Source organism: Pseudomonas hamedanensis (assembly GCF_014268595.2).
Taxonomy (GTDB): Bacteria; Pseudomonadota; Gammaproteobacteria; order Pseudomonadales; family Pseudomonadaceae; genus Aquipseudomonas; species Aquipseudomonas hamedanensis.
In genome coordinates this window covers 769,919-1,000,604 of record NZ_CP077091.1, presented here as the reverse complement: position 1 = coordinate 1,000,604, position 230,686 = coordinate 769,919, and the positions used below count along the sequence as shown (strand labels likewise).

Here is a 230,686-nt window from a genome sequence, read left to right as displayed (position 1 = left end):
AACGCCGAGTGCGCAGCGCCCGGCGTTGTTTTTTTGCCCCTCCACTAGTCGACCGGTCTAATCAGAGCCGAAACAAGGTACTCCATGAATAACAGCGCTTTCTTCAAGCCCGCCAAACTGGGCAGTCTTACCTTGAAAAACCGCATCGTCCTGCCACCCCTCACCCGCCAGCGCAGCACGCAGCCAGGCAACGTCGCCAACGAACTCATGGCCGCGTATTACCAACAGCGCGCCGGTGCCGGTTTGCTGGTTACCGAAGGCACGCAGATCGAACCGCGCGGCCAGGGTTATGCGTGGACGCCGGGCATTCATACCCCTGAGCAAATCGCCGGATGGCGCAAAGTCACCGAGGCCGTGCACGCGGTGGATGGCGTGATCTTCGCTCAGCTCTGGCACGTCGGGCGTGTCTCCCACACGGCCCTGCAACCCAACGGCGCGGCGCCGGTGTCGGCGTCTGCGGTGGCGACCGATCGGGTCAGCGTGTTTATCGAAACTGCGCCTGGCGCCGGTGAACTGGTGCCGCCGTCCGCGCCGCGCGCGCTAAGCACCGATGAAGTGCAGGCATTGGTTCAGTTGTATATCCAGGCCGCACGCAACGCGATGGAGGCCGGTTTCGATGGCATCGAGCTGCACTGCGCCAATGGTTATCTGGTCAACCAGTTCATCTCGGCGCACAGCAACCGGCGCACCGATCAATACGGCGGCTCGCTGGACAATCGCCTGCGCTTCCTGCGTGAGGTGGTGGCCGGCGTCGCTGAGTGCATCGGCAAGGACAAGGTCGGCGTGCGTTTCGCGCCGCTGTTCACCACAACCGATGAAGCGCGGACTTACCTGGGCATGGTCGAAGATGATCCGCACACCACCTACATCGAAGCGATCAAGGTGTTGGAAGATGCCGGCATTGCCTACCTGTCCATCGCCGAGGCTGACTGGGACAACGCACCACAGATGCCGACGACGTTTCGCCAGGCCGTGCGCGAGACGTTCACTGGCGCGATCATTTACGCCGGCCGCTACACCGCTGAAACAGGCGCGCAACTGCTCGAATCGGGCCTGGCGGATCTCGTCGCGTTCGGCCGGCCGTTCATGGCCAATCCGGACCTGCCAGCACGGATCGCCAATAGCTGGCCGCTAAATCCACTGAACCCGGCGACGGTGTATGGCGGTGGTGCCGAAGGCTATATCGATTACCCGACGTACCTCGCCCAAGAATCCAACACAACCTCCGTGTAGGAGTGAGCCTGCTCGCGAACGCGTCCTGTCAGCCGACGAAGGTCCAGGCTGATCCACCGCCTTCGGGAGCAAGCCCCCTCCCACAGTGGGAAGTGGCAGATCAGGGATCATGCGGCGTGTCTGAAATCTCTGTAGGGAGTGCATGGCCATGATTACAGAAACCTCGACCGCATGGCGCTGGCCAGACGAGATGCGCTGTGGCAGCGCGGGCAACGGCTGCTGGATAAACTCGATAACGTTGAGGCGTTCTGAGATGCCTCAGGCGTCTGCAGCCAAGCGATTTCGCCCTCCCGCTTTGGCGCGGTACAGCGCCTGATCGGCTGCCTCGATCATCGCAGGCACTGCGTTCAGTTGCATACCTGAAGCTGCCGCAACACCAATGCTCACACTCACCTGGCCAAAGGGACTGCCCGGATGGGCAATGTTCGCCTGCCGCAAACGTTCGAGCATCAGTTGCGCCACCACCGTCGCGCCGGCGCTGTCGGTGGCCGGCATGATCACGGCCATTTCCTCACCGCCATAACGCGCGACCAGATCCGACGGGCGCCGCACGCAGCTTTCAAGGATCTTGCTGACCGCTTGCAGACAGGCATCGCCGGCGACGTGGCCCAAGGCGTCGTTGAATAATTTGAAGTGGTCGATATCGATCATCAGCAAGGCCAGCGAGGTTGCGTCACGCTGTGCCCGCCGCGCTTCAACCGCCAGCGTTTCATCGAAACAGCGTCGGTTGGCCAAGCCCGTCAGCGCGTCCTTCATTGCCAGCAATTCCAGCTGTCGATTGGAGGCCAGCAACTGCTGCTGAGCATCGCGCAACGCCTCCTCCGCCTCGGTACGCCGACGTATATCGAGGATCAAAAACCAGCCGATCAACCCGGTCAGTCCCAATAGCCCGACCACCACCACCGCCGACAACGCTGCCTCGATGCGCCACGCTGCCAGGGCTTCGTCCTTGCCCAGCGCAACGGTGGTAATCAGCGGCAGGCTTTCGCTTTTGCGGAAGGCGTAGAGCCGCTCGACACCGTCGAGGCTGGAGGTGTACGAGGCGGTGCCGACCGAGCGGTCGACAAGGTATTTAGCGTAAATCGGCGATTTGGAAAAGTTGCGGCCCATGTCCTGCTCGCGGAACGGATAGCGTACCAGCAGCGTGCCGTCGGTGTACGACAGACCGATCGCGCCGTCCTGGCCGACGTCGAGTTTGCCGAACACACGGAGAAAGTTTTCCACCCCCAGCGTCACCGAGACGACGCCGGCAAACTGTCCCTCGGCGTCGCTGAAACGGCGGCTGATGGTCACAACCCATTCGAGATTGGAACGGCTCTGGATCGGCGGTCCAATGAACGGCTCGCGGCTCGGGTCGTCACGATGGTGGATGAAATAGGCGCGGTCGCTGCTGTTGGCGCCTGCGGGAATCGGCCGGTTGGAAGACATCAGCCAGTGCCCATGCCGGTCATAAATGGTGATGCCGCTGAGCTGCGGCATCAGCGACTGCTGGCTGTCGATCAGGGTCTTGATGCGCTGGATCTGCGCCGGGCCGTTGCCCTCCGCTTCCAGGCGTTCGACCAGCCCGAGCAACAGCAGTGAGCTTTGCCGGACGATGCCTTCGGTGTAGGTGTTGAGCGCCTGGGTCAGGTTCAGGCCATGCACGTTGACCTCGGCCAACGCGCGCTCACGCGAGGACCAGACCTTCCAGATCGTCAGCGAAGTCAGGGAGCAGCCAATGACCAACAGCAGGAGCATTACAAGACGGGTATCACGCTTCACGACAGTACCTTAAGGAAGTCCGGTTTCCATTCCAGCCATCAATCGAACATCGGCACTGACCGCGGCCACGTGTTCCGTGGCGCAAGCATACAAGCAGTCTGAAGCGGCTGCAGCAACAGAGTGTGCAGTGGGTTGGCCGGCGCTACGGGGCGGGTGTGGCCGGGGCCGGAGGATTGAGGATTTCCACCAGAAAATCGATGAATACGTTGATTCGGCTGGAGCCACGGTGGTTGGGCAAATACAGTGCGTTGATGCAACTGCTGGCGCTGCCGGGATTGACCTCGTAGTGCTCAAGCAAGCGAATGAGGCGCCCGGCGGCAACATCGTCGCGCACCAGCCAGTCAGCCAGCAGCGTCACCCCGCCGCCACCGATGGCGGCTTCGCGCAGGATGTCGGCGTTGTTGCTTTGCAGACGCCCATGGACGTTGAGTTGAATGGGCGCTTCGTCACTCTGGAAGGTCCAGTGGTGATGACTGCCGCCGTAATCGAAACGCAGGCATTGGTGTTCGAGCAGATCCCGGGGATGAGCCAATACGGCGCTGCGCGCCAGGTAATCCGGACTGGCGACAACCCAACGTTGGAACTGCCCGACGCGTTTGCTGACGATGTCCTCGCTGACCACCGACGAACCCAGGCGCACTGACACATCGATCTGCTCGCTCAGCAAATCGCTGACCTGATCGCTCAACGACAGGCTGATCTCCAGCCCCGGATGGCGCTCGAGCAAGCGGCTCAGGTGCGGCGCGATAAGTCGACGACCGAACTCCACCGGCACGCTGATGCGCAATCGACCCTGTGCGTCGCTGCCGCGGTCGGCCACTACCGCATCGGCTTCATCGATGGCATCGAGAATCGCCACGGCCTTCTCGAAATAGGTCTGACCAGCGACGGTCACGCTGGTGTTGCGTGTGGTGCGATTGAGCAGGCTGGCGCCCAACTCGTGTTCTAGCCCCGCCACTTGCCGTGTCACTGAAGACGTCGAGATCCCGAGTTTGCGCGCCGCCGAGGAATAACCCCCGCAGCGCACGGTTTCAACAAACATCTTCAAGGCCAGCAACTTGTCCATAAGCGGAGTCCGGTGGTGAGGGAGCACCGGTGATTGTGCATCAGCGTTGGCCACACGTCTTGTACCGTCGTGCTTGGCGGCGTCTGGCGCCATCCTGGTATACCTCAAACCTGTGGGAGCGGGCTTGCTCGCGAAGGCGGTGTGTCAGTCAACAAATGTGCCAGCTGACCCACCGCTTTCGGGAGCAAGCCCCCTCCCACAATAGCTGTGTGGTGGGACGCGAGCAGGCGGCGTACTCGCCCCCCCCTGTAGGAGTGAGCCTGCTCGCGATAGCAATCTGTCAGTTGATACAGAGTTGACTGACACTCCGCCATCGCGAGCAGGCTCACTCCTACATGGGTCTTGTACTGTTCTTGAAATTCAAGTCCGGTCAGCCTTGCGGCCCAGGAACAACGCCAGCGCCAGCGCCGGCAGCACCGCCACCAGCACGGCCGACAGGTTCCAGCCAAAATGCTCGTACAGCGGACTGGCGATCAGGGAGCCGAGGGCGCCGCCGACGAAGATGCTGGTCATGTACACCGCGTTAAGACGTGCACGGCTGTGCGGATCGAGGGCATACACCTCACGCTGGCCAAGCACCATGTTCAGTTGCACGGCAAAATCCAGCAGCACCGCACACACCACCAGCCAGACATAGCCGCTGCCCGGCAGCGCCGCGATCAACAGCGACACGGGCGCCAGCAGCAGCGCCACCAGCGTCCCGCGACGAGCATGCCCGGCATCGGCCAGACGCCCGGCAATCGGCGCCGCAATCGCCCCGACCGCACCGACCAGAGCAAAGATCGCCACCTGCGCCTGGGTGAAACCGTGGTGACGCATCAGCTCAATCGGCGCGAGGGTCCAGAACAGACTGAAGCTGGCAAACAGCAAACCCTGATACAGCGAACGCTGACGCAACACCGCAAAGCGTCGAGCCAAGGCAAACACCGAACCAATCAGCGAAACGTAGGTGGCTTTGTGCGTCGGCACCCGACGCGGCAGCGCCACAGCGGTAATCAATGCGATAACAGCCATCAGTGCCGCCGCGCTGTAAAACACTCCGCGCCAGCCGAACACTTCAACCGGCAGGCTCGACAGTGGCCGCGACAACAGAATCCCCAGCAACAGGCCGCTCATGATATTGCCGACGACTCGGCCACGGCTGGCTTCCGGCGCCAGGTGCGCGGCCAGTGGCACGAGAATCTGCACGGCGACCGAGGTCAGGCCGATCAGCAAAGAAAGCAGCAGAAACAGCGACGGCGAATGGGTCAGGCCGGCGCACAACAGCGTGACGCTCGCGGCCAGGGTGAAGCCCACCACCAGACGGCGGTTTTCCATCAGATCGGCCAGCGGCACCAGCAGCAACAAACCCAGCGCATAGCCGAACTGCGTCAGCGAAACGATCAGGCTGGCGTTGGCGCTGGACAGGCCGATCTGTGGCGCGATCAGTTCGACGATGGGCTGCGCGTAATACAGATTGGCCACAACCGCGCCGCAGCAAAAGGCCAGAAACGCGACCATCAGGCCGGACAGTGAAGCAGGCTGTTCGGCCGGGGCCGCAACGGCAGGATTGCCCGTAAGCATGGTGACACCTCGTTGAGTTCGGGAAAGTTGCGCCAAGGCTACGGTCAGCCGACGGCAACGAGAATCCGTGCGCCGGGCAACGCACTGATGCGCCAGGCGCAACGTTGCTTTCGACGCAACGCGCTGTTGCGTGGACCGGTGATTCTCCGCCGCAAGTGCCTTCTCTACGCTTTGGCCCCAGGCGCAGATGTCCACGTCGGCGCCCTTCCCCGGCTGCTACAAGGAGCGTTTCCATGACCCGTACTTCACTCGTCCTGCCACTGCCTGCCGCGTTTTTCTGCCGACCATGAACAGTCATTTGCTCAAATCCAGAACCCTGTGGATCAGCGTCGCCGTGCTCGCGGTGATCGGCCTGATCGGCGCCGTCGCGCTGATGTGGCGCCCGGCGATCGCACCGATCAAACGCCCTACCTCATTCGAGGCTGCACAATTGCAACGCGGCGCGCGGGTGGTCGAGGCCGGTGATTGCGCGGTGTGCCATACCCGTCCCGGCGGCGAATACCTGGCCGGCGGGCTGCCGTTGGTGACGCCGTTCGGCACGCTGTACAGCACCAACATCACCCCGGATGCGCAGACGGGTATTGGCGAGTGGTCACTGCCGGCCTTCGAACGGGCGATGCGCGAAGGCATTGCCCGCGACGGCCATTTTCTCTATCCGGCCTTTCCCTATGTGCACTACCGGCGCATGAGCGCAGCGGACATCGCCGACGCCTACGCCTACTTGATGAGCGGCCCCGCCGTACACGCACCGGCGCGGCAGAACCAGATGAATTTCCCGATGAACATTCGTCCGCTGGTGTCGTTCTGGAATCTGCTGTTTCTGCATGGCGAACCGTTGACGCCGATGGCCGAACACAGCGCGGCGTGGAATCGCGGACGCTATCTGGTCGACGGCCCGGGTCACTGCGCCGGCTGCCATTCGCCGCTGAACCTGATCGGCGCGGAGAAATCCTCGGAATATCTTCAGGGCGGCAGCGTCGATGGCTGGAACGCGCCGCCGCTGGTCGGCCTGGGCCAACGCGCCAACCCGTGGAACGCTGAGCAATTGGTCGGCTACCTGCGCGCCGACGTGGTCGATGGCCACGGCACGCCGGCCGGTCCGATGCGTCCGGTCAGCCTGAGCCTGGCGCGTCTGCCGGCCAGTGAAGCCGAGGCGATTGCAGAGTATCTGCTGAGCCTGCAAAGCCCCCACGCAGTAACGGAAACCACCGCAAAAAAGCAGCCGAGTAGCCCAGCGGATCACACAACCGGCGCCCTACTCTTCAGCAGCGCCTGCGCCGAATGCCACGCCCCCGCCGCGCCGATGCGTGAGATCGACGGGCGCCCAGGCCTGCAAAACACCTCGGCGTTGCAAGCCGCCAGTTCGCGCAATTTCCTCAAGACCGTGCTCGAAGGCGTGCCCGCCATTCCCGGCTCGCCCGGCCCGGTGATGCCGCCGTTCGCCGCCAGCCTCGACAACGCCCAACTCGCCGCCCTCGCCGCTTACCTGCGCCAGCAAGCCAGAGCCGATCAGCCGTGGGCCGACCTCTCTTCCACTATTGAAGCGTTACGTCAGGAGACGAAATGAGCCAGATCACCCTCAACGTCAATGGAGCCACCCAAGCGCTGGAGCTGGAGCCGGACATGCCGCTGCTGTACGCGCTGCGCAATCACTTGAACCTCAACGGCGCCAAGTACGGCTGCGGCCTGGGCCAGTGCGGCGCCTGCACGGTGATTGTTGACGATCAACCGGTGTTCGCCTGCCTGACGCCGTGTGCAGGTCTTGAAGGCAAAAAAATTCGGACCGTGGAAAGCCTCGGCAGCGCAGAAAAACCCGGCGCACTGCAAGCCGCGTTTATCGACAAGCAGGCAGCGCAATGCGGCTACTGCATCGCCGGCATGTTAATGCGCGCGCAGTCGTTGCTTGAACGCGATCCGCATCCGGATGAGCAAACCATCCGCGAGCACATGGCCGGCAATCTGTGCCGCTGCGGTACGCACCTGCGCATCATCGAGGCGATCAAACAGGTAGCCGGGCACAACGGGAGCCTGTCATGAGCGAATCAAACGGCTTGAACCCCAGCCGCCGAGCCTTCCTGCGCGGTGGCGCGTTGCTCATGGCGTTCACTCTGATGCCAGTGACGCGGCGTGCTTTGGCCGACAGCGAAGTCGACACCCTCGGCACCGTGGTGCTGGCCCCCGATCTACCCGGCAGCCTGCGCACCAACCCTTACCTCGACGCCTGGATTCGCATCGGCGCCGACGGTATCACCGTGTACACCGGCAAGGTTGAATTGGGCACCGGTGTGAAAACCGCGCTGCTGCAAATCGCCGCCGAACGTTTGCAAGTGCCCGCGAGCGCGATCAACTTGCTCACCGCCGACACCGCGCTGACGCCCAACGAAGGCTACACCGCCGGCAGCCACAGCATTTTCGACAGCGGCACCGCGCTATACAACGCTGCCGCGCAGGTGCGCGAAATGCTCGTCGATGCCGCCGCACGCAATTGGCAAATCGATGCAGCATTGCTGAACACCCGCGACGGCGTGATCGAAGGCCCGGCCGGGCAACGGATGACTTACGCCGACGCGGTCGGCCATGTCGATGTGCACCAATACGCCAAGGCGCAGTCACCGACGATGGCGGCGGCCGACTTCAAACTGATCGGGCATAACTTGCCGCGTCTGGACATCCCGGGCAAAGTCAGCGGCGGCGCGGCATTCGTGCAGGACATGCGCCTGCCGGGCATGCTGCATGCGCGGGTGATCCGCCCGCCGCGCCCGGGCTGCACGCTGCAAGCATTCGATGCCGCGCCCATCGAAGCGCTGAACGGCGTGGTCAAGGTGATCCGCGATGGCAACTACCTGGCCGTGGTCGCCCGGGATGAATGGCAAGCGATCAAGGCCATGCGCAGCGGCATTGAAAGTGCCAAGTGGAGCGGCGGCGAAGTCATTCCCGAGGCCGCCGGGATTCATAATTTGCTCAAGCGCTTGCCCTCCAAGCGCTATCCGATCAGCCATAGCGGTTCGCCCAATGGCGTGGCCGATGTGCGATTCAAGGCCCGGGTGACCAAGCAATACCTGATGCACGGTTCGATCGGCCCGTCCTGTGCGGTGGCCTGGTTCAAGGACGGCGTGCTCACGGTCTGGACCCACACCCAGGGCGTCTATCCGCTGCGCGCAGGCATCGCCGAAATGCTGCGCCTGCCGCCAGAACGCGTGCGCTGCATTCATACCGAAGGCTCAGGCTGTTACGGCCACAACGGCGCCGATGATGCCGCCGCTGATGCCGCATTAATCGCCATGCGCCTGCCCGGCACGCCAGTGCGCGTGCAATGGATGCGCGAGCAGGAAAATCTCTGGGAGCCGTACAGTTCGGCGATGGTCACGGAGGTCGACGCCGGCCTCAGCCAGGGCCGTTTGCAGGACTGGAACTACGAGCTATGGACCACCCCGCACAACGAACGCATCGTCAATGCCGGGCGCCTGTTGCCAGCGCGTTTGTTGGCCAAACCATTCGCCTCGGCGCCCTCGGTGCCGATCGCCCAGCCCGAAGGTGACGGCGATCGCAACGCGGTGCCGCTGTACGATCTGGGTTCAACGCAGATCAACATGAACTTCGTCACCGAAATGCCCTTTCGCACCTCGGCCATGCGCTCGCTGGGCGCGCACATCAACATCTTCGCTATCGAGGCAAGTATCGATGAATTGGCGATCAAGGCCGGCATCGATCCGCTGGCGTTGCGTCTCGCGCACCTGAGCGACCCGCGTGCCCGCGCAGTGATCGAGCGTGTGCGTGACGAAATCGGCTGGCCGCACGAAAGCAACGAGCCTGGCGCGGGCATCGGTTTCGCCTTCGCCCGCTACAAAAACATCATGGGTTACTGCGCCATCGCGGTGAAGCTGTGGGTGCATCCGCAGACTGGCGACATCCGGGTCGATCATGTGGTGACGGCGGTGGACGTCGGCCAGATCGTCAGCCCCGATGGCCTGCGCAATCAGGTCGAGGGTGGCATCGTGCAGTCGGCGAGCTGGACGCTCTATGAAAAAGTCGCCTACGACGCCGGCGGCATTCGCAGCTACGACTGGAGCGGCTACCCGATTTTGCGCTTCACGCAGTTGCCGAAAAAAGTCGACGTGCACTTGCTCGATCAACCGGGACAACCCTTTCTCGGCGCCGCAGAAATCGTTCAAGGACCGATGGCCGCCGCCCTCGGCAATGCGGTTGCCAACGCCACGGGCCGGCGCTGGCTGAACCTGCCGTTGACCCGCTCCAGCCAACCCGCCTGAAGCGCGCCCGCGTTCATCGCCGATGAGCGCGGGCGCCGTTGCGCGGCGCGCAAAACAGCGTAGCGCCGGCCACGGATTATCAGCCCCGCACCCCCCGGTTAAGTTACCTGCACTGCGAGCGGCACCTGGCTGCCGCGCTTGAACCCAACTCATCGAAAACCGGAGCTACTCATGACCCGTCGCCTGTTTCAACCCATCGCACTTGGCCCTTACACCCTTGCCCACCGCGTCGCGATGGCGCCGCTGACCCGCTCGCGCGCCGGCCAACCGGGCGACGTCCCGACCGCGATAAACGCCGAGTATTACCGTCAACGCGCCAGTGCCGCACTGATCATCACTGAGGCCACGCAGATTTCCCAACAAGGCCAAGGCTACGCGTGGACGCCGGGCATCTACACCGATGCGCAAGTTCAGGCATGGCGTGACGTCAGCACAGCGGTGCATGAGGCGCACGGTCTGATCTTCATGCAGCTGTGGCACGTCGGCCGCGTATCGCATCCGAGTTTCCAGCCGGACGCCGGTCTGCCCGTTGCACCGAGCGCACTGCCAGTGCCGGGCAAGACCTTTATCGTCGACGACGAAGGCCATGGCGTCTGGGGCGATGTGCCGGTGCCACGTGCGCTCGAGACAGCGGAAATCGCTGACATTGTCGAAGACTATCGCCGCGCCGCACGCAATGCGTTGAACGCCGGGATGGACGGCGTGGAAATCCATGCCGGTAATGGTTATCTGCTCGATCAATTTCTCAACAGCAACAGCAACCAGCGCAACGATAGTTATGGCGGCAGCGTGGAGAACCGCGCGCGCTTTCTGCTCGAAGTGGTTGCAGCCGTCGCTGACGAAGTCGGTGCCGAGCGCGTTGGCGTGCGCCTGACGCCGATGGGCCGCTTTATGGGCATGGGCGATGACACGCCCGAAGCGACATTCGGTTATCTGGTCGAAGCGCTCAATCAGTGGAATCTGGCGTACCTGCATTTGGTTGAGCCGGCCATGGTCGGCACGGTCAAGGACGAAAACTTCGATCCGCGCTGGGACGCGATCATCGCCCAGTTGCGCAATACCTGGAACGGCGTGCTGATCCTCGCTGGCGGGTATGACGCAGCGTCCGCCGAGCAGGCGCTGATCGCCAATCGCGCCGACCTGATTGCCTTCGGCCGACCGTTTCTGGCCAATCCGGACCTGCCGCGTCGTCTTCGCGATGGCCTTGAGCTGAACACGCCGGATCCGAGCAGTTTCTTCGGCGGCGATGAGCGCGGTTACGTCGATTACCCGTACCACGCCTGAGGTCCGGCCTTCATAACTTTTAAGGTTTGTTTAAGGACTTTAAATGTCCCCCGCGGCCAGACTTTCCCCATCGATCAGGAGAGCCGCCATGAACCCGCAATCGGAGAAGTCAGACCCGCCCTGCCACCTGGCGCGCCCATTGGGCGCGCTGTCCGGCTGGCAGGAGCGTCGTGCCAAGGCCTACATGCTGCGCGACGTGAGCCGCAGCTTGCGCGTCAGCGAAATCGCTGAACATTGCAATCTGTCGCGCAGTCATTTTTCCCGTGCGTTCAAGATTGTCACCGGCTGCTCGCCGCAGGAATGGATGCTGAGGATGAAAATCGACAAGGCGAAGGCTTTGTTGCTGACCTCGATGGCGATTACCGACATTGTGTATGAGTGCGGTTTTTCCGATCACTCGCACTTCACGCGCACGTTCGGGCGGTTGGTGGGAATGCCGCCGAAGGTTTGGCGTCAGGCCGTGTGCGGTGCGCGGCTGGCGGTGGTTGATGCCGATACGTGGCGGCTCGACGAGGGTTTGCTCAATTCGACGGTCTTGAAGCATTCGACGGAACTGCGGCCTTGATTTGATCTTCAAAGCGTTTTGTTCACTCCTCCCTTTTGGGCCGCGTTACCGCGGCGTTTTTTTTCGCTAGTCAGCCAGCACGTGCGTCGGGAGAGACTAGCGGCGTTCGAGCCTGGCACCCGATGCGAGCGGCAGCCTGAAACAAATCCGCGCCCCCGCCTCGCTGTCCTCCACGCGCAACGTCCCGCCATGGGCGCCAATCACCGTCCGGCAAATCGCCAGGCCCATGCCCATTCCGCTGCCCTTGGTGGTGAAGAACGAATCAAAAATCTCCTCACGCTGATGCTCGGCGATCCCCGGTCCACTGTCCTGAAAGCACACGCAGACCTGCCCATCGCTGATCGTCGATTCGATACTCAAGCGCCCGTCAGCAACGCCATGCCCGGCCATCGCCTCCAGTGCGTTAACGATCAGGTTATAAATCACCTGCTGAATCTGCACCCGATCCCCCAACACCGGCTCAGCAGCATTGAGTTGCGAGTGCAAGGTGACGCTACGGTTGTGCACGTCGCTGGCCGTCAGTTGCACGACCTCACCAATCAACGCATCAATCGACACTGGCAGCCGCTGCAACGGCGCCTGTTTGGCCAATGCGCGCAGTGCCTGGACTATCTCGGTGGCCCGCGCGCTGTCGGAACGGATGTCCTCCAGGCCCTGAATCGCTTCGGCCAGATCCGGCGTGTCGCGCTTGAGCCAGCGCAAGCTCGCCGAGGCATTGGAAGAAATCCCCAGCAGCGGCTGGCTGATTTCGTGGGCAATCGAGGCCGACAATTCGCCCATCATTTTCAGGTGCGAGTTACGCGCCAGTTCCGCCCGCGAACTGCGCAAGTCGGCTTCCATTTGCGCGCGCAAGCGGTTGTCTTCGACCAGTTGTGCGTAGAGTCGCGCGGTTTGCAGCGACACCGCCGCCTGCGAGGCGAGGATTTCCAGCATGGTCAGGCGTTCGGCACCGAACAGCTTGGGCACCAGACTGTTTTCCAGGTAGACCAGGCCAATCAGCGCACCTTGCTTGAGCAGCGGCAGGCACATCATCGAGCGCGTCTGCCGCTGGTGCAGGTCGGCGCTGTAGGCTTCGGGGCAATCGGTGCGGGCATCGTCGAGCACCAGCGGCGTGCGGGTGCGCATGGTGGCGTTGAGCACTGAAACCGGTGCAATGTGCTCCAGTAAGCGGTCGTTGTCCTGACTGACCCGCACATTGCCTGCTTCCACGTGCGCAGCGGCGGCCAGTTGCAGCTCGCCCTCGGCGACCAGCAGCAACGCGCCCTGATCGGCGCCGGCCTGGATCATCAAGTGATTCATCAGGGTTTCGACCAGCCGATCCAGCAACACTTCTTGCGAAACCGCGCGGGCCGCTTCAATCCCGACTTCCAGATCAAGGCGCCCGCGCGTCACCGGCGTTACGGTTTCCAGCGAGTGCTCGCGGGCGAGAAACGGGTGCACTGCTTCGAGCTGCCGCGCCTTGGCTTCAGCCCCCCACAGTCCATAGCAGTCGCGGGCGACACGCAGGTGATGATGCATGCCGGAGACCAGGCCATTGAATCGGCAGACCTCGGCCAGTTGTTCATGGGCCAGTGCTTGCTCATGGATAAACCCGGCGGCGGCCGCGGCAATCTGCGACTGGTCGAAGCAGCGAATGGCAACCAGCCCCTCACCGCGAGCGCGGGCCATTGCACCTTCGATCAGCAGCAGTTTGTTGCTGAACGTCGATGGATTGAGCTCAACCCACGGCAAAAAGCGCTGACGTTGCTGCGCCAGTTTCTCCAGCTTTTCGGCAACAGAACCCGGTGCCTCGGGACTGGCCAGCGCCAGACTGTAAAACAGGTAGTATTGGGCCAGATCGATGTGCGCCGGTAACGACCAGGTCAGCGCCTCGGCCGCTTCAAAGCGTCGCAACGCATAGCGCACATCGCCGAAATAGAACGCCGACATGCCTGAGTACAACCACCGCCAGAACAGCGTGGGCTGCGAAACACGCTCACGATCGAGCGGGCCGAAGCGGTCATGTTCCAAGGCATCCAGTTCGCTGATCGAGCGAGGCTCAGGTCCGTTGCGCAAGTCACTGGCGAACGTCTGTTGCGCCAGCAGAATGCGCTCGATGTCAATGTAGTGAAACTGCCGCACCCAGCGCAGACCGAGGTCCAGCTCGTTCAGCACACTGTGCAGCGGTTCGCCCATGAACAGCAGATCCGAGCCGATGTGATTACAGGCATAACACGACATGCCCAGGTCGCCACCGGCCTGACCGCACTCAAACGCGGCGAAGGCTTTTTGTCGGGCATAGGTCATTGGCCGGGTCCACGGGCTGACCTGATCAAGCGCCACCAGCGTGCCGGCGCGCCCGGCTTCATAGCCGTGCAGGTCGGTGAGTGCCAAGGCCAGTTCGGCGAAAGCGACGCCGTCGACGTACTCGCCATAGCGGTCGGCGATCATTACGCCGTACCAGGCAAAACCATAGCCGCTGCTTGGCGTGGTGCCGTGCAGCAAGGTCAGTTCGACCATCTTCGCCAAGTGCAAAAAGGCAATATCGTCCTGCACGAAGAAGGAAGCGATCAGCGTGCTCAGCAGCTGCATTGCCACTTCGATTTGCGGGTCGCAAGCCTTGGGCAGCGCGCTCAATTCAGCAATGCGCCGTGCGCCGACCAATTGCCGAACCCGCTCGAACGCTTCACCCACTTGCGCCTTCGATGGCCGGCGCTGCAAGGCAATGCCCAGCAGTGCGAGCCCGTCCAGCGCTTCGCTGATCGCGCCATGATAATCGGAGTCCAAGGTGCGCAGGGTCGCCCGCAGACGATAGGTTTTGGCTTGGTCCAGCGCGGTACCGGCGTGGCACAGACAGTCATCAAGGCGCTGTTGCGCACCCGGCAGATCCGCCAGCAACATCGCGCATTCGGCCGCCAGCCAGCGCGCGGCGAAGGCTTGCGGGTAGAGCTGCGACCATCCCGCGGCGCCCAACAAGCGCTCGGCAGTGCGCAAATAATCCACGGCCTGCTCGACAGCCGCGGTGTCGCGGGCGCGCTCGGCGGCCTCGACCAACAACTGAATGAAATCGGCGCGCCGGGGTTCTTGCAGCCCATCAGCCTGACTGCGCTGAATCTGACTGGCAATGTCGAACACCCGCGCCTGACGCTGCTCGCCCCAGTGATCGAGCATGGCGCCGGCAATGCGCGCATGCTCGGCGGCGCGACCCGCCGGAGCTGTCAGGGCGGCGGCCGCCTCCAGCACGCGGTCGTGGGGAAAGACCAGTTGGCCCGGTTCGCGTAGAAGAAACCCGCTGCCGACCAGATAGTCCACATCACGCGGCCATTGCGCGGGATCGCCCGGCAGCAAACGGCGCAACAGTGCGTCGTCACAGCGGCCACCGACATAACCCGCCGTGCGCAGCACTTCCCGGGCGCTGGCCGGCAGACGCTGCAAGCGCTGCACCATCAACTCGGCGACATTATCGGCGTAGCGGTAGCCGTCCACGTCACCCTGATTCCAGACCCAGTGCCGCGTCCCGGCATCGAAACGCAGCAGGCGCTCATCGACCAAGGCGCGCGCCACCTGACTGACGAACAACGGATTGCCCGCGGTTTTGAAATGCACGACAGAGGCCAGCGCCGGGAGGTTGTCGACGTCGGCATCGAGTTCGACAGCCATCAGTTGCGCGACGGCCTGCACCGACAGCGGGCCTAACTCAAGCTCGGTGACTGGCAACGCCGGGGCTGCGCGCAGCTGATCAAGCCATCCGCCCTCGCCGTTCGGCAACTCGCCTGCGCGATACGCGAGAATCAACAGTAAATGCCGCGTTGGGCGGGCAATGAAGGCTTGGAGAAACGCTTGGGTCGAATCGTCGGCCCACTGCACATCATCGATGAACAGCAACAGCGGATGCCCCGGCTGGGCGAAGACCTCCAGCACATCGAGCAGCGCCCGATTGGCCCGGTTGAGGGCATGACGCGCCGGTATGTTCGGCAGTTCGGTGGTGGCGCCGATCAGCAATTCGGCTTCTGGCGCCAGGTCCACCAGCAAACGGCCACGGCCCTTGAGGGTTTCACTCAGTTGCTCGCTGAGGGCCTGCAAGGCCAGGGCGGGCCTGGCCAAAACCTGGCTGATCAGCGAGCGAAAAATCTGTGCCAGTGGCGCAAAAGGCCGGTTGTTCTGCGCCAGATCCATTTTGCCGCTGGCCCAGTAACCGGGCGCGTGCGTGCGCAGGCCTTGCTGGATCAGCGCCGACTTGCCCGCCCCCGGCGCGCCGGCAACCAGCAGCACGCGAGCCGTGCCGTCGCTGCGCACGCGCTGGATCTGTTCCAGCAGTTGCGCGCGTTCGCCATCGCGGCCAAACAGCACGTCACCGCGCGTGGCCGCCGCCCGCGCATCGAAGGCACCTAGGCGGAACGGCTCGATCTGGCCCTTTCGCTGCCACTGGCGTAGACACCAGTTAAGGTCGGCGGCCAGCGATTCGAGACTCTGATAACGCGCGTCCGGCTCCTTGGCCAAGCCTTTGAGCAACACATGGCAAATGCCTTGCGGCAGTTCGGGAATATAGTCGGCCGGCGACAACGGCTCGACGGCGGCGTGCACATGCAGCCATTGCGACGCATCGCGAGCGGTCAGCGGCGGGCGACCGGTCAGGGCCTCATAGAGGATGGCCGAGAGCGCATACACATCGCTGCGCTCATCGACGTTGGCGCCATCGCCCTGCAGCTGTTCCGGCGCCAGATAAGGCCAGTGCTCGGGACTTGGCAGTTCAGCGACCGGCGTTTCCTGCGCCTGAATGTGAAAGCCCATCAGCCGGACGCTGTCGTCCGCGCCGACCATCAGATGCCACGGCAATAGAAATCCCTGTGGGAGCGAGCCTGCTCGCGAAGGGGTCATTTGAGCCGACATCTCTGTTGCCGGATCCACCGCTTTCGCGAGCAGGCTCGCTCCCACAGGGTTTGGCGGGGGGCCGGGATGGCGAGTGTGGGCCAGAGCAGTGGCGGCAGCGACGGCGATATTCAGCGCTCGACCGAGCGGCAGGCCGGCGGCGTCGATCAGTCCAGCCAGCGGCGTGCCCCAGTGCGGATAGACCAACACGGGGCCGCCGGCCGAACGAACAAGCGCCAATGGGTTGATCGCCCACTGCGAGGGCAACTGCACATGGAGACCGCGCTCCAGCCGCTTGCACAGCGCCGGTCGTTGAATCGGCGCGCGCACGGCGAACCACGCCTCGCCCGAGTGGCTGTCCTGAAGGGTGAACCAGGTCAGCTCATGGTCGCGGCGCAACAGGCTGAACCGGCAATCTTCAAGCCACGCGTCATCGAGCGCCGGGGCATCGTTAGCGCAGGAAACCGCAGGCAAAGAGGGCTGGCCGGGCATACACATTCACCACTGGAAATGGAATTCAGGCTGGTGACGAAGTATACGCAGCGGTTTTTGCAAAAGGGCCAGCCGCTGCGCCGATGTCCGTCGACGGCCTCAAGATGGCCGTCCAGAGCCTTGCACCGGCTCACGTGGTGCTCTGAAAGCGCGCGTCTTATCCCTCGGGATAATTGCTTTATCGCAAGCCGTCCCCTAGCGTACGAGCCAGATAACCCGGCGCCCCGCCTTCTCCTTTTCACCGCGACGCAGAGGCCTGCATGATCCGACTCGGCCAAGCCACGATTTCCCTGGAACGGCGCGAAGCCTTTCTCGATGGCCGGCCCCTGCGCGTGGGCGGGCGGGCGTTTGAAATACTTTCGGTGCTGATGCAGGCCGACGGGAGGATCGTCAGTAAAAACGAACTGATCAATCAGGTCTGGCCGGACATCGTCGTCGAAGAGAACAATCTGCAGGTGCAGATTTCCTCGCTGCGCAAACTGCTCGGGGAAAAAGAAATCATCCAGACGGTTCCCCGTCGAGGTTACCGATTATTGAAAGACCACGAACCCAAACTGCCCGTGTTCACTGCCCTGGCCTCGGCGCCGATCGTGGCGCAGCCGCCGCCGGTCGAGGCGCACTCGGTGCCGGTATTTATCGTCGACGATGAGGCCTGCGTGCGCACTGCGCTGAGCCGGTTGTTGCGCGCCGAAGGCATCGAGCACCGGATTTTCCAGTCGGCCGAAGAACTGCTCGAGGCCAACCTCGACAATGGCCCGGCGTGCCTGCTGCTCGACGTCAGTCTGCCCGACACCACAGGTTTGCAGTTGCAGGCGGCACTGAACGAGTGCGGCCATCCGTGGCCGGTGATCTTCATGACCGGCCACGGCACCATTCCTATGTCGGTGCAGGCCATGAAGGCCGGCGCTGTGGAGTTTCTGACCAAGCCGTTCAACGACGATGAACTGCTAGGTGTTTTGCGCAGCACCCGTCAGCATGCAGCGACGGCGTTCGATCAGTGGCAACGGGTTCAACACGTCCGGCAACTGGCGGCGCAACTGACGCCGCGTGAACGTGAGGTGCTGCCGCTGATCGTCGGCGGTCTGTCGAACAAACAGATCGCCAACCAGTTGGGCACCAGTGAAGTGACCGCCAAGGTTCATCGCAAGCACATCATGGCGAAGATGCAGACCCGCTCGCTGGTCAATCTCGTCGAACTCTACGGACTGATCAGCGCCGCGCCTTCGCCTGGCCCATCGAGCCTGTCGTGAGCGGCGTGGCAGGTCGCCCGACGGCGGCCGATAGCGCCCGCCCGACCATCGTCTGTATCGTTGACGACGACGCTTCCGTGCGCAAAAGCCTGTTGAACCTGCTGCGTTCGGTTGGCTACCGCGCGCAGGTCTATGCCAGTGGCGAAGCGTTTCTGGCTGAAGCCGATCTGGCTGACATCGCTTGCCTGCTGCTGGATCTGCGCATGCCCGGTCTTTCCGGCATAGAGGTGATGCGCGCATTGCTCGGCAGGCCCCGACAGTTTCCGGTGATCTGCATGTCGGCCCATTGGGATGAGGCAGCACTCGCCGAGACCGGGCATTACCGGGCGTTCGAGTGTCTGTGCAAACCCTTTGATGAGGAACTGCTGCTGGCGGCCCTCGACAGGGCACTGCATCGCCAGCACTGAAACCATCAGCTGTCTTGTGTGGCGTCTTGCGGCGATTCGGTGACCGGCAACGAAGCCGTCATTTCGGCGTGACACACCGCGAGGATTTCATCGGCCAGCGCTGAGTCGTCCGGGCACGCCCGCGAGAGCATGATCGCGCCGACTGCGCGGGCCAGCAGGTCGATCATTCTGGTTCTGCCCTCGCCTGCCGGCGCATCCGCTGCATGCGGATATTTGTCGCCGAGTGTCTGCAACGTGCGCTCGATGCCGTCGGCGAAGGCTGACTTCAAATCGCCCGACTGACGCGCCGCGTCGCCACACAGTGCCGCCATGGTGCAACCGGTGGCGCGGCCGTCACGATGCTCGCGCGACACGTACATATCGATGAAATCCTGCACGCTCAACGCCTCGGCGCTGGTCAGTGACCGCGCCAGGCTATTGGCCGACGCTTCGGCCATCAGATCGGCCTTGGAGCCGAAATGTTTGTAGAAACCGCCATGGGTGAAACCAGCGGCCGCCATCAGGTCAGCCACGCCGACCCCGTCATAACCGCGTTCGCGGAACATCACTGAAGCCGTTTCGACAATGTGCTCCCGATTGGCCTGGGCCTGAGCCTTGGATACGCGCATGTTGGATACCTCGCCAGCGCTGAAAAATCATGCGCCGATGATACATAGATGTTGGCCATAATCAAAATCATTGACAGTTTAGATTTCGGTCATCATCCTAAAAGCCAGCCACATCACTTCACTCCCATGGCCGGAACAAAAACACATGAGCGACCTGAATCTGTTTTCTTCCTACACCCTCGGCAGCCTGACACTGGCCAACCGCGCAGTCCTCGCGCCGCTGACGCGCAACCGTGCCGGCGCAGGTTTTGTGCCGAGCGAATTTGCCGCGACCTACTACAGCCAGCGTGCCAGCGCCGGTCTGCTGATCAGCGAGGCCACGCAGATTTCCCAGCAGGGCCAGGGCTATCAGGACACACCAGGCATCTACACCCAGGCGCAAATCGATGGCTGGCGTACCGTCACCGATGCTGTGCACGCAAAGGGCGGGAAGATTTTTCTGCAACTGTGGCATGTCGGCCGGGTGTCCCACGTCGACCTGCAACCCGACGGCCAAGCGCCCGTCGCTCCGTTCGCGCTGCGGGCGGCCACCAAAGTGTTCGTCAACAATCGCTTCGAGGATGTGTCCGAACCGCGCGCACTGGAAACCGCGGAGTTGCCGGGCATCGTCAATGATTTTCGTCAGGCGGCGGTAAACGCGATGGCGGCAGGCTTTGACGGCGTGGAAATTCATGGCGCCAATGGCTATCTGCTCGATCAGTTCATCAAGGACGGGTCCAACCAGCGCACCGATGCCTACGGCGGCTCGATCGAAAACCGCGCACGTCTGCTGCTGGAAGTAACCGCCGCCGTGGTCGCCGAGATCGGCGCCGATCGCACCGGCATTCGCTTGTCTCCAGTGTCGCCGGCCAATGGCGTGTCGAGCAGCGGCCCGCAAGCGCAGTTCGACTACATCGTTGACCAACTCAACGCACTGGACATCGTTTACCTGCACGTTGTCGAAGGCGCCACCGGCGGGCCACGCGACATCGCCGCGTTTGATTTTGAATCCCTGCGCCAGCGTTTCCAGAACACCTACATCGCCAACAACGGCTATGACCTGGATCTGGCCAACTCGCGCATCGCTCAGGACAAGGCTGACCTGATCGCCTTCGGCCGTCCGTTCATTGGCAACCCGGATCTAGTCGAACGCCTGCAAATCGGCGCGCCGCTGGCCGCTTTCGACCCCGCCACACTCTACGGCGGCGGCGCGACGGGCTATATCGACTACCCGACGCTCGCTGAATCCAACGCTCGCTGAACCTGCTGTTTCCCTATCCCCTGAAAAAGAGCTGACATCATGACTATCCGCCCTACTGTTCTGATCACTGGCGCTTCCACCGGCATCGGCGCGGTCTACGCCGCACGTTTCGCCCAACGCGGTCACGATCTGGTGCTGGTCGCCCGCGACCAGTCGCGGCTGGACGCACTCGCCGCCGGCCTGCGTGCCGAACACAAGGTCAACGTTGAAGTGCTGCCGGCCGATTTGACCCAACTCAGCGACTTGCACACCGTCGAAGCGCGTCTGCGCGATGACGCGCGCATCGGCATCCTCGTCAACAATGCCGGCGCGGCGCAGTCCGGGACGTTCATCGAACAAAGCACCGACAGCGTGGCGCAACTGGTCGCGCTGAACACCACCGCACTGGTGCGTCTGGCCAGTGCCATTGCCCCGCGTCTGGTCAAGGCCGGCGACGGCGCAATCATCAACATCGGCTCGGTGGTGGGCCTGGCACCGGAGTTCGGCATGTCGGTGTATGGCGCGACCAAGGCGTTCGTGCTGTTCCTTTCCCAAGGCCTGAGCCTGGAGCTGTCGCCACAGGGCGTATATGTGCAAGCCGTACTGCCCGCCGCGACCCGCACGGAAATCTGGGACCGCGCTGGCATCGACATCAACACCCTGAGCGACATCATGGAGGTCGACGATCTGGTCGATGCCGCGCTGGTCGGTTTCGACCGTCGCGAAGTCGTGACCATTCCGCCGCTGCACGAAGGCGAGCGCTGGGACGCTTTGCAAACTGCGCGTCAGGGCCTGTTGGGGCAGATTCGTCAGTCGGCCGTCGCGCAACGTTATCTGACTCAAGCCTGACCTTATCCGGACCCGCCGATATCGCGGCGGGTTCCAACCGACAAGAGCCTGTGCAATGAAAGCATTTTTTATCGAGCGCTACGGCAAGCAGAACGGCCGGATTGGCGACCTGCCCGACCCGACGGTCGGAGCGCATGACGTATTGATTCAGGTGCACGCCAGCAGTGTGAACCCGCTCGATCTGAAGATTCGCACTGGTGAATTCAAGATGATCCTGCCATACCAAATGCCCTTGGTATTGGGCAACGATGTAGCCGGAGTGGTGGTCAGCACTGGTGCAGCGGTGAAGCGTTTCAAACCGGGTGACGAGGTTTATGCGCGCCCGCCTGAATCGCGGATCGGTACGTTTGCCGAACGCATTGCCGTCGACGAAAACGCCCTCGCGCTGAAGCCTTCCAACCTGGACATGAAAGAAGCGGCGTGTATGCCTTTGGTTTCGTTGACCGCATGGCAGGCGCTGGTGGAAATCGCTCAGGTAAAGAAGGGCCAGAAGGTTTTGATTCACGCCGGCTCCGGTGGCGTCGGCACCGTCGCAATCCAGCTTGCCAAACACCTGGGCGCCTTCGTCGCGACCACCACCAGCACGGCGAATGTCGAGTGGGTCAAAGCGTTGGGCGCTGATGTCGTGGTCGATTATAAGCAGCAGGATTTCGCCAACGAACTGCGCGACTACGACGTGGTGCTCAACAGCCTCGGTGGCGATGTGCTGAAGAAATCGCTGAAGGTGCTGAAACCGGGTGGGCTGTTGATTTCCCTGTCCGGGCCGCCGACCGCGCAGTTTGCTCAGGAGCAGGGTTTATCGTGGGTGCTCGGGCTGATCATGCGCCTGCTGAGCAGCGGCATTCGTCGCCAAGCGCGCAAAAACGGGGTGCGTTACAGGTTTTTGTTCATGCGCGCCGATGGCATTCAATTGCAGAAAATCACCGCGTTGATCGAGGCGGAGGTGATCAAACCGGTGATCGACCGCAGCTTTTCCTTTGACCAGATCGCCGAGGCATTGCGCTACGTCGAACAGGGTCGAGCCAAAGGCAAGATCGCCGTCACGCTCGGCCAGGCATCGTAAACAATGCCAGCCAATGAAGCTCAGGCGGACGAACAACTGCCTCGCGAGACCGAAGCCGATCCGCCACCTGCGAATGATCCGCAGCCGCTGCAACCTCCGCCGATCGAATGGCGCCCCCTGTTGCTGGAGCCCTGACAAGTCCCGTTCCGACTTGCGTTTTGCTCATCCTGCACCACGCTTGATTCTCAGAAGTGCACGGTTTCATGGCAAAACTGCGGTTAACTGAATGGTTAGTTACCGCTATAATCCCGCGCTTCATTCAAACGGGACTTTCAATGTGAACCACAGTCAACGCGTCTCAGGCGTTTCAACGTTCATTCTGGTCGGTCTTGGCGTGGTCATCGCCCTGCTCGGCCTCGCGCTCGCGGCCGGCGGTGTGAAGCTGGTCAGCCTGGGCGGTTCCTGGTACTTCCTGATCGGCGGTCTGGCGATGACCGTTGCCGGTCTGCTGATCGCGCTGAAGAAAACCGCCGGCGCCTGGCTGTTCGCCGCGTTTCTCGTGGCCACCGCGATCTGGGCGTTGATTGACGCCGGTCTGGTGTTCTGGCCAGTGTTCTCACGGTTGTTCATGTTCAGCGCAATCGGTCTGGCCGTCGCACTGGTTTATCCACTGCTGGCCCGCGCCAATGGCCGCGCTGCCGGTCGTGGCGCCTACGCCGTTGCCGCGGTGCTGGCGGTCGGCCTCGCCGTTGCTGCGGGCAACATGTTCGTCGCGCATCCAACGGTTGCCGCCACTGGCACTGGCCCGGGTCTGACTCCGGTCGAGCCGGCCAAGGCGCAGAAAGACTGGGCGCATTATGGCAACACCGAAGGTGGCAGCCGCTTCGCCGCCCTCGACCAGATCAACCGCAACAACGTCGACAAGTTGAAAGTCGCGTGGACTTACCACACCGGTGACGTCGCCGAAAGCGATGGCAACGGCGCCGAAGACCAGCTCACCCCGCTGCAGGTTGGCAACAAGGTGTTCATCTGCACCCCGCACAACAACCTGATCGCCCTCGATGCCGACACCGGCAAAGAGCTGTGGAAGAACGCGATCAACGCACAATCGAAAGTCTGGCAGCGCTGCCGTGGCATGGCTTATTTCGACGCCACCGCCACCATCGCTCAGCCGAGCAACTCTTCGATCATCGAAGCCAAACCGGCCCCGGCCGCCAACTGCCAGCGTCGCCTGCTGACCAACACCATTGATGCACGCCTGATCGCAGTCGATGCCGACACCGGCGAGTTCTGCCAGGGTTTTGGCAACAACGGCCAGGTCGATCTGAAGGCTGGTCTGGGTGATGTTCCGGACAGCTACTATCAATTGTCGTCCGCGCCGTTGATGGCCGGCACCACCGTTGTGGTGGGCGGTCGCGTCGCTGACAACGTGCAGAGCGACATGCCTGGCGGCGTGATTCGTGGTTTTGACGTGATCACCGGTGCCATGCGCTGGGCATTCGATCCGGGCAATCCGCAGGATCGCAACGCGCCGGCTGACGGCAGCACCTACGTACGCAGCACGCCAAACAGCTGGGCGCCGATGTCCTACGACGCGGCGACCAACACGGTGTTTCTGCCGATGGGCAGTTCGTCCACCGACATCTATGGTGTCGAGCGCAGCGAACTGGACCACAAATACGGCGCCTCGATTCTCGCGCTGGACGCCAGCACGGGTGAAGAACACTGGGTGTTCCAGACCGTGCACAACGATCTGTGGGACTTCGACCTGCCGATGCAGCCGAGCCTGATCGACTTCGACAAGGACGGCCAAAGCGTTCCGGCGCTGGTCATCGGCACCAAGGCCGGGCAGATCTACGTGCTCGACCGCGCTACTGGCAAACCGTTGACCGAGGTTAAGGAAGTACCGGTCAAAGCGGCCAACATCCCTAACGAGCCGTACTCGCCGACCCAACCGAAATCCGTGGGCATGCCGCAGATTGGCGCGCAACACCTGACCGAATCCGACATGTGGGGCGCCACGCCGTACGATCAATTGCTCTGCCGCATCGACTTCAAGAGCATGCGTTACGACGGTCTGTACACCGCGCCGGGTACTGACAAGTCGCTGAGCTTCCCGGGTTCGCTGGGCGGCATGAACTGGGGCAGCATCTCCACTGACCCGGTGCACGGTTTCATCTTCGTCAACGACATGCGTCTGGGCCTGTGGATCCAGATGATCCCGTCGCAGAACAAAGGCCAGGCCGCTGGCGGTGGCGAGGCGTTGAACACCGGCATGGGCGCTGTACCGCTCAAGGGCACGCCGTACGCAGTGAACAAGAACCGCTTCCTCTCGGTGGCCGGCATTCCGTGCCAGGCGCCGCCGTTCGGCACTCTGACCGCGATCGACATGAAGACTCAGAAAGTCGCGTGGCAGGTTCCGGTCGGCACCGTTGAAGACACCGGTCCCCTAGGCATCCGCATGCACCTGCCGATCAAGATTGGTCTGCCGACCCTCGGCGGCACCCTGTCGACGCAAGGTGGCCTGATCTTTATCGCCGGCACTCAGGATTTCTATCTGCGTGCGTTCAACAGCGGCAACGGTGAAGAAGTCTGGAAAGCGCGTCTGCCGGTCGGCAGCCAGGGCGGCCCGATGACTTACGTTTCGCCGAAGACCGGCAAGCAGTACATCGTCGTCACCGCGGGCGGCGCTCGTCAGTCGACCGATCGCGGCGATTACGTGATGGCGTACGCCTTGCCGTAAATCGCTTCGTTTACTCAGTCAGCAACCCCATGCGCGCGGTGCCTCAGGGCACCGCGTCGTTGTTTTATCGCGTTGAAGATTTCAGCAGGAAGGATTCACATGTTATCGGCTGTTCGCTTTTCCCGTTCCGGGCTTTTCACCGGCCTGCTGTTGGGCCTGAGCTGCATCACTACCCTTCCCGCGCTGGCCGCCAGCGACTCCGATCCGCTGACACGCAGCACCCTCACCGGCGACTGGGGCGGCTTGCGTCATCAGCTCAATGAAGACGGCATCAAGTTCACCGGCGATTACAGCGGCGAAACCGCTTACAACGCTGACGGCGGCCTGCACCGTTCGGCGCGCTACTCGCAGAACCTCAAGCTCGGCGTGCAGTTTGATCTGAGCAAACTGTATGGCGTCGACAATGCCGGCAAGGTCCAGTTGACGATCAACGACCGGCGCGGCAACAGCGCCTCGCAAGACCTGGTCGGCAACCGCTTGCCGATTCAGGAAAACTACGGCGGGCTGTACACACGCCTGACCGAGCTGAGTTATGAGCGCAGCCTGTTCACCCCGGCGCTGAATGTGAAGCTCGGTTACATGGCCATGGGCAACGACCTCGGTGGCCTCGACAGCGGCATTTTGTGCAACTTCATGAACGCCGGTTTCTGTGGGCATCCGCTGAACATGTCCGGTGGCAGCGGCTGGACCAATTACCCGAATGCGCATTTGGGTGTGCGGGTGAAATACGACCTGTCGCCGTCCTGGCAACTGCGTGTGGCGGCGTTCAACGTCGACCCCGAGAGCAACGGCGATTCCAGCCGCGCCTGGCATCTGGGGCCGAAACACACCACCGGCACCGTAGTGCCGATCGAACTGGTGTACAAGCACGCGGGCGAGCTGCCCGGCGAGTACAAGGTTGGTTATTACTACGACAATTCAGATGTGCAGCGCATCGGCAGCGACGATGACGTGTCCGGTCGCGGCGGCCATTATCTGCTGGTCGATCAGGCCGTTTGGCGCTCGCCGACTTCCGAGGGCCGTAGCCTGCATGCGTTCGGCCAGTATTCGGCCGCCAGTCAAGCGGCTTCGCCGTTCAGCAAGTGGTACGGCACCGGGTTGGTGCTGTACAAACCGTTCGAAGGCCGCCCGCACGACACCCTCGCTCTGGGCTATGGCCGCGCCGTCCCCAACCCGCGCAGCCGCGACGTGCAGCAGGACGCCGCGCTGGCCAATGGCGCAGCGTTCCCCAACCTGGACAGCGCCGAACAACTGATCGAGTTCGGCTACGGCTATCAGGCAACCCCGTGGCTGACCCTGCGCCCGAATGTGCAATACATCATCGAACCGGGCGCATTTTCCGGGCAGGACATCGACAATGCCCTGGTCATGGGCCTGCAAGTCAAAGCCTCACTCTGACCGACATCTGCTCGCGAAAGCGCCGGGTCAGTGACATCAATGCTGACTGACCCGCCGCCTTCGGGAGCAAGCCCCCTCCTACATCGATCTCCAACACTTGCGCCCCCCAAAGTTTCACACTGGCAACTCGACCCGTGCAACCAGTCCGCCCTTGCGTGCGTTGCGCAGTGTCAGTTCCCCGCCCTGCTCGCGCGCAATCGCTCGGGCGGTCGAAAGCCCCAGGCCCACGCCGCCGGTGTCGCGGTTGCGCGACGTTTCGAGGCGGAAGAACGGATCAAACACCTGCTCCAGCGCAGCCTCGGGGATGCCCGGGCCGTCGTCGCTGACTTCAATGGCGATGGCATATTCCTCACGATTCAAGGCAATGCGCGGGTGCTGCGCATACTTGCGCGCGTTCTCCAGCAGATTGACCACCACCCGCTTGATGCCCAGCGGCCGGCCTTCGTACACCAGGTGCGCCGGACCGTCGAAAACGATGTCAATGTGCTGATCGCGGTAGTCATCGACGATGGTTTGCAGCAACTCCGACAGGTCGAACGCCGTGGTTTGTTCGCGATGGGTGTCCTCGCGGAAAAACGCCAGGGCGGCATTGATCATCGACTGCATTTCCTCGACATCGCGAATCAGTTTGCGCTGGTGGTCGAGGTCTTCCATGAATTCACTGCGCAAACGCATCCGCGTCAGTGGCGCGCGGAGGTCGTGGGAAATCGACGCGAGCATGTGCGTGCGCTCGCTGATGAAATGCTGGATCTGTGCCTGCATGGTGTTGAACGCCACGATGGCCTGGCGGATTTCGTGCGGTCCTTCGATCTTGATCGGCGGTGCGCGCAGGTCAGTGCCGAAACGCCGCGCCGCGCTGGCGAAGCGCTGCAAGGGATTGGCCAGCTGGCGTGTGGCGATCCAGGCGACCAGTACTGTCGCAATCAGGCCCAGCGCTATAATGATGGCGATCCGCGTGGACAACTCCAGGCCCCAACTGCGCTCGGGCGGGATAAAGGACAACCAACTGCCGTCGACCAGTTGCACCAGTGCGGCGTAATGCGCCTGCGGATTGTCGCCGGGCCAGTCGCCGGGGTTGAAGGCTTCGATCTTGCGCTGATCACCGAGCAATTGCTGCAGCACCGGCACCCTGCTCGCTTCGACGCGTGCGCCGTCGCCCGGCAGCTCAAATTCAGCGCGTTGCGCTTTCCACGACACCTGCAGGAGGCTGCTGCTCGCCGCGGCGGCCAATTGCGGGCGCAGGCTGGCGGGCGCCGCCTCGATCACCCGTGAGGTTGCGGCAATTTGCTCAAGCAGGCCGGTGCGCTCGATCGGCGGACGCGCCCAGATGCCAGCGACCTGAACGAACAGCGCGTTCAGCGCCAGCGACGCGAGCATCGCCGCCAGAATCGTCAGGGCGATTCGCCGTCTGAGGGTGTCTCCCGGCAGCAGTCGGCGGATCACGAGCGGCTGACCTTGGCGGTGAACATATAACCGCCATTGCGCACGGTGCGAATCAAGTCCGGCCGTTTGCAGTCCGGCTCGATCTTGCGCCGCAGACGACTGACCTGCACGTCGATGCTGCGGTCGAACGCGTCGTGGCCCTGGCCGTGGGTCAGATCGATCAATTGTTCGCGGGTGAGGATGCGTTGCGGATGGTCGAGAAACACCACCAGCAGATCGAACTCGCCGCCGGACAGCGGAATCATCACGTTGTCGGGTGAGCGCAATTCGCGACAGGTGATGTCCAGGTGCCAACCGGCGAAGGCGACGACCGGCCGCGCTGGCGTGGTCGGATTGCGTTGCTCGCCGGCGCGCCGCTGCAAGGCGCGCACGCGTGCCAGCAGTTCCTGCGGGGCGAACGGTTTGGTCAGGTAGTCATCGGCGCCCAGCTCCAGGCCGACGATGCGATCACTCAACTCGGCCATGGCGGTGAGCATGATGATCGGAATGCCCATCTGCGCGCGCACTTTCTGGCACAGGCTCAAGCCGCCTTCGCCGGGCAGCATCAGGTCGAGAATGATCGTGTCCGGACGTTGCGCGGCAATCGCCGCCCACATGGCCTCGCCGTGTGCGGCGACGTCGACGTCATAGGCGTGCTGCATGAAAAACTTCTTCAGCAGCGCGAGAATTTCCACGTCATCGTCGACGATCAGCAGTCTGCTCACGGTTCCAGGCCCACCCACGAAAAAACACGCAATCTAAAGCCAATCGGCGCCCGGGTCATTTATTTCAATCGCGCAACATCTCTACACCACGGACACCAAACGGACATCGTCCGGCAAAACCGCTGGGGCACTCTGCAGCCATTCCAGTCCAGGGGGTTTGCATGAAGGATTTGTACAACAGCCATCGCGTCGGCGGGCACTGCGTCAACCGGCCTTTGATCCTCAGCCAGCGCACCGCCGCGCTCGGCCCTGACACGCCGATTGTGTTCCAGGAGTCATGCCTGGGCGTTTCCGACGACCAGAGCCGAATCGTCCTGCGCCGTTATTTCGAGCACTTCAGCCCGACCAGTGCGCACTGGGTCGAGTACGTCCACAGCATTTCGGCGGCCGATCTGGTCGCGTGGATCATGACCCACGGCCAGCTCCATATCGAGTGCTCGGACCACACCGGGTCTCAACACAAGGAAACTTCGCTTTGATCAACAGCGTTCGCTCACTGTCGCTGGCGCTCGCCGCCGCCCTGAGCCTGTCGGCGTGCACCAGCAGAAAAGCCGAAAACAGCGGCTTTCTGCATGATTACACGGTGCTGACCGAGCGTCAGTCACCGTCCGGTCAACCCGTGCTGGCCTGGGTCAGCCCGGCATTGGCCAGAGGCCGTTATACGCAGGTTTACCTGGCGCCGAGTCAGTTCTACCCCAGCGCCGAACCGACGGTGCGGATTCCTCTCAGCACGCTGTCCGGGGTCACCGACTATTACGACGCGGCGCTGAGAATCGAACTGAGCAGAGTGCTGCGCGTCGTCGACAGACCCGGCCCGGGCACGCTGACGGTCCGGCCGGCGATTACCCAGGTCGCCACTCACGTGCAAGGGTTGCGCTTTTATGAGTGGCTGCCCGTCACCCTGGTGGCCGCCGGGGTGAGTACCGCGACCGGGATTCGCGACCAGGACAGTACCGTCGCCACCGAGGTCTCATTCGAAGACGGTTCGACCGGTGAAGTGGTCGCCGAAGTGGTGCGCAAGGGCATCGGTCTGCCGCTGGACAACGACCGGCAGGTGTTGAGCCCCGATGACGTCAAAGGGGTGCTGGACGGCTGGGCCAGCGACCTTGGCCAATCCTGGCTGACGCTGCGTCGATAAGTCACTGCGCGATGGGTAGTGAAGAAAATAACCGTGAGTGGTGAATTATTTGGTTACTTCTGATCTCTGATCTCAAAGAAGGTGCCATCGAAAGGATGGCATCGCATGAGAACGGAACTCGTCTTCCCTGCCCCACCCCGGGGCCGCGGTTGTGACAAGACGGACCAGCGACAGAGTAATTCACATGAAATCACGCAAGAATACGGTCAAGCCGATCGGCCTGAAAGACATCACCATTGTCGACGACGCCAAGATGCGCAAGGCGATCACCGCCGCCGCGCTGGGCAACGCCATGGAATGGTTCGACTTTGGTGTGTATGGCTTTGTTGCCTACGTGCTCGGCAAGGTATTTTTCCCCGGCGCCGATCCTGGCGTGCAGATGATCGCCGCGCTCGCGACGTTCTCGGTGCCGTTCTTGATCCGCCCATTGGGCGGGCTGTTCTTCGGCGCCCTGGGCGACAAATACGGGCGGCAGAAAGTCCTCGCCGCGACCATCGTGATCATGTCCCTCAGCACCTTTGCCATCGGCCTGATTCCGTCCTATGCCTCGATCGGCATCTGGGCACCGATTCTGTTGTTACTGGCGAAAATGGCTCAGGGTTTCTCGGTCGGTGGCGAGTACACCGGTGCCTCGATCTTTGTCGCCGAATACGCGCCGGATCGCAAACGCGGCTTCCTTGGCAGTTGGCTGGATTTCGGCTCGATCGCCGGTTTCGTCTTCGGTGCCGGCGTCGTGGTCTTGATTTCGACCATTCTCGGCGAGCAGCGCTTCGAGGAATGGGGCTGGCGCATTCCGTTCTTCCTCGCCCTGCCCCTGGGCATGATCGGCCTCTATCTGCGCCACGCGCTGGAGGAAACCCCTGCGTTCCAGCAGCACGTGGAAAAACTCGAGCAAGGCGACCGCGAAGGTCTGGCGCGCGGCCCGAAAGTTTCGTTCAAGGAAGTCGCGACCAAACACTGGCGCAGCCTGATGACCTGCATCGGCGTGGTCGCGGCGACCAACGTCACCTATTACATGCTGCTGACCTACATGCCGAGCTACCTCACGCATAACTTGCATTACAGCGAAAACCACGGCGTGCTGATCATCATCGCGATCATGGTCGGCATGCTGTTCGTACAGCCGCTGATCGGCTTCATCAGCGACAAGATCGGCCGCAAGCCGTTCATCGTGGTGGGCAGCATCGGCTTGTTCATCCTCGCCATTCCGGCGTTCATGCTGATCAACAGCGGCAGCATCGGCCTGATCTTTTCCGGCCTGCTGATTCTGGCCGTGCTGCTCAATTTCTTTATCGGCGTGATGGCGTCGACCTTGCCGGCGATGTTTCCCACGCACATCCGCTACAGCGCGCTGGCCAGCGCCTTTAACGTCTCGGTGCTGATCGCCGGCCTGACCCCGACCGCAGTGGCTTGGCTGGTCGAGAGCACTAACGATCTGTACATGCCGGCGTACTACCTGATGGTGATTGCCGTGGTCGGCCTGGTCACCGGTGTGACGATGAAGGAGACCGCTAACAAACCCTTGCGCGGTGCGGCCCCGGCAGCGTCCGACCTGGAAGAGGCCAAGGAATTGCTGCAAGAGCACCACGACAATATCGAACAGAAAATCGAAGACATCGACGCGCAAATCGCCGAGCTGGAAGCCAAGCGCAAGGAACTGGCGCAACAGCATCCGCGGATTGATTGAGGCCAGGTCCGGTCACGGTTCAGGCGTTTCCTCGACAAGACGGCTGACATCCGCCGGCTGGTAGACCCAGCCGATGAACAACTCATAACCCACCGCGAGAATCACCGGGCCGGTGAACAAACCGATGATGCCGCTGGTGACCATGCCGCCGAGCGCGCCGATCAGCACCACCGGCATCGGCACCGCGACGCCGCGTCCCAGCAGCAGCGGCTTGAGTACGTTGTCGGAGAGCCCGGCGATGATCATCCAGACGGCGAAAATGATCGTGCCGGCGCTGACGCCGTCATGGGCGAATACGAAGATCACCACGGGGATTGTGATCAGCAGCACCGGTAACTGCATGATGCCCAGCAGCAACACCATCAGCGCCAGAATGCCCGCAGCGGGAACGCCCATGATCACCAGCGCGACACCGATCAGCAGCATCTGAATGAAGGCGATGCCGACCACACCCTGCGCCACTGCGCGGATGGTCGAGGTGCACAGTTGCGCGATTTGCGGGCCGCGCACCGGGCCGGAAATCCGCGTGGTAATTGCCACGGCGGTGCGGTGGCCGCGCTCGCCGTGGGTCATGATCAGCCCGGCGATAATCAGTGCGATGACAAACACCACGATCCCCCCGCCGACGCCGGCGGCCTGATGCAGCAGCACCTTGCCCCAGCTACTCAGGTGTGGCGCCAGTTCCTTGAACGCCCAGCTCAGATCCTGCGAGGCGTGTTGCCAGATGCCGAAGATCGGCGCACCGATCAGCGGCCAGTCGGCGACGCCGGGCGGTGGTGGCGGAATTTCAAAATGATCCGCCTCCATCGTGTGCATGCCGGCTTTGACCGAGTCGGCCACCGACGCACCGAGCAGGCTCAGCGGCACCATCAGGATCAGCAGGCCGAGCAGCACCAGCAGGATCGCCGCCCAGCCATGGCGATTGCCGAGTTTCGCCCCGAGCTTCTGGTTCAGCGGATACAGGGTGATGGCGAGAATCAATGCCCACAGCATCACGTTGAGGAATGGATGAAAGATATCGAAGCAGAACAGCACCAGCGTGGCGATCAGCCCGGCCCGGATCAGCACGTCCAGCAGGGCTCTGGAACTGTTGAAGGCAATGAGCGGCTGTTCTTCCATTTCGCGTTCTCCCGAGGCTGAAAATCATCAGTGCGCTGAGCCTAGATCACAACCGCGCGGTCGTCGTGTTTTCGAACACTGGCGCCAGTCGCGACACTGGTGCTTCGGCCGATTCCCGTCTAAACCTGATGCACGTCCCTGTTGATAAGGAAGTTGCGGATGCGGTCGACACACTCACTGATGATTCTCGCTTTGGCCGGCAGCGCCGGGCAGGCACTGGCGGGCGGTATTCAGCTGTATGAAGCCGGTCAGGAAGGCGCCGGGCTGGCCAATGCCGGTTCGGCGGCGTTGGCCAGCGATCCAGGCGTGTTGATGAGCAACCCGGCGGGAATCGCTGCGCTCCACGGCACGCAAATCACTCTGACCGGTCAGGCAGTGTTCGGCGGACTGGGTTTCGACCGCAACGCGGATAACGACTTTTCCGGCAACGAGGGTGGCAACCCGCTGCCGATCCTGCCGGGCAGCAGTTTTTTCATCAGCCATGAGGTCAACGATCGCGCCAGCGTCGGCTTTGGCCTGTATGGCAACTTCGGTCTGAGTGTGAAATACGACGATGACTGGGCCGGGCGTTACTTCACGCAGGAGTCGACGCTGATTGGCGTGTCGATGCAGCCGACGTTCGCCTACAAGATCACCGATGATCTGTCGATGGGGATCGGCCCACGGTTGGTGTACGGCTATTACTACACAAAAATGGCCGTCGACAATAACGCCTTCCTGCCGGGCACGCCGTTCCGGGAGGATGGCAACGTGCAATACAAGGACACCGACACCGGCGTCGGCCTCAACCTCGGCCTGCGTTATCAGCTGGACCCGCGAACCACGGTCGGTTTCGCCTACACCAGCAAGGTCAAACTGGAGTTCAAGGACTCGCCTTCGGCCCACGGCATTCGCAATCCCCTGCTCAATCTGGCGTTGTCGCGGCTGGACGTCGAGGCGCTGGAAATCGACATGAACATCCCGCAAAGCGCGACTTTGAGCATCGCCCATCAGATGAACCAACAATGGACCCTGTTCGGGTCGCTGAACTGGCAGGACTGGAGCGACTTTGCCGACATCGGCGTGAACGTCGACACGGCGGCCGGCAACGTTTCCCGCTCGGTGGATCGCCAGTATCAGGACACCTGGCACCTGTCGATCGGCGCGCAAAACCAGATCAGCCCGTCTCTGCGCTGGAACATGGGCATCGGATACGACAGCTCCGCCGTCAAAGACAAAAACCGCACCGTCGACAATCCGATGAACGAGACCTGGCGACTGGCGACCGGCCTGAGCTACGCATTGGCGGAAAATACCGACCTCAACCTCAATTACACTTTGGTCTGGCTTGGCGACATGGACGTGCAGCAGAGCAAACGCAACGGGCAGACGCTGTCGGGCAGTTATCCCAATAGCGCCCTGCATATCGTCGGCGGTGGCGTGACCTGGCGGTTCTAGCCATGTCCGGCGCCGTCCAAACGTGTGGGAACAGGCTTGTTCGAAGGCGCCGGCCGCGTCGAAAATCAATCCTGCCGATTACTCCGCACGCGGCTTGGTGTTAAATAGGCGCCAGTCTTAACCTTGTCGTCTCAAGCTGTGCACCGAGAACCGAAATGAACACGCCTTCCAGACAAAACACGCCCTGCCTGACAGCGGTGATTGCATGATCGAAGTCACCGAAGTTTCCATCGCCCAACTGCGCGCTGCGCTTGAATCCGGCCAGACCACCGCGGTCGAACTGGTACAGGCTTATCTGGCCCGTATCGATGCCTACGACGGCGCGGACACACCGACGGCGCTCAATGCCGTGGTGGTGCGCAATCCTGAAGCGTTGAACGAAGCAAGCGCCTCCGATGCCCGGCGTGCCCGAGGCGAAACCCTCAGCCCGCTCGACGGCATTCCCTATACCGCCAAGGACAGTTATCTGGTCAAGGGCCTGACTGCCGCGTCCGGCAGCCCGGCGTTCGCCGATCTGATTGCCTATCGCGACGCCTTCACCATCGAACGTTTGCGCGGTGCCGGCGCCATTTGCCTGGGCAAGACCAACATGCCGCCGATGGCCAATGGCGGCATGCAGCGCGGTGTCTATGGCCGTGCCGAAAGCCCGTACAACGCCGACTACCTGACAGCGCCGTTCGCTTCGGGTTCGTCCAATGGTGCCGGCACCGCCACCGCCGCCAGCTTCGCCGCATTCGGTCTGGCCGAAGAGACCTGGTCGAGCGGGCGTGGCCCGGCGTCCAACAATGGCTTGTGCGCCTATACCCCGTCTCGCGGGGTAATCTCGGTGCGCGGCAACTGGCCGTTGACCCCAACCATGGACGTGGTGGTGCCCTTCGCCCGGACCATGGCGGACCTGCTTGAAGTGCTCGACATTGTCGTCGCCGAAGACCCGGACACCCGTGGCGACCTGTGGCGCCTGCAAACGTGGGTGCCCATCCCCAGCGTCAGCGAAGTGCGTCCCGCGTCTTACGCTGATCTGGCCGCTGATGCCAAAGCCCTTGCCGGCAAGCGTTTCGCCGTGCCGCGCATGTTCATCAATGCCGACCCTGAGGCGGGCACCAGCGAAGCACCGGGTATCGGTGGGCCGACGGGCCAGCGCATTCAGACCCGCGCCTCGGTGATCGAGTTGTGGAACCAGGCGCGGCAGGCCCTCGAAGCCGCCGGTGCTGAAGTGATCGAAACCGACTTCCCGCTGGTGTCCAACTGTGAAGGCGATCGCCCGGGCGCGCCGACGGTGTTCACTCGCGGGCTGGTGTCGAAAGAGTTCTTGCATCATGAGTTGTGGGACCTGACAGCCTGGGCATTCGACGACTTCCTGCAAGCCAACGGCGACCCGAAACTCAATCGTCTGGTTGACGTCGACGGCGCGAAAATTTTCCCGCACGACCCTGGCACCCTGCCCAACCGCGAAGGTGATCTGGCCGCCGGCATGGATGAATACGTGCGCATGGCCGAGCGCGGTATCACGCCGTGGAATGAAATCCCCACCGTGCCCGATGGCTTGCGTGGGCTGGAGCAGACCCGGCGCATCGACCTTGAAGACTGGATGGACCGACTCGGCCTCGACGCGGTGCTGTTCCCCACCGTCGCCGACGTTGGCCCGGCCGACGCGGACGTCAACCCGCAATCGGCCGACATTGCCTGGAGCAACGGCGTCTGGGTGGCCAACGGCAACCTCGCGATCCGCCATCTCGGCGTCCCGACCGTTACCGTGCCCATGGGCCTGATGGGCGACATCGGCATGCCGGTCGGCCTGACCTTCGCCGGCCGCGCCTACGACGATTCGAATCTGATACGCCTGGCGTCGGCATTCGAATCGACCGGCAGCAAACGCCAGATCCCACCGCGCACGCCGCCACTGGTCTGACGCAACACAATTGTGGGAGCAGGCTCGCTCCCACAGGGGGAACGCATTTCAATTGTAGGAGTGAGCCTGCTCGCGATGAGGCCTTAAGCCGCACCCTCTCTGCTGGCTGGAAAGCCGCCTTCGCGAGCAAGCTCGCTCCCACATTGGGTCGTGTGTAAACCCATTAATCTTGATCCAGGCAAAAATCCCTGTGGAGCTGCATCGGGCCATTATTCTGGTGGATGCAGTACAATCCGCGGCTTTCTCTCACTCCCCAAGGAGTTTTCATGTCCGGGCTCGAACTGTTTGCCGCCGCCCTCGGCGTGATCGCCGTCTGGCTGACGGTCAAACAGAATCCATGGTGTTGGCCGATCGGGCTGGTCATGCTGTTGCTGTACAGCTGGATCTTCTTTGAGGTGAAGCTGTATTCGGACATGTTATTGCAGGTGATCTACGCCGCGCTGCAACTCTACGGCTGGTGGCAGTGGACCCGCGCCGGCACGATGCACGACGGGCGGGATGTCACGCGGCTGCCTTCGCGCGCAATTCTGTCCGGTCTGGGCATCGGTGCGGTCGGCAGTCTGTTGCTCGGCGCGGCGATGGCCCATTGGACGGATGCCGCGCAGCCCTGGCTCGACGCGGCTCTGACCGGGTTCAGCCTGGTGGCGCAGTGGTGGATGGCGCAGAAACGCCTGCAATGCTGGGCGCTATGGTTCGTGCTCGATGTGATTTTCGTCGGGCTGTTCCTCTATAAAGGGCTGTACCTCACCGCTGCGTTGTACGGGCTGTTCACCCTGCTCGCCGTCCAGGGTTATCGCGAATGGCGAGCCGATCCGGCGCTGCAACGATGAAAGTTGTCGTGTTGACGGGACCTGAGTCCACTGGCAAAAGCTGGCTGGCGGCGGGTCTGCAACAACGTTTCGGCGGCGTTCGGGTGGATGAATACGTGCGTCGGTTTATCGAACTCAACCCCCGCGATACCTGCCTGGCCGACATTCCCGAAATCGCCCGAGGCCAGTTGCAATGGGAGGATGAGGCACGCGCGCAACAGCCGTCGTTGCTGATTCTCGATACCCATCTGTTGAGCAATATTCTCTGGAGCCAGACGCTGTTCGGCGCCTGCCCGGCCTGGCTGGAAGCGGAACTGCTCAAGCGCCATTACGACTTGCACCTTCTGTTGTCACCGGAGCAGATCGACTGGACCGAAGATGGCCAGCGCTGCCAACCAGACCTGCCCGAGCGTCTGGCGTTCTATCACGCCACTCGCCACTGGCTCGAACAGCACCAGCAACCGTTGCAAATCATTCAGGGCGACTGGGCCGCACGGCAAGTGCAAGCCTTTGCCGCCGTCGAGCAATTACTCGCCGAATAACCCGGCGGCGGGTGCCAACGCCCGTCGAGTCTGCGCAAAGTGTCCATTTCTGAAACACCGCCGACCGCTCAAAGGCCGCTGCGGGCCATGTTCATGGCTTTGTCATCAGCGTTGTTACACCAATGAAACACCTCGACGTTAGCCCCGCGCCAGAGCATCCCTCAGGCCAGTGCCAACTGCGTGCCGCTCGGCGTGTTTCACGTTTGAAACAGATCCCAGCCCGAACCCGCACGGGGTTTACGCAAATCATTGAAAAGCCAAGGCATTCCAAAAGCGGCACAGCTTTCGCTCTCTCCTTCACAACGCTGACCAAGGGCAGCCCACCGAAGAAGGAATTGCAGCCGTGGGGAATTTCAAGAAAGGTTTGACCTGTCTTCTGCTGATCGGATCAGCCGCCAGCGCCGTGTTCAGTGTCAGCGCGCAGGCCGAAGGCAATGGCGTGATCGTCCTCAATCGCGACGTGCAGCCGATCCCTATCGGTCGCAATGGCGGCAAAGACCCCTACCCGACCACCGTCAACGCCAACCCTTCGGCGCGGATCAATCAGACCCTCAGCAACACCGAACTCAGCGACGGCGACTTCGCCAGTGTCGCCAGCGGTTCTTCGATTCGCGGCAACATGACCACCCCCAGCTCCAACCTGCCCGGCATGAATACCCTGACCAACCAGAACGGTCTGCCCGGCATGCGCGTTGGCACGGGTGGCGGCGCGGGCGGCTCGATCTCCAATACGGTCAACCGGGCGATGAGCACCGGTCTGGCACCCCTGACCCGCATGGCCGGAGGCCAGTGAGATGAATCGCACTCTTCTGCTGCTCGCCCTGCTCGGCTGCACCAGCGTCATGGCCGATTCGACTTCAGTCAACCAGGCAAATATTCAGGATTCCGGCACGCAGTACCGTGGCAATTTCAACGTCAACCAGGCCGCGGGTGACCAGATGCAGCAAGCCAACACCAAGGCGATTGCCATCGGCACCGAAGCGCACGCCACCACCAGCGTCAGGCAGAACATCGACACGCCTGCCAGCCGCGCCATCGACGCGAGCGCCAACATCGGCGGCAATTCTTTCAGCAATGGCAACGGCATCCTCGGTGTGAACCAGGGTGCCGGGGCCAATAACCAGATGGCCAACGTCACGCGCGTCAGCATCAGTGCTGCACCGCAGAGCGTTGACGACAGCGCCCTTTCGCAACAGAACGTGGCGTTTTTACCGAGCTCAGGAGCAACTGGTACCCCACCCGGCAGTCGCCAGGTCACGACAAGTGATCAGGCCTTCACCGGCAGCCGCGGGGTCATCCAGGTGAACCAGAGTGCCGGGGTGGGGAACCGCATGGCTAACACCCTGAGCATCCGGGTCGCAGACTGACCCAAACACACGCAGTGCAATTAGAAAGTACCAACACTTAACCAACTAATAAGCACGATGGAGAAACACCATGAAACCTACAATGGCTCTCAAACCACTGGTTTTCGCACTTGCAGCAGTGATGGCAATCGCAGCACAGGCAGGCGGCCGTGATGACAACAACGGTCATGGTAACGGGCATGGCAACGGGCACGGTAATCACCAGCCCAAAGGCCCTACCCTGGAACAACTTCTGCAAATCACTGCCGGCGCCGGCGCCGCCGTACTTGACGTGCAAGACAGCGACGGCAACGTGGTGAAAAACCAGGGCACGCTCAATAACGCCAATGCCAGCGACTCGCTCAATGGCTCCAACGGCAACATGGGCGCCAACGTTGCTGCTGGCGACGGCAACCAGCAGGACAACGCTGCTGCACTGGCCACGGCTGACGAAAGCTTCATCTTCGGTAACGCTGTTGCGGCCTCGAGCGCGACTCAGGTCAACAACAATAACTACGTGAAAAACTCGTCGACCTTCAACAACGCCACCCTCAACAACGCAGGCAACAATGGTTCCGGCAACATCGGCATCAACGTGACAGCCGGCAACTTCAACCAGCAGAAAAACAACCTCGCCATCGCCGTATCGGGTGGCCGTGTAGCGCAGGCTGCAGCTTCTGCCAACCAGTCCTCGACTGGCCTGGTCGTCGAAAACAAAGGCGTGCAGGCGTACAAAACCGACACCCTTACCGGCACTTATGCAGCCGCTGGCACGTTCAAAGCCAGAGGCACTGCGACCATCGAAGACGACAACCATGGCGGTTGGGGTAACCGTGGCGGCGGCCACGGCGGCAACGATGATCAGAAAGCCAAGTTCGAAGCCGTGGGTACTTTTGGCCTCGCTGGCGTAACCACCCAACAAGTGTTGACCAAAGACGGCTGGAAAACCCCTGTTGTCAACAATGCCAACATGACCAACTCGATGAACAACTTCTCCGGCAACGGTGGAGCCAACGTCTCGGCCGGTGTGGGCAACCAGCAAAGCAACTCGCTGTCCATCGCCGCAGGTTGCAAAGCCTGCATGTAACGCGATCGAAACGAAAGCCCCGGCAACGGGGCTTTTCCCCGGTTCCACAAGGCGTATTCGATCATGCGAACTCCTGCCCTCCTCGCTCTGCTTTGTCTGTGTGGCCTGACTCAGGCGGCGCAGATGCCTGTCGCTGCCCTGCCGGGTGGCGTGCTCGTTTACAAGGACGTGCAGAGCCTGCGTGAGCGCAAGTTTGCCGACATCGTCGAACAGAAGACCGATTTCAGCTGCGGCGCTGCTGCACTGGCAACGGTCCTGCGCCAGGCCTATTGGCTCGACGTCGATGAGGAGCAGATCATCAAAGGCATGCTGGTCAACGCTGACCAGGACCTGGTGCGAACCCAGGGTTTCTCCATGCTCGACATGAAGCGCTACGTGGAAAGCATCGGCATGCGCGCCCGAGGCTACCGGATCCCGCCCGAGAAACTCGAAGCGGTGACCATTCCGGTGGTGGTCCTGATGGACATTCGCGGCTACAAGCATTTCGTCGTGTTGCAGCGTTCGGACAAGCACTGGGTGTACATCGCAGACCCGGTTCTCGGGCACAAACGCTACAAACATGATGACTTTGTCAAAGGTTGGAACGGTATTGTCTTCGCCATCGTGGGTCCCGGGTATGACAAGGTCAATGCCTTGCGCAGCCCTCCGGTGCCGCTGACGGCAAAGAACAAGCTGGACGGCTTCAATCCGGTCAAAGATGCGGAATTGATGGATTTCGGGTTCATTCAGAGCGACTTCTTTTAATCGCCGAGTTAGAGAATGGGACTGGATGTCCCGGGAGCAGCAAATGAAAAGCTCATACTGGCTGGCCGCCGCCTGCCTGGCAGCGAGTGCATCAGGTTTTGCCCAAGCGGGGTTCAAACCCATTGAGATCAAGGACCAGGAGCTCGCCGAGCTGCGTGGTCGGTATGTGATGCCGGGGCGGATTATCAGCTTCGGCATTGTCATGAGCAGTACCTGGCGCAACGCCAGCGGCGACCTGATCGGGGCCGCGACCTCGATGCAGATCCAGGCTGCAACGGTCAAACCGGAATTTTATGTCTCGACCATCAAGGAGTCGGGCAACGGCAGCACTCCCACACTGGGCACTGGCACCGTCATCGGTGGCGCCGGCCTCAACAGCACGCAGGGCGTGACACAAAGCGTACGCGCGGCGGGCGATGGCAACACCGCCAGCAACAATGTGGCGATCAACGTCAGCGAAGCCAGTCAGGCGCCGGCACTGCTGCCGTCGCAAGGTCAGGCGCTCGTGGCCGGACAGACCATCACCGGCAGCAACGGCGCCGGCAGCGTCGCGGTTTCCGCGTCGGGCGGTGGCGTGCAAATGGCCATTCAGGCCAGTGGCAACCAGGGCACGGCATTGCAACAAGTCGCCCAGGGCGGACTGCTACAGAACACCCGCCTGCTGGGCAGTGCCAACGTGGTCAACAACCTCACACAGCTCAACGTCGTATTGAACAATAACGGCAGAAGCGCCGGCGCACTGGACTGCAACCTGACTCAACTCGGGGCCCTACGCATAAGCGGATATTGAACTACGCTGACTCTCGATCATTGGGCTTAAAGGGACGGCTTATTCATGTATCGATCAGTATCACTGCGTGCCGCAGTGTGTTTGAGTACCCTTCTACCCGCGGCGATGCTGCAAGCAGCTCCCGACGCCGATGTAGAAGCCCTGAAACGGGAACTTCTGGAACTGAAACAACGATACGAAGTACAGCAACAGGCCCTGGCGGTACTCGAACAACGGGTTCGCCAGGTCGAAGAACAGCCCGCCGCCCCACCGCCAAAACGACTGGCCAAATCGCCATCGGACATGAAAGGCAACCGTGTCGCCACCGGCACCGGTGCAGCCGCTGCATCGGGAGGCGCCGCCGGGGGCAGTGGTGCTTCTTACGGTCAGTCGCTGGCCGACGATTCGCAACCGGCGCAAAGCGTCTCCAACCTGTATGACGAAGCCAGCGGCTTTTTTGGCGGTGGCAAGTTCAGTGTCGAGACCGGCATCACCTATTCGCGCTATGACACTCGCCAATTGATCCTCAACGGTTTCCTCGCGCTGGATTCGATCTTTCTCGGCAACATCAACCTCGACCGGATCAAGGCCGACACCTGGACCTTCGACCTGACGGGTCGCTACAACTTCGACAACCGCTGGCAATTCGACCTGAACGTGCCGGTGGTGTACCGCGAATCGACGTATCAGTCGGGTGGCGGTAACGAAGGCGCGGCCGGCGTCACCACCGAAGAAACCGTGACCAAGGACCCAACCCTGGGCGACGTCAATTTTGGCATCGCCTACAAGTTCCTCGACGAATCGGTCAACACCCCGGATGCGGTCGTCACCTTGCGGGTCAAGGCGCCGACGGGCAAGGACCCGTTCGGCATCAAACTGCGCCAGACCGATGCCAACTCCAACCTGTTCGTCCCCGATACCCTGCCGACCGGCAACGGCGTCTGGTCGATCACACCGGGTATCTCGCTGGTCAAGACGTTTGACCCGGCGGTGCTGTTCGGCAGCCTGTCGTACACGCACAACCTGGAGGAGTCGTTTGACGACGTCAGCTCCACGGTCAACCAGAAAAACCCCGGCAAGGTGCGCATCGGCGACAGCTTCCAGATCGGCGCCGGTATCGCTTTCGCGTTGAACGAGAAGATGAGTATGTCGTTCTCGGTGTCCGACCTGGTGCAACGCAAGAGCAAGCTGAAACAGGATGGCGGGGACTGGGAATCGGTGGTGTCCAGCGACGCCAACGCCGGATACTTCAACGTCGGCATGACCATTGCCGCCAGCGATAACCTGACCATCGTGCCGAACCTGTCGATCGGCCTGACGGACGATGCGCCGGACTTTTCCTTCAGCCTGAAATTCCCGTATTACTTCTAAAAGCAAAAGATCGTCCGAACGCTCGGGCCGCGTTCGGACGATCTTTTGATCTTCAGCTATCTAACGGATCTGATGTTTGTGCAGGAGCCGATAAAACGTCGGCCGCGACACACCCAACACTTTGGCGGCGACGCTGAGGTTATCGCTGTGGCGGTTCAACACGTCGCACAAGGCCTGGCGTTCGGCGCGAGTCTTGTAGTCTTCAAGTGTGCCCATGGGCGCGGTGACTGACTGCTGGCTGATCAGTCCGAGGTCGCGGGCCTCAATCTGCCGGCCTTCGGCCAATACCAGCCCGCGACGCACCCGATTGGCCAGTTCGCGCACATTGCCCGGCCAGTCATGTTTACCCATGGCGATCAAGGCATCTTCGCTGAAGCTGCGCGGCCGCCGTCCGGTTTCGTGGCTGTAGAAGTGTGAAAAGTGATTGGCCAGCATCGACAGATCACCGTGGCGTTCGCGCAGAGGCGCGGTCAGCACTTGCAGCACGTTGAGGCGGTAATAGAGGTCTTCGCGAAAGCGCTTTTGCTCGATGGCGGCCTCAAGATCGACGTGCGTCGCCGCCAGAACGCGTACATCTACCGGAATGGGCTGACTGCCGCCCACCCGCTCGATGTGTTTTTCCTGAAGAAAGCGCAGCAGATTGGCTTGCAGTTCCAAGGGCAAGTCGCCGATTTCATCGAGAAACAACGTGCCGCCATTGGCCGCTTCGATGCGTCCGACCTTGCGTTGATGAGCACCGGTAAACGCGCCTTTTTCATGGCCGAACAATTCGGACTGAATCAGGTGTTCGGGAATGGCCCCGCAATTGATCGCCACGAACGGTTTGCTGTGGCGTTGCGATTGCCGATGCAGTGTCCGCGCCACCAGCTCTTTGCCAGTGCCGCTTTCGCCACGGATCAGCACGGGCGACTCGGTGGGTGCGAGTTTGCTGAGCAACTTGCGCAGTTCGCGAATCGGTTTGCTGTCGCCGAGCAACTCATGCTCCGGCTGATCGACATGAATCGTCCCCTGCCCGCGCAGGCGTGCCATGCCGAACGCGCGACCGAGCGTGACCTGCACCCGCGAGACATCGAAGGGCAAGGTGTGGAAATCGAAAAACCATTCACAGACGAAGTCGCCAACGTTCTGTAAGCGCAGGACCTCCTGATTCAGCACGGCAATCCACTCGGTGCCACTGCGGCTGATCAGCTCCTTGACGGCTTCGGGACGTTCCAGATGAAAAGGCTGCAAACGCAGCAAGCCGACATCACACGCGCGGTCAGCGGCATGCTCCAGCGAACAACTGTCGACATCCCAGCCTGCCGTGCGCAAGCCGGGCAATAAACGGTGGCAATCGTCGCAGGGGTCGACAACCAGTAGACGGCGTAAGGCTGGCGCTTCGTTCATGTCTGATCCTTGGCGCCAAATTTTAGGAAATGATTGTAAAAACAGTCATTTGGCAGACCTGGCTGTAACACTAGCAAGATTTTGACAGAGCCTTGTACCGTTTGCTTATAGATGTACCAGCAAATCCGTTATAAGAACGGGATTGGTTAGTTGCCTATCGACACAAAACTTTCAGCACGCTTTCAAACTGCTCTTTATGGCGGGGCCATGAAATAAAGTCGAAATTTCTTTGTCTCAGGTGTGACCTGCTCCCCGGTTGCGTGCATCAGTACAAGTAACCAGCCGAACGGTAAGCCCAACCGACGGCACATCATTTGATTGGGCACTTATAGAGAGAAGACCCCATGACCGCCCCGCTCCGTATCAACGAAGCTCTTTTGATTGCCAACCACGCGTTCAAACCTTTCCAGTGCGTGGCCTGGGCACCACAAGACGGCAATGGCGAATTGAGCCTGACCGTTATCGACCGCACCAATTCCCACATCGGTCGCACACAGATTCCTAGCAGCACCTACTCTGATCCTGCGCAACTTGAGCAACTGCTGCAGCAGGCTCGAAGCGAACTTAGCAAAGAAGGTCATGAGTTGCAGTCCTGGTCGATGCCACACTGATCGCAGGACAATGCGGATGACATTCACGTCATCCGCATGCTTGCCTTAGTTGCCCTTTCTTTTTTAAAAGACATTCTTTCGTACAACTTTTTACAGCGCTTTTTCGTTAAGTTGCTTGGCAGGCTTGCGACTGGTTCAAAAAGACACTGTTCTGGCACAGTGCGACCGTCCGCCTGCTACTTCTAACAGTTGTGCTTCCTCGCGTTCAGGTTTTGAATGTTCCGCTCATGCAGTTATCCCCGCCGGCTCCCGGCCGTGGTCAACTCGCAAGGAGATGCGTGCATGTCCACCCTGAACGCCTTTGCGCTTCCAGCGTCAGCAGACCATCCGGGACCACTTGATTCGACGTTCGCCTTCCGCGGCGTTGCGCAGGTGTACTTTGCCGGCAGCTTGTCCAGCCTGACCCAGGATGTCGCCCTTGATGCCCAAGGCCGGATACTGGTGGCCGCCAAGGTCGGTACCCTTGAAGGCTGCCGTTTCGGTCTCGCGCGCTTGCTCGCAGACGGCTCGGCCGACTTGTCCTTCGGCGTTCAGGGCAGCGTGATCGGTACGTTTGCCGCGGGTTTCGAAGCCATGGCCGGCAAGGTCCAGGCGCTGCCGGACGGGCGCATTCTGCTGGCCGGCCTGCATTATGAAAACAGCCATCGCACCCTGCCCGGCCTCGCCCTGTTCGATGCGCAGGGCCGGCCAGACCCAGCGTTCGCCGATAATGGCTTTCAGGTTGTGCGACTGCCCGGCGACTTGTCCATGGGCACCCGCGACCACTGGTTGCCGCCCGGTGTCCCGGGTGTCGAAGCCTGTGATTTTGCCGTGCAGGATGACGGCCGCATCTTGCTGATCGCCAACCATCATTTCGAACTCGCGGACCATGCCGGCCTGCTCATTCGTCTGAAGGCCGACGGCAGCCTGGATGACAGCTTTAACGGCCGCGGCTTCGTGATGGTCCGCCACTTGTTGCTCAATACCTGGCTGAGTCGCCTGCTGCTGAAAAACGACGGGAGGATTGTGGTCGCCGGCTCCATCGGTTTTCCGCAAGAAGGCCTGCTTGCTGTCTACCTGCCCGATGGGCGCCTGGATGAACGGTTCGCCGTGGACGGCTTCATGGCATTCACGGCTCACGGCAAAAGCGCCCAGGTCAGTCAGGTCATCGAGTCCGGTGAGTCGCTGCAGTGTTTTGGCAGCAGTCGCGACCCGATTCGCTGCCTGGCGTTCAACCTGCACGCCAACGGCCGCCCCGACGCACATTGCAATAACGGCCAGCCCCAGTTGCTGGATATCGGCCCCAGCGGCTGCCAGTGGAGCGCCGCCCAGCGCATGGCCAACGGCAACATCATCGCAGTGGGCGCAACCATCGGCGGGGTCGAGGCCGACTTTATCGTCGCCCGGTATCGGCCCGATGGCCATCTGGATTCAAGCTTCGGCGCTGGCCATGGCTGGCTACGGACCCGCCTGGGGAGAAGCCTGGACACCGCCAACTCACTGGCGCTGCAAGTGGACGGAGCCATTGTGGTGGGCGGGTATTCGCTGGACGGCAACTACCGGGCGATGGTGGCGCGGTATCTCAATCGCTAGGCGAACAGACGGTGACAGCGTCTCACCGTTCGCGTGGATTAGCCTCGTACCTGTTGTTCTGACAGTAGGCGCTTTAGTTGATCAGCACATTCGGACGAATACTGGAGCGCCAAGGTCAAAATTTCTTGCCATGCACGCAAAACTTGATCGTTCGCAAGGCGGACGGAACAGCGTCGCCCCATGGGTGATTGAGACAAAACCCACGCCCCACTTGAACTTGCCCGTCACATCCGGCAACTTGCGCCCTTCAATAAAACAAGGAGCAACCGATGTCCGGATCAATGGCCCAGGCGTTCGCGCACAACTTTCTCGGGCAGTCGCCGCGCTGGTACAAGGCGACAATCATCGGTTTCCTGATTATCAACGCGCTGGTGCTGTTCACCGTAGGCCCGGTCGTAGCGGGCTGGTTGTTGGTGATCGAATTCATCTTCACCCTGGCCATGGCGCTCAAGTGCTACCCGCTGATGCCCGGCGGTTTGCTGCTGGTCGAAGCGCTACTGCTGAAGATGACTACGCCGCAGGCACTCTATGACGAGTTGCTGCATAACTTCCCGGTGATTCTGCTGCTGATGTTCATGGTCGCCGGCATCTACTTCATGAAAGATCTGCTGCTCTTTCTATTCTCGCGCCTGTTGTTGGGCGTGCGTTCGAAAGCAATTCTGTCGCTGCTGTTCTGCTTTTTGTCGGCGTTTCTCTCGGCATTCCTCGATGCCCTGACCGTGACTGCCGTGATCATCAGCGCGGCGGTGGGGTTTTATTCGGTGTACCACCGCGTGGCTTCGGGCAACGATCCACGCCAGGACAGCGAGTTCAGCGACGACCAGCACCTGCCCACGCTGCATCACGATGACCTGAACCAATTTCGCGCTTTCCTGCGCAGCCTGTTGATGCACGGCGCGGTCGGTACAGCGCTCGGCGGCGTGTGCACGCTGGTGGGCGAGCCGCAGAACCTGTTGATCGGTCACGAGATGGGCTGGCATTTCGGCGAATTTTTCCAGAAAGTCGCGCCGGTCTCCCTACCGGTTCTGGCGGCGGGTCTGGTGACGTGCGTGCTGCTGGAAAAGCTGCGCTGGTTCGGTTACGGCACGCTTTTACCGGATAACGTGCGCACCGTGTTGGCGAACTACGCCGCCGAAGACAACGCCGAGCGCACGACGCGTCAGACTGCAGCATTGCTGGTGCAAGGTGCGGCGGCGCTGATTTTGATCGGTTGCCTGGCCTTTCATATCGCTGAAGTCGGCCTGATCGGGTTGATGGTGATTGTGTTGATCACCGCGTTTACCGGGATCACCGATGAGCATCGCCTGGGCACTGCGTTCAAGGATGCGATGCCGTTTACCGCGCTGTTGGTGGTGTTTTTTGCCGTGGTCGCGGTGATTCACGATCAACAACTGTTTGCCCCGCTGATTCAGTGGGTGCTTGCCCTGCCGGTGGACCAGCAGCCGGGCATGCTGTTTATTGCCAACGGGTTGCTCTCGGCGATCAGCGACAATGTGTTTGTCGCGACGATCTACATCACCGAAGTCAAACAGGCCTTCCTCGCCGGCCACATGAGCCGCGAGCATTTCGAGACGCTGGCGATTGCGATCAACACCGGCACCAATCTGCCGAGTGTGGCGACGCCTAATGGTCAGGCCGCGTTCCTGTTCCTGCTGACCTCGGCGATTGCACCGCTGGTGCGCTTGTCGTACGGGCGAATGGTGTGGATGGCGCTGCCCTATACCGTGGTCATGGGCCTGCTCGGCTGGTATGCCGTGAGTTATTGGCTCTGACAGACACCACAAATCCCATGTAGGAGTGAGCCTGCTCGCGAAGGGGCAGTGTCAGGCAACCCAACCGTTGAATGACACACCGCATTCGCGAGCAGGCTCGCTCCTACAGTTGGGTTTTGTGCTGGATCAGCGCGGGAGGATGTATTGCTCGATCGCCTGGGCCACGCCGTCTTCGGTGTTTGGCGCGGTGACGACATCAGCCTGACGTTTCACCGCCTCCTCCGCCTGGCCCATGGCGATCGACAGGCCGGCGCATTTGAACATCGCCGGGTCGTTGCCGCCGTCGCCGATTGCAGCCGTTTGCTCCAGCGGCACGCCGAGGTAATCGGCAATGGTCGTCAGTGCGGTGCCTTTATTGGCCTCCAGTGCAGTGACATCGAGATACACCGGTTGTGAACGCGACACTTGTGCCATGCCGTTGACCTTCGGCAGCAGTTGCGCTTCCAGTTCGATCAACAGTTCGGTGTTGTTACTGGTGGCGACGATCTTGTCGATGCGGTCCAGATACGGTTCGAAGCTTTCCACCACTACCGGCGGGTAGCCCAGACCGTGCTGCTCGCGGGGCACCATCGGCCCGTGCGGATCCTTGAGCAACCAGTCGCCGCCACTGAAGACCCAAATCTCGACATCCGGCTGATCGGCAAATTGCGCCAGTGCGATCAGCGCCGTTGTCGCCGGTAAATAATGCGCGGCCAGCAAAGTGCCGTCGGGATTGACGATAGTGCCACCGTTGAACGCCGCGGTCGGCAGATCAACGCCCAAGGCCTCGATCTGCTGCAACATGGCGCGCGGGGGGCGTCCGGTTGCGAGGCTGAACAACACGCCCGCCTCGCGCAGCGATCGCACCGCGTCAATGGTGCGCTGACTCAGCGTGTGATCGGGCAGCAACAGCGTGCCGTCCATGTCACTCAGTAGAAAACGGATCGGTTTGCTCATCCCAGGCCATGCCAGACGCGGCCATCGCGAGTCAAAAGATCTTCAGCCGCTTTGGGGCCATCTTCACCCGCTGCGTACGTCTCGACGCTTGCATCCTCCTGCCAGGCATCGAGAAACGGCTGCACCGCGCGCCAGCCATTCTCGATGTTGTCGGCGCGCTGGAACAGTGTCTGATCGCCGGTCAGGCAGTCATAAATCAGCGTTTCGTAGCCGGTGGACGGCTGCATCTCAAAGAAATCCTTGTAGGCGAAGCCCAGCTCGATATTGGCCATGTTCAACGTCGGCCCGGGTCGTTTCGCCAGCAAGTCGAACCACATGCCTTCGTTGGGCTGAATCTGGATGCGCAGGTAGGTCGGCTGCAATTCATCCACTTCGGTGTCGCGGAACTGCGCGTAAGGCGCCGGTTTGAAGCAGATGACGATTTCGGTGTCGCGCACGCTCATGCGTTTGCCGGTGCGCAGGTAGAACGGCACGCCGACCCAGCGCCAGTTGTCGATCATCACTTTCAGTGCGACGTAGGTTTCCGTGGTGCTGTCGGGCGAAACATTGGGTTCTTCGCGGTAGCCGTTCAATGGCTGGCCGTCGCGTTCACCGGCGCTGTACTGGCCGCGAACCGAGTTGGCGCGGGCCTCCTCGACGGTCCAGGGACGAATCGCCCCCACGACCTTGGCCTTCTCGCCGCGCACCGCATCGGCGCCGAACGCCGCTGGCGGTTCCATGGCGACCATCGCCAGCAACTGAAACAAGTGATTGGGCACCATGTCCCGCAAGGCACCGGTGTGTTCATAAAAGCTGCCACGGGTTTCGACGCCGACGGTTTCGGCGGCAGTGATCTGCACGTGGTCGATGTAATGGTTGTTCCAGAAAGCTTCGAACAGGCTGTTGGAAAACCGACTGACGAGGATGTTCTGCACGGTTTCCTTGCCCAGGTAATGGTCGATCCGGTAGATCTGCTTTTCCGTCATCACCTTGAGCAGGCAAGCGTTCAAGGCTTCAGCGGTCTGCAGGTCGGAGCCGAACGGCTTCTCGATTACCACCCTTCTGAACGCTTCGGGGGTTTCTTCGAGCAAACCGGCGCTGCCGAGTCGGCGCACTACTTCGCTGAAGAAACGTGGCGCGGTGGCCAGGTAGAACACCGCATTGCCGGTACCGCTGGCGGCGATTTTCGCCGCCAGCGCTGAATAAGTGCTGTCGTCCAGAAAGTCGCCCTGGACGTAGCTGATGCCTTTGGCGAGCTTGGCCCACAAGGCCGGATCAAGCATCTGATCGCCCTTGCCGACCTTCGCCGCCACTTCGCTGCGGATGAAATCCTCGAGCTTCTGCGCAAAGGCGTCATCGGTAATTGCGTTGTGGTCGACGCCGACGATCCGCAGATTATCGTCCAGCAGGCCGTCGCGACTGAGGTTGTACAGCGCCGGCATCAGCAAGCGCTTGACCAGGTCGCCGTGGGCACCGAACAGAAACAGCGTGGTCGGTGGTGCGGGTTCTGCCTTGGATTTTCTGCGGATCGTATGGGTCATTTCTTGGCTGTCTCCACGTGGCCGCCGAAGCCGAAACGCTGTGCGGACAGGATCTTGTCGCCGAAGGTGCCCTGGCCGCGCGAGCGGTAGCGCGAGAACAGCGAGTTGGACAGCACCGGCACCGGCACCGCTTGCTCCATGGCCGCCTCGATGGTCCATTGGCCTTCGCCGCTGTCCGCTACGGAGCCGGAGAAACCGTCGAGTTTCGGGTCGCTGGCCAGCGCATCGGCGGTCAGGTCGAGCAGCCACGAGGACACCACGCTGCCGCGACGCCAGACCTCGGCAATGTCGGCCACGTTCAGGTCGAAACGCTGATCTTCCGGCAGGCGCTCGCTGGATTTGGTCTTGAGGATGTCGAAGCCTTCGGCGAACGCGGCCATCATGCCGTACTCGATGCCGTTATGGATCATCTTGACGAAGTGCCCGGCGCCGGCGGGACCTGCGTGGATGTAGCCGTGTTCGGCGCGGTGGTCGTCGGATTTGCGATCCCTGGTACGCGGGATGTCGCCCATGCCCGGTGCCAGAGCGGCGAACAGTGGGTCAAGACGCTTAACCGTCTCGGCGTCGCCACCGATCATCATGCAGTAGCCGCGCTCCAGGCCCCAGACGCCGCCGGAAGTGCCGACGTCGATGTAGTGAAGGCCCTTCTCGCCCAAAGTCTTGGCCCGGCGGATGTCATCTTTATAATTGGTGTTGCCGCCGTCGATGATGGTGTCGCCGGCTTCAAGCAGATTGCTCAGGGTGTCGATGGTCTCTTCGGTCGGCGCACCGGCCGGCAGCATGACCCAGACGGCGCGTGGCTTGTCCAGACCGGCCACCAGGGCCGGCAGGTCGGCGACGCCCATGGCGCCCTCGGCGGCCAGGGTGTCGATGAAAGCGGTATTGCGGTCGTAAACAACGGTGGTGTGACCGTTGAGCATCAGGCGCCGCGCAATATTACCGCCCATGCGGCCCAGTCCAATAATCCCGAGTTGCATGTGCTGATGCTCCTTACTACAAATAAATGTGTGTCATTGGTTATAGCCCAACGCGGTTGATGGAGGTTAGTCCAGAGCGTTGCGATGAAGTTTCCGGGCATTGTGCCCGATCCAGACTGATAACGCCTCGAATCGTGCCGAAGACACACCGACCATGAAAAATAAAAAAGTTCCATTCACAGGCAAAAGAAATCAAAATTGGCGCCGATAGTAAGTCACGCACCTCGAAAGCGAGGGCGACTTACAGTTGATGCACGCCATTTGCGAGGTGAGCAATGGGCACAGTACACACAGCAATGCCGCCACAAACCCTCTACGTCACGATCCGTCGCGATGAATTGCGTCAGTTGAAAGACGAGCGCGATCAGTTGAAACACGAGTTGGCGCAGCTGCGCGCATTGACTCAAGACGCCCAGCCCCAACCCCGCCCGGTTGTGCTGCGCGCGCCCAACGCCTGATCCCGCCTGCTTCGGGAGCGGCCATCGTCGTTCCCGACCTGTTCCACCCTGCGCTTGCGGCGGTTGCATGGCGCCGATTAACGAAACTTTCACATTCGCTTGGGGATACTCCGCCCCCATTCTGGCCGTACCTGCGCGTACGGCTTTTGTTCGTCGGTGTCATGGATGCGTTCCGGCGGTGGTTTGATGACTGAGCTGGAGTGCTGAATGGCATTGTTCAAACGCAGCAAAACGACTGCGACAGGTTTCGACTGGGCTGGTTTTCTCTGGCTGTTCGTATTTTTCTGGTACTTCTCCGGTATCACCCAACTGTTGATTCAGTTGACCGGCACTTCCGGCTTCACCGGTTTCCGCCAGGCGTTTGTCATGAGCGCGATCTGGCTGGCGCCGATGTTGCTTTTCCCCAGACACACCCGCTTGCTCGCCGCCCTGATCGGCGTGGTGCTATGGGCCTGCTCGATGGCCAGCCTTGGCTATTTCTTCATCTATGAGCAGGAGTTCTCCCAGAGCGTCATCTTCATCATGTTCGAATCGAACATCTCTGAAGCTGGCGAGTACATGACCCAGTACTTTGCCTGGTGGATGGTTCCGGCGTTCCTCGCGCATACCGCATTCGCTTACTTCCTGTGGACTCGTCTGCGCCCGGTGTACATGCCGCGTGGCCGCGCCTTCGTTGCGGCGATGGCGATTCTGATCGCGGTGATCGGCTACCCACTGGTCAAACAGACAATGCGCATGGGCTCTTTCGCCCAGGGCTTCGAAAAATTCGAAACCCGTATCGAGCCGGCCGTGCCTTGGCAGATGGTCGTGGCGTATCACCGTTATCAGGAAACCCTCGCCGACATGCAGGGCATGCTGCACAACGTGAGCAAGATCCCTCCGCTGAAAAACCTCAAGGACGCCTCCGCCAATCAGCCGGCGACGCTGGTGCTGGTCATCGGCGAATCGACCAACCGTCAGCGCATGAGCCTCTACGGCTATCAGCGCAACACCACGCCGGAACTGGACAAGCTCAAGGACCAACTGGCGGTGTTCAACAACGTCGTCACCCCTCGCCCGTATACCATCGAGGCGTTGCAGCAGGTGCTGACCTTCGCTGACGAAGAGCATCCGGACCTGTACCTGACGACTCCGTCGCTGGTCAGCGTAATGAAACAGGCCGGGTACAAAACGTTCTGGATCACCAACCAGCAGACCATGACCAAGCGCAACACCATGCTCACGACCTTCTCCGAACAGGCCGACGAGCAGGTGTACCTGAACAACAACCGCAACCAGAACGCCGCGCAATACGATGGCGACGTCATCGAGCCGTTCAACAAGGCTCTGGCTGACGCGGCGCCGCGCAAGCTGATCGTCGTGCATTTGCTTGGCACGCACATGAGCTACCAGTACCGCTATCCGCCGACGTTCGACATGTTCCAGGATCGCCAGGGCGTACCGGCGGGCGTGCGGGACGACCAGGTGCCGACCTACAACAGCTATGACAACGCCGTGCTGTACAACGACTTTGTCGTGTCGAGCCTGATCAAGGATTACGCCAAATCTGATCCGAACGGCTTCCTGCTGTACCTCTCGGACCACGGTGAAGACGTGTTCGACTCGGTCGGCCACAAAACCCTGGGCCGCAACGAAAACAAACCGACTGCGCCGATGTACACCATTCCGTTCATGGCCTGGGCATCGCCGAAGTGGAAGGAAACCCACGACTGGAACTTCGCCGCCGACCTGGAGCGACCGTACAGCAGCTCGCACCTGATCCACACCTGGGCCGACATGGCCGGCCTGAGCTTCGACGAACTCGACCGCAGCAAGAGCCTGGTCAGCGACAGCTTCAAGGTTCGCCCGTTGCTGATTGGTGATCCGTACCAGACCCAGCAGCGCGCGTTGATTGATTTCAGTTTGATGAAGCCGAAGAAGCCTGGAGACACCGTCGCAGAGGCGGCAAAGCAGTAAACCGAAGGGGCCTTGACCGGCCCCTTTTTATTTCCAGAAGCCTGCTCGAATGCCAGTAATCCCCCACCTTTGAAACCCTGCGCCCTCTCATCTTCGTATAAACGCAATTTCCCTGGATCGAAGACAAGGCAACCGAACCTGTCGACCAAGCCCTTAACACCAACTTAATGCCGCCGAACCACACTCATCTTCGAGGTCTGCTTCATGGATGAACGACTCCCACTTGTTCAGTAGGAGGCACCATGAAAATCACTACCGCAATGTTCGCTGCACTGCTCGCCCTCGTCTCTTCGAGCGTTTTCGCCGAGGGCGGCGCCGAGCGCATGCGTTACTACTACGACAACTTCCCGGTCCAGCACGCGCAAAGCGCACAGAAGGCCGACGCTGACGCAAAAGAAATCCGCGTTCCCGCCGACCAGACCGCGCAAGTCACCGAGTCTTATCGCGACTGAATGTTGTGCATCACCGATGGACCTTCCATGGCTTCGCTCTGGCCTGGAAGTAGACAGTTGGCGCCCGTTTCGGGCGCCTTTTTTATGCCTGCAGGTTCTTGATCCAGAACAGCATCTGCCCATGATCGGGATTGAACATCCCCGGGGCGAAACCGAATTTGCGGTAAGCGCCTTGTGCCACGGCGTTGCCTGCGAGGACTTCCAGGGTGATCTTGCAGCAACCGCGCTGACGAGCGATGTCCTCGACCTTGCACAGCATTTTCTGGCTCAGGCCGAGGCCGCGGAATTTGCCGACCACCGCGACATCGTGGACATTGACCAGCGGTTTGCAGGCAAAGGTTGAAAAGCCCTCGAAACAGTTCACCAGACCGGCCGGCTCGCCCCCGACAAACGCCAGCACGCTGAAAGCATAGGGCCGCCGCGCAAGTTCTTCGGGCAGGCGTTGCAACAGCTCCGGGGCGATCGGGTGTCCGCCGCCCATGGGGTCTTCTGCATAATGATTGAGCACGATACCGATGGCCTCGGCGTGTAACGGATTGGTGTAGCTGGCCTGAAGCACAAGAATTTCTGCGGAATCCATTTCCATCCCCGAACAAACAATCGCCCCGGCACGCAAAGTGCGAACTGAAAGGCTGGCCGACCTTAGCGCGAGTGCGGACCGGGCCACAATTGGAAAATAGAAAGATCCCAGCCTTCGGCAGCAGCTGCGTGGGGCCGCTGCGCTCTTTTGCTTTATCAATGTCCCCAGATCAGTTCCTCGGTCCAGCCCAGTTCGGCAAAGTCTTCGGCGCGCAGTGCGCTTTCGCCGGCACAGAAAAATTCATCCAGTTGCGGTGGTTCGATCGACGTCCCGCTGAGCATCGCATGGACCTGACCCCGATGATGGATCTGATGCTCGAACAGATGCGACAGCAGACGCAGACGACTGTCATGTTGCGGTGCGTCGCGCGCAATGGTGACGATTCGCGTCAGCTCGGCATCGCGCAGTTGTTCGCAATAAGCGATCAACCGTCGGTCGACGCGGGCCTGCTCGTCGCGCAACGAGGCGGCTTCGGTAAATGGCTCGTCCTGATTGAAGAACACGTAGCAGTCCGGGTGCGGCTCGTCACCGCGCAGCTCTCGCTCCAGCGCATCGACGTAAAACCAGTCGCAGGTGAGAATGTGGTTGAGCGTCAGGCGGATGCCTGGAAAGAAGCTCACCCGTGGCGCCGCCAGTTCAGCGGCGTCGAGCTGGATCCAGGCCTTGGCCAGACGATGATTGGCCCAGGCATTTTGATAGGCCATGGTCAGCAAATGATGGGACAGCGGTTGGCTCATGTCGGCGCCCTCTCCATGTTCAAGCTTCGGCGAAACGCTGCAGTTGCATCTCTTGTAGACGGCTGAGGGTGCGGCGGAACGGGAACTGCAGATAACCCTCGGTGTACAGCGCATCCATCGGCACCTGTGCCTCGATGTACAACGGCACTTTACGGTCGTAGCACTCGTCCACCAGTGCGATGAATCGACGTACGCCATCGTCGTGCACCGACAACTGCGGCAGTTCGCGATCACCTGCGATCACCCGTACGGCGCCATCTTCGGTGCCGCGAGCAATGCGCCCCTCGCGCTTGCGCGCACTCAGGTTCGGCACTTCGCTCAACAGAATAGCCCGGTAGCGGTCGCACAGCGCGATGAAGTCCATCGCGGCGAACGGTTGCTCGCACAGATCAGCGTAACGGCACCACAGCACGGTTTGGCTGGCCCGCACCACATTGAGCACTCGGTGACCCACGGCAACGGACTCGGCAGCGGCCGGTTGCCCGGCATTCAGTACGTTGAACACCTCGGACAATGCGCTCGGTGATCCGGCCGCACCGACAAAATAACGCCGTTCAATGGCGCCCGGATGCAGGCGGTGATCCTCGGCGCCGTTCACTGCGACCACTTGCATGTGCGCCTTGATCGCGGCAATCGCGGGGGTAAACCGGTCGCGGTTGAAGCCATCGGCATACAGATCGTCCGGCGGCAGGTTGGAGGTACAGACCACCACTACGCCTTCGTCGAACATGACCTGAAACAGGCGCCCGAGAATAATCGCGTCGCCAATATCGTTGACGAACAGCTCATCGAAGCACAGCACGCGGACCTCTGCGGCCAATTCGCGCGCCAATGCCCGCAAGGGATCAGCGATGCCGGTCAGTTGAAACGAGCGCTGATGCACCCACCCCATGAAGTGGTGAAAGTGCTGGCGCCGGGCGGGCACGCGCAGGCTCTGATAGAACTGATCCATCAGCCAGGTCTTGCCGCGTCCGACCGGGCCCCACAAGTACACACCGCTGACGGAGCGGGCACCGCTGTGCAAGGCTTCATGGCATTTTTGCAGCGCCCAGACCGCGTGTTCCTGAGCTTCATCCTGGATGAAGCCCTTATGTTGGACCGCGTGTTGCCAAGCACTCAGGGGGGAGTCGAAATTCATGCGCGGCAGTATGCCATGACCGCGACACGAGCGGCGCTGCACGAAAGCGGTGGGTCAGCCAAGGTTTCCAAACCGATCAATTGCCTTCGCGAGCAAGCCCGCTCCCACAGGTTCAGGTACACCAGAGTTATTACTGACCACCACAAAACCAATTGTGGGAGGGAGCTTGCTCCCGAAGGTGGCGGGCCAGTCAGCATTGATGTCACTGACCCGGCGCCTTCGGGAGCAAGCCCGCTCCCACAGGTTTGGGTACACCAGAGTTATTACTGACCGCCACAAAACCAATTGTGGGAGGGGGCTTGCTCCCGAAGGTGGTGGGCCAGTCAGCATTGATGTCACTGACCCGGCGCCTTCGCGAGCAAGCCCGCTCCCACAGGTTTAGGTACACCAGAGTTATTACTGCCCACCACAAGACCAATTGTGGGAGGGGGCTTGCTCCCGAAGGTGGTGGGCCAGTCAGCATTGATGTCACTGACCCGGCGCCTTCGCGAGCAAGCCCGCTCCCACAGGTTTGGAGTACACCAGAGTTATTACTGCCCGCCACAAAACCAATTGTGGGAGGGGGCTCGCTCCCACATTTGGATGCGATCTCCGCGAACTAAATCCGCTGCAAATCCGATCGAACTCAAGGCAAAGCCATCGGGTCAACCCCGAACACTGGCCTTGAAATCAGGAGACCCGCGATGACTGACTATCCAAAACCACCCTTCCCCCAACAAGCCCAACCGGTGCCCGGCTCGCAGCGTAAAATGGAACCGTACCCCGACTGCGGCGAGCAAAGCTACGTTGGCTCCGGGCGACTGAGCGGCAAGATCGCCCTGATCACCGGCGCTGACAGCGGCATCGGCCGCGCGGTGGCGATTGCCTTTGCCCGTGAGGGCGCCGACGTCGCCGTCGCCTACCTCAACGAACACGAAGACGCCCAGGAAACCGCACGCTGGGTTGAACAGGCCGGGCGTCAATGCCTATTGCTGCCTGGCGATATCGCCGAAAAAGCCCATTGCCAGGCGCTGGTCGACAAGACCGTTGAACGCTTCGGGCGTATTGACGTGCTAGTGAACAACGCAGCGTTCCAGATGACCCACGAGAACTTCGAAGACATCCCCGATGACGAATGGGTGATGACCTTCGACGTCAACATCACCGCGATCTTCCGCTTGTGCCAGGCGGCGATCAAACACATGCGTCCCGGTTCATCGATCATCAACACCAGTTCGGTCAATTCGGACATGCCCAAACCCACCCTGCTCGCCTACGCCACCACCAAAGGCGCCATCGCCAACTTCACCGGTGGCCTGGCGCAGATGCTCGGGCCTAAGGAAATCCGCGTGAACAGCGTGGCACCCGGACCGATCTGGACGCCGTTGATCGTCTCGACCATGCCCGAGGAAGAAGTGCAGAACTTCGGTGGCAACACGCCACTCGGCCGCCCCGGCCAGCCGGTGGAAGTCGCGCCGATCTACGTGCTGCTGGCGTCGGATCAAGCCAGTTACATCACCGGCCAGCGCTACGGCGTGACCGGCGGCAAACCGATGCTGTAACCGTGTTCAAGAAAAACTGAACCCAGCGGCATGACGCCTCTCCATACCTGTAAGCGCCCAACGGGCCGTCAGGAAAAGGAGATCGTCATGTCCGCACCGATCGTCAAACTCTTCACCCAACCCAATTTCGCCTGGACCGATATCCGCCGCGAAGAAGAGGCTCATCCGCGCCACTATCTTGCGCATTTGCTGGTCCTGGCGCTGATTCCTGCTGTCTGCCTGTTCGTCGGCACCACCTATGTCGGCTGGAGCCTCGCCGCGGGTGAGACGGTCAAGCTGAGCGCCGCGAGCGCTGTTCAGTTGTGCGTTTTGCTGTACCTGACCATAGTTATCGGCGTGGCGTTGATGGGCGGTTTCATCCGCTGGATGTCGCGCTCCTTCGATACCCGCCCGACGCCAAATCAGTGCATCGGCTTTGCCGCCTACACCGTGACGCCTTTTTTCATCGCCGGAATCGCCGGCCTTTACCCAAGCCGCTGGCTGGCCATTCTGGTGCTGGGGGCGGCATCGGTGTATTCGACGTTCCTGTTGTTCGTCGGTCTGCCGACGTTCATGCATGAACGCCGGGAGCAAGGCCTGTTGTACTCGGCGAGTGTCTGGGGCGTCGGTCTGCTGGTGCTGGTGACAATCCTGGTGTCGATGATCCTGCTGTGGTTCAACGTGCTCACGCCTGAGTATTTGCGCACCCATGCGGGTTGATCCGGTGCGTTTGCGCCTGACGACACGTGGCGGTGCCCGAAGATGAACTTCAGCGTATGGGTCGCGGTGCTCGGCGGCGTGCTGCTGACCCTGGCCCTGACCTCTTCGTGGCTGCGCTGGCTGCCGGTCACAACGTCAGCGGTGTGCCTGCTGCTAGGCATCGTTATCGGCCCCAGTGGCCTGAACCTGCTGAAACTGTCGCTGGAAAACGCTTCGCTATGGATGGAGCACCTGACTGAAGTCGCGGTGCTCTTTTCGCTGTTTGTCTGCGGATTGAAATTGCGCCTGCCGCTGCGCAACAAAACCTGGTGCATCGCTTTCGGCCTCGCCGGGCCGGTCATGCTGCTGACGATCATCGGCGTGTGCCTGCTGCTGCATTGGGGCCTGCAATTGCCGTGGGGGCCGTCATTGCTCATCGGCGCGATTCTCGCACCGACCGATCCGGTCCTCGCCGCGCTGGTGCAGGTCAACGATGCGCAGGACGTCGACAGCGTGCGTTTCGGCCTTTCCGGAGAGGCTGGACTCAACGACGGCGTTGCGTTCCCTTTTGTAATTCTCGGCCTGCTGTTGTTGCACGGCGATGGCAGCCCCGGTGAATGGCAGGACTGGGTGTTGCGCAGCCTGTTGTGGGCCGTGCCGGCGGGTCTGCTGACCGGTTACTGGATGGGCCGTGGCATCGGCCGCATCGCCCTGTCACTGCGGATTCACAATGAGGACAGCACACTGGGGCCAAATGACTACCTCACGCTGGCGTTAATTGCACTGGCTTACGTGGCTGCGGATGCAATAGGCGGCTACGGATTTCTCTCAGTGTTCGCCGCAGGCCTCGGCTTACGCCAGGAGGAAGTCAAATCCACCGGCGTCACCCAACCACCGGCCGAGCAGCTGGTGCAACCCGTGGTTGGCCATCAGAACGTCGAACCGCAGGACGCGGTGCATGGCGATACCGCGCAACTGCAGGACAGCCAGGTGGCCGCCGGCATCATGATGGGCGACATGCTCGCCTTCGGCAGCCTGGTCGAGCGAGCGATGGAAGTGTTTCTGGTCACCCTGCTCGGCGTCGTACTGATTGCCCATTGGGATTGGCGAGCGTTGTGGATTGGCGCGGTACTGTTTTGTCTGATTCGTCCGCTGAGCGTGGCCGTGATGCCTTGGGGCAGCTTGCTCAGTTGGCCCCAACGCGGGCTGATCGGCTGGTTTGGCATTCGCGGCATCGGCAGTCTGTTTTATCTGTTTTTTGCCTTGAACCACGGCTTGAGCGCCGAGGTGGCGACGGTGTGCACCGACATCACCTTATCCGTGCTGGCCCTGAGCATTCTCCTGCACGGCGTGAGTACGCAGCCAATGCTTGCGCGGTACGAGCAGTTGAAGAAACGAAAAAGCTGATTTTTCAAGCGCTTCAAATCGTTGGAAATAATCGAATTTTTTTCTGCAAAAAAATGGATCAGCCAGCCCCGAGCGCGGGTCACAACATTAACCGCGCCAATCACCCGGCGCGGCCCGGCAGGTTCGGTTCCCCTGCGGCACGCTGCCTATGAAAAGGAACCTCGACAACATTAAGGTCACGGTCATGAACGAATGCTCGACTCCTGCGCAAATCAAGGCTTGCAGAGCGCTGGCTCTGGAACGCAACCGCCAACTGTTCGAAGAAGCCCACGCGCTGAACAAAGCGGCGAACGAACTGCTTGAAACGACCCCGACGGACTTCGAGCGATTCGAGCAATACCGAGCCTTGCGCAAGAAAGCCGATGCGAAGTTTGAAGACGCGATCGACCATTTGTATGTCTTGAACGAAGATTTCCCGCCCATTCCAGCGGCGGTGCAGAATGCCGTGCAAACGCGACGTGAGCTTGAGACGGCGTAATCCAAGACTCATCACCCCAGCGCTCTCTTTCGCCAGAGGGCTGGGGTGAGGAGACATCCCGCCCCACCACCAATTCAGCGCAAGCGACTCGTCGGCCCATCCACCTCATGGATTGGTCACCTGAATAAACACCGCATAAACGCCCAACAAAACCCAGAACGTGGCAAAGATCCACGGCGTGCGCACCGAAAACAGCAGCGACTTGCGATAGCCCTTGTGGCTCGATTCCATCTCGCTGAACAGCGGCGACTCGTCATAGGCCAGGCCCATCACCGGTTCACTGTGCAGCAATTGGCTTTGCTTGAAATGCCAGTGGTCAATGATGTCGTACGCCGCGCGAATCCCCGGCCAGGCGTTGAGCGAACTGAGCACGCCGAGCAACGCCAGAAACGGCGGCACCACCAGGGTGAACATCTTGCCCCATTCCGGATTGAGGTTAGCCATGCACGAGGCGAAGGCGATCACCAGAAACGACTGCGCCGCCAGATAGGCGTCGGTGCGATTGGCGAGGATGCTGGTCTCGTACTGGATTTCCCGGCGATAGAAATCCAGCCGTTCCTTGGGCGAGCCGAACATCTTGGCGTTATGTTCGGTCAGGGTTTCTTCAGCGGTCGACTGAGTCAGTATGCGAGGCAAAAGACGCGCCCTCCAGATGAATAAAGACCATTGGAAGGCTGCGTATTCCGACAAGTTCAGCCGGATCGACCAGTGTCCCTTTTCATCGACCGGGCGATGATTTCGACCAGGTTCATCTGCGTGAATGGCTTGGGCAGTCGTGGCAGTTGCGCGGCGAACCCTTCCAGGCGTTCGGCATAACCGGTGGCGAGAATGATCGGCAGGTCCGGCTTGAGCAAACGCACGGCATGCGCCAGTTGCGCACCGCTCATGTGCGGCATGGCCATGTCGGTGATCATCAGGTCGATGACTTCGCCCGCATCGAACAGCTTCAGGGCCTGATTGCCCGAGGTAGCACTGACCACCCGATGGCCGAGGTCCTCCAGCAACAGACTGGTGCTGGTGAGCACCAGAGAGTCGTCGTCCACCACCAGTACGCTGAGCCTTGGCACCGTGATTGGCTCGGCAGACCGGCTCTGTGACCGGCTTGGCGCGCCCTCGCCGGCCACCGGAATCCACAGTTCAGCGGTGGTGCCGTGGCCTTTTTCACTTTTGAGGACGAAACGCCCGCCCAACTGTTCGATAAAGCCATGCACCATCGACAGCCCCAGCCCGGTGCCTTTGCCCAAGCCCTTGGTGGTGAAAAACGGGTCCCTGGCCGAGGACAAGGTGCTAGCGTCCATGCCCTCGCCATCATCGGTCAGACTCAGGCAGACATAACGCCCCGCCGCCAGCGTCGCATGGCTTTGTTCAAGCACCACTTGCGGTTGCGCAGCGATGATCACGCAGCCACCTTCTGGCATGGCATCGCGGGCGTTGGTGGCCAGGTTGAGCAACGCCAGTTCCAATTGATTGTTGTCGGCGAGTACCGGTTCCAGCCCCTCGGGAAACCGCGTCTCGATGCGGATTCCCGGTCCCAGCGAGCTGCGCAGCAGCCCGGTGATACCTTGCACCAGTTGCGGGATATCGACCGACTCGGTCTTGAGTTCCTGGCGGCGGGCGAACGCCAGCATGCGCTGGGTCAGCGATACGCCGCGCAAGGCACCTTGAGTGGCATTCTCCAGGAGGCGACCGATCCTGGCGTCGTCACCCACGCGCTTCTGGACGATTTCCAGGTTGCCGAGAATCACCGTCAGCAGGTTGTTGAAGTCATGGGCGATGCCGCCGCTGAGCTGTCCGATAGCCTGCATCTTCTGCGCCTGGAACAACGCTTCGCGGGTTTTCTCCAGCGCCACCTGCGCTTCGTGGGCCTCGGTCACGTCACGGGTGATCTTGGCAAAACCCAGCAGCGTGCCCGTGTCACCGCGAATCGCATCGACCACCACGTGGGCCAGGAAACGCGTGCCGTCCTTGCGCATCCGCCAGCTTCGGTTTTCGAAGCGCCCCTCGCGGGTGGCGATTTCCAGCGCCCGCTGCGGCTCGCCGTTATCGCGGTCTTCCGGGGTGTAGAAGATTGAAAAATGCTGACCGATGATTTCTTCCGGCAGATAGCCCTTGATCCGCTGGGCGCCCTGGTTCCAGTTGCTGACGCGCCCCTCGGGGCTGAGCATGTAGATCGCGTAATCCGTAACGCCCTGCACCAGCAGGCGAAACTGCTGTTCGCTTTGCTTGAGGGTTTCCTCGGCCATCTTGCGGTCGGTCAGGTCGCGGGTGATCTTGGCGAAACCCAGCAACTGGCCATTGGTGTCGATGATCGGATCGATCACCACGTGCGACCAGAAATGCGTGCCGTCCTTGCGTACCCGCCAGCCTTCGCCTTCAAAGCGTCCTTCGTTGATCGCGGTGTCGAGCGCCTGTTGCGGCAGGCCTGCAGCACGGTCGTCAGGGGTGTAGAACCGCGAGAAATGCTCGCCAAGGATTTCGTTTTTCTCGTAACCCTTGAACCGCTTGGCGCCGGAGTTCCAACTGGTGATGATGCCATCCGGGTCGATCATGTAGATCGCGTAGTCGACAACCGCATCGATCAGCAGCCTGAAACGCCGCTCCTCGATCGCAGCCGTCCTGTTGTGTTCACTCATCACTTTCACCGCACAGTGTCATGTGCTGAAGTATGCGTCATTGCGTCGAATTGGACAGCCACCGGGTCGTTTTTGAGCGCCCACCAGCGCGGTAACAGCTGCTGGACCCGGGATTCGGCAAAGCGGTCGTCAATCAGTACCACCACACCCCGATCTTCACGGGTGCGAATCACCCGGCCGGCGGCCTGTACGACTTTCTGCACCCCCGGATACAGGTAGGTGTAGTCATAACCGGCACCGAAGATCGCCGCCATGCGCCGCTTCAGTTGTTCGTTGACCGGATTGAGCTGCGCCAGCCCGAGGGTGGCAATGAATGCGCCGATCAACCGGGCGCCGGGCAAATCGATGCCTTCGCCGAACGCGCCACCCAGCACAGCAAAACCGACGCCTTGGCTGTCCGCGGTGAACTGGTCGAGGAAGGCTTGTCGCGCCCCTTCGGCCATGCCCCGCGACTGTTGCCACAAGGGAATCCGGGGATGGCGCTCAGCCAGCAAGGTCGCCACTTGCTGCACGTAATCGAAGCTGCTGAAAAACGCCAGATAATTACCCGGGCGCTCAGCGAACTGGCGTGCAATCAGTTCGACGATGGGTTCCAGCGAGGCCTGACGGTGATTGAAACGGGTCGAGATCTGGCTGACGATGCGGACCTGCAACTGCTCGGCGGCAAAGGGCGATTCGACGTCGATCCACACCGTATCGCCCGGGGTGCCGAGCAGATCGGCGTAATAATCACGCGGACTGAGCGTCGCCGAGAACAGCACGCTGCTGCGCGCCGCTTTCAATCGTGGCCCGATGAACGCCGCCGGCACCACGTTACGCAAACACAGTTGCGACATCGGACGCGGGCGGTCGAGGTCGCGTTTGCTGATGTCGAACAGGTAATGCGCGTCATACAACTCCGCGACACGGGCAAACTGCAGCAAGTCGAAATAGAAATTCTGTAGTCCGCTGTCCAGACCCTGCGGATGCTCATTGAGGTAATCGCCGATCGCGCCGCAGGCCAGGGCAATCGCTTGCAGCAGTTTTTCCGGGGGCTTGTCGTACGCCTGATACGCCGCCAGTTGCGGGGCATGCAGGGCGTTCCATTCGCGGTTGATCCGTTGCAGGGCTTTTTTCAGCGCTGCGGGTGCGGTTTTACGCACGCTGGCGAGGGTGAACTGATCAAGGCTGGCGCTGTACATTTGCCGGCCGCGCTCAACCAGGTTGTGCGCCTCGTCGGCCAACACCGCGACTTTCCATTGATTGAGCTGCGCCAGGCCGAACAGCAGCGCACTGAAATCGAAGTAATAGTTGTAGTCGGCGACCACCACGTCAGCCCAGCGGGCCATTTCCTGGCTCAGGTAATACGGGCACACCGCGTGCTGCGCGGCGACTTCACGCATCGCCGCCTGATCCAGCAGGTTGACCCGGGCCGCGGCTTCACGGGCGGCGGGCAAGCGGTCGTAAAAACCCTGCGCCAGCGGGCAGGATTCGCCGTGACAGGCTTTGTCCGGATGCTCGCAAGCCTTGTCCCGCGCGACCATTTCCAGAACCCGCAACGGCAAGGCCGGCGATTGGGCGAACAACACCTGACTGGCATCGAGTGCCAGCTTGCGCCCCGGCGTCTTGGCCGTGAGAAAGAACACCTTGTCCAGCTGCTGCGGTGCCAGCGCCTTGAGCATGGGAAACAGCGTGCCGAGGGTTTTGCCGATTCCGGTCGGGGCCTGGGCCATCAGGCAGCGACCGGTGCTGACCGCCTTGAACACCGACTCGGCCAGATGCCGCTGGCCCGGACGAAAGTCGGCATGAGGAAATGCCAGTTGCTGCGCTGCCAGATTGCGCGCCTGACGATGGGCCATTTCCTGTTCGGCCCAGTGCAGGAACAGCGCGCATTGCTGTTCGAAAAACGTTTTGAGCGCCTCAGCGCTGTACGCCTCGATCAGGCACGTCTCCTTTTCGCTGACGATGTCGAAGTACACCAGCGCCAGGTTGATCTGCTCAAGACCCAGCTTGCCGCACATCAACCAGCCGTAGATCTTCGCCTGCGCCCAGTGCAACTGGCGGTGATTGGCCGGTTGCTTGCTCAAATCGCCACGGTAGGTTTTGACTTCTTCCAGGCAGTTTTGCGCCGGATCGTAGCCGTCCGCCCTGCCCTTGACTTTCAACTGGCGGAACTCGCCTTCCAGCGCCACTTCGCTCTGGTAGTGCGCGCTGCGCCGCGCGGCCACGGTGCGATGGCCGACAATGCCTTCCAGCGCTGTCGGCGACGGGGTGAAGCGCAGGTCGAGGTCACCGGTCTTGGCGGTGAACTCACACAACGCGCGCACTGCAACGCTGTAGCTCAAGCGCTCTGCTCCAGCCATTGCACGTAACACACCGCGACCGGCATCTGATGCGCGTGACAGAATTCCAGCCAGCGCAGTTGGTTGTCCTGCAAGCGGTCGCCGGGGCCTTTGACTTCGATCATCCGGTAGGTCTTGTGCTGCGGCCAGAACTGGATCAGGTCAGGCATGCCGGCACGGTTGGCCTTGATGTCGAGCAGCAGACGCCTGAACCAGTGCTTGAGGTGTTCGGCCGGCAGGCAGGCCAGCGCCTGCTCCAGCAGGTCTTCATGCAAGGCGCCCCAGAACACGAACGGAGACTGTATGCCCCATTTGCTGACAAACCGGGCGCGAATGGTCTCGGCATAACGGCCGTCGTCAAGTTCGGCCAGGCACGCCTCGAACAGCTCGGCGCGGCGTTGCTGGAAGTCTTCGTTCAACAGGTCAACCGGGCCGCGCTGGAACGGGTGAAAGAACGCCCCCGGCAGCGGCGCGAAGATCGCCGGCCAGCACAGCAGGCCGAACAGTGCATTGATCAGGCTGTTTTCCACGTAATGCACCGGGCCGTCGTCGTCATGCAGGTGCGCCTGCACATAAAACTCAACCGACAATGCCGGGTCGCTGCGCGGCAGTTGCAGGTCCAGGCGCTCGACCGGTCTGGCCTTGACCCGTTTCAGCGGTGGTCCGCCGAGTTTGCGCCGCAATCGCGGCACTATGCGCTGCAGGCCCTGTTGCTCGGCGGCACTTTCCGGCGCCTGTTCAGCCAGCGTGGCGAGTTCCAGCGCCAACGGGTATTCGGCGCAACGCTCCAGAACGCGGATCATGCGCAACCGCGCGCCGGGACAGGCGCTTTCGCGGTAGACGCTCAGCGCGAAGGCAAGCTCGCCGATGCGCTCGGCGTACTGGCCGATCTGGAACAGCACCTTGTCCCGACGGCGTTGCAGCCACGGATTGTCGAAGTGCAGCGCGCTGACCTGCTCGGCGATGGCTTGCAGCGGTTCGCCCGCCTCGAAACGCAGTTGGCACTGGTGCAGAAACAGGCAGGCGTCAACGTCTGCCCGGCTGCGCAGCCCGCGGGATTCGCTGCAGAATTCAACTTTTTCGTAGATAAAGATGCCAAGGTCGGCCAGCACGAACTCCGACCAGTCCTGATACAGGTTGCCGAAGAACATCAGCCGCAAGCGATCGCACAGGTCCATGATCGTCAGGCTGAACAGCCGATCGTCGAGCAGCGGCGCCCAGTCGCACAGGCGTCGGGCGTCGGCAAACTGCTCGGCCAGCAGCGGCAGCCAATCGTCCTTGCGCCCCTTGGGCTGGTCGATGAAAGGGCCGAATGCTTGCAGAATCTCGGCCTTGAGCAACACATCGAACAAGTCGACCATGGACAGTGACGCCTGCGCGTCGAGCCAGCCGTGATCAAGCAGCGGCTGCGCGGCCTGCTCGATATCACCGATCTCGTCATAATTGAGTTTGCTCGCGCGAAAATGCACGCCCTTGCGCATGACCAGCCGCACCAGCAAACCCTGTGCAGCCAAGGGCAAGGCTTTGAAGTCGCGGATGAACCCGTGCTCGGTTTCGCTCAGCACATCGGCATAACGAAGTTCAAGCCAGTCAAGCACTTGCCGGAAGTTGTTGAGGTAATAGAACGGGTCTTCGAGGGGATTGGCAGTCACGGAAATTCAGGGCCATGCGGGCGAATACTGGTTATGCGTACAGATACCAGTTCTGCCCCGCCGGGTGCAAACGGAAAAGGATCAGCGGCATTTTTTAACTGAGCCATCGAACTTTTCCCGGCGTAGTGGCACCAACCGCGTTAGAGGCCGACAATGCTCGGCATTACGTGATGAGGAATCAGAGGTGGGTATGAAAATCAAGGCACTGGGCATCCCCTTGGCAGTAACGGCCCTGCTGGCCCTGGGCGGTTGCTCGACGCAAACAGTGGTCACGTTGCAGAACGGCACCCAATACCTGACCGAGGACATGCCGAAGACCAAGACTGAGGATGGTTTCTACGAGTTCGAGGACATTTCCGGCGCCAAGGTCAAGGTTCGCGCAGACGAAGTTGCGACCGTTCGCAAGGAAGACTGACACGTCGCGGTCTTCCCCGTAGAAGCTGCCGAACCTTCGGCAGCACCTACAGTGATCGTTTCGTCATTCGAAAGTCGGCATTCCGGGAATGCTGCCGTCGCAAGACAGGTAACTCCCGCCCCGCTTCACCAATTCCCCCTGCAAACGTTGGCAACGCTCCAGATCCTGCTGCACCATGCGGTCGATGCTCAGATTGCCAGTGGTTTGCGGCACCTTGCCGTCGCCCAGGCGAATCGTCATGAACGGCTGTTCCGGCTGAATCTGAAAACGGCTCTTCTCTTCGACCGGCTCCACCGGTTCGGTTGCCGCCGGCGCCGGCAGCTGATCAGTGGTGATGCCGTAGCGGCTGAGTATCGAGCTTTGAGGCAGATCGGCCCAGACACTGGCCGAACTCAGCACCCATGCAATGAAACCCACAGACCCCTTGAAACCTTTCACGTTTGAATCTCCTGTGCTCATGGGCGGCTAGCTGTAGAACGTGTGTACACGTGCTGGCTTTAGGCCGCTTTTCCTGTTTTTGCAGGGTTTGGAGTCACGGAGTGGCTATCGAGTCACTTTTGATACCTGTCGTGGCGAGGGAGCTTGCTCCCGCTGGGGCGCGCAGCGGACCGAAAATAAGGGTGAGCGCTGCGCACTCAAGCGGGAGCAAGCTCCCTCGCCACAGGGGTATGGATCAGGCGATAACAATCCCGTCAGCACTCAAACTCCCCAGCGACACCCCCACCAAGGTCACCGAATCCGCCCCGAATGTCAGCAGCGTATCCTGCCCTGCGCTGGAGGCGTGTGCGCGAAAATCATCTCCCGGCAACACACCCTGCACGCCCAGAAATACCAGTTTGTCGTTGGCCGTATAGCCAACCACCCGGTCCTGGCCGAACGCACCATTGAACAGGAAGGTATCCGCGCCGCCCCCCGATTCCAGCAGATCGTTCCCGGCGCCGCCGACAAACACGTCATTGCCTGCGCCGCCGATCAAATGATCGTTGCCAGCAAGACCGAATAACCAGTCACCGCCGGCATGGGCCTTGAGGGTATCGGCGCCAGCGCTGCCTTTGCTGCTCGACTCGTAGGCGGTGAGGCTGGTGCCGGATTTCAAACCGCTGGCTGTGACGCTGTGCACCACATCGTCCTTGAACACGCCCCAGAGGAAACCGGGTTCCTGGGTGACGATGCTGCCGATGTCACGGGTGATGCTGATCCCGCCGTTGGCATCGCGGATATACAGGGTGCCGGCGCCGTCGTTGGCAAAGTCGAAGTTCTTCACCGTCTGCTGCAAATCCAGCGTGTTGCTGCCCTGCCCGCCGAGGATGACGTTGTAACCACCGCCGTCACGGAAGCTGTCGTTGCCGGCGCGCCCCTCCAGATAGTCGCTGCCGCTACCGCCCTGAATCAGATCGTTGGCGTCGCTGCCGATGATAAAGGTGCTGCCCTTGTGGGTCTCGGCATTGCGGTTGAGGTCTTGCACCCAGGTGTTGGCCCGCGCCGGGTCGGACAGGTTGGCGACGATGATCGTCGAGTCGCGGCTGGTCAGGTCATAGAACGCCGACTCCAGCACGCGGGTCATGCCGTCGCCGTAGCCGGTCGGCAGGTGTGAAATCCACGTCGGGATATTGAGGATCGAGTACGGCAGCACGTTCCAGGCATTCGAAGCGTAGTGATCGTTGAAGCTGACGATGTTGTCGGCGGTCGAGGCGTGCGGCGCATCGTGCACGCCGACCGAAGCGCCGGTGAACGTCGAGCCGTCGAGGGCGCGGAACACCGGGTCGTTTTCGTAGCCGATGTTAAGCACCTTGTCGGTGCTGCTCTGGGTGGGTGAGGCGTAGGCGATGTAATTGGACTCGGCAAAAAATCCGCCCCACTTGTCGCTGCTCAGATCGGCCATGCTGTTGACCGCCAGGCCGCCGAGGCTGTGGCCGCTGACCAGCACGTCCTTGCCGGTCAGGCCGTTGGCCTGGGCGAACGCGACGACGTCGCTGAGCAGATTGCCAAAGGCTTCGCCGACATAATTCTTCGCATAATCCGCCGGGCCGAACGCGGCGAGCAGGTCGTTGATCACGTCACCAATCGAGTCGCCAATGAGGATTTCACGCGGGCCGCTGGTGCCACGAAACGCAATGCCCAGCTCCGTCAGATGCCCCTGCGCGTCGTACTTGCCGAGGATTTCCACTTGCGCGCTGGTGTAGCCGGGCTTCTCGCCGAAAAAGGTTCCGCGGGCGTCGGTCTTGCCGTCGTAACCCAGTTGCGCTGCGGTGATCGGTGTCCAGCCGGCCTGTTTCACCGCCTCCAGGGCAAGTTTTTCCGAGTCGGGATTCCACGGGATACCGGGAATGACACCCTGCGAATCCGTGCCGCCAATCAGCGCGGTGACTAGCGTCGCCGGCAGGCCGAGGCCGAAGCCGTTGTCCTGATAACCGGCGGCAAAGCCGTTATCGAGATTGTGGTAGGAATACAGCGTGATCGCCATGGCATCGCTGAACAATGCCTGTGACTCGGCTGTACCGTAGTTTTTGTAGTCATACACACCCATTGCCATTGCCTCTCTTGTTGTTGGAATTGTCAGAGATAGCTCACAGCCAGAGCGCCCCACGGGGACGCCCCGGAGCATTTCACAACTTCTTGCACATCACCCCTTGTAGGAGTGAGCCTGCTCGCGATAGCGGTCTGTCAGTTGAAACATCCGCAGCTGTGACACCGCTATCGCGAGCAGGCTCACTCCTACATGGGTTATCAGGCGAACATGAAACTTGAGTCCGACAGATTAGCCACTCCGACCCCGATCAGGGTCACGGCATAATCGCCAATCTTCAGCACGGTATCGCCGCCGGACTGCGCCGCGTGCTGTTTGTAGTCGTAGCCCTGCCCCGCGCCTTCGACGCCCATGAACACCAGTTTGTCGCTGCCCTGATAGCCGTTGATCGCGTCAAAACCGAACGCGCCGCTGAACAGAAAGGTGTTGTTGCCGCCCGTTGCCGTCATCACGTCGTTGCCGGCGCCGCCAACGAACGTCACCTGGCCCTTGTCGCTGATCAGTTGGTCATCGCCACCGAGGCCGAACAGCCAGTCACCGTCGGCGCTCGCGTGCAAGGCATTGCCGTAGCCATCGCCATTGAGTGAGTGGCTGTAGGGGGTGAGTTCGCTGCCGTTGCTCAAACCTTTGCCGGTGATGCCCCAGGTGATCTCTTTGCTGCCCCACCATGAACCCGATTCCTTGCTGACCAGTGCGCCGATGTCGCGGGTCAGGCTGATGCCACCGTAGGCGTCGCGCACGTACAGCGTACCGTCACCGTCGTTGGCGAAGCTGAAATTCTGCAGCGGTTTTTGCAGCTCGAAAGTGTTGTGGCCCTGGCCGCCGAGGAGGATGTTGAAGCCGCCATCATCACGGAACCGGTCATCGCCGGCACGCCCCTCCAGGAAATCATTACCCGCCCCGCCCTTGAGCCAGTCACTGCTGTCGGTGCCGATAATGAAGGTGCTGCCGGTGTGCGGCTCGCCGCTGCGACCGAGATCCTCGACCCAGGTTTTGCCTCGGGATGCCTCTTCCAGATTGGAGACGATGATCGTCGAGTCCTTGCTGGTGAGGTCGTAGAACTTCGAATCGATCACCCTGTTCAAACCGTCCGCATAGCCCAGCGAACTGTGCGCTGACCAGTTCAGCGGATTGGCGATGCTGAATGGCACCAGGTTCTGCGCGGTGGAAGCATAGTTGTCGGTGAAGTTGACGAGGTTGTCGGTGGTCGAGTCGTGCGGCTTGTCGTGCTTGCCCAGCGACGCGGTGCTGAACGTAGTGCCGTCGAGTACGCGAAACACCGGATCGTTCTCGAAACCGATGTTCAACACATTGCTGCCCGTGCTGCTCTGGGTCGGCGAGGCGAACGCGATGTAATGGGCGTCCCTGAAGAAACCGCCCCAGTTGTCCGCGCTCAACTCGGCGACGCTGTTGACCCCGAGCCCGCCGAGGCTGTGGCCACTGATCAGCACGTCCCTGGCGGCAATGCCGTTGGCAACCGCGAAGGCGGCGACAGCCTTGAGCAGGTTGTCGAACGCGTTTTTCGCGTAATTGCTCGCGTAATCCGACGGCCCCACCGCTGCCAGCAGATTGTTTTTCAGGTCGCCGAAAGTGTCGCTGTAACCCAGCCCGCCGGTGCCGCGGAAGGCAATGCCGAGGCCGATCAATTTGCCAGCGGCGTCGTATTTGCCGAGCACTTCTGCCTCGGCGCTGGTAAAGCCTTCCTGCTCACCAAAGAACGTGCCCTGCGGCCCGACCTTGCCCTGATAGCCCAGCGCCGTCGCGGTGACCGGCGCCCATGCGGTAGAGGGCAAAGGCTTGCCCGTTGGCGTGTAGGCATACAGCGTCAGCGCGATGGCATCGCTGTACACCCCTTTGCCATCGGCGTTTTTGTAATCGAACAATCCCATGTGCTGCGCTCCCTTTTCTTCAAAACCGGCAGCTCGGCAAGAGCTGCCGGTCACGCGTCAGAACTGCCAGTCGAGGGTCAGACCCACGCCGTGGTCCTTCTCATTCGAACCGATCAGCCCGTTGTAATCCAGGTTGACCCGCACATCGCGGTTCAACGCCAGGCCGGCACGCACGCCAACCACCGCGGCATCGCGGTCCATCGACACGCTTTGCACAGTGAATGCGCTGTTGCCGTTGGCGAAGGCCAAATGACTGTCGGCATCGACGTCGCTCAGGTTGTGCTGCCAGCCGAGACTGGCGCCCAGTTCCAGCTGATGTTGATCCGACAGGGCGAAGCTGCGTTTGGCCCGAACACCCAGGGTCGAGAGCACCACATCGCGATTGTCTTCACCGCCCTTCAGCGCCGCGGCATCACCCTTTTCGGTGAAGCTGTCGGTGTTGAGGTGCACGTAGGACAGGTTGGCGAACGGTTCGAGGTTCATCGGTTGCAGGCCCAGATCGTAAGCGGCTTCGGTGAACAACTGCGCCGTGGTCGCGTCACGCTTGGTTTTCTGTTTGCTGCCGACATCGCCGATCTGCAGGTCACGCTTCACGTCGATGCGGTGCCAGCTGTAGGCGCCGCCGACGGTCAGGCGCAGGGCATCGATTTCATGGCCCAGATACGCGCCCAAGTGGTAGCTGTCGACTGACGCCGAGGAATGCGTGCCGCTGCCCATGCTCAATGAGCTGTCGCTGTAACCGGTGACGAAACCCAGCCGCGTATCTTCAGCAATCAAGCCATCGACACCGGCCAGCAGGCCGCCGATGGAGCTGTTGGAGTCGGCGTTCTTATGCCCGCCGTCGCTCTCTCCCCAGGAACCCAGCACCTTGACCCAGGCATTGCTGCCCGCGTCGGTGGGCGCGTCGGCATTGAACAGATCGCGCTCACGCAGGCGCTCACCGACGGCCTCGCGCAGGTAGCGGCTGTCGTTGATCAGCAGCGTGCCGATGGCCGGGTGGATCTCGCCGGACAACTGTTGAAAGGCTTGTTGCGCCGACGCCGCGTTGGGCGACAGCAACAGGCTTTCGAACAACGCGTTGCCCGCACCCAGGCGCTCGGCAGCGGCACCGACCGCACGCTGATTCGGCGTCAGGCCGACGCTGGCGAACGAGGCGGCGTTACGCCCCACCGCCAGCTGGATGCCGTCAGCCGAATAGTCCAGCGTGCCACCGAGGAATGCATAATCCGGCAACACCTGGCCGAAGCGCCCTTCAATGCCGCCGGCCGCTTGCAGGATGTTGTAGCGCGTGCCGAGCAGGCTTTGCACTTCGCCGGTGCTGAGCAAGGTCGGACTGTTTTCCAGCGCCATGCTCACCGTGGCGCCCTCGATCACCGCTTTGCCGGTTGCATTGATCTGGTCGCTGCTGGTTGGCGACAACTCTACGGCGTAGGTCGAACCCGGCGCGAAGGTGACGTCGCCAGCCACGTTCAGAGTGCCGATCGAGTTACCCGGCGCCACCGTACCGCCGCGGTTCACTGCCAGCGCGCCGATGCGACCGTTGCCACCGAGGATGCCGCCGTCATTGACCGTGACCGCCGATTGCAGCGAACCGTTGACGGCCAGGCGGCCCTGATTGATCAGGGTCGGGCCGCTGTAGCTGTTGTTGCCGGTCAGCACCAGCGTGCCGATGCCTTGCTTGGTCAGGCCGCCGTGGCCGGCAATGTCGTTGCGCCAGGTGTCGAGGCCGCAGGTAATGTCGGTGCACACGCGTTCAGTCGGTTTGCCTTGATCGATTATCGCGCCGATACCCGGCAGATCGGCGACAAACTGCCCGGAGCCGTAGGCGCCCTGAATCCTGAACTCCTCGGGAATGTCCTGCTCGGTGACGAACATCGACGGGCCGTCGATGCCCTTGCGCAGGTTGATCATGCCCCAGCCGTACAAGGCGTCGATGCCCGGTGCGCCGAGGTCGGTGGCGGTGGTTCGCAAGACCGTGGCGACCTGATCGCCGGTCATGTACGGGAAACGCTCCATCAGCACTGCCATGGAACCGGCCACATGCGGCGCGGCCATGGAGGTGCCGTTGTAGTTGGCGTAGCTGGTGGTCAGGTTGTCGGCGTTGGTGCCTTCGATGATCGCGCTGTAGATTTTAGTGCCCGGTGCCGAGACGCAGAAACTCGCCGTATAGCCGCAACGCGAGGAGAACGTACTCATGATGTACGGATTGGCGCTGGCCAGATCCGGATTCTTTTGCAGGGCCGCCACGGTGATCCAGTTCGGCGCGATGTCCGGCACGAAGTAACCGAGGCCGGCGATGGCATCCGGGTTGTTGAGGTTGTAGTCGTTGCCGGCGGCGAAGATGGTCACGATGCCGCTGCGCGCAGCAGCTATCGCGCCGTCATAGGCGCCACCGGGTTTGGTGCCGAGCAGCGTGCGAATCTCGTTGAACTGCACCTGCGCATCGTTGACGGTAAAGTGTGGGTACGCCGGATCACGGCCGCCGAGGTCGAAGCGATCAGTGATGCCGATCCCCCAACTGTTGTTGATGATCCGCGCACCGCTGGCGATCAGCGCGTCCCAACCGGCCTTGTACACCGCGCCGTCGTTGCCACGGACGATGCCGTCCTCCGGGCCTGGGTCGCCGTTATCGGCACTGATGATCTGCGCACCGAACGCGACGCCGTGCATCACCCCACCGTCACGACTGCCCGCGGCGATACCGCCGACGTGAGTGCCGTGTGCCCCAAGCTTGCCGTTGGAGCCGACCGAGGGCGAACCGTCATAAAGGAACGCATCGCCGGCCTTCACCGGGATGTACGGGTCGGTGTATTCGCGGATGCCGCTTGTGACCAGAGTGACGACTTTATTCGCGCCGGAGAATTCCGGGTGCGCGGCGTATACCGGCTGATCGAAGATCCCCAGTTTCACACCCTTGCCGGTGTAGCCGGCGGCGTAGGCATGATCGGCGCCAATCGCTCCCAGGCCCCAGTCGGCCTGAAACTCGCTGCTGCGCCAACTCGACGGATCACCCGTGCGGCCATTTTCGACATACGGTGCGGCTTGCGCCATGGCGCTGGCACACAGCATCGCCAGCGTCAGGGTTTTCAGGGCAAAGCAGCCGCCCGTTTGCGCGGGGGTATTGTTGTTTTTCATCCAGCGACCTTCCTTAGTGTTGTTGCGAAAAATCCGATTGCTTCAATAGCTGTGGCGAGAGGCACCTTTGTCCGCTGTAGCCAATGACACACCGCACCTGTGGCGAGGGGATTCATCCCCGCTCGACTGCGCAGCAGTCGCAAAACCTGTGTGTACGGTTGGCAGGAAAGATTGCTGGGGGCCGCTTCGCAGCCCAACGGGGATAAATCCCCTCGCCACAAGCGGTCAGAACTGCCAGTTCAAGCTCAAACCAACGCCGTGCAGCTTCTCGCGGCTCGCCAACTGGCCGTTGTAGTCGAGGTTGACCCGCACGTCTTTGCTCAACGCCAGACTGGCCTGCACGCCGACCAGTGCGGCATCGCGCACCAGGGCCGAGCTTTCGACTGCATACGGCGCGCCGCCGCTGGCAAAGCGCAGGTGCTGCTGCGATTCGATATCCGTCAGGCTGTGCTGCCAGCCGACGTGGCCGCTGACATCCAGCGACTGCCGGTTCGTCAGGTTGATCGTCTTGAGCGCTCGCACGCCGAGGGTGCTGAGCACCGCGTCACGCTGATCGCCAGAACTTTTCAGCGCTGCGCCATCGCCCTTCTCCCGAAAGCCTTCGGTGTCCAGATGCACATAGGTGAGGTTGGCGAACGGCTCCAGCACGTTGAGTCGATACGCCGCTTCACCGAAGACCTGGGTGGTTGCCGCATCGACTTTGGCTTTCTGCCTGGCACTGACATCGCCGTATTGCAGTTCACGTTTCACATCGCCGCGATGCCAGCTGTACGCCGCGCCAGTGCTCAAGCGCCAGGCGCCGATGGCATGACCGGCGTAGGCTCCGAGGTGGTAGCTGTCGACCTTCGCCGAGGAATGCGTGCCCGAACCCATGCTTAGCGAACTGTCGCTGTAACCGGTGACCAGACCGACGCGGGTCTGCTCGTCGAGCGCGCCGTCGACGCCGGCCAGCAAGCCGCCAATCGAGGTGTTGTAGCCCGCCGTGTCGTTACCCGAATCGGTGCGCCCCCAAGCGCCAAGGGCTTTGATCCAGCCATTGTTCTGCGCCGCCGCAGGCTGCTGCAGACGCTCGCCAACGGCGTCGCGCACCTGACGACTGTCATTGATCAGCATCGATCCGAGGGCCGGATAGATTTCGCCGCTCAATTGCTGGAAAGCCTGTTGCGCAGTGGCCACTGTCGGCGAACGCAGCAGGCTTTCATAGACTGGATTGCCAGCGCCCAAGCCCTCGGCGGCGGCCGCAACCGAGCGCTGATTCGGCGTCAGACCGACACTGGCGAAACTGTTCGAATTGCGCTCGATATTCAGTTGAATAGCGGTGGCGGCGTAGTCGAGACGGCCGCCGATAAACAGGTAGTCCGGCAGCACCGCAACGAAGCGGCCCTGAATGCCATCGGCCGCCTGCAAAATGTGGTACTGCGTGCCGAGCAGACTTTGCACCTCGCGGGTGCTGAGCAGTGTCGGGCTGTTCTCCAGCGCCAGGCTGACCGTGGCCCCGCTGACGCTGGCACTGCCGCCGGCCACAAGGCGGTCGCTGGCGGTGGGCGACAGTTCCACGGCGTAGGTCGAGCCAGGCGCGAAGGTGACATCGCCCGCCACGTTCAGGGTGCCGATGGAATTGCCCGGCGCCACGCGAGCGCCGTTATTGGCCAGCAACGTTGCGATGCGCCCGGACCCGCCAAGCGTGCCGTTGGCGTTCACGGTAACGGCTGAGGCCAGCGAACCATTGACCGTCAGCAGGCCGCCATTGACGGTGGTCGGGCCGCGATAGGTATTGTTGCCGGCAAGCACCAGTTGGCCGCCACCGGACTTGATCAGGCTGCCCTGATACACGCGATTCGCCGCTGCGGCATCGCGGGCCGTGCCGACCGCGTAATCGGTCTGCTCCTGCTGACTGGCGCCGACTGGAACGCCGTTCTGCCAGCCCTTGTCTTGCAGGGTTTGCTGCCAGGCGCTGTGTTCAGCGGCGTCTTCGCGCTGACGCTGGAGCAGCGCGGTGTCGGAGATGTCGTTGCTCCAGACATCGCGCTGGCCGGCGGCCAGATTGGCGTCGAAGGCGCCAAGCAGTTGCCCCGGGCCGCGCATCGCCCGGTTCAAGTTGGCCACGCCCCAACCGACTCGCTCGGTCGGCGCCTCTGTCAGCGAACCGTCAAGCTGTGTGGCGGTGGTCAACAGCACCTCCAGCGCCTGCTGATTGCTCATGTACGGATAGCGTTCCATCACCAGCGCCAACGCGCCGGTCGCATGCGGCGCGGACATCGAGGTGCCGGACTTGATCGCATAACCGCCGCCGGGAATAGTGCTGTCGATCTTCGCGCCCGGTGTGCTGATGCACCAGTACTTGGCGATGCCGCACTGGTTGTACTTCTGCTGATTGCTTTGGTCCAGGCCCGACACGGCCAGCCAGTGCCCTTCCAGATCCGGCTGAAAATACGGCAGTGCCGAACGCACGCTGGCATTTGGGTAGCCGCTGTTGCCGGCGCTGAAGACGTTGATCACGCCCCGGCGCGAAACGTCGGCCGCCGCGTCGAGCCAAGTGCCCTTGTTCCAGTGCTGGGCATAGGCGGCGTGCAAGTCCGCCAACGTGCGGTAGCTGACGTCCGGCGGCTGACTGCCCCAGCTGTTGTTGATCGCTCGTACGCCAGCGTCGGCCAGGGCGTCGTACACCGCTTTGAAATAGCGCGGATCGGGATTGGGACCGAACAGAAAACTGTCGTTCTTGTTGGTGTTGCCAACGAAAATCTGCGCGTTGTAGGCAACACCGTGCATGCCGCTGCCATCACGGGAAGCGCCCATGGTGCCGACCACGTGGGTGCCGTGGGAATCGTTGTTGGGGTTTAGGGTGCCGTTAACGTTGAACAGCGTACCGTCGACGTAACGGCCGCTGGCGAGTACCGGGTGATAGCGATCCGTAGCGAACTCGGGGTGGGCCGCATCGAAGCCTGAATCGAGAGCGCCGATTTTCACGCCTTTGCCGGTGATGCCGGCGGCATACGCTTGCTCGGCCTGCATCCGGCCCAGGCCCCAGTCCCGGAGGAATTCGGCGCTGCGCCAACTGGCCGGGGCGCCGGGCTGGCCGGACTCAAGATACTGCGCCTGAGCCGAGGTAGCACAAATCACAAGCAACAGGGTGCCGACCGGGATCGGCTTGATGCGTACGTCCATGTTCATCACTCGCTTTTTTTGTTTTATCGGGTCTTTTTGCGGTGTTGCGTGTTCCTCGGGAGAGGCTTAGGGAGAGGGCTGCTGAGCGACCATAAAAGCCTCATCCACCCGCGCCAGGTCCTGCTCGTTCAAGGTCCCGGCGTAGTAATGCAATTTGGTCCAGGCCATTAAATAGTCGTAGCGCGCCTGGGCCAGATCCCGGCGAGTGGTGAACAGCTGCTGCTCAGCGTTCAACGCGTCGAGATTGGTCCGCTCACCGCCCAGAATGCTCTGCTTCGTCGAGACCACCAGCGCTTCAGCCGACTTCAACGCCTTTTGATAGGCGCGCAATTTGCTGACCCCGGACAGGCAGGCGCTGAACTGGCGGCGCAATTCGATCAGGGTTTCGCGGGTCTTGCCGTCGAGTTCGTATTCCGCCTGCTCCATGGTGCGGCTGGCCTGACGGGTTGAGGCCGACACCCCGCCACCGGCGTACAGCGGCACGCTGACTTCCAGGCCGATGGTGTTGGTTTCATAGCGCTGGTTGTATGTGTTGCCGCTCTCCGACTCGTTATCGCGCATCGAGGCGTAGGCGTTGATTTTCGGCAGGTGCCCGGCGCGGTTACGCTCGACCTCATAGCGAGCCACTTCAACCGCTTGGCGCTGCGAAGCCAGGTTCGGGTTGTTGCTGATCGCCAGCTCGTGCCAGGTTTCGAAGTTGGCTGGCTGCAAGGTGAAGGTCTGGAATTGCGGACCGAGCGGTGCCAGATCGCCGATGTCCACGGCCGGCACGCCGACCAGCGCCCCCAGCTCGCGCAGGGCCGCGTCCTGTTCGTTGCGCGCCTCGATTTCCTCGGCAGTCGCCAGTTCATAACGTGACTCGGCTTCGAGAATATCGGTACGTGTGCCCTCGCCTTGCTTGAACATGTGTTCGTTCTGCTGGAACTGCTGTTCGTAGGCCTTCTTTTTGGCCTGGGCAATGTCGATCTGGTCCTGGGCAAAAAGCGCCTTGGTGTAGTTATCGAGCACCCGCACCAGCAGCTCCTGACTCTTGCCGCGAAACGCTTCATCGGCAAACAGCGACTGCGCCACGCCCTTGCGATACGCAGCGTAAGCCTCATAGTCGAGCAGCGGTTGCTGCACCGTCAGCGCCGAGCCATAACTGTTGTAGTTGCGCTCGTCGGTACGGTTGCGCGCGCGCTCATCAAGGGACGTGGCTTTCGAAGAGTTGCGCCCCTTGTTGTAGGTGTAGCCAATTCTGGGCAACAGTCCGGCGCGGCCGATGGCGCGGTTTTCAAGACCGGCATCACGCTCCTTGATCGCGCCAAGGAACACCGGGTCATTGCGCAGCGCCTGTTCGTAGATCTCGAACGGCCCCATCGCCGCGACTGCCGAGTGGCTTGCAAGCAGCATCATCGCTGCCCCCAGCATTGAGAGCTTATTCATACAGCCGAACATCCTTATTCCTCGGTCAACGCGGAACCGGCTCGATCGAGCAGCGGTTTGAACAGGTAGTTGAGGAGTGAACGCTCGCCGGTGCGCACGAACATTTCCGCAGGCATGCCGGGCTTGATCACCAGGCCGTTGAGTTTTTCCATGGCCTGATCGCTGACGCTGCTGCGCAACACGTAGTACGGCACGCCGGTTTTCTCGTCGACCATCTGGTCGGCGGAAATCAGGCTGACTTCGCCGGGTACACGCGGCGTTTTGCTTTGGTTGAAGGCGGTAAACAGAATGTCCACGGGCAAATGCGTGCCGACCTTGTCGATCAGGTTGATCGGCAGATGCCCTTCCACTTCCAGGGTGGTGCCTTGCGGCACGATTTCCAGCAGGGTTTCGCCCTGACGCACCACGGCGCCTTCGGTGTGGACGCCGAGGTTGACCGCGATGCCATCGGCAGTGGCGAGAATCTCGCTGTGTTGCAGGTCGAAACCGGCGGATGTCAGTTGCTCGGACAGGGTGACGCTTTTCAGTTGCGCGTCGGCCAGTTGCGTGCGGACTTCCTTCTGGTATTCCTCGCTGTGCTGTTGCAACTTCAGGCGCGACTCGAGAATGCCCTGCTCCACACGCCCGCTTTCGCCGGTGTTCTCTGCCAGTTGCTGTTGCACTTGCGACAGTTGTCGCTGGTAGTCCATCAAGCGGTTGCGCGGGATGTAGCCGTTGTCGGCCAGCGGTTGCAGGTTGCTCAGTTGTTGCTGCAAGGAACTGGCCTGGGCATTGAGGTCACTGCGGGCGCGGCGCATCCCCGCCAGTTGTGCGGTGGCGCCTTCGATATTGGCGCGCAGCGCGGCTTGCTCACGAGAGAACGCTTCGCGACGGCTGCTGAACAGTTGGCGCTGGCCTTCAAGCACCAGCGCCAGGCGCGGGTCCGGGTCGTTGCTCAACTCGGCGGGAAAGGTCACTTGCTTGAGGTTGTCGCGCTCCGCCTGCCAGCGCGCGAGGCTGGCCCAGGCCATGCGGTATTGCGCTTGCAGCGATTGCACGTCGGCAGCGACCTGGGTCTGGTCGAGACGAAACAGCGGCTGGCCCTGTTTCACGATCTCGCCTTCGCGCACCAGAATCCGGCTGACCACGCCGCTGCTCATCGATTGCACGGCTTTGCGCTTGCCCGACACCACGACGGTGCCCTGCACGGGAATGCCTTGATCGAGCGGTGCCAGCGCGGCCCAGGTGAAGAAGCTGCCGGCACCGACGATGGCCAGGATCCAGCCCAGGCGCGCGAAGAATTTCGCATCGCGTTCCGGGCGTTCGGTGAGGTAGGCGTGTTCCATGTTCGCTTCGTTTTCAGTGTTCATGCTGGCGCTGCTCATACACCCGAATTCCTTGTCGTGGGCTGATACTGCCGACTCATGCTGAGCCCGCCCGGCGCTGGTGCAGCTTTTTCACGGGGTTGTTCCTGCTGACCGGAGAGTGCTTTGAGCACGTCCTGGCTCGGACCGAACGCCTGCAAACGGCCGTCATTGAGGACCAGCAGCTTGTCGGCCTGGGCCAGCACCGAGGAGCGATGCGTCACCAGTACGACGGTGGTGCCTTGCGCCTTGAGTTGCGCAATGGCACTGGCCAGTGCCGCTTCACCGACGGTGTCGAGGTTGGAGTTGGGTTCGTCCAGCACCACCAGGCTCGGGTTGCCGTACAGAGCGCGGGCCAGGGCCACCCGTTGTTTCTGGCCGCCGGACAAGCCGCTGCCGTCCTCGCCCAGTTGCGTGTCGTAGCCTTGTGGCAGGCGCAGAATCATCTCGTGAACGCCTGCCTGCTGCGCGGCGGCGACAACCTTTTGCGGGTCGGCGTCGCTGAAACGGGCGATGTTCTCGGCAATGCTGCCGCTGAACAGCTCGATGTCCTGAGGCAGATAACCGATGTAGGGGCCAAGTTGATCGCGGTTCCAACGGTGAATGTCGGCGCCGTCCAGACGCACCGTGCCGCCGAGGGTCGGCCACACACCCACCAGCACCCGCGCCAGCGTCGATTTGCCGGAGCCCGAAGCGCCCAGCACGCCCAACACTTCACCGGCGCCCAGATTGAAATTGACCATGTGCAGGGTCGCTGTCCGTTGCCCCGGCGGCCCGGCGCTGACCTGTTCGAACGTGATCTGGCCTTTCGGCGGCGGCAGCGCCATGGCCTCGTCGCTCGGCGGGAATGCCTGCAACAGCGCATCGAGACGGCGGTACGCCAGTTTCGCCCCGCTCCACTGTTTCCACACGGCGATCAATTGATCGATCGGGCTCAACACGCGCCCCATCAGAATGGAACCGGCGATCATCATCCCGGCGGTCATATCGCCCTTGATCACCAACAATGCACCGAGTCCCAGCACCAGCGATTGCAGGCACAGACGCAGGGTCTTGCTCAGCGAGCTGATCACCGCGCCGGTGTCGCTGGCCTGGTTCTGCAAACCGAGGAAGCGCGAATGCACCTGGAACCAGCGTTTGCGCAACGAGCCGAGCATGCCCATGGCTTGAATGGTTTCGGCGTTGTGCAAGTGGCTGGTGGCCAACTGGCTGGACTTCTGGGAAAAACCGGCGGCGTCGCCCAGCGGTTTTTTCGTCATGAATTCATTCAGGCACGCGAGTGCGATCAACAGCAGCGCCCCCGCCGTAGCAAGTACACCCAGCCAGACGTTGAACAGGTAAATCACAAACAGATAGACCGGAAACCACGGCGCATCGAAGAAGGCAAACAGCGCCGGCCCGGTGACGAACTGGCGAATGTGAGTCAAGTCGCCCAGCGATTGCCCGGCGTTGCCTTCGCCTTTGAACAGATTGCGTTCGAACGCAGCCTGATAGACGCGCAGGTTGAAGCGGCGCTCCAGCTGACTGCCAATGCGGATGACGATAAAACTGCGGATCACTTCCAGCAGACCGATGAAGGCGAAGAAACCGACAACCATCAGCGACAGCATCGCCAGGGTGGTTTCGTTCTGCGATGACAGCACTCGGTCGTAGACCTGAAGCATATAAATGGAGGGCACCAGCATCAGCACGTTAATCAGCGCGGTGAAACAACCGACGCTGATCAGGATGCTCTTATAGTCACCCAGTGCCTTGATTAACGGAGCGGTGGCTGGGGCCTTCGCCATCTTCATTGGTTCTTCCTGGAATTATTGCTCGCCATGCGCTGACGGGACTTCAATTAATCAAGCGAGCCATGCGTCAACACTGTTTCGCGAGGGGCCGCTTACACTTTCATAACAACTAGCGCTGCTCAATGCAGTGCAGTTGTCCTCAAAAATCTTTTTATAACCAGTGGGTGAATCCTTATATCCAACTTGATTGGCAACCTCGATCATTTGTCGGGTGCTACACGCTCCAGCGTCACGACAAGGCCGGACTGCAAAGTCGCCAGATAATACCCATCACGTTGTCGGCTGAAGAACTGGATTCTTGAGCCTTCGTTGCCGGTCATGGATAAGCCGTCGGGGTCAGCAAACCAGCCAATCGGCGCCTGCTCCAGCCATGCGCCCAGACAATTGGTTCCTTGACCCAAAGTCTGGTTGGCAAGCAGTTCAACCTCACAGGTATTCGAGGGCTTGTCTTGCAGCTTTTGCGCCTTGGGGTCATCACGTGTGGTGGACAGCGTTGCCAGCCACTTTCCGGCAAACACTGAAGGTTCTTCGAGCCTGAGGCTGCTGGCCATACCTGTTTCTCCTGAAATCACAAGGAACGCCGCACAAAGCCACGCCGCTGCCCTGTAGGTAAAAGCTTTATTGACCATAAGAAAATTCGCTCCAGCCTGTAGCGTTGCGTACAGCGCGTACCGATGCAAGCAAAGAAAGCGACGCATCAAGCGCCGCTTTCCCGTTCACATCACGCCACGATGTCGCTGTACGCTGCCTGGCCAACCGTGCTGACAGCGAAGTCAGCCACGCCATGCCCGGTGAAGTCCACCGACAAGAGGCTGTTGCCGCCCGACGAAGTCAACACCGCATCGCCGGCCGCACCGGTGAAGCTGCTGACGAAGTGCAGGCCGGCACCGTTGGTGATGCCGGTCAGGTCGATTTTGTCCAGACCGCTGACGAAATCGAGGATCTGATCGATCGCACCCGGTTTGGAATCGGAACTCGCCGCAAACACAAACGTGTCCGAACCCGCCCCGCCCCACAGCTTGTCGGCACCGCCGGCGCCAAAGAGGATGTCGTTGCCGGCACCGCCCTTGAGCTCGTTGGCAATGCTGTTACCGATCAGCAAATCGCTGCCGGAACCGCCGATGGCATTCTCGATGATCGCGCCCTTGGCGATGGACACGTTACCCACCATGCCGCCAACGTCGGAGAACGAGGCGTCATTGAGGTTGATTTTCTGGTTTTGGGTAAAACCGGAAAAATCCAGGGTGTCCTTGCCGCCGGCATCCCACACCGAGAACACCACTTTGTCGCTCGACGACGAGGCGCTAAGGAAATCGCGACCGGTGTTGGAGTTGAAACCGTAGGTGGAGTCACCGGTACGGGTGGTGGTGTTGGCACCGTAGAGTTTCTGGATCGCAGCAATGTCATCCATCAACGGACCGGACGCGTAGGCTTCGACGCCGCCCTTGCTGAAGTTCTGGTTGGTGTTGCTCTCGCTCCAGTAACTCATGATGCTGTAGCCGCGGGTGTCTTGCCCGTAGGACGCATCGTTGTAGGTCGGGTTGCCATTGCCGGCGTTGTAGTCCCCGGGATGGGCCAGGCCCAGGCTGTGGCCGATCTCGTGAGTCAGGGTCTGACGGCCGTAGTTGTTCAGGTCCGGGTTCTTGTTTTGCGTGTAGCCGCTGTTGATCAGGTACCACGAGGTGCCGTCATAACCGGCGCCCGTGCCTGGCAGATAGGCGAACGCTGCGGCACCGTCCTGGCCACCGCTGTAGTTACCGAAGGTCATGTGGCCGTCACCACCCGAGGCTTTCTCGGTGAAGGTCACGTTGGCCACATCCGCCCAGGATTGCATGGCGAGCTTGGCCTGGGCTTGTTGCTGCGCGCTGAACTGGCTGAACCCGCTGATCCCGTGTTTGTTCATCGTGCTGGACGATGCCGACGTCAGGAACGTGTAGGTCAGTTCGATCTTGCCGCTGCCGTCCTTGTCCTGGTAGGCAGCGCCGTCGCGCAGCAATTGCGTAGCTGCCTGGTCGACGGAGTACGAAGGTTTGCCGTTGACCGTGAGGTTGCCGCCACGATCGTACTGATGGCTGAAGCTATTGATCTGGTTGTACGCCGAGCTGAAGGCGGCCAGCTGGAAAGCCTGTTCGGCGGAATCAACAGCGTTGGTTTTAACTTTCGACATAAACACACTTCCTTGTTTAGCAATGGAACAGTTTTTGTCCGACAGGACGATCTTTGGCGAGATCGTCCTATCACTCGCCCAATGAAGGCGTAACGAACCTGACACAATTTGAAATCTGTCGTAAAGGATTTTTTTGCGATCCAATTTGGCTGTATCAGGAAACTGCCGTAAACAAAGCGCGCGGGGAGGGAATATTGTTTTTAGTTGCGGGAAGATTGGAAATTGTCTGACGATTTTCTATTTAAATATTAAATATCGGTGAGTTTGGTTTTGTTAGCAAAGTCTCATTTTGGCATGGCAGTGCCAGCACTCTGGCATCAACTAATATCAGGTCTTCCGCTCCCCCTGTGGGAGCGGGCTTGCTCGCGAAGGCGGCCTGTCAGTCGATAACTGTGTTCGCTGGCCCACCGCTTTCGGGAGCAAGCCCCCTCCCACATTGGTTTTCCAGTGGTCAGCGATAATGCGGCACACACCGAAGCTGTGGCAGGGGGGCTAGCTCCCGAAGGTTTTGCTTTTGCCCGAAAAAACTCAGCTACCCGTACGAATCTTGTTCCACACCCGCGTACGAATCCGGTCAATGTTCAACGGCATCGCTTCCAGTGCAAACAGCTTGCCCATCATCTCCGGACTCGGATAAACCTTGGTGTCGTTTCTGATCGCCGGGTCGATCAGGCTGTCGGCCTGTTCGTTGCCGTTGGCGTAGTGCACGTGGTTGCTGATGGCGGCCATGACGTCGGGACGCAGCAGGTAATTCATGAAAGCGTAACCGGCCTTCTCGTCCGGCGCGTCGGCGGGCATGGCGACCATGTCGAACCAGATCGCCGCGCCTTCTCTGGGAATCGCATAACCGATGTCGACACCGTTCTTCGCCTCTTTGGCGCGATTCTCCGCTTGCAGGATGTCGCCGGAGAAGCCGACCGCGACGCAGATATCGCCGTTGGCCAGGTCACTGGTGTATTTCGAGGAATGAAAATAACTGACATAGGGCCGCACTTTCATCAGCAGCGCTTCGGCTTTTTTGTAGTCCTCGGGATTCTTGCTGTGATGTGGCAGGCCAAGGTAGTTGAGCGCCGCCGGAAGCAACTCCGGGCCGTTATCGAGAATCGCCACACCGCACTTCTGGAGCTTTTCCATGTATTCGGGCTTGAAGATCAAGTCCCACGAATCCACCGGCGCATCTTCGCCCAGTACCGCTTTGACCTTGGCAATGTTGTAACCGATGCCGGTGCTGCCCCACAGGTACGGAAAGCCGTGTTCGTTGTTCGGGTCGTTGGTTTGCAACGCTTTGAGCAGCACCGGATTAAGATTTTTCCAGTTGGGCAGTTGGCTTTTGTCGAGTGTCTTCAGTGCCCCGCCCTCAATCTGTCGCGCCATGAAGTGGTTGGAGGGAAACACCACGTCGTAACCGGATTTGCCGGTCATCAGCTTGCCGTCGAGGGTTTCGTTGCTGTCGTAAACGTCATAGGTGACGCCGATCGCGGTTTCCTTGGTGAAGTTTTTTGTCGTGTCTGGCGCGATGTAGTCGGACCAGTTGTAGACCTTGACCGTCTCGGCCGCATGACTGACGGAAGCGGCCAGCAACAGCGGCACCAATGCGAGGGTTTTCTGGATCATGGGGCGATTCCTGTATGGGCTTTTTTTGTTGGCAGGCAATCAAAGATCAAGCAATCAGAAAATCAGCACGTAGCTCTTGCGCACGGTTTCCTGGATATCCCAGGTGCCGAGCGTGTTGGCTGGCAACATCAGTGCGTCGCCGCCTTGTATGTGCAGGGTTTCGCCACCGCCGTCCGGGGTAAACGTGCAGCGCCCGGCAATGAAATGGCAGAACTCCTGCGCGGTGATCTGCCGACGCCAGCGCCCTGGCGTGCACTCCCAGACGCCGGTTTCGACGCCGTCGTCGCGCTCCACGCTGATGCTCGAAGCGATAGCGACCGGCTCGCCCAGCGGCACGGCCACCGGGGCGGATTGATCGAGCGACAATGTCGCGGTGTGCTTGAATTGCGTGATGCTCATGGGCATGACCTGTTTTTTGAGGGGGACGACGTTCAGTGCATGAAACCTTCCATGAACCCGGCGACGCGGCTGGCCAGTTTGCGCCGCCAGGGTGGCGTCGCCGGATTGGCCAGGGTCCGGTCCTCGTGCACGAAGCTTTTGATGATTGCGTTGTAGCCAAGCCAGCGGCACGGCTCCGGCTCCCACGCGCGCAAGGCTTGAATACCGCCGTCCGGCAGCACCCACGGTTGTTGCGTCAGTTCGGTCTCGCGCTCAAGGATCAGATCGGCCAGGGTGCGCCCGCCCAGATTGCTGGCGCCAACGCCCTCGCCGCCGTAACCGCCGGACAGCGCAATACCTGCGGCGCGATCGCAGAGCATGTGCGGTCGGAAATGTCGGGACATGCCGAGGTTGCCGCCCCAGGCGTGAGTAATCCGCACGTTTTTCAGTTGCGGGAACAGCTCACCGAACAGGTAGCGGCGCAGGTCGACTTCATCGCGAGCCAAATCAAAGTTGTGGCGCAAGCGGCCGGCGAACTGATAGCCGCCGCGCGCCCCGAACACCAAACGATTGTCGGCGCTGCGCTGACCGTAGGTAACCTGGCGGCTGAACTCGCTGAAGGCCTGGCCGCGACTCAGGCCGATTTCGTCCCAGGTCGCGGCAGATAAGGGCTCTGTGGCGACAATCAGGCTTTGCACCGGCAACTGGTAACGACCCAATGGCGGCAGCGTCACCGAATAGCCTTCGACGGCTGGCACGATCCAGCGGCTGCGCACGCTTGCCTTGGCGGTGCGCAAATGGCCCGATTGCCAATGGGTGACCGGGCTGTTTTCGTATATTTTCACGCCCATGGCCTGCACGGTGCGTGCCAGCCCCCGCACCAGTTTTGCCGGCTGAATCGTCGCAACGTGCGGCGCAAAAATGCCGCCATAGGGTTTCGCCACGCGAATCTGTTGCACCAGTTGCTCCGGGCTGAGCCAACGATAATCGTCCTCGGTCAGGCCTTGGCCGTACAGCTTGCTCAGATAGTCGCGCAGAGCTGTCTCCTGCTCTGGATAGCGCGCCGCGCAATAAAGCACCCCGCCCTTGCGATAATCGCAATCGATCCCTTCTTTTTCGACGACGATTTCCACCTCATCGGGAATGCTGTGCAGCAGATCGAACGACGCTCGACGCTGCTCTGACGACAACCCGGCCAGCAAGCGATCTTCGCCGAGCAGATTGCCCATCAGCCAGCCGCCATTGCGCCCGGACGCGCCGAAACCGGCGGTTTGCGCTTCGATGATGGCGATATCCAGCCCGGGAGCGTGTTGCTTGAGGTAATAGGCGGTCCACAGCCCGGTGTAACCGGCACCGATGATCGCCACGTCGACGTCCAGATCCTGCTCAAGCGCCGGACGCGCGATCAGCGGCTCATCGAGTTGGTCCATCCACAAACTGATAGTGCGCCACGCCGGCATGCAAGACTCCGCCACTGAGAACTTTCGATGACGTCGATCCTAGCGGCGGGCGTTAGCCGATGTCTTGCGCGCGTGTCCGCAAAGAAATTTGTTTGGCGTAAGCCTTTGGCGACTGCCCGGTGTGTTGGCGGAAACAACTGTAAAACGCCGACAGCGAGTTGAAGCCAGCGGCGAACGCCAGCTCATCGATGCGCACCGGCAATGTGGCGCTGTCCAGCGAGCGCAATAAATGCTGCAAGCGCGCCTGATTGACGTAGCGATAGAAGCTTTGGCCCAGCACTTGATTGAGCAGATACGAGATCTGATTACGGCTATACCCGCACTCCTTCGCCACCCGTTGCAGGTCAAGCTCGGGGTCGAGGTAGGGTTGTTGTTGCTCAAAGTATTGCTGCAGGTCTTGCGCCATGAAGCTTAACTGCCGTGGCGACAGGCCCAGACGACTCACCGCCGGACGCTGGCTCGCCGGCGCCGTGCCGCTGGCCTGGGCGCGCAGCAACGATGCATATTCATTGACCCGCCAGATCAGCCCGTCCCTGACCGTAATCGCCTCGCTGGAACGGAACGACACCAACCCTTCACCACCGCGCAGGGTGACTTCGTATTGAATGAACGCAGTGTTGCCATCCACACGAATGCGGTCGCAGTGCTCCAGCAGTTCGTCGGATTCTCGCGGCATGCTGACACGCACGTACTCGCGCAACTCATCAAGGCCCAACACGCGATTCTGAAAGAAATCGTTGTACTGGATGGCCGGATGGTAGAGCGCCATGACGCTGTCCAGGTCCCGGTGCTTCCAGCTCAAATGGTAGCGCATGACCGTGGCGGCCGTGGCCTGGGTCTGTTCTGGGCCGTCGTCGTCGGCATGCATAGGAGGCTCGGCGAAAAGAACCGAGCTTGCCCAAGATCGCCGCCGGCTTCAATGAAAAAACCGTAGTGGCATTTTGGCGATTAATGAAGGTGACGTGACCTACATCAAAAAAATCAGTGCAATCGCCAAACGGACTGAAAAAACTCACAGCTTTTTCACATACGGATGCTACTTTTAATACCTGTCACCGGTTGAGCCAATGAAGGCTCTTCCCTCCTAACATGAGCAAACGGAAGCGCTCGATGAAGAAGGCGGGCAACACATGAACAAAGGGTTTAGCAAAGTCACGTTTCCCAATGCCTGCCAGCTGATGCGCTGGCATTTTCATCCCATGGGGTTTGAGGCCACGATGGATGCGCCTGGCAGCCTGGTGGCTCGTTTGTTCGATCGAAAGAGCGGCGAAACCTTGATTGCAATCGCGGGCATTCCTTGTGCCACGGTAATGAATGCGGCGGATGTCGAGCTGATCATTGAGGCCATCGAGGCTGAGCTGGAGGCTTTTACTCCTCCGGAATTATTCAAGAGCTACGCGTAAGCTATTGATTTAATTTGAAAAGCCCGCAGCGATGCGGGCTTTTTGTTTGTGAGAGTAAGTGCTCGCGATAGCGGTTTGACAGCCGCCTCATCCATGACTGAACACACCCAATCCCGATACCCGCGCTCCAACGCCGCCCAAGCTCCAATGCAAAAAGCCCCGAGCCCAAAAGCCGGGGCTTTGTCGTTCAGCCGATTTTCTTTTCAGGTCGCTGGTCGGCAAAAAACGGCTTGCCCCTCGCCACCCGATCAGACGCACGCGGCATGTTGGCCGCGGGTGCTTCCTGAGGATCGACGTACCAGTAGCAATGGCTCACCGCCCGAGTGATGCCGACATAGGCCAGGCGCAGGATTTCGTCCTTTTGCGCGCTGTCGTAGGGTTCGCTTTCGCCGTTCTTGCCCAGGCCGGCCATGCGGTAAACCTGATTTTTGTAAGGTGAGCTGGTCAGGTGCTGGCAATCGCCAAGCAGAAACACGGCATCGGCCTGTAGGCCTTTTGCGCTGTGATAAGTGAGTTGTTTGAGCCGTCGGGCTTCGTACGGCAAGCTCGAATCGACATTAATTACAGGCTGAATATGTTCTTGTATCAATAACTTATCGCTGCTTTTTCGATAAAGCATCAAGATTGAATGACCCTGCCGGTAATGCTCGGCGAGGCGCTGGCCCATGGCCTGATCATCGCGCTCCAACACATTGACCGGGTGCGGCGTCTTCGGCTCACCGCTGGCCTTGGCTTTCTTGCCCGCGATCGCCGGTGCTGCACGGACGATGTGTTCGGCAGCGTCGATGATGTACTGGTGGCTGCGGTAATTGTCGCTGAGCATCACTCGGGTGGTGCTCGGCGACGGGAACTCTTTGTTGAATTCCATGAAGTAACTCGGCGAACTGCCGCGCCAGCCATAAATGGATTGCCAGTCGTCCCCCACGCACAGCAGCGACGAGCGTTGCGCACCGCGGCCGACGTGCATGGCCGGGCCGCGGCTGCGGATTTCGCTGAGGCTGGCGCGGATCCAGGAGACGATTTGTGGTGAAACGTCTTGAAATTCGTCGATCATCAGGTGCGACAAAGGCCTGAGCAGTTCGTCGCTGAGCAGCTTGAGATTCTCCGACGAATGCTCGCTGAACAGCGCAAACATGCGGTTGTAAGTCATCACAGGAGGTTTCTGGTCCAGCAGGTGGTCTTCGAACGCCCGCCAGAACAGACTCAGTGCCTCAAAGAAAAATCGGTCCGGATCATCCTTGGCGAAGCTCATGCGCCCGACGGCATCCGGCACGTCCAGGCCCAGATTCTCGATAAAGCCTGCGGCCGCGACGAAACAGTCGAGCAATGGCGCCGAGGCCAGTTCTCCCTTGACCTTGTAATCGAAGCCGGGACCCGCACTGGCATCACCGGCCAGGGTCGCCAGAACCCGGCGAGAAGACTCGTAGCTATCTAACCAAATCAAAGGCTTACGGCAGAAAGCTTGAAACAGGGTGCGCTTGACCGCCCACTCTGCACGCAGGCTAAGCTTGGCGTTGGGTCGGCAGACCTGCGGGTTTTCCCGGGGATCGAAACCCAGCACCACCCAAGCGTCCAGACTGGGGATGTAACCATGGCAGTGGAAGGTCGAGCCATTGATGTCGAACGTCTGCCTATTCGGCTCGATGCCTTTGATCGGCCAGGCGCCCGCGCGAAACCAGAGGTCCTCGATCGCGTCGCACAGTTCCTCATCGCGCCTGGACGCCAGTTCGGTGACGGCCATGCGCTTCTGCACATCAGGATGGTCACGCTCCAGCTCCTTGAGCTGCAAACCGGCACGCGACAGCGGCTGAATCAACTGACGAAACCGCTCGTCCTCGGTGAATAAACGGTGGTAACAGGCATTGAGTTGCTGGCGCTGAGCATCGTTGATACGCAGGTCGAACGGATTGCTGTCCGCCTCTTCCTCACCTGCGAGCGAACGCTGGCTGAGATTTTCGAAAGCCTGCAAACGCTCGAATCCCGGCAAGCTGCGCACCATGGGCAAAATCCGCGAATGGAACGTGCGCACCAGCTCCCGCGCCTGCCTGAGGCTCAACGTCAATCCCCAAAGCGCAAACACTTCAATCAGTTTATCGATGAAGTCCTTGCGCGACTCGCGGGTGAAGGTGACCACGGTCATCGAATCCAGCTCAAAACCCAGGTAATGACTCAGCAGCAGAATGCGCAACACCAGCGTGGTCGACTTACCGGCACCCGCGCCGGCCACCACGGAAGTCGACGGCGTGTCGCTGAAAATCATCTTCCATTGCGCGGCGCTGGGCTGAGCGTGTCCGGGCAGCAAACGGCCGACATCCGCTTTCATGCGTTTTTTCAGTTCAGCCGTCAGCGGCAGGCGCCAGTCGTCGAACAAATGGTTATCAACACTGGGCGGCCGATGTTCGGTGCTGCGGCTGTCGCGGATCAACAGGACCTGACGCCCCTCTTCCAGCCCCTCGAGCTTACCCTCCTTGAAACCGTACTCGACGCCCGCCGTGTGACCGCTGCGAAACCCATCCGCCTGGCCGTGCAGCCAGGACGCACGGTGCTGGGCGCGCAGACGGGTCAGTCCGTGGCCGAAGAAGCGTGCGGCCAGACGCTTGAACCAAGGCATCTCGGCCAGTGGACGAAGTTCGGGGGGCAGTTCGGGGGGCAGTTCGGGGGTGTGTTGCGCCACGCTGACGGGCTCCAGTGTCTGAGGCTGTTGGCGGCTATGGTGTCTGTATTCGCCGGCAAGTTCTAGCGAAATGCTTACGGGTCATTGGTTTAGGTGACGAAGTGAAGGTGAGATAAGACCATTACCAGCGCCCAACTGATCAAAAAACCGGATCATCATGCCGCAGTTTTTACGCTTTTTATCGATGATTAACTGATAGATGATCGCCTCCATCAACCATGGGACACAGCCCATGGCGAACTTTTCGAGGCGACGAAGATGCTGGAACTCAGACCTTTCAACTCCCTGGGCGGTGCCCATCACGGCTGGCTGGATGCCCACCACCACTTTTCTTTCGCTGAGTACTACGACCCGAACCGCATGAGTTGGGGCAACCTGCGGGTGTGGAACGACGACATCATTGCCCCCGGCACTGGCTTCCCTCAGCATCCGCACCGCGACATGGAAATCATCACCTATGTCCGCGAAGGTGCGATTACCCATCAGGACAACCTGGGCAACAAAGGCCGAACCGAAGCGGGCGACGTGCAAGTGATGAGCGCTGGCACCGGCATCGCTCACAGCGAATACAACCTGGAAGACAAGCACACGAAAATCTTCCAGATCTGGATTCTTCCTACCGAAACCGGCGCACCGCCGTCATGGGGCGCGAAACCTTTCCCCAAGGGGCAGCGTGAAGGCTTCGTGACACTCGCCAGCGGCAAGGCTGGCGACGATCAAAGCCTGCGCATTCGCGCCAATGCTCGTTTGGTCGCGGCCAACGTCAAGGCTGGCGAAACCGCAGAGTATCGGCTCGATGAAGGTCGTCGCGCCTACCTGGTTCCGGCGACCGGCGTGATCGACGTCAACGGTTTACGCGCTCAGGCGCGCGATGGCGTGGCGGTGACCCATGAGCAGGTGCTGACAGTCACGGCCATCGAGGACAGCGAAATCGTGCTGGTGGATCTGGCGTAAAACGCAGGCAAAAAAGGGGCGACCTTGAGATCGCCCCTTTTTTTTGTGCTGTCACTGGCCGGAAATGGCGCCATCCACCAGTGTTTGCGCTTCTGCCACCAATTGCTTGAGGTGGTCCTCACCGACGAAGCTTTCGGCGTAGATCTTGTAGATGTCCTCGGTACCCGATGGACGCGCCGCGAACCAGCCGTTTTCAGTCATCACCTTCAGGCCTCCGATGGCCTGATCGTTGCCCGGCGCGTGACTGAGAATGCGCTGGATCGGCTCACCGGCCAGCTCGGTCGAGGTCACCTGCTCGGGCGACAGCTTGCTCAGCAGGGCTTTCTGCTGTGGGTTGGCCTTGGCGTCGACGCGAACCGAGAACGGCTCGCCCAGTTCATCGGTCAGCGCGCGGTAAGCCTGGCTTGGATCGCGACCGGTACGCGCGGTCATTTCGGCGGCGAGCAAGGCCGGAATCAGACCGTCCTTGTCGGTACTCCAGACACCGCCGTCCTTGCGCAGGAACGATGCGCCGGCGCTCTCTTCCCCACCAAAACCGAGCGAACCGTCAAACAGACCGTCAGCGAACCACTTGAAGCCGACCGGCACCTCGTACAGGCGACGCCCCAGACGCTTGGCAACGCGATCGATCAGGCCACTGCTGACCACGGTTTTACCCACCGCCGCATCGGCGCGCCATTGCTCACGGTTCTGGAACAGATAATCAATGGACACGGCCAGGTAATTGTTCGGCGCGAGCAAGCCACCGGATGGCGTAACGATGCCATGGCGATCGTGGTCAGGGTCGCAAGCGAACGCGACGTCGAAACGCTCTTTGAGGCCGATCAGACCTTGCATGGCATGGCTGGACGACGGGTCCATGCGGATCTGCCCGTCCCAGTCGACGGTCATGAAACGAAACGTCGAATCGACTTCTTTGTTCACCACATCAAGATCAAGACGATAGTGCTCGGCAATGGCGGACCAGTAGCGCACCCCTGCTCCGCCCAGCGGATCGACGCCCAGACGCAGTTTGGCGTCACGGATGGCGTCGAAATCGATGACGTTGATCAGGTCGGCAACGTAGGTGTTCAGGTAATCGTGACGATGGGTGGTGTTGGCCCTGAGTGCCTGCTCGTAACTGATGCGCTTTACACCCGCCAGTTTGTTGGCGAGCAATTCGTTGGCCTTGGCTTCGATCCACTTGGTGATGTGCGTATCAGCCGGACCGCCATTGGTCGGGTTGTATTTATAGCCACCGCTTTGTGGCGGGTTGTGCGACGGTGTAATGACGATACCGTCAGCCAGACCCGAGGTACGGCCACGGTTATAGCAAAGAATGGCGTGGGAGATAGCCGGCGTTGGCGTGTACTCATCGCCTTCGGCAATCATCACTGTGACACCGTTGGCGGCAAGCACTTCCAGCGCGCTCGCCCCGGCCGGGGTCGACAGTGCGTGCGTGTCGATACCGACGAACAGCGGACCGGTGATGCCCTGGGCTTCGCGGTACAGGCAAATCGCCTGGCTGATGGCCAGCACGTGCCATTCATTGAAACTCAAGTCGAAGGAGCTGCCCCGGTGGCCGGATGTACCGAACGCCACACGCTGGGTGGAAACCGATGCATCAGGCTGGCCGGTGTAATAGGCCGTAACCAGTCGCGGGATGTCGACCAACAAATCTGCCGGTGCCGGTTTGCCCGCAAAAGGACTGAGTGTCATGCAAAACCTCTGAAATCGAGTGGTTCAGGAAATACAGCGCAGTTTACTGGCAGTTTGACCGCGGGGCGATGGGATGTTTCCGAAGTGCGTCCGATGTTTTTTAACGTTATCCACGCTGGGACAAGCGCAAGGCATCGCCCAGCAAGCCGATGACAGTGCCCAGATCGCGCTCGCCATGCCCCAGCGAGCTCAAACGCAGGTAATCGCTGTGCAAACCCTCGAGACTGAACAGCGCTCCCGGCGCAACGATGATCTGCTGCCTGAGCAGACGATGAAACACACGTTCCATGTCCACCGGACGTAACGAACCCACCCAGACGGTCGCCCCACCCTGCGGTTCGACCATGTGCAGCGCGTCCACCAGGCGCTCGCGCAATAACTGGATCAACTGCGTGCGACGTTCCTTGAGCATTCGCCGCAGGACGGCCAGATGTTGATCCAGCCGTCCGCTTCCCAGCAGTCTGGCAATGGCTTTTTGGCGGATCGGCGACAGACGAAACGCACGCAGCAGAAAATGTCGCTGCAGCTCGCTGCGCCAGTGGCGCGATAGCACAAAACCGAACGGCGCCTCGGCACCCATGAATTTCTCGAATGTGGAAAACACCAGCAGGCGATCAGGATCAAGCCAGTCACGCAGACGCTGGCCGCTGCCCGATTCGTCGAGTTCGCTATAACAATCGTTCTCCAGCACCCAAGTGCCGTGGCAGCCCAGCAGATGGGCGATAGCCTGGCAGTTGGCCGCAGATAACAGATTGCCCTGAGGCATGCTCAGCGCGGATGACAACAGAACCAGCTTGACCGGTTCACGTTTGAGCAAGCCCTCCAGCGCCGTCAGATCCAGCGCACCCTCGGCCAGCACGGGCAGCTCGATGACCCGCACTTCGGCCGCATCCAGCAGGCGCAGGATTACCCAGTCGCAAGGCGACTCCACCACCACAGTCGCCTGACGCAATTGCAGTACCGAGATCAGGATTTCCAGTACGCCACGCAGGTCGGCGCCAACGTAAACGTCATCGGCATACCAGCAATTCGCCGTCGAGGTGGTATAGCGTGCGGCCAACACCGTGCGCAATTCCAGCTCGCCGCAGGGCTGCGCGATCGTTTGCAATTGTCTTGGATACTGACGCAAGAGTTCTCGCTCAAGCGTCAATAACGGGCTATCCAAAGGTTGCAGCGAAGCCGGCTCGTCGGCGCTCAACACACACATCCCCGGGCGGCGGGCGTTGACGTACACGGTTTCGAGCAGATCACTGCCACTGTCGGGCGTGTCTGTCGCCAACAGCGCTGGCGCGTAATAGCCCGACTTGGCGATTGAGTACACCCGGCCCTCTTTTTCCAGCAAGGAGTACGCGTACTGCACGGTCGAGATCGACACATTCAACCGGTCTGCCAATTGCCGCAATGAAGGCATGCGCACCGGCGCATGACTCCCCGCTTCTTCAATCAGCATCGTCAGATACCGGTAGACCGCCTGATAAACGAAGTCATTTTCCCGCGGCGCTTTCACAACGCCGGTTCCGTAAACACCGACGCAAGTCCTGACAATTGGCTCACACTCAGCTTTCCGTCGACCGTTCGACTGCCGGCACAGTCCCCGTCCCGCTCTGGCAACCATCGCGTGAGGCACTTTCGCGCACGGCCGAGATTTGCACCGGCCCCATTGCATAGAGACGTTCGATCAAGACGGTCGGCAATCCGCTGACGTCGGTCATCCACTTCAGAACTTGCTCCGGCGCCTGCAAGCCCTGCATTGCACGGTGCAGGTCCGGCATGGCGACCAGCATTCCCGGATGGCAATTGCGCAGGAACCGTTCAAGACCGGCACCAGCATCGATGAACGGCGCGAACAGCAGGCACGTCAGCTGCACTTCATTAAGATCGAAGCTCTTCAACAGATAACTTTCTGCCGCGTGCAAAGGGTCAGATGGCTGAACATTGCCAAGGCTTGCCAGCAACTGCTCGCAAACCGGCTCGGGCACCGACTCCTTACGCATCCTGACCAGCCGCGCCTCGAGGTAATCACTGACGCCCGCCTGATACGTCCGCCCCTCGATGAACTGTGCATGCAACCCGCGCAAATGCGCCGAAACCAACGGGTCCGCGAAGGGCTCGTCACAGGGGTAAAGCGTCAGGTCATCGGCATCGAACTCGAGAAAATCGCCAAGCAGCGGCCAGCGCTCCTCAGGCCCGCCGACGATCATGTCGTTGATGTCGATGAAGTGGGCACGCCGGCAGGTTTCAAATTGGCCTTCGGGACGCCATTGCGCACGTTCTTCCTCGATATTGAACCCACGGTAAAAGTCATTACCCAACCCGTCGAGCAGCGCGAACAGCATGTCGAATCCGGCGCCATCCGGCAGCGGACCGGCCAGCCCTACCCGCTGTACTGCACGATTCAAACCGTCGAGAAAGTGCTGCTGGCTGGCTGTCGATTCGGTACTGACCATGGCATCGACGCCGTTATTCCAACGGGCGATCTGGCCGTAATAATCGGCCGTTGCCAGGTAAGCGTCATCCCATAGTTCCAGCGTTTCAATCCAGTTGCGGCAATGGCCGACCAGCATCAGATTGATGCGGCTGGACTCGCGCCCCGCCTCGCTGATGGGCGCACGATGGTCGAACGGCAAAACCTCGCAGTGGTCCACCATCAGCAACTCGACCCGAGGATCGTCGTAAAGGAACAGCGCGCTGTAGCTGCGGTGCATGTTCTGCAAGGCCGCGGGACGTTCGCCATTCCAGCGTAGCGTTGCCACGCGCAGCTGGAAGGTCGCCGGGGCACGCCCAGCGATACTCAACTGCGCCGCCCGAAGCAAGGCCAGCGTGTAGCAGCTGTCGCGAGACCCGGACTGATTCACCAGCACCTTGAAATGCCCGATGTTATCCATGCCGCCAGCCGCTGCGACCAGGCGCTGGATCAATAACTGCAATGCAGTGCGTTCTGCGCGCGAGAAGAAACCCAGCAAGCGTTGTAACACTTGCTGATAGACATAGTTCATTGCCTGATCATGGATCGTGCTCATCAGTATTTACCCGGAATCGAAATTTCACGCCATGCGGACTGGAGTCTCTGCTGCATGGCAATTCATCAATAAGTAATAGACGCCCAAATGCTAACACTTACAAAGTTGTAGTCACTTGAAACACTTGAGCGCAGAAAAGCCCGAAAATCAGCCATCTCGCAGCTCTATCTATTTGTTTTTTAAGGTTTTTTTATATCGCGAAAATATCCTAGGAAACTTCCGACAAGGTCCGACACCAAATGAGTACAAGAAAAAGAGAAGCAGTTTCGGAATATGCCTACAGCAATTAAACAGAACCTGACAAAGCGAATAACGCTAGCCGTTTGATATTGCCGGAGACAAATTGAATGCACAGCCATGGCTCATTCCTTGAGATGAAAGTAATCACTCAATTATCAGGGCTTACATTGTGATTAGTAGATACAGATCAACAGGAAAAACCAGCTCAGTTGCTGAGCGGCGAGAAAATCCCGGATCAGAGAGGTGTGTATTTCAACGCGGCATAAACGCAAAAGAGTCCGTGGGGCCACGGACTCTGGTAGCCGGCGTTACGCCGGTTCGACTTGAAGGGCAACCCGCTCGCGGCAAGGGCATTCGTCCATGTAGCGGTGAGCTTCGACGAACTCGTTGAATGCGAACACGCGAGTCTTGAGCGGCAGCAACACACGATCAGCGGTCAACTGGTTGATGTCGCGCAGGGCACGTTGCAGGGCGACGTGATCCTGAGTGATGCCCAGTTCCGGCTTGCCAGTGAAGTTGCCGATGCAGTGCACAAAGAACTGGATGTTCTTCTGGAACGCTGCACACGCCGGGAATGGCGTCTGGTTACCACCCTGCAGGCCGTACAAGACGAGGCTGCCGCGCGGTGCGAGAACATCGCCAAGCAATGACATCTGCGGGCCGCCAAGGCCATCGAAGACTACATCGACGCCACGGTTGTCGGTGATCTTGTTGATGCGCATCAACAGATCTTCTTCCTCGGTGACAATCACCTTTTCCGCGCCGAGGGATAGCAGATACTCGCGCTCCTCCGCTGTTTTGGTCGCGGCAATGACCCGCACGCCCAGCGCCTTGCCCAACTGGACAAACGAGGGGCCGGCGCAATGACTCGCGTCGGTGACCAGGGCAAACTGCCCGGGCTTTACCCGCGCCAGATCGGCGTAGGCAAAGTAGGCGATCAACAGCGGCGTGTAATGCACGCTGGCTTCGATCGGGCTGAGTACATCCGGGTAACGGGTCAGCGCGGTACGCGGCAACACGATCGACTCGCCGTAAACCGGATAGTCGTTCGGGCTTTCGGCCGGGAAACTGGCGACTTTGTCACCGACGCTGAGGTCTTCGACATCGGCGCCGACGGCAGTGACCACCCCCGCCATTTCATGACCCAGGCCCGAAGGCAGCCGTGCCTGTGACGAGGCCAGGTTCTGACGCCATAAGGTGTCGTACCAGCTGATGCCGATCGCCTCGACACGCACCTGCACTTCGCCAGGACCTGGCTGAGCGGCCGCATGCTCTTCGCATTTGAGCACCTCGGCCGGACCAAACTTGTGAAAACGGATCGTGCGGGACATCGCAAACCTCGTCAAAGTAACCTCTAATGCCATGAACTCTATCTGGGCTTTTGACCCAAGACCATCAGTGGCTATTAATAGTCGACATGCCTGTCATTGATTCCGCAGCAGAAGCGGCACGGGCACAAACGCTGAAAAAACTGTGGTCGCCGTCTCGGTAAAGCTGAATTTTCCGGTGCAGAGTACCAGCCTTTCCCCGTAAGATTCATGCCGGCCATTGTTCTCATATGGCCGCTCTCGTCAAGCTTGATGACTCTGCCAGGACTCCAGATGAATCGTAATGACCTGCGTCGTGTCGACCTGAACCTGCTGATCGTGTTCGAAACATTGATGCACGAACGCAGTGTGACTCGGGCCGCGGAAAAGCTCTTCCTCGGTCAACCGGCCATCAGCGCGGCGCTTTCTCGCCTGCGCAGCCTGTTCGATGATCCGCTGTTCGTGCGCACCGGCCGGAGTATGGAACCGTCCGCCCGTGCGGTGGAAATCTTCGCCCTGCTCTCGCCTGCCCTCGATTCGATTTCCACCGCGGTCAGCCGCGCCGCGGATTTCGATCCGGCGACCAGCACCTCGGTGTTCCGCATCGGCCTGTCCGATGACGTCGAGTTCGCCTTGCTGCCGATGCTGCTCAAACGTCTGCGCGCCGAAGCGCCGGGCATCGTCCTCGTCGTGCGGCGGGTCAATTACATATTGATGCCGGGCCTGCTGGCCTCCGGCGAGATCTCCATCGGCGTCAGCTACACCACCGACCTGCCGGCCAACGCCAAACGCAAAGTCTTGCGCCGCAGCGCCCCGAAACTGCTGCGCGCCGACACCGTCCCCGGCCCCTTGAGCCTGGACGACTACTGCGCCCGGCCGCATGCACTGGTGTCCTTCGCCGGCGATCTCAGTGGTTTTGTCGATGAAGAACTGGAAAAGCTCGGACGCAAACGGCACGTCGTGCTGGCGGTGCCACAGTTCAACGGGTTGGGGACACTGCTGGCGGGCACAGACATCGTCGCGACTGTCCCGGATTACACAGCAGAAGCCCTGACCGCGGCTGGCGGTCTGCGCGCCGAGGATCCACCGCTGCCCACGCGCACCTTCGAACTGCACATGGCATGGCGCGGCTCGCAGGATAACGATCCGGGCGAGCGTTGGTTGCGGTCGCGGATTCAGATGTTTTTCGGCGACCCTGAGAGTCTTTAGGCGTCGCCGGATGGGCTGTTTATCTGATCATTTCTGACTTTCAACAAACCATGGAGCTCCATTCACTTCCAGTGGATTGCTACTTGGGGGCACATTTGAGGGCATGCTTTGGATGGTTTGAAAAGGATGCCCCCAGCCTTAGGCCAAGTGGGCTATTGATGAGGATGGATGCACTGAGGGAGATATGAACCCTCGGCCCTACCCCGTATCAATGGCCGAGCCGTAGTGAGCCCATCACCCACCACGCTGGACAAATGCGTGCAAAAGTAAAAAATTATGATGGCATAATGCCTCGGCAACCGGCAAAATCCACACGTTCCCAACGGATTTGAAGGACCGCTTCCGATGACATGGCCAGTCACGCTGAAACTCGACAGCGCAGCCTACCCGCTCAGCGTGGTGCAACGCGCCGCTTACTCCCTGGCCGACACTGTCGCGATCCAAGTCGGTATTGAAGCCAATCAGATAAGCCTCACGGCCCACCCCGCTGAAGCAAGGCTAACGCTTTCCCCGGAGCAGGCTCACTCGCTGATCCTCCAGCATCTGAACGACTTCGCCCTACGCGACCATATCAACCGCGAAACAGCAGGGTTGCGCGAAGTCCTGGCTCGAGCCGCGCTCGCTGGATGTGGGATTTCGCAGTGACACTGATCGCGACAGACGCCAAGCACTACCGCTTGCTGCCTTTTCGATTCATGCGCATGAACACGGGACATCACCGTGACATCCTGCTCACCTCCGATACCGGTGAGTACATGCACGTGAACGACGCGCAATTACGAGCCCTCAGTTACTTCGACGTTCAAGCAAGTACGCCTTTTTACAAGGACCTGCTGGCCCGCCACTTCATCTACGAACCAGGCCGCCACGACCCGTTCCCGGAAATGGCCGCGCAGTATCGCAGCCGCAAGGACTTCCTCTTCCAGGGCCCTGCACTGCACTTGTTCGTGGTTACATTGCGCTGCAACCACACCTGCCAGTACTGCCAGGTGTCGCGGGCCCCTCTGGGAGGAGCCGGCCACGACCTGTCGGAAGCGGATGCACAGGCGGCGGTCGATCGCCTGTTCGAATCGAACGCTCCCGCCCTGACTGTGGAGTTTCAGGGTGGCGAGCCGCTTCTAGCCTTCGAGCGCGTCCGCCAGATTGTCGAATGGGTCGTTGACCGGAACGTGGTCGAACAACGGGATATCCAGTTCGTCATCACCACCACGCTACACCACCTGACGGAGGAAATACTCGACTTCGCAGAACAAAATCGCATCCAGTTTTCAACCTCGCTCGATGGGCCGGCGCCCTTGCACAATGCCAACCGCCCTACCCCGTCACGAGACTCCTACGAACGCACTGTAAAAGGCATCCAGTGGGTCCGTGAGCGCCTTGGCCATGATGCAGTTTCCGCGCTGACCACGCTGACTTCAAGAAGCCTCGAACAACCTGAAGCGATCATCGATGAGTATGTAAACCAGGGCTTCTCCAGCATCTCGCTTCGGCCTCTGAGCCCTTATGGGTTTGCCACCAAGAGTGCCCATCGACTTGATTACCCTATTGAGCGATACCTTGCCTTCTACAAGAGGGCACTGGCCTATTTGCTGCATGTCAACCAACAGGGCGTATACCTCTCAGAGAGTTATACGAGCCTGTTGCTGAAGAATATCCTGACACCCTTCTCCTCCGGCTATGTAGACCTGCGCTCCCCTGCTGGCGCAGGCACTGCGGCGCTGGTTTACAACTATGACGGTTACGTCTATCCCTCGGACGAAGCCCGAATGTTGCTGGAGATGGGTGAAGACGGCTTGAGGCTCGGCACCGTGCAGCAACCTTTGTCTGAATTACTCGCATCGCCCGTTATGAATGCGTTGCTCGCCAGTGGTGTAGCAGAGGCGCTGCCGGGCTGCTCCGACTGCGCACTTGTCCCGTACTGTGGTGCTGACCCCGTCGAACACTATGCCCGCCAAGGTGACCCGATCGGACACCGAGTGTTCAGCAGCTTCTGCGAGAAGAACATGGGGCTGCTGAAGCATCTTTTCGGCCTGCTTTGCGATGGCGACGACAACGTGCAGAGGGTACTGCTGGCTTGGTTGAACAGGCGCTCTTACAACGATGTCCGGTTTCCGGGTTATAGGGGCTGATGGCGATGCTTCGCAAAGAGACCCACTTCGAAATCCATCACCTGAATGAGCCGAAACTGCTGAAGGTCATTACTCTAGATGAGTTCATCGAACAAGGCCTGGCTGTTTGTGGGGGAAGCGCTGAATTCGGTGACCTGCTGCTTTGGCTGCCAAACGAAGAACGGCTACGGAGCCCGCATCTGCTCTCATTACCAGTAGGTGGATTCCTGATCCCGGAGCCATTGATCGGCGACTTCGACAGCGCGCGGCCACACCTGCACACGCCTAAAGATGCGGATGTCGTGCAGCCCGGAGATGTCATTGCCATCACACCAGAGAACGCGATGGTGCGAGTGCTCTATCGACGAGGCTCAGATAGCAACCTGCTGTTCATGACTGATCGTTGCAACAGCCTCTGCCTGATGTGCTCGCAGCCGCCCAAAGATATCGATGACCGTTGGCACATCGAGGAGAACCTACGGCTGATCGACCTGATGGACCCGGGCGAGGAAAATCTGGGAATCAGCGGCGGAGAACCCACGCTTTATCGCGACGGCCTGCTCGAAATCCTGGCCAAGTGCAAAGCCGTTTTGCCGCAGAAATCCATTCATGTGCTCAGCAACGGGCGTCTGTTCCAAGACCCGAGCTGGATCGCAGCGCTCTCTGCCATCGGCCACCCTCAGTTGAGCTGGGGCATCCCGCTGTATGCCGACAATGCCGAAGACCATGACCATGTGGTGCAGGCTCCAGGCGCGTTCAGCGAAACGCTGCAAGGTCTTTACAACCTGGCGCGCGCCAACCAGATCATCGAGATACGCGTGGTACTCAATCGCCTGACCACGCCACGTTTGCCAGAGCTCGCCCACTACGTGTTCAGGAACCTGCCCTTCGTGCGGCATGTTGCGCTAATGGGTATCGAAAGTACCGGCCTGGCCAGGAAGAACTACGAAGAACTGTGGATTGACCCGCTGGACTATCAGGAGTCGTTGAGCCAGGCCGTGTATTTCCTGTTCAACCGCGGAGTGCCGGTTTCGATCTATAACTTGCCCCTGTGCCTCATCCCCGCCCACCTCTCGCGTTTCGCCCGCCAGAGCATCTCGGACTGGAAGAACCTGTTCATCGATACCTGCCAGCAATGCGCTGCCGTCGAACATTGCTCTGGCTTCTTCAAATCCCATACTGACCGCTGGCAGAGCCGCGGCGTACAACTACTATCGACCGAGGCCTTTAGCGCCTATGCAAGGAGTGCACATTGAAATTGCTCGACCGCTGGAAAGTCCTGATCAGTGGGATCAGCTTGCTGCCAATGGCTGGTACTACCCTGGCACAGGCGGGCCATCTGTCGCTCGCCGATGCGAACTGGCAACCCAACGACAAGCTACAGCCCCCAGTATTTGCCGATACGCTCAATGCGCCAGACACCGTCAATATCTATGCGGCACATCGCTCGCACAGTTCTCACCGGTCCCACAGTTCGCACAGTTCTCATTACAGCGGCTCGGGTGGCTATAGCGCACCTCGCTACTACAGCCCACCCGCTACCAGCACCCGAAGCTACAGCGCGCCGAGTGCTTCGAGCAGCACCTCAAGTGGCAACAGCCTTTATCAGTCGTCTGGCACTACCAGCGGGACAAGTTCAAGCACTTCAAAAAGCCGCGCGACCAATGAACAGAAAAGCAACTTGGTCACCCGTGTGCAGACGGCGCTCATGGTCCGCCAGTATTACCAAGGCACCATTGATGGTGTGATGGGCAAAGCGACACGTGGTGCTTTGATGGCCTTTCAGATGGACAGTGGGCTGACCGTGAATGGCCGGATGGATACGCCATCGCTGAATGCGTTGGGTATCAAGATTCCATAAGTCGATTTAGGCTAAAGCTGCGCTTACTAATGAGCAATACGTACGGATACAGAAATGGCAAGGATTGACCTGAAAGTCCCCTTCTCAGAAAAAGATGAAGCGAAATCACTCGGTGCCAGATGGGACCCAAGCCTGAAGACTTGGTACATCCCCGAGGGGGTCGACATCGCCCCCTTGGCTCAATGGCTGCCCGTAACAGAACACGCAGACTTGGAGCACGGACCTGAATTTTGTGTAAGAGCACCGTATTACTACGTCATGGAGTCCGTATCCGACTGCTGGGGCTGCTCTAATTTGACCCGCGTGTTTTCATTCAAGCTGCCCGAGCAACACGAAGAGTTCGATTACTACGAGGATGAGGACGAAGATTTCGCGCTCACAAGCAACCTCGGCGAATGGAAGTGCCATGGGTATCGCGGAACAGTCTCCAACATCGCCAGCCTCTCTCCCTTGGTCACGAAGCAGATCCATCACTTCACCAACAAGTTCAAGCAGGCCTACAGCAAAACGGTAGGCAGCCGTTACCTGATGAATCACTGCGAAAACTGCGGAGCCAAGCTCGGCGATTTCTTCATGCACAGCGAACCTGGTGGAGCTTTCTTCCCAACCTCACCACAAGAAGCTCAGCGGATGACTCTTATAAGAATCAACGAGCGGTTCGACGCCAACTGCAGCGTCGGCTTTGCATCCGAAGATTTTTTCGACTGGATGCAGGTTCGCGAAGAACCCTAATTACCCTATCCAATCCCGTGACCTTGCGACACTAACAGCAAGGGTGAACGAGATTTCTACACCAGCTTCAAAACGGAGCTACCGGACGACTACGTTGTCATCCATAGCCTTCCTTGGCTCTGCTCAGCTGTGAACAAGGTTGCCCCTCAAGCAAAGCCGTCTGGAGAGATCGATTTTTTCATCGGCCATCCGAAAAAAGGGCTGCTCGTGCTTGAAGTGAAGAGCGGCGAATACGGCGTTAGGAAATTCTGTTGCAGACGAAAAAAGAATCAACGAAGAATCGATCTCTATTACAACAGTTGATGCAAATGCTGTTGCCAAGCGGTTGAGAACGTAGATTTGCACTTTACCTTGATCAGGAGTTATGAATGGAAGGCGTTGAAGACAGCGTAATCGAGCGCTTCAGGAAGAACCTGCGCTCGGCTTGTCAATCGATGGGGCAGGTTGACATGAATGCGCCGGTCAATGCAGCCGACAGGAAACTGAATGCGGATGAGTTTTTCGCCGTCGGGGAGCACTTCTTTCTCATCGAGTTCAAATCTGCAAAACACACGTTGAAAAGCGAATCCGTGAAGCAGTCGGCCTGCACCCTCTGTGCTCGACTGAGAACAAGCACAAACTTCAAAGCCCTGCATGATCAGGCCCACTTCGTGGCCTGGGGCGTCAAACAACGTTTATCAAACCTGCGATGCGAAATGGGAGTCTACCGGTCTCTTGTTTGTTGCAGAGAGGTTCTCGCCTCCTGCGATGCCGTGAAGGATCTCTCATCAGAAGGTCAGCACCACGAAGCAGAAGGCTACCTCAGAAAAAATATCAAAAGCATAGGTCTCACCGCCGAAAATTTTTCACGTTATCTGAGGTGGCTGCTCATGCAGCCGAGTGATGCGATAAAAGACGACAAGATCGGGCTTAAACTGTTTGGCTACAGCTACACGGATGGCATCGAGGAGCAAACGTTTCTTACATACAACGATCTATTTTCTTGGGCCGCACAGGCAAGAGCATTTCAGATCCAGCCACGTAGTCCTGACAACAACTCATCGGACCCAAGCCCTTGACCTGACTAACTTTCTCTGTTTTCGCAGGGCACCGCGTGCCTGCTATCCGCAGCAGCCCCTCGCCCGCGCGGACCACCGCCCGCGGGTATTTTCCTCGTTGAACTACACCGTATGGAGACCGAAAGTTCAAGAATAGGCCGTTTATCCGAAGATGGTCGGACGTGACGCCTTGCGCCGCCGTTTTGCACTCGCCGGTTCGCGGCGCCCATTGCCCATGGCCTTCTCACTGCCAGTCTCATCACCGAAGTGGGTGGGCAAATTGGTTGGCTGGCTCCAGGAATGTGTTTCGAGTTCAGACGTCCGGTGTACCCGGGAGACCAGTGTTGCGCGGCCCACGACTTGGTCGCCTGAAATGAGTCAATGGATGCCAAACGTTCAGTTTGTAGCAACATCGTGTGCAGACTCGACATGGGGGCGCCTGGATCACGAGCCTGAAACAGGGCGTAGCTTCGTCACCAAAACTCGAAGCGTCTCCTTGTGGCTTTCAAGCCCCTCCCTTACGAGTTCGTACTCTTGTACTGCGCTGGTTCGCCCGGAATCTCTGCCATTTTGAATCTGTCTACCTAGCAGTAACTGTTTTTCGTGCATTGCCCGAATTGCAACCCATAAAGCCTCCTCAATCGTTTCGCTTTGTGCTTGTAATAATGCGGTGGAGGTATAGCCATGCCCAGTGTGGCAACGAAAGCGCGGGGGCGAAGCTCCCAGCTCCCATAATGAGCCTCCGCATTCTGGGCAAGACAATCCTGAGACCTTACCTATCGCGTCTAAAGCATATGCTCCACCTGAACTTAGATCTTCAGTAAGGTCGTGTTCAGTAGCATACGGTTCGATGCGATTAAGCGTCCGGGCTGGCGGAGCTTCGGTAGCGCGCTGCTGGATAGTTCGCCCCAGAGCATTGCCCAGTTCGCCCAGCGGCAAGCAAACATCCACCGCAACATGACGGAGAGCGCTCGCAGGCATGGAGGGAGCTTCAGCTGTCTTTGGATCTTGAGCAAACGCCATGCCTCCGTAAGCCTTGATCGCCTGAAGGCCGACGACCCCATCATCAAGCTCACCCGTGAGGATCACTCCTGTAGTTCTGTCCCCGTAGCTGATGGCAGCGGATCGGAACATGGGATCAATTGCAGGGCGAGAATGGTTTTCTTTAGCGCTCCGGACCAGCCGTATCGTTCCGCGTTTGATCAGTAGGTGTCGATCCGGTGGTGCAACATAAATACGACCGCTCTTTATTTTTTCTCCGGACAAGGCGAAGTCGACATCCAGGGAGGTCGCCGTAGCAAGAAGACGTGGCAGCAAACTCGGTTGGTCGCCTATGTGCATCGTTATAAAAACCGAAGCGTCCAGGTCGGCTGGAAGCTGTTCAAGCAATGTTCGCAACGCCTCTAATCCACCGCTGGAAGCACCGATCACAATGATTTGGTCCACAGAGCTGTCTTGCTGCATCGGAACGTCCCTGCTGGTAACTGTGCCGCCTATGAAAATGTCGAAACTGCGGGCACCTTCTGAAACATTCCGGTATGCCACCTATTTCGTGCGATCCCATTTAGCGACCCGCTTTTTTGTTCCGACAGGTGAGCGCTTACGAAGGTTCAGCGTGCGCGCAGCATTACGGCGGCACGAACGCGCTGAATACCAAACACCGTCATGCGAAGGAATTCTTCATGGCTAACCGGCAAGTGCTGGCAGTCCAGGCTGCGTTTCAGCTTGCTATGGTCAATATCTGGGTCATGCAGGTACACGAACTCATCGTCGCAGCCTGTAATGATCACCCAGTGCGGGGCTTTCAATCGGGTGAATCGATAGCTGCTGATCAGCACCACTGGCCTGAAGCCGGCTTTCAATGCAGCGCCGACGTCCAGAGAAGAGGCGAGAACCTGTTTAACACTTGTTTCAGCCAAGTCTTGGGCAAACCCTTCCTCCACCAGCTTCATGATGGACTTCTTCTGCGGGCTACGTACGCCGTGCAGAAAAAGCGAGCCCGAATGACTGACTTCCAGACGCACGTCATAACCTCGTCGCCATGCCGCCAATGCCATTCCTCGGGGGCTGCAGCCACCGTGCCCTGCCGTCATGAAAACGGTGGTCGCCTCGCGCCAGAGTTGAATCTCCTCCGAGCGACTCATGGGACGGCTCACGTCGATCGCTGCCATGGCCATTAGCAGACACGCAGCGCCGCACGTGAAATCGGTGGTCTGCTGGTAATAGGGCACCTGGCGTGCGGGTGTTGGAGCATCACACAGGATGCGTTTCTCGTAGCGCAACGCCTCAGCGTGATCTTCGTAGTAGTTCTCGACGATTGCGAATCGATGGAACCCATTTGCTTCGTAGAGCCGAATGGCGGCGGGGTTATCAGCGCGCACCTCCAGCCGCAGCCATGCGCAATTGCGCGCTAACGCGCAGGCCTGGGCTTCATCCAGCAGACGCTGGCCAAGGTTATTCCCTCGCCATGCGGGGCTGACGGCAATGGAATACAAGCGTCCAAGCGAAGTGCCTCGGTGAAAAAGCACCAAGGCATATCCGGCCAGTTTTTCGCCCGAGGTGGCGACGATCAGAGATGCATTGGCTCGACTGAGCATCCAACTGAAGTTGCGCTGATTCAATCGGTCAAGCGTGAAACATTCCTGCTCCAATTCGACCAGATCGTCGATATCGTCCATCGATGCAAAGCGAAAATCAAAAGACATGGCAACACCGTAATTTTTGAGTAACGAACCGGGACAGGCCGAGAAGCCCGTGATTTATTGAAGCGGCGTCTTCTTCAACAGGGATCCATTACTCATGTCAGCGGTGCAAGCCAACGTGAACGAAGTATTAGACAAAACCGAGCATTCGACAATCTCCCTCAGCGAGGAACCTCCCAGTCTCAAACACTCAGGGAGTCGACTGCTGATCCTCGTGGAGCGGAAGGACGACTGGGCCGATTACTTACCCAGCGAGAGCCTGATGCTCGCTCAGGACTACCTTGAACACAGTGATGATTTTCCTCACCGTACCCAAGTCATCAACCTCTGCCGCAATTACAAATACCTCGGCCAGGGTTACTACTGCTCATTGCTGGCCGAGGCCCGCGGGCAGAAGGTTTTCCCCTCGGTACGCACCGTCAGCGAGTTGGCACGCAAAGCGCTTTACGGCGTCGGGCTGAATGATCTTGAGCGTACCTTGGAGGGAGCGCTGGCAAACCATCCCTACGGCGAAACCGAAGCCTTCACGCTCTCGTTATACTTCGGCAAGGCGTCGATTGAAACGCTGCAAGAGATCGGTCGCCAACTGTTCGAGGCCTTCCCCTGCCCCATCCTGCTGGTGGAATTTCGCAGGGGTGAGACGTGGCAGATCGCAGGTATCAAAGCCGGGGCGCTGCACAAGCTTCGGGACGAACAACAGCATGTCTTCGCTGACGCGCTGGATACCTTCAACCGCAGGACTTGGCGACAGCCCGCATCCAAACGCGTTGCCCGATACGACCTGGCCATCCTGCATGATCCTGCCGAGGCGCTACCACCTTCCAATCCGATGGCATTGGAGCGCTTCATCGACGCCGGCAAACAACTGGGTATCGATGTCGAGCTGATCGAGAAAAAGGACTATGCGCGCCTCGCTGAATTCGACGCGCTGTTCATCCGCGAAACGACACGAGTGGATGATCACACCTATCGGTTTGCGAAGAAGGCTGAAAGCGAAGGACTCGTGGTCATTGACGATCCGTCGTCAATTCTGCGATGCACCAACAAGGTTTACCTGGCCGACTTGCTGAAGCGTCGAGGTCTGGGCATGCCAGCGACGGAGATACTCTACAAGGATCGTCCCCAGGAGCTTGAGAATGTCGGCCGTCGTCTGGGTTTCCCTTTGGTGCTGAAGATTCCCGATGGTTGTTTCTCACGAGGCGTCATCAAAGTCATCGACGCGCAAGCACTGGCCACTGCTGCCCAAGAGTTGTTCGAGCACTCCGTGCTGCTGCTTGCCCAGGAATATTGCTACACCGAATACGATTGGCGCGTCGGTGTGCTCAACGGCGAGGCGCTTTACGCGTGTAGATACTTCATGTCCAAAGGGCATTGGCAGATTTACAACCACAAGGCGGCTTCTGGGGAAATCAACGGGATGTGCGAGGCGGTGCCCGTGGATCAAGCCCCGCCCGAAGTCGTACTGCTTGCCGTACAAACGGCCCGCCTCATCGGGGATGGGCTCTACGGCGTCGACCTCAAGCAGGCAGGTGATCGGGTACTGGTGATCGAAGTGAACGACAACCCTAACCTGGACGCCGACATTGAGGACGCAGTGCTTGGAAACGAACTCTATCTGCGTGTACTCCAAGCCTTCACGCAAAGGCTGGAACTGAAACACCGTGGCCAGGCGTGGTGACCGATGATTGAAGGTTACTCTATCCACCGGGGCCGGGGCTGAAGTGACCGAGGATATCGCCGGATGTCGGCCCCAAGCTATTCCCTGAGCGAAATTGGCATAAAATGCCAACAACCAAAAGTACCTGTTTGCATAGACCTGGAGCTAGTTATGGCGACGCGAAACGTTGTGCTCACCCCTCACCAGGAACAGGTTACCCATGACTTGGTGCAGTCCGGCCGTTATCAGAATGCCAGCGAAGTGATGCGAGAAGGTTTACGTTTATTGGAGCAGCGCGTCGCCGAAGACACCGCCAAAATTGAGGCACTGCGTCAGGCGACCTCGATCGGCATCATGGATCTTGAGCACGGGCGCTTTACTCAGGTGACCGAGGGTGATCTGGAGAACTACCTCGAGGGCTTGAGCCGGGAGGCAACCCTCTCCACGAGAGAGAAGCACTGAGTATGCCGCAGTATCGGATTTCCAACTCGGCGCGCGTCGACATTGTCGATATCCTTAGGCTCTCTCAGACGCAGTTCGGCGATCAAGCACGCCAGCGCTACCAGGCGCTGATCCTCGCGGCGTTGCAAGCGCTTGCTGACACGCCTTATCGCATTGGCAGCCACGACCGCGATGAACTTGCACCGGGCCTTCGCAGCTATCACCTCATCTATTCACGCCAGCAGGCCAAACAAACCCATGGAACGGTCAAAAGCCCACGCCATATCGTGTTCTGTCGTGTGACAAACGGCGACGTGATCGAGGTCGTCAGACTCCTTCATGACGCCATGGAAGTGCAGTTGCACTTGCCTAACGACTGATCAGCGACCTGGCCGAACGGCTTAACTGGCCAGGAATAGCGAAGTCCGTCGAAGATCGCCATTCGCGATCACACGCACACTCGGTACGAATGGGGGCAAAAGTGGGGTCTCTAAAGGCGTGAGGCATCGAAGTTAACAAGCCTGACAACAACGCACGCCCCGTCACACCCGAATGAAATCTACCAACGCCCGCAGCGCGGCGGGCAGGTGCCGCCGTCCGGAGTAGTAGAGAAAGAACCGGCCCGGCGGCGCAGCGTAGCCCGCCAATATCGCCTTCAGCCGACCTGCGGCCAAGTCGTCGCGCACCATCGCCTCATAGACGTAGGCCACGCCCGCGCCGTCGCACGCGGCCTGGATCATCGGCACGTCGTCGTCGAACGTCAGGGGGCCGCTGACTTCAATAGTCAGCGGCTCGCCATTGGCCTGAAACTCCCAGGCATAGCGCTTGCCGCTTGGGAAACGGCGACCAATGCAGGCGTGACCGAGTAACTCGCGCGGCGTCTGTGGCGTGCCGCGCAAGGCAAGATAGGCCGGCGCGGCCACACAGGCGAAACGCTGCGGCGGCCCGACCGGCACCGCCACCATGTCCCCGGCCAGACTCTCGCCGAAACGGATGCCCGCATCGAAACCATCCCCCACGATGTCGGCCAGACCGTCGTCGGTCACGACGTCTACTCGCACGCGCGGGTACTTCGCCACGAATCCCGCCAGCATCGGTGCCAGCACCAACCGTGCTGCCGGGCGCGGCACATTCAGGCGCAGCGTGCCGCTCGGCTCGGCCTGCAAGGCGGTCAGGTCCGCTAGCGCGTCGGCCACTTCTCGCAACGCTGGGTCGAGGCGCTCCAACAGCCGCTGCCCCGCCTCGGTCGGCGTCACGCTGCGCGTTGTGCGGTGAAGCAAACGCATGCCCAGCCGTTCTTCCAGACTGCGCATGGCATGACTCAAGGCTGAAGCGGACACTCCGCGCTCAGCCGCAGCCTTGCGAAAGCTGCGATGCCGCGCCACCGCCGCGAAGGCATCCAGATCGTGTAGGTCAGGTGTCATTGATGAATATTTCTCAGCAACCAATCAAGCAAAACCCAGCTTATCAACTTCTATCGACCAAGTGACACTGGCGCCTTCTCACTGATCGAAGAACTTGACATGCAGCAGCAACGACTCGGCAGCACCGACCTCATGATTTCACCGATAGGGCTGGGTACTTGGGCCATCGCCGGGCCCGGCTGGGAATTTGGCTGGGGCGCGCAAGACGACGCTGAGAGCCTTGCCGCGCTGGAATACGCGGTGGAGCGTGGGGTGAACTGGATAGACACCGCCGCCGTCTATGGCCTGGGCCACGCCGAGGAAGTTGTCGGGCAGTTGCTGCGACGCATGCCTGCCTCGCGCCGTCCGCTGGTGTTTACAAAGGGCAGTCTGGTCTGGGATCGCGCGAGTCGGCAGATTTCGCACTCGCTGGCACCGGCATCGCTGGCGCAAGAAATTGACGACAGTCTGCGCCGCCTCCAGGTCGAGACCATCGACCTGTACCAGATCCACTGGCCGACCTTTCCGCCGGGTGGCCCGGACGAAGGCATCGAAGCTGCACTCTCGGTACTGGACAAGGCGCGCAGACTGGGGAAAATTCGCGCCATCGGCGTATCGAACTTTGACGTGGCCCAACTCAAACGCGCTCAGGCGGTGACGGCGATCGCCTCGCTCCAGCCGCCGTACTCGGCGTTAATGCGCGAGGTCGAGGCCGGCATCTTGCCGTTCTGTGAGCAGGCGAATATCGGCGTCATCGCCTATTCCACCCTGCAATCGGGCCTGCTGAGCGGCGCCATGACGCGTCAACGCATCGCCGGCTTGCCGAACGACGACTGGCGCAAAACCCGCAGCCCAGACTTTCAGGAACCACGCCTGACCGCGAATCTGGCCTTGGTCGAAGCCTTCCGCCGTATCGGAGAGCGCCACGGGCTGACACCGGCGGCGGTGGCAATCGCCTGGGTGCTGCGGCAACCCGCTGTGACCGGTGCTATCGTCGGCGCACGCCGGCCGGCGCAAGTCGACGGGCTGCTCGGCGCGGCTGAATTTCGCCTGAGCACTGATGAACTGGCCGAGATCGCGCCATTGCTGCCCGAGGGCATGGGCACCAACGTGCCCGAGGCAGCTGCGTGCTGAGCGCAGATTTGCCGCTGCGCTCACGATGACGGCGTCCCCGCCCCGTCCCCGCCCCGTCGCCGCCTGACTGAGAGCGGCGACGGGCTCCGCCCAATGATGGCAAAGAGCCGTGACAAATCCTGTAATAAAGATTAAATTACCGCCGCCCCGCCGATGGAGGGTCGGGCATTAGCACTCAGTTAAGGAAAACGATGGCAATGGTCTATTGTCGTGCTTGCGCCAAGGAGCTTCATGAAACGGCGCTCACCTGCCCCCAATGCGGGGCAAGCCAACAGGCCTTCGTGCCACCCACGCAAGCCGGGGTTCCCTGGCTCGCCATCGTTTCGCTGATCTGCGGAATTATCGGCGCTCTCACCCTTTTTGATGATTCCGAATGGGACATCGAAACGATCCTCGGCGTCGGACTGTTCAGCGTCGCAGGTCTCACTTGCGGCATCGTCTGCATCAACGAAAAACACTCGGGAAGAAACCTCGCGATCGCCGGCATCATATTGTCAGGCTTCACCGCGTTGATTCTTTGCTGTCTATCGATTCAATAATTTTTAGGGAAAAAAACATGAGCATGGTTTTCTGCCGCGGTTGTGCCAAGGAAATAAGTACGCTGGCCTTGGCCTGCCCTCAGTGCGGCGCGCCTCAGGCAGCTCAGCAAACCTACCCAAGCGGCCCTGCCATCACCACAGGCAACCCCTACCTTGAGGCGCTGAAGAATTACGCCGTGTTCAACGGTCGCGCTACGCGTCGTGAATACTGGCTGTTCTTCCTGATCAACATGGGTATCGCGTTCGTCATGGGTTTCATGGATGGCTTTTTGAACACCGGTGGAGTCCTGCAAGGCATTTATAATCTGGCGCTGCTGGTGCCGAGCATTGCCGTCGGTGTGCGCCGTATGCACGACACCGATCGCAGCGGCTGGTGGTTGCTGCTGCCGATCGTCAATATCGTATTCCTGGCCCAAGACAGCCAGCCGGGGCCGAATCGCTTCGGTGCCAACCGCAAAGGCATAAACTGACACACAGCGGCGACCCGCTGATCGAAACGGCCTTCATGGCCGTTTCTTTATTTCTGGCAGGCGCATCCACGGCTGATCGGAATCGTTGCGGTTCTCGCAACACACTTTTGTCACCGATACAATTGATAGTGCCCTAACGAAAGGCCCATGCTAGAGGGCTGATCTGGTGCTTATATCATTCCGAATGATAGTTACCTTTGCTTCATTCGATTCGTGCCATCACACCCCGCCGAGCATCATCCGCCCATCTTCAATACTTTGGCGGATGCATTCCATGGAACAGTCACTCAAACATTTGCGCTTCCCGTTGGCCATGTTGGCCGTACTGGTGATGAGCGCCTGCGGCAAGACTCCGGAGACTGCCGCCACGATGCCTGCGGCAAAAGTCAGCGTGGCCAAGGTGCTGGAACAACCGGTCAACGAGTGGGACGAATTCACCGGGCGCCTCGAAGCGCCGGAAACCGTCGAGATTCGTCCACGGGTGTCGGGCCAGATTGATCAAGTCGCGTTCACTGAAGGCGCGCTGGTCAAGAAAGGCGACCTGCTCTTCCAGATTGACCCGCGTCCGTTCCAGGCTGAGGTGCGCCGCCTCGAAGCGCTGGTCGCCCAGGCCCGTGCCACCGCCAGCCGCAATGAAAACGAAGCGAGCCGCGGTGAACGTCTGCGCGCCAGCAACGCGATTTCCGCCGAACTCGCCGACTCGCGCACCACCGCCGCCCAGGAAGCCCGCGCCGCTGTCGGTGCCCTGCAGGCGCAACTCGATCTGGCCAAGCTGAACCTGAGTTTTACCCGTGTCACTGCGCCGATCAGTGGTCGCGTCAGCCGTGCCGAAATCACCGCCGGCAACCTGGTGACCGCCGATACCACCGCGCTGACCAGCGTGGTGTCGACCGACAAGGTCTACGCCTACTTCGACGCCGACGAGCGTGTGTTCCTCAAGTACACCCAGCTCGCCCGTAACGGCCAGCGCGGCGCGACGACTCCGGTGTACATGGGCCTGTCCAACGAAGACGGCAACCCGCACCTGGGCCAGATGAACTTCGTCGACAACCAGGTCAATCCGAAAACCGGCACCATCCGTGGCCGCGCGGTGTTCGACAATAGCGATGGCACCTACACCCCTGGTCTGTATGCACGTCTGAAACTGGTCGGCAGCGGCACCTATAACGCGATGCTGATCAACGACGAAGCCGTCGGCACGGACCTGGGCAAGAAATTCGTTCTGGTCATGGATGCGGACAACAAAACCGTTTATCGCGCCGTCGAGCTGGGGCCGAAAATCGAGGGCCTGCGGATCGTGCGCAACGGTCTGAACAAGGACGACACCATTATCGTCAAGGGTCTGCAACGGGTACGTCCTGGCTCGCCAGTGACGCCTGAAGTGATCCCGATGGCCAGCGAACAAACCCTCGCGGCACTCGCTCAACAACGTCAAGCGCTGGAAGCCAGCAACCTGCCTAAAGTCGCCCCTGCCAAAGGCGCCTCGGGTCCGGCTGCGAAGCTGGCTGCTACGACCCCACGCGGTTAAGGGACGACAACTCCGATGAATTTTTCCCAGTTCTTCATATTCCGGCCGATCTTCGCAGCGGTGCTGTCGCTGCTGATCCTGATTGCCGGTGCGATCTCGCTGTTCCAGCTGCCGATCAGCGAATACCCCGAAGTCGTGCCGCCGACCGTGGTGGTCCGCGCCAACTTCCCGGGCGCCAACCCGAAAGTCATCGGTGAAACCGTGGCGGCTCCGCTGGAGCAGGCCATCACCGGTGTCGAGAACATGCTGTACATGTCCTCGCAATCGACCGCTGACGGCAAGATCACCCTGACCATCACCTTCGCGCTGGGCACCGACCTGGATAACGCGCAGGTGCAGGTGCAGAACCGCGTGACCCGTACCGAGCCGAAACTTCCCGAAGAAGTGACGCGCATCGGTATCACCGTCGACAAGGCTTCGCCCGACCTGACCATGGTTGTGCACTTGACCTCACCGGACAAGCGCTACGACATGCTCTATCTGTCCAACTACGCGATCCTCAACATCAAGGACGAGCTCGCCCGTCTGGGCGGTGTCGGTGATGTGCAGTTGTTTGGTATGGGCGACTATTCGCTGCGGGTCTGGCTCGATCCGAACAAGACCGCTTCGCGCAACCTGACCGCAACCGATGTCGTGACGGCCATTCGTGAGCAGAACCGTCAAGTCGCCGCCGGCCAGTTGGGCGCGCCCCCTGCCCCGACGGCGCAAAGTTTTCAGCTGTCGATCAACACTCAGGGCCGTCTGGTCACTGAGGAGGAGTTCGAAAACATCGTCATTCGTGCAGGCGACGATGGTGAAATCACCCGTCTCAAGGACATTGCTCGCGTAGAACTGGGCTCCAGCCAATACGCCCTGCGTTCGCTGCTGAACAACCAGCCCGCGGTCGCGATCCCGATCTTTCAGCGCCCTGGCTCCAACGCCATCGACATCTCGAACGAAGTGCGCGCGAAGATGGACGAGCTGAAGAAAGGCTTCCCGCAGGGCATGGACTACAGCATCGTCTATGACCCGACGATTTTCGTGCGCGGCTCGATCGAAGCGGTGGTTCACACCCTCTTCGAAGCGCTGATCCTCGTGGTGCTGGTGGTCATCCTGTTCCTGCAGACCTGGCGCGCCTCGATCATTCCATTGGTGGCGGTGCCGGTATCGTTGATCGGTACGTTTGCGGTCATGCACCTGTTCGGTTTTTCGCTCAACGCTCTGTCGCTGTTCGGCCTCGTGTTGGCCATCGGTATCGTGGTTGACGACGCCATCGTCGTGGTGGAAAACGTCGAACGCAACATCGAACTGGGACTGACCCCGGTCGAGGCCACCAAACGCGCCATGCGTGAGGTGACGGGGCCGATCATCGCGACGGCACTGGTGCTGTGTGCGGTGTTTATTCCCGCAGCGTTCATCTCTGGTCTCACCGGACAGTTCTATAAGCAGTTCGCTTTGACCATTGCCATCTCGACCGTGATTTCGGCGTTCAACTCGCTGACCCTGTCGCCGGCATTGGCTGCGGTACTGCTCAAGGCCCATGACGCGCCGAAAGACCGCTTCTCCCGGGTGCTCGACAAGCTCTTCGGTGGCTGGCTGTTCCGCCCGTTCAACCGCTTCTTCGATCGCGCCAGCCATGGCTATGTCGGTACCGTGCGCCGGGTAATTCGCGGCAGTGGCATCGCGCTGTTCCTCTATGCCGGCCTGATGGTGCTGACGTTCTTCGGTTTCTCCAGCACGCCGACCGGTTTCGTGCCCGGCCAGGACAAGCAATACCTGGTGGCCTTCGCTCAGTTGCCGGACGCTGCGAGCCTGGATCGCACCGAAGACGTGATCAAGCGCATGTCCGACCTGGCCTTGAAACAGCCAGGCGTGGAAAGCGCCGTAGCCTTCCCGGGCCTGTCGATCAACGGCTTCACCAACAGCCCGAACGCCGGCATCGTGTTCGTCACCCTGAAACCGTTCGACGAGCGTAAAGACCCGAGCATGTCCGCCGGGGCGATTGCCGGTGCCTTGAACGGGCAGTACGCCAACATTCAGGAAGCGTACATGGCGATCTTCCCGCCACCGCCGGTACAAGGCCTGGGCACCATTGGCGGTTTCCGTCTGCAAATCGAAGACCGGGGCAACCTCGGCTACGACGAGCTGTACAAGGAAACCATGAACATCATCAACAAGAGTCACAGCGTGCCAGAACTGGCCGGCCTGTTCACCAGCTACACCGTGAACGTGCCGCAGGTCGATGCCGCCATCGACCGTGAAAAAGCCAAGACCCACGGCGTGGCCGTCAGCGACATCTTCGACACCCTGCAGATCTACCTGGGTTCGCTGTATGCCAACGACTTCAACCGCTTCGGGCGCACCTATCAGGTCAACGTTCAGGCCGAGCAGCAGTTCCGCCTCGAATCCGATCAGATCGGTCAACTGAAAGTACGCAACAACAAAGGCGAAATGATCCCGCTGGCGACCTTCATCAAGGTCAGCGACACCTCGGGGCCGGATCGCGTGATGCATTACAACGGCTTCATTACCGCTGAAATCAACGGTGCCGCCGCCCCCGGCTACAGCTCCGGCCAGGCCGAAAAAGCCATCGAAAAACTGCTGAAGGACGAGTTGCCGAACGGCATGACCTACGAGTGGACCGACCTGACCTATCAGCAGATTCTGTCCGGTAACACCGCACTGTTCGTGTTCCCGCTCTGCGTGCTGCTGGCATTCCTGGTACTCGCCGCTCAGTACGAAAGCTGGAGCCTGCCACTGGCGGTGATCCTGATCGTACCGATGACCCTGCTGTCGGCCATCACCGGCGTGATCATCTCGGGCGGTGACAACAACATCTTCACCCAGATCGGTTTGATCGTATTGGTGGGACTGGCCTGTAAGAACGCGATTCTGATCGTCGAGTTCGCCAAGGATAAACAGGAAGAAGGCCTCGACCCGCTCGCCGCGGTCCTGGAAGCCTGCCGCTTGCGTCTGCGGCCGATTCTGATGACTTCCTTCGCGTTCATCATGGGTGTAGTGCCACTGGTGTTCTCCAGTGGTGCCGGTGCCGAAATGCGTCATGCCATGGGTGTAGCCGTGTTCTCCGGGATGCTTGGCGTGACCTTCTTCGGTCTGTTGCTGACCCCCGTGTTCTACGTGCTGATTCGTAACTTCGTTGAACGCAGCGAGGCCCGCAAGACGGCCAAGGCGCTGAAACTGGAGGCGCAACAATGAGTCTGAAAGTCTTCCTGCCGACCCTGCTGGTGCTGGCCCTCAGCGCCTGCGCCGTCGGCCCCGACTACAAGACCCCAGCCACAGAGGCGGCCAATATCACGGCCGCCACCGATGGCGCCGCCGGCCAGAAGAACTTCGACCGGTCGAAATTCGAAGGCATCTGGTGGCAGCAGTTCGACGATCCGACCCTCAACCAGTTGGTGACGCAATCGCTGCAAGGCAACCGTGAACTGCGCGTGGCGTTCGCCCGTTGGAAAGCCGCCCGGGCGATCCGCGACGACGCCAGCAACGACGCGATGCCGACCATCACCAGCCGCGCCAGCAGTGATCTGGGCAAGGGTCAGATTCCCGGCCAGACCACCGACCGGGTCAATAGTGAACGCTATGACCTGGGTCTGGACATGGCCTGGGAGCTCGACCTGTTCGGGCGCATCCAGCGCAATCTGGAAGCCAGCGATGCCGACCAGCAAGCGGCTGAAGCCGATCTGTACCAGTTGCAGGTCACCATGATTGCCGAACTGGTCGATGCCTACGGTCAACTGCGCGGCGCCCAGTTGCGCGAGAAGATCGCCGTGGCCAACCTGAACAACCAGCAGGAGTCGCGCAAGATCACCATCAGCCTGCGTGATGCCGGCGTCGGCGATCAACTGGACGTCGAGCGGGCCGATGCGCGCCTGGCCAATGTCGAAGCGACCATCCCGCAGTTACAGGCGGAGCAGGTTCGGCAGAAAAACCGTATCGCCACCCTGCTCGGTGAGCGTCCGGACAAGCTGACTGTCGATTTGAGCCCGAAAGACCTGCCGGCCATTGCCAAGGCCTTGCCGATCGGCGATCCGGGCGAGCTGCTGCAACGTCGTCCGGACATCCTCAGCGCCGAACGCCAATTGGCATCGGCCACGGCGCGCATCGGTGTGGCTAAAGCCGATCTGTTCCCACGGGTGAGCCTCAGCGGCTTCCTTGGCTGGACCGCCGGGCGTGGTTCGCAAATCGGCTCCTCAGCCGCCAATGCCTGGGCGCTCGGCCCGAGCATCACTTGGGCAGCGTTTGATCTGGGCAGCGTGCGCGCCCGTTTGCGCGGCGCCGATGCAGAAGCCGAAGGTGCGCTGGCGACCTATGAGCAACAGGTCTTGCTGGCCCTGGAAGAGTCGGAAAACGCGTTCAGCGATTACGGCAAACGCCAGCAACGCCTCATTTCGCTGATCCGTCAGAGCGAATCAAGCCGCAAGGCTGCCGATCTCGCCGAGATCCGCTATCGCGAAGGCACCACCGACTTCCTTGTGTTGCTCGACGCCCAGCGCGAGCGCCTGAACGCCGAAGACAGCCAGGCCCAGGCCGAAGTCGATCTGTATCGCGGCATCGTCGCGATCTACAAAGCCCTCGGCGGTGGCTGGCAACCGGAGACCGTCGCCAGCAAGTAAAGATTGTTAAAGAGCTCCTTTGGTTGGCCGCAACCAACCAATTCTTTTGCCCCGCGTATCATTCGGTCGCGGGGTTTTTTTATGCCTTTTTTCGGTCAATGAGGTCCCTTGTGGGAGCGAGCCTGCTCGCGAAAGCACCCTGTCAGGCAAATCACCGGTGGCTGACACTCCGCCTTCGCGAGCAGGCTCGCTCCCACAGTGGATCAGGGCTGGTCTTGAGAGTTGTGATCTTCCAGGACGGTGACGGTTGCGGTTGTACCGGCGCGCAAGCGATTCTTGCCGGCGAAATCACCGTCAATGCCAATCCGCACCGGCACCCGTTGCGCCAGTTTCACCCAGGTGTAGCTCGGGTTGATATTGGCCAGCAGCCGGCTGCCGGGGGCGTTCTCGCGGTCGGCGATGGCAAAAGCAATGCTTTCGACCGTTCCGCCAAAACGTTCTCCGCTCATCAACTGAATGCGCACCCGGTCGCCCTCCTCGATTCGCGGCAGCTTGGTTTCCTCGAAGTAACCACTGACATAGAACGAATCGCTGTCGACCAGCGCCAGCAGTGCGCCGCCTGCCTGCGCGTAATCGCCTTGACGGGTCAGCAGGTTGGTCACGTAACCGCTGACCGGCGACTCGACGCGGGTACGCTGCAAATCGAGTTCGGCCTGGGTCAGCGCGGCAATCGCCAACCGCACATTGGCCTCGGCCAGCCCGAGGTTGGCCTGATTACGCAACAGGTCAGCCTGAGCGACAGCCACGTCAGTGCTCGATTTCTCCCATTCCTCGCCGGAAATGGCGAAGCCCTGTTTCAGCGTGCGTCGCCGGCGCTCCTCGCTTTGGCGTTGTTTGAGCAACGCTTCACTGGCAACAATCGCCGCTTGCGATTGCCCCAGCGAAGCCTTGGATACCTCGACCGAACGCCGGGCATGTTCTACGGCCAATTGATAACGCGCCGGATCGATTTCCAGCAATAACTGGCCCTTGTCGACATGCTGATTGTCCTGCACCGCCAGCTTGACGATACGTCCGGAGACATCGGCCGACAGCGTCACCACATCTGCCCTCACCCGGGCATCCCGGGTCCAGGGCGCGCGGGTGTAATACTCCCAGGCGAACCAGCCAAGGACGATCGCCAGGATCACCACCGCCACGGTCGTCATTCGTGCAACTAGCGCTTTCAAGGCATCAGGCTCCCATCAACAAAATCAGCGTGGCACAGACGCAGGCATACAGCGCGCCCTCGAACAGCGCCTCATGCCAGACCAGACGCAGCACGCCCAGGCGCCGCAAACACCCGTCCAGCAACATGAAGATGGGAATTGCCAGTAACAGCGCCTGGGCAATCGGCGGCAGATAGACGCCGCCAATCTCGAAATCAATGGGCAAGTTGCGGTTCTCCATCCAGAGCTTCAGGTTGCAAATACTCGCCGTGGCGTTCAAGGAACGACACAACGATCAGTAGCGCCACGCGCATGCGGAACACCGACCATAAATGCTCATGACTGGTGGCATGCAAATCATCCAGTTCATCGCCCAGTTCGTGCAGCATGGCCAGCAACCCTGCGAGTTGTACATCCTGACGCCCGGCGACGAAACGACCGGTCTTGCGTAACGCCGACGCCAGGCGCTGAGTGAATGCCTCGGTCAACAAGGCGTTGCTCTGTGCCTGCTGACGCAACTGATGCATGGCCACTCCCAACGCTACACAAGCCAGACTGATTTCATACAATCGCTGCACGGCGCGCTCATTTGCCGCTGGCAGCAGGCCGAGCATGCTGGTCAGTCGGTCGGTCATCCGACTCTCGAAGGCGAATTGTTGTTCATCGGTCGCCGGCATTTTGCTCAGTTGATATACCTGCTCGCGCGCTTCGCCGTACAACCGACGAATTCGCAAGCCTGGGCGGAACGGAAAGATCAGCGCATAGACGATCAGCGCCAGCATGGCTGCACTGACGTAGGCACCGGCGAATTCGAACCATTGAATCGCTGTGTTCTGCCCGGTGCCGAAGTTCTGTGGCCCGATCATAAGGAAACTCGACAGGCCAAGCCCCATGCCGATCCCGGCAGTCGCCGGACTGGCAATACCGACGGCAATGGCATACAACAGCGGCACCAGCAGCAAGGCCAGCAATTCGAAATCACTGATCGCCGGCACCAGCATGAATTGATAGATCGCCGACACCACCAGCGCCAGTCCCAACCCTCTGGCATAGCTTTGCGCAGCCATTAGCGGACGTGGAAAGGTCGCCATCAGCGAGCAGAGAATCCCCACCAGAATCATCCCGCCCCGCGCGCCGTCCCATGCCGTTTCGATCCAGATCAGCCCGGCGACCAGAAGCGCAGTAAAGGCTCGAATGGCGTTCATCGAGGCCAGGGTGAAATCCAGATGCAGCGGACTTGACTGGCCACGATACAGGCAACTGGCCGGTCGCCCTTGCTGAATGGCGTCGCTCAGCTCAAGAATCTGCTCCAGTTGCTGCAGCAGTCGCGCCTGCTCCCAGCGTAAGGCCCAGGCCAGCGAGCGCAGGGTCGCGCTCATGTTCTCGGTCTGTTGCTCGGCTTTGTACGCCAGCGCTTCGAACTGTTGCTGCAAGGTGACGAAGCGCTGCCGGTCCTCACCAGGGAGTGCACGGCCCTGTTGCGCCAACTGATCCAGTAACGCCAGCTCCTCGGCCCGCAGTTGCTGAACCTGCGGCGGCAAATCGCCCTCCCAGCGCTCTATGAGCAGTTCGCGTTGATGACGCAGTGCGGTAAGTCGCGAGGTCAGCAACATCAGTTGGTTGCCCAGCAGCAATACAAGGTTATCGGCGCTGCGCAACCGTGGCGCATCGAAATACAAATGGCGCCGCAACCCTTCCAGCGCACTGATTTCACCGAGCAACTGCATTTGCCGACGCTGGAAATCGGCTTCGCTTTCTTCCGTGCGAAGAACCTCGGCGGCGTGGCTGGCGGCCAGTTTGATCACCTGATCGACCTTGGAAAAATAACCCTTGGCGACGGCTTCCGGCCGGGCCGTCAACAGGCTGACCACGCAAACGCAAGCGACCGCCAGCAGGGTTTCAGTGACGCGAGTGACGGCGAGCAGAAACGTACCGTCCTGATCCGGAATCGCCAGCAAAGCCACGACCACAGCAGTGTATCCGCTGAGCACGAACGCCTGGGAGCTGGTGTAGCGCAGCAAGGTGCCGCCCGCCGTGCACAGCGCCAGCCACAGGGCCAGCGTGGTAATGAACGGCAACGGCGCCTGAGGGAAAATCGCCATGATCAGCACTGCCACCGCCGCGCCGACAGTGGTGCCAATCACTTGGCCAAAGCTGCGCGCCAACGCCATTCCCGCCAGTGGCTGACTGACAATGACCACGGCCATGATCGACCACTTGGGTTGCTCGAGATCGAACACAAACGCCAGATAAAGGGTCAATAGCCCGGCGGCGATGGTGCGCAGGGCAAACAGCAAAACAGCCTGGCCGGGATGGATCAAAGCCTTGAAGTAAGCAAACAGCGCTGGCATGGGCACACTCTTTAAAACGACTTTTGCAAGCGTAGACACTGCTTCAAAAGCCTGACGGATTTCACAGTCGACACGACGCGTAGGACGATTCGCTGGCAAGGGTTTGACTCACGCGCCAAGCTGACCGAAGCTTGCCGCTCTGCTCAAGTTCGAAGCTTTCGGAAACCCGCATGACTCAGTCCCGCCGCAACCTGCTGATCGGCCTTGGCCTCGTACTGGTCCTCGGTGTCGTCTGGCTGTCTTTGCGCAGCGCCACACCGACCCTCCCCGACGCTATCAAACATGGCTACAGCGAAGCGTTGAACGCAGCCCGAACCGGCGAACCCGGCGCGGCGCGTCAGCTGTACCAGCAAATGGGCCGGCCGGACATCTCGGTCAAGCGTCGGGTCTGGCTACATGGTGAATTAGCTAATTATCCGAGTCCACAGGCCTTGAAACTGGCCGACGCGGACTTACACCACGAAGCGCCACAAGTGCGCGTGGCTGCGATTAAAAGTGTCGTCGGTCTGGTGCCCGGCGGGCAACGCAGTCTGCTGCTCGGACCGTTGCTGGACGATGGGGATCAGACGGTCCGCTTCGCCGCCATCAATGCCCTGCTCGGTCTGACGCCTGACGAGCTGGGGCTGTACTTCGCCCCGTTGCAGCAAGCGATCGATGGCTGGCAACAGGCGCTTGAAGGACAGCCGGAAAGCGCTGCCAATTACGCGCAACTGGCGCGTCTTTACATTCATAACGCTGAATACAAGCAGGCCCGACAGGCACTGGACAATACCCTGCGGCTGGAACCCGGCAATCTGCCGGCGCTGGTGATGCAGATCGATGTGCTCGACCGTCAGGGCCAGAGCGATGCCGCGCGTCAATTGCTCGCCCAACAACTCAAGGCGCAACCCGATTCGGCCTATCTGCAACACGCCCTCGGCCTGTGGCTGTTGCACCATGGCCAGCGTGAATACGCCCTGCTCGGCCTGTCCAAGGCAGTCGAGCTGGAACCGGACAACAAAGATTACCGCTACGACCTGGCGACCACCCTGCACAGCGCAGAAGAGCTGGAAGCGGCGCAAAAGCAATTGCAGGAAATCGTCCAGCGCCACCCCGCCGACCGCAAGGCGCGGGTCCTTTTGATCAACTACTGGAAAGAAAGCGGCCAGCTGCAAAACGTGCAGATTCTGTTGGCGCAACTTGAGCAGTTGAACCCGGACGACCCGGCCCTGCAGCAAGGCCTCTGATCAAGGCTCAGTGAGCGCAATCTGCCATCTATCGAAAGAAAAAGCGGAACCGTGAACACGCCATGAGGTCAACTAACTCAGGCGGCTCACTTAAGCCAGTCGCCTGATTCCCTAGTCATAAGAGGGCGTTTTTTGACTACATCAAACGAGTTGATCAGTGCGAAAGCCGCCATCGGCGTTGAAGGTCTCGATGACATTCTGGCCGGTGGACTGTCTCGTGGCCACGTGTTCCTGCTCGAGGGTGAACCCGGTACGGGTAAAACCACGGTGGCCCTGCATTTCCTTCGTGCCGGCGCGCTGGCAGGCGAACGCTGCCTGTACATCACGCTCTCGGAAACCGAGAAGGAACTGCGCCAGGGCGCACTCTCCCATGGCTGGGAGCTGAACGAAAAAATCGAAATATTCGAGCTGACGCCGCCGGAAAGCCTGCTCAACGCCGAGCACCAGCAAAGCCTGCTGTACTCCTCGGACCTTGAACTGGGCGAGGCAACCCGGCAGATTTTCGAGGTGGTCGAACGCTTCAAACCGACGCGCGTCGTCCTCGACAGCCTCTCGGAGATCCGTCTGCTGGCGCAGAGCTCGTTGCGTTATCGCCGACAAATCCTCGCAATCAAGCACTACTTCGTGCGCTATGACGCCACCGTCCTGTTGCTTGACGACCTGACCACCGAATCCCTCGACAAAACCGTGCACAGCGTGGCCCATGGCGTGATTCGCCTCGAAGAGCTGACGCCGAGCTACGGCGCGGAGCGCCGCCGGGTGCGCGTAGTCAAGTATCGCGGGCAGAAATACCGTGGCGGCTTTCACGACTTCACCATCATGGGCGACGGCGTGCACGTGTTTCCACGCCTGGTCGCTGCCGAGCATCGCGGCGACTATGCGCGACTGCAATTATCGAGCGGCATCAAGGAACTCGACGCGCTGCTCGGTGGCGGTATCGAAACCGGTTCAAGCACCCTGATCCTGGGTCCGGCCGGTACCGGCAAATCGCTGATCTCGATGATTTTCGCGGCCGCCGCCGTGGCCCGCGGCGAGAAGGCCGCGCTGTTCATTTTCGACGAAGAGCTGGGCCTGCTGTTCGAACGCATGCGTCATATCGGCATCGACCTCAAAGCCTTGCAGGCGACCGGCAATTTGCTGATCGAACAAGTCGACGCCGCCGAATTGTCGCCAGGCGAATTGTCATACCGCGTTCGGCGCTGTGTCGATGAGCGCGACATCAAGACCGTGGTCATCGACAGCATCAACGGCTATCAAGCGGCAATGCCGGAAGAAAACGCGCTGGTGCTGCACATGCACGAATTGCTGCTGTACCTGAACCGTAAAGGCGCGGCGACTTTCATGACCGTTGCCCAGCATGGCCTCGTCGGCGACATGCAGGCGCCGGTCGATATCACTTACCTGGCCGACACGGTGATTCTGTTGCGTTACTTCGAAGCCCTGGGCAAAGTCCGTCGGGCCATATCGATCATCAAGAAACGCACCGGCAACCATGAATCGACCATTCGTGAATACCGGATTTCCGCGCGCGGCATGACCATCGGGCAACCGCTGGAGTCCTTTCAGGGCGTACTGCGTGGCGTGCCGACCTACATGGGAGCGAGCAATCCATTGCTCGAGGATGAAAGCTTGTGACGGTCAACACGCCGCTGGCCGAACGGGTCCTGATTCTGGCGCCCTTGGGTCGCGACAGTCAGATCGCGCTGAAGATCCTCAACGAAGCAGGTTACGAGGGTCAGATCACGGCGAGTCTCGGTGCCCTGTGCGCCGAACTCGAATTCGGCGCCGGGCTGCTGTTGATCGCTGCGGAAGCCTTGCGCGGGCCAGAGCTGGAAGGGCTGATCCTCTACCTCGATCAGCAGCCCGCCTGGTCCGACCTGCCCATCGTGCTGTTGACCCATCACGGCGGCCAGGAACAAGGCCCGCCGTCCGGCCTGAGCGAATTGCTCGGCAACGTGACCTTTCTTGAGCGCCCCTTCCACCCGGCGACACTGGTCAGTCTGGTCACCGCGGCCTTGCGCGGACGGCGACGACAATATGAAGCCCGCGACCGCCTGATTGATCTGAGCGAAAGCGAACGGCGCCTGCAATCGACCCTGGAGACCCTCGAACAACAGGTCGAAGAACGCACTGCGCAACTTCGTCATAACGAAGAAGCGTTGCGCCAGTCGCAGAAGATGGAAGCGGTCGGTCAACTTACCGGCGGCATCGCACACGATTTCAACAACATGCTGACGGGTATTATCGGCAGCCTGGAACTGTTGCGCCGGCGTTTGGCCCGGGGCCGTACCGAAGACCTCGACAGCCTGATTGACCTTGGCGTGACCTCAGCCAACCGCGCCGCCGGCCTGACCCACCGCCTGCTGGCGTTCTCCCGGCGCCAGTCGCTCGACCCCAAAGCCGTGCAAATGAACACGCTGGTGCTGTCGATGGGTGAACTGCTGCAACGCAGTCTCAACGAAAGTATTCATCTGGAAATGCGCCTGGATGACGACCTCTGGGTCGCCGAAGCCGACCCCAATCAACTGGAAAGCGCCCTGCTCAACCTGGTGATCAACGCCCGCGATGCCATGCCCGAAGGCGGCAAACTGGTGGTGGCGACCAGCAATGAGGTGCTGCATCCGGAGTTCACCGAGGCCTACAGCAATCTGGAGCCTGGTGATTACGTCATGCTCAGCGTTACCGACAATGGCAGCGGCATGCCGCAAAGTGTGGTCAGCCGCGCCTTCGACCCGTTCTTTACAACCAAACCCATCGGCCAGGGCACCGGGCTGGGCCTGTCGATGATTTACGGCTTCAGCAAACAATCACGCGGCCATGTGTCGATCGACAGCGAGATTGACCAGGGCACCACCGTCAAACTGTACCTGCCGCGCTTTCGCGGTGAGGAAATCGAACTCCCTGTGTCGGATTCGCAGCAAGCGCCCTATGCCATGGATGGCGAAACCGTGCTCATCGTTGAAGACGATCCGGCCGTACGCGTGCTGGTCAGCGCTGTACTCAGTGAGTTGGGGTATGCCTTCGTCGAGGCCAGTGATGCGGACGGCGCCATGCCGATCCTGAACTCTTCGCAGCGCATCGACCTGTTGATCAGCGATGTCGGCCTGCCCGGCATGAATGGCCGGCAACTGGCGGAGGTCGGCCGCCAGTACCGACCAGGCCTGAAGGTATTGTTCATTACCGGATACGCCGAACACGCGGCGGTGCGCGGCGGATTCCTCGACTCAGGGATGCAGATGATCACCAAGCCGTTCACCTTTGATCTACTGACCGCCAAGGTGCGCGAGATGATCCGGGGATGATCTGATGATCAGCTCCCATCAACAGCAGGTCACGCCATTTATATCAACAGGGCAGTTGCTTCGCGCTGATTTGAAGTTAACCGCCTTTGCTGCGCAGCCTGGTAAACGATCTAAAGAAGCGCCAGGTAATCTCAAACGGCCCCATAGTTTTGAACCTTTGTGTCAGCAAGCGGTGGGCGATTCGTTTTCACCATTTTCTGCAGGCCGGACTTTATGTCGCGTTTATAAGCATTTCGCATTATCTGAAACCCGGAGTTTACAGCGTAATTCACGGTTTCTCGTACGCCGTCGCTGATTACGGCGCTCACGCCCTCAAGCTGCAGCCCTTGCGCCGCCAGTCGAGGGACCGCGCTAAAAGAATCTCGGCCGGCCACATTGCTGAGCTGTTTTACAACTGAAAACTGCGAGAGATCTCGACTTTCCTGGTATGGCGCCTCCTCCGGGAAATAACTGCGGGAAAAACTCATACTCATGGCCACCGCCCCTTTGGTAGCTGCGGGGTACAAAACCTCTTGGGCAAGGCTTACAGAAAGGGATTGCGCAGGACCAAACAGGTTGTAATCAATTAATTTGGAAACCCCTTTAGTCAGCACCGTAGCGCCGATCTCAGCGTTAATACCGGCTCTTGGAGGCGTCCCCGTCCAATCATTGTTCGGCCGGCTTGCTTCGAATTGAGAAAAAAATTCAAACCCGAAGTTATCCCCTAATGACGTGATCTGATCGATTGCCGCAAGATTCAATCCCGGGGTGAAAAAATGCTCAACCGCCACAGGAGCAGCCGTTAATACTGCGCCTCCCAAGGCTCCCGCGGAACGCTCTGCATATCGCCGTAAACGACCGATATCTTCATTCTGATTATGAGCGACCCATGCTGCTCCCGTGATCGCCCCATTGATCGCTGCCGAAGCCCCGCCTGCAACTGCCAACACCCAACTCGCCGGATTCGCAGCCTTTATGAGATAGCCGATAGCCGCCGCAGGCACTTTTGCTGCAAAGTCAAAGCCACCGGCCCATATCATCGCCTTGGCCGTCTCCCATCGCGACAAGCCCTGCAAATCGACATACCCGACCGGGTTGCCACCGACCATCGCGTACAGATTCAGCCCATCGTGGGTGCCCCCTGGGTCGGCACTCAGCCATCGCTGTCGCCACGGCATGTAGTAACGAAACCCGTAATAGTAAAGACCAGTGGCGTCGCGCTCTTGCCTTGAATAGCGCACCGTCCGGTAACTGGCCTCGACCTCGTCACGCCCGGCCCACCAAGCTGTGGCGCCATAGGCATAGTAACTTTCCTGACTGATCAGGTGCGCCTCGAAATCCAGCTCCAGACTGCTGGAGCCCAGATGATCGGTGAGGATGTAGCGATGTTGATTGTCGGCGACACGCGAGGGCCGACCCCTTTCCCAGTGCAGGACCTGCACAGTGCAGCGGCCAGCCTGAACAGTGATGATGTGCAGGGTTTCTTCAGGTGTAGTGCGGATTTCCAGCCCCGGCAAATAGCGGGTTTCATGGGTGCGGGTCAGTTCTGGGGTATGTGCCGTGCGGATTTTACGCAGACGTTGACCCGTGCAGTCATAAAAATAGCACTCGCTATCGTTGGGACCGTTTTTACGAATCACTTGATGGACCTGGCGCAACTGGTTGCGCCTGTCCCAAAGAAGATTTTGGCCTGTTTGCAGCAGGTTGAGATTGCCGTTGGCGTCGTAACGCCTGGCGATTTCTACCTCATCCGGTCGTTCACCTGCGACGGTGTACGGCAAACTACGATTGCTTGTCAGCGCGACAGCCGTGCGTTCACAGCGCGAACCACTGTCGGCGGTGTGCTGCAGCATACAAAGGTTACCAGCGCTGTCGTAGTCAAACGTCTGCTGATAATTTTCCAGCTGCAGCGGATCCGCCGGTGAGATGAACTCGGGCAGCTGCGGCCCGCTCAGGGCCCGGATTCGTTGCCGACCAGAGGCTTTGATCAATTGCCCAAGCGTGTCGTACCCATAGGCGGTGAGAGGCGCGACTCGTTGATTGCGGAAATAGTGGATCGGCTGAGCGCTGTCGGTGATGCTTAGCAACTTGCCCACCGGATCATAGTCATACGCGAGATCCTGCAGCACCGGCTCGTTGGCCGCTTGCGCGGCCAAGCTATTGAGCCGTCCATTCTGCGAGTCGAAAACGCTGCGAGTGACGACCCCGTTACCGGCAGTTTGCTGTTCTATTTGACCAGACGCGTTGTAGCGGATATCAGCCACTAACGTAGTGTATTCGTTGGCGCCGACCGGTTTCAGACACGCCTGGGCCAATTCCCCGGCCATGGTCTGTCGCAGCAATTGTTGATTGCCCTGCGCATCAACGTGCCGGATCAAGTCACCTGAAGCGTTGTAGTCCATACCGGTGATGGCATTCCAATCTTCCAGCAAGGCGTCGCGCTTACTTGCCTCTTCAGGCCAGTCCGGCTCATTCAGTTCTTTGAGGAATCGCCGAGATTGCTCGATAGGCGCACCGTTGAGGCCAAACTCAGTAAAGTACGCCGAACCCGCCGCGTCGTCATGACGGACCAACTGCCCGCAGCGATTATGCCGGGCAGACTCGATGCTGGCGTCGGCGTAAGACAGGCATTCGCTTCGGTGCTCGGACTCGCCGGCCGAACGGTCGAACACGAACGTCGGGCGCAGCCACGCATCGTATTGCACGCGGCGGTGATTGAGCTTTTGATCCCAGCTTTCAAGAGGCTGGCCAGACGCTCCCGTCAACGTCAAACGCCAACCGGCATCCACGTTGACCGATAACAAGGATGCTCCGGACAGAGTGGTGATGCTGGTCTGGTTGGCGGGAGAGGTATCGTCGCTTTGAAAGCGCAAAAACAGCCGCGGATCACGCGTGTGACTCGCGCGGCGCGGAAGGTCATGAACCGTTTGCCAGACATAGGCTTGAAGCTCGTCCAGGCCCGATCGCCGAAAGTACGAGACCTCGCGTACCGCGGCACCACGAGGTTCAATGACGGCAAGCTTTGGCGTGTGACGATGCATGAACAGTGACCTCGCGGTGGTTACGAGGTCTTTATTAGCTCTGAAGCCGCTTGTGTCAACTGTCAGAAATTACAGGTACCGCGCCATTTGCCGCGTTTTCAGGCCAGCAATTCCTGGATCTTTTCCTGCAACACGTCGAGATCAAATGGTTTTTCGAGGATCGGCGCCTTGCTGGTAATCGGCCTACCGGTCTCGCGGATTTCCTGCGGATAGCCGCTGATGAAAATCACCTTGAGGTCAGGTCGCAACTTCACGGCAGGTTCGGCGATCTGCACGCCGGAGATGCCGCCCGGCAAACGGTAGTCAGTGATCAACATGTCCAGGTGCGGTTTGCTGGCGAGGATTTCGAATGCCTGCTCGCCGTTTTCCGCTTGCAGTACGCGATAGCCCTGCCCTGACAAGTAATCGGTCAGAACCATCAAGATAACCGGTTCGTCTTCGACGACGAGTACAACATCTTGCGCATCTACGCTCATGGGAAGCCTTTGTTCGGTCAATAGCTGCTGATACGACCGTGTGGTCACTCAGAGGTTGCGTCGGATGTGCCGTTTTCCTGGATGGGCAGACAAACGCGAAACAGGGCGCCTTCGTTGATTTCACTCTCGACGACGATGGAGCCGCCATGGGCGGCGACGATCTGCTCGGAGATGAACAGACCCAGTCCGAGCCCGGCCACTACCGTCTTGGCGGAGACCCGTTCGAACTGTTGAAAAATACGCTTCTGGTTCTCGGCACTGATGCCGATGCCGTGATCCTGCACTTCGATGCGCGCCTCATCATCGACGCGGTAAACGCGCACCTGAATCGGACTGCGACCACCGTAACGCAAGGCGTTGGTCAGCAGATTGGACACCACCTGCTCGATCCGGAATTCATCCCAGTGCCCCTCCACCGGCTCCGCTGCGGTGAACGACACTTCGGTTTCCGCCGCCTCGATCTGCTGCGCGAAGTTTTGCAGCAGATTGCTCACCAATTGCACCAGATCGAAATGGCTCGGCCGGATCGACAGCTTGCCGGTGCGAATGCGCGACACGTCGAGCATGTCTTCGATCAGCCGGATCAGGCTTTTGATCTGCCGTTCATCGCGGTCGACCATCGCGTGCATCTTGTCGAGCGTGAACGCCGAGGCGTTGTCCCGCGCCAGGTGCATCTTGCGCAGTTGGGTTTCCAGTATCAGCCCGTTGAGTGGCGTGCGCACTTCGTGGGCGACGATTGACATGAAGTCATCACGCATACGCACGGCCTGCTCCAACTCAAGCTGGGTACTCTGCAACTGCTGGAGCAAGGCTTCCTGCTCGCGGCGCGCCTGCTCCAGTGCTTCGACCTGCTGCTTCATCGCCTTGCTCTGGCGATACAAATCGACAAAGACGTTGACCTTGCTCTTCACCGCATGGATATCCAGCGGCTTGTGCAGGAAATCCACCGCACCGCTCTCGTAGCCCTTGAACGCATAGTTCAGTTCACGGCCGGCGGCGCTGACGAAGATGATCGGGATGTTCTTGGTTTTCTCGGTGCCGCGCATCAACTCGGCGAGTTCAAAGCCGTTCATGCCGGGCATTTGTACATCGAGGATGGCCATGGCGAATTCGTGCTGCAGCAGCAGCGACAACGCTTCATCTGCCGACAGCGCCTTGTAGACGGTGCGGTCTTCACGCTTGATCAACGCTTCAAGGGCCAGCAGGTTTTCCGGCAGATCGTCGACGATCAGCAATTTGGCTTGGATATTACTCAGCATGCGATTCGTTCCAGCTCGACAAGCAGACGGCCGATGCCGTGAATGGTTAGGACATGATCCGGCTGGTGAACATTCAGCGCAGCCTGGGGCATGGTGGCAACTTGTGCTTCTGTGGGGTCCTGGACGATGGTCAGTCCGCCCCGCTGTTTGACGACGGCCAGGCCACGTGCGCCGTCGTGGTTGGCGCCGGTCAGCAATACGGCAGCCAATGTCGGGCCGTAAACGTCGGCGGCCGACTCGAACAGGTAATCGATCGAAGGCCGGGAGTGGTTCACGCGATCCTCGAGACTCAAGGACAGGCTGCGATCCTCCTCCACCGATAGGTGATAACCGGGGGTGGCGAAATACACCGTGCCGGCCTCGATATCCTGTTTGTCTTCGGCCTCTTTGACCGGCAGGGCCAGACGTCGGGCAAACACTTCGGCCAGCTGACTGCGGCGTTCTTCGGGCAGATGCAGGACGATAATGATCGGCAGCACAAACCCTTGGCGCAGCGGGCCAAGCAGCGTCAGCAGCGCTTCAACGCCGCCGGCCGACGCACCGATCACAACAGCCTCGATTCGAGGCAGGCTTGGGGTGCCGTTCATGATTTGCGGTAGATCCGTTCTTGTTTCACCAGCGGCTCGAACTGGTTGGCGTAGCTGGAAAAATCCAGGGTTTCCTTGCTGCCCAGCACCAGAAAGCCACGGTGCGAGAGCGATTCATGGAACAGCCCGAACGCCCGGTCCTGAAGCTTCTTGTTGAAATAGATCAACACGTTACGGCAAGAGATCAACTGGGTTTCGGAGAACACACTGTCGGTGGCCAGACTGTGGTCGGCGAAGGTCACGTTCTCGCACAGACTCTTGTCGAAAATCGCGTAACCGTACGCCGCCGTGTAATAGTCGGCGAACGAACACTGGCCGCCGGCCTGCTGGTAATTGGCGGTGTAGGCGCGCACGTTCTCCATCGAGAAAATCCCTTGCTTGGCTTTATCCAGCGAGCGTGGGTTGATGTCGGTGGCGTAGATGATCGTGCGGTCAAGCAGGCCTTCTTCGCGCAACAGGATCGCCATCGAGTACACCTCCTCGCCCGTGCTGCAGCCGGCAATCCAGATCTTCAGCGACGGATAGGTGCGCAGCAACGGCACCACTTCCTGGCGAATCGCGAGAAAGTGCGACGGATCGCGAAACATCTCGCTGACCGGGATCGTCAGCAATTGCAGCAGTTGCATGAATGCCGTCGGATCGTGCAGGACTTTCTCCTGCAACGCTGAAATCGTCGCGCACTCGAACTGGTTTAACGCATGCAGCACCCGGCGCTTGATCGATGCGCCGGAGTAATCGCGAAAATCGTAGCTGTACTTGAGATAGATCGCCTCGATCAGCAAGCGCAATTCGATTTCGCTGTTTCGTTCACTTCGTTCCACTAGATGCGTTCCATCTTCGGTAACCACACGCGAATCAGCGAGAACAGGCGATCGAGATCAATCGGTTTGGCCAGATAGTCATTTGCGCCGGCCTGCAGGCAGCGTTCCTGGTCGTCTTTCATGGCCTTGGCCGTCACCGCAATGATCGGCAGCTTGCGCCAGCGCGGATCCTTGCGGATCTCGACAGTGGCTTCGAACCCATCCATTTCCGGCATCATCACGTCCATCAACACCAGATCGATGTCTTCGACTTCGTTGAGTCTCTCAATGGCTTCACGGCCGTTACGGCCGATCACCACCACGGCGCCCTTGTGCTCCAGCGCACTGGTCAGGGCGAAAATATTGCGGACATCGTCATCCACCAGCAGCACCTTGCGACCTTCGAAGACCTTGTCGCGGCTGCGTGCGGTCTTGAGCATCTTCTGCCGTTCATGGGACAACTGCGATTCGACTTTGTGCAGAAAGAGTGTGACCTCGTCCAGCAGCCGCTCTGGCGATCGCGCGCCCTTGATGATGATCGAACGCGAATACTTGCGCAGTTCGGCCTCTTCATCGCGGGTCAGGTTGCGTCCGGTATAGACGATGACCGGCGGGAATGAACAGATATCTTCGGTGGACATGCGTTTGAGCAAGTCGTTGCCGAGCATGTCCGGCAGCTTCAGGTCGATCACCATGCAGTCGTAAATAGTGTTGCGCAATAGCTCCAGCGCATCCTGGGCCAGACCGACCGCGGTGATCTCGATGTCCTCGTCGCCAATCAGTCGCGCAATGCTTTCGCGCTGCAAATCATCGTCCTCGACCAGCAGCACGCGCTTGACCTTCTGCGTCAGCTTGGCTTCGAGACGGGCGAACACATCTTTCAGCTCCTCACGGGTGGTGGGTTTGACGGCGTAACCGATCGCGCCCATGTGCATCGCTGCCTCAACCCGGTCCTCGACCGAGATTACGTGCACCGGAATGTGTCGGGTTCCAGCGTGCTCCTTCAGGCGTTGCAACACAGTGAGACCAGAGTGATCCGGCAGGCGCATATCGAGCAGGATCGCGTCCGGGACAAACTCACGGGCCAGGTCGTAGCCTTCATCGGCGCCATGGGCCACCAGGCAGTGATAACCGAGCTCGTGCGCCAGATCGTAAAGAATGTGCGCAAAGTTCGGCTCATCTTCCACGACCAGAATGCAGCGAGTGGCAAACGGCGCCTTGTCACGGTCGTCGGCGAATCGCGGAATGTGTACTGGCGCCAGCGGCGAAACCACAGGCGTGGGCGCAGGTGCGACGGCCGCGCTCGGGGCTGGGGGGGTAAACGTCGAGGGCAGCGATGCGACCTGGTTGGACTCGCTGTAGTGTTGCGGCAATACCAGCGTGAAGACGCTGCCCTGCCCCGGTGTACTGGAGACGCTGATCGAACCACCGAGCAGGGTCGCCAGGTCGCGGGAAATCGACAGCCCCAACCCGGTGCCGCCGTACTTGCGATTGGTGGTGCCGTCGGCCTGGCGGAACGCTTCGAAAATGCTTTCCTGCTGATCGGCTGCAATGCCAATCCCCGAATCTTGTACAACGAAGGCAATGCCGTCGTTCGGCTGACCGCTGATGGTCAGGCTGACGGCGCCTTGTTCGGTGAACTTCACCGCATTGGACAGCAGGTTCTTGATCACCTGCTCCAGACGCTGTCGGTCGGTAAACAGCACCGACGGCGCGCCCGGGAGCAAATCGACGCTGAACGTCAGGTGCTTGTCGGCGGCCACCGGTTCGAACAGGCTGCGCAGACTGTCGGCCAGCCGGGCGACGCTGGTGTTTTCCGGAACCACTTCGAGCTTGCCGGCTTCAACCTTGGAAATATCCAGAATGTCGTTGATCAGGTTGAGCAGATCATTGCCCGCCGAGTAGATGGACTCAGCAAACTTGACCTGTTCGGTGGTGAGGTTTTCGTGCGGATTTTCCGCCAGCAACTTGGCCAGAATCAGCGAACTGTTCAGCGGCGTGCGCAGTTCGTGGGACATGTTGGCGAGAAATTCTGACTTGTACTTGCTCGAACGCTGCAACTCTTCAGCGCGCTCTTCGAGCTGCACCTGAGCCTGGTTGAGCAAGTTATTCTTCAAGTCCATGGCATCGCGCTGCTCGGCCAGGGTCTGCGCCTGCTCGGCAAGCTGCTCGTTGGTCTGCTCCAGTTCGACCTGCTGGGTTTCCAGGTGAGCCTGGGACTCCTTGAGGATGCGCGACTGTTCTTCGAGCTCTTCGTTGGCGGTTTTCAGCTCTTCCTGCTGCACTTGCAGCTCTTCGTTGAGTTGCTGGGTTTCAGCGAGCACTTCCTGCAATCGCTGGCGGTAACGTGCCGCTTCGATCGACGTACCGATGTTGCCGGCGATCAGTTCCAGCAGGTCGATGTCGCGATCGGTCAATGGCCGCAGAAAGCCCAGTTCAATCACACCGTTGACCCGATCGTCGTCGCTGGTCGGCACCACCAGCACGCTGTGAGGCAGACCTTCGCCAAGACCCGAGCTGACCTTGAAGTAATCGGCCGGCACCGAGTCGAGACGAATCAGGCGCGCCTGCTGGGCAACCTGCCCGGCGATACCTTCGCCACTGTAGATCACCTGTTCCTGGTCTTCCTGCTCACGGGAAAAGCCGTAAGTGGCGACGCGTTTGAGACCACCGTGTTCTTCACGCACATACAGCGCCGCGACGGCGCTTCCCAGGTATTGCGCACAGAACTGCAGAATATTGCGGCCCAGCAGATTCAGCGTGAGTTGCCCCAACACCTGCTCGGCCAACTGCGTTTGCCCGTTGCGCAGCCAGGCCTGGCGCTCCAGACGTTGGGCGCTGGCCTCCTGTGCCGACAGGGTGGCGGAGTAACTCTGGGACAGGTTGACCAGATCGCGGCGGCCTATATAGGCAAGCAAGCCGCTGATCCCGGCGATGAACAGCAGGTACAGGCTGATGCTCCAGACCGTCGTGCGGCGCACATCCTCGTTGCGCGTGGCGCGCAGGACCTGCTCGGTTTCGATCACGTCTTCAAACTGTTTACGAATCTCATCCGTCAGGCGCTTGCCCCGCCCCGCTTTCACCGCGCCGCGGTAATCGCCGCTGCTGCGCTGCAAATCAATCATCGACTGCGCGTAGTTGGCCCACTCGACCTGCAACGCCTGAAGACGACGCAAGCGATCGGTCTGAATCGGATTGTCCGCCGTCAATTCGAGCAGCGTGTTGAGCGCGACGGCGATACGCGGCTTCGCCGTTTCGTAGGGATCGAGAAAATGCTCATCGCCACTGAGCAGGTAACCGCGCATCCCGGTTTCGAGGTCGACGGTCAACTTGACCGCCTCGTTCGCGTTATTGATGACCCGGTCGGTGTGCTCGACCCACTGGATCACCGACAGCAGATAGGTAATCAGCGACACGAAGAACACCGCACTGATCGCGCCAACACCCAGCGGCAGGCTGATGTTGCGACTCAGGAGTTTACGAAACCGTTGTTCATCAACCGAAGACGGAGAGGACATGGGGCAGCCTTGTCGAACTGTTGAAAACCCGAGAGTTTGCCCCAAAACCACAGGCTGGATCCATTTTTCTGACAATATTGATGGCATTTTCCTACACGCCTGCCCTTTGTGATGGCAGCAGCAGTTATCCTTGTCGTCGCGCACGGCCCCGCTCTTTTTTTGTATCAGAACGGGAACTTGTGGCTATGCGCCATTTACTCATGCAAGAGTCCGGTGATTTTGATCGACCGGTATCCCCCGATTTCCTTCTTCCGAGAGTCCTGTCATGTCTGCCAACCCTGCCACCCCTGCCACCATCCTCGTCGTAGAAGACGACGACATCGTGCGCATGCTCATTGTCGATGTGCTTGAGGAGTTGGAATACACGGTTGTAGAGGCCGACGGTAGCGCTCAGGCGCAGGTAATCCTCAAGAATCTGGACACCCGCATCGATCTGATGATGACGGATGTGGGGCTACCCGACATGGACGGTCGTGAACTTGCCGCCGAAGCACGAAAGTCACGCCCGGAACTGCCTGTACTGTTCGCCAGTGGCTATGCCGAATCGATTGATCTCCCGGAAGGCATGGACATGATCGGCAAGCCGTTTTCGATTGATCAACTACGCGACAAAGTAAAACGCATCTTGGAGACTGTTCAATAATCTTTGAAGCACCCTGAAAGCGATGATGTCATTGATGGTCGCTTTCGCCGGCCTCCGTTCATGTTTCCCGACACCAAGGCAGCACTGTCTTCACCGATGCAGGAATGATACCTCCCCCAAATTCAGTTACCGATGCGGCATTATCGACAGTCAAATCGGAGTCGCCGTGCAGATGATGATGCGCGGCGGTAACCGACCTTTCAGTGCGACAACCACAACAATGAATCTTCGACACCACCTTTGAATACCTGGCAATTCGTTCCCCCCCTACGCGCGACCTATAGTGCGATCTGTAGTTCCTTACTCTCCCAAAAAAAGAACTTGTCTGCTTTAAAAAAAGCATGAGACAGCATTATTTTAGTGATCCATTGCGAATCACAAAACAGTTTTATAAAGGCACTGTCAGATGCGCTTACATACTAAACTTGAAAACAACCAACCAAGAAAAGAGAATCTTTATTCAACTTCACAGCAATGAATCCAATCATGAAAACCGCTGAAACCTTAATACCCGATCAAAGATACTCATCCAAGCCTGTTTCTAGCGTCTCGCTGCAACCTTACAACTTGCAAAGTGACAACAGCGAGCGGGACGAAGTTATTAACAAATTAACATTGCGCGGTGAAAAGCTACAGGCTGCTCAACCGATTGCACTGGAAGGCGCCTACGTTTCTCTGGAGCCGGACTCCACGCTCGAAGACACGCTTCAGCCAGGTCGCGACCTGTTGCGTAAACTACACGAAGCGCCCTCTTTCCAAAAGCTGCGGGCGATTACCGGACTTCCTGACCACTCGACATTAGACGTGACAGACGCAGGAGAGTTTATTGCAAATAATTCAGGCAAAAGACTCAGCTACGCCGCCGTACTGAAACTTGCACCTGACCTAAAGGAAGATTTTTCAGTTCTGGTTGAAATGGCCAAGCGCACGGGAGGACGCCTCTCTCTCAGTGACAGTATCGAGCTCGGCCAGTGGCTTAAGTTTCATGGATACACCATACCTAAGACGGTTGGCGAAAGCCGTAAGCTGACGAATTTCATGAAAATGAAACCACCCGTCAGTCCCTCGACAGGTAATTATTGGGAATTGATAAGGACTCAAGGCAATGCCGTCACGCTCGCCGCTGCTCAGCGCGCTCAGTTTCGCAAGCTTATCGCAACGTACCTTAAGGGTGATTCATTATTGGAACACCTGTCCGACAGCGTACTGGGCGGAAGATCGGCTCCTGTCATGCGCTCGGAAGCCGAAGAAACCCTGATCAAACTGGTGTCGAGCCCTATTGGTTCAAGTTGGGCCCAAGCGTTCGTGCGAGACCTCGACTGGTATGGGGCAAACGCCGGCCAGACTCAGACAACCGAGTCGCTGCAAATGATCATGCTAACGTCTTTACTGCTTGATCTTCACCCCGACATCGGTGAGCAGGAACCTCGTAATCATATCGCAGGCTTCAACCTGTACGCCGTGGAGTTCATCGAGAAAACGTTTGCTCAGGTACAAACCGAATTCGAAAGCCACCTGAACAAGTATCACCGGGTCAGTAAAAAAAATGTCGCACTGGCCGCTCATCTTTTACTGGCGCAGGCCGCGCCGGAGTTTCTTGTAAGGGATCTGCCGTCGACGTTGTTGTTGGGGACCCCGCAATGGGTCGAGTTCTGCAGGGTCGTTGCGGTGCTGGAAATCATGGCGCCTGGATCAACACGCTTGATGACCTATGAAGAAGTTCAGCGATGGCAACGTCTGGACTCAGTCCACGAATCGCAAAAGACACTCGATGCACTGGCCGCTGTGGACCCGCTACTTGACTGGGCACTGTTCAATAAACTCCTGCAACCCGACGAGATAAGCAAAACGCCCGAACAATCACTGGAAAAAGCCGTGGCCGCGTATGCGCGACCTGCCAAGACCCTCGCTAAAACGGCTGAAATATTGTCTCGCCCTTTGCCGTCGCGCAAATCCATCTCTCTGGAAATTCTCAAGCATGTCGCCCAAGGCTGTACTTACCTTGAAGAAGAGGTCATGACTCAAAAGAGGAATCGACCCTTGGAAGACGCGTATTCAGACGTACTGATGTCACCCGTAGAGTTACATATGTCCAATGACTTGGCGACCGGCGATTGGGACCGAAAAAAAGGCGAAAGCATTTATAAAACTTTCCCGTTTATGTCCTCTAATCTGATTTCTCCCGACGGTGAGTTCCATCGGCGATTCAACTCAGACTATGTCACTCATACAAAAGCGCTTCACCAGCATGTGAAAGCTGCGCTGTCCTCATTGCCCTTGCCTGCCCGTAGACGTTTGCTGAAAGGCCAGCTGACATTGTTCATCGTCCGGCCGACCGTTGCGAAACTGCAAGACAGAACTCCAATCAAGGCCAATCCATTAGCCACAACTATTGACGCGATCCTGCAGGCCAAGTATCGAACAGAGACAGAGAGCCATGTCGATATAGAACAGGCAACCGGCCGTTACGGTGTAATCATTGGTTCACAATTTGAAAATACCTTTACGTGTTACGAATTGTTCACCTTGCACGGCGGCTGTCGCGAAAATACCGAGCTGGCAGCGTTTATTCAGCGAGAAAATCTCGTACATGCAACTGCGCGCAGTGACAAAAGTAAACACTCGCTTCCTGCGAAAGTGCATCAAATTCCGACTAATATCGAGTGCTACACTCATGGAGTCCCGCCCGGCCTGGTCAACAACAGCAGGGGCATCATCGAAAGAATCGCTGTGCTGTCAACGCCGCCCCTTTCACCCGATGCGGAAACCCAAGGTTACTACCAAAGCTTCTACTCTAATGAATTCGACGCGTTGGCGAATCTGGTACTCAAGCACCGCCCCATCGCCACCTACGATGAACTGGTGAGGGAATGCTGGGGACAGACACGCCTGGAGGCAATACGCGCAAAGCGGAATAAAGATCTGGATACGTTTCTCAACTTCGTCGTGCCTTTCAAGTCCTGTATAGAGGACTTGACTTCGGATGATCTGAACAGACAGTTAGACGGTGTCGCGGCGTGTACTCTGGAGGCAGCGATGACAGTGTTGCTGATGATCGGTGCCGTTGCGCAAGTTGCAACGATCGCAGCAAGAAGCATGACTAACATCACCAAGGCCAGCGCCATAGCCAAAGCCGGTCTGGGGCTGTTCAGTAACCTGCTCAACCCGCTGGACGGGGCAACAGATCTGCTTGTGCAGGGGTCGAAACTCCTGCACAAGGGGTTAAACAAGAGTCTGGCAGTCTTGGAAAATACTGTTTCCGAGCTTCGCCGGTTGTCCGGCGCAAAGCCCTACCATCAATTGGCTGGCACGCTTGATTCAGACGTTATTCGACTGGGTACCTGGCGCCCTGTGCAGACATCACAGGATGTCTTTCAGGTTTGGGGCATTCGACGCGGTGACGACTGGTACGCTGTCAACCGACTAGGTCAGCCCTGGGGCGCAAAACTTGATGATCTGCAGTTCAAATTCGGTCTTCCGGCGCTGAACTGGCGCAAGATCATGCCGAAAGGCTATACCCATGGATATCTGAAGAAGGCGCTGCCCGTGGCCAAAGGAAAACTTGACGAGGCCCTTTTTTTGCTGGCAGACGCAGAATCGAATTCAGACATTCGCAGGGTTTTCAGTTGTATGTTTGGTACAGACTCTGACGAAGCCATTCAGCATGTCCAAAAAAGACTGCGAGAAATGCGCAAGGACCTTGATTCTTTTTCCCTCGCCAATATCGCGTTTAAAAAGACAAAGGTCCCAGCCGTGGCAGCGCTTAACGTACCCGAATATAAAGCCTGGAAGAAAGCGGTCATCGATAACAAAATCGATAAGAACTCAGTCAATCAATTCATCGACATCTATCCCGACCATTTGGATCACTTCTATCGCTCCAATAAATATGACGAATCCAGAGTGGCAGATGTGCTTATCCACGAAATGTCACACGGCGCCCCCGGGACACTTGATCTGTATTACGGTGCACCGCTGGACCACGCTCTTTATAACGCCGCGCCACTCGTAGACCTTGCGCGTAATCCGCGGATGGCAGATCCGTCGTTTATCAATCCTTACCCAAAGGCGCAGAAGAAAGCCCCTACCCACTTGGATAGATTTGTCTCCGTTCGTGCAAGTCTGCCACCGCTGGTACGGGAACATCCGGCCTTATACAACGCAGATTCTTATGAGGTTGCGGTCTCTTTGATTCACCAACTCAAATCGGATCCACCGGGTTTCAGCATAAACATGGCGACTATAGAAAGGGCATTGAAGACTACTGACGCTGGCGAATTTATCGGAAGACTGGAGGTCAGTCTGGGTAAAACACTCGATTAATCATTTCCTGCCGCCGTGGCGGATCCGAGTAGAACCGCACCGACTGTGGTTTAATTGCGCCTTTTTTCGCCAGTACTCAAGGATCCAAACATGACTCGCCCCTGCGCCACCAAAGTTCTGGTTATTGGCTATGTCTGGCCCGAACCCCGCTCTTCGGCGGCCAGTGGGCATGTCATGCAAATACTCGAAACGTTCCAGCGGCAAGGCTGGGACATTACCTTCAGCAGTCCGGCCGGGCCCGGTGAACACAAGGCCGATCTCGCCTCGCTGGGCATCCGCGAAGTCGCCATCGAGTTGAACAACAGCAGTTTCGACGCGTTCATCACAGAACTTGCACCGGACATCGTGCTGTTCGACCAATTCATGATGGAAGAACAGTTCGGCTGGCGCGTGGAAAAGCACTGCCCGAACGCGTTACGCGTACTGGAAACCTCCGATCTGCAAAGTCTGCGACATGCGCGACATCAACGGCTCAAAGAACGATTGAAAGCCAACACTGATCAGGATGACTTCAGTGAGTTGTTCCGTCCTGCCCTGCGCGAAGAGTTTGAACGGATGGCCGATACCGATATGGCCAAACGCGAAGTCGCCGCATTGTATCGCTGCGACTTGAACCTGATGATCTCTGAAGTCGAAATCGAACTGCTGGTCGAGCAATTCGGCTTGCCACGCGACTTGCTCCATTGGTGTCCACTGATGATTGATCCGCCGGCGACGGCGCACCGCGCATTTGCCCAGCGGGCACATTTCCTCAGCATCGGCAACTTCCGCCACGCGCCGAACTGGGACGCCGTACTCTGGATGAAAACCACACTCTGGCCGTTGATCCGTCAGCGACTTCCCGACGCCCAGTTGCACGTTTATGGCGCGTATACACCGCCGAAAGCCACAGCCCTGCACAATGCCGCGCAAGGGTTTCATGTGATGAACTGGGCGGAAGATGCCTTGCAGGTGATGTCCGAGGCGCGCATTTGTCTGGCGCCCTTGCGCTTCGGTGCGGGCATCAAAGGCAAGCTGATCGATGCCATGCTCTGTGGCACTCCAAGCGTGACCACGCCTGTCGGTGCCGAGGCCATGCATGGCCCGCATGCCTGGCCTGGCGCGGTCGAAAGCTCAGCATCGGCGCTGGCCGACGCGGCCGTCCAGCTTTATCAGGACGAATCACGCTGGCAAGCCGCCCAAGCGACCGGTGATGCCTTGCTCGCCGAACGCTATCAGCAAGCGATACACGGCCCCGCGCTGATTGAAAAATTGCAGTTCTGCCGGCAGCACTTACAAACCCGTAGAAACAATAATTTTACCGGCAGCATGTTACGACATCATCTCCACAAGAGTACGCAATACATGGCGCAATGGATTGAAGCAAAGAACCAGCGCAGCTGATCACTTGCCGTGGCTGAACTTCCACTTACATATAGTTTGCATTACAACAACCATTGGCGCGACAGAAAACAATCACTATAACGTTCCTGCGAAGACAACTTTTGCTTCCACACAGAACAACGCAGGAACAACCGCATGAACAATGGAACAAGTATCCAGGCACACCAATGGATGGCTGATACGCCGCACATCGATAACTTATCGCTGATGGAGCTGACACTACCCGGCACACATAACGCTGGCTGCGACTGGGAGGCCTCCTACCCGCTGATTCCCGGAGCCAACTGGCTCGCGTGCCAGGACGTGCCGTTTTATTCGCAATTGAATCGCGGCGCCAGGGCACTTGACGTCCGACTCATTTATGACGCGAAAGCTTCAGGCTTCAACAAGTTTCGCTTCCAACACAGCAATTACCGTTCTACTCGACATTTGGGTGATCTTGTTCGCGACATTAATGGTTTTCTGGAGCGAAGCAGCGACGAGTTTATCGTTCTGGATTTCCATGAACTATCCGATGGCAGCACTAAATTCGATCACGCCGAGTTCAAACAACTGATGCTGCAACATCTGGGCGAACGGATGATCCCGCGGGACCATCGCCACTTGACCCTTGGCGAGCTGAAAGACATCAGTCGTTGGCAAAGAGTGTTGGTGGCGGCGCCCGTGCCTTGGACCGTTGACCAAGGCACATTCGACAGGCAGATCGATCATTACTGGGTGGGTCAGTCGCAGGTCAGTACTGTTGAACTGCAACGGTTCATCACCGATGTAATGAGCAGCCCGCCGGGCAGATGGGACCTGTGGTCCCTGTCGGCGACCTGTTACACCCTCGGTGGTCCGCAGCGAATTCTCGACGAACTGGATGATTGGTTCGATCCGGCCAGAACGGACTGGGCGAAGAAGTGCAACATCATCAACTTCGACTTCATCAAAAACTCGAAAATCGTGCAGTTCTGCCTCGAGGTCAATCGGCAGAAAGCCATGGATAAATCGGCGCTCGAACGCAACCGACAGGGGCGTTGACCGTCACGGTGCGCTGGCACAAGGCGCGCGGAACGAGGCATGATCGGCAGGCGATAACAAGAAAAGTACCGAGCCATGACCCGAACCGCCCGTGTGACCGACCCTTCTTACGAGTTGATGGATGACCACAACGGGTTGTCCATCATCTACCGCCAGCATGGTTTCCCTTGCCCGCTGGTGCGCTGGCATTTCCACAAGGAATACGAACTGCACTTGATCGTCGCCAGCTCGGGCAAAGTGTTCATCGGCGATTACATCGGCAACTTCTATCCCGAGACGCTGTTCCTCACCGGCCCGAATCTGCCGCACAACTGGATCAGCCAAGTGGCCGAAGATGAAGTGGTGGAAAAGCGCGACATGCTGGTCAATTTCACCGATGAGTTGTTCGAAAGCGGCCACCAGGTCTTCGCCGAGCTCAAATCCCTGGCGCCGTTGCTGGAGCGTGCCCAGTACGGCATCGAATTCCGCTGCAAGCGCACGATCCGGCAAGCCATGACCCTGATGCAGCGCATCGCTGACAGTCAGGGCATTACCCGCCTCGGACACTTTTTCATCTTGATGGAGTTGCTGGCGGCGAGCGACGATTTTCAGCTGTTGTCCGGCGCCACCACACCGCAACTGGCGGACGAGCACAACATTGACCGCACCAACCGTGCAGTCGATTACATCTTCAGCCACTATGCCCGGGACATTTCCCTGGAAGAAGTCGCCGACCATCTGGGCATGACCCCCACCTATTTCAGCCGCGTGTTCAAACAGGCCACCGGACGCAACTTCATCGAGTTCGTCAATCGCCTTCGCATCAGCAAGTCCTGTGAACTGTTGGCCGACGGTGATAAACCGGTCACCGAGGTGTGTTTCGAATCGGGCTTCAACAATATTTCCAACTTCAACCGGCGCTTTCAGCAACTCAAGGGCATGACGCCGTCGCATTATCGGCGATTGGCGGTGCAGCGATTGACTGAACAGAACCACCACTGACACCGCAAATTCCCTGTAGGAGTGAGCCTGCTCGCGATAGCGGTTTGTCAGCCAACGCATTTCAAACTGACACACCGCTATCGCGAGCAGGCTCACTCCTACAGGGGGCTGTGGGTATCCGAAACCTGTACACATCGGATAAGCCCTGGCCGCTGCAATCCCCTACCCTGCGTTCCCGTCGCCAAAGCCCAGTGCAAAAAAGTATCAACAAAAGTGCGACGGATGATTTGTCACCCAAGCGATTGACCGTTGTAATCAGCGCAGATTCTTCCTGCATTCGGAAGACACAAAAACAATAACTGTCCTTCTGCCCCGTCGGGTGTCAGAAAAGGAGTGCACGATGCAACCCACTGCAAAAGCTCTGCTGGCCCTCACCTGCATGACCCTCAGCAGCATCAGCCTTGGCGCCCAGACGCTGACCATCGCCACCGTCAATAACAGCGACATGATCCGTATGCAAAAGCTTTCGAAAACCTTCGAAACCGAGCATCCGGACATCAAGCTCAATTGGGTGGTGCTGGAAGAGAATGTCCTGCGTCAGCGCCTGACCACCGATATCGCCACCCAGGGCGGGCAGTTCGATGTGCTGACCATCGGCATGTACGAAGCAGCACTCTGGGGCGGCAAGGGTTGGCTGGAGCCGATGAAGGATCTACCGGCCGATTACGCCCTCGACGACGTGTTCCCGTCGGTGCGCGAAGGCTTGTCGGTCAAGGGTTCGCTGTATGCCCTGCCGTTCTATGCGGAAAGCTCGATCACCTATTACCGCACCGACCTGTTCAAGAATGCCGGGCTGACCATGCCGGAGCGGCCGACCTGGGAACAGATTGCCGGGTTCGCGGAAAAGCTCACTCAGAAAGACAAAGAGCAGTACGGCATCTGCCTGCGCGGCAAGGCCGGTTGGGGCGAGAACATGGCGCTGATTACCACGGTCGCCAATGCTTACGGCGCGCGCTGGTTCGATGAGCAGTGGAAACCCGAATTCAGCGGTCCCGAGTGGAAAAACGCGCTGAACTTCTACGTCGATACCATGAAAAAATCCGGCCCGCCGGGTGCCTCCAGCAATGGTTTCAACGAGAACCTTGCGCTGTTCAACAGCGGCAAATGCGCGATCTGGGTCGATGCCAGCGTGGCGGGGTCATTCGTCACCGACAAAACCCAAAGCAAGGTCGCCGATCACGTCGGCTTCACCTTTGCCCCGCATCAGGTCACCGATAAAGGTTCAGCGTGGCTGTATTCGTGGGCTCTGGCGATTCCGACCAGCTCCAAGTCCAAAGACGCGGCGAAAGTCTTCAGCGCCTGGGCCACCTCCAAAGCGTATGGCGAACTGGTCGCCAAGACCGACGGCATCGCTAACGTGCCGCCGGGCACCCGCGCCTCGACCTACAGCGATGCGTACATGAGCGCCGCGCCGTTTGCCAAGGTGACGCTGGAATCGCTGAAAGCAGCCGACCCGAGCAAACCGACGCTAAAACCGGTGCCTTACATCGGTATTCAGCTGGTGACCATTCCTGAGTTCCAGGCCGTGGGCACCCAGGTCGGCAAGCTGTTCTCGGCGGCGCTGATCGGCCAGAGCTCGGTGGATCAAGCCCTCACCGCGGCCCAGCAAACCACTGAGCGCGAGATGAAGCGCGCGGGTTATCCCAAGTAATTCCCACGGTTCGCTCTTGCCTTTTGTAGGAGTGAGCCTGCTCGCGATAGCGGTTTTCCATCCAGCCAAGTGGTGACTGCCACACCGCTATCGCGAGCAGGCTCACTCCTACAGAGGATCTTCATTTGCCTGTCGGAAATCGGTTACTGCCATGAATACTTCAACTGCCAAAGCCCACCTCGACCTTGCGCCACCCCAGCGCAAAATCCGCGTGCGCAATCCCGGCTGGTTTCTGGTCAGCCCTTCGGTGGCGCTATTGCTGCTGTGGATGATCGTGCCGCTGGGCATGACCGTGTACTTTTCGATGATCCGCTACAACCTGCTTTACCCCGGTGAAAACCAGTTCGTGGGGCTGGAAAACTTCACTTACTTCCTGAGCGATTCGGGATTCATGCCCGGTGCGACCAACACTCTGCTGCTGGTTGGCAGCGTGTTGCTGATCAGCGTGGTGTGCGGCGTGTTGATCAGCGCGCTGCTGGAAGCCAGTGAATTCCTCGGTCGCGGCATCGTCCGGGTCATGCTGATATCGCCGTTTTTCATCATGCCCACGGTTGGCGCGCTGATCTGGAAAAACCTGATCTTCCATCCGGTCTCAGGGATTCTTGCGTACGTCTGGAAGCTGTTCGGGGCGCAACCGGTGGACTGGCTCGCGCACTACCCGCTGCTGTCGGTCATCATCATTGTTTCGTGGCAGTGGTTGCCCTTCGCGATCCTGATCCTGATGACCGCCATGCAGTCGCTGGATCAGGAACAGAAAGAAGCCGCACGCCTGGACGGTGCCGGTCCGATCGCGATTTTCTGGCACCTGACCCTGCCGCACCTGGCGCGGCCGATTGCCGTGGTGGTGATGATCGAGACGATTTTCCTGCTCTCGGTGTTCGCCGAGATTTTTACCACCACCAACGGCGGTCCCGGTTACGCCTCGACCAACCTCGCCTACCTGATCTACAACCAGGCGCTGGTGCAGTTTGACGTCGGCATGGCTTCGGCGGGCGGCTTGATTGCCGTGGTCATTGCCAACATCGCCGCGATCATTCTGGTGCGGATGATCGGCAAAAACCTGACTGACAAAGCCTGAGGCCTGCCATGACTCTCCAACAATCCCGCCGCTTGCAAAGCCTGTTGCTCGGCACGCTGGCCTGGGCCATCGCGATCGTGGTTTTCTTCCCGATCTTCTGGATGGTGCTGACCAGTTTCAAGAGCGAAATCGATGCGTTCGCCACGCCGCCACAGTTCATCTTCGCGCCGACGCTTGAAAACTATCTGCACATCAATGAGCGCAGTGACTACTTCAGTTTCGCCTGGAACTCCGTGGTGATTTCTTTCAGCGCGACGGCTCTGTGCCTGTTGATCGCGGTGCCGGCCGCCTACTCCATGGCGTTCTACGAAACCCAGCGCACCAAAGGCACCCTGCTGTGGATGCTCTCGACGAAAATGCTGCCGCCAGTGGGCGTGCTGATGCCGATCTACCTGCTGGCCAAGAGTTTCGGCCTGCTCGACACGCGCGTGGCACTGATCGTGATCTACACGCTGATCAATCTGCCGATTGTGGTGTGGATGGTTTACACCTACTTCAAAGACATCCCCAAAGACATCCTCGAAGCCGCCCGCCTCGACGGTGCGACGTTGTGGCAGGAAATGGTTCGCGTGCTGCTGCCGATTGCCAAGGGCGGACTGGCATCGACCGTGCTGCTGTCGCTGATCCTGTGCTGGAACGAAGCGTTCTGGTCGCTCAACCTGACCTCATCGAAAGCCGCGCCGCTGACCGCGTTGATCGCCTCGTATTCCAGCCCCGAAGGCTTGTTCTGGGCCAAGTTGTCGGCGGTCTCGACCCTGGCCTGTGCGCCGATCCTGATCTTTGGCTGGATCAGCCAGAAACAACTGGTGCGCGGCCTGTCGTTTGGTGCCGTGAAATGATCTCAAAGCGAAACCGTCCCCCTGTGGGAGCGAGCTTGCTCGCGAAGAGGCCATATCAGTCGCTATCAATGGTGAATGACAGTCCGCTTTCGCGAGCAAGCTCGCTCCCACAAAAAAGCATGTTCGGCTCAGACGAATAACAACAATGCGGAGGCCCATCTCATGGCCAACCTGAAAATCAAGAATCTGCAAAAAGGCTTCGAAGGCTTTTCCATCATCAAGGGCATCGACCTGGAAGTGAACGACAAGGAATTCGTGGTGTTCGTCGGCCCGTCCGGCTGCGGTAAATCCACCTTGCTGCGGCTGATCGCCGGCCTGGAAGAAGTCAGCGGCGGCACCATCGAACTCGACGGCCGCGACATCACCGAAGTCAGCCCGGCCAAGCGCGATCTGGCGATGGTGTTCCAGACCTACGCGCTGTACCCGCACATGACGGTGAAAAAGAACATGTCGTTCGCCCTCGATCTGGCCGGCGTACCGAAAGCTGAAGTCGAAAAGAAGGTCGGCGAAGCGGCGCGCATTCTTGAGCTCGGCCCGATGCTTGAGCGCAAGCCGAAACAGCTGTCCGGTGGCCAGCGTCAGCGTGTGGCGATCGGCCGCGCCATCGTGCGCAACCCAAAGATTTTCCTGTTCGACGAACCGCTGTCCAACCTCGACGCCGCGTTGCGCGTGCAGATGCGTCTGGAACTGCTGCGCCTGCATAAAGACCTGCAAGCGACGATGATCTACGTGACCCATGATCAGGTCGAAGCGATGACCATGGCCGACAAGGTTGTGGTGCTCAATGGCGGCAGGATCGAACAGGTCGGCTCGCCGCTGGACCTGTACCACCAACCGGCGAATCTGTTTGTCGCCGGGTTCCTCGGCACGCCGAAAATGGGTTTCCTCAAGGGCAAGATTGCGCGCATTGACGGCCACCGTTGTGAAGTGGCGCTGGACGCCGGCAGCCGCATCGTCCTGGCGTTCAATGCCGGCGAGCTGAGTGTCGGCAGCGCCGTGACCCTGGGCATTCGCCCGGAGCATCTGGAGCTGGCGCAACCGGGCGACTGCACCTTGCAGGTCACGGCCGACGTCAGCGAACGGCTGGGCAGCGACACTTTCTGCCACGTCACCACCGCGGCCGGTGAAGCCCTGACCATGCGCGTGCGCGGCGATCTGGCCAGCCGTTACGGTGAACAACTGAGCCTGCGTCTGGATCCGACTCACTGCCATTTATTCAATGCCGACGGCGTGGCGCTGACCCGCCCACTGCGCGCGGCCGCCTGAGACTTAAGCGATGAAACTCAACTCACACAACCTCAACCGCCTCGCCCCCGAAGTGCAACTGCCGCGCTATGAGCTGCGCGACACCCGCCAAGGCATCGCCCACATTGGCGTCGGCGGTTTTCATCGCGCCCATCAGGCCTATTACACCGACGCGCTGATGAACCGCGGCGAGGCACTCGACTGGGCGATCTGCGGCGTCGGCCTGCGTGCCGAAGACCGCCGTGCCCGTGATGATCTCAAGGAGCAGGACTACCTCTTCACCCTCTTCGAACTGGGTGACAGCGATGACACCGAAGTGCGTGTGATCGGCGCGATACGCGACATGTTGCTGGCCGAGGACGGCGCGCGGGCGCTGATCGACAAACTGGCCGATCCGCAGATCCGCATCGTCTCGCTGACCATCACCGAGGGCGGTTACTGCATCGACGACAGCAACGGCGAATTCATGGCGCACTTGCCGCAGATTCAACACGACCTGGCCCACCCTGACGCGCCGAAAACCGTGTTCGGTTTCCTCTGTGCTGCCCTGGCCAAGCGCCGTGGCGCGGGCACGCCAGCGTTCACTTTGATGTCCTGCGATAACCTGCCGCACAACGGCGCGGTGACCCGCAAGGCGCTGCTGGCGTTCGCCGCGTTGCGCGATCCCGACCTGCGTGACTGGATCGAGCAGAACGTCAGCTTCCCCAATGCCATGGTCGACCGCATCACGCCAATGACCAGCACCGCGCACCGTCTGCAACTGGCCGACAAACACGCCGTCGACGATGCCTGGCCGGTGGTCTGCGAGCCGTTCGTGCAATGGGTGCTGGAAGACAAATTCGTCAATGGCCGTCCGGCCTGGGAAAAGGTCGGCGTGCAGTTCACCGACGATGTAACGCCCTACGAAGAGATGAAAATCAAACTGCTCAACGGCAGCCATCTGGCCCTGACGTATCTGGGTTTTCTGAAAGGCTATCGTTTCGTCCACGAAACCATGAACGATCCGTTGTTCGTGCGATACATGCGCGCCTATATGGATCTCGACGTTACACCGCAACTGGCACCGGTGCCGGGCATCGACCTGAGCGACTACAAGGACACGCTGGTGGCGCGCTTTTCCAATCAGGCGATTGCCGATCAACTTGAGCGGGTGTGTTCGGATGGCTCGTCGAAATTCCCCAAGTTCACCGTGCCGACGATCAACCGATTGATCGCCGATGGACGCGAGACCAGACGCGCTGCATTGGTGGTAGCGGCGTGGGCGTTGTATCTGAAGGGGATAGACGAGAATGGCGATACCTATTCGATACCGGATCCGCGGGCGGCTTTTTGCCAGGGACTGGTGGCGGAGGACGGGTCGATAACGGAACGGTTGTTGGGCGTCGAAGAGATTTTCGGCACGGCGATACCGAACTCGGCGGAATTTGTTGCGGCGTTCGAGTGGTGCTGCGAGAGTTTGCGCGAGGTTGGGGTTTCGCAAACATTGGAAAAAGTTCTCACTACCTGATCGTTCCCACGCTCCGCGTGGTAATGCAGCCCGGGACGCTCCGCGTCCCATCTAAAGCGGACGCAGAGCGTCCATTGAGGCGTTCCCACGCAGAGCATGGGAACGAGCAGCCGTGGAGTTTCCATGACAACAACAAAGCTCTTCCTGGGTATCGACTGCGGCACCCAAGGCACCAAAGCGATCATCCTCGACGCCGTCAGCGGTCAGGTACTCGGCCAGGGCGCGGCGCCACACACGATGATCAGCGGCGCCTACGGTCGCCGCGAACAGGACGTCCAGCAATGGCTGGACGCGTTCACCATCGCCACGCGTCAGGCATTGCAATCGGCAAACGTCGACGGCCAGTCGATTCTTGGCATCGGCGTCTCCGGCCAGCAGCACGGCCTGGTCCTGCTCGACGATCAAGGGCAAGTCCTGCGCCCGGCCAAGCTGTGGTGCGACACCGAAACCAGCGCTGAAAACGACCGTTTGCTGCAACATCTGGGTGGCGAAAAAGGTTCGCTGGAACGCCTCGGCGTGGCCATCGCACCGGGATATACCGTGTCCAAGCTGCTCTGGACCAAAGAGCAACATCCCGAGGTGTTCGCACGTATCGCGCGGATTCTGCTGCCCCACGACTACCTCAATTTCTGGCTGACCGGGCGTTGCTGCAGCGAATACGGCGATGCATCCGGCACCGGCTACTTCAACGTGCGCACCCGCCAGTGGGACTTGCAGCTGCTGCGCGATATCGACGCCAGCGGACGCCTGCAAGCCGCGCTGCCAGAGCTGATCGACGCCCATGAAGCGGTCGGCACGCTGCTGCCGTCGATTGCCGAACATCTGGGTATCAACCCCGATGCAGTGGTCGCCAGTGGCGGCGGCGACAACATGATGGGCGCGATCGGCACCGCCAACATCCGGCCCGGCGCGATCACCATGAGCCTGGGTTCCTCCGGCACGGTGTACGCCTATGGCGACGTACCCAGCGTAAGCCCGGATGCCTCGGTTGCAACCTTCTGTTCGTCCAGCGGCGGCTGGCTGCCGCTGATCTGCACCATGAACCTGACCAATGCCACCGGTGCGATTCGCGAGCTGTTCAATCTCGATCTTCCTCAGTTCAACCAGTTGGTCGCGCAGTCGCCCATCGGGGCGGACGGCGTGAGCCTGCTGCCGTTTTTCAACGGTGAGCGCGTGCCCGCCCTGCCCCATGCCACCGGCAGCCTGCACGGGCTGACGCTGGACAACCTGACCCAGGCCAACCTGTGCCGCGCCGCCGTCGAAGGCACGACGTTCGGTTTACGTTACGGGCTGGATCTGCTGCGCCAGAATGGTTTACAAAGCCAGCGCATCTGCCTGATCGGCGGCGGCTCGAAAAGCGCCGTGTGGCGGCAGATCGTCGCCGACATCATGAACACCCCGGTGATCTGCACCGAGCAAAGCGAAGCGGCGGCACTGGGCGCGGCGATCCAGGCGGCGTGGTGCCAATCGTGGACTGACGGACACGACGTCAGCCTTGCCGACCTGTGTCAGCGCTGTGTCAAGCTTGACCCGAACAGTGAAACCCTGCCGATCGCGGCCAATGTCGCAGCGTTCCAGCAGGCCTACGAACGCTATCAACAGCATGTCGCAACCCTATAAAGAGCAAACAACTATGTACCTGGTGTGTGGCGAAGCCCTGTTCGATTTCTTCAGCGAAGACGATGCCAGCGGTCTGGCGTCGAAAGTGAATTTCAAGGCGATTGCCGGCGGCTCGCCGTTCAACGTCGCGGTGGGATTGCGCCGGCTCGGCGTGGATTCAGCCTTGTTCGGTGGGTTGTCCACTGACTATCTGGGCCGGCGTCTGCAACAAGTGCTGCGCGAGGAAGGTGTGTGCCCGGACTATCTCGTGGAATTTGCCGCGCCGACCACCCAGGCGATGGTTGCCGTGGGTGCCAACGGCTCACCGCACTACAGCTTTCGCGGCGAAGGCTGTGCAGACCGACAACTGAGCGCGGCGCATTTGCCGGCGCTGGGGCCTGAGGTGCGCGGCTTGCACGTCGGCTCGTACTCGCTGGTGGTGCAGCCAGTCGGCGACACCTTGCTGCAACTGGTCCAGCGCGAAAGCGGCAAACGCCTGATCAGCCTTGATCCGAACGTGCGCCTCAATCCCGAGCCGAACATCGACCTGTGGCGCGAACGCATCGCCACGCTGGTAAAACTGGCCGACCTGATCAAGGTCAGCGACGAAGACCTGAGCCTGCTCTACCCCGAGCAGGACCCGCAGAACGTGATCGAGGGCTGGCTCGAACATCGCTGCCAACTGGTCTTTCTCACTCGCGGAGGCGACGGTGCGAGTGTGTTCAGTCGCCGACACGGCACATGGTCGGTGCCGGCCGCCTCGGTGAACATCGCCGATACCGTCGGCGCCGGCGATACCTTTCAGGCGGCGCTGATTACCTGGCTGAGCGAGAATGCTCTGGATTCGGTGGAGGGCGTGCGACATCTGGCCCGCGAGCAGATCGACGCCATGCTCAGGTTCGCCGTGCAAGCCGCCGCGCTGACCTGCAGCAAAACCGGCCCTGATCTGCCCTATCGTCATCAATTGCGCTGAGCGCGTAGACTGTCGGCCTTTTTGCGCATGACGGGATAACCGCTTTTGAACTACCGGCAGACCTTTGCACTCCTGACACTGGCAACCCTGCTGAGCGGTTGCGGCACCTCGCCGCCCCGCTCGCCGGAAGACATCTGCGAGATCTTCCGGGAAAAAAGCGACTGGTACGACGCCGCGCAAGTCACGCAAAACCGCTGGGGCGTACCGATCCAGGTGCCCTTCGCGATCATGTATCAGGAGTCCGGCTATCGCTACGACGCGAAGACGCCACGCAAATATCTGCTCTGGGTGATTCCCTGGGGTCGGGTGTCGACGGCGTCGGGTTACGCGCAAGCCAAGGATGAAGTGTGGTCCGATTACCAGAAAAGCACCGGCAGAAACTGGGCCGACCGCGAAGACTTCGACGATGCCATCGACTTCATCGGCTGGTACATGGACAAGACCACCTTGATCAACGGCGTCTACAAATACGACGCCTATAACCAGTACCTCAACTATCACGAAGGCTGGGGCGGCTTTCGCAACAAGACCTACGCGAGCAAAGCCTGGCTGCCGCCGACGGCGCGCAAGGTGCAGAATCGTTCAGATATGTATGCGCGGCAGTATGCCGGGTGCAAGGAGGATTTGAATCGCGGGTTCTGGAGCCGGTTCTGGCATTGGTTGTAGCGCCGTTTCAAAGACCCATCGCGAGCAGGCTCACTCCTACAAGGGATCTTCAGTGGACCCGGGAATCACGCCCGACATCAATCCAGTGTAGGAGTGAGCCTGCTCGCGATAGCAACCGATCGGGCGCTACCAATTCAAACTGATCGGCGTCCCGCCTGCACCCAAGTTTATGAAATGCCCGGTTTTACGGGGCCAAATTGGCCCTCTAAGGGTTTTCCCTACACGATCCGCCCCCCGCGCCTACGCCATTTGCGCCTTGAATGAAGCGGTCTAATCCTGCAACATCCATCACCTGCTTATTCAACGGACGGAATTCAAGGCATGCTGGACGCCAATGCAACCCACATCATCCTCACGATCGAAGGCGCCAACGCCGACCTGCAAGTCCTCAGCTTCACCGGTCGCGAAGCCCTCAACGAACCGTTCCGTTTCGACCTCGAACTGGTCAGCGCCCGCCCCGACCTGAAACTCGAAGAGCTGCTGCACAAGCGCGCCTGCCTGACTTTCGGGGCCACCGGCGAAGGCAAGATTCACGGCCAGGTGTACCGCATCGAGCAAGGCGATTCCGGCAAAACCCTGACCCGCTACAGCATCAGCCTGATGCCGCAACTGGCCTATCTGCAGCACAACCACGATCAGCAGATCTTCCAGCAACTGACGGTGCCGAAGATCATCGCTCAGGTGCTGGAAGACCGCGGCATTCTCGCGGACGCCTACAGTTTCCAGCTCGGTGCCGAGTACCCGGAACGCGAATACTGCGTGCAGTACGACGAATCCGACCTGCATTTCATCCAGCGTCTGTGCGAAGAGGAAGGCATTCACTTCCACTTCCAGCACAGCAGCAGCGGGCACAAACTGGTGTTCGGCGACGACCAGACCGTGTTCCGCAAACTGAAACCGGTCAGCTACCAGCAAGACTCCGGCATGGCCGCCGAGAAACCGGTGATCAAGCGCTTCAACCTGCGTCTGGAAACCCGCACCACGCGCGTCAGCCGCCGCGACTACGATTTCGAAAAACCGAAGATCCTTCCCGAAGGCGCCGCCAAATCCGAGTTCGCCCCTGACCTGGAAGACTACGACTACCCCGGCCGCTTCACCACCCGCGAGCGCGGCAAGTTCCTCTCGACCCGCGCCCTCGAACGCCATCGCAGCGACTACAAACTCGCCGAAGGCAAAGGTGACGAACCGACCCTCGCCAGCGGCCACTTCCTTAGCCTCGCCGAACACCCGCGCGCCGAGTGGAACGACCTCTGGCTACTGCTGGAAGTCTTCCACGAAGGCAAACAGCCGCAAGTGCTCGGCGAAAACGTCACCAGCGACGTCACCGACAACAAAAGCGATTTCCACCAGGGCTACCGCAACAGCTTCCTCGCCACCCCGTGGGACGCGCACTACCGCCCTGCCCTCGAACACCCGAAACCGAAAGTCCTCGGCAGCCAGACCGCCGTCGTCACAGGTCCCGCCGGTGAAGAAATCCATTGCGACCAGTACGGCCGCATCAAAGTGCAATTCCATTGGGACCGCGACGGCCAGTCCGACGACAAAACCACCTGCTGGATGCGCGTCGCTAGCGGCTGGGCTGGCGCAGCCTACGGCGGCATCGCCATCCCGCGTATCGGCATGGAAGTCCTCGTCACCTTCCTCGAAGGCGACCCTGACCAGCCACTCGTCACCGGCTGCCTGTACCACAAGGAAAACGTCGTCCCCTACGACCTGCCGGCGAACAAAACCCGCAGCACCTTCAAAACCCTCAGCTCCCCGGGCGGCAAGGGCTACAACGAATTCCGCATCGAAGACAAAAAAGGCGCCGAACAAATCTACATCCACGCCCAGCGCGACTGGGACGAAAACATCGAACACGACCAGAAAATCCGCGTCGGCAATGAACGGCATGACACCGTGGAAGCCAACACGCTGAGCGAGTTCAAGGTGGAAGAACACCGGATTACCCATCTGGACCGGATCAGTGAGATGCGCGCGGATGATCATCTGACGGTAGGGGTTACGCAGCATGTGAAGGTGGGGACTGGGCAGTTTGTCGAGGCTGGGACCGAGATTCACTACTACGCCGGCCAGAAAGTGGTGATCGAAGGCGCCATGGAACTGACCGCCAAGGCTGGCGGCAGCTTCGTCAAGGTCGATGCGGGTGGCGTGACGATCAGCGGCGCTGAGGTGAAGGTTAATACCGGTGGTGCGCCGGGGGTGGGCACCCCGGCGGCGCCATTGCTGCCGGGGCCGATGAAGGTGGCGGATGCGGATAAGGCGGGGAAAGTCCTCATCCCGCTGCCCAAACGTCTGAACGAGTCCGGCATAACGCCGTTGTGCGGCAAGCAAAGCAACGGCGCCTGTAGCCGTAAGGATTGCACATGCATGTAAAAGCGCTGAGCGCCCTCCTCGAAGCCCCACGCCATGGGTTCGCGGATCTACCGAGAGAAAGCTCTGACCTGACGCTATGTTTCATAATCGATCGGGCTCGCCAGCCTGACGCCATGAGCCGTCTCTATCGTGTCGGTGAACCAGTCGTGGATGCCCAAGGCCTGTTCCTCAACACCGACTTCGCTGAAATCGCCTCCGACGGCCCACTCTGGCTGACCGCACCGTGGGGCAGTCGCCTAGCGGCGGAAGCAGCGCAGCTCTGCGAGGAAAATTTCTCCGGCATAGCGCTCGCGACAACAGTCCCAGACAAGGCACTGGCCCATGCGCGGTGGCTCCTGCGCGCCAACGATGGCTCTGGCGGTCAAAGCCTGCTGAGCTATCACAAGCCCAGCCTGTGGGCTGCGCTGGCCTACACCGCAGGCGATAACTCCCATCAACTCTTCGGCCCATGGCAGCACGTATACAGCCCGGCGCCCGCCCACTTCGGACGCAATCGCGGTTCGTGGCTCAGTTGGCGCGCCGTCGCGGAACTTGAATGGCTGGGCGATACCGCAGCGTTCAGCCTGCCGCCAGCAGCGCCAAAGGTTCAAGAGCATCTGGGTTGGGTTTATTGGGCGGACGAACACTACGTCGCCTACGGCGAACCCACCGACGAACAACTGCCCAACCTCGTTGAAAACCTCAACGTGCTGGTGGCCCACAATATTTACGAAGGCCGCCACATGCTTAAGCTGGGGCCGATCACCAACGGCCCGCTGCTCGAAACACAGCCACAGGCGATGGCCATCCTGCAATCCAGGGAAGAGTCGTTCATCAAAGTTCAGCAGCTGCAGCAACTCGCCACCAGCGCTGCTTGATGAGCCCGTCCGTTAAGAATGAATGGAAGCGAAATGGATACTGAAATCTCAGAAGCAACAAAGGTAGATCGCGACAGCTCTGCGGCAGGTGCCTCGGCCCCGGCGACACCGGTTGAAACAAAGCCCGCCTTGGAACTTGATCCTCAGCCTGAAATGCCTGCGAGTTGCCCCAACGCGTTCGACAAAGTGGAAACGGCTTGCTCGACAAGTTATGGCGAGGTGATCTACGCCACCAAGGAAAAGATGTTCTATCTGCTGCCCAAGCGCGCTGCAAGCTCGATCAAAGAGGCAATGAATGAACTTGAGCAACACATCAGCGCAAGCAAGTCTCCTGAGGAACGGTTAAAGGGGATGAACACCGCAGGGTTACTCGAGTATTTCCTCGAACCCAAGTTGTCAAATTTCCTGCAAGGTGAACAGAAAAGCCGAATGCTGGAAATCGAAGCTCAGGAGCCGGATATTGCGCAGCCAACCATGGCCATGCGCCTGAAAGCGGTCAGCCGTGAAGCCCGAAACTCAGCGGCGCTGGACAAGTTGCCGGATCAGAGTGAATACGCACGCAACCGGGAACTGGCCGGTCAGCAGCAGGCCAGCCTCCTTGAGGCAAACTCGGAGGGGCAAAAGCTGCAACGCCTCTATAACGAGTGGAAGAAGCTGAAAACCGTAGCAATCGAGCAAGCCAAACTAGCGGGCTACACCTATGAAAGCGGCAACCTGTTTTCGCCCGGAGCACTTGAGGCCAGAACGCGCGTACAGACCTATCTGAAAGCCCGTGCGGCGCTCACAGCCAGCGGCAAGCTGACTACCCTCAAAGAAGAAGACTTCAAGAAAAACAAAAAGGCGTATCTGGACGCCACAAACTGTGTGATCGATGGCAAGGCCCGGATGTGCGGCTATTTGAACGATGTCGCCAACGATCGAAAAAAAGTGGAAAAAGACTTCGCTGCTTATATCGATTCAATTTTGAAAGTTGCCGACTATGGCTTGGCGCTTCCAGAGTTTGCGCTCATCCCTGACACAGGCGAAATCAGCGCAGGTATCGAGAAGTTCAAGACCTATCTCGAGATGGAACAGCGGCAGGTCAAACTGGCTGAACAAATCCGCACCAAATACAAAGCCTGGATTGATGCCAGCGGCCAAAACGTAGCGGCACCTGCGAGCATCGTGGAGGCTGAAAAAGCCGAGTGGCAGCGCATTCAACAAGATCGCATGCAGCTTCGCGATGATGCAGAAGCCGCTGTAGCCGCAGCCCTGCCACTGCGACATCTGTTGTGGGAGCCCGAGCAATTTCAGCCAAAACCGGAAGAACGCCTGGTCAAGGCTGGCTTCCCGTTGCGCGAAGTAGCGCTTTTCAATAGCCCCAACAGCCCAGTGAAGCATTTGAGTCTGCTTAATCTGGAAGGCATTGAAAAAGCGCTGAAAAAAGACGTAAGCGCGATCGGTGCTAGTGCTGGCAAAGACCTACAGAAACTGCCCGGCAACAGCAATGGGAAAGCGCAATCTGACACCGACGATAACCCTTTCCATGAATGGCTGCGCCTCGAAGGCGCGATGGCCATCAAGGATCAGGAAAGCAACTGGTTCGATGAAAAAGGCTGGTTCGATGTAGAAGCCTTTTATTCCTATCTCAATTCGAAAAAACTCAAGGTGGATACTCTCGAGGACGCTGGCGCCCGCAAAGACTGGGGGCTGCGCCTAAGGCAGTTGCTGTTCAAAGAGGAGGTCAGGAGTTCGTTGCGCCTGTTCGACAACAGTCCTCAAGCACAATTGGTTCGTTGCCTGACGCCACCACAATCCTCCATCCACACTGGAACAAAGGTCACTGGTCCAAGCTTCAGCGTAACCGACAACTTCAAAGCTTCCGCCAAAGCAGAAGTCAGCTTGGGTATCGACCTCGCTCGTGGCGAAGTTGAATTGATGAAAATGGATCTGCCAGGAAAAGATGAGGCGAAAGACATCCTGATCCCATACCTGGATTACGAGAAGAACCGCAAAAACCTGAATCTCGGTAGGTTCTCGATCCACTTGGGCGCCAGAGCGTGGGGCTACACCGGTGCCACCCTCCTCCTTTCCTCCAGCGTGCAGTTGGGCCGCGCAAACGTACAAGGCGGCCTCAATCTTCCGGAAATCCCCGATGCAAAACGCCCAGAAACCACCAATGCCGTCGCGAGTACGACCAGAAGCGAACCCGCTCTAACGGGGGGCGCCGCAAATGTGCGGGTTGAGGACGGGGCTAAAGCTCAGTTCAACCTCTTTGCCGGAGTACAAGCGGGAATTCTTCTTACAGGCGCCTTGAACTGGGCTCCGCCGAAAGACATCGCTGCGTTGCGCACCGCCCCTTCGCCCGGCATGGCGAACACCGTCAACAGCACGAAAGCTAGCCAATGGGCGAGCCTGGCCAGACTCACAGCGGGCTTTACTGCCGCGTACGGGCTCGGTGCCAACGCTGATATAGGGATTTCACTGCATGAAGGCCGATTCATCATGCGATTTAAAGCCTCTGTGATAGTCGGCACTGGCGCTGGCGGTGAATTCCAGTTTGAAGTGGGTTATGACGGAGTTACTGACCTGATTAACTTGCTGCGACGGGAAATGCATAAAAATCAGGATAAGTCGCTAATTTTTGTGACGGACGAAGCTGCCAACTACATCGACAAACTCAACTTTCTAGGCGCTGCCGGGATGGAAGTGGCGATGACTTACATGCAAGGCGTTGACATGGTGATGTCGTTGTATGAGGCGTTAACAGGAGGTGGTAGAGGAGCCACCATTGCGCATACGATTATGACTTATCGCAACCAGGCCGAACTGGAGCAGTGGTTTTTGAATGCAACACCCAATGCGCTCGGCCCTATGTTAATGACACTGACTTCGGCAGCTGAGAGCTTCGAGATCTCGGACGTTTCGGAAGATACAGCTTCTCGACAGAAGAAATATACTTATGACAAATCTCAGACCCACCTTCTTCAACAGCAGGCGATTGAAAAAATATTGGGTTGGATTTTGAATAACGCCAAGAAAACGAATACCGTTATGCAAGCTCAAGCACAATTTGAAGAAGCGTGCATCAGCATGAATAGATTTGGCACAAAAGATCTCGAAAAAGGGCAACTTTATTGCCAGCATCGCCTAGCAATGGATAACTTCATGCTCGAGCCGGTACTCCGTCTAGCCGATCAGAGAAATGACCAAATGAGAGCTAGGTATAAAAAGCATGTTGCCGAACTTGGCACCAGACTAGATGGCTTTTGCCAACGATTTACGCACTATGGTCGAACATACCTTCCTGGCGGAAGGGCAACCTATAACGGCCCTAAAGAATAAAACATCATGACACTACTCAAATCAGTCACCGCAACGATATTAATCGCGCTTTCTACATGCGCATACGCCACGCTTAACTTAGAGCAGCAGTCCGCAAAAGAACGCGGCATTGTATTATTTAAGCAATATAAGACTGCAGAACCGGAATTACGAATAGCCGCGGAAGCAGGCGACGCTGAAGCGCAGTTTTTTTTGGCAGAGGAAATTCGCCAAGAAAAGCAATATATTACCAACGAAGCTTATAAATGGTATGAGGCTGCAGCCAATCAAGGCGACCTTTATTCAATGATTCGAATCGGCCGAACCAACAATGATCTATGTACGACGATGAAAAATTGTCCAACAGGAAAAAAAGAGCCAAAGGAATGGTTGGCTGAAGCGACAAAAATTGCAAAAGACAAATCCGATCACGGTGATGCGGAAGCTCTTTATATAATGTATGAGTTGACCGCCGAGAGAGACTGGCTGGAAAAATCAGCACTCGCGGGCGATGCAATTGCGCAATATCGAATGGCTATTGGTGATCGTCAAGGAGAAGGTTATATACTTCCATGGAAGCGCCAAGAAGCAGTTGAACATTGGTTCTTGCTTTCTGCAAAAGCAGGGAACCCTAAAGCAATGATGCAGCTTTTTGGTATATATAGAGAAAAAAACGAGTTGGAACAAGCCCGCTATTGGGTGGAAAAAGCGGCGTTAAAAGGATATGAGGCTGGCGTCTACAATTATGGATATTTTTTAGCTGTGGATCCTGAAGCACTCGGATTTACGGAAGATAAAGTCAAAGGGTATGCGCTAATTTCTCTGCTGAAAGAGCTAAACGGCGGTGGAAGCATCCAAACAGATATTGAGGAAACACTTCCACAAATTGCAGAAAAAATGACTCCTACACAGATCCAAGAAGCGGAGGAGTTTGCTGCTAAATGGAAGGATACACACCCTCCACTCTCTTTCTTCCCTGAAAAAATAGGCTTCTAGGTCAAACAACGGTGAGCCAATAAAGATCTTCTTTCCGAGCTTGACTCTTGCATGCATGCTCTTTAGCACTCATGCAAGCCACCAACGCTCCACTCAGTTACGGGGCGTATCTTGCTCATGCGCCCTCTTTATGGCGTCCCGCTCGACTTGGTAAAAGGGTATGCATTGACATCGCTCCTCACAGAGCTCGATGGTGGCGCAAACATAAAACCCTACGTAGACGAAGTGCTGCCAGAAGTTGCCAAAAATGAGCGCCGAGCAGATTAAAGAGGCCGAAGCTTATGCAGAACAATGGAAGAGTACCTATCCGCCAGTTTCTTTTTTTCTAGGGAAATTCGGATATTAGACGTTTCTTCTGCTGGTCAACGAAAGATTGACCACTTGCCCCCTCTTCTCATGAAAATTGGGGCGCAGCAAGATACTAGACACAGCGGATCGAGCAAGAGCCTTCTCCCGCTACGCTCTACCCACACTAGACCCGAGTTAACCCTCCCTTAACTCCACAGTCAAAAAATATCCCAAGCCGCACAGCCTCAGCTCCTCGGGCGCTGACGCCCAGTGCGGCAGGCTCGTCCGGTTTCACGCCGGGCGCCTATCCGCCACACGGGAGTCCCCTCATGAACACTCATCCCTTCCTGCTCACCGCCACCCTCGCCTTCAGCGCATTCGCCGGGCTGGCCCAGGCCAATGACACCACTACCCTGTCCAACGCTGTGCCCTACCAATACGGCATGCCACTTCACGTGGCGAAGGTGCTTTCGTTAACCGAGCCGCCGACGCAGGAGTGCAAGGTGATTACGGCCGATATGAAGTACATCGACAACACTGGCAAGCCCGCAGAGATCAGTTACAGGAAATTGTCTGACGCGTGCAGTCTGCAGAACTGACAGAAAATTCTGATTTGCGGTTTGGCGGTAGGTTTAAGCTGTTTTCAGCAGGTATGCTCAGGCCTTCCCTACTGCCGCAAGGACTGGCCATGCAGTTGTCGTTTCGTACGTTGTCGATCTTCACTTCCATGGTGTGTTTTCTGCTGGCGCTGGTCTGGGGCTTTTTCCCGGATGTATTGCTGGCGATCTGGAGTATTGGCTATTCGGAAGGCACCGGCGTAGTCGCAAGACGTGGTGCGGTGTTGTTTGCGGCGTTGGGGGTGATGTTTTATTGGCTGCGCAATTCACCGCCATCCGTCACCCGGAATGCGCTCAGTAATGGCTTTATCGTCGGCTGTTTCGGCTTGGCGGCGCTCGGTTTTGGCGAATGGCTCAACGGCCATGCCGGCCCCGGGATTTTACTTGCGGTGCTGGTCGAATTCGCGCTGGGCCTTGGCTTTGTGCAGGCCCGGCGCGTGACGGTCGAACAGGTTGAAACGGTGAGTTAAATGGCTCGGGATCGTGGGCTGTGCTGATGCGAGGCTGTCTGCTGGGCGAGATCCGAACGCAGGCCCGCGACCAGGTTGTTGATTTCACGGCAGCTGTTGAGTCGGCTTGCGTCGATTCCGCTGACGTACAAATCGGCTTGATCGGTTCGATGGTCGCCGAACACTTTGACGGTCATCGACAGGTCTGGCGATAACGTGCATTGGCAGCGTTTCGGCAGAAAGCTGCTTTCGATGATGTTACGAAGTTCCAAGGCAGATAAAAACATGGCGAACCCTCTCCTTTCTATGCGTTTGCCAATCAACTATTCACACTGACCTTTTGCCGATCCTGCACGGGTGTGCTCCCCGCTTTTCCCTGGTCGGCAACGGGCGGTACTGCGAAATGCTCATTGGAGTGTAGGCGCCCAAACCCGGTGCGCTGCACTATTACGACGCATAAACCATGCCTCTGGTCAGGTCATTTTGAGCCTAGCGAAATCAAAGACTTGGCGGCGGGGCCAGTACTTTGCTATTTGCAAAATGCATGAATCGACCACCCGTCTCCTGCAATATGCAATCCCCGACGAATTTGCTTTCGGAGGCCATGGCGGCAAGAATGCTTGTGCAATCTCACCTGCACGGAGGCTTCCATGAGTTCTTTACGTATCTATGCGACGACTGGCCTGATCCTCGCCAGCCTGTCCACCCTCGCCCACGCCGCCAGGCTTGAAGACGTCGCGCCGTACCCCAAGGCAGAAGCTGGATTCACCCGCCAAGTCATTCACCTGCCCAAACAGGAGCAGGAAGAAAACTTCCAGGTTGAAATTCTCGCAGGCAAGACCCTTGAAGTGGATTGCAACCGTCAGCGCCTGGGCGGCGTTCTGGATGAAAAGAATCTTGAAGGCTGGGGTTATCCCTTTTATCGCCTGGAGACGGTTATCGGCCCGATGAGTACGATGATGGCCTGTCCGCCCGGCAGCGAGAAGAAACGCGCGTTCGTGCCGGTCGTCGGGGATGGCTTCATGTTGCGCTACAACAGTAAACTGCCGGTCGTGGTGTACGCACCTGCTGACGTTGAGGTGCGCTATCGCATCTGGTCGGCATCGGACAAAGTCGGCAGCGCCCTTCAGCAATAACCGCCCCTCTGTTCTCATCACGCCGTGACGCCGCACACAGCGGCGCGCTCGGCGACATGACGCAGACTATCGAAGTTGATATTGGCGCCCGAATCGATGGCGACAAAGGTTTGGTCGCGCACACCGGTTCGCGTCACATAGCGCTTGATTCCAGCCACGGCCAATGCACCGGAAGGCTCGGTGATCGAGCGGGTGTCGTCATAGATGTTCTTGATCGCAGCGCACAGTTCGTCGTTGCTGACGGTGACGACCTCGTCCACGCAAAAACGACAAACCTCGAAACCGAATTCCCCGATCTGCGCCACCGCCACACCGTCGGCGAACGTACCGACGCAGGGCAACACCACGCGTTCACCCGCCACCATCGCCGCTTGCAGGCAGGCCGAATGCTCAGACTCGACCCCGATGATGCGTATATCCGGGCGCAGGTATTTGATGTAAGCCGCAATGCCGGCGATCAAGCCACCGCCGCCGACCGGAATAAAGATCGCATCCAGAGCGCCTTGATGCTGGCGGAGGATCTCCATCGCCACGGTGCCCTGCCCGGCGATCACTTGCGGGTCATCGAAGGGTGAAACGAAGGTGCGCCCGGTTTGCTGTGCCAGTTGCAACGCGTGGGCCAGGGCAAACGGAAAACTCTCACCGTGCAGCAGCGCTTCAGCCCCGCGACTGCGAACCCCAAGAACCTTTAGCTCCGGTGTCATCGACGGCATGACGATCGTCGCCGCAATGCCCAACTCGCGCGCGGCCAGCGCCACACCTTGGGCGTGATTACCGGCTGATGCGGTGATGACGCCACGGGACTTTTGCTCATCGCTCAGTTGCACCAGTTTGTTGTAGGCGCCGCGAATTTTGAAGGAGAACGTCGGTTGCAGGTCTTCGCGCTTGAGCAAGACGTTGTTGCCCAGCGTATCAGAGAGTGCCGGCGCTGCCTGCAACGGCGTGCGCACGGCAATGTCGTACACCGGCGCGGCCAGGATCTGTTTCACATAGTGTTCAAGCAGGGCTTGCTGGGCGGGGCTATACGGCATGGTCGTCTCCTGACGTTTTTCAGAACCCGGGAGACAGAAAGTAAAAACCCGCCTCCAGGGGCGGGTTGGGTGCTGCAGCCGTGCGCTAGCCCGCCAAATGAGGAATGGCGGTAATAATGCTTGGCTGGTGGCGCAATACGGTGAAAGTCATGGGCTGGAAATTAGCCTGCGGGCGACTGACAAGTCAATGGCCTAATTTGCGAGCTGCCGGTAGGCTGGCCGTTCTGCTTACCACCCAAGGAAGGAATCCATGATGTCCATCGCCCTGCCTCTCACCGCCTTGCTCGCTTTTAGCGGTTACACCCTTTCAGTGATGGTTCAGGCGGAACAGTCATTGATCGACTTCGGGATCAGCCTGATGTCGCGCCCAGACACGGCGCAGGTGGTGATCGATCTGTATCTGCTGGCGACATTGGCCGGGGTGTGGATGTTCAAGGATGCCAGGGCTCGCGGGCGATCGGTCTGGTCGGTAGTGCCTTATCTGGTGCTGACGGCGGTATTCGTCTCGGTGGGGCCGTTGTTGTATCTGGTGGTTCGTGGCATTCAGGAGCGGCGCAGAATAGGTAAGACCGCTTCGGTGAGTTGATCAACGGTAGCGGCCCAGCCACACAACCTTTGAATCTTCTTCAAAACTGAACAGTCACTGAAAAGGAGAACGACACATCCCGCTCCAGGCATAAGAAAGTGGAGATTGATCATGACTATTCGCCAAGTGCTGCTCGTCGTCCCACTGCTGGTCGCCACCCTGCCCAGCCCGTCAATCCTTGCCAGCGATGAAACCGACGCGGTCAAAAAGCCTGAATGCCCGAAAGGCCAGGTCTGGGACAGCAAGACCCAGCAATGCGTGTTACAGACCAGCGGCTGACGTCCATCCTGCTAAACTGGGCCGAGTTTTATTCCAACGAGGATTGCCTTGTGCCCATTGCTGCATCTCGCGCTGCATTGTTGGTCATCGATGTTCAAAACGACTTCATTCCCGGCGGACAACTGCCGGTGCCTGAAGGTGACCGGATTGTGCCGCTGGCCAATCGCCTTGCACGCCAATTCAGACAGGTCGTCATTGCTCAGGACTGGCACCCGCGCGGCCACATCTCGTTTGCGTCAAGTCATCCCGGGCGTCAGCCTTACGACGTCATCGAGTTGCCATACGGCGAACAAACGCTGTGGCCCGAGCATTGCGTGCAAGCCAGCGCCGGGGCCGAGCTTCATCCGCAGCTCGATTTGCCTCATGCTCAATTGATCATCCGTAAAGGCTGCAATCCTGACATCGACAGTTACTCAGCCTTCCTCGAAGCGGACCGAAGCACCACCACCGGGCTGGCTGGCTACCTCAAAGAGCGCGGCATCGACACGGTCTACATGGTCGGGCTTGCGCTGGATTTCTGTGTGATGTTTTCGGCGCTGGATGCGCGCGCGGCGGGATTCAATGCGTTTGTGGTGCTGGATGCCTGCCGGGCGATTGATCTGGACGGTTCGCTGGCCGCCGCGATCACCCGGATGCAAGCGGCCGGCGTCGGTCTCATTCAATCGTCGGATCTGCCGATCTGATAGCGCTCCGCGGATTCAGGCCGTGGCCGGCAACCAAAGCCTGAATCGCGCCCCACCCAGTGGTGAGTGTTCTACCGTCAAGGTTCCGCCCTGAGCTTCCAGAGCCCGGCGGCTGATTGCCAGGCCCAAGCCAAAACCACCGGTCGCCCGGTCGCGACTGCGGTCGAGTCGATAGAAAGGCTCGAAAATCCGCTCGCGCTCGTCGTCGGGGATACCGATCCCGTCATCGTCCACCCAGATTTCACAACCGGCAGCGTTCACCTGGACGCCGATCTGAATGCGTTTATCGCAATAACGCATGGCATTGCGCAGCAGATTCTGGATCGCTCGCGCCGTCAGACGCGGATCCAGCGCAAAGCGTTCCAACTGACCGTGCAGCAACACATCGATAACGATCTCCGGCGATTCCAGCTCCTCGTCGACACTGCCCAGGATGCTGTCGATGAACTCATCCAGCGCCACCTCGATTCGCTCGGGCAATTGCGCCGGGTTCTGCAAGCGGCTGTAAGACAACAGCTCCAGAACCAATTCATCCAGCTCACGAATATGCGCGACCAACCCTTGCAGGCGTTCGCGGCTAGGGGCCGGCAAATCATCGGACAGTGCCAGCGCCAGGCCGAAATCCAGCCGCGTCAACGGCGTGCGCAACTCATGGGAAACAGCATTGAGCAGGTCGCGTTGCTGGTTCAGGAGGTTTTCGATGTCACCGGCCATGGTGTCGAAGACTTTGGCCAGGCTGCCGATGTTGGAGCTTGGGGCAATGTTGGTGCGCTCGCTCAGATGGCCCTTGCCGAAGCGCTCGGCGGTGCTTTTCAGGCGCTCCAGATCGCGCCAGTGCGGACGCAGCCAGAGCAGCAGGCAGCCGAGTAGTGTCGCGCCGATCAGCACGTTGATGCTCCAGTACAACAAATCGACGTCCATGGGATCGGGCGGAACGACCATGCGCACCGCCATCTCATCATTCAGCGGGGTGACCGCCAACGTGCGCCAGCCCCAGTCGCCGATGCGCACCACGTTTTCACCGCGGTGCAGGCGCTCCTGCTCGATGGGCGTGAACACCGCGTCGTCGATACGCGTCAGCACTATGTGCAGCGGCTGGAATTCCTTATCCATCGTCGCCGCAATGGTTGGCCACTGATCCTGCGGTGCAGCATGAAACTGTTTGGTGATCAGCGATTGCAGGCCACGGGAAAAATCCAGGTTATAGGTGACGAACCGATCCCTGAAGGCCATCACCACCAGATCCGGCACCAGATAAATCGCCGCGCTGTACGAAACGATCGTCACCAGATACAGGCGAAACAGGATGCGAAACATCAGCTCAGCATTCCCATTCGGAGCGGCTGAAGAGGTAGCCTTTGCCCCACACAGTCTTGATCTTGCGCGCCTCGCCCGCGTGATCGTCGAACTTGCGCCGCAGCTTGGAAATCGCCACGTCCACCGAGCGGTCAGTGCCGTTGAATTCGATACCGCGCAAGCGTTGCAGAATCTGGTCGCGGCTGAGCACCTCGCCGGCATGCCGGGCGAGCACCACCAGCAAGTTGTACTCACCGCTGGACAGTTCCACCGCTTGCTCGCGCCAGGTGACGGTGCGTTCGGACAGGTCGATGCACAGGTTGCCCATGACGATGCGGTCGTTGACCGTCAACGGTTCGCCGAGACTGCTGCGGCGCAACAACGTCCGCACCCGGGCCAGCAACACCCGCGGCTCGCACGGCTTGGTAACGTAATCGTCGGCGCCCATTTCCAGGCCCAGCACCTGGTCGTGGCTGTCGTCGCGGGCGGTGAGCATCAGAATCGGCAGCATCGCCGAATCCGCGCGCAGCAAGCGGCAGACTTGCAGGCCATCCAGCCCCGGCAGCATCAGGTCGAGGATCACCAGATCCGGCGGATTGATCCGCGCCCGCTCGCGCACGTGGTCGCCACGGCCGATGACGCTGACGGAGTAACCGTTGCGTTCCAGGTAGCTGGAGATCAGTTCGGCGAGGGCGGTGTCGTCTTCGACCAGGAGGATGTTGGGCATGGGTGTTCCAGAAGATGCAGTGGCGACAGTCAGGGCTCATTCGCGAGCAGGCTCGCTCCCACAGGACATCGTAGACAAATGTGGGAGCGAGCCTGCTCGCGAAAGCGATCGAACTGTCGCAATAAATTTCAGGCCTGCAGGATATACGTCCTCACCCGCCCCTGAGCAAAACCCTTACACAATTTCACACAGCAGCTACAAAGCTTCACCGCTAACCTCCTCGTCTGGCCGTAGGATGCGGCCATCAATATTGGGGGTTGTACATGTCGAAGAAACTGCTGGCCGGGCTCGGCCTGATCGCAATGGCGCTGTCGCTGGGCGCCTGTGACTCATCCTCGAACGCCGAACAACAGACGCCGCCAGCGACCGTGCGCATCGAGACCCTCCAGGCCCGCCCTCTGTCCATCAGCAGTGAACTGAGCGGGCGCATCGCCGCGCCACGGATCGCCGAAGTGCGTGCAAGGGTCGCCGGTGTGGTGTTGCAACGCGTGTTCCGCGAAGGCAGCGACGTCAAACAGGGCGAGGTGCTGTTTCGCATCGACCCGGCGCCATTCAAGGCAGACCTCGATAGCGCCGAAGCAGCGCTGCGCAAAGCAGAGGCCAACGCCTTCCAGGCAAAATTGCAGGAGCAGCGCTATGCGCAGTTGATCGACGACAAGGCCATCAGTGCTCAGGATTACGACAACGCCCGCGCCAATGCACGGCAGACTGCCGCCGACGTTGCGGCCAACAAAGCCGCGGTGGCGCGGGCAAAGCTCAACCTGGGTTATGCCACTGTTACCGCGCCTATTTCAGGCCGAATCGGTCGCGCACTGGTCACCGAAGGCGCGCTGGTCGGGCAGAACGAAACCACGCCGCTGGCACTGATCCAGCAGCTCGACCCGATCCACGCCGACCTGACTCAATCGACCCGTGAACTCAACGAGCTGCGCCGCGCATTCCGCTCCGGGCAGTTGCAGGAAGTCGGCCGGGATCAGGTCAAAGCCACGCTGATTCAGGATGACGGCAGCCTCTACCCGCTACCGGGCAAACTGCTATTCAGCGACATCACGGTCGATCCGGGCACCGGGCAGATCATTCTGCGCAGCGAATTCCCCAATCCGGATCTCGACCTGTTGCCGGGCAGTTTCATCCGTGTACGTCTCGAGCAAGCAACTATCCAGAACGGCATCACCGTGCCGCAACGGGCCGTACAGCGTGACAGCGCCGGCGTTGCCCAGGTGCTGACGGTTGATGAGCAACTGCGTGTGGCGCTGCAACCGGTGCAACTGGGCGCGGTGCAGAACAATCGCTGGATTGTTACCGGCGGCCTCAAGCCCGGCGACCGCATCATCACCGAAGGCCTGCAACATGCCCGTCCCGGCGAAAAAGTGCAGATCGACGAAACCCCTCTTCCACTCGCCCAGACTTCTGGTCAGTAAGCAGGACGCTTTTTTATGCCGCAGTTCTTTATCGACCGCCCGGTGTTCGCCTGGGTTGTCGCGTTGTTCATCCTGTTGGCCGGTGCGCTGGCCATCCCGCAGTTGCCGGTGGCGCAGTACCCCGATGTCGCGCCGCCGCAGATTGAAATTTATGCCGTGTACCCGGGCGCTTCGGCGCAGACCGTCGATGAAAGCGTGGTCAGCCTGATCGAGGAAGAACTCAACGGCGCCGATCACCTGCTGTACTTCGAATCGCAGAGCAGCCTCGGCAGCGCGACGATCAAAGCGACGTTCCAGCCCGGCACCAACCCGGAACTGGCGCAGGTCGATGTGCAAAACCGTCTCAAGGTGGTCGAGTCACGCCTGCCGCAAGCGGTCAATCAGCAAGGCTTGCAGGTCGAGAAAGTCTCGTCCGGCTTCCTGTTGCTGATCACCCTGACCTCCAGCGACGGCAAGCTCGATGACGTAGCGCTCAGCGATTATCTGGCGCGTAACGTGATGAACGAAATCAAGCGTCTCGACGGCGTCGGCAAGGCACAGTTGTATGGCGCCGAGCGGGCCATGCGCATCTGGATCGATCCGCAGAAACTGATTGCCTTCAACCTGACCCCGGCTGACGTCAACGAAGCCATCGTTGCGCAGAACGCTCAGGTTTCGGCGGGCAGCATCGGCGATCTGCCGTCGCCCTCGTCGCAGGAAATCACCGCGACGATTCTGGTCAAGGGCCAGTTGTCGACGCCGCAAGAGTTCGCCGACATCGTGCTCAAGGCCAATCGCGACGGTTCAATCGTGCGCATCGGTGACGTGGCGCGCGTCGAAATCGGCAGTCAGGAATACCAGTTCGGCACGCGGTTGAACGGCAAGCCCTCCACCGCCGTCGGCGTGCAGTTGTCGCCGGGCGCCAATGCGCTGAACACCGCAACGCTGGTGCGGGCAAAAATGGATGAGCTGGCGCGTTACTTCCCGGCAGGCGTGGAATACAAGATCCCCTACGACACCTCACCGTTCGTCAAGGTCTCGATCACCAAAGTGGTTTACACCCTCGGCGAAGCGATGCTGCTGGTGTTCGCGGTGATGTTCCTGTTCCTGCAGAACGTGCGCTACACGCTGATCCCGACGCTGGTGGTGCCGGTCGCTCTGATGGGTACTTTTGCGACCATGCTGGCTCTGGGCTTCTCGATCAACGTGCTGACCATGTTCGGCATGGTGCTCGCCATCGGCATTCTGGTGGACGATGCGATCGTCGTGGTCGAGAACGTCGAGCGCATCATGACTACCGAAGGCCTGTCGCCCAAGGAAGCCACACGCAAGGCAATGACGCAGATTACCGGTGCGATTATCGGCATCACCCTGGTGCTGGTCGCGGTGTTTATCCCGATGGCGTTCATGCAAGGTTCGGTCGGGGTGATCTATCAGCAGTTTTCGCTGTCGATGGCGACCTCGATTCTGTTCTCGGCATTCCTCGCCCTGACCTTGACGCCAGCACTGTGCGCGACATTGCTCAAGCCTGTCGCCAAGGGCGAGCATCACGAGAAGGCCGGATTCTTCGGCTGGTTCAATCGGCGTTTCGAGCACTTGACCGATCGCTATCAGGGCTGGGTCGGGTATGCACTGAAACGCACCGGTCGCTACCTGTTGATCTACGTTGTGCTGCTGGTGGGTCTGGGACTGTGTTTTTCGCGCCTGCCCTCCTCGTTTCTGCCGACGGAAGACCAGGGTTACACCATCACCGATATTCAATTGCCGCCCGGCGCAACCAAAAACCGCACGGTGCAAGTGGCCGAACAGCTTGAAGCGCATAACGCCGGCGAACCGGGTATCAGTGACAGCGTGGTGATTCTCGGTTTCAGCTTCTCCGGCAGCGGGCAGAACGCGGCGCTGGCGTTTTCTACGCTGAAGGATTGGTCGGAACGTGGCACTGACGATACCGCAAGCTCGATTGCCGATCGTGCCAACGCTGCCCTGAGCCAGATCAAGGACGCCATGGCCTTCTCAGTGCTGCCGCCACCCGTGGACGGTCTCGGTACGTCGAGTGGTTTCGAGTTTCGCTTGCAGGATCGCGGCGGCCTCGGCCACGCGACCTTGATGCAGGCGCGCACGGAACTGCTCGCCGCCGCGGAAAAGAGTCCAGTATTAATGAATGTGCGTGAAAGCGCACTGGCCGAAGCGCCGCAAGTGCAATTGATCGTCGATCGCAAGCAGGCCAACGCCTTGGGCGTATCGTTCGCCGACATTGGTAACGTGCTGTCCACTGCTGTGGGTTCCAGCTACATCAACGACTTTCCCAATCAGGGCCGCATGCAGCGCGTGGTGGTGCAGGCTGAGGGCGACCAGCGCAGTCAGGTCGATGATTTGCTGAAAATGCACGTGCGCAACAACGCCGGGAACATGGTGCCGCTGTCGGCATTTGTCCAGGCCAACTGGATTCAAGGCCCGGCGCAGTTGACCCGATACAACGGCTACCCGGCGATTGCGATCTCCGGCGAACCGTCTGCGGGGCACAGCACCGGTGAGGCGATGGCGGAAATCGAACGTCTGGTTGCGCAGGGGCCGACAGGTCTGGGCCAGGAATGGACCGGTTTGTCGTTGCAGGAACGCTTGTCCGGCAACCAGGCGCCGATACTGCTCGGGTTGTCGTTGCTGGTGGTGTTCCTGTGTCTGGCGGCGCTTTATGAGAGCTGGTCAATCCCGACTTCGGTGTTGCTCGTAGTCCCGCTGGGCGTGCTTGGCGCGGTGCTGGCAGTGACGCTGCGCGGGATGCCCAACGATGTGTTCTTCAAGGTTGGCTTGATCACCATCATTGGCCTGTCAGCGAAGAACGCCATCCTGATCATCGAATTCGCCAAGAGCCTGTACGACGAAGGTCACGATCTGATCGACGCGACGTTGCAAGCAGCGCGTTTGCGTCTGCGGCCGATCGTCATGACCTCGCTGGCGTTCATTCTTGGCGTAGTACCGTTGGCCATTGCCACGGGTGCCAGTTCGGCAAGTCAGCAGGCAATCGGCACCGGCGTGATCGGCGGGATGATCACCGCAACATTGGCGGTGATCTTCGTGCCGGTGTTCTTTGTCGTCGTGATGAAGCTCGTGCGGCGATTGACCAAGCATCACTGATCGAACCTGTGGGAGCGAGCCTGCTCGCGAATGCATCCGGTCTGCCAACATTGATGTCGAATCCACCGACGTCTTCGCGAGCAGGCTCGCTCCCACAGGATTTGCATACAGCCAGCATTCTAGTCACACCTCACATCGCTGGGCTAAGGTATCTGAACCGCCCTGGCCCATCGAGTCCCCATGCGCTTCCTAGCCCGCACCCATCCTCGCTTGTCTGCCGCCACACTGTTCGGCCTCGCGACAGGACTTCTGGCGCCCGCCGATTCGATCGTCAGCAAAATCCTCATCGGCTGGAATGCCGGTGTCTGGGCGTACTTGATCCTGATGTTCTGGCTGACCGTGCGCGCCAAGGCGCCGGACGTCAAACGCATCGCCGAAGTCGAAGATGAAAATGCGGGCCTGGTGCTATTCGTGGTGTGCATCGCCGCGCTGGCGAGCCTGGCTGCCATTACCCTAGAACTGGCCGGCAGCAAGGACCTGGAAAGCTCGCGAAAATTGCTTCACTACGGCTTCACTGCGTTGACCGTTATCGGTTCATGGTTACTGATCGGGGTGATTTTCTGCGTACATTACGCGCGCCTCTACTACACCTGGGACGGCAGGGAACCCGCGCTACGCTTCGCTGAAGGGCTGACCACGCCCAATTACTGGGACTTCCTGTACTTCTCGTTCACGATTGGCGTGGCCGTGCAGACTGCAGATGTCGGCGTCGCCACACGGGAGCTGCGCAAAATCGTTTTGGCGCAATCCTTGATCGGCTTCGTGTTCAACACCGCAATCCTGGGCTTCTCCATCAATATCGCGGCAGGTTTGCTCGGCTGACCGTTAACCCCGCCCGTCGGCGTCGGGTGGAGGTCAGGCGATCATTCACTTGACGATGGATTTGTTTTTGGTGTTTCCTGAAACCGGTTTCAGTGCCTTTCAGTCACTGACACCCTATAAATCCAATAACAAGGTTTCAGACCGTGAATGATTTTTCCATCGCCCAGCGCAGTCGCGTGACCATGCTTGATGTCGCCGAACGCGCCGGCGTATCCAAGGCGAGCGTTTCGCGCTTCATTGGCGATGACCGCGCCCTGCTCTCCGATGCCATTGCCCTGCGCATCGAACAGGCCATCAGCGAACTCGGCTATCGCCCCAACCAAATGGCCCGCGGCCTGAAACGCGGTCGGACGCGTCTGATCGGCATGTTGGTCGCCGATATCCGTAACCCTTATTCGATTGCAGTGATGCACGGCGTGGAAACCGCCTGCCGTGCGCACGGTTACAGTCTGGTGGTGTGCAATACCGACCGCGATGATGAACAGGAGCGCCAGCATCTGGCGCTGTTGCGCTCGTACAACATCGAGGGGCTGATCGTGAACACGCTTGGCCATCACCGTGACGAGTTACACGCGTTGCGCCGCGAGATGCCGATGGTGCTGGTGGATCGCAAAGTCGATGGGCTCGACAGCGACATGGTCGGGCTGAACAACCCGCAAGCGATTGAAATGGCACTCACACACCTTGAGCAGCGCGGATATCGCGATCTATTGCTGGTCACCGAACCGTTCGACGGCACCAGTTCGCGGATTGAGCGGGTCAGCAGTTTTCAGGCGCAGGTTGCGCAGCGCTCGGGGTTAACCGGTGAAGTTATTGAAACCGGTGATGATCTTGAAAGCCAACTTCAGACGTTTATGAACCGAACCGATGCAGGGCCGAAAGCGCTGTTTTGCGCCAACGGCGTAGCGGCGCTGGAGGCGACTCGTGTGTTGCGCGCGCTCGGTGTGCGCCTGTTTGAGGATGTCGGACTGATCGCGCTGGATGATCTGGACTGGTATCCCTTGGTGGGCAGCGGGATTACTGCTCTTGCGCAACCGACCCAGGAAATTGGCGCGCGGGCGTTTGAGTGTCTGCTTAGGCGTTTGCGCGGCGATGATGAGGTGGCGCGGGTGGTGGATTTTGCGCCGGTGCTGGTTGAGCGGGGCTCGACCCTTGGGGTCCGTGGCGCTTGAAATGACGCCATCGCGAGCAGGCTCACTCCTACAATTTGAAATGCCTTCCAATGTAGGAGTGAGCCTGCTCGCGATGAGGCCCAAAAGAACAACACAAAACATCAGATATTTTTTGAACAAAAATGAAACCGGTTTCAGAGGTCAATAACAATGAATAAACCCGCCGTTTCCATCAGTCTGTCCAGCTACGGCGCCGAGCTTGTGCGCCAGCGTGGGCAAGATTCTTTCATCGATATTCTGGCGGCAGCCGGGGCCAATCGCATCGAATGGCGCGAAGAGCTGCTGACCCGCGAAGACCCAGCGCAGTTGGCCCAGGCCACTCAGGCGCAGGGCTTGCAAAGCATTTATTCCTCGCCCACCGAACTGTGGCTCGCCGGCCAGGCGCAGCCGAATCCCGAATTGATCACTGCGCTGCAACAGGCCCAGGCGTTCGGTTCGAAATGGCTGAAGGTGTCGCTCGGTTATTTCACTGACAATTCTGATCTGCAAGCGCTGGCCGAGCGGCTCAAACACAGCCCCGTGCAACTGCTGGTAGAGAACGATCAGACCTTGCAGGGCGGGCGCATCGAGCCGTTTCAGCGCTTCTTCGACGCCGTCGAGCAGCACAATCTGCCGATCAAAATGACCTTCGATATTGGCAACTGGCACTGGCAGGATCAGTCCGCCGCCAGCGCCGCCCGCGCGCTCGGCCGTCACGTAGGTTATGTGCATTGCAAAGCCGTGGCCCGTCGCGCCGACGGCAAACTGGTCGCCGTACCGCCGGCCATCAGCGACCTGCATCTGTGGGAACAACTGCTAAGGCACATGGACCAAGGCGTTATGCGCGCCGCCGAATATCCACTGCAGGGCGATGACCTGGTGCAACTGACCCGCGAACACGTCGCCGCCCTCGCCCGCCTCGGTCAATCGCGCCTGGAGCCTGCCCATGTCTGAGATCGATATTCTCTCGTTCGGTGAAACGATGGCGATGCTGGTCGCCGAGCAGACCGGCGATCTGGCCGCGGTCGAGCATTTTCACAAGCGCATCGCCGGGGCCGACAGCAACGTCGCGATCGGGCTGTCACGCCTGGGTTTTAACGTGGCGTGGCTGAGCCGGGTCGGCAACGATTCGCTCGGACGCTTTGTGGTCGAGACGTTGGTCAACGAAGGACTCGATTGCAGTCACGTCGACGTCGATAACCAGCATCCGACCGGTTTCCAGTTCAAATCGCGCAACGACGATGGCAGCGACCCGCAGGTCGAGTATTTCCGTTGCGGTTCGGCAGCCAGTCATCTGTCGCCGCAATCGATCACACCATCGCTACTTAACGCCCGCCATTTGCACGCCACGGGGATTCCGCCCGCACTGTCGGCGTCGGCACGGGAAATGTCGTTTGAACTGATGACTCGGATGCGCAACGCCGGGCGCAGCGTGTCGTTCGACCCCAATCTGCGCCCGAGCCTGTGGGCCAGTGAAGGCGAGATGATCTGCGAGATCAACCGTCTCGCCGCGCTCGCCCATTGGGTGCTGCCGGGATTGAGTGAAGGCCGTTTGCTCACCGGTTTCGACGACCCGGCGGACATTGCCGCGTTTTATCTGGACCAGGGTGCCGAGGCGGTAGCGATCAAGCTCGGGCCGGAGGGCGCCTATTACCGCACGCATCTGGATCAGGGCTTTGTCGCGGGTGTGCCGGTGACCAACGTCGTCGATACGGTGGGCGCCGGTGACGGCTTCGCGGTGGGGATGATCAGCGCCCTGCTGGAACACCAGAGCTTTGCCGAGGCGGTGCAGCGAGCGAACTGGATTGGCAGTCGCGCGGTGCAGAGTCGCGGGGATATGGAAGGGTTGCCGACCCGTCTGGAGTTATCCGTTGAATTTGAGGCCGCCTTCGCGAGCAGGCTCGCTCCTACATTTGAAATGCACTCCCCTGTGGGAGCGAGCCTGCTCGCGAAGAGGCCCGCATAGCCACCGTAAATCATTGAACCTGCTGCGACAAAAACAACAAGCTCAGGAGTCACACCATGAAAACCGCAACCCTTGCCACCCGCCGCTGGTGGTACATCATGCCCATTGTGTTCATCACCTACAGCCTGGCGTATCTGGATCGCGCCAATTACGGTTTTGCCGCCGCGTCCGGCATGGCCGAAGACTTGATGATCACTCCGGGCCTGTCCTCGCTGCTCGGGGCGCTGTTCTTTCTCGGTTACTTTTTCTTTCAGGTGCCGGGGGCGATCTACGCGCAAAAGCACAGCGTGAAGAAGCTGATCTTCGTCAGCCTGATTCTCTGGGGCGGTCTCGCCACGTTGACCGGCGTGGTGTCCAACGCCTACTGGTTGATCGTCATTCGCTTCATGCTCGGCGTGGTCGAAGCGGCGGTGATGCCGGCCATGCTGGTCTACCTGTGTCATTGGTTTACCCGCGCCGAACGCTCGCGCGCCAACACTTTTCTGATCCTCGGCAACCCGGTGACCATGCTGTGGATGTCCGTGGTTTCGGGGTATCTGGTGCAGCATTTCAGCTGGCGCTGGATGTTCATCATCGAAGGCTTGCCAGCGGTGTTCTGGGCGTTTATCTGGTGGCGTCTGGCCGATGATCGTCCAGCCCAGGCCAAGTGGCTCAATGAGCAGGAAAAACAAGACCTGGAAAGCGCCCTTGCCGCTGAGCAGGTCGGGATCAAAGCGGTGAAGAATTACGCCGAGGCGTTCCGTTCGCCAAAGGTGATCATTCTGGCCCTGCAGTTTTTCTGCTGGAGCATCGGCGTTTACGGTTTCGTCCTGTGGCTGCCGTCGATCCTTAAAGCCGGCGCGCAAATGGACATGATCGAGGCCGGCTGGCTGTCGGCGCTGCCGTATCTGGCGGCGGTGATCGGCATGCTCGCGGTGTCGTGGGGTTCGGATAAATTACAGAAGCGTAAGCGCTTCGTCTGGCCGCCACTGTTGATTGCTTCGATCGCGTTTTACGGTTCTTACGCGCTCGGTGCCGAACATTTCTGGTTGTCGTACACGCTGCTCGTGATTGCTGGCGCCTGCATGTACGCGCCGTACGGGCCATTCTTTGCCATTGTCCCGGAAATCCTGCCGGCCAACGTCGCCGGCGGCGCGATGGCGCTGATCAACAGCATGGGCGCGCTCGGCTCTTTCGGCGGTTCGTATCTGGTCGGCTACCTGAACAGCTCCACCGGTTCGCCTGGCGCGTCGTATCTGTTGATGAGCGGCGCGTTATTGCTGTCGGTGGTGCTGACCATTTTTCTCAAGCCCGGCGCCAGTGATCGCGTCGTCGCCAAAGCCGTCGCCACGCCGCGCGTGCCGGCGCACTCCTGAAGGGATTTGCCATGAAAAAACACATCGTGCTGTACAAGAAACTCTCGCCAGCGCTGATGGTGCGGCTGCAAGAGCAGTTTGACGTGACGCTGATCGAAAGCCTCGACGCCGACGGCCTCATGCAACTTCGCGATGCCCTGCCCCGCGCCCACGGTTTGCTCGGCGCCAGCCTGAAACTCGATGCGGCGCTGCTGGATCTCGCGCCGCAACTGGAGGCGATTGCCAGCGTCTCGGTAGGTGTCGACAACTACGACATCGATTACCTGAGCCGACGCAACGTCCTGCTCACCAATACTCCTGATGTGCTCACCGAAACCACCGCCGACACCGGTTTCGCCCTGATCCTCGCCGCTGCCCGGCGTGTGGTCGAACTGGCCAACATGGTGCGTGGCGGGCAATGGAGTCGCAACATCGGCCCGGCGCATTTCGGCACCGACGTGCACGGCAAGACGCTGGGCATCATCGGCATGGGCCGCATCGGCGAGGCCCTGGCCCAGCGTGGGCATTTCGGCTTCGGCATGCCGGTGATCTACCACAGCCAGTCGCGCAAACCGGCGGTCGAGGAACGTTTCGACGCGCAATATCGCAGCCTCGAGGATTTGCTCAAGCAGGCCGATTTCATTTGCCTGACCTTGCCATTGACGGCGCAGACTGAACGACTGATCGGCGCCGAGCAGTTTGCGCTGATGCGACCGGAGAGCATTTTCATCAATATCTCGCGCGGTAAAGTAGTCGATGAAGCGGCGATGATCGATGCCTTGGCCAACAAGCGCATTCGCGCGGCGGGGCTGGATGTGTTTGAGCGCGAGCCGCTGAACCATGACTCGCCGTTGTTGCAGTTGAGTAATGTGGTGGCGACGCCGCATATGGGCTCGGCAACGCATGAGACGCGTGAGGCGATGGCGCGGTGTGCGGTGGAGAATCTGCTGGCGGCGCTGGGTGGGGAAAGGCCGGCGAATCTGGTGAATCCCACCGCTTGGCAGGGCTGAGGCTTTCGGCGTCTGCTAAACCGCCTTCGCGAGCAAGCTCGCTCCCACAGGGGAATGCATTTCAACTGTGGGAGCAAGCCCGCACCTTGGAATGCGGTCACCTGTGGGAGATTCTATGGTTGTCATCAAGCCATAACTCCCCCTTTCGATTGGTATTCGCTCTGGTTTTTCATCAGGGCGAACGCTATTCGAGCAAGTTTACGGCCGAGCATCACCAGCACCTGTGTAGTCGCTTTTCCGCAACTGAGATGATGGTTGTAGAACTCTTTCCAGGCATTTGATCGGCAGGCTGACATGGCGGCGTTATGCAGTAATCGACGTACCTCCGAGCATCCTCGCTTGGTTAAATATCTACGGCCATTTTTTTGACCCGAGTCACTCACTCTCAGGTCCATGCCTAAGAACGCTATATAAGAGTCCCCGCTGGTAAAGTCGCCTCGGTTGTATGCCATGACCAAAGCAGTTGCAGTTAGAAAACCTATACCTTCGATGGCTTGGCATCTGGCAACCTCTTCCAGCAAACCAGCTTCGCGCAAGACTTCCTTGAGTTTTTTCTGAACAAGTAAATCCAGCCGTTCTATAGACTTTATGAAAGTTGCGAACACGCCTTTCAAACTGGCGTCATTTGCCCAGCTCTGGGTCAGGCTGGTTTTGGCCCGTATCAGCGAAGCTCTGCGTCGTAGAAGGCTTTGCAGCTTGCCGTAGACTGCCGGAGGTGGGGTCCAAGGTCGCAGATCCTCACCTTCGTTTTTTAAAAAACGGGCGAGAAGACGGGCGTCAGATGCGTCCGTTTTACTGCGACCACCGATACTTTTACGATAATTACTTAGTTGAAAACCGTCGATGATGTAGACGTCGTGACCTGACTCATGAGCCAACTCAACCAAGTCGACGTGATAAATATTTGTCGCCTCAACAGCTATCGCAGTGGGCCCCGCCAATGTTTTAAGCCAGCGCTTTATGGCCAGCTTTTCATTGGTTATCGAGGTGAGCAGATCTGGATCTGCTAAATAAATAACGAGTTCAGCTTTGGCGACGTCCACGCCCACGATTGCCTTCGACACGCGCATTGCCACTGGCACTTCTCCACGCTAAGGTTTTACAGCTTGTAGGGGTTTCACCCAGAGGCGCAGGCTTGTTTCTATCGTCGCTTGAACGAAGCATTCTCTATCGGCGCTTTTGGTGGAAGGGGTGGGGCGAGGTCTCCCACGGTCTGTACTGTTACAGCAGTCAGATGCGAACTGTTCGTCCCACCACCCCTTCAAGTCTAACCATACAAGCGGGCTTGCTCGCGAAGGGCCGGATCAAACAATACAAATTTTTCAGGCACTACGCGCTTGCAACAGCTGCACCGCACACAACGCAATCCTCGCGCAGGCATCCGCCAGTTTGACCCGATCCACCACCAGCCCGATCCGAATGTGCCCCGCCGCGCTCGGCCCGAATGCTTCGCCGGCAAGCACCGACACGCCATAGCCTTCCAGCAACTGCTCGGCAAACGCCTGGGCGCCGAGGCCGGTCTGGCGGACATCGACCATGACGAACATGCCGCCATCCGGACGAATCGGCCGCAGCCCCGGGCAATCGCGCAAACGCTCGCACACAAGATCCCGGCGCAAGCGGTACTCCTCACGCATCTGCGCCACTTCGGGCAAGTCACTCTCCAAGGCAACCTGCGCAGCCTTTTGCACAAAATCGGGCAGACCGAACAGCATGCTCAGCGACAGGTTCACCAAATGCTCAGCCAACGGTTTCGGCCCGATCATCCAGCCGATGCGCCAACCGGTCATCGCATGGGATTTCGACAGGCTGTTGATCGTCGCCGTGCGTTCGGCCATGCCCGGCAGGCTCGCCGGGCTGATGTGTTGGCCTTCATATAAAAGCTCGCTGTAGACCTCGTCGCTGATCAGCCACAAATCGTGACGAATGCACAGTGCACCCAGTGCCTGCCAGATCGGCAGTGACAGACTTGCGCCACTGGGGTTGTTCGGACTGTAGAGCAGTATGGCGCGGGTCTTTGATGTGATTCGCGCGGCAACATCTACAGGGTCGACGCGAAAAGCGTTTTCCGGCCGCACCGGCACCGCAATCACCGTGGCCCCGCAAGCGCCAAACACGCCCTCGTAAGTGACGTACATCGGTTCGGCAACGATCACTTCGTCGCCCGGATCGAGCAGACACTGCGCCACCGAATACACCGCGCATTGCGCGCCGGGCAGGACAATCACCTGGTCCGGATCAACGCGCTGACCGCTGCGCTGGCAATGGCGCTCGGCAATCAGCCTGCGCAGCTCGAGCCGGCCACGAATGTCGGCATAGTGCGTATCGCCGGCCAACAGGCTGTCGATGGCGCCATGCACAATCGGCAACGGCGTGTCGAAATCCGGATCGCCCACGCTGAGCAACAAAACGTCGACACCTTCGGCGCGCAGTTCCAGCGCTCGGTCGTGAATCTGCCAGGCCGCGGCACCCTCCCCGGCGATTCGTTGGGTCAAGGCTGAATAGCGCATGTACGTCTCCTGATTGCGCGGTTTCCAGCCTTCACCGTATCTCAAATCACGAAACGCGCCACCATGGCGTTCAAATCCACCGCCAGTCGCGACAGCTCGTGGGTCGCGGCGCTGGTCTGGTTGGCGCCGGCGGCGGATTGCGTGGCGAGGTCGCGGATATTGACCAGGTTGCGATCGACTTCCCGCGACACTTGCGCCTGTTCTTCCGACGCGCTGGCAATGACCAGGTTGCGTTCGTTGATCAGGTGGATCGAATGAGTGATTTGCTCCAGCGCCACACCGGCAGCGCGGGCCATTTCCAGAGTGGACTGGGTGCGCTGGTTGCTTTGCTGCATCGACGAAACCGCTTCGCCGGTGCCGTTCTGAATGCCGGCGACCATTTTCTCGATTTCCTGGGTCGATTGCGCAGTGCGATGGGCCAGGGCCCGCACTTCGTCGGCGACCACGGCGAAACCACGCCCGGCCTCACCCGCGCGGGCGGCTTCAATGGCGGCGTTGAGCGCCAGCAGGTTGGTCTGTTCGGCGATGGCGCGAATCACGTCCAGCACCTTGCCGATGTCACGACCTTGCGCGGCGAGGCCTTCGATCATTTGCGCGGTGTTTTGCACGTCGTGGGTCATGGTCTGGATCGCGTCGACGGTTTTCACTACTTGATCGCGGCCTTCGCGGGCGGCTTGAGTCGACTGGTTCGACGCTTCGGAAGTGGACACGGCATTGCGTGCGACTTCCTCGACGGCGGCGGTCATCTCGTTGACGGCGGTGGCGGCTTGTTCGATTTCATTGTTCTGTTGCTGCAAGCCGCGCGAGGCTTCTTCGGTGACAGCGCTGAGCTCTTCGGCGGCGGCGCCCAGTTGTGTAGCGGAACCGGCAATCTGTTCGATGGTTTTACGCAAATTGGTTTGCATCGCGGCCAAGGCTTCCAGCAGACGCGCCGGTTCGTCCTTGCCGTCGATCTCGATGGCTTTGCTCAGGTCGCCACCGGCAATGGTTTGCGCGGCCTGCACGGCGCGGTTAAGCGGTGTAACGATGCTGCGGGTCAGTAACCAGGCGAGCAACACCGTGGCCAGCGCCGCTATCACGGCAACGATGATGATCCCGGTGATGGCGCTGTCATAGTTTTCACCGGCGTGTGTCGCCGCCGCTCTGGCCCCGGCCGTGTTCATGCCGATCAGCTTGTTGAGCTGCTCGCCCATCTGATCGGTGCCTTCCTTTATGCGCGTGTTGATCAACGCACGCAGCGCTTCGAGATCGCCCTGGCGCGACAGCTCAAGCATCTGGTTCTGCGCTTGCAGGTAATTGTCGAGCGTGGTCGAAAACGCCTGGAAGACCGCGCGCTCTTCAGGACCTGCCGGCAACGCAGCGTAGCTGGCCTGAGCTTTGCGCACCTTGTCGACCAGCACAGCGATGCGGGTTTGCGCCTCTTGCAGGCTGGCGGGTTCGCGATTGACCAGCACACGGAACGAGAGAATGCGCATGCGCAGGACGTTTTCCGTGACCACGCTGAGGTGAGTCACGCTTGGCAACTGGTTGGTGTCCATGTCGATCGAAGCCTGACGAATGACCGTCATGCGACTGACGGCGAACACGCCAAGAACAATCACCAGCAAGGCGATAAAGGCAAAACCGAGGAACGCACGGGGCGCGATATTCAGATTACGCAGGGACATGGTCGGACTCTCGAAAGAAAGAAACTACGAGCGTCCATGCCGTGATCACTGGCCCCTGGGCGGGCGGCAGTCCGGCGTCACTGTTATGCGAATTTTGTGTGCGCCTGATCGTTGTATCGGCCAGGCTTGAGGAAGGTTTCGGGTTCGTCGCAAATATTTTCGTAGAAGGCTCGCGGATCAGCGCTTGGTGGCGAGTTGCCAGACCCGGGCGATGTCGGTGGCGCGTTCACGCAGCAGACGCGGGGCTTCGGCGCAGGCTTGCTCCAGCGCCATCGGCCCGCTGGTCACGGCGAACGCCGCGTCGATGCCGTGTTGGTAGAGCTCCTGATAGCCCTCACCCAAGGTGCCGGCGATGACAATCACCGGCACGGCGTATTGTTTAGCGACACGCGCGACACCGAACGGCGTCTTGCCGCGCAAGGTCTGCGCATCGAAGCGGCCTTCGCCGGTAATCACCAGATCCGCGCCTTTGACCGCCTCAGCGAGTCCAACCAGTTCCGCCACCACCTCGACACCGGCCTGAAACTGCGCGCCGAGAAACGCCTTGGCGGCAAACCCCAGACCACCCGCCGCGCCGCTGCCCGGCTCATCGCGCACATCCTTGCCCAGCGCCTGAGCGCACAGCTCGGCAAAATGTCCCAGTGCCTGATCGAGTTGCTGAACCTGCGCGAGCGAAGCGCCTTTCTGCGGACCGAAAATCGCCGAGGCGCCGTGTGGGCCGCACAGCGGATTATTCACGTCGGCGGCGATGTCGAAGCGCACGCTGGACAAGCGCGGGTCAAGCTCACTCAAGTCCAGCCGCGCCAGTTGCGCCAGGGCCAGGCCACCGGGCACCAACGGCTGATTCTGCGCATCCAGCAGTTTCGCGCCCAACGCCTGCATCGCCCCGGCACCACCATCGTTGGTGGCGCTGCCGCCAATGGCGAGGATCACTCGCTGCGCGCCAGCGTCCAGCGCCGCGCGAATCAACTCACCGGTGCCAAATGTACTGCTGATACACGCATCACGCTGGCCCAGCGGCACCAACTGCAAGCCGCTGGCTTCGGCCATTTCGATGATTGCTGTGTGATTGTCCGGCAACCAGCCCCAGGCCGCGTCGACCGGCGCCCCCAACGGCCCACGCACGCGGGTGCGGCGCAATTGGCCTTCGCACGCGGCGAGAATCGACTCGACCGTGCCTTCCCCGCCGTCGGCCATCGGGCATTTGACCAGCGTCGCGTGCGGCCAGACCTGCGCCAAACCCAGGGCAATGGCCTCGGCAACGCCTTGGGCACTCAGGCTGTCCTTGAACGAATCGGGGGCGATGACGATCTTCATGCGAATTCTCCGGTTGCATTGGCCTTCATGCTGCCAGTCGGCATGGGCGTTGACGCCTGTCGGGTGCACAAGTGCGGGAGATGATTGTTGTTCATTTTCACAAAAGCCTTGCGGTGGATGTTCCGGCCCTATCGCGAGCAGGCTCACTCCTACAGGGGGTACGCATTCCAAATGTAGGAGTGAGCCTGCTCGCGATGGCGTCTTTGAAGACGCCCAATTAACCCGGATCTGTCTGCGGCAACAACTGCACCCCCAGATACAGCGCCAACATCCCGTCCAGCTTCAAAGGATCCACCCCACTCAGCTCAGCAATCCGTTCCATGCGATAGCGCAGGCTGTTGCGATGGATGCCCAGCGCCTCGGCACAGGCCTGACTCTGCCCGTCGTGCTCGCACCAGCTACGCAAGGTCGCCAGCAGTTGCCCGTTGCTGTCCTTGGCGATCACCTTGCGCAATGGTTTGAGCAATTCGTCCAGTGCATCATCGTTGCGATGGCGCCACAACATGACCGGCAACCGATAACGGTTCAGCGTCAATAAACGCGAGTGCGGCAGCACATCACGACCATAAGCGAGCAAGTCGCCGACCCGTCGATAACAGCGGCGCAACCCGGCCAGGCCATCGGCCTGCCCGCCGACGGCAATGCGCAGAATCTTCCAGCCGAGGCCGTCGAGTTTTTCCAGCAGACGGTCATGCTCAACGTGCTGACTTGCCGGCCGGCACCACAGCAGCGATGACTTGGCCGAACTCACGCACCAGCTGTCCGGGTAACGCGACATCAGCCAGGCACTCAGCGCCTCGACGGTTTGCCCCGGGCCATGCTCGAGGCCCAGCTCAAACAGATACGGCACCCGCGTCAATTGTGGCTTGAGCCCGAGCTGTTGCGCCTCATCGATCAGACGCGGCGAATCCCCCGCCTCACTCAGCAGCAACGCCAGCAGGTCATCGCAACGCTGCCGCCGCCATTGCTGCTCGGCTTGCTGATTGCGCTGGCCAACGAGCATTTCGGCGGTCATGCGCACCAGTTCGGCATACGTGCGCAATTGCTCCGGTTCGCCGGTGATGCCAAGCACCCCGATCAAGCGCTGGTCGAGCAACAACGGCAGGTTGATGCCCGGCTGCACACCTTTAAGGTGCACCGCCGTCTGCGCGTCGATCTCCACCACCCGCCCGTTCGCCAGCACCAGTTGCGCGCCTTCGTGGCGGGTGTTGATGCGCTCCGGTTCGCCGCTGCCGAGGATCAAGCCTTGGCTGTCCATGACGTTGACGTTGTACGGCAAAATGGCCATCGCCCGGTCGACGATGTCCTGAGCGAGGTCGTGATCGAGTTCGAACATGGTGGGCAGATCCTTGAAAAATACGGCACGCGGTTGTTCACCGGCACAGGGCTTGGCGGCAATCGCTGTGCGCTGGCACAAAGACAATCCGGCCAGAGGTGGCCGAGACTCTCAGGGCGATCAACGTTACCCTTTGCATCGCAAAAAATCATAATAAAGAGAGAGCCGCCATGTCGCAGAGCGCCGCTGCTACCCAGACCATCGACGACGGTAAAAACGCCGTCTACAAACGCATCACCCTGCGTTTGATCCCCTTCATCTTCATCTGCTACCTGTTCAACTACCTCGACCGGGTCAACGTCGGATTTGCCAAACTGCAGATGCTCGACGCGCTGAAATTCAGCGAAACCGTGTACGGCCTCGGGGCTGGTATTTTCTTCATTGGCTACGTGCTGTGCGGCGTGCCGAGTAACCTAGCCCTGACAAAGTTTGGTCCACGGCGCTGGATTGCGCTGATGATGATCACCTGGGGCACGCTGTCGACCTGCCTGTTGTTCGTCACCACGCCCACCGGGTTCTACACCCTGCGCCTGTTTACCGGTGCGGCCGAAGCCGGGTTCTTCCCCGGTGTCGTGCTGTACCTGTCGCAGTGGTTCCCGACCTTCCGCCGTGGGCGGATCATGGCGCTGTTCATGTCGGCGATCCCGGTCTCGGGCTTGCTCGGCAGCCCGTTCTCCGGCTGGATTCTCAATCACTTCGCCGCAGGCCAAGGCGGTCTGGCCGGCTGGCAGTGGATGTTTCTCCTGCAAGGCATTCCGACGGTAATCCTCGGCGCCCTCGCCTATTTCCTGCTCAGCGACAGCTTCGCCAATGCCAAATGGCTGACCGCGCACGAACGCTCGGTACTCGAAGCCGACCATGCCGAAGACCTCGCCAACAAACCGAAAACCGCGACCGACTCGCTGCTCGCGGTGTTCAAGAACCCGGCGATCTGGGCGTTTGGCCTGATCTATTTCTGCATTCAGAGCGGCGTGTACGCGATCAACTTCTGGCTGCCGTCGATCATCAAGAACCTGGGTTTCAGCGATAACCTGGTGATCGGCTGGTTGAGTGCGATTCCGTATCTGCTGGCTGCGGTGTTCATGCTGGTGGTCGGGCGTTCGGCAGACTTGCGCAAAGAGCGCCGCTGGCATTTGGTGGTGCCAATGTTGATGGGCGCGATCGGTTTGGTCATCGCGGTGAATTTCGCCGCTAACCCGGCGATTGCGATTCTCGGCTTGACCATTGCGACCATGGGCGCGCTGACGGGTCTGCCGATGTTCTGGCCGGTGCCGACCGCCATGTTGAGCGCAGGGGCTGCGGCCGGTGGCCTGGCGCTGATCAACTCGATGGGGCAGATGGCCGGTTTCCTCAGCCCGTACCTGGTGGGTTGGGTCAAGGACAGTACAGGGTCGACGGATGCGGCGTTGTATCTGCTGGCGGCGGTGATTGTCGGTGGGAGTTTGCTCGCGTTGCGGATGACGCGGACGTTACGGGCTTAGGTTTAGATGCCTTCTGAAAACGGCCCTTGATTGGGCCGTTTTTATTGGATTCCTCTTGTTTTGATCATTCCCATGCCTGCGCAGGAACAATCAGTGCTCTTTGAATCCCGCATTTACCTATTAATGAACTAGAGCGGCGTCAGGCACCAGGAGGTTAGGCTTTGTCGGCCTTGATGACCCCAGAACTGCATATCCGTCCCCATATATATATAGTACCTCCCACTCATCACACATGAATTAATCGCCTCTGGAATAGATACAACGTAAACCCGCCGTAAATCCCGTGTAAAAATATAGTTATACGTGTGCTGCCCTCCTAGCGTGTTCATCCAGACAATTGCGGTATCCGAAGCCAGTTTCTCAGCGCTGACCTGCAACTTAAATACATTTTCAACACTTACCAAATAAGTAAGCGCTGTACCTTCCTGATCAGTTACATAAATGGTCGCCACGCCACGTTTTAGTCCAACAACCTTCCCCGTCTCAGTGACAGAGGCAGTCAGCGAGTCGGAGGAGGCATAATCGTATGGCGGAACCCCGCCCGTCGGTTTGCGGATTTCGGCATTACCAATAGAATCTTCGCCGGTTTTCGGCCAGTGCGTCAGTTTTACCGAGAACCCATGAAGCTTCATTTGTGCTCGATGGATACTGAACGCCAATCGTTCAATCAACCAAGGATCTGACTCGAGCTGGTTTCCGCTTTTTTCCTTCACGGTAAAGCTGTGCTGCCCAACCGCAATCGGTAGCAACTTGCTCTGCCACTTATAATTCGCTCCGGTTTGAACCTCTTCAATAAACACGTCGCCATCAAAAATCCGCAACACCATCCCCGCCAGCGCGCCCCCCGACAACACCACTTTATTATCCGAAACCGTGCCACCGTTCTGCACGTCCAGCCCGGATGAATTCTTCACCGCCAAAATAACCGGCTTCACGATCACCCGTGCCCGCGCAACTTTCGACGTTGCAGTAACCTCGCCCCCACGCACTTGCTGGCACGTCACAGCAATAGCACTGTCAGCAATCACCTTGGCATTGGGAATCATCAACTTGTGCACGAACGGAAGTCTGCCGACAAGTTCTTCGACAACATGCTCCACCACGGCCCCGGTCCCAGGCGTCGCGCGGTATGTCACCCGGACGGTATCGCTGATTGCCCACCGCGACTCCAGTACATGCACCTGGACGGTCAGGTCTTTGCTGCCCAGTTTTTTCAGGTCGATGGTGTCCGGAGCATCATAAGGGTCATCCGGATCTTCAGCGATATCCGGCGCCGCCATCCGTGTGCCCTTCAGATCAACAACCACCCGAATGGGTGCTGACCACGGCGAATTCAAATCGGGGCTGTTGCCGATCTGGTCATTCACCGTATAGGAGAAAGAAAACTGCAGATGATCGCCCGCCGCCTCCAGGTCGGTTTTTTTCAACAACAAACCAATCCGGGTCGGCACGCTGGTCGGTGCAGCGGGTGCTTCGTCGGGATGAACCTCGCGATATACATCATGGCCGTTACAACTGAGCTGGATCCGGTCGTAGGCCCGGCAGTAGGGATAGGAAAAATACACCTGCACACCCAGTGCTGCGCGGTCGGCATCAATACCGTCCTGAAGCACATCGCCAGGCAAAACCAACTCCAGTTCGGAGTGCCCTTCATCGCCGTTCTGGTCCTCCATTCCGGGGCGAATGGCGTTGTACAGAATCGTCAAGGGCAGCTCGTAGTTTTCTTCGGCGCCGGTGGTGCGTTTCACTGTGTAAGTGAGTTCATTGACGAAACCCGGCTCGGATCTGAGCAGGTTTTTCGGGATATGCAGGGTCACAGTGTCGTTCGTGGATTGGGCCTGCTGGCTGTCGACCCGCATCTGCCCGTTCACATGGATTGAAAATGTATCCAGCGGCTGCTGCGCCAGAACCGGATGGATAATGACTGTCGCGCCATCGGGCCGCAGATCGTAAAAGGCCTTGGCGATACCGCAATCGGCACCGGCTACTGATGTGTTGCTGTCTGGGAGTTGCGGCGCGTAAAGGTTGATTTCCGCGTCCTCTGGCAACACCTCATCGAAAGTTCGCATGCTCATGACAGCGCTCCTGATTTCAAGAAAGGGCGGGCCTTTTCTACAAGGCCATCCCCTAGGATCAGGCCAGAACAAGCGTCGACCCGACTACTGTCAGATCTGACAGTCCCGACGAACGGCCAACGGCTGCTGAATGCGCTTTTCGACAAAACGGTTGGCCGGTTTCAGCGCTTCTGGTATTTGGTTACCCCTTCCCACCGACAAAAGGATTCGGCATGAGCTATCGCACACTGGGTCACTCAGGCTTGCAGGTGTCCACCCTGACCCTCGGCACGATGATGTTTGGCGAGCAGACCAGCACCGAGGAATCGTTGCGCATCATCGACAAAGCCTGGGATCAGGGCATCAATTTCATCGACACCGCCGACGTCTACACCAATGGCCGCTCCGAAGAGATCGTGGGTGAAGCGATTGCCCGCAATCGGCACGAATGGGTGCTAGCGACCAAGGTTGGTTTTGGTCCGGTGGACGGCGTGCCGAACCGCAGCGGTCTAAGCCGCAAACACATCTTCAACGGTCTGGAGGCCAGCCTGAACCGGCTCGGCACTGACTATGTCGACATCTATTACCTGCACCGCGAAGACCACAACACGCCCCTTGAGGTGAGCGTTTCGGCAATTGGCAACCTGATTCGTCAAGGCAAGATCCGCTACTGGGGCCTGTCGAACTATCGCGGCTGGCGGATTGCCGAGGTGATTCGCATCGCCGACAAACTGGGCGTTGATCGCCCGGTGATCAGCCAGCCGTTGTACAACATCGTCAACCGTCAGGCAGAGGCCGAGCAGATCACCGCGGCCCACAGCTATGGGCTCGGAGTGGTGCCTTACAGCCCGCTGGCCCGTGGAGTGCTCAGCGGCAAGTACGCGCCGGATGTGACGCCAGACGCCAACAGCCGGGCCGGACGCCAGGATAAACGCATTCTGGAAACCGAATGGCGGGTCGAGTCGTTGCGCATCGCCCAGCAGATCCAGCAGTACACCGAGCAACGGGGTGTCGGCATGGTCGAGTTTGCCATTGCCTGGGTGCTGAACAACGCGGCAGTGACATCGGCAATTGTCGGGCCACGGACCGAAGCGCAGTGGGTGCAATACACCCTGGCGCAGGCAGTCAAAATCACCGCGCAGGATGAAGCATTTATCGATTCGCTGGTGACGCCGGGCCATGCCTCGACGCCGGGGTTCAACGATGTGAGCCATTTTGTCTCGGGACGTAGAGCGCTTCAGGTTTAAGATTTTCCCTAAGTGTTTAACAGCCGATACAATCGGCTGTTTTTCATTGAATCGAGCGCGGTCAGGGAATGAATGGATTGATCGCTCGACACCGGCCAGGGATAAAAAATGTTCAATCGCCCCGCTGACGTATCCGCAAAGGTTTCGCGCGGGCTGCTGTTGAAAAATCCTGGTGACGAAACGGACCCGCATCCGCCCGCGGCAGCCGTGGCGAGCGCCGCTGTCGGCCATCGCAAATCCTCTATTGAATACCGTGCGGATATCGACGGGCTGCGCGCGATTGCTGTTCTGCTCGTACTGATCTTTCACGGCGGACTTGCCGTTTTTCCGTCCGGATTTATTGGCGTCGATATTTTCTTTGTGATTTCGGGCTACCTGACCACGTCGATCATCATGAAGTCGCTGGAGAATGGCACGTTCAGCTTCACCGGGTTCTACACCCGCCGCATTTGGCGCTTGCAGCCGGCGGTCATTGCGTTGTTGCTGGTGAGCCTGCTGGTCACCACGCTGTTGTACTTGCCCGATGACCTCATCGATTTTCTGAAAAGCGAGAAGTACACCTCGCTACTCATTTCCAACCAGTACTTTTCCAAGGTAACAACGGGCTACGCGACCGCCGATGCCGCCAGTCTGCCGTTATTGCACACCTGGTCGCTGGCCATCGAATGGCAGTGGTATCTGGTGCTGCCGCTGGGTATCTGGCTGCTTGATCGTTATGTGGCCAAACATGCGTTCAAGGCTGTGATTCTGGGCCTGACCCTGACGGCCGTGGCACTGGCGCTGTATCTGTCTCGGGCGTATCCCGACCTTAACTACTATTACTTCACGGCACGCATCTTCGAATTGATGATCGGCTCCTGCGCGGTCATTTTCAGTTCAGACCGATTCAGATTGAACCGTTTGAGCGCATCGCTGATTTGCGCACTGGCGCTCGCGGTGATTGGCTACTGTGCCGTCCAAGACGACATTCTTGCCGGATTCCCCAGCTACCACGCTATCGCGGTCTGCGTCGCGACGGCGGTGTTGTTGTTTCGAGGCATTGGCGATGCCAGCCTCACGTCGCGAATCCTGGCGTTCAAGCCGCTGGTCTTTATCGGCACCCTCTCCTACTCGCTGTATCTGTGGCACTGGCCGATCCTCGCGGTGATGGCTTATCTGGGTATCGCTTTGACGCCGACAGTGACAGTCATCTACTTCGCGTTGACGTTCGTGACGGGCTACCTGTCTTTTGTGCTCATCGAAAACCGCTATCGCAAGGCGCGGGCCGGTTTCGGCAAGACCTTGCTGTTGCTGATGATTGTGCCCGCGATCGGTCTGTCGCTGCTGCACTCGGCTGGCAGGAACCACGAAGGATGGCCGAACCGTTTTGGTGAAGACTCCGTCGCTATGTTCAGTACCTTGAAAGCGTTTGTACCGGCTAATCGTGAAGACTGTCTGGGTGCCAGCGACGGTAGCAACCCCGGCTGCATCATGGGCGCAGCGCAGGCAAAACCACAGGTATTGCTGATGGGTGATTCCTATTCCAATCACTATTGGGGATTTGTCGAAACGCTGGCCAGGGATGCCGGCCTTTCGGTACTGGCGCAGGGTCATCCGGCCTGTCTGGCGCTGCCCGGGATTTATCTCTACAACTGGTACAAGGCCAGGAACGCTCTCTATGAAAAATGCCACGCCGCCGCGCAGCGCTATTACGAGCTTATCGCGAACGGCCAATTTCAATACGTGATCATTGGCCAGTTCTGGGAGGCGTACCTCACCGACTCCATCGTCACCAGACTGGATGACCCGCGCAGCCTCGAACTGTCGCAGCAACGCCTCGGCACAGCGATTCGCGAAGCATTGGCTATCATCGTCAAGAGCGGCGCCACGCCAATCCTGTTGATGAACACCTTCCCGATGCCGACGGGAATTAATGAATGCCTGCTCAAACAGGTGAAACTGCGCGGACTGATGGGCAGCGCCGAGCACAGCCGTTCTTGTGCTTCGGTGCGATGGTCAGGTCTTGAGGATCCCTTTATGGCGACGCTGTTCAGTGACCTGCAGGCCGAGTATCCGAGCCTTGTCGTTATCGACCCGAAAGATGTGCAGTGCCAGGACGGAACGTGCAGGACCACCATAGATGGCGTGCCGGTGTATCGTGACATTGGCCACGTTTCCGATTACGCGTCGTATAAATTTGGCGAGTTGTATCTCGAGCGTTTTGGCAATCCTTTGAAAGCCAAGCCCTAGCGCGCCATGTTGAAAATCATGAGCATCCGGCCAATATTCAGCACAGAAACCACGTATCCTGCGCGCCCCGTTTGATCTCCTACCCGCGAGGACAGTTTGTCTAAAGGTATCGCTCTATCGGTTTCAGCCTCGGTGCTGTTCGCCGTCATGTATTACTACACTTCGCTGCTCACCCCGTTGAGCGGCGTGGAAATCTTTGGCTGGCGGATGCTGTTGACCGTGCCCTGCATGACCGTGTTCATGCTGGTCTCCGGCGAATGGCGGCGGGTGCTGGAACTCGTCCGGCTGATGATGGCGAAACCAAAGCGGCTCGCGGGTCTGATCATGTCGTCCGCGCTGCTGGGCGTGCAGTTGTGGCTGTTCATGTGGGCGCCACTCAATGACTACAGCCTCGACGTGTCGCTCGGCTATTTCCTGCTGCCACTGGCGATGGTGCTGACCGGGCGAATCGCCTACGGCGAAAGCTTGTCGTATCTGCAAAAAATCGCGGTGTTTCTTGCCTGCCTTGGCGTGTTGAACGAGTTGTATCAGGTCGGCGGTTTCTCCTGGGCGACGCTGCTGGTCGTGGTCGGCTATCCGCTGTATTTCGTGCTGCGTAAACACCTGAACACCGACAACCTGGGCGGATTGTGGGTGGACATGACGTTGATGCTGCCGGTCGCCTGGTGGTTTGTGCGGGGTGGCGAGCAAGGCCTGGCGGTGTTTGCTCAATACCCGGGACTGATGTGGCTGATCCCGTTGCTCGGCCTGATCAGCGCGTCGGCACTGGTGGTTTACATCATTGCCAGCCGGTTGTTGCCTTTCAGTCTGTTTGGCCTGTTGAGTTACGTCGAGCCGGTGCTGTTGCTGGCGGTAGCGCTGCTGCTGGGCGAGAGCATCAAGCCGGGCGAATGGCTGACGTACATACCGATCTGGCTGGCGGTGCTGGTGCTGGTTTTCGAAGGTTTTAAACACCTGATGCGCCAGCGCCGCCCTTAAAGCCCTGCTCAGTTCAAAATGTGGGAGCGGGCTTGCTCGCGAAGGCATCCGTTCAGTCAGCCTCATTGTTGAATGGTAGACCGAATTCGCGAGCAAGCCCGCTCCCACATTTTTTGTTATCTGTGTGAGGCATAAAAAATCCCGGCTCTGCATCGCTGCAGGCCGGGATTTTTCATTTCAGTTGCCGATTACTCGGTGGCAAGCACACCACGACGCACCTGATCGCGCTCGATGGATTCGAACAGGGCCTTGAAGTTGCCCTCGCCGAAACCGTCATCGCCCTTGCGCTGGATAAACTCGAAGAACACCGGCCCCATCAGGGTTTCCGAGAAGATCTGCAGCAGCAGGCGCTTGTCGCCCTGCTCCGACGCGCCATCCAGCAGGATACCGCGCGATTGCAGTTGATCGACCGGCTCGCCGTGGTTCGGCAGACGCCCTTCGAGCATTTCGTAGTAGGTGTCTGGCGGTGCGGTCATGAAGCGCATGCCGATTTTCTTCAGTTGATCCCAAGTCTTGATCAGGTCGTCGGTCAGGAACGCAACGTGCTGGATGCCCTCGCCGTTGAACTGCATCAGGAACTCTTCGATCTGGCCGGCGCCCTTGGACGATTCTTCGTTCAACGGGATGCGGATCATGCCGTCCGGTGCCGTCATGGCTTTCGAGGTCAGGCCGGTGTATTCGCCTTTGATGTCGAAGTAGCGGATCTCGCGGAAGTTGAACAGCTTCTCGTAGAAGTTCGCCCAATAGGCCATGCGGCCGCGATACACGTTGTGGGTCAGGTGATCGATGATCTTCAGGCCGGCGCCGACCGGGTTGCGGTCAACGCCTTCGATGAACACGAAGTCGATGTCATAGATCGAACTGCCTTCGCCAAAACGGTCGATCAGGTACAACGGCGCGCCGCCAATGCCTTTGATCGCCGGCAGGTTCAGTTCCATCGGACCGGTTTCGATGTGGATCGGCTGCGCGCCGAGTTCCAGTGCGCGGCAGTAGGCCTTTTGCGAGTCCTTGACACGGAACGCCATGCCGCACACCGACGGGCCATGTTCGGCGGCAAAGTACGAGGCGACGCTGTTGGGTTCGTTGTTGAGGATCAGGTTGATCGCGCCCTGGCGGTACAGGTGCACGTTCTTGGAACGGTGGGTCGCGACCTTGGTGAAGCCCATGATCTCGAAGATCGGCTCCAGCGTGCCGGGCGTCGGCGATGCGAACTCGATGAACTCAAAGCCCATCAGGCCCATTGGGTTTTCGTATAAATCTGCCATGGTGGCGCCTCATCATTTCTTATCAATTAACCAGGGTTATTTGTCAGTCATGTGAGGTCTGGGGTGGCGCGCAGGAGATGCCACGCACACTGCGGGCGAGGAAGTCACCGTAGATCAGTTGAAACCCGAATATCTTCATTGTCGACCTAAGGCTCTTGCGGGCGAGGCTTCTGCTGCCAGAAGACGATTATTATTGTATGCGTAAACCGATTCTACACAGCGTAACCCGGCTTGTCTGCTGCCTCTATAAAATCCGCTTTTTTGCCATCGGTGCAAGGGTTTTGTTACACAGATAAATGCCCAGCAGAATCAATGTTGCACCCAGATACATGGCGGGGGTCAGTTGCTCGCCGAGCAGTAACGCACCCAGCATTACCGCCGTCAGCGGGTTCAGGGCGATGAAGACGCCGCTGCGCGTCGCGCCGATTTTACGGATGCCATCGTAATAACCGATGTAAGCCAGCGCCGAGCCGAAGACGCCGAGATAGATCAGGCTCAACCATTGCGCAGTGCCAAGCTCGATCAGCGCAGTCCAGCTCAGTTCGCCACGAACGACCGCCAAAATCCACAACATGGCAGTGCCAATAAGGATTGAGTAAGTGACCGTCTGCAGCGGCCCCAGGCTCTGATTGAGGCTGCGGGAACACAGCGAATAAACGCCCCAACCCACCACGCAACCCAATATCAACAGGTCGCCGACCCACGCATCCGCGGTTGCCGCCAGCAACTGCGGGTTGCGACTGACAATGACCAGACTGGCACCGGCGATGCAGAGGACGATGCCGGTGACTTTCACTCGCCCGAGACGCTCCTTGAACAGTAGCCAGGAAGCCAGGCCGATCACCGCCGGATTCAACGCGACAATCAACGAGGCGCGTGAAGCGTTGATGTATTGCAGACCATAAAAGAAGCACAGGTTGTAGAAGAAAATCCCGAACAAGCCCAGAAGACTCAGCTGCAACCACTGCCGTGCCGTCGGCCGCGCCAGTGGAATGCGCGCCAGCCACAGGAAGCCGAGCAACGCGGCACTGGCCAGCAAAAAGCGCAGACTGGCGGCGAACATCGGACTGAGACTGCCGGCGAGAAAACGCCCGGCGACAAAGGTCCCGCCCCAGATCATGGTGACGGCCGCCAGCGTCACGTACACCGGCATAGCGGATTCGCCCCGATGGGCTTGCTCAAGGTTACGCATGACACTCCAGACCCATACCGTAAAGGGATGGCGTATCATCCCGCTCATTATCCGTCATCGTAAAATGAGCAAATACTCATGACCCTCACGCAACTGGAAATATTTTCGCGCGTGGCCGAACTGCGTGGCTTTACCCTCGCCGCCCAGCGCCTGGGGATCTCGCAGTCTGCGGTGTCCCACGCGATGAAATCCCTTGAGCAGGAACTGGGTATCGAGCTGCTGCGGCGCCATCAATCCCACGTCGAACTCAGCGATATCGGCGAACAACTGCTGCTGCGCGCCCGGGCGATGCTCGGCCTCGCCAACACCTTGCGCCAGGAAGCGGCGGATGCACGTGGCATGAAAACCGGCACGCTGCGCATCGGCTCGTTCGGCCCGACCTCGTCGATCAGGCTGTTACCGAAGATTCTGCAGCGCTTTCGCCAGGCGCATCCGGGCATCGAAGTGCACATCGATGAAGGGCCGGATCGGCAAGTTATTCAATGGCTGGAGGAGCGGCGCATCGACGTCGGATTCGTGGTGCTGCCCGAAGAGCGTTTCGACACCTTCGCCTTGCTCGAAGATCAAATGGTCGCGCTGCTCCCACGCGGACATCAACTGGCGGCGCAGTCAGCGTTGAGACTCAAGGACCTGTGCGACGACCCGTTTGTGCTCACCGAGGCAGGTTCCGCAGAATTGGTGTCGCGACTGTTCATGGCGGCGCGGTTGCAACCGAACATCCGTTATCGTTGCTCGCAACTGATCAGCACCCTCGACACGGTCAGCCGTGGCGACGCGATCACAATTGTCGCTGCGAGCTCATTACCGGACGACGTCAGCGCGGGTTACGAGAAACGGCCCTTGCTGCCGGCCGTCAAGCGTCAGGTCGGTCTGGCCGTGCTTGATCAGCGCCAGGCCTCACCGGCAGCGCTGGCCTTTATCAAGCTGGCGACAACCGTCTCCCAACAATGAGCGGCACAAGCGTCATCCGCCATCTATCCTCCCTTTTGCTTCAACGTTTGTCCGGCGCCGCGCCGTCGCCAGGCCTGAACTCAAGCGCCCCACTTCATCGCAACAGGATGCGTCCATGCCGCTCACCGTGAGACCCCGCCGCAAGCGCAGCACGCGCATCATCGTGACACTGCTCAGCGGCCTGCTGCCCATCGTGCTCGGTAGCGTGATTCTGTATATGCAGGCTGAGCGCACCTTGCAGCAAAGTTCGCAGCACACCGCCGAGGAAGCGCTGCGCCAGTTCGAGTTAATGCTCGACAACACCGCGCAGGCCGCCCGGGATCTGCTGCCACTGGCCGGGAAAACCTGCGAAGAGGTGAAACTGGCCTTGCGCGAACAGGTCACCCGTCGCCCCTTCGTGCGCTCGACCAATCTGGTGTGGGACAACGACCTGTATTGCAGCTCGCTGTTCGGCGACTTCAAGGAAGCGGTCAACGCGGGCGATTATCACGCCGGCAAACTGTGGCTCATGAACGGTAACCCGGTAACTCCCAACACCGCGCTGCTGGTGTACCGCCTCAGCGACGGTCGCGGCGGCGCGCTGACCACGCTTGATGGCTATCACCTGAGCAACATCCTGCGCCTGATCGGCCGGCAGACCTTGCTCGTGCTGCAAGTCGGTGAGAATTGGCTGTCCGCCGACGGCAGCGTGCACCAGGGCGAGCTTCCCGCTCTGCCCGTGGCGCAAAGCACGCTGAACTCCGCGCGTTACGCGTTCAGCGTCGCAGCGGGTTTCCCGCAGGGGCAAGTCTGGCGCTACATGGCGGACGAATACCCGCCCTTGTTCAGTCTGCTGATTTTTTTCGGCGTGGTCTCGGGTGCCATTGGCCATATCGTGCAGAAGCGCTCGACCTCGCCGAGCCACGAAATGCTCCGTGCGCTGGAGGCCGGCGAGTTCATTCCGTACTTCCAGCCGGTGGTTCATGGTGACAGCAAGGCATGGTCAGGCGCCGAAGTCCTGATGCGCTGGAATCACCCCAAGGAGGGCCTGGTGCGCCCGGACCTGTTTATTCCCTTCGCCGAGCATTCGGGGCTGATCGTGCCCATGACGCGTTCACTGATGCAGCAGACCGCGGCCCTGCTGGGACCGCACTCGGCAACGTTCGCCACACCGTTTCACATCGGTATCAACATTACTGCCAGCCATTGCCGGGATCTGGATCTGGTCGAGGACTGCCGCGAATTCCTCGACGCCTTTGTCGCTGGCAGCGTAAGCCTGGTGTTGGAGTTGACGGAACGAGAGCTGATTGAACCCACCGACATTACCCGTCAATTGTTTGAGCAACTGCACTTGCTGGGCGTGAAGATCGCGATCGACGATTTCGGCACCGGCCACTCCAGCCTCGGCTACTTGCGCAAATTCAATGTGGACTTCCTCAAGATCGATCAAAGTTTTGTCGCGATGATCGGCATCGACGCGTTGTCGCGGCATATTCTGGACACGATTATCGAACTCTCGGCCAAGCTCGACCTGGGTATTGTTGCCGAAGGTGTCGAAACTCAGGCCCAGGCTGATTATCTGACCGCGCACCACGTCAACTTCCTGCAAGGCTATTTGTTCGGCAAACCAATGCCGGCCGCGGATTTCATCAGCGCATTAAGTCACCATTAACTACATGACACAACGACCGGACCGGCGCACCAAATTGATACAAAAAAGCGCTGTTGTTACATGAAGACAAGATCAGGATTTACTCTGGGGCGATTAACTACTACAATTTTTTCAACCTGAGCAAAACTGGCGGGTAAGCCATTTATCACCGAGTCGCTTCAAGGCTCCCGGCTTATAGCTTTGTTTGCGGTTGGTATCAGCTAAACACACTATTGGAGTAAAGATATTGTCCAGACTCGCTGAATTTCGTGCAGCTGAAAAGGCCCTTCAGGAACAGCTCAAGCAGCTGGAATCGCTGAAGAACGATGCCGGGCTCAAGAAAGAAATCGAATTCGAAGAAAAGCTCCAGGGGCTGATGAAAACCTACGGCAAAGGCCTGAAAGACATCATCGCCATTCTCGATCCGAACCCGGCAAAATCGGGCCTGCAAGTGTCCGCAGCGCCTAAAACCCGTCGCGCCCGCGTGGTCAAGGTTTATCAGAACCCGCACACCGGCGAGTTGATCGAAACCAAGGGCGGCAACCACCGCGGCCTGAAGGCCTGGAAGGAACAATACGGTGCAGCTACCGTTGATTCCTGGTTGCGCGGTTAATCTTCCGCCAACAAAAAGCCCTGCCAGAAGCAGGGCTTTTTTATTGACAATATTTAACAAATGAAATGATTTTCATCCTGCAAGTTGCCAGCATTTGCTAGCGTAAGGGCGGTGAACCGCTAAACATTTTGCTGCGTAATGTTGCGATTGCGGTGCAACGTCCAACTTTGTGCTTAATCCCTTCGGCTATTTAACCCTGTCACAAAATAACACTCTGCTAAAGTTTCAGGCTGTTTCTTGCCGCGACTATTTCCTCGGTGCTCGCCTTATAAACCTCTGCCTGCCCTGCATAGGAAAGAACATAAGCCCGGCCCGCCTCGACTGCGGCGACCAGTGTTTGCGACAGCACATGGCGACCGTTCTCAGTGATGGTGCAGGTCGTCTCCAGCGCTGGCAAAGACCCCAGCGTTGACGCATGCACTTTGTTGCACACACTTTGGTAACCGCTCTGGAAAAAATCCTTCTGGATGGATTTGCGCATTTCCATCAACACGCCCTGCAAGTTGACTTGATGCCCGCTTTCAACCGGCGTCATGGTCAACTCCATGACCATTACCTGATTGCCATCGGCATCATTTTTCACGGCTCGCTGACGGGAAACCGACGGCGTCGCGTCGGCAAGCTTCGCGACTACCCAGCCCGCTGGCCAGGTAATTTGCGGTTCGGCGGCGAACACCGAAGTGCCGACCGCAACCACGGCCAATAGAACCAACCCAGACTTGAACACTCGGATCATTAGCGCACGCACTCGCAGAGATGAGCTGCAAAGTCTGAGCCTCGCCCGTGCGCAGAGCAAGCTTGCCCTTTCATTTGGTGATGCTGGCAGGCTTGCGTATCATTGCGTCCATCCACTCGCCCATAGTTATTGGAGGGCTCATGAGCCTCAACGAACTGAACACTTTCCCCGGCGTTACCGCCACGCCAGACAGCGCAACCCGTAACTTCGTGTTCAACCACACCATGCTGCGCGTGAAGGACATCACCCGGTCGCTGGATTTCTATACCCGCGTGCTGGGGTTTTCGCTGGTCGAGAAGCGCGATTTTCCGGAAGCCGAGTTCAGCCTGTACTTCCTCGCCCTGGTGGATAAAGCGCAGATCCCCGCCGATGCCGCTGCCCGCACGCAATGGATGAAGTCGATCCCCGGCATTCTCGAATTGACCCATAACCACGGCACCGAAAACGATGCCGACTTCGCCTACCACAACGGCAACACTGACCCGCGTGGTTTCGGCCACATCTGCATTTCGGTGCCGGATATCGTTGCCGCATGCGCACGTTTTGAAGAACTGGGCTGTGATTTCCAGAAGCGCCTGAGCGATGGCCGCATGAAAAGCCTGGCGTTCATCAAGGATCCGGACGGTTACTGGGTCGAGATCATCCAGCCTGCGCCGCTGTAACTGACTGACCGGTTTACTTGTGGGAGCGAGCCTGCTCGCGAAAGCGGTCTGTCAGTCAATAAAGTATTGAATTCGCTACCGTCATCGCGAGCAGGCGAAGGCCAACAATTGGATTTGAGTCAGGCATAAAAAAACCCATGATCGCTCATGGGTTTTTTCATTTCCGACTTGGCAATTACGCCGGTGCCGAAGTCCGGATCAAGTGATCGAAAGCACTCAACGATGCCTTGGCGCCCTCGCCCACGGCAATAACGATCTGCTTGTACGGCACAGTCGTGACGTCACCGGCGGCGAAGATGCCCGGGATCGAGGTCTCGCCACGGTTATCGACGATGATCTCCCCGCGCGGCGACAGCTCGATGGTGCCTTTGAGCCAATCGGTGTTAGGCAGCAGGCCGATCTGCACAAAGATCCCTTCCAACTCGACCGTGCGCAATTCATCGGTGTTGCGATCCTTGTAGCGCAGGCCGTTGACCTTCTCTCCATTGCCAGTCACTTCAGTGGTTTGCGCACTGGTGATGACTGTCACGTTCGGCAGGCTGTGCAACTTGCGTTGCAGCACGGCGTCGGCACGCAGTTGCACGTCGAACTCCAGCAGCGTTACGTGCGACACGATACCGGCCAAATCGATGGCCGCTTCAACGCCGGAGTTGCCGCCACCGATCACTGCCACGCGCTTGCCCTTGAACAACGGACCGTCGCAGTGCGGGCAGTACGCCACGCCTTTATTGCGGTATTCCTGCTCGCCCGGCACGTTCATTTCACGCCAGCGTGCGCCGGTCGCGAGAATCACGCTTTTGGCTTTAAGGGACGCGCCACTGGCGAAGCGGACTTCGTGCAGTTCGCCATTCTTGCCAGGGATCAGCTTGTCGGCGCGTTGCAGATTCATGATGTCGACGTCGTACTGCTTGACGTGTTCTTCCAGCGCCGTGGCCAGTTTCGGGCCTTCGGTTTCCTGTACGGAAATGAAGTTCTCAATGGCCATGGTGTCCAGCACCTGACCACCGAAGCGCTCAGCGGCAACGCCGGTGCGAATGCCTTTACGCGCTGCATAAATGGCGGCCGAAGCGCCGGCTGGGCCACCGCCGACGACCAGCACGTCAAAGGCTTCCTTGGCGCTGATCTTCTCGGCCTGACGCTCAATGGCACCGGTGTCGAGCTTGGCGAGGATTTCTTCCAGGCCCATGCGGCCCTGGCCGAAGTTTTCGCCGTTCAGGTAAATGCTCGGCACGGCCATGATCTTGCGATCATTGACTTCATCCTGGAACAGCGCGCCGTCGATGGCGACGTGGCGAATGTTCGGGTTGAGCACAGCCATCAGGTTCAGCGCCTGAACGACGTCCGGGCAGTTCTGGCAAGACAGCGAGAAGTAGGTCTCGAAGCTGAACTCGCCTTTGAGCGAGCGAATCTGCTCGATGACTTCAGCACTGGCTTTGGATGGGTGGCCGCCGACTTGCAGCAGCGCCAGTACCAGCGAAGTGAATTCGTGGCCCATCGGAATACCGGCGAAACGCAGACTGATGTCAGCGCCCGGGCGGTTGATCGAGAACGATGGCTTGCGTGCGTCGTCACCGCTGTCGATCAGAGTAATCTGGCTCGAAAGACTCGCAACGTCTTTGAGCAGGTCGAGCATTTCACGGGATTTCGCACCGTCGTCGAGGGATGCAACGATCTCGATCGGTTGGGTGACCCGTTCCAGGTACGATTTCAACTGGGCTTTAAGATTGGCGTCCAACATACGGGCGATTTCCTATATTTGAGGCAAAAAAAAGCCCGAGCGAATCTCGCCCGGGCATTTTTATTGGGCGGTGCAGCTAACTTAAGAAGGTGCGGCGTACCGCCCTGCGTTGCGTGTCACAGACTTAGATCTTGCCGACCAGGTCCAGGGACGGAGCCAGAGTGGCCTCGCCTTCTTTCCACTTGGCTGGGCAAACTTCGCCTGGGTGTGCAGCAACGTACTGAGCAGCCTTGATCTTGCGCAGCAGCTCGGAAGCGTCACGGCCAACGCCGCCATCGTTCAGCTCAACGATTTTGATCTGACCTTCAGGGTTGATCACGAAGGTGCCACGATCCGCCAGACCGGCTTCTTCGATCAGCACGTCGAAGTTGCGGGAGATGACGTGGGTCGGGTCGCCGATCATGGTGTATTCGATTTTGCCGATGGCTGGCGAAGTGTTGTGCCAGGCAGCGTGGGCAAAATGCGTGTCGGTGGAGACGCTGTAGATTTCTACGCCCAGCTTCTTGAACTCAGCGTAGTTGTCGGCCAGGTCTTCCAGCTCGGTTGGGCAGACGAAGGTGAAGTCGGCTGGGTAGAAGAACACGACCGACCACTTGCCCTTCAGGTCAGCGTCCGAAACTTCAACGAAATCGCCGTTTTTGAACGCGGTAGCTTTGAACGGTTTTACTTGGCTGTTGATGATAGGCATCGATGACTCTCCGTCAGGGGTTATGAAGTTGATGGGTGAATCCTACCCATTCGCTGGACGGAAGGCTCATTGGCAAACCTGATACTGCTGATTTGTTTTCGCTATTACGTGACTGTATTAATAGAAGAAAACGATCTCTACGCTTGATCCGGCTTATCCATGATCCGAGCCATTCCCAGGAATGGGCTGACCTCAACATAACGCATTGCGGATTTCATGTCCTTCCAGCCGACGTAACTCATCAGCGACTTCAAATCCCAGCCGCTTTGATGAGCCCAAGTGGCGAAGCCGCGACGCAATGAGTGGCTGGTGTAGTTCTCAGCGGCGATCCCCGCGCGCTGCAAGGCCTGGCGTAGTAGCGGGATAATGCTGTTGGCGTGCAGGCCCTCCTCGTTCAGATTGCCCCAGCGGTCGATGCTGCGAAAAACCGCGCCACGGACCAGCGCCGCTTCGGTGACCCAGTCGATGTAAGCCTGGACCGGACAAAGCTTCAACAGCGCCGGCGCCTGATAGGTCTGCCCCAGATTCTCGCGATCGCCCTTGCTGCGCGGCAGGTACAAGGTGATGCCGCGGCCAGCGTGAGCCTGCACATGTTCGACCTGCAAGCGGCACAGCTCGTCGCTGCGAAAGCCGCGCCAGAAACCCAGCAGAATCAGTGCGCGATCTCGATAAGCCTTGAGCAACGCAGGGCGATCCTGCTGTTGTCGGGCGGTCTGAGCTTCGTGTTCCAGCCAATCGATCACACGCTGCAAATCCTGCAATTGCAACGGCTCGGCCTGCTTTTCCTGAGCCGGGTGCAATGCGCGAATACCTTTGAACACCTTGCGCACCACCGGCGCCTTGGTCGGGTCGGCAAACCCCTGACTGTTGTGCCACTGCGCCAGCGCCGACAGACGCAGCTTCAGCGTATTGATCGACAGCACCCCTGCATGCTCCACCAGATAGCGCGCAACGCTGTCGGCTGTTGCAGGCAAGAAGCCGCCCCAGACCACTTCAAAATGCTCGATGGCGGCGCGATAGCTGCGGCGCGTGTTGTCACGGGTCGCTGCTTGCAGATAGCGATCCATATCGCTCATGGGCGGTTTTCTCTCGGCGTACTGATTCAGGGATGCAAATCGGCATTTTGCCGCCTGACACTGGGTAATACCAGTATATCCCGCCTCTTCTATATCAAAGATTTAACTTTATTTTCAGCGTGGTACACTGCGTACTTTAGTGTCATGTACCACAGTACGTAACCGTAGGAGTTTACATGGCCCGTGGCGGCATTACCAAAGCCCTGGTGCAGATTGCGCGCACCGCGATTCTGGCTCGCGGCGAACACCCGAGCATCGATGCGGTACGCATTGAAATGGGCAACACCGGCTCGAAAACCACGATCCACCGCTATCTAAAGGAACTGGATGACGGCGCACAGCCCGTCGAAGCCTCGGCGGAACCGATCGACGACGAGTTGGCCGCACTGGTCTCGCGCCTCGCGCAACGCCTGAAAGAACAGGCGCAGGAGCCCATCGAACAGGCGCGTGAACAATTCGAGGAGCAGCGCGAGGCGCTGGAATCCGAGCTGAAGCAGACACGTCTGGCCCTGGAGAAACTCGAACACGAGCACGATATTCAGGGCGCCGCCTTGGCGCGCGAGTCCGAAGCCCTGAGCAATACGCGCTCGATGCTGCAAACCGAACAGACCCGCAACGCCGGGCTGAATCAGGCGCTGGCGGACTTTGAATTGCGCCTGCAGGACAAGGATGAGCAGATTCGCTCACTGGAAGAAAAGCACCTGCACGCCCGCGATGCGCTGGAGCACTACCGCAACGCTGCCCGAGAACAACGCGAACAGGAGCAGAGTCGCCACGAAGCCCAGGTTCAGCAATTGCAAGCCGAATTGCGCCAGGCCCAGCAAAGCGCCCTCGTACGTCAGGACGAAATCACCCAGCTGCACCGCGACAACGAGCGCCTGCTCACTGAAAACCGCGGCACCCAGCGCGAACTGAGCCTGATGCAGGACCAGCTCAAGCAGAGCAATCTGCGTCAGGATCAGTTGCTGGAGCAAGCCACTCGCGTCGACAGCGAGCGCACTCTCCTCCAGGAACGCCTGCGCGCGGCCTCACTGGAAAGCCAGGTGCTCAAACAGAACGTCGAGGAGCAGACGCAACTCAATCAGACGCTGGAAAAGGAATTAAGCAAAGCGCAGGCAAATCTTGAAGAAAGCCAGCGTCTGGCAGCCACCGTTGCGGCGGCGCCAGACGTGGCCAAACCGAAGGACGCTTAAGCGCCGACCGGCGTACGCATGGTGACGAACTCTTCGGCGGCCGTCGGGTGGACCCCGATCGTGTCGTCGAAGTCGCGCTTGGTTGCGCCAGCCTTCAAGGCAATTGCCAAGCCCTGCACGATCTCACCGGCATCCGGTCCGACCATGTGGCAGCCAAGCACTTTGTCGGTCTTGGCATCGACCACCAGTTTCATCAGGGTTTTTTCCTGACATTCAGTCAGGGTGAGCTTCATCGGCCGGAAGCGGCTCTCGAAAATCACCACCTCATGGCCGCATTCGCGCGCTTCTTCTTCGCTCAAACCGACGGTGCCAATGTTCGGCAGGCTGAACACGGCGGTAGGGATCATTTTGTAATCCACCGGACGGTATTGCTCAGGTTTGAACAAACGCCGCGCCACGGCCATGCCTTCGGCCAGCGCTACAGGCGTCAGCTGCACACGACCGATGACGTCGCCCAGCGCGAGGATCGATGGCTCGGTGGTTTGATATTGGTCGTCGACCTTGATGAAGCCCTTGTCGTCGAGTTGCACATCGGTGTTTTCCAACCCCAGGTTGTCCAGCATCGGACGCCGACCTGTGGCGTAGAAAACGCAATCCGCGTCCAGAACACGGCCATCCTTGAGGGTCGCTTTCAGGCTGCCGTCGGCCTGCTTGTCGATCCGCGCGATGTCAGCGTTGAACTGCAAATCCATGCCGCGCTTGGTCAGTTCTTCCTGCAAATGCTTGCGCACCGCACCATCAAAGCCCCGCAGGAACAGATCGCCGCGGTACAGCAGTGTAGTGTTGGCGCCAAGGCCATGGAAAATCCCGGCGAACTCGACGGCGATGTAACCGCCGCCGACCACCAGCACACGCTTGGGCAGCTCTTTGAGAAAGAATGCTTCGTTCGAGCCAATGGCATGTTCGTGGCCTGGAATCTGCGGAATCTGCGGCCAGCCGCCGGTCGCAATCAGAATATTCTCGGCAGTGTAACGCTGGCCATCGACCTCAACCTCGTGCGGCCCGACGATCTTCGCGTGCGCCTCATGCAGCGTCACGCCACTGTTGACCAACAGGTTGCGGTAGATACCGTTGAGGCGATTGATCTCGCGATCCTTGTTGGCAATCAGCGTCGCCCAATCGAAATTCGCCTCGCCCAGGCTCCAGCCAAAACCGGACGACTGCTCGAAATCTTCGGCAAAGTGCGCTCCGTACACCAACAGCTTTTTCGGCACGCAGCCGACGTTGACGCAGGTGCCGCCCAGATAACGGCTTTCAGCCACCGCCACCCTCGCACCAAAACCGGCCGCAAACCGCGCCGCCCGCACACCGCCGGAACCGGCGCCAATCACATAAAGGTCAAAATCGTAGGCCATTTCTATCTCCTCGGCAGGCGATCAGCATACCCGCAGCCATCCATTGGGCAAGCGCTGCGATCCATATAAGGGCGGAAAACGAAAAAGCCACCCGAAGGTGGCTTTATCTTGCAGACAGCTCAAACGGGCTTAGTAAGCCTTGCCCGTCTTGTAGAAGTTCTCGAAGCAGAAGTTGGTCGCCTCGATGTAACCTTCAGCACCACCGCAGTCGAAACGCTTGCCTTTGAACTTGTAGGCCATGACGCAGCCGTTCTGGGCTTGCTTCATCAGGGCGTCGGTGATCTGGATTTCGCCGCCCTTGCCTGGCTCGGTCTGTTCGATCAGGTCGAAGATGTCCGGAGTCAGGATGTAACGACCAATGATCGCCAGGTTCGACGGTGCGTCTTCCGGCTTTGGCTTCTCAACCATGCTGTGCACGCGATAGATGTCGTCGCGGATCATCTCGCCGGCGATCACACCGTATTTGCTGGTTTCCTGCGGGTCGACTTCCTGGATGGCGATGATCGAGCAGCGGAACTGCTTGTACAGCTTGACCATTTGGGTCAGGACACCGTCGCCTTCGAGATTGACGCACAGGTCGTCCGCCAGGACCACGGCGAACGGTTCGTCACCGATCAACGGGCGACCGGTCAGGATCGCGTGGCCGAGGCCTTTCATTTCGGTCTGACGGGTGTAGGAGAACGAGCACTCATCGAGCAGCTTGCGGATGCCGACCAGGTATTTCTCTTTGTCGGTGCCCTTGATCTGGTTTTCCAGCTCGTAGCTGATGTCGAAGTGGTCTTCCAGAGCGCGCTTGCCACGACCGGTAACGATGGAGATTTCCGTCAGGCCGGCGTCCAGCGCTTCTTCAACGCCGTACTGGATCAGTGGCTTGTTTACCACCGGCAGCATTTCTTTAGGCATGGCTTTAGTCGCTGGCAGGAAGCGAGTACCGTAACCGGCTGCTGGGAACAAGCATTTCTTGATCATATAAGTCCTTGAAAAGGCTGTGTGTACGAGTTTCGGCGCAGTCTAATCAGGCGGCGTGCACCTTACAATGCCCCGCACTGGCTAACCGATGCCATCATAGAGAAATATTCTTGCCGATAGTTCCATCGGTGTTTCGGGCGGCGCAGTCAGCGTAGCGCAAGACGCCGGCAAACGGCACTACCATACGCTTTTCAGACCCGGATGCGAGCAATTGCCGGTATCATGGCGGCTTTTGAACCAGCGAACGAGACAGACTAGATGGCCGCGGTAAAAATCATCAACGGGTATGTGATCGACAAGAAAGACGGCAAATGGACGCTGACCACCACCAACGGCGAACACATCGCCGGGCCGTTCGACAGCGAACAGATGGCGACAGACGTGGCATCGGTGTTCACAGACACTCCGGCATCGTCAAAACGCCGTGGCAAGGATCAAGACTGATCGGCGCCAGGAAACGCAGAGCCCTGCCATGCGCAGGGCTTTTTTGTGCCTGCATACAAACAAGTGGCAAAACGCTATAACCTTTTCACCGCGGCGCTGTCAGAGCGTCTAGTCCCCCTCGCTGAAGACCTGATATGACCAAGAAAACGTTGCTGCCCCTTTTTGCACTTCTGCTGGTCGGCGGTTGTGCCACCTCGCAACCCACCTACCTTAAAAACGGCGAACAGGGCCTGAGCATCGATTGCTCCGGCGAAGCCAACTCCTGGGCGATGTGCTACGAAAAAGCCGATGCTTCTTGCGCCGGCACCGGCTATCGCATCGTCGGCACCGATGGCACGCCTGCGCCAGCGGAAAGCGACAAGACCCTCGGCGTCGATGTCGGCAATTACAAGAATCGTTCGGTCGTCGTGGTCTGCAAATAACGGCTTACATGTGAATTTCGGCGAACTTGATGCCCAGACCGCGCACGACGTCGATAAGATCGTCGAGCCGGTTGAAAGATTCGACTTCGTCGTTCTCGTCGACCAGAAAGTAACTGCGCCCGGCGCTCTTCTTGAAAAACACGATCCACTCCCCAGGATTCGCCGGGTTCTGGATGACATGGGTGGCAGAAATAAGGCCTTCTGCGTGGCGCTCCCGCACGTGCTCTCGCTTCATCGCGACTCCCGGAATGAAAATGCCGTCACAGCGTGACTGTGACGGCATTCGATACTGATGACTGATAGTCTATCAGCCGGAAATGCAGGCGTTTGCGGCTTTCTGCACATCATGCGGGCGAACCGGCACGTTGGACATGCGCTCATGCAGCTTGATACTGCTGCCGCCGGAGCGGTCCTCGATATCAAACACAGCCGCCGGGCCTGAAGACAGCTTGCCGGGGACGATCACACGCACGCCTTCCTTGTGCGGCTGCAACTGCAGCGCGCCGCGGCTGTCGGCGAGCTTATCGGACAGGCACTGCGCGTATTCAAGGGGCTTCTTTCCGGAGATCACGCTCATGGTCGGCAGTGTTTCATTGATTTCGGCAACATTCGCACAACCGGCCAGAGCCAGAATCCACGGCACACACACCACACCCCACTTCATACCTAACCTCCGTTAAAGACCGTCCGACAGCACAAATGCCGTTTTTATCCGGAGCCTTTTGCATTTAACCCGCATCCAATCGCGAATATCTGTTCAAAATTGTCAAAGCGACGCCCGACGGCCAGATAATAACCCGTGCGGGCTGATAAACTGCGCTCATTGACAAGCTATCGTTTTGATTTTGTAGAAAAAGCCCTTCTGGAGGCGCCCATGAAATTTATTCACCAGCGCGAACACCTTAACGAAGACGACATCGTCGTCATCCAATGCTCGCAAATGTGCAACATCCGTCTGATGAACGACGCCAACTTCCGCAGCTTCAAGAATGGCGGCCGTCACACTTACCACGGTGGCGCCTTCGACACGTTTCCGGCGCGCATCACTGCGCCCAGCACCGGCTTCTGGAACATCACGATCGACACCGTCAATCGCCGCGCAATCAGCGTGACGCGCAAGCCGACGCTGACTCACTCGATCAAGATCATCCGTCGCTCCAGCACTAAACTGAGCTGAAACACGTAGCCTATTCTGAAAGGAAACCATGACCGTGGCGCAAAAAACCAAATACGTCATCAAGTACAAGCTCGACGGTGAACGGCGTTTCGAGTTCGCCGAGCTTGAGACCGGCACCGATGAGGAAGCGAAAGCGGCGCTGAAAAAGCTGCACACCGACGAAGAAGTCACTGACATCAAAGTCAGCAAAGCGCTGTAAGTCGTCTTGTCATAGAGTTCGACCGCAAGTGGCGGAGTGTTCCGCCGCCAAGGCCTGCCTAGACTGCTCCCTCGATGATCATCAAGGAGTCGGCATGACACTGTCACCTTCCCGGCTGGATGCACTCGACTGGGCAAGCCTGGAGCAGCAACTGGATCAGCACGGCTGCGCGATCATCCGCTCATTGCTACGGACCGAAACCTGCGAGCGCTTGAGTGCTCTGTATCCGCAGACCGAGCCGTTTCGTTCGCAGGTCATCATGGCGCGCCACGGATTCGGTCGCGGCGAATACAAATATTTCAGCTATCCCCTTCCTGCCCCGGTCGAACGTCTGCGCACAGCGCTGTACCCGCGACTGGTGCCGCTGGCTAACCGTTGGTACGAGCGGATGGGTCTGGCGCAGCGTTTCCCAGCGACTCATGCCGAATTTATCCAGCGCTGCCATGCTGCCGGCCAACAGCGCCCTACCCCATTGTTATTGCAATATGGCCCGCAGGATTACAATTGCCTGCACCAGGATCTCTACGGCGAGCAGGTGTTCCCGCTGCAAGTGGCGCTGCTTCTGTCGCAACCGGGGCGGGACTTCACGGGCGGCGAGTTCGTGTTGACCGAACAGCGCCCGCGCATGCAATCGCGCCCGCAGGTGCTGGATTTACAGAAAGGTGACGCGGTGATTTTTGCCGTCAATCAACGGCCGGTCAAAGGTGTGCGGGGCGACTATCGGGTGACCATGCGTCACGGCGTCAGTCGCCTGCACAGTGGCAATCGGCATACTCTAGGCATCATTTTCCACGATGCGTCATGAGCGCCATGCAACCGAATCCTTTTGATCTGTTCAGCGATCACGAACCCGTACAGCAACCGCGTAACGAGCAGATCGGCGAGCAATCGTGGGTGCTGCGCGGTTTCGCCTTGCCCCGCATCGAATCGTTGCTGACGCAGCTGGCGGCTATTCTCGCCGCAGCCCCGTTGCGGCACATGGTTACGCCGGGGGGCTTCAGCATGTCGGTCGGCACCAGCAGTTGCGGCGCGCTGGGCTGGATAACCGATCGCAGCGGCTATCGCTACACCCGTGTCGATCCTCTCAGCGGGTTACCCTGGCCGCCGATGCCGACGGTGTTTGCCGAATTGGCGCATGCCGCCGCCGAGCGGGCCGGTTTTGCTGATTTCCACGCTGATTCCTGCCTGATCAATCGCTATGTCCCCGGTGCCAAGATGTCGTTGCATCAGGACAAAGACGAAAAGGCCTACGCCGCGCCGATCGTTTCGCTGTCGCTGGGATTGCCGGCGATGTTCCTGTTCGGCGGTTTCGCACGCAGTGACAAGAGCCAGCGCATCCCCCTGCTGCACGGCGATATGGTGGTCTGGGGCGGCGTCGATCGCCTGCGTTTTCATGGGGTGCTGCCGATCAGACACGGCCGGCACCCGCAACTTGGCGAACAACGAATCAATCTGACGTTCCGCCTTGCCGGATAAGCGCAAGAATTTGAGCGCAAGGCCCGGAGTGTTGCGATCATCAAGGCTGGTTAACCTGAGTCAAACAGGCCAACGGATGTCCTCTCATGAAAACGCAGTCCTACACTCTCGACACCGAAGCTGATCCACGCTGGGCCGCTGTGGTGGCGCGGGACCCGCAGGCGGACGGGCAATTTGTCTACGCCGTGAAAACCACCGGCATCTACTGCCGCCCGAGCAGCCTTGCACGGCTGCCGAAGCCAAAGAATGTCGAATTTTTCGACACGGCCGAACAGGCAGAAGCCGCCGGTTATCGTCCGAGCAGGCGCGCCAGCAAGGACCACAGTGAAGTCGCCGCGCAACGTGCCGCCACCGTGGCGATCGCCTGTCGTCGTATCGAGTCCGCCGAGACGTTGCCGTCGCTCAATGAACTGGCCGCGGCAGCCGGGTTGAGCCCGTTTCATTTTCACCGGGTGTTCAAGGCGGCTACAGGGCTGACGCCCAGAGGCTACTTTGCTGCCCATCGCTCGCGCCGGGTGCGTGAGCGTCTGGCGGGCGGTGGTTCGATTACCGATGCTCTTTATGAGGCGGGCTTCAATTCCAATAGTCGCTTCTATGAATCGGCCGATCGGTTGCTGGGGATGAAGCCGGCTGAGTACCGCTCGGCCGGGCACAACAATGACATTCGTTTCGCTGTCGGCCAATGCTCACTCGGCGCGCTGTTGGTGGCGCAAAGCGCGCGCGGCATTTGTGCGATTCTGCTGGGCGACGACCCGCATCAGCTGGTGTGCGATCTGCAGGATCAGTTTCGCCAGGCCAACCTGATCGGCGCCGACACCGACTTCGAACAGCTGATCGCCAAGGTCGTCGGGTTTGTCGAAGCGCCGGCGATTGGCCTCGATCTGCCGCTGGACGTCAGAGGCACTGCGTTTCAGGAACGCGTATGGCAGGCGCTGCGGGAGATTCCGAGCGGCAGCACCGCCAGTTACGCCGAAATTGCCCAACGCATCGGCGCACCGACATCAATGCGCGCCGTGGCGCAGGCCTGCGGCGCCAACAAGCTCGCGGTGGCGATTCCCTGCCACCGCGTGGTGCGCAGCGATGGCAACCTGTCCGGCTATCGCTGGGGCGTCGAGCGCAAACGCCAGTTACTCGACCGTGAACTCAGCGATTGACGTCGACCACCACGCGTCCGCGAAGCTGGCCGGCCAGCAACTGCGGTGCGGCGTCGAGGGCTTCGCTCAAGCTGATCTCGCGGCTGATCAGCGCCAACAGAGCAACGTCGAGGTCTGTCGCCAGGCGATCCCACGCTTGTAGGCGACGCGCCTTGGGCTGAGTGACGCTGTTGATGCCAGCCAGCGTCACCCCGCGCAAAATGAACGGCGCCACTGAGGCGGGAAAGTCCATGCCCTGGGCCAGACCGCACGCCGCCACGGTGCCCTCCGAACGCGTGCTGGCGCAGGCATTGGCCAACGTGTGACTGCCGACCGAATCGATGACCCCGGCCCAGCGCTCCTTGGCCAGCGGCTTGCCCGGCGCGGACAGAGTGGCACGATCAATAATTTCAGCGGCGCCCAGTTGCTTGAGGTATTCATGCTCCGACACACGACCGGTAGACGCCACGACCCGATAACCCAGCTTGCTCAACAGCGCGATGGCAAAACTGCCGACACCGCCGTTGGCGCCGGTCACCAGCACCTCCCCCCGGTCCGGCGTCACGCCATTGCGCTCCAGCGCCAGAATACACAGCATGGCCGTGTATCCCGCGGTGCCGATGGCCATGGCTTGTGCCGGGGTAAACGCCTCGGGCAACGCAATCAGCCAGTCGCCGTTGAGCCGTGCCTTCTGCGCCAGACCGCCCCAATGTTGTTCGCCGACGCCCCAGCCGTTGAGCAACACTTGATCGCCCGGTTTGTAGTCCGGGTGCGAACTGGCTTCGACGGTGCCTGCAAGGTCGATCCCCGGCACCATCGGAAACTTGCGCACCACCGGGCTGCTGCCGGTGATTGCCAGGCCATCCTTGAAGTTCAGCGTGCTGTACGCAACCTGCACGGTCACATCGCCCTCGGGCAATTGCGCGTCATTGAGTTGCTGCAGGCTGGCGCGATAACCGCTGTCGTCTTTATCGATCACTATGGCGTTGAACATGACGGCCTCTCGTTGCTGTTGTGAAGATAGCGTGCCTTCAAATACCACATCGCAACACGTTGCCACACTCGACTTTGCGCCAATCGGGGTATCCGCCGGGCGTTTCCATCGCGGGCGACTATGCTTTTTCGACGGCTGTCATCCCTTCAAAAACAGCCCTGTCGATGGAGCTGACAATGTCTTGCCCGCGCGTGTTACTGATGCTGTTGATGCTCTGCACACTGGTGTTCGGCAACGCTTGGGCGGCGCCCGCAGCCAGCAAAAAAACCGCCGTGGCGGACGAGCCGACATGGCCGCAAGTCATCACCAGCGGCACGGCCAAACTCACCGTTTACCAACCTCAACTGGACAGCTGGGATGGCTACACACTCAACGGACGCGCAGCGGTGGAAGCGACGAGCGCCGACGGCCAATCTACCTATGGCATCGTGCAGTTCAGCGCACACACCCTGGTCGACAAGGCCACCCGCTGGGTCGCGCTGGATCAATACCAGGTCACCAAGGCCGACTTTCCCGCCGACGCCGCGCAGGCAGATATCTGGATAGCGGCCCTGCAAAAAGATGCCAGCAACCGCAAAAAAACCATTTCTCTCGACCAGCTCGAAGCGGCCGTCAGCGTGCTCTCAGCGGAACACCGGGCAGACAGCGCGCCGCTGGAAAACACGCCACCGAGCATTCTCACCTCCGAGGTGCCCGCCCTGCTCGTCTACATCGATGGCGATCCGGCGTATCGAGCGGTCGACGGCACCGCGCTGCAACGGGTCATCAATACCCGCCCGCTGTTACTCAAAGACGCGCAGGGTCGACACTATCTGCATGTCTTCGATGGCTGGATGGTGGCCGAGCGATTCGATGGCGATTATCAGCGCCTCGCGGCACCGCCTGCGGAGCTTGAAAAGGCCAGGCAAGCGGCGATCAAGAGCCGCCAGGTCGACCTGTTGACCGGGCAGAGCGACCCGCAGGACACAGTGCCGAGCCTGGCCAAACCGCCGCAGCCAAAGATTTTCATCGCCACCACGCCCACCGAACTGATCGTTATGGACGGCGCCGCGCAGTGGTTGCCGATTCAAGGCACAAGCCTGCTCTACGTCAGCAACACCACTGGCCACATCTTCAAGGAAATCGGCGATCAGAACAGCTACGTGCTGATCTCCGGGCGCTGGTTTCGCGCCAGTGACATGAACGGCCCGTGGACGTTTGTCCCGGCCGACAAATTACCCGCCGACTTCGCCGCCATTCCCGACGACAGCGCAAAAGAAAACGTCAAGGCCTCGGTCGCGGGCACACCGCAGGCGCAAGAAGCGGCCATCGCGGCGACGATTGCGCAAACCTCAGTCATCAAAAAAAGCGCGGTGAACATGACCGCGCCGCAGTTCGATGGCGAACCGCAGCTCAAAGCCATCAGCCCTACATCGCTGCAATACGTGATCAACAGTGCGACACCAATCATCAGGGTCGACAACAACAGCTGGTACGCCGTGGAAAACGGCATCTGGTTCACCGCCACGACACTCAACGGACCGTGGGCGGTCGCAGGGTCGATACCGGCGGTGATCTATTCGATTCCCCCCAGCTCGCCGATGCATTACCTCACCTACGTCAAGGTCTACCAATCGAGCGGCGATACGGTGGTGGTCGGCTATACACCGGGTTACCAGGGTTCGAACGTTGACCCAACCACAGGTGTAGTGGTGTATGGCACCGGTTATCCCTACACACCTTGGGTCGGAAGCGTCTGGTACGGGCCACCGGTGACTTACGGTTTTGGCGTCGCGATTCGCTACACCCCCTGGACCGGATGGACGTTCGGTTTCGGCTTCGGCTGGAGCTGGGGCGGCAGCACCGTGGCGATGGGCTGGGGCTGGGGCGCTTATCCATGGTGGGGCAATTACGGTTGGGGCTACGCCTGGGGGCCACGCTTGTATCCGGCGCCGCTGGCCTGGGGCGGCGCGGCCTATGGTTATCGCGGCGGCGCCATCGCCTGGGGCCCCGGCGGCTGGGCGGGTACTACCGGCAATCTCTATCATCAATGGGGTGATCGGGCGACGGTCAGTCGCTATGGCGCCGGTTACAACGCCTGGACGGGGAATCGCTGGGCCGGGCAAGTGGGGTCTTCCTACAACTCGCGCACCGGTGTCGCGGCGGCCGGTCAACGCGCCGCCGTGCACAATGTCTATACCGGCAATTACGCGGCGGGTCGCAGCGGCGTCGCCGTCGGACCGAAAGGCGCGGCGATTGCCGGCGAGCGTGTCACCGTCGGCAACGTGCGCAACGGCACCCAGGTCACGGCCAACCGCGGCGCGGTGTACAACCCCAATACCGGCAACAGCACGCAATATGCCGGCGTACGCGGACGCAACAGCGGCGCCGCACGGGTCAACGACAATGTGTATGCGGGGCACGACGGCAACGTGTACAAGAAGACCGACAATGGCTGGCAAGCGATGCCCAAGGGCGGTGCCGCACGGCCGGCGCCAATCAATAACAACGCGCAATTGCAAAACCTCAACCGGGAATCCGCCGCACGCCATTTGGGCAACCAGCGCACCCAGAATGTCCATCGCTCTTCGCAAGTCATGAATCGCTCTTTCGGCGGCGGCGGAGCACACCGGCGCTGAAAAGCTGCACAAGATGTTCTTAATTTCGAACTGGCTGAACATCGGGTTTTGCTGTTAAAAAACCGGCTCAGCCGTTCCTGCCCGTTCCGTCGTTCGGAGAACCCCCATGAGCCAATGGCCAGACACCCGTCTTATTGATCTGCTCGGCATTGAGTTGCCAATCATTCAAGGCCCGATGGCCGGGGCGACGAACTCATCCATGGTGATTGCCGTGTGCAATGCCGGTGGACTCGGTTCAATGCCGGCAGCGATGCTGAGCATCGAGCAATTGCGCGACGAACTGAAAACTATTCGTCAGCACACAAGCAAACCGTTCAACGTCAACTTTTTTTGCCACCAGCCTCCGGCGGCCGACGAGCAACGCGCCCGCGACTGGAAAAACCTGCTGGAGCCTTATTACCGCGAACTGGGCGTCGACTTCGACGCGCCCACCCCGGTGTCCAACCGCGCGCCGTTCGATGCTGCCGCCTGCGAAGTGCTGGAAGCGTTTCGGCCTGAAGTGGTGAGTTTCCACTTCGGCTTGCCTGAAAAGTCGTTACTGGATCGGGTCAAAGCCACCGGCGCAAAAATTCTCTCGTCCGCCACCACGGTGGATGAAGCCGTGTGGCTGGAGCAGAACGGCTGCGACGCGATCATCGCCATGGGCTATGAGGCGGGCGGTCACCGCGGGATGTTCCTCAGCGAGGATTTGAGCAGCCAGGTCGGTACGTTTGCCCTGGTGCCACAAGTGGTCGACGCTGTGCGCGTGCCGGTCATCGCTGCTGGCGCGATCGCCGACCCGCGCGGTGTCGCGGCGGCATTCATGCTCGGCGCGGCCGGGGTGCAAGTTGGCACCGCGTATCTGTTTACGCCCGAAGCGAAAGTCAGCGCCGCCCATCACCGCGCGTTGCGCACCGCCAAAGAGAGCGAGACGGCAATCACCAATCTTTTCACCGGACGACCGGCGCGGGGCATTCTCAATCGCGTCATGCGGGAACTCGGGCCGATGTCGGACAAGGCGCCGGCATTCCCCCTGGCCGGTGGCGCACTGATGCCGCTGCGGGCAAAAAACGAAGAGCAGTTCGCCAATCTCTGGGCGGGCCAGGCGTTCACGCTGGGCAAAGAGCTGGGTTGCGCGGAACTGACGCGACAACTCGCTGAAGAAGGCCTCGTCAGGCTGCAACGGCATTGAGCAGCAACCGGGCGAGAGCAGAGCGTTATTGTCCGGTTGAATATCAGCACTTCCTGTTGCCCGGCGTTCCGCTATATATTTCACTACATAGCGCTTTCGCCAATGTTGTCGACACGGCTGTTCTTTTGGACACCGGCCCGGCATATGCCAACACGGAGCTGTTCAATGATTCTGCGTGCCTGCCTCGCTTCTTTGCTTTCGATGTTTACCGTCGCTGCCGTCCAGGCTGACGAAGTGCAAGTGGCGGTCGCCGCTAATTTCACCGCGCCGATTCAGGCCATCGCCGCCGATTTTGAAAAAGACACCGGACACAGACTGATCGCCGCCTACGGCGCGACCGGGCAGTTCTATACGCAGATCAAAAACGGCGCGCCGTTTGAAGTGTTTCTGGCGGCCGACGACAGCACCCCGCAGAAGCTTGAGGCAGAAGGCGAAACCGTCAAAGGCTCGCGTTTCACCTACGCCATCGGAACCCTCGCCCTGTGGTCGGCCAAAGCAGGCTATGTCGACGCCAAGGGCGAAGTGCTGGCGAAGAACCAGTTTCAGCACCTGGCCATCGCCAACCCGAAAACCGCGCCCTACGGCCTCGCCGCCACCCAGGTTCTGGACAAGCTGAAGCTGACTGAGGCAACCCGCGCGAAAATCGTTGAAGGCCAGAACATCACCCAGGCCTACCAGTTCGTTTCGACGGGCAATGCCGAACTGGGCTTCGTCGCCCTCTCGCAGATCTACAAGGACGGCAAAGTCAGCAGCGGCTCGGCCTGGATCGTCCCTGCCGACCTCCACCAGCCAATCCGGCAAGACGCCGTGATACTCAACAAAGGCAAGGACAATCCCGCCGCCAAGGCGCTGGTTGATTACCTCAAAGGCGCAAAAGCCACGGCACTGATTCAGTCCTTCGGCTACCAGCGCTGATGTCGCTGACGAGCGCGGATTTCGCCGCAATCTGGCTGACCCTGAAGCTGGCATCGCTGACCACGGTCATCCTGCTGCTGATCGGCACGCCGATTGCGCTGTGGCTGGCGCGGACCCGCTCATGGTTGCGCGGCCCGGTCGGCGCAATCGTCGCGCTGCCGCTGGTGCTGCCGCCGACGGTCATCGGTTTCTATCTGCTGGTGCTGATGGGCCCCCATGGCGCGCTCGGCCAGTTCACCCAGTGGCTCGGCCTTGGCACCCTGACGTTCAGCTTCACCGGGCTGGTGATCGGTTCGGTGATCTATTCCATGCCGTTCGTGGTGCAGCCCTTGCAGAACGCGTTTTCAGCAATCGGCGATCGCCCGCTGGAAGTGGCTGCCACTTTACGGGCCGGGCCTTGGGACACTTTTTTCAGCGTGATCCTGCCGCTGGCACGCCCGGGGTTTATCACCGCGGCGATCCTCGGTTTTGCTCACACCGTCGGAGAGTTTGGTGTAGTGCTGATGATCGGCGGCAACATCCCCGACAAGACCCGCGTGGTCTCGGTGCAAATCTACGACCACGTCGAAGCGATGGAATACGCTCAGGCCCATTGGCTGGCAGGCGCGATGCTGGTGTTTTCGTTTGTGGTGTTGCTGGCGCTGTACTCCAGCCGCAAAACCCGCATGGGCTGGAGCTGATTGATGATCGATGTACGTCTGAACCTGGTCTGGCCGGATTTCAATCTGGACGTCGATCTGCATTTGCCGGGACGGGGGGTGACGGCCTTGTACGGTCACTCGGGTTCCGGCAAAACCACCTGCCTGCGCTGCATTGCCGGGCTTGAACGCGCCGCCCACGGACTGATCCGGGTCAATGACCAAGTCTGGCAGGACAGCGCCAAGGGTATTTTCGTCGCGCCGCACAAGCGTGCGCTTGGCTACGTCTTTCAGGAAGCCAGTCTGTTTGCGCATCTGTCAGTGCGGGCCAATCTGCAATTCGGCCTCAAGCGTATCGCCCCTGCGGAACGCCGCGTCGACCTGGCGCAAGCCAGCGAACTGCTGGGCATCGGCCATTTGCTGGAGCGTCATCCGCAGCATTTGTCCGGCGGCGAACGCCAGCGCGTGGGCATCGCTCGCGCGCTGCTGACCAGTCCCGAATTGCTGTTGATGGACGAGCCGCTGGCCGCACTCGACAGCCAGCGCAAACGGGAAATCCTGCCGTACCTGCAACGCCTGCACGATGAATTGGACATTCCGGTGCTGTACGTCAGCCATGCTCAGGATGAAGTCGCGCGACTGGCCGATCATCTGGTGCTGCTCAGCGCCGGCAAGGCTCTGGCCAGTGGCCCGATCGGTGAAACGCTGGCGCGGCTGGATTTGCCCATGGCGATGGGCGATGACGCCGGCGTCATTATTGAAGGCCAGGTCAGCGCCTATGACGCCGACTACCAACTGCTGAGCCTGCAATTGCCCGCCACCGCGATGCACATCCGCGTCACCCACGCACCGCTGGCGCTGGGCCAGGCCTTGCGCTGCAAGGTGCATGCGCGGGACGTCAGCCTGTCCCTGGACAACGCTGAGTCGAGCAGCATTCTCAATCGGCTGCCAGTCACGGTGGTCAGTGAACAGGCGGCGGACAACAGCGCGCACGTGCTGATTCGACTGGACGCCGGCGGCACGCCGCTGCTGGCGCGCATCACGCGTTTTTCCCGGGACCACTTGGGCGTGCACCCGGGGCAGGCGCTTTGGGCGCAAATCAAGGCGGTTGCGGTGCTGGCCTGAATCCGTTGGCACGACGGCCATGGCGTGCGGTCAATCGCTTTATTGATCTGCCGCCAAGGAAACCTGCCATGTCCGATACCGAGCTGACCGTTGCACTGCCAGCCGACCTGCATTACGTCGACGACACCCAGCCCGGCATCACGCGTAAGAAGCTGCGAGGCAAATTCTGTTATTTCGACCCGTCCGGTCAACGCATCAGCGATCCCGAGGAAATCAAACGCATCAACGCCCTCGCCGTGCCGCCGGCGTACACCGACGTGTGGATCTGCGCCGATCCGTGCGGGCATTTGCAAGCCACCGGCCGCGATGCCCGCGGGCGCAAACAGTACCGCTATCACCCGCGTTGGCGCGAAGTGCGCGATGCCGACAAATATTCGCGCCTGCGCGAGTTCGGCATGGCTTTGCCGAAACTGCGCAAACAGCTGGAAACCTTGCTCGCCGCGCCCGGTTTCAGCCGCGACAAAGTCATGGCCACGGTGATTCTGCTGCTCGATGCGACATTGATCCGCGTCGGCAACACGCAATACGCGCGCGACAACCGCTCCTACGGCCTGACCACCCTGCGCAGCCGCCACGTCGAGGTCAACGGCAGCGCGATCCTGTTCCAGTTTCGCGGCAAAAGCGGCATCGAACATCAGATCACCGTCAAGGACCGGCGCCTGGCGCGGGTGATCAAGCGGTGCCTTGAGATTCCAGGGCAGAACCTGTTTCAGTATCTGGATGAAAACGGCGAGCGCCACACCGTGACCTCGTCCGACGTCAACGCCTACCTGAAAACCCTCACCGGTGCCGATTTCACCGCCAAGGATTACCGCACCTGGGCAGGCAGTGCGTTGGCATTGGCGACATTGCGCGAGATCCGCCACGAATCGGACAGCGAAGCCAAGCGCCACGTGGTAGACATGGTGAAGAGTGTCGCCAAACAACTGGGAAACACGCCGGCGGTGTGCCGCAAATGCTACATCCATCCGGCCGTGGTCGAGCATTTCATGCGCGGCGCCCTCGCTGAACTGCCACGGCCACGTACGCGCAAAGGCCTGCGTGAAGAGGAAGTGGCGCTGGCGATGTTTCTGGAGCGAATGAGCGAGATGGCGCAAGCCTCCTGAGAAGGCATACGCGCAAGTTGTCTATTTTTTGCACAATCGCCATAGGCTTCTATAGTTGATGTGACACGAATCAACTGCGGTGACGCCATGGAAGACCCCTTCATCGTGAAGCGTTGCAACAAGATCGTCATTCATGGACGCCGCGCCGGGGAGCGCCCGCAGCCACCGGCCGAAGCCACGGCCTGGTTCCGTATCTGCGATGCGCGTACCAACGGTTTCATCGGTGACGGCTACGACGATCAGCTCGATGCGCAACGCGAATGCCAGCGACTCAACGCAGCCAGTTCTGTGTCAGCGGCCCACCGTCACCGGGCGGAGGCCGGCGATTAGCGGGTCTATACTGAAATCAGCTGTGACTCGCCGGCCTTTGGCTATCACTCACTGCTGTTCTTGAATGGAGGTGTTCCATGTCCGAAAAAGAGTCCATCACCACCCTCCTCACCCTGCTTGACGCCCGCCAGGCGCGCCTCGCCGCCGCTTGCAAGGAGATCGCCGACTGGGTCGATCACCAAGGCGGCCACCCCACCGCCCTGCGCATCCGCGACCGCCTGAACGATATCGAAAAAGACACGCCGCTGATCCGCAACACGCTGTCGTCGCTCAAGCCCGTCGACCGGCCGCTGCCACGTTTCAGATAGGCCGCTCGCCCTGCTGGTATTCACGCGGCGTGCAGCCAAATTCGCGGCGAAACACAGTATGCAGGTATTGCGCGGATTTGAAGCCGCAACTGCGCGCGATGTCGGCAATGGCCGCGCCGGTATGGTTCAGGCCAGTGGCCGCGGCTGCCAGTTTGAAGCGCAGGATCTCGTCGTGCACGCTGCAACCACGGACCTTGCGAAAATGCGCTTCCAGGGATGAGCGCGAAATGCCGACATACCCGGCCACTTGCGCCGTCTTGATGCCCTGACACGCGTACTGACGAATGAACAGCAGCGCTTGCATCACATACGGATTGCCCAACGGCTGATGCAGGCTCGACGTCTGCACATTGATCGCGTCCGGCGGGATGAGGATCTGTGTCCCCGTGGACGGCATACCGTGCAGCATCTGATGGAGCAGATGCGCAGCGGTGCGGCCCATGGTCTCGGTGCCCTGAATCACTGAACTCAACGGTACCCGGGTCAAACTGCGGGTCAGCGGATCGTTATCGATGCCGATCAACGCGACTTGCTCGGGCACTGCGATGCCGGCGGTCAGGCAAGCCTGGAGCAACTGCCGCGCCCGGGCGTCACTGACGGCGATAATCCCCACCGGCTTGGGCAGGCTTTGCAGCCAGGCGATCTGTTGTTCGACGGCGCTGTCCCACAGCGGCGCGCTGGTGCCCATGCCGCGATAGATCTCAACCTCCAGGCCGTCGCGCTGCATCAAGCGGCGAAAGGCTTTTTCGCGCTCCTGCGCCCAGCGGTTGGCTTGCGCCTCGGGCAGGCTGAAGCAGGCAAATCGCGTCAGCCCTGCCTCGATCAAATGCTCGTAGGCCATTTTCATCAAGGCATCGTTGTCGGTCGCAACGTAGGGAATGCCCTTGGGGTACGCCCGCGCATCCTGATAAGAGCCGCCCACTGCGACCACCGGCCTGTTGATACCAGCCAGTGCTTCGCCGATCAGCGGATCGTCGAAGTCGGCAATGATCCCGTCGCCCTGCCAGCGCTCGATGCCTTTGAGGCGACAAAGAAAATCCTCCTCGAGAAACAGATCCCAGGACGCGCGCGTGCTGCTCAGGTAGTTGCCGATGCCGCTGATGATGCCCCGGTCGTAGATCTTGCTGCCGTTGAACAACAGGGCGATGCGGTGCACGGGCGGGACGGTTTTCATGGGTCGGATCCGGGCGTTCGATGCCGAGGCGATCGACACAGACTAGGCCCGCGCGCGGCGAAGCTCAATAGTCAAAATCGCACACCCGGTTGGTGATTTTCATAATCAGCACGCCCTGCGCCGTTGCTAGTATCGAGGCACACCAAGAACAACAAAGGACCGCCCCATGTCGTTTTTCCCCGATGTCGACAAGATCCGCTACGAGGGCCCCGCCAGCGAATCCGCCCTCGCCTTCCGCCACTATGACGCCGATAAAATCGTCCTCGGCAAACCGATGCGCGAGCACCTGCGCATGGCGGTCTGCTACTGGCACACGTTCGTCTGGCCGGGCTCCGACGTATTCGGCGCCGGTACGTTCAAGCGTCCCTGGCAGCGCAGTGGTGATCCCATGGAATTGGCGATCGGCAAGGCCGAGGCGGCGTTCGAATTCTTCAGCAAACTGGGCATCGATTATTACTGCTTCCACGACACCGACGTCGCCCCCGAAGGCAACTCCCTGCGCGAGTACCGCCATAACTTCGCGCAGATGGTCGATCACCTTGAGCGTCATCAAGAGCAGTCGGGTATCAACCTGCTGTGGGGCACCGCCAACTGCTTCAGCAATCCGCGCTTCGCCGCTGGCGCCGCGAGCAATCCCGACCCGCAGATTTTCGCCTGCGCCGCCGCCCAGGTGTTCAGCGCAATGAACGCGACACAGCGCCTCAAGGGTTCGAACTACGTGCTCTGGGGCGGTCGCGAAGGCTATGAAACGTTGCTCAATACCGACCTCAAACGCGAGCGCGAACAACTCGGGCGCTTCATGCGCATGGTGGTCGAGCACAAGCACAAGATCGGCTTCAAGGGCGACCTGCTGATCGAACCGAAACCGCAGGAGCCAACCAAGCATCAGTACGATTACGACACCGCCACGGTGTTCGGCTTTCTCCAGCAGTTCGGTCTGGAAAACGAAATCAAGGTCAACATCGAAGCCAACCACGCAACGCTCGCCGGGCACAGCTTCCACCACGAAATCGCCACGGCGACCTCACTGGGCATCTTCGGCAGCATCGACGCCAACCGCGGCGACCCACAGAACGGCTGGGACACCGACCAGTTCCCCAACAGCGTCGAGGAAATGACCTTGGCCACCTATGAAATCCTCAAGGCCGGAGGTTTCACCCATGGCGGCTTCAACTTCGATTCCAAGGTGCGCCGCCAGAGTCTCGACGACATCGACCTGTTCCACGGCCACGTTGCCGCCATGGACGTGCTCGCCCTGGCGCTGGAACGCGCCGCTGCGATGGTCCAGGACGACCGCCTGCAAAAATTCAAGGATCAGCGCTACGCCGGCTGGCAACAACCGTTAGGGCAGGCGGTGCTGGCCGGTGAATTCAGTCTTGAATCACTGGCCGAACACGCCTTCAGCAACGAGCTCAACCCACACGCCGTCAGCGGCCGCCAGGAGATGCTCGAGAACGTCGTCAACCGGTTCATTTATTCCTGAGCACGACGCGGGTCGCGGTGACATTTCCATGACAATTCTGTCGCCGCGAACCTCGATCAACGTTCTACAGTTTCTGGCGCACCATGCGCCTCGTCAGGCAGTGTCTTCCAACAACAATAAAAGGACGCACCACCATGAACAAAGCCAAACGTACCTTGCTCGCCGGCGCCCTCGCCCTGCTCTCGTTACCCGTCATGGCCGACTCGGCCAACCCGAAAATCGGTTTTTCCATCGATGACCTGCGCCTCGAACGCTGGTCGCGCGACCGCGATTATTTCGTCGCGGCGGCGGAAAAAATGAACGCCAAGGTCTTTGTGCAATCGGCCGATGCCAACGAGCAGAAGCAGATTTCACAAATCGAAAACCTGATTTCCCGTGGCGTCGACGTGATCGTCATCGTTCCATTCAATGCCACCGTGCTGACCAATGCGGTCGCCGAGGCGAAGAAGGCCGGGATCAAAGTGGTGTCGTATGACCGCTTGATTCTTAACGCCGATGTCGACGCCTACATTTCATTCGATAACGAAAAAGTCGGCGAGATGCAGGCCGGCGGTGTGCTCAAGGCTGCGCCGAAGGGCAATTACTTCCTGCTGGGTGGCGCACCGACCGACAACAACGCGAAAATCCTGCGTGAAGGCCAGATGAAAGTGCTGCAACCGGCGATCGACAAGGGCGACATCAAGATCGTCGGCCAGCAGTGGGTCAAGGAATGGAACCCGACCGAGGCGCTGAGCATCGTCGAAAACGCACTGACCCGTAACAACAACAAGATCGATGGCATCGTCGCCTCCAACGACGCCACCGCCGGCGGCGCCATCCAGGCCCTGGCCGCGCAGAAGCTGGCCGGCAAGGTGCCGATCTCCGGCCAGGACGCCGACCTTGCCGCCGTCAAGCGAGTCATCGACGGCACGCAGACCATGACCGTCTACAAGCCACTGAAACTGATCGCCTCCGAAGCCGCCAAACTGTCGGTGCAACTGGCGCGCAACGAAAAACCGACCTATAGCTCGCAGTACGACAATGGCAGCAAAAAAGTCGACACCATCCTGCTCACGCCCACCGCGCTGACCAAGGACAACATCGACCTGCTCGAACAGGACGGCTTCTACACCAAGGCACAGATCGCCGGGAAGTGATCAGACCTTAACGTTCTGATCATGCACAACCTGGTGGGAGCGGGCTTGCTCGCGAAGGCGGCGTGTCAGTCAGCAAAGCAGTGTCTGGACTGACGTTATCGCGAGCAGGCTCGCTCCCACAGGTCCAGTGTCCGAGTCTTGGTCTGTGAGCCTCTCCCATGTCCGACTATCTGCTGCAAATGAACGGCATCGTCAAATCCTTCGGCGGTGTCAAAGCCCTCAATGGCATTGATATCAAGGTCAGGCCCGGTGAATGCGTGGGCCTGTGCGGCGAGAATGGCGCCGGCAAGTCAACGTTGATGAAGGTGCTGTCGGCGGTCTATCCCTACGGCACCTGGGACGGTGAAATCCTCTGGGATGGCCAGCCGCTGCGCGCGCAGTCGATCGGCGAAACGGAAGCGGCCGGCATCGTCATCATCCATCAGGAACTGACCCTGGTGCCCGACCTGTCCGTGGCCGAAAACATTTTCATGGGCCATGAACTGACCTTGCCCGGCGGGCGCATGAATTACCCGGCGATGATCCACCGCGCCGAAGCCCTGATGCGCGAGCTGAAAGTGCCGGACATGAACGTCTCGCTGCCGGTTTCGCAGTACGGCGGGGGTTACCAGCAACTGGTGGAAATCGCCAAGGCCTTGAACAAACAGGCGCGCCTGTTGATTCTCGACGAGCCCTCCTCTGCCCTGACCCGCTCGGAAATCGAGGTGCTGCTCGACATCATCCGTGACCTCAAGGCCAAGGGCGTCGCCTGTGTTTACATCTCGCACAAGCTCGATGAAGTGGCTGCGGTGTGCGACACCATTGCGGTGATTCGCGACGGTCGGCACATTGCGACGACGGCCATGGCCGACATGGACATTGCGCAGATCATCACGCAAATGGTCGGACGCGAAATGGCCAACCTCTACCCCACCGAACCGCACGAGGTCGGCGAGGTCATTTTCGAGGCACGCCACGTCACCTGCTATGACGTCGACAGCCCGAAGCGCAAACGCGTCGACGACGTGTCGTTCGTTCTCAGGCGTGGCGAAATACTCGGCATTGCCGGCCTGGTCGGTGCCGGGCGTACAGAGCTGGTGTCCGCGCTGTTCGGCGCCTATCCGGGGCGCTACGAAGCGCAGGTGTGGCTGGACGGCCAGTGCATCGACACGCGCACGCCGCTCAAAGCGATCCGCGCCGGCCTGTGCATGGTCCCCGAGGACCGCAAGCGCCAAGGCATCATTCCGGATCTGGGCGTCGGGCAGAACATCACCCTGGCGGTTCTCGACAGCTATTCGAAACTGACACGCATCGACGCCGAAGCCGAACTGGGCAGCATCGAGCGGGAAATCTCGCGCCTGCACTTGAAAACCGCCAGCCCGTTTCTGCCGATCACCAGCCTCTCGGGCGGCAACCAGCAAAA

General features: G+C 59.7%; 188 protein-coding genes and 3 pseudogenes (1 of these 191 only partly in view). 119 read left to right on the top strand and 72 right to left on the bottom strand.

From position 1 onward, the window contains the following. The first annotated feature begins 84 nt into the window (after window positions 1-84). A complete protein-coding gene (locus HU739_RS04310) occupies window positions 85-1,233 on the top strand; it encodes an alkene reductase (RefSeq protein ID WP_186548238.1) in 1,149 nt (382 codons plus the stop codon). Window positions 1,234-1,491: 258 nt separating this feature from the next. Here the strand turns inward: HU739_RS04310 and HU739_RS04305 are convergent, their stop codons facing one another. From HU739_RS04305 to HU739_RS04295, 3 genes are all read right to left on the bottom strand, one after another. After that, window positions 1,492-2,994, bottom strand: coding sequence for a sensor domain-containing diguanylate cyclase (locus tag HU739_RS04305; RefSeq protein ID WP_186548241.1), 1,503 nt, complete (start codon window positions 2,992-2,994; stop codon window positions 1,492-1,494). A gap of 142 nt (window positions 2,995-3,136) precedes the next feature. Further along, on the bottom strand, window positions 3,137-4,060 hold the full coding sequence (locus HU739_RS04300) for a LysR family transcriptional regulator (protein ID WP_186548243.1): 924 nt from the start codon (window positions 4,058-4,060) through the stop codon (window positions 3,137-3,139). Window positions 4,061-4,420: 360 nt separating this feature from the next. Then, the gene (locus tag HU739_RS04295) at window positions 4,421-5,623 is read right to left on the bottom strand and encodes an MFS transporter (protein WP_186548245.1); all 1,203 of its coding nucleotides are present in this window, start codon (window positions 5,621-5,623) and stop codon (window positions 4,421-4,423) included. 187 nt (window positions 5,624-5,810) lie between these two features. Between HU739_RS04295 and HU739_RS04290 the strand changes: the two genes are divergently transcribed. From HU739_RS04290 to HU739_RS04270, 5 genes are all read left to right on the top strand, one after another. Continuing rightward, window positions 5,811-7,190, top strand: coding sequence for a c-type cytochrome (locus HU739_RS04290; RefSeq protein ID WP_407681945.1), 1,380 nt, complete (start codon window positions 5,811-5,813; stop codon window positions 7,188-7,190). Beyond that, window positions 7,187-7,660 (top strand): (2Fe-2S)-binding protein, encoded by a 474-nt coding sequence (locus HU739_RS04285; RefSeq protein ID WP_186548247.1) that lies wholly within the window; start codon window positions 7,187-7,189, stop codon window positions 7,658-7,660. Before HU739_RS04290 ends, HU739_RS04285 begins: the two co-directional genes overlap by 4 nt. Then, window positions 7,657-9,891 carry a xanthine dehydrogenase family protein molybdopterin-binding subunit gene (locus HU739_RS04280; protein WP_186548249.1) on the top strand — a complete coding sequence of 745 codons (2,235 nt, stop codon included), beginning with the start codon at window positions 7,657-7,659 and terminating at the stop codon, window positions 9,889-9,891. Before HU739_RS04285 ends, HU739_RS04280 begins: the two co-directional genes overlap by 4 nt. Window positions 9,892-10,062: 171 nt before the next feature. Further along, window positions 10,063-11,175 carry an alkene reductase gene (locus HU739_RS04275; RefSeq protein WP_186548251.1) on the top strand — a complete coding sequence of 371 codons (1,113 nt, stop codon included), beginning with the start codon at window positions 10,063-10,065 and terminating at the stop codon, window positions 11,173-11,175. A gap of 88 nt (window positions 11,176-11,263) precedes the next feature. Beyond that, window positions 11,264-11,740 carry a helix-turn-helix transcriptional regulator gene (locus tag HU739_RS04270; protein WP_186548253.1) on the top strand — a complete coding sequence of 159 codons (477 nt, stop codon included), beginning with the start codon at window positions 11,264-11,266 and terminating at the stop codon, window positions 11,738-11,740. Window positions 11,741-11,836: 96 nt separating this feature from the next. Here HU739_RS04270 and HU739_RS04265 read toward each other — a convergent pair whose 3' ends face one another. Then, a complete protein-coding gene (locus tag HU739_RS04265; RefSeq protein ID WP_225922806.1) occupies window positions 11,837-17,080 on the bottom strand; it encodes a trifunctional serine/threonine-protein kinase/ATP-binding protein/sensor histidine kinase in 5,244 nt (1,747 codons plus the stop codon). Window positions 17,081-17,340: 260 nt separating this feature from the next. Here HU739_RS04265 and HU739_RS04260 point away from each other — a divergent pair, with 260 nt between their 5' ends. Together HU739_RS04260 and HU739_RS04255 are read left to right on the top strand one after the other, a co-directional pair. Further along, entirely contained in the window at window positions 17,341-18,330 is a 990-nt protein-coding gene (locus tag HU739_RS04260) for a response regulator (RefSeq protein WP_186548255.1), read from the top strand. After that, the gene (locus HU739_RS04255) at window positions 18,327-18,737 is read left to right on the top strand and encodes a response regulator transcription factor (protein ID WP_225922805.1); all 411 of its coding nucleotides are present in this window, start codon (window positions 18,327-18,329) and stop codon (window positions 18,735-18,737) included. Before HU739_RS04260 ends, HU739_RS04255 begins: the two co-directional genes overlap by 4 nt. A gap of 5 nt (window positions 18,738-18,742) precedes the next feature. On the opposite strand, the gene HU739_RS04250 is transcribed toward HU739_RS04255, so the two are convergent. After that, window positions 18,743-19,345, bottom strand: coding sequence for a TetR/AcrR family transcriptional regulator (locus HU739_RS04250; RefSeq protein WP_186548257.1), 603 nt, complete (start codon window positions 19,343-19,345; stop codon window positions 18,743-18,745). Window positions 19,346-19,490: 145 nt separating this feature from the next. Here HU739_RS04250 and HU739_RS04245 point away from each other — a divergent pair, with 145 nt between their 5' ends. From HU739_RS04245 to HU739_RS04225, 6 genes are all read left to right on the top strand, one after another. Then, a complete protein-coding gene (locus HU739_RS04245) occupies window positions 19,491-20,585 on the top strand; it encodes an alkene reductase (RefSeq protein WP_186548259.1) in 1,095 nt (364 codons plus the stop codon). Between the two features lie 39 nt (window positions 20,586-20,624). Continuing rightward, window positions 20,625-21,413 carry an SDR family NAD(P)-dependent oxidoreductase gene (locus HU739_RS04240; RefSeq protein ID WP_186548261.1) on the top strand — a complete coding sequence of 263 codons (789 nt, stop codon included), beginning with the start codon at window positions 20,625-20,627 and terminating at the stop codon, window positions 21,411-21,413. 55 nt (window positions 21,414-21,468) lie between these two features. Then, the gene (locus HU739_RS04235) at window positions 21,469-22,476 is read left to right on the top strand and encodes an NADP-dependent oxidoreductase (protein WP_186548263.1); all 1,008 of its coding nucleotides are present in this window, start codon (window positions 21,469-21,471) and stop codon (window positions 22,474-22,476) included. A 3-nt stretch (window positions 22,477-22,479) separates the two neighbouring features. After that, window positions 22,480-22,611 carry a hypothetical protein gene (locus HU739_RS26850; protein WP_264082135.1) on the top strand — a complete coding sequence of 44 codons (132 nt, stop codon included), beginning with the start codon at window positions 22,480-22,482 and terminating at the stop codon, window positions 22,609-22,611. A gap of 142 nt (window positions 22,612-22,753) precedes the next feature. Then, the gene (locus HU739_RS04230; RefSeq protein ID WP_186548265.1) at window positions 22,754-25,159 is read left to right on the top strand and encodes a glucose/quinate/shikimate family membrane-bound PQQ-dependent dehydrogenase; all 2,406 of its coding nucleotides are present in this window, start codon (window positions 22,754-22,756) and stop codon (window positions 25,157-25,159) included. 99 nt (window positions 25,160-25,258) lie between these two features. Next, window positions 25,259-26,557, top strand: a complete 1,299-nt coding sequence (locus HU739_RS04225; RefSeq protein WP_186548267.1) for a carbohydrate porin — start codon at window positions 25,259-25,261, stop codon at window positions 26,555-26,557. A 114-nt stretch (window positions 26,558-26,671) separates the two neighbouring features. On the opposite strand, the gene HU739_RS04220 is transcribed toward HU739_RS04225, so the two are convergent. Next, window positions 26,672-28,000, bottom strand: coding sequence for an ATP-binding protein (locus HU739_RS04220; protein WP_186548269.1), 1,329 nt, complete (start codon window positions 27,998-28,000; stop codon window positions 26,672-26,674). Next, complete coding sequence (locus HU739_RS04215; protein ID WP_186548271.1) at window positions 27,997-28,704, bottom strand: response regulator; 708 nt, start codon at window positions 28,702-28,704, stop codon at window positions 27,997-27,999. The genes HU739_RS04220 and HU739_RS04215 overlap by 4 nt, the downstream gene beginning before the upstream one ends. A gap of 161 nt (window positions 28,705-28,865) precedes the next feature. On the opposite strand from HU739_RS04215, the gene HU739_RS04210 reads away from it, so the two are divergent. From HU739_RS04210 to proP, 3 genes are all read left to right on the top strand, one after another. After that, window positions 28,866-29,183 carry a hypothetical protein gene (locus tag HU739_RS04210; RefSeq protein ID WP_186548273.1) on the top strand — a complete coding sequence of 106 codons (318 nt, stop codon included), beginning with the start codon at window positions 28,866-28,868 and terminating at the stop codon, window positions 29,181-29,183. Next, window positions 29,183-29,842 carry a DUF3313 domain-containing protein gene (locus HU739_RS04205; RefSeq protein ID WP_186548418.1) on the top strand — a complete coding sequence of 220 codons (660 nt, stop codon included), beginning with the start codon at window positions 29,183-29,185 and terminating at the stop codon, window positions 29,840-29,842. The genes HU739_RS04210 and HU739_RS04205 overlap by 1 nt, the downstream gene beginning before the upstream one ends. A 184-nt stretch (window positions 29,843-30,026) precedes the next feature. Continuing rightward, window positions 30,027-31,529 carry a glycine betaine/L-proline transporter ProP gene (gene proP / locus HU739_RS04200; protein WP_186548275.1) on the top strand — a complete coding sequence of 501 codons (1,503 nt, stop codon included), beginning with the start codon at window positions 30,027-30,029 and terminating at the stop codon, window positions 31,527-31,529. A 12-nt stretch (window positions 31,530-31,541) separates the two neighbouring features. Here the strand turns inward: proP and HU739_RS04195 are convergent, their stop codons facing one another. Then, a complete protein-coding gene (locus HU739_RS04195) occupies window positions 31,542-32,648 on the bottom strand; it encodes an AI-2E family transporter (RefSeq protein WP_186548277.1) in 1,107 nt (368 codons plus the stop codon). Between the two features lie 159 nt (window positions 32,649-32,807). On the opposite strand from HU739_RS04195, the gene HU739_RS04190 reads away from it, so the two are divergent. The 10 genes from HU739_RS04190 to HU739_RS04145 all read left to right on the top strand — a co-directional run bounded on the left by HU739_RS04190 (window position 32,808) and on the right by HU739_RS04145 (window position 42,662). Further along, the gene (locus HU739_RS04190; RefSeq protein ID WP_186548279.1) at window positions 32,808-34,085 is read left to right on the top strand and encodes an OmpP1/FadL family transporter; all 1,278 of its coding nucleotides are present in this window, start codon (window positions 32,808-32,810) and stop codon (window positions 34,083-34,085) included. A 205-nt stretch (window positions 34,086-34,290) separates the two neighbouring features. Beyond that, complete coding sequence (locus HU739_RS04185) at window positions 34,291-35,994, top strand: amidase (RefSeq protein ID WP_186548281.1); 1,704 nt, start codon at window positions 34,291-34,293, stop codon at window positions 35,992-35,994. Window positions 35,995-36,260: 266 nt separating this feature from the next. Then, window positions 36,261-36,824, top strand: coding sequence for a nicotinamide riboside transporter PnuC (gene pnuC, locus HU739_RS04180; RefSeq protein WP_186548284.1), 564 nt, complete (start codon window positions 36,261-36,263; stop codon window positions 36,822-36,824). Beyond that, window positions 36,821-37,345: an AAA family ATPase gene (locus HU739_RS04175; protein ID WP_186548286.1), complete on the top strand. Its 525-nt coding sequence runs from the start codon at window positions 36,821-36,823 to the stop codon at window positions 37,343-37,345. Before pnuC ends, HU739_RS04175 begins: the two co-directional genes overlap by 4 nt. Before the next feature lie 343 nt (window positions 37,346-37,688). Further along, a complete protein-coding gene (locus tag HU739_RS04170; RefSeq protein WP_186548288.1) occupies window positions 37,689-38,138 on the top strand; it encodes a hypothetical protein in 450 nt (149 codons plus the stop codon). A 1-nt stretch (window position 38,139) separates the two neighbouring features. Next, window positions 38,140-38,712, top strand: a complete 573-nt coding sequence (locus HU739_RS04165) for an adhesin (RefSeq protein WP_186548290.1) — start codon at window positions 38,140-38,142, stop codon at window positions 38,710-38,712. Between the two features lie 70 nt (window positions 38,713-38,782). Then, window positions 38,783-39,778 (top strand): heme utilization protein, encoded by a 996-nt coding sequence (locus HU739_RS04160; protein ID WP_186548292.1) that lies wholly within the window; start codon window positions 38,783-38,785, stop codon window positions 39,776-39,778. Window positions 39,779-39,841: 63 nt separating this feature from the next. Beyond that, the gene (locus tag HU739_RS04155; RefSeq protein ID WP_186548294.1) at window positions 39,842-40,522 is read left to right on the top strand and encodes a C39 family peptidase; all 681 of its coding nucleotides are present in this window, start codon (window positions 39,842-39,844) and stop codon (window positions 40,520-40,522) included. 43 nt (window positions 40,523-40,565) lie between these two features. Then, window positions 40,566-41,312 carry a hypothetical protein gene (locus tag HU739_RS04150; protein ID WP_186548296.1) on the top strand — a complete coding sequence of 249 codons (747 nt, stop codon included), beginning with the start codon at window positions 40,566-40,568 and terminating at the stop codon, window positions 41,310-41,312. Window positions 41,313-41,357: 45 nt separating this feature from the next. After that, the gene (locus HU739_RS04145) at window positions 41,358-42,662 is read left to right on the top strand and encodes a hypothetical protein (protein WP_186548298.1); all 1,305 of its coding nucleotides are present in this window, start codon (window positions 41,358-41,360) and stop codon (window positions 42,660-42,662) included. 60 nt (window positions 42,663-42,722) lie between these two features. On the opposite strand, the gene HU739_RS04140 is transcribed toward HU739_RS04145, so the two are convergent. Further along, entirely contained in the window at window positions 42,723-44,048 is a 1,326-nt protein-coding gene (locus HU739_RS04140) for a sigma-54 dependent transcriptional regulator (protein ID WP_186548300.1), read from the bottom strand. A 344-nt stretch (window positions 44,049-44,392) separates the two neighbouring features. Between HU739_RS04140 and HU739_RS04135 the strand changes: the two genes are divergently transcribed. The 3 genes from HU739_RS04135 to nhaB all read left to right on the top strand — a co-directional run bounded on the left by HU739_RS04135 (window position 44,393) and on the right by nhaB (window position 48,003). After that, window positions 44,393-44,659 carry a hypothetical protein gene (locus tag HU739_RS04135; RefSeq protein ID WP_186548302.1) on the top strand — a complete coding sequence of 89 codons (267 nt, stop codon included), beginning with the start codon at window positions 44,393-44,395 and terminating at the stop codon, window positions 44,657-44,659. 282 nt (window positions 44,660-44,941) lie between these two features. Then, on the top strand, window positions 44,942-46,231 hold the full coding sequence (locus tag HU739_RS04130; RefSeq protein WP_186548304.1) for an NHL repeat-containing protein: 1,290 nt from the start codon (window positions 44,942-44,944) through the stop codon (window positions 46,229-46,231). A gap of 269 nt (window positions 46,232-46,500) precedes the next feature. After that, window positions 46,501-48,003 carry a sodium/proton antiporter NhaB gene (nhaB, locus tag HU739_RS04125; RefSeq protein WP_186548306.1) on the top strand — a complete coding sequence of 501 codons (1,503 nt, stop codon included), beginning with the start codon at window positions 46,501-46,503 and terminating at the stop codon, window positions 48,001-48,003. 126 nt (window positions 48,004-48,129) lie between these two features. Here the strand turns inward: nhaB and HU739_RS04120 are convergent, their stop codons facing one another. From HU739_RS04120 to gnd, 3 genes are read right to left on the bottom strand one after another with little or no spacing between them, the layout of a single operon-like run. Continuing rightward, window positions 48,130-48,939 (bottom strand): HAD family hydrolase, encoded by an 810-nt coding sequence (locus tag HU739_RS04120; protein WP_186548308.1) that lies wholly within the window; start codon window positions 48,937-48,939, stop codon window positions 48,130-48,132. Continuing rightward, the gene (zwf, locus tag HU739_RS04115; protein ID WP_186548310.1) at window positions 48,936-50,459 is read right to left on the bottom strand and encodes a glucose-6-phosphate dehydrogenase; all 1,524 of its coding nucleotides are present in this window, start codon (window positions 50,457-50,459) and stop codon (window positions 48,936-48,938) included. The genes HU739_RS04120 and zwf overlap by 4 nt, the downstream gene beginning before the upstream one ends. After that, window positions 50,456-51,436 carry a phosphogluconate dehydrogenase (NAD(+)-dependent, decarboxylating) gene (gnd, locus tag HU739_RS04110; protein ID WP_186548312.1) on the bottom strand — a complete coding sequence of 327 codons (981 nt, stop codon included), beginning with the start codon at window positions 51,434-51,436 and terminating at the stop codon, window positions 50,456-50,458. Before gnd ends, zwf begins: the two co-directional genes overlap by 4 nt. A gap of 275 nt (window positions 51,437-51,711) precedes the next feature. Here gnd and HU739_RS04105 point away from each other — a divergent pair, with 275 nt between their 5' ends. The 3 genes from HU739_RS04105 to HU739_RS04095 all read left to right on the top strand — a co-directional run bounded on the left by HU739_RS04105 (window position 51,712) and on the right by HU739_RS04095 (window position 54,302). Next, on the top strand, window positions 51,712-51,894 hold the full coding sequence (locus HU739_RS04105) for a DUF6026 family protein (RefSeq protein WP_186548314.1): 183 nt from the start codon (window positions 51,712-51,714) through the stop codon (window positions 51,892-51,894). 207 nt (window positions 51,895-52,101) lie between these two features. After that, a complete protein-coding gene (locus HU739_RS04100; RefSeq protein ID WP_186548316.1) occupies window positions 52,102-53,850 on the top strand; it encodes a phosphoethanolamine transferase CptA in 1,749 nt (582 codons plus the stop codon). A 242-nt stretch (window positions 53,851-54,092) separates the two neighbouring features. Beyond that, window positions 54,093-54,302 carry a hypothetical protein gene (locus HU739_RS04095; protein ID WP_186548318.1) on the top strand — a complete coding sequence of 70 codons (210 nt, stop codon included), beginning with the start codon at window positions 54,093-54,095 and terminating at the stop codon, window positions 54,300-54,302. Between the two features lie 82 nt (window positions 54,303-54,384). Here the strand turns inward: HU739_RS04095 and HU739_RS04090 are convergent, their stop codons facing one another. From HU739_RS04090 to zapE, 3 genes are all read right to left on the bottom strand, one after another. Beyond that, on the bottom strand, window positions 54,385-54,882 hold the full coding sequence (locus tag HU739_RS04090) for a GNAT family N-acetyltransferase (RefSeq protein ID WP_186548320.1): 498 nt from the start codon (window positions 54,880-54,882) through the stop codon (window positions 54,385-54,387). 155 nt (window positions 54,883-55,037) lie between these two features. Further along, complete coding sequence (locus HU739_RS04085) at window positions 55,038-55,619, bottom strand: DinB family protein (RefSeq protein ID WP_186548322.1); 582 nt, start codon at window positions 55,617-55,619, stop codon at window positions 55,038-55,040. A 19-nt stretch (window positions 55,620-55,638) separates the two neighbouring features. Beyond that, window positions 55,639-56,757, bottom strand: a complete 1,119-nt coding sequence (zapE, locus tag HU739_RS04080) for a cell division protein ZapE (RefSeq protein ID WP_186548324.1) — start codon at window positions 56,755-56,757, stop codon at window positions 55,639-55,641. A gap of 683 nt (window positions 56,758-57,440) precedes the next feature. On the opposite strand from zapE, the gene HU739_RS04075 reads away from it, so the two are divergent. From HU739_RS04075 to HU739_RS04060, 4 genes are all read left to right on the top strand, one after another. Beyond that, the gene (locus tag HU739_RS04075) at window positions 57,441-58,298 is read left to right on the top strand and encodes a glucose 1-dehydrogenase (RefSeq protein ID WP_186548326.1); all 858 of its coding nucleotides are present in this window, start codon (window positions 57,441-57,443) and stop codon (window positions 58,296-58,298) included. 87 nt (window positions 58,299-58,385) lie between these two features. Next, complete coding sequence (locus tag HU739_RS04070; RefSeq protein ID WP_186548329.1) at window positions 58,386-58,997, top strand: Yip1 family protein; 612 nt, start codon at window positions 58,386-58,388, stop codon at window positions 58,995-58,997. A 42-nt stretch (window positions 58,998-59,039) separates the two neighbouring features. Next, entirely contained in the window at window positions 59,040-60,383 is a 1,344-nt protein-coding gene (locus HU739_RS04065; protein ID WP_186548331.1) for a cation:proton antiporter, read from the top strand. Between the two features lie 184 nt (window positions 60,384-60,567). Continuing rightward, window positions 60,568-60,861, top strand: a complete 294-nt coding sequence (locus tag HU739_RS04060) for a hypothetical protein (RefSeq protein WP_186548333.1) — start codon at window positions 60,568-60,570, stop codon at window positions 60,859-60,861. A 105-nt stretch (window positions 60,862-60,966) separates the two neighbouring features. Here HU739_RS04060 and HU739_RS04055 read toward each other — a convergent pair whose 3' ends face one another. From HU739_RS04055 to HU739_RS04040, 4 genes are read right to left on the bottom strand one after another with little or no spacing between them, the layout of a single operon-like run. Continuing rightward, on the bottom strand, window positions 60,967-61,497 hold the full coding sequence (locus HU739_RS04055; protein ID WP_186548336.1) for a hypothetical protein: 531 nt from the start codon (window positions 61,495-61,497) through the stop codon (window positions 60,967-60,969). 56 nt (window positions 61,498-61,553) lie between these two features. Continuing rightward, the gene (locus HU739_RS04050) at window positions 61,554-63,494 is read right to left on the bottom strand and encodes a hybrid sensor histidine kinase/response regulator (RefSeq protein WP_186548338.1); all 1,941 of its coding nucleotides are present in this window, start codon (window positions 63,492-63,494) and stop codon (window positions 61,554-61,556) included. A 5-nt stretch (window positions 63,495-63,499) separates the two neighbouring features. After that, the gene (locus HU739_RS04045; protein WP_186548340.1) at window positions 63,500-65,818 is read right to left on the bottom strand and encodes an ATP-dependent DNA helicase; all 2,319 of its coding nucleotides are present in this window, start codon (window positions 65,816-65,818) and stop codon (window positions 63,500-63,502) included. Further along, window positions 65,815-67,467 carry a VRR-NUC domain-containing protein gene (locus HU739_RS04040; protein WP_186548342.1) on the bottom strand — a complete coding sequence of 551 codons (1,653 nt, stop codon included), beginning with the start codon at window positions 67,465-67,467 and terminating at the stop codon, window positions 65,815-65,817. Before HU739_RS04040 ends, HU739_RS04045 begins: the two co-directional genes overlap by 4 nt. A 190-nt stretch (window positions 67,468-67,657) precedes the next feature. Here HU739_RS04040 and HU739_RS04035 point away from each other — a divergent pair, with 190 nt between their 5' ends. Continuing rightward, the gene (locus HU739_RS04035) at window positions 67,658-67,882 is read left to right on the top strand and encodes a YgdI/YgdR family lipoprotein (RefSeq protein ID WP_186548345.1); all 225 of its coding nucleotides are present in this window, start codon (window positions 67,658-67,660) and stop codon (window positions 67,880-67,882) included. Between the two features lie 63 nt (window positions 67,883-67,945). Here the strand turns inward: HU739_RS04035 and HU739_RS04030 are convergent, their stop codons facing one another. From HU739_RS04030 to HU739_RS03965, 14 genes are all read right to left on the bottom strand, one after another. After that, entirely contained in the window at window positions 67,946-68,320 is a 375-nt protein-coding gene (locus HU739_RS04030) for a hypothetical protein (protein WP_186548347.1), read from the bottom strand. 235 nt (window positions 68,321-68,555) lie between these two features. After that, a complete protein-coding gene (locus HU739_RS04025) occupies window positions 68,556-70,409 on the bottom strand; it encodes a polyurethane esterase (RefSeq protein ID WP_186548420.1) in 1,854 nt (617 codons plus the stop codon). 200 nt (window positions 70,410-70,609) lie between these two features. Continuing rightward, the gene (locus HU739_RS04020; protein ID WP_186548349.1) at window positions 70,610-72,298 is read right to left on the bottom strand and encodes a polyurethane esterase; all 1,689 of its coding nucleotides are present in this window, start codon (window positions 72,296-72,298) and stop codon (window positions 70,610-70,612) included. A gap of 57 nt (window positions 72,299-72,355) precedes the next feature. Beyond that, complete coding sequence (locus tag HU739_RS04015; RefSeq protein WP_186548351.1) at window positions 72,356-75,433, bottom strand: autotransporter serine protease; 3,078 nt, start codon at window positions 75,431-75,433, stop codon at window positions 72,356-72,358. Window positions 75,434-75,658: 225 nt separating this feature from the next. Further along, window positions 75,659-78,598, bottom strand: coding sequence for an autotransporter serine peptidase EprS (gene eprS / locus HU739_RS04010; RefSeq protein WP_186548353.1), 2,940 nt, complete (start codon window positions 78,596-78,598; stop codon window positions 75,659-75,661). Between the two features lie 66 nt (window positions 78,599-78,664). Next, window positions 78,665-80,035 (bottom strand): TolC family outer membrane protein, encoded by a 1,371-nt coding sequence (locus HU739_RS04005; protein WP_186548355.1) that lies wholly within the window; start codon window positions 80,033-80,035, stop codon window positions 78,665-78,667. 2 nt (window positions 80,036-80,037) lie between these two features. Continuing rightward, the gene (locus HU739_RS04000) at window positions 80,038-81,387 is read right to left on the bottom strand and encodes an HlyD family type I secretion periplasmic adaptor subunit (RefSeq protein ID WP_186548357.1); all 1,350 of its coding nucleotides are present in this window, start codon (window positions 81,385-81,387) and stop codon (window positions 80,038-80,040) included. Next, window positions 81,384-83,159, bottom strand: a complete 1,776-nt coding sequence (locus tag HU739_RS03995; RefSeq protein ID WP_186548359.1) for a type I secretion system permease/ATPase — start codon at window positions 83,157-83,159, stop codon at window positions 81,384-81,386. Before HU739_RS03995 ends, HU739_RS04000 begins: the two co-directional genes overlap by 4 nt. Before the next feature lie 200 nt (window positions 83,160-83,359). Then, window positions 83,360-83,788, bottom strand: coding sequence for an AprI/Inh family metalloprotease inhibitor (locus HU739_RS03990; RefSeq protein ID WP_186548422.1), 429 nt, complete (start codon window positions 83,786-83,788; stop codon window positions 83,360-83,362). Between the two features lie 92 nt (window positions 83,789-83,880). Beyond that, on the bottom strand, window positions 83,881-85,326 hold the full coding sequence (locus HU739_RS03985) for a serralysin family metalloprotease (protein ID WP_186548361.1): 1,446 nt from the start codon (window positions 85,324-85,326) through the stop codon (window positions 83,881-83,883). 528 nt (window positions 85,327-85,854) lie between these two features. Beyond that, the gene (locus HU739_RS03980) at window positions 85,855-86,940 is read right to left on the bottom strand and encodes a polyamine ABC transporter substrate-binding protein (protein ID WP_186548363.1); all 1,086 of its coding nucleotides are present in this window, start codon (window positions 86,938-86,940) and stop codon (window positions 85,855-85,857) included. Between the two features lie 54 nt (window positions 86,941-86,994). Beyond that, on the bottom strand, window positions 86,995-87,339 hold the full coding sequence (locus HU739_RS03975; protein ID WP_186548365.1) for a cupin domain-containing protein: 345 nt from the start codon (window positions 87,337-87,339) through the stop codon (window positions 86,995-86,997). 32 nt (window positions 87,340-87,371) lie between these two features. Then, window positions 87,372-88,778, bottom strand: a complete 1,407-nt coding sequence (locus HU739_RS03970; protein ID WP_186548367.1) for an NAD(P)/FAD-dependent oxidoreductase — start codon at window positions 88,776-88,778, stop codon at window positions 87,372-87,374. Between the two features lie 52 nt (window positions 88,779-88,830). Next, window positions 88,831-89,646 carry a helix-turn-helix domain-containing protein gene (locus HU739_RS03965; RefSeq protein ID WP_186548370.1) on the bottom strand — a complete coding sequence of 272 codons (816 nt, stop codon included), beginning with the start codon at window positions 89,644-89,646 and terminating at the stop codon, window positions 88,831-88,833. A 262-nt stretch (window positions 89,647-89,908) separates the two neighbouring features. Between HU739_RS03965 and HU739_RS03960 the strand changes: the two genes are divergently transcribed. Next, window positions 89,909-90,181, top strand: coding sequence for a DUF1652 domain-containing protein (locus HU739_RS03960; RefSeq protein ID WP_186548372.1), 273 nt, complete (start codon window positions 89,909-89,911; stop codon window positions 90,179-90,181). A gap of 187 nt (window positions 90,182-90,368) precedes the next feature. Here HU739_RS03960 and HU739_RS03955 read toward each other — a convergent pair whose 3' ends face one another. Further along, entirely contained in the window at window positions 90,369-92,855 is a 2,487-nt protein-coding gene (locus HU739_RS03955) for a UvrD-helicase domain-containing protein (protein WP_186548374.1), read from the bottom strand. Window positions 92,856-93,113: 258 nt separating this feature from the next. Here HU739_RS03955 and HU739_RS03950 point away from each other — a divergent pair, with 258 nt between their 5' ends. Then, window positions 93,114-93,809, top strand: a complete 696-nt coding sequence (locus HU739_RS03950) for a pirin family protein (protein ID WP_186548376.1) — start codon at window positions 93,114-93,116, stop codon at window positions 93,807-93,809. A gap of 51 nt (window positions 93,810-93,860) precedes the next feature. Here HU739_RS03950 and pgm read toward each other — a convergent pair whose 3' ends face one another. The 4 genes from pgm to HU739_RS03930 form a co-directional block, all read right to left on the bottom strand. After that, complete coding sequence (gene pgm, locus HU739_RS03945) at window positions 93,861-95,507, bottom strand: phosphoglucomutase (alpha-D-glucose-1,6-bisphosphate-dependent) (RefSeq protein ID WP_186548378.1); 1,647 nt, start codon at window positions 95,505-95,507, stop codon at window positions 93,861-93,863. A 106-nt stretch (window positions 95,508-95,613) separates the two neighbouring features. Beyond that, window positions 95,614-97,014: an aminotransferase-like domain-containing protein gene (locus tag HU739_RS03940; RefSeq protein ID WP_186548380.1), complete on the bottom strand. Its 1,401-nt coding sequence runs from the start codon at window positions 97,012-97,014 to the stop codon at window positions 95,614-95,616. Window positions 97,015-97,063: 49 nt separating this feature from the next. Continuing rightward, a complete protein-coding gene (locus HU739_RS03935) occupies window positions 97,064-98,527 on the bottom strand; it encodes a hypothetical protein (protein WP_186548382.1) in 1,464 nt (487 codons plus the stop codon). A 548-nt stretch (window positions 98,528-99,075) separates the two neighbouring features. Continuing rightward, a complete protein-coding gene (locus tag HU739_RS03930) occupies window positions 99,076-100,098 on the bottom strand; it encodes a zinc-dependent alcohol dehydrogenase family protein (protein ID WP_186548384.1) in 1,023 nt (340 codons plus the stop codon). A gap of 270 nt (window positions 100,099-100,368) precedes the next feature. Between HU739_RS03930 and HU739_RS03925 the strand changes: the two genes are divergently transcribed. The 9 genes and pseudogenes from HU739_RS03925 to HU739_RS26670 all read left to right on the top strand — a co-directional run. Then, complete coding sequence (locus HU739_RS03925; RefSeq protein ID WP_125916349.1) at window positions 100,369-101,283, top strand: LysR family transcriptional regulator; 915 nt, start codon at window positions 100,369-100,371, stop codon at window positions 101,281-101,283. Window positions 101,284-101,628: 345 nt separating this feature from the next. Next, on the top strand, window positions 101,629-101,928 hold the full coding sequence (hxsD, locus tag HU739_RS03920) for a His-Xaa-Ser system protein HxsD (protein ID WP_161871905.1): 300 nt from the start codon (window positions 101,629-101,631) through the stop codon (window positions 101,926-101,928). Next, window positions 101,925-103,412, top strand: coding sequence for a His-Xaa-Ser system radical SAM maturase HxsB (gene hxsB / locus HU739_RS03915; protein ID WP_186548386.1), 1,488 nt, complete (start codon window positions 101,925-101,927; stop codon window positions 103,410-103,412). The genes hxsD and hxsB overlap by 4 nt, the downstream gene beginning before the upstream one ends. Continuing rightward, the gene (gene hxsC / locus HU739_RS03910; protein ID WP_186548388.1) at window positions 103,412-104,647 is read left to right on the top strand and encodes a His-Xaa-Ser system radical SAM maturase HxsC; all 1,236 of its coding nucleotides are present in this window, start codon (window positions 103,412-103,414) and stop codon (window positions 104,645-104,647) included. Before hxsB ends, hxsC begins: the two co-directional genes overlap by 1 nt. Next, complete coding sequence (gene hxsA, locus HU739_RS03905; protein ID WP_186548390.1) at window positions 104,644-105,252, top strand: His-Xaa-Ser repeat protein HxsA; 609 nt, start codon at window positions 104,644-104,646, stop codon at window positions 105,250-105,252. The genes hxsC and hxsA overlap by 4 nt, the downstream gene beginning before the upstream one ends. Window positions 105,253-105,306: 54 nt before the next feature. Next, on the top strand, window positions 105,307-105,984 hold the full coding sequence (locus HU739_RS03900; RefSeq protein WP_186548392.1) for a DUF5710 domain-containing protein: 678 nt from the start codon (window positions 105,307-105,309) through the stop codon (window positions 105,982-105,984). A 48-nt stretch (window positions 105,985-106,032) separates the two neighbouring features. After that, window positions 106,033-106,287: pseudogene (locus HU739_RS03895) on the top strand (hypothetical protein); the annotation flags it as partial. A gap of 65 nt (window positions 106,288-106,352) precedes the next feature. Then, window positions 106,353-107,042: a hypothetical protein gene (locus tag HU739_RS03890; protein WP_186548394.1), complete on the top strand. Its 690-nt coding sequence runs from the start codon at window positions 106,353-106,355 to the stop codon at window positions 107,040-107,042. Window positions 107,043-107,231: 189 nt separating this feature from the next. Next, a pseudogene (locus HU739_RS26670) lies at window positions 107,232-107,363 on the top strand (acyl dehydratase); the annotation flags it as partial. Between the two features lie 102 nt (window positions 107,364-107,465). Here HU739_RS26670 and HU739_RS03885 read toward each other — a convergent pair. Next, window positions 107,466-108,485, bottom strand: coding sequence for a chemotaxis protein CheB (locus HU739_RS03885; protein ID WP_186548397.1), 1,020 nt, complete (start codon window positions 108,483-108,485; stop codon window positions 107,466-107,468). 146 nt (window positions 108,486-108,631) lie between these two features. Then, window positions 108,632-109,726, bottom strand: a complete 1,095-nt coding sequence (locus tag HU739_RS03880) for a GNAT family N-acetyltransferase/peptidase C39 family protein (protein WP_217844300.1) — start codon at window positions 109,724-109,726, stop codon at window positions 108,632-108,634. A 94-nt stretch (window positions 109,727-109,820) separates the two neighbouring features. On the opposite strand from HU739_RS03880, the gene HU739_RS03875 reads away from it, so the two are divergent. The 3 genes from HU739_RS03875 (at window position 109,821) to HU739_RS03865 (ending at window position 112,201) form a co-directional block, all read left to right on the top strand. Continuing rightward, window positions 109,821-111,401: a RimK family protein gene (locus HU739_RS03875; RefSeq protein WP_217844299.1), complete on the top strand. Its 1,581-nt coding sequence runs from the start codon at window positions 109,821-109,823 to the stop codon at window positions 111,399-111,401. A 150-nt stretch (window positions 111,402-111,551) separates the two neighbouring features. Further along, window positions 111,552-111,842, top strand: coding sequence for a type II toxin-antitoxin system ParD family antitoxin (locus HU739_RS03870; protein ID WP_186551446.1), 291 nt, complete (start codon window positions 111,552-111,554; stop codon window positions 111,840-111,842). 2 nt (window positions 111,843-111,844) lie between these two features. Beyond that, on the top strand, window positions 111,845-112,201 hold the full coding sequence (locus tag HU739_RS03865) for a type II toxin-antitoxin system RelE/ParE family toxin (RefSeq protein WP_186551445.1): 357 nt from the start codon (window positions 111,845-111,847) through the stop codon (window positions 112,199-112,201). Between the two features lie 162 nt (window positions 112,202-112,363). Here HU739_RS03865 and HU739_RS03860 read toward each other — a convergent pair whose 3' ends face one another. Further along, window positions 112,364-113,245, bottom strand: coding sequence for a LysR family transcriptional regulator (locus HU739_RS03860; protein ID WP_186551444.1), 882 nt, complete (start codon window positions 113,243-113,245; stop codon window positions 112,364-112,366). Window positions 113,246-113,344: 99 nt separating this feature from the next. On the opposite strand from HU739_RS03860, the gene HU739_RS03855 reads away from it, so the two are divergent. From HU739_RS03855 to HU739_RS03830, 6 genes are all read left to right on the top strand, one after another. Further along, window positions 113,345-114,358 carry an aldo/keto reductase gene (locus HU739_RS03855; RefSeq protein WP_186551443.1) on the top strand — a complete coding sequence of 338 codons (1,014 nt, stop codon included), beginning with the start codon at window positions 113,345-113,347 and terminating at the stop codon, window positions 114,356-114,358. A gap of 191 nt (window positions 114,359-114,549) precedes the next feature. Further along, window positions 114,550-114,897, top strand: a complete 348-nt coding sequence (locus HU739_RS03850; protein WP_186551442.1) for a DUF4190 domain-containing protein — start codon at window positions 114,550-114,552, stop codon at window positions 114,895-114,897. A gap of 17 nt (window positions 114,898-114,914) precedes the next feature. Beyond that, entirely contained in the window at window positions 114,915-115,367 is a 453-nt protein-coding gene (locus tag HU739_RS03845) for a DUF805 domain-containing protein (RefSeq protein ID WP_186551441.1), read from the top strand. Window positions 115,368-115,641: 274 nt separating this feature from the next. Further along, a complete protein-coding gene (mexE, locus tag HU739_RS03840; RefSeq protein ID WP_186551440.1) occupies window positions 115,642-116,895 on the top strand; it encodes a multidrug efflux RND transporter periplasmic adaptor subunit MexE in 1,254 nt (417 codons plus the stop codon). Window positions 116,896-116,910: 15 nt separating this feature from the next. Then, on the top strand, window positions 116,911-120,090 hold the full coding sequence (locus tag HU739_RS03835) for an efflux RND transporter permease subunit (protein ID WP_186551439.1): 3,180 nt from the start codon (window positions 116,911-116,913) through the stop codon (window positions 120,088-120,090). Beyond that, on the top strand, window positions 120,087-121,508 hold the full coding sequence (locus HU739_RS03830; protein ID WP_186551438.1) for an efflux transporter outer membrane subunit: 1,422 nt from the start codon (window positions 120,087-120,089) through the stop codon (window positions 121,506-121,508). Before HU739_RS03835 ends, HU739_RS03830 begins: the two co-directional genes overlap by 4 nt. Window positions 121,509-121,711: 203 nt before the next feature. On the opposite strand, the gene HU739_RS03825 is transcribed toward HU739_RS03830, so the two are convergent. Genes HU739_RS03825 through HU739_RS03815 form a run of 3 tightly spaced genes read right to left on the bottom strand, consistent with a single transcriptional unit; the run spans window position 121,712 to window position 125,007 of the window. Beyond that, window positions 121,712-122,656, bottom strand: coding sequence for a biotin/lipoyl-binding protein (locus tag HU739_RS03825; protein ID WP_407681953.1), 945 nt, complete (start codon window positions 122,654-122,656; stop codon window positions 121,712-121,714). 25 nt (window positions 122,657-122,681) lie between these two features. Further along, on the bottom strand, window positions 122,682-122,882 hold the full coding sequence (locus HU739_RS03820; protein WP_186551436.1) for a DUF1656 domain-containing protein: 201 nt from the start codon (window positions 122,880-122,882) through the stop codon (window positions 122,682-122,684). Continuing rightward, on the bottom strand, window positions 122,872-125,007 hold the full coding sequence (locus HU739_RS03815) for an FUSC family protein (protein ID WP_186551435.1): 2,136 nt from the start codon (window positions 125,005-125,007) through the stop codon (window positions 122,872-122,874). The genes HU739_RS03820 and HU739_RS03815 overlap by 11 nt, the downstream gene beginning before the upstream one ends. A 170-nt stretch (window positions 125,008-125,177) precedes the next feature. Here HU739_RS03815 and HU739_RS03810 point away from each other — a divergent pair, with 170 nt between their 5' ends. From HU739_RS03810 to HU739_RS03800, 3 genes are all read left to right on the top strand, one after another. Continuing rightward, a complete protein-coding gene (locus HU739_RS03810; protein ID WP_186551434.1) occupies window positions 125,178-126,233 on the top strand; it encodes a tetratricopeptide repeat protein in 1,056 nt (351 codons plus the stop codon). A 132-nt stretch (window positions 126,234-126,365) separates the two neighbouring features. Next, entirely contained in the window at window positions 126,366-127,868 is a 1,503-nt protein-coding gene (locus HU739_RS03805) for an ATPase domain-containing protein (protein ID WP_186551433.1), read from the top strand. Next, complete coding sequence (locus HU739_RS03800) at window positions 127,865-129,535, top strand: ATP-binding protein (protein ID WP_186551432.1); 1,671 nt, start codon at window positions 127,865-127,867, stop codon at window positions 129,533-129,535. The genes HU739_RS03805 and HU739_RS03800 overlap by 4 nt, the downstream gene beginning before the upstream one ends. Before the next feature lie 131 nt (window positions 129,536-129,666). Here the strand turns inward: HU739_RS03800 and HU739_RS03795 are convergent, their stop codons facing one another. From HU739_RS03795 to HU739_RS03770, 6 genes are all read right to left on the bottom strand, one after another. Further along, window positions 129,667-132,555, bottom strand: coding sequence for an RHS repeat-associated core domain-containing protein (locus tag HU739_RS03795; RefSeq protein ID WP_186551431.1), 2,889 nt, complete (start codon window positions 132,553-132,555; stop codon window positions 129,667-129,669). A 98-nt stretch (window positions 132,556-132,653) separates the two neighbouring features. Then, window positions 132,654-133,031 carry a response regulator gene (locus HU739_RS03790; RefSeq protein ID WP_186551430.1) on the bottom strand — a complete coding sequence of 126 codons (378 nt, stop codon included), beginning with the start codon at window positions 133,029-133,031 and terminating at the stop codon, window positions 132,654-132,656. Between the two features lie 44 nt (window positions 133,032-133,075). Next, window positions 133,076-134,290 carry a hybrid sensor histidine kinase/response regulator gene (locus HU739_RS03785; protein WP_186551429.1) on the bottom strand — a complete coding sequence of 405 codons (1,215 nt, stop codon included), beginning with the start codon at window positions 134,288-134,290 and terminating at the stop codon, window positions 133,076-133,078. Continuing rightward, entirely contained in the window at window positions 134,284-134,877 is a 594-nt protein-coding gene (locus tag HU739_RS03780; protein ID WP_186551428.1) for a chemotaxis protein CheB, read from the bottom strand. The genes HU739_RS03785 and HU739_RS03780 overlap by 7 nt, the downstream gene beginning before the upstream one ends. After that, a complete protein-coding gene (locus HU739_RS03775; RefSeq protein WP_186551427.1) occupies window positions 134,874-135,698 on the bottom strand; it encodes a CheR family methyltransferase in 825 nt (274 codons plus the stop codon). The genes HU739_RS03780 and HU739_RS03775 overlap by 4 nt, the downstream gene beginning before the upstream one ends. Then, window positions 135,698-139,195, bottom strand: coding sequence for a response regulator (locus HU739_RS03770; RefSeq protein ID WP_186551426.1), 3,498 nt, complete (start codon window positions 139,193-139,195; stop codon window positions 135,698-135,700). The genes HU739_RS03775 and HU739_RS03770 overlap by 1 nt, the downstream gene beginning before the upstream one ends. 265 nt (window positions 139,196-139,460) lie before the next feature. Between HU739_RS03770 and HU739_RS03765 the strand changes: the two genes are divergently transcribed. The 19 genes from HU739_RS03765 to HU739_RS03675 all read left to right on the top strand — a co-directional run bounded on the left by HU739_RS03765 (window position 139,461) and on the right by HU739_RS03675 (window position 166,013). After that, window positions 139,461-139,838, top strand: coding sequence for a response regulator (locus HU739_RS03765; RefSeq protein WP_186551425.1), 378 nt, complete (start codon window positions 139,461-139,463; stop codon window positions 139,836-139,838). A 486-nt stretch (window positions 139,839-140,324) separates the two neighbouring features. Continuing rightward, on the top strand, window positions 140,325-144,161 hold the full coding sequence (locus tag HU739_RS03760; RefSeq protein WP_225922803.1) for a hypothetical protein: 3,837 nt from the start codon (window positions 140,325-140,327) through the stop codon (window positions 144,159-144,161). A 90-nt stretch (window positions 144,162-144,251) separates the two neighbouring features. Next, complete coding sequence (locus tag HU739_RS03755) at window positions 144,252-145,544, top strand: glycosyltransferase (RefSeq protein ID WP_186551424.1); 1,293 nt, start codon at window positions 144,252-144,254, stop codon at window positions 145,542-145,544. Window positions 145,545-145,679: 135 nt separating this feature from the next. Continuing rightward, entirely contained in the window at window positions 145,680-146,567 is an 888-nt protein-coding gene (locus HU739_RS03750) for a PI-PLC domain-containing protein (RefSeq protein WP_186551423.1), read from the top strand. 75 nt (window positions 146,568-146,642) lie between these two features. Continuing rightward, a complete protein-coding gene (locus HU739_RS03745) occupies window positions 146,643-147,548 on the top strand; it encodes an AraC family transcriptional regulator (protein WP_186551422.1) in 906 nt (301 codons plus the stop codon). Between the two features lie 340 nt (window positions 147,549-147,888). Continuing rightward, on the top strand, window positions 147,889-149,199 hold the full coding sequence (locus HU739_RS03740; protein ID WP_186551421.1) for an ABC transporter substrate-binding protein: 1,311 nt from the start codon (window positions 147,889-147,891) through the stop codon (window positions 149,197-149,199). Window positions 149,200-149,350: 151 nt separating this feature from the next. Further along, window positions 149,351-150,277: a carbohydrate ABC transporter permease gene (locus tag HU739_RS03735; protein ID WP_186551420.1), complete on the top strand. Its 927-nt coding sequence runs from the start codon at window positions 149,351-149,353 to the stop codon at window positions 150,275-150,277. Window positions 150,278-150,285: 8 nt separating this feature from the next. After that, window positions 150,286-151,116 (top strand): carbohydrate ABC transporter permease, encoded by an 831-nt coding sequence (locus HU739_RS03730; RefSeq protein ID WP_186551419.1) that lies wholly within the window; start codon window positions 150,286-150,288, stop codon window positions 151,114-151,116. 162 nt (window positions 151,117-151,278) lie between these two features. After that, a complete protein-coding gene (locus HU739_RS03725) occupies window positions 151,279-152,382 on the top strand; it encodes an ABC transporter ATP-binding protein (RefSeq protein WP_186551418.1) in 1,104 nt (367 codons plus the stop codon). Window positions 152,383-152,392: 10 nt separating this feature from the next. Beyond that, window positions 152,393-153,868, top strand: a complete 1,476-nt coding sequence (locus HU739_RS03720; RefSeq protein WP_186551417.1) for a mannitol dehydrogenase family protein — start codon at window positions 152,393-152,395, stop codon at window positions 153,866-153,868. A gap of 123 nt (window positions 153,869-153,991) precedes the next feature. Continuing rightward, entirely contained in the window at window positions 153,992-155,488 is a 1,497-nt protein-coding gene (xylB, locus tag HU739_RS03715; RefSeq protein WP_186551416.1) for a xylulokinase, read from the top strand. A 13-nt stretch (window positions 155,489-155,501) separates the two neighbouring features. Continuing rightward, window positions 155,502-156,440, top strand: a complete 939-nt coding sequence (locus HU739_RS03710; protein ID WP_186551415.1) for a carbohydrate kinase family protein — start codon at window positions 155,502-155,504, stop codon at window positions 156,438-156,440. A gap of 45 nt (window positions 156,441-156,485) precedes the next feature. Then, window positions 156,486-157,106, top strand: a complete 621-nt coding sequence (locus HU739_RS03705; RefSeq protein ID WP_186551414.1) for a transglycosylase SLT domain-containing protein — start codon at window positions 156,486-156,488, stop codon at window positions 157,104-157,106. A gap of 321 nt (window positions 157,107-157,427) precedes the next feature. Beyond that, entirely contained in the window at window positions 157,428-159,482 is a 2,055-nt protein-coding gene (locus tag HU739_RS03700) for a type VI secretion system Vgr family protein (RefSeq protein WP_186551413.1), read from the top strand. Continuing rightward, the gene (locus HU739_RS03695; protein WP_186551412.1) at window positions 159,473-160,339 is read left to right on the top strand and encodes a DUF4123 domain-containing protein; all 867 of its coding nucleotides are present in this window, start codon (window positions 159,473-159,475) and stop codon (window positions 160,337-160,339) included. The genes HU739_RS03700 and HU739_RS03695 overlap by 10 nt, the downstream gene beginning before the upstream one ends. A gap of 33 nt (window positions 160,340-160,372) precedes the next feature. Then, complete coding sequence (locus tag HU739_RS03690) at window positions 160,373-163,663, top strand: hypothetical protein (RefSeq protein WP_225922801.1); 3,291 nt, start codon at window positions 160,373-160,375, stop codon at window positions 163,661-163,663. Window positions 163,664-163,669: 6 nt separating this feature from the next. Further along, the gene (locus HU739_RS03685) at window positions 163,670-164,638 is read left to right on the top strand and encodes a tetratricopeptide repeat protein (protein ID WP_186551410.1); all 969 of its coding nucleotides are present in this window, start codon (window positions 163,670-163,672) and stop codon (window positions 164,636-164,638) included. A gap of 617 nt (window positions 164,639-165,255) precedes the next feature. Next, the gene (locus HU739_RS03680; RefSeq protein WP_186551409.1) at window positions 165,256-165,525 is read left to right on the top strand and encodes a DUF2790 domain-containing protein; all 270 of its coding nucleotides are present in this window, start codon (window positions 165,256-165,258) and stop codon (window positions 165,523-165,525) included. Window positions 165,526-165,614: 89 nt separating this feature from the next. Beyond that, the gene (locus tag HU739_RS03675; protein WP_186551448.1) at window positions 165,615-166,013 is read left to right on the top strand and encodes a hypothetical protein; all 399 of its coding nucleotides are present in this window, start codon (window positions 165,615-165,617) and stop codon (window positions 166,011-166,013) included. Here HU739_RS03675 and HU739_RS03670 read toward each other — a convergent pair. Beyond that, on the bottom strand, window positions 166,010-166,279 hold the full coding sequence (locus HU739_RS03670) for a DUF1652 domain-containing protein (RefSeq protein ID WP_186551408.1): 270 nt from the start codon (window positions 166,277-166,279) through the stop codon (window positions 166,010-166,012). The genes HU739_RS03675 and HU739_RS03670 overlap by 4 nt on opposite strands. Before the next feature lie 363 nt (window positions 166,280-166,642). Here HU739_RS03670 and eco point away from each other — a divergent pair, with 363 nt between their 5' ends. Further along, the gene (gene eco / locus HU739_RS03665; RefSeq protein WP_186551407.1) at window positions 166,643-167,128 is read left to right on the top strand and encodes a serine protease inhibitor ecotin; all 486 of its coding nucleotides are present in this window, start codon (window positions 166,643-166,645) and stop codon (window positions 167,126-167,128) included. Between the two features lie 41 nt (window positions 167,129-167,169). Here the strand turns inward: eco and ilvA are convergent. After that, window positions 167,170-168,159, bottom strand: a pseudogene (gene ilvA, locus HU739_RS03660) (threonine ammonia-lyase, biosynthetic); the annotation flags it as partial. Between the two features lie 250 nt (window positions 168,160-168,409). Between ilvA and HU739_RS03655 the strand changes: the two are divergent. From HU739_RS03655 to pncA, 3 genes are all read left to right on the top strand, one after another. Then, window positions 168,410-168,745 carry a DUF2834 domain-containing protein gene (locus tag HU739_RS03655; RefSeq protein WP_186551405.1) on the top strand — a complete coding sequence of 112 codons (336 nt, stop codon included), beginning with the start codon at window positions 168,410-168,412 and terminating at the stop codon, window positions 168,743-168,745. Window positions 168,746-168,856: 111 nt separating this feature from the next. Then, entirely contained in the window at window positions 168,857-169,024 is a 168-nt protein-coding gene (locus tag HU739_RS03650; RefSeq protein WP_186551404.1) for a hypothetical protein, read from the top strand. Window positions 169,025-169,074: 50 nt separating this feature from the next. Continuing rightward, complete coding sequence (pncA, locus tag HU739_RS03645) at window positions 169,075-169,707, top strand: bifunctional nicotinamidase/pyrazinamidase (RefSeq protein ID WP_186551447.1); 633 nt, start codon at window positions 169,075-169,077, stop codon at window positions 169,705-169,707. A gap of 15 nt (window positions 169,708-169,722) precedes the next feature. Here the strand turns inward: pncA and HU739_RS03640 are convergent, their stop codons facing one another. Next, complete coding sequence (locus HU739_RS03640; RefSeq protein WP_186551403.1) at window positions 169,723-171,024, bottom strand: ATP-binding protein; 1,302 nt, start codon at window positions 171,022-171,024, stop codon at window positions 169,723-169,725. Between the two features lie 4 nt (window positions 171,025-171,028). Continuing rightward, window positions 171,029-171,730 carry a response regulator transcription factor gene (locus HU739_RS03635; protein ID WP_186551402.1) on the bottom strand — a complete coding sequence of 234 codons (702 nt, stop codon included), beginning with the start codon at window positions 171,728-171,730 and terminating at the stop codon, window positions 171,029-171,031. A 263-nt stretch (window positions 171,731-171,993) separates the two neighbouring features. Between HU739_RS03635 and HU739_RS03630 the strand changes: the two genes are divergently transcribed. From HU739_RS03630 to HU739_RS03595, 8 genes are all read left to right on the top strand, one after another. Then, window positions 171,994-173,151 (top strand): efflux RND transporter periplasmic adaptor subunit, encoded by a 1,158-nt coding sequence (locus HU739_RS03630; RefSeq protein WP_186551401.1) that lies wholly within the window; start codon window positions 171,994-171,996, stop codon window positions 173,149-173,151. Window positions 173,152-173,166: 15 nt separating this feature from the next. Next, window positions 173,167-176,265, top strand: a complete 3,099-nt coding sequence (locus HU739_RS03625) for an efflux RND transporter permease subunit (RefSeq protein WP_186551400.1) — start codon at window positions 173,167-173,169, stop codon at window positions 176,263-176,265. A gap of 180 nt (window positions 176,266-176,445) precedes the next feature. Then, window positions 176,446-177,087, top strand: coding sequence for a DUF1345 domain-containing protein (locus tag HU739_RS03620; protein WP_186551399.1), 642 nt, complete (start codon window positions 176,446-176,448; stop codon window positions 177,085-177,087). 143 nt (window positions 177,088-177,230) lie between these two features. After that, entirely contained in the window at window positions 177,231-178,259 is a 1,029-nt protein-coding gene (locus tag HU739_RS03615; RefSeq protein ID WP_186551398.1) for a LacI family DNA-binding transcriptional regulator, read from the top strand. 150 nt (window positions 178,260-178,409) lie between these two features. Beyond that, the gene (locus HU739_RS03610) at window positions 178,410-179,192 is read left to right on the top strand and encodes a sugar phosphate isomerase/epimerase family protein (protein ID WP_186551397.1); all 783 of its coding nucleotides are present in this window, start codon (window positions 178,410-178,412) and stop codon (window positions 179,190-179,192) included. Continuing rightward, window positions 179,185-180,204 (top strand): sugar kinase, encoded by a 1,020-nt coding sequence (locus HU739_RS03605; RefSeq protein WP_186551396.1) that lies wholly within the window; start codon window positions 179,185-179,187, stop codon window positions 180,202-180,204. Before HU739_RS03610 ends, HU739_RS03605 begins: the two co-directional genes overlap by 8 nt. Window positions 180,205-180,260: 56 nt before the next feature. Beyond that, complete coding sequence (locus HU739_RS03600; RefSeq protein ID WP_186551395.1) at window positions 180,261-181,559, top strand: MFS transporter; 1,299 nt, start codon at window positions 180,261-180,263, stop codon at window positions 181,557-181,559. An 11-nt stretch (window positions 181,560-181,570) separates the two neighbouring features. Continuing rightward, window positions 181,571-182,548: a 2-hydroxyacid dehydrogenase gene (locus HU739_RS03595; RefSeq protein WP_186551394.1), complete on the top strand. Its 978-nt coding sequence runs from the start codon at window positions 181,571-181,573 to the stop codon at window positions 182,546-182,548. Window positions 182,549-182,673: 125 nt separating this feature from the next. On the opposite strand, the gene HU739_RS03590 is transcribed toward HU739_RS03595, so the two are convergent. From HU739_RS03590 to HU739_RS03570, 5 genes are all read right to left on the bottom strand, one after another. Next, window positions 182,674-183,624: an IS110 family transposase gene (locus HU739_RS03590; RefSeq protein WP_186552637.1), complete on the bottom strand. Its 951-nt coding sequence runs from the start codon at window positions 183,622-183,624 to the stop codon at window positions 182,674-182,676. A gap of 246 nt (window positions 183,625-183,870) precedes the next feature. Beyond that, window positions 183,871-185,058, bottom strand: a complete 1,188-nt coding sequence (locus tag HU739_RS03585; protein ID WP_186546340.1) for a pyridoxal phosphate-dependent aminotransferase — start codon at window positions 185,056-185,058, stop codon at window positions 183,871-183,873. Window positions 185,059-185,099: 41 nt separating this feature from the next. Continuing rightward, window positions 185,100-186,725 (bottom strand): methyl-accepting chemotaxis protein, encoded by a 1,626-nt coding sequence (locus tag HU739_RS03580; RefSeq protein WP_186546341.1) that lies wholly within the window; start codon window positions 186,723-186,725, stop codon window positions 185,100-185,102. Between the two features lie 177 nt (window positions 186,726-186,902). Beyond that, window positions 186,903-188,042 (bottom strand): glycerate kinase, encoded by a 1,140-nt coding sequence (locus HU739_RS03575; protein ID WP_186546342.1) that lies wholly within the window; start codon window positions 188,040-188,042, stop codon window positions 186,903-186,905. A gap of 217 nt (window positions 188,043-188,259) precedes the next feature. Further along, window positions 188,260-189,378: a sugar diacid recognition domain-containing protein gene (locus tag HU739_RS03570; RefSeq protein ID WP_186546343.1), complete on the bottom strand. Its 1,119-nt coding sequence runs from the start codon at window positions 189,376-189,378 to the stop codon at window positions 188,260-188,262. Between the two features lie 170 nt (window positions 189,379-189,548). Between HU739_RS03570 and HU739_RS03565 the strand changes: the two genes are divergently transcribed. Further along, window positions 189,549-190,859 carry an MFS transporter gene (locus tag HU739_RS03565; protein WP_186546344.1) on the top strand — a complete coding sequence of 437 codons (1,311 nt, stop codon included), beginning with the start codon at window positions 189,549-189,551 and terminating at the stop codon, window positions 190,857-190,859. Between the two features lie 128 nt (window positions 190,860-190,987). On the opposite strand, the gene HU739_RS03560 is transcribed toward HU739_RS03565, so the two are convergent. Then, complete coding sequence (locus HU739_RS03560) at window positions 190,988-192,934, bottom strand: Ig-like domain-containing protein (protein ID WP_186546345.1); 1,947 nt, start codon at window positions 192,932-192,934, stop codon at window positions 190,988-190,990. Between the two features lie 212 nt (window positions 192,935-193,146). Between HU739_RS03560 and HU739_RS03555 the strand changes: the two genes are divergently transcribed. The 3 genes from HU739_RS03555 (at window position 193,147) to rarD (ending at window position 197,367) form a co-directional block, all read left to right on the top strand. Then, window positions 193,147-194,160 (top strand): aldo/keto reductase, encoded by a 1,014-nt coding sequence (locus HU739_RS03555; RefSeq protein ID WP_186546346.1) that lies wholly within the window; start codon window positions 193,147-193,149, stop codon window positions 194,158-194,160. A 108-nt stretch (window positions 194,161-194,268) separates the two neighbouring features. Continuing rightward, window positions 194,269-196,389 (top strand): acyltransferase family protein, encoded by a 2,121-nt coding sequence (locus HU739_RS03550; protein ID WP_186546347.1) that lies wholly within the window; start codon window positions 194,269-194,271, stop codon window positions 196,387-196,389. Between the two features lie 96 nt (window positions 196,390-196,485). Continuing rightward, window positions 196,486-197,367: an EamA family transporter RarD gene (gene rarD / locus HU739_RS03545; protein ID WP_186546348.1), complete on the top strand. Its 882-nt coding sequence runs from the start codon at window positions 196,486-196,488 to the stop codon at window positions 197,365-197,367. A gap of 188 nt (window positions 197,368-197,555) precedes the next feature. Here the strand turns inward: rarD and hppD are convergent, their stop codons facing one another. Both hppD and HU739_RS03535 read right to left on the bottom strand, forming a co-directional pair. Then, entirely contained in the window at window positions 197,556-198,632 is a 1,077-nt protein-coding gene (gene hppD / locus HU739_RS03540; RefSeq protein ID WP_186546349.1) for a 4-hydroxyphenylpyruvate dioxygenase, read from the bottom strand. Between the two features lie 244 nt (window positions 198,633-198,876). After that, the gene (locus tag HU739_RS03535; RefSeq protein WP_186546350.1) at window positions 198,877-199,824 is read right to left on the bottom strand and encodes a DMT family transporter; all 948 of its coding nucleotides are present in this window, start codon (window positions 199,822-199,824) and stop codon (window positions 198,877-198,879) included. 78 nt (window positions 199,825-199,902) lie between these two features. On the opposite strand from HU739_RS03535, the gene HU739_RS03530 reads away from it, so the two are divergent. The 3 genes from HU739_RS03530 to HU739_RS03520 all read left to right on the top strand — a co-directional run bounded on the left by HU739_RS03530 (window position 199,903) and on the right by HU739_RS03520 (window position 203,018). After that, window positions 199,903-200,775 carry a LysR family transcriptional regulator gene (locus tag HU739_RS03530; protein WP_186546351.1) on the top strand — a complete coding sequence of 291 codons (873 nt, stop codon included), beginning with the start codon at window positions 199,903-199,905 and terminating at the stop codon, window positions 200,773-200,775. A 115-nt stretch (window positions 200,776-200,890) separates the two neighbouring features. Continuing rightward, on the top strand, window positions 200,891-202,426 hold the full coding sequence (locus tag HU739_RS03525) for an EAL domain-containing protein (RefSeq protein ID WP_186546352.1): 1,536 nt from the start codon (window positions 200,891-200,893) through the stop codon (window positions 202,424-202,426). Window positions 202,427-202,652: 226 nt separating this feature from the next. Next, window positions 202,653-203,018, top strand: coding sequence for a histone-like nucleoid-structuring protein, MvaT/MvaU family (locus HU739_RS03520; protein WP_123468398.1), 366 nt, complete (start codon window positions 202,653-202,655; stop codon window positions 203,016-203,018). 217 nt (window positions 203,019-203,235) lie between these two features. Here the strand turns inward: HU739_RS03520 and HU739_RS03515 are convergent, their stop codons facing one another. Further along, window positions 203,236-203,754 carry a DUF4946 domain-containing protein gene (locus tag HU739_RS03515; RefSeq protein ID WP_186546353.1) on the bottom strand — a complete coding sequence of 173 codons (519 nt, stop codon included), beginning with the start codon at window positions 203,752-203,754 and terminating at the stop codon, window positions 203,236-203,238. Between the two features lie 140 nt (window positions 203,755-203,894). Between HU739_RS03515 and gloA the strand changes: the two genes are divergently transcribed. Further along, window positions 203,895-204,416 carry a lactoylglutathione lyase gene (gene gloA / locus HU739_RS03510; RefSeq protein ID WP_186546354.1) on the top strand — a complete coding sequence of 174 codons (522 nt, stop codon included), beginning with the start codon at window positions 203,895-203,897 and terminating at the stop codon, window positions 204,414-204,416. A gap of 175 nt (window positions 204,417-204,591) precedes the next feature. On the opposite strand, the gene ahpF is transcribed toward gloA, so the two are convergent. The 3 genes from ahpF to HU739_RS03495 form a co-directional block, all read right to left on the bottom strand. After that, window positions 204,592-206,154, bottom strand: a complete 1,563-nt coding sequence (ahpF, locus tag HU739_RS03505; RefSeq protein ID WP_186546355.1) for an alkyl hydroperoxide reductase subunit F — start codon at window positions 206,152-206,154, stop codon at window positions 204,592-204,594. Between the two features lie 124 nt (window positions 206,155-206,278). Then, the gene (gene ahpC / locus HU739_RS03500; RefSeq protein ID WP_186546356.1) at window positions 206,279-206,842 is read right to left on the bottom strand and encodes an alkyl hydroperoxide reductase subunit C; all 564 of its coding nucleotides are present in this window, start codon (window positions 206,840-206,842) and stop codon (window positions 206,279-206,281) included. 137 nt (window positions 206,843-206,979) lie between these two features. Next, a complete protein-coding gene (locus tag HU739_RS03495; protein ID WP_186546357.1) occupies window positions 206,980-207,918 on the bottom strand; it encodes a site-specific integrase in 939 nt (312 codons plus the stop codon). A 176-nt stretch (window positions 207,919-208,094) separates the two neighbouring features. Between HU739_RS03495 and HU739_RS03490 the strand changes: the two genes are divergently transcribed. Continuing rightward, the gene (locus tag HU739_RS03490) at window positions 208,095-209,111 is read left to right on the top strand and encodes a DNA-binding protein (protein ID WP_186546358.1); all 1,017 of its coding nucleotides are present in this window, start codon (window positions 208,095-208,097) and stop codon (window positions 209,109-209,111) included. On the opposite strand, the gene gorA is transcribed toward HU739_RS03490, so the two are convergent. Next, window positions 209,108-210,466: a glutathione-disulfide reductase gene (gene gorA, locus HU739_RS03485; RefSeq protein ID WP_186546359.1), complete on the bottom strand. Its 1,359-nt coding sequence runs from the start codon at window positions 210,464-210,466 to the stop codon at window positions 209,108-209,110. The genes HU739_RS03490 and gorA overlap by 4 nt on opposite strands. Before the next feature lie 129 nt (window positions 210,467-210,595). Continuing rightward, entirely contained in the window at window positions 210,596-211,435 is an 840-nt protein-coding gene (gene galU / locus HU739_RS03480; RefSeq protein WP_007912230.1) for a UTP--glucose-1-phosphate uridylyltransferase GalU, read from the bottom strand. 258 nt (window positions 211,436-211,693) lie between these two features. On the opposite strand from galU, the gene HU739_RS03475 reads away from it, so the two are divergent. Continuing rightward, complete coding sequence (locus tag HU739_RS03475) at window positions 211,694-211,879, top strand: hypothetical protein (RefSeq protein ID WP_016774922.1); 186 nt, start codon at window positions 211,694-211,696, stop codon at window positions 211,877-211,879. Between the two features lie 134 nt (window positions 211,880-212,013). After that, window positions 212,014-212,301 carry a hypothetical protein gene (locus HU739_RS03470; RefSeq protein ID WP_186546360.1) on the top strand — a complete coding sequence of 96 codons (288 nt, stop codon included), beginning with the start codon at window positions 212,014-212,016 and terminating at the stop codon, window positions 212,299-212,301. A 4-nt stretch (window positions 212,302-212,305) separates the two neighbouring features. Here HU739_RS03470 and HU739_RS03465 read toward each other — a convergent pair whose 3' ends face one another. Then, entirely contained in the window at window positions 212,306-212,536 is a 231-nt protein-coding gene (locus HU739_RS03465) for a hypothetical protein (protein WP_186546361.1), read from the bottom strand. A gap of 72 nt (window positions 212,537-212,608) precedes the next feature. After that, window positions 212,609-212,965: a hypothetical protein gene (locus HU739_RS03460; protein WP_186546362.1), complete on the bottom strand. Its 357-nt coding sequence runs from the start codon at window positions 212,963-212,965 to the stop codon at window positions 212,609-212,611. A 210-nt stretch (window positions 212,966-213,175) separates the two neighbouring features. Here HU739_RS03460 and HU739_RS03455 point away from each other — a divergent pair, with 210 nt between their 5' ends. From HU739_RS03455 to ada, 5 genes are all read left to right on the top strand, one after another. Next, window positions 213,176-213,478, top strand: a complete 303-nt coding sequence (locus HU739_RS03455) for a DUF1883 domain-containing protein (RefSeq protein ID WP_007912251.1) — start codon at window positions 213,176-213,178, stop codon at window positions 213,476-213,478. Between the two features lie 28 nt (window positions 213,479-213,506). Next, entirely contained in the window at window positions 213,507-213,677 is a 171-nt protein-coding gene (locus tag HU739_RS03450; RefSeq protein WP_186546363.1) for a hypothetical protein, read from the top strand. Between the two features lie 94 nt (window positions 213,678-213,771). Beyond that, complete coding sequence (locus tag HU739_RS03445; RefSeq protein WP_186546364.1) at window positions 213,772-214,482, top strand: 2OG-Fe(II) oxygenase; 711 nt, start codon at window positions 213,772-213,774, stop codon at window positions 214,480-214,482. Between the two features lie 5 nt (window positions 214,483-214,487). After that, window positions 214,488-215,153 (top strand): DNA oxidative demethylase AlkB, encoded by a 666-nt coding sequence (gene alkB / locus HU739_RS03440; protein ID WP_186546692.1) that lies wholly within the window; start codon window positions 214,488-214,490, stop codon window positions 215,151-215,153. A gap of 86 nt (window positions 215,154-215,239) precedes the next feature. Beyond that, the gene (ada, locus tag HU739_RS03435; RefSeq protein WP_186546365.1) at window positions 215,240-216,307 is read left to right on the top strand and encodes a bifunctional DNA-binding transcriptional regulator/O6-methylguanine-DNA methyltransferase Ada; all 1,068 of its coding nucleotides are present in this window, start codon (window positions 215,240-215,242) and stop codon (window positions 216,305-216,307) included. On the opposite strand, the gene acuI is transcribed toward ada, so the two are convergent. Next, entirely contained in the window at window positions 216,297-217,280 is a 984-nt protein-coding gene (acuI, locus tag HU739_RS03430; RefSeq protein WP_186546366.1) for an acrylyl-CoA reductase (NADPH), read from the bottom strand. The two genes, ada and acuI, sit on opposite strands and share 11 nt — an antisense overlap. A gap of 176 nt (window positions 217,281-217,456) precedes the next feature. Here acuI and HU739_RS03425 point away from each other — a divergent pair, with 176 nt between their 5' ends. The 8 genes from HU739_RS03425 (at window position 217,457) to HU739_RS03390 (ending at window position 225,491) form a co-directional block, all read left to right on the top strand. Next, window positions 217,457-219,898 (top strand): autotransporter, encoded by a 2,442-nt coding sequence (locus HU739_RS03425; RefSeq protein WP_186546367.1) that lies wholly within the window; start codon window positions 217,457-217,459, stop codon window positions 219,896-219,898. Window positions 219,899-220,004: 106 nt separating this feature from the next. Beyond that, window positions 220,005-221,069, top strand: coding sequence for an NAD(P)H-dependent flavin oxidoreductase (locus HU739_RS03420; protein ID WP_186546368.1), 1,065 nt, complete (start codon window positions 220,005-220,007; stop codon window positions 221,067-221,069). A gap of 165 nt (window positions 221,070-221,234) precedes the next feature. After that, entirely contained in the window at window positions 221,235-221,984 is a 750-nt protein-coding gene (gene modA, locus HU739_RS03415; protein ID WP_407681944.1) for a molybdate ABC transporter substrate-binding protein, read from the top strand. Beyond that, window positions 221,984-222,664, top strand: a complete 681-nt coding sequence (modB, locus tag HU739_RS03410; protein ID WP_186546370.1) for a molybdate ABC transporter permease subunit — start codon at window positions 221,984-221,986, stop codon at window positions 222,662-222,664. Before modA ends, modB begins: the two co-directional genes overlap by 1 nt. 3 nt (window positions 222,665-222,667) lie before the next feature. Further along, window positions 222,668-223,747, top strand: a complete 1,080-nt coding sequence (gene modC / locus HU739_RS03405; protein ID WP_186546371.1) for a molybdenum ABC transporter ATP-binding protein — start codon at window positions 222,668-222,670, stop codon at window positions 223,745-223,747. A 68-nt stretch (window positions 223,748-223,815) separates the two neighbouring features. After that, window positions 223,816-224,853, top strand: coding sequence for a DNA topoisomerase IB (locus tag HU739_RS03400; RefSeq protein ID WP_186546372.1), 1,038 nt, complete (start codon window positions 223,816-223,818; stop codon window positions 224,851-224,853). Window positions 224,854-224,940: 87 nt separating this feature from the next. Next, entirely contained in the window at window positions 224,941-225,183 is a 243-nt protein-coding gene (locus tag HU739_RS03395; RefSeq protein ID WP_186546373.1) for a hypothetical protein, read from the top strand. Between the two features lie 77 nt (window positions 225,184-225,260). Next, window positions 225,261-225,491 (top strand): hypothetical protein, encoded by a 231-nt coding sequence (locus tag HU739_RS03390; protein WP_186546374.1) that lies wholly within the window; start codon window positions 225,261-225,263, stop codon window positions 225,489-225,491. On the opposite strand, the gene HU739_RS03385 is transcribed toward HU739_RS03390, so the two are convergent. Continuing rightward, the gene (locus HU739_RS03385) at window positions 225,484-226,665 is read right to left on the bottom strand and encodes a XylR family transcriptional regulator (RefSeq protein WP_186546375.1); all 1,182 of its coding nucleotides are present in this window, start codon (window positions 226,663-226,665) and stop codon (window positions 225,484-225,486) included. The genes HU739_RS03390 and HU739_RS03385 overlap by 8 nt on opposite strands. A 166-nt stretch (window positions 226,666-226,831) precedes the next feature. On the opposite strand from HU739_RS03385, the gene xylA reads away from it, so the two are divergent. From xylA to xylG, 3 genes are all read left to right on the top strand, one after another. Next, the gene (gene xylA, locus HU739_RS03380) at window positions 226,832-228,148 is read left to right on the top strand and encodes a xylose isomerase (RefSeq protein ID WP_186546376.1); all 1,317 of its coding nucleotides are present in this window, start codon (window positions 226,832-226,834) and stop codon (window positions 228,146-228,148) included. Window positions 228,149-228,282: 134 nt separating this feature from the next. Then, window positions 228,283-229,284, top strand: a complete 1,002-nt coding sequence (xylF, locus tag HU739_RS03375; RefSeq protein ID WP_186546377.1) for a D-xylose ABC transporter substrate-binding protein — start codon at window positions 228,283-228,285, stop codon at window positions 229,282-229,284. 158 nt (window positions 229,285-229,442) lie between these two features. Then, window positions 229,443-230,686, top strand: the 5' portion of a protein-coding gene (xylG, locus tag HU739_RS03370) for a D-xylose ABC transporter ATP-binding protein (RefSeq protein ID WP_186546378.1). It continues 313 nt past the right edge of the window; only the first 1,244 of its 1,557 coding nucleotides appear in the window; it begins with the start codon at window positions 229,443-229,445; the stop codon falls past the right edge of the window.

What these genes read in the sequence shown, in the direction of transcription:
- HU739_RS04310 (WP_186548238.1), top strand. Translation starts at nt 85, where the DNA reads ATGAATAACAGCGCTTTCTTCAAGCCCGCCAAACTGGGCAGTCTTACC.
- HU739_RS04300 (WP_186548243.1), bottom strand. Translation starts at nt 4,060, where the DNA reads ATGGACAAGTTGCTGGCCTTGAAGATGTTTGTTGAAACCGTGCGCTGC.
- HU739_RS04295 (WP_186548245.1), bottom strand. Translation starts at nt 5,623, where the DNA reads ATGCTTACGGGCAATCCTGCCGTTGCGGCCCCGGCCGAACAGCCTGCT.
- HU739_RS04290 (WP_407681945.1), top strand. Translation starts at nt 5,811, where the DNA reads ATGTCCACGTCGGCGCCCTTCCCCGGCTGCTACAAGGAGCGTTTCCAT.
- HU739_RS04285 (WP_186548247.1), top strand. Translation starts at nt 7,187, where the DNA reads ATGAGCCAGATCACCCTCAACGTCAATGGAGCCACCCAAGCGCTGGAG.
- HU739_RS04280 (WP_186548249.1), top strand. Translation starts at nt 7,657, where the DNA reads ATGAGCGAATCAAACGGCTTGAACCCCAGCCGCCGAGCCTTCCTGCGC.
- HU739_RS04275 (WP_186548251.1), top strand. Translation starts at nt 10,063, where the DNA reads ATGACCCGTCGCCTGTTTCAACCCATCGCACTTGGCCCTTACACCCTT.
- HU739_RS04270 (WP_186548253.1), top strand. Translation starts at nt 11,264, where the DNA reads ATGAACCCGCAATCGGAGAAGTCAGACCCGCCCTGCCACCTGGCGCGC.
- HU739_RS04265 (WP_225922806.1), bottom strand. Translation starts at nt 17,080, where the DNA reads ATGCCCGGCCAGCCCTCTTTGCCTGCGGTTTCCTGCGCTAACGATGCC.
- HU739_RS04260 (WP_186548255.1), top strand. Translation starts at nt 17,341, where the DNA reads ATGATCCGACTCGGCCAAGCCACGATTTCCCTGGAACGGCGCGAAGCC.
- HU739_RS04250 (WP_186548257.1), bottom strand. Translation starts at nt 19,345, where the DNA reads ATGCGCGTATCCAAGGCTCAGGCCCAGGCCAATCGGGAGCACATTGTC.
- HU739_RS04245 (WP_186548259.1), top strand. Translation starts at nt 19,491, where the DNA reads ATGAGCGACCTGAATCTGTTTTCTTCCTACACCCTCGGCAGCCTGACA.
- HU739_RS04240 (WP_186548261.1), top strand. Translation starts at nt 20,625, where the DNA reads ATGACTATCCGCCCTACTGTTCTGATCACTGGCGCTTCCACCGGCATC.
- HU739_RS04235 (WP_186548263.1), top strand. Translation starts at nt 21,469, where the DNA reads ATGAAAGCATTTTTTATCGAGCGCTACGGCAAGCAGAACGGCCGGATT.
- HU739_RS26850 (WP_264082135.1), top strand. Translation starts at nt 22,480, where the DNA reads ATGCCAGCCAATGAAGCTCAGGCGGACGAACAACTGCCTCGCGAGACC.
- HU739_RS04225 (WP_186548267.1), top strand. Translation starts at nt 25,259, where the DNA reads ATGTTATCGGCTGTTCGCTTTTCCCGTTCCGGGCTTTTCACCGGCCTG.
- HU739_RS04210 (WP_186548273.1), top strand. Translation starts at nt 28,866, where the DNA reads ATGAAGGATTTGTACAACAGCCATCGCGTCGGCGGGCACTGCGTCAAC.
- proP (WP_186548275.1), top strand. Translation starts at nt 30,027, where the DNA reads ATGAAATCACGCAAGAATACGGTCAAGCCGATCGGCCTGAAAGACATC.
- HU739_RS04195 (WP_186548277.1), bottom strand. Translation starts at nt 32,648, where the DNA reads ATGGAAGAACAGCCGCTCATTGCCTTCAACAGTTCCAGAGCCCTGCTG.
- HU739_RS04190 (WP_186548279.1), top strand. Translation starts at nt 32,808, where the DNA reads ATGCGGTCGACACACTCACTGATGATTCTCGCTTTGGCCGGCAGCGCC.
- HU739_RS04185 (WP_186548281.1), top strand. Translation starts at nt 34,291, where the DNA reads ATGATCGAAGTCACCGAAGTTTCCATCGCCCAACTGCGCGCTGCGCTT.
- pnuC (WP_186548284.1), top strand. Translation starts at nt 36,261, where the DNA reads ATGTCCGGGCTCGAACTGTTTGCCGCCGCCCTCGGCGTGATCGCCGTC.
- HU739_RS04175 (WP_186548286.1), top strand. Translation starts at nt 36,821, where the DNA reads ATGAAAGTTGTCGTGTTGACGGGACCTGAGTCCACTGGCAAAAGCTGG.
- HU739_RS04165 (WP_186548290.1), top strand. Translation starts at nt 38,140, where the DNA reads ATGAATCGCACTCTTCTGCTGCTCGCCCTGCTCGGCTGCACCAGCGTC.
- HU739_RS04160 (WP_186548292.1), top strand. Translation starts at nt 38,783, where the DNA reads ATGAAACCTACAATGGCTCTCAAACCACTGGTTTTCGCACTTGCAGCA.
- HU739_RS04155 (WP_186548294.1), top strand. Translation starts at nt 39,842, where the DNA reads ATGCGAACTCCTGCCCTCCTCGCTCTGCTTTGTCTGTGTGGCCTGACT.
- HU739_RS04150 (WP_186548296.1), top strand. Translation starts at nt 40,566, where the DNA reads ATGAAAAGCTCATACTGGCTGGCCGCCGCCTGCCTGGCAGCGAGTGCA.
- HU739_RS04145 (WP_186548298.1), top strand. Translation starts at nt 41,358, where the DNA reads ATGTATCGATCAGTATCACTGCGTGCCGCAGTGTGTTTGAGTACCCTT.
- HU739_RS04140 (WP_186548300.1), bottom strand. Translation starts at nt 44,048, where the DNA reads ATGAACGAAGCGCCAGCCTTACGCCGTCTACTGGTTGTCGACCCCTGC.
- HU739_RS04135 (WP_186548302.1), top strand. Translation starts at nt 44,393, where the DNA reads ATGACCGCCCCGCTCCGTATCAACGAAGCTCTTTTGATTGCCAACCAC.
- HU739_RS04130 (WP_186548304.1), top strand. Translation starts at nt 44,942, where the DNA reads ATGTCCACCCTGAACGCCTTTGCGCTTCCAGCGTCAGCAGACCATCCG.
- nhaB (WP_186548306.1), top strand. Translation starts at nt 46,501, where the DNA reads ATGTCCGGATCAATGGCCCAGGCGTTCGCGCACAACTTTCTCGGGCAG.
- HU739_RS04120 (WP_186548308.1), bottom strand. Translation starts at nt 48,939, where the DNA reads ATGAGCAAACCGATCCGTTTTCTACTGAGTGACATGGACGGCACGCTG.
- zwf (WP_186548310.1), bottom strand. Translation starts at nt 50,459, where the DNA reads ATGACCCATACGATCCGCAGAAAATCCAAGGCAGAACCCGCACCACCG.
- gnd (WP_186548312.1), bottom strand. Translation starts at nt 51,436, where the DNA reads ATGCAACTCGGGATTATTGGACTGGGCCGCATGGGCGGTAATATTGCG.
- HU739_RS04105 (WP_186548314.1), top strand. Translation starts at nt 51,712, where the DNA reads ATGGGCACAGTACACACAGCAATGCCGCCACAAACCCTCTACGTCACG.
- HU739_RS04100 (WP_186548316.1), top strand. Translation starts at nt 52,102, where the DNA reads ATGGCATTGTTCAAACGCAGCAAAACGACTGCGACAGGTTTCGACTGG.
- HU739_RS04095 (WP_186548318.1), top strand. Translation starts at nt 54,093, where the DNA reads ATGAAAATCACTACCGCAATGTTCGCTGCACTGCTCGCCCTCGTCTCT.
- HU739_RS04090 (WP_186548320.1), bottom strand. Translation starts at nt 54,882, where the DNA reads ATGGATTCCGCAGAAATTCTTGTGCTTCAGGCCAGCTACACCAATCCG.
- HU739_RS04085 (WP_186548322.1), bottom strand. Translation starts at nt 55,619, where the DNA reads ATGAGCCAACCGCTGTCCCATCATTTGCTGACCATGGCCTATCAAAAT.
- zapE (WP_186548324.1), bottom strand. Translation starts at nt 56,757, where the DNA reads ATGAATTTCGACTCCCCCCTGAGTGCTTGGCAACACGCGGTCCAACAT.
- HU739_RS04075 (WP_186548326.1), top strand. Translation starts at nt 57,441, where the DNA reads ATGACTGACTATCCAAAACCACCCTTCCCCCAACAAGCCCAACCGGTG.
- HU739_RS04070 (WP_186548329.1), top strand. Translation starts at nt 58,386, where the DNA reads ATGTCCGCACCGATCGTCAAACTCTTCACCCAACCCAATTTCGCCTGG.
- HU739_RS04065 (WP_186548331.1), top strand. Translation starts at nt 59,040, where the DNA reads ATGAACTTCAGCGTATGGGTCGCGGTGCTCGGCGGCGTGCTGCTGACC.
- HU739_RS04060 (WP_186548333.1), top strand. Translation starts at nt 60,568, where the DNA reads ATGAACGAATGCTCGACTCCTGCGCAAATCAAGGCTTGCAGAGCGCTG.
- HU739_RS04050 (WP_186548338.1), bottom strand. Translation starts at nt 63,494, where the DNA reads ATGAGTGAACACAACAGGACGGCTGCGATCGAGGAGCGGCGTTTCAGG.
- HU739_RS04035 (WP_186548345.1), top strand. Translation starts at nt 67,658, where the DNA reads ATGAAAATCAAGGCACTGGGCATCCCCTTGGCAGTAACGGCCCTGCTG.
- HU739_RS04025 (WP_186548420.1), bottom strand. Translation starts at nt 70,409, where the DNA reads ATGGGTGTGTATGACTACAAAAACTACGGTACAGCCGAGTCACAGGCA.
- HU739_RS04020 (WP_186548349.1), bottom strand. Translation starts at nt 72,298, where the DNA reads ATGGGATTGTTCGATTACAAAAACGCCGATGGCAAAGGGGTGTACAGC.
- HU739_RS04015 (WP_186548351.1), bottom strand. Translation starts at nt 75,433, where the DNA reads ATGAAAAACAACAATACCCCCGCGCAAACGGGCGGCTGCTTTGCCCTG.
- eprS (WP_186548353.1), bottom strand. Translation starts at nt 78,598, where the DNA reads ATGGACGTACGCATCAAGCCGATCCCGGTCGGCACCCTGTTGCTTGTG.
- HU739_RS04005 (WP_186548355.1), bottom strand. Translation starts at nt 80,035, where the DNA reads ATGTTCGGCTGTATGAATAAGCTCTCAATGCTGGGGGCAGCGATGATG.
- HU739_RS04000 (WP_186548357.1), bottom strand. Translation starts at nt 81,387, where the DNA reads ATGAGCAGCGCCAGCATGAACACTGAAAACGAAGCGAACATGGAACAC.
- HU739_RS03995 (WP_186548359.1), bottom strand. Translation starts at nt 83,159, where the DNA reads ATGAAGATGGCGAAGGCCCCAGCCACCGCTCCGTTAATCAAGGCACTG.
- HU739_RS03990 (WP_186548422.1), bottom strand. Translation starts at nt 83,788, where the DNA reads ATGGTCAATAAAGCTTTTACCTACAGGGCAGCGGCGTGGCTTTGTGCG.
- HU739_RS03985 (WP_186548361.1), bottom strand. Translation starts at nt 85,326, where the DNA reads ATGTCGAAAGTTAAAACCAACGCTGTTGATTCCGCCGAACAGGCTTTC.
- HU739_RS03980 (WP_186548363.1), bottom strand. Translation starts at nt 86,940, where the DNA reads ATGATCCAGAAAACCCTCGCATTGGTGCCGCTGTTGCTGGCCGCTTCC.
- HU739_RS03975 (WP_186548365.1), bottom strand. Translation starts at nt 87,339, where the DNA reads ATGAGCATCACGCAATTCAAGCACACCGCGACATTGTCGCTCGATCAA.
- HU739_RS03970 (WP_186548367.1), bottom strand. Translation starts at nt 88,778, where the DNA reads ATGCCGGCGTGGCGCACTATCAGTTTGTGGATGGACCAACTCGATGAG.
- HU739_RS03965 (WP_186548370.1), bottom strand. Translation starts at nt 89,646, where the DNA reads ATGCATGCCGACGACGACGGCCCAGAACAGACCCAGGCCACGGCCGCC.
- HU739_RS03960 (WP_186548372.1), top strand. Translation starts at nt 89,909, where the DNA reads ATGAACAAAGGGTTTAGCAAAGTCACGTTTCCCAATGCCTGCCAGCTG.
- HU739_RS03950 (WP_186548376.1), top strand. Translation starts at nt 93,114, where the DNA reads ATGCTGGAACTCAGACCTTTCAACTCCCTGGGCGGTGCCCATCACGGC.
- pgm (WP_186548378.1), bottom strand. Translation starts at nt 95,507, where the DNA reads ATGACACTCAGTCCTTTTGCGGGCAAACCGGCACCGGCAGATTTGTTG.
- HU739_RS03935 (WP_186548382.1), bottom strand. Translation starts at nt 98,527, where the DNA reads ATGAGCACGATCCATGATCAGGCAATGAACTATGTCTATCAGCAAGTG.
- HU739_RS03930 (WP_186548384.1), bottom strand. Translation starts at nt 100,098, where the DNA reads ATGTCCCGCACGATCCGTTTTCACAAGTTTGGTCCGGCCGAGGTGCTC.
- HU739_RS03925 (WP_125916349.1), top strand. Translation starts at nt 100,369, where the DNA reads ATGAATCGTAATGACCTGCGTCGTGTCGACCTGAACCTGCTGATCGTG.
- hxsD (WP_161871905.1), top strand. Translation starts at nt 101,629, where the DNA reads ATGACATGGCCAGTCACGCTGAAACTCGACAGCGCAGCCTACCCGCTC.
- hxsC (WP_186548388.1), top strand. Translation starts at nt 103,412, where the DNA reads ATGGCGATGCTTCGCAAAGAGACCCACTTCGAAATCCATCACCTGAAT.
- HU739_RS03900 (WP_186548392.1), top strand. Translation starts at nt 105,307, where the DNA reads ATGGCAAGGATTGACCTGAAAGTCCCCTTCTCAGAAAAAGATGAAGCG.
- HU739_RS03890 (WP_186548394.1), top strand. Translation starts at nt 106,353, where the DNA reads ATGGAAGGCGTTGAAGACAGCGTAATCGAGCGCTTCAGGAAGAACCTG.
- HU739_RS03885 (WP_186548397.1), bottom strand. Translation starts at nt 108,485, where the DNA reads ATGCAGCAAGACAGCTCTGTGGACCAAATCATTGTGATCGGTGCTTCC.
- HU739_RS03880 (WP_217844300.1), bottom strand. Translation starts at nt 109,726, where the DNA reads ATGTCTTTTGATTTTCGCTTTGCATCGATGGACGATATCGACGATCTG.
- HU739_RS03875 (WP_217844299.1), top strand. Translation starts at nt 109,821, where the DNA reads ATGTCAGCGGTGCAAGCCAACGTGAACGAAGTATTAGACAAAACCGAG.
- HU739_RS03870 (WP_186551446.1), top strand. Translation starts at nt 111,552, where the DNA reads ATGGCGACGCGAAACGTTGTGCTCACCCCTCACCAGGAACAGGTTACC.
- HU739_RS03865 (WP_186551445.1), top strand. Translation starts at nt 111,845, where the DNA reads ATGCCGCAGTATCGGATTTCCAACTCGGCGCGCGTCGACATTGTCGAT.
- HU739_RS03860 (WP_186551444.1), bottom strand. Translation starts at nt 113,245, where the DNA reads ATGACACCTGACCTACACGATCTGGATGCCTTCGCGGCGGTGGCGCGG.
- HU739_RS03855 (WP_186551443.1), top strand. Translation starts at nt 113,345, where the DNA reads ATGCAGCAGCAACGACTCGGCAGCACCGACCTCATGATTTCACCGATA.
- HU739_RS03850 (WP_186551442.1), top strand. Translation starts at nt 114,550, where the DNA reads ATGGCAATGGTCTATTGTCGTGCTTGCGCCAAGGAGCTTCATGAAACG.
- HU739_RS03845 (WP_186551441.1), top strand. Translation starts at nt 114,915, where the DNA reads ATGAGCATGGTTTTCTGCCGCGGTTGTGCCAAGGAAATAAGTACGCTG.
- mexE (WP_186551440.1), top strand. Translation starts at nt 115,642, where the DNA reads ATGGAACAGTCACTCAAACATTTGCGCTTCCCGTTGGCCATGTTGGCC.
- HU739_RS03835 (WP_186551439.1), top strand. Translation starts at nt 116,911, where the DNA reads ATGAATTTTTCCCAGTTCTTCATATTCCGGCCGATCTTCGCAGCGGTG.
- HU739_RS03830 (WP_186551438.1), top strand. Translation starts at nt 120,087, where the DNA reads ATGAGTCTGAAAGTCTTCCTGCCGACCCTGCTGGTGCTGGCCCTCAGC.
- HU739_RS03825 (WP_407681953.1), bottom strand. Translation starts at nt 122,656, where the DNA reads ATGACGACCGTGGCGGTGGTGATCCTGGCGATCGTCCTTGGCTGGTTC.
- HU739_RS03815 (WP_186551435.1), bottom strand. Translation starts at nt 125,007, where the DNA reads ATGCCAGCGCTGTTTGCTTACTTCAAGGCTTTGATCCATCCCGGCCAG.
- HU739_RS03810 (WP_186551434.1), top strand. Translation starts at nt 125,178, where the DNA reads ATGACTCAGTCCCGCCGCAACCTGCTGATCGGCCTTGGCCTCGTACTG.
- HU739_RS03795 (WP_186551431.1), bottom strand. Translation starts at nt 132,555, where the DNA reads ATGCATCGTCACACGCCAAAGCTTGCCGTCATTGAACCTCGTGGTGCC.
- HU739_RS03790 (WP_186551430.1), bottom strand. Translation starts at nt 133,031, where the DNA reads ATGAGCGTAGATGCGCAAGATGTTGTACTCGTCGTCGAAGACGAACCG.
- HU739_RS03785 (WP_186551429.1), bottom strand. Translation starts at nt 134,290, where the DNA reads ATGCTGAGTAATATCCAAGCCAAATTGCTGATCGTCGACGATCTGCCG.
- HU739_RS03780 (WP_186551428.1), bottom strand. Translation starts at nt 134,877, where the DNA reads ATGAACGGCACCCCAAGCCTGCCTCGAATCGAGGCTGTTGTGATCGGT.
- HU739_RS03770 (WP_186551426.1), bottom strand. Translation starts at nt 139,195, where the DNA reads ATGTCCTCTCCGTCTTCGGTTGATGAACAACGGTTTCGTAAACTCCTG.
- HU739_RS03765 (WP_186551425.1), top strand. Translation starts at nt 139,461, where the DNA reads ATGTCTGCCAACCCTGCCACCCCTGCCACCATCCTCGTCGTAGAAGAC.
- HU739_RS03760 (WP_225922803.1), top strand. Translation starts at nt 140,325, where the DNA reads ATGAAAACCGCTGAAACCTTAATACCCGATCAAAGATACTCATCCAAG.
- HU739_RS03755 (WP_186551424.1), top strand. Translation starts at nt 144,252, where the DNA reads ATGACTCGCCCCTGCGCCACCAAAGTTCTGGTTATTGGCTATGTCTGG.
- HU739_RS03750 (WP_186551423.1), top strand. Translation starts at nt 145,680, where the DNA reads ATGAACAATGGAACAAGTATCCAGGCACACCAATGGATGGCTGATACG.
- HU739_RS03745 (WP_186551422.1), top strand. Translation starts at nt 146,643, where the DNA reads ATGACCCGAACCGCCCGTGTGACCGACCCTTCTTACGAGTTGATGGAT.
- HU739_RS03740 (WP_186551421.1), top strand. Translation starts at nt 147,889, where the DNA reads ATGCAACCCACTGCAAAAGCTCTGCTGGCCCTCACCTGCATGACCCTC.
- HU739_RS03735 (WP_186551420.1), top strand. Translation starts at nt 149,351, where the DNA reads ATGAATACTTCAACTGCCAAAGCCCACCTCGACCTTGCGCCACCCCAG.
- HU739_RS03730 (WP_186551419.1), top strand. Translation starts at nt 150,286, where the DNA reads ATGACTCTCCAACAATCCCGCCGCTTGCAAAGCCTGTTGCTCGGCACG.
- HU739_RS03725 (WP_186551418.1), top strand. Translation starts at nt 151,279, where the DNA reads ATGGCCAACCTGAAAATCAAGAATCTGCAAAAAGGCTTCGAAGGCTTT.
- HU739_RS03720 (WP_186551417.1), top strand. Translation starts at nt 152,393, where the DNA reads ATGAAACTCAACTCACACAACCTCAACCGCCTCGCCCCCGAAGTGCAA.
- xylB (WP_186551416.1), top strand. Translation starts at nt 153,992, where the DNA reads ATGACAACAACAAAGCTCTTCCTGGGTATCGACTGCGGCACCCAAGGC.
- HU739_RS03710 (WP_186551415.1), top strand. Translation starts at nt 155,502, where the DNA reads ATGTACCTGGTGTGTGGCGAAGCCCTGTTCGATTTCTTCAGCGAAGAC.
- HU739_RS03700 (WP_186551413.1), top strand. Translation starts at nt 157,428, where the DNA reads ATGCTGGACGCCAATGCAACCCACATCATCCTCACGATCGAAGGCGCC.
- HU739_RS03695 (WP_186551412.1), top strand. Translation starts at nt 159,473, where the DNA reads ATGCATGTAAAAGCGCTGAGCGCCCTCCTCGAAGCCCCACGCCATGGG.
- HU739_RS03690 (WP_225922801.1), top strand. Translation starts at nt 160,373, where the DNA reads ATGGATACTGAAATCTCAGAAGCAACAAAGGTAGATCGCGACAGCTCT.
- HU739_RS03685 (WP_186551410.1), top strand. Translation starts at nt 163,670, where the DNA reads ATGACACTACTCAAATCAGTCACCGCAACGATATTAATCGCGCTTTCT.
- HU739_RS03680 (WP_186551409.1), top strand. Translation starts at nt 165,256, where the DNA reads ATGAACACTCATCCCTTCCTGCTCACCGCCACCCTCGCCTTCAGCGCA.
- HU739_RS03675 (WP_186551448.1), top strand. Translation starts at nt 165,615, where the DNA reads ATGCAGTTGTCGTTTCGTACGTTGTCGATCTTCACTTCCATGGTGTGT.
- HU739_RS03670 (WP_186551408.1), bottom strand. Translation starts at nt 166,279, where the DNA reads ATGTTTTTATCTGCCTTGGAACTTCGTAACATCATCGAAAGCAGCTTT.
- eco (WP_186551407.1), top strand. Translation starts at nt 166,643, where the DNA reads ATGAGTTCTTTACGTATCTATGCGACGACTGGCCTGATCCTCGCCAGC.
- HU739_RS03655 (WP_186551405.1), top strand. Translation starts at nt 168,410, where the DNA reads ATGATGTCCATCGCCCTGCCTCTCACCGCCTTGCTCGCTTTTAGCGGT.
- HU739_RS03650 (WP_186551404.1), top strand. Translation starts at nt 168,857, where the DNA reads ATGACTATTCGCCAAGTGCTGCTCGTCGTCCCACTGCTGGTCGCCACC.
- HU739_RS03640 (WP_186551403.1), bottom strand. Translation starts at nt 171,024, where the DNA reads ATGTTTCGCATCCTGTTTCGCCTGTATCTGGTGACGATCGTTTCGTAC.
- HU739_RS03635 (WP_186551402.1), bottom strand. Translation starts at nt 171,730, where the DNA reads ATGCCCAACATCCTCCTGGTCGAAGACGACACCGCCCTCGCCGAACTG.
- HU739_RS03630 (WP_186551401.1), top strand. Translation starts at nt 171,994, where the DNA reads ATGTCGAAGAAACTGCTGGCCGGGCTCGGCCTGATCGCAATGGCGCTG.
- HU739_RS03625 (WP_186551400.1), top strand. Translation starts at nt 173,167, where the DNA reads ATGCCGCAGTTCTTTATCGACCGCCCGGTGTTCGCCTGGGTTGTCGCG.
- HU739_RS03620 (WP_186551399.1), top strand. Translation starts at nt 176,446, where the DNA reads ATGCGCTTCCTAGCCCGCACCCATCCTCGCTTGTCTGCCGCCACACTG.
- HU739_RS03610 (WP_186551397.1), top strand. Translation starts at nt 178,410, where the DNA reads ATGAATAAACCCGCCGTTTCCATCAGTCTGTCCAGCTACGGCGCCGAG.
- HU739_RS03605 (WP_186551396.1), top strand. Translation starts at nt 179,185, where the DNA reads ATGTCTGAGATCGATATTCTCTCGTTCGGTGAAACGATGGCGATGCTG.
- HU739_RS03600 (WP_186551395.1), top strand. Translation starts at nt 180,261, where the DNA reads ATGAAAACCGCAACCCTTGCCACCCGCCGCTGGTGGTACATCATGCCC.
- HU739_RS03595 (WP_186551394.1), top strand. Translation starts at nt 181,571, where the DNA reads ATGAAAAAACACATCGTGCTGTACAAGAAACTCTCGCCAGCGCTGATG.
- HU739_RS03585 (WP_186546340.1), bottom strand. Translation starts at nt 185,058, where the DNA reads ATGCGCTATTCAGCCTTGACCCAACGAATCGCCGGGGAGGGTGCCGCG.
- HU739_RS03580 (WP_186546341.1), bottom strand. Translation starts at nt 186,725, where the DNA reads ATGTCCCTGCGTAATCTGAATATCGCGCCCCGTGCGTTCCTCGGTTTT.
- HU739_RS03575 (WP_186546342.1), bottom strand. Translation starts at nt 188,042, where the DNA reads ATGAAGATCGTCATCGCCCCCGATTCGTTCAAGGACAGCCTGAGTGCC.
- HU739_RS03570 (WP_186546343.1), bottom strand. Translation starts at nt 189,378, where the DNA reads ATGTTCGAACTCGATCACGACCTCGCTCAGGACATCGTCGACCGGGCG.
- HU739_RS03565 (WP_186546344.1), top strand. Translation starts at nt 189,549, where the DNA reads ATGTCGCAGAGCGCCGCTGCTACCCAGACCATCGACGACGGTAAAAAC.
- HU739_RS03560 (WP_186546345.1), bottom strand. Translation starts at nt 192,934, where the DNA reads ATGAGCATGCGAACTTTCGATGAGGTGTTGCCAGAGGACGCGGAAATC.
- HU739_RS03555 (WP_186546346.1), top strand. Translation starts at nt 193,147, where the DNA reads ATGAGCTATCGCACACTGGGTCACTCAGGCTTGCAGGTGTCCACCCTG.
- HU739_RS03550 (WP_186546347.1), top strand. Translation starts at nt 194,269, where the DNA reads ATGTTCAATCGCCCCGCTGACGTATCCGCAAAGGTTTCGCGCGGGCTG.
- hppD (WP_186546349.1), bottom strand. Translation starts at nt 198,632, where the DNA reads ATGGCAGATTTATACGAAAACCCAATGGGCCTGATGGGCTTTGAGTTC.
- HU739_RS03535 (WP_186546350.1), bottom strand. Translation starts at nt 199,824, where the DNA reads ATGCGTAACCTTGAGCAAGCCCATCGGGGCGAATCCGCTATGCCGGTG.
- HU739_RS03530 (WP_186546351.1), top strand. Translation starts at nt 199,903, where the DNA reads ATGACCCTCACGCAACTGGAAATATTTTCGCGCGTGGCCGAACTGCGT.
- HU739_RS03525 (WP_186546352.1), top strand. Translation starts at nt 200,891, where the DNA reads ATGCCGCTCACCGTGAGACCCCGCCGCAAGCGCAGCACGCGCATCATC.
- HU739_RS03515 (WP_186546353.1), bottom strand. Translation starts at nt 203,754, where the DNA reads ATGATCCGAGTGTTCAAGTCTGGGTTGGTTCTATTGGCCGTGGTTGCG.
- gloA (WP_186546354.1), top strand. Translation starts at nt 203,895, where the DNA reads ATGAGCCTCAACGAACTGAACACTTTCCCCGGCGTTACCGCCACGCCA.
- ahpF (WP_186546355.1), bottom strand. Translation starts at nt 206,154, where the DNA reads ATGTTGGACGCCAATCTTAAAGCCCAGTTGAAATCGTACCTGGAACGG.
- ahpC (WP_186546356.1), bottom strand. Translation starts at nt 206,842, where the DNA reads ATGCCTATCATCAACAGCCAAGTAAAACCGTTCAAAGCTACCGCGTTC.
- HU739_RS03495 (WP_186546357.1), bottom strand. Translation starts at nt 207,918, where the DNA reads ATGAGCGATATGGATCGCTATCTGCAAGCAGCGACCCGTGACAACACG.
- HU739_RS03490 (WP_186546358.1), top strand. Translation starts at nt 208,095, where the DNA reads ATGGCCCGTGGCGGCATTACCAAAGCCCTGGTGCAGATTGCGCGCACC.
- gorA (WP_186546359.1), bottom strand. Translation starts at nt 210,466, where the DNA reads ATGGCCTACGATTTTGACCTTTATGTGATTGGCGCCGGTTCCGGCGGT.
- galU (WP_007912230.1), bottom strand. Translation starts at nt 211,435, where the DNA reads ATGATCAAGAAATGCTTGTTCCCAGCAGCCGGTTACGGTACTCGCTTC.
- HU739_RS03475 (WP_016774922.1), top strand. Translation starts at nt 211,694, where the DNA reads ATGGCCGCGGTAAAAATCATCAACGGGTATGTGATCGACAAGAAAGAC.
- HU739_RS03470 (WP_186546360.1), top strand. Translation starts at nt 212,014, where the DNA reads ATGACCAAGAAAACGTTGCTGCCCCTTTTTGCACTTCTGCTGGTCGGC.
- HU739_RS03465 (WP_186546361.1), bottom strand. Translation starts at nt 212,536, where the DNA reads ATGAAGCGAGAGCACGTGCGGGAGCGCCACGCAGAAGGCCTTATTTCT.
- HU739_RS03460 (WP_186546362.1), bottom strand. Translation starts at nt 212,965, where the DNA reads ATGAAGTGGGGTGTGGTGTGTGTGCCGTGGATTCTGGCTCTGGCCGGT.
- HU739_RS03455 (WP_007912251.1), top strand. Translation starts at nt 213,176, where the DNA reads ATGAAATTTATTCACCAGCGCGAACACCTTAACGAAGACGACATCGTC.
- HU739_RS03450 (WP_186546363.1), top strand. Translation starts at nt 213,507, where the DNA reads ATGACCGTGGCGCAAAAAACCAAATACGTCATCAAGTACAAGCTCGAC.
- HU739_RS03445 (WP_186546364.1), top strand. Translation starts at nt 213,772, where the DNA reads ATGACACTGTCACCTTCCCGGCTGGATGCACTCGACTGGGCAAGCCTG.
- alkB (WP_186546692.1), top strand. Translation starts at nt 214,488, where the DNA reads ATGCAACCGAATCCTTTTGATCTGTTCAGCGATCACGAACCCGTACAG.
- ada (WP_186546365.1), top strand. Translation starts at nt 215,240, where the DNA reads ATGAAAACGCAGTCCTACACTCTCGACACCGAAGCTGATCCACGCTGG.
- acuI (WP_186546366.1), bottom strand. Translation starts at nt 217,280, where the DNA reads ATGTTCAACGCCATAGTGATCGATAAAGACGACAGCGGTTATCGCGCC.
- HU739_RS03425 (WP_186546367.1), top strand. Translation starts at nt 217,457, where the DNA reads ATGTCTTGCCCGCGCGTGTTACTGATGCTGTTGATGCTCTGCACACTG.
- HU739_RS03420 (WP_186546368.1), top strand. Translation starts at nt 220,005, where the DNA reads ATGAGCCAATGGCCAGACACCCGTCTTATTGATCTGCTCGGCATTGAG.
- modA (WP_407681944.1), top strand. Translation starts at nt 221,235, where the DNA reads ATGATTCTGCGTGCCTGCCTCGCTTCTTTGCTTTCGATGTTTACCGTC.
- modB (WP_186546370.1), top strand. Translation starts at nt 221,984, where the DNA reads ATGTCGCTGACGAGCGCGGATTTCGCCGCAATCTGGCTGACCCTGAAG.
- modC (WP_186546371.1), top strand. Translation starts at nt 222,668, where the DNA reads ATGATCGATGTACGTCTGAACCTGGTCTGGCCGGATTTCAATCTGGAC.
- HU739_RS03400 (WP_186546372.1), top strand. Translation starts at nt 223,816, where the DNA reads ATGTCCGATACCGAGCTGACCGTTGCACTGCCAGCCGACCTGCATTAC.
- HU739_RS03395 (WP_186546373.1), top strand. Translation starts at nt 224,941, where the DNA reads ATGGAAGACCCCTTCATCGTGAAGCGTTGCAACAAGATCGTCATTCAT.
- HU739_RS03390 (WP_186546374.1), top strand. Translation starts at nt 225,261, where the DNA reads ATGTCCGAAAAAGAGTCCATCACCACCCTCCTCACCCTGCTTGACGCC.
- HU739_RS03385 (WP_186546375.1), bottom strand. Translation starts at nt 226,665, where the DNA reads ATGAAAACCGTCCCGCCCGTGCACCGCATCGCCCTGTTGTTCAACGGC.
- xylA (WP_186546376.1), top strand. Translation starts at nt 226,832, where the DNA reads ATGTCGTTTTTCCCCGATGTCGACAAGATCCGCTACGAGGGCCCCGCC.
- xylF (WP_186546377.1), top strand. Translation starts at nt 228,283, where the DNA reads ATGAACAAAGCCAAACGTACCTTGCTCGCCGGCGCCCTCGCCCTGCTC.